Here is a 230,686-nt window from a genome sequence, read left to right on the forward strand (position 1 = left end):
ATCACCTCCTTTCTAAGGAAAATCGGAAACCTGCATATTCGTTGAAACGTTATTTAGTTTTGAGTGTTTTACACTCAATTTAATTTATTGGGCCTGTAGCTCAGCTGGTTAGAGCGCTGTGTTGATAACGCAGAGGTCACAGGTTCGAGTCCTGTCAGGCCCATAGTATCGAAAGATACTAAATTAGTTCTTTGAAAACTGAATCATATATATAAATTTTAAAAATTTCAATTTTATTGAATACAATATAAATTGAACCGAGTAAATCAATAGTTGATCATCGCAATGATGATTGACAGTGAATTACACCGCGTTATTTTTTGAGTTTTTTAATTAGTTCATCACAATATTTATATTGTGGTAATCGCAAGCGACCGTTAGGTCGCATACTCAAGCTTGAATCATCAACGAAAGTTGATCGGTTAAGTTATTAAGGGCGCATGGTGAATGCCTTGGCACTAGGAGCCGATGAAGGACGGTACTAACACCGATATGCTTCGGGGAGCTGTAAGTAAGCTTTGATCCGGAGATTTCCGAATGGGGGAACCCAACTTGTTATGCAAGTTATCACTAGTTGAATATATAGACTAGTTGAAGGTAGACGTTGTGAACTGAAACATCTCATTAGCAACAGGAGTAGAAAGAAATATCGATTCCGTCAGTAGCGGCGAGCGAACCCGGAAGAGCCCAAACCAAAGTGCTTGCACTTTGGGGTTGTAGGACTACCGTTGTGGAGTTACAAAATTGTATGTTAGTCGAAGTGGTTGGGAAACCACGCGAAACAAGGTGATAGCCCTGTAGACGAAAACGTACAATCTCCCGTGTAGGATCCTGAGTACGGCCGGACACGTGAAATCCGGTCGGAATCTGGGAGGACCATCTCCCAAGGCTAAATACTACCTAGTGACCGATAGTGAACCAGTACCGTGAGGGAAAGGTGAAAAGCACCCCGGAAGGGGAGTGAAAAAGTTCCTGAAACCATGTGCCTACAAGAAGTCAGAGCCCGTTAATGGGTGATGGCGTGCCTTTTGTAGAATGAACCGGCGAGTTATGATTACATGCAAGGTTAAGGTGGAAAGACCGGAGCCGTAGCGAAAGCGAGTCTGAAATGGGCGACATAGTATGTAGTTGTAAACCCGAAACCAGGTGACCTACCCATGTCCAGGGTGAAGGTGTGGTAAGACGCACTGGAGGCCCGAACCTGTGCATGTTGAAAAATGCTAGGATGAGGTGTGGGTAGAGGTGAAATTCCAATCGAACTTGGAGATAGCTGGTTCTCTCCGAAATAGCTTTAGGGCTAGCCTCGGAATGTAGCGTATTGGAGGTAGAGCACTGTTTTGGTGCGGGGCCCATCTCGGGTTACCAAATTAAGATAAACTCCGAATGCCAATTACGTATGTCCGGGAGTCAGACAGTGAGTGATAAGATCCATTGTCGAAAGGGGAACAGCCCAGATCGTCAGTTAAGGTCCCTAAGTGTGTGTTAAGTGGAAAAGGATGTGGAGTTGCATAGACAACTAGGATGTTGGCTCAGAAGCAGCCACCATTTAAAGAGTGCGTAATAGCTCACTAGTCGAGTGATTCTGCGCCGAAAATGTACCGGGGCTAAACACACCACCGAAACTACGGGTGCCACGTAAGTGGCGCGATAGGAGAGCGTTCTATGGGCAATGAAGTCAGACCGTGAGGACTGGTGGAGCGCATAGAAGTGAGAATGCCGGTATGAGTAGCGAAAGACAGGTGAGAATCCTGTCCACCGAATGACTAAGGTTTCCTGGGGAAGGCTCGTCCTCCCAGGGTTAGTCGGGACCTAAGGCGAGGCCGAAAGGCGTAGTCGATGGATAACTGGTTGAGATTCCAGTACCAGGTGAACATGTTTGAACGATGGAGGGACGCAGAAGGCTAATGGATCCCAGCGACTGGAAGTGCTGGGTTAAATCACAAGTTTTGGGAGTAGTTAAATGCTTATCCCTTTAAGAACAAGTGATGATGAGGATCGAAATAAAGTAGAGAAGTCCATGATGTCACGCTGCCGAGAAAAGCTTCTAGTTAGTGTTTACCTGCCCGTACCGCAAACCGACACAGGTAGTCGAGGAGAGAATCCTAAGGTGTGCGAGTGAACTCTCGTTAAGGAACTCGGCAAAATGACCCCGTAACTTCGGGAGAAGGGGTGCTCAGCGCAAGCTGAGCCGCAGTGAATAGGCCCAGGCGACTGTTTATCAAAAACACAGGTTTCTGCAAAATCGAAAGATGACGTATAGGGGCTGACGCCTGCCCGGTGCTGGAAGGTTAAAAGGAGTGCTTAGCTTCGGCGAAGGTGCGAATTGAAGCCCCAGTAAACGGCGGCCGTAACTATAACGGTCCTAAGGTAGCGAAATTCCTTGTCGGGTAAGTTCCGACCCGCACGAAAGGCGTAACGATCTGGGCACTGTCTCAACGAGAGACTCGGTGAAATTTAAATACCCGTGAAGATGCGGGTTACCCGCGACAGGACGGAAAGACCCCATGGAGCTTTACTGTAGCTTGATATTGAGTGCTTGTGCAGCTTGTACAGAATAGGTAGGAGCCGTAGAAATCGGAACGCTAGTTTCGATGGAGGCAATAGTGGGATACTACCCTCGTTGTATGATCACTCTAACTCACACCACTAATCGTGGTGGAAGACAGTGTCTGGCAGGCAGTTTGACTGGGGCGGTCGCCTCCTAAAAGGTAACGGAGGCGCTCAAAGGTTCGCTCAGAATGGTTGGAAATCATTCGTAGAGTGTAAAGGCATAAGCGAGCTTGACTGCGAGACTAACAGGTCGAGCAGGTACGAAAGTAGGACTTAGTGATCCGGTGGTTCCGCATGGAAGGGCCATCGCTCAACGGATAAAAGCTACCCTGGGGATAACAGGCTTATCTCCCCCAAGAGTCCACATCGACGGGGAGGTTTGGCACCTCGATGTCGGCTCATCGCATCCTGGGGCTGTAGTCGGTCCCAAGGGTTGGGCTGTTCGCCCATTAAAGCGGTACGCGAGCTGGGTTCAGAACGTCGTGAGACAGTTCGGTCCCTATCCGTCGCGGGCGTAGGAAATTTGAGAGGAGCTGCCCTTAGTACGAGAGGACCGGGGTGGACGTACCACTGGTGTATCAGTTGTTCCGCCAGGAGCATCGCTGAGTAGCTATGTACGGATGAGATAAACGCTGAAAGCATCTAAGTGTGAAACTCGCCTCGAGATGAGATTTCCCATTCGAAAGAAGTAAGACCCCTTATAGATGATGAGGTAGATAGGCTAGAAGTGGAAGTACCGTGAGGTATGGAGCGGACTAGTACTAATGGTTCGAGGACTTAACCAAGTTGAATACGACGTGGTGGTTCAAGGTGTATTGTTAAAATTTATAAATATATGATTCAGTTTTGAGGGAACTAACTCTCAACAATTTAATACGTGTCGTGACGATAGCACTGAGGTCACACCTGTTCCCATCCCGAACACAGAAGTTAAGCTCAGTCACGCCGAAAGTAGTTGGAGGATCGCCTCCTGCGAGGATAGGAAGTCGCGACGCATTATTCCGAATTAGCTCAGTTGGTAGAGCACACGACTGTTAATCGTGCTGTCGTCGGTTCGAGCCCGACATTCGGAGTTGTAATTCAGCTTTGCTGACGGACATGCCGACTTAGCTCAGTTGGTAGAGCGACGGTATCGTAAACCGTAGGTCGAGGGTTCGAATCCCCCAGTCGGCATAAATTCGAGACATTAGTTAACTAACTAATGTCTTTTTTTTATTGTTAAAAGATATCTTGTATTCATCCACGAACATGTTTTTAAGATTATTTTAATTTAAATTTCAGTAAAAGAGTATAATTGAAGTCAATATGATGGAGGTATATTTTTATGATTAAGAATTACGAACCAACAGCTTGTACGACGATTTTAATTGGTAAAGGGGCCAGTGCAGATGGCTCAACTATTATTGCTCGAACTGAAGATTCCCCGAATGGCGTGTTCAATGCTAAAAAGATGATTGTGGTCAATCCAAAGGATCAACCAAGACATTATCAAGCTAAGATATCAAAAGTAGAGATCGATTTACCTGATAATCCAATGCGGTACACAGCTACACCGGATGTGGATGAAAATCATGGTGTCTGGGGTGAAGCTGGAATAAATGCTGAAAATATTGCAATGTCAGCTACTGAAACAATTACGACAAATGCCCGTGTCTTGGGGGCTGATCCTCTTTTGGAGAACGGAATTGGTGAAGAGGATATGTTGACGTTAGTGCTGCCGTATATTCATTCTGCCCGCGATGGTGTTCAACGTTTAGGAGACTTACTGGAGCGATTTGGAACTTATGAAATGAACGGAATTGCTTTTTCTGATGTCAATGAAATATGGTTCTTGGAAACTGTCGGTGGACATCATTGGTTAGCCCAACGAGTTCCTGATAATATGTATGTAACAGTTCCAAATCAACGTGGAATTGAAGCATTTGATTTAGACGATACTGAAAATTTTATGGCGTCTGCAGATATGATTGGATTTATAAAAGAAAATAAACTTCAAATTGACGAAGAATTTAATTCTAGAATTATGTTTGGAACACATACTGAAATGGATCATGTGTATAATACGCCACGTGCTTGGTCTATTCAAAAAATGCTTACACCACAGGTGCAACATGAGCCTATGGATGATGATATTCCCTTTGCTCAAAAACCTGATCATAAAATAACTATTGAAGATGTTCATATGATAATGAGTAGTCATTATCAAGGAACAGAATATGATCCATATGGCCAATTAGGCGATGAAACAACACGAAATCTTTTCCGGCCAATTGGAATTAACCGAAATTGTGAGTTAAGTGTATTGCAACTGCGGCCAAATATGCCAGAAGATAAAATGGCTTTACAGTGGCTTGCTTATTCAAGCATGCCTTTTGCGACCTTGGTTCCTATCTATACACAAGTTCAAGATATTCCAGCATACTTCAGAGATACTACATTGCGTGTGACAAGTGAGTCTTATTATTGGGCTAATCGCTTGGTTGCAGCAATGGCTGATGCGAATTACAGTGAAATTATTCCATTCATTGAGCGTTATCAGTTAAATACTCTTGGGATGGCACGTCAACATGTTCACGTTGTGGATCGTGATCCACAAGCTGACTTAGAGTTGGCTAATCAAAAATTTGCGAATGAAATCAAAGAAGAGTTAGAAGCCTTAATGGATCAAGTTTTAATGGCCCGTTCAAATAATATGAAAAATGGTTATTCACGTTCAGATAATTAAAATGATTTTTATATAACTTTTATAGATATAAATAAAAATGATCTATTTTGAAATAAAATAAAATAAAATAAAAATAATCTAATACTAATAAGGTTATTGTATTCGCAATTAAGTAGTGATAATATGAAACTATTCAAGGAAGGTGGGAATTAATCATGCAACAAAATAAACTTGTTAAAATTAAAAATACCACCACCTCAACCACAATTTAAATGGTTGGGAGTTTTTGGATATCTGAAATTAGATAATTTAGAGCAACCCAATCAATGCCTTTAGCACTGATTGGGTTTTTTATATGGAAATGAGGAAGGTCAAATGGAAAAAGATAAAGGTGATTCAAACAAAATGGGCTTAAAAGGCTCATTAACATCTGGGCAAATGCAGATGATTGCTTTGGGTGGAACAATTGGAGTAGGATTGTTCATGGGTTCTGCCTCAACCATCGCCTGGACCGGACCATCTGTAGTATTAGCATATGCTGTGATGGGGTTTATTCTATATTTAGTTATGAGAGCATTGGGTGAGATGCTTTATATTAATCCTACTACTGGTTCCTTTGCGGATTATGCAACAAACTATATTCATCCGATAGCTGGTTGGATTACTTCTTGGAGTAATATATTTCAATATGTAGTGGTTGGTATTTCTGAAGTTATTGCTGTTGGAACTTATATTAATTATTGGTTTCCATCTGTTCCAGGTTGGACGTCTGGTTTGGTTGTTTTAATATTTTTAACGCTGGCTAATCTCGTTTCTGTTAAAGCATTTGGTCGGTTAGAATATTATTTTGCGATGATAAAAGTTGTTACGATTGTTTTAATGATTATTATGGGATTGTTGATGATTTTATTTGGATTTGGTAATCATGGTCAACCTATTGGATTTGGAAATTTGTGGCAACATGGTGGTTTCTTTACAGGCGGTTTGAATGGGTTTATGTTTTCACTAGCCATTATTGCGGGATCATATCAAGGGATTGAAGTTTTAGGAATTACAGCAGGTGAAGCCGAAGAACCTAAAACGGCTATCGCTAAAGCTATTCATTCTGTGGTTTACCGTATTTTGATTTTTTATGTAGGTGCCATCTTTGTGATCGTCACAATTTTTCCATGGAATCAACTTGGACAAATTGGTTCGCCTTTTGTAGAAACGTTTGCCAAGGTAGGAATTGCTGGGGCAGCTTCTATTATTAATTTTGTTGTTTTGACAGCTGCCATGTCAGGAGCAAATTCGGGTATCTATTCATCAAGCCGAATGCTTTTTAAATTAAGTAAAGATGGATTTGTTTCTAAGACAATTGCTAAATTATCGAAGCATCAAGTTCCATATGTTTCAATTATTTCAATTTCTTTTGGGATCTTAATTGGAATTATTATGAATGTTTTTTTACAAAATTTTAGTAATATGGGAACAAAGTTATTTGTGATTGTTTATAGTTCTTCTGTTTTGCCGGGAATGGTTCCGTGGTTTGTAATTGTGATTAGTGAATTGCGATTTAGGCATGCAAATCAGCATCAAATGATAGATCATCCATTAATGATGCCATGGTATCCATATTCTAATTACTTCACACTTATTGCATTAAGTATTATTTTAATTTTTATGGCTATTAACCCAGATACACGTTTGTCGATTATCGTTGGGGCAGGATATATTGTTGTCTTGGCTTTGTTTTATCTGGTTTGGCATAAAAAACACCCTGATTTTTATCAAGGGAAAAAATAAATAATAAAAAAGCTATTAAGGCCGTCTGAATGTTGATACATTTCGGTGCATTAATAGCTTTTTTTATTTGATTTAATCACGAGTTTGATCAATGGCCTGACGAATTTCTTTCAAAACAGCGGTTGTTTTATCACCCATTTGAACCCCGACGAGGGTGAATAGGGTATCAACGATTGTTAGTTGAGCGATCAACGATGACATTGATTCACTCCGAATATTAACTTCTTCAGCTGCGCTAGATAGTACTAAATCTGCATTTTTAGCTAATTCAGAATTTGGGAAAGCTGTAATAGCGATAATTTTTACTCCGTGAGCTTGTAAATGTTGCATGACAGACAAAGTATCATGATTACGACCAGAATGTGAAATCACCACTGCGACATCTTTGTTTGTCATCCGAACAGCCTCCATGACCTGGATATCGTAATCCGGATGCTGAAAACCGTCAATGGGGGTTCTTAAAAATTTATGGTAAGCATTGAAGGCAACTAATGAAGAACCACCTATCCCAAAGAAGCCAACTTTTCTTGCAGAAGAAATCCAACTAGCGGCCGTGGAGATATTATCTTCATTTAGAACCTCTAAGGTTGAACTAAGTGCATTTTGTGCTCCTGAAAATACTTTTTTAATAATATGATGGGTATCATCATCTTCGTTAATTTCACCAAAGAAAGTATTATCATTAGGCATTGAAATGGCTAAGCTCAATGAAAATTCACGGAAGGAATTGTAGCCAATACGTTTTACAAATCGTGAAATGGTCGCGGTCGAAAGAGAAGTTGCATTGGCCATTTCTTGAATTGTCATACTTTGTACTTGTTCTTCGTGCGTTAAGATAAAATCAGCAATTTTAGCATCCGAACCGTTTAATTGAGTTCTAAACGAACGAATTCTGGAAAATCCACTTTGTGCCATGATGTTTTTCCTCGATTCATAAGAATTATAGTATTTACCTTTTATTTTACACTATTTAGAGGCGAGAGTGAGAGTATAAAAGGAATATAAGCGTTTTGTAAATTTTTTACATATAAAACCCTTGCTTTAAGTAAAGATATTTCATATAATAGAGTCATAATAAAAGAAGAGGTAATTAATGATGAAATTAGGAATGATCGGTCTTGGTAAAATGGGTCTTGGTTTGTCAGAAAATGCAGTAGACAATGGTAATGAAATTGTCGCATTTGACTTAAACAAAGACTTTGTTAAAAAAGCAACTGACTACTCAGATAAGATCTCTAGTGCAGATTCAATCGAGGATATGTTGGCGCAATTGCCATCACCAAAGGTTGTATGGGTTATGGTTCCAGCCGGAGCACCAACTAACTCAACTATCGATGAATTAATTTCAAAGATGGATGCTGGAGATATCATCATTGATGGTGGAAACTCAAATTACAAGGATAACTTAGAACAAAATAAGCGTACAACAGCAGCAGGAATCAAGTTATTCGATGCTGGAACTTCAGGTGGAATGGACGGAGCCCGTAACGGTGGAAACTTCATGATCGGTGGAGATGACGCAGAAGCATGGAAGATTTTGGAACCATTGTTTGAAGGAATCGCACAAGAAGGCGGATACCTTTACACAGGACGTTTGGGATCAGGACATTACTTGAAGATGGTCCACAACGGAATTGAATATGGAATGATGCAAGCGATTGGAGAAGGATTCGAAATTTTGGAAGCTTCACCATTTGACTATGATTTGGAAAAGGTAGCACATTTGTGGAACCACGGATCAGTTGTTCGTTCATGGTTGATGGAATTGGCTGAAGAACAATTCAGCAAGGATCCTAAGTTGGATGACATTACAGGACGTGTGGTAGCAACTGGAGAAGGAAAGTGGACTGTTGAAGAAGCTTTGGATAACCAAGTACCAGCCCCAGTAATCGCAATTTCATTGATGATGCGTAACCGTTCATTACAAGCAGACACATTTACTGGAAAAGTAGTATCAGCTTTGCGTAATGGATTCGGTGGTCATGCCATGGAAAAGAAGAACTAATTTTTAAGATATAATTTGGGGAAATTATATTCTGTATTATAAAAATTAGCCTTCCACATAATGCTTTAAATTTTGGGAGTTAATGAAATACGTGTTATAAAACTCGTTCTTAGATGTCGTATATTAGTTGGATATTTATCTAACTTTTATACGACATTTTTGTTGTTTAAATTTTATTTGTTAATTTTATTAATTATAGAAGTATAATTAAAACTAATGTAAAAAACAGTGGATATGAACAAAGAATAATAAGTATTTGACAACAATAAGATAAACCATTAAAATATAAAGTTGTAGTCAGGTTACAATTATTCCGAATTAGCTCAGTTGGTAGAGCACACGACTGTTAATCGTGCTGTCGTCGGTTCGAGCCCGACATTCGGAGTTTAGAATGATTTTATAGAGGGAGGTTGGGATCTTTTTGTCCCGACCTCATTTTTATTTGAAAGGAAATTGGGAATGGTTAAGCAGGGTAAATTCGCACAAGTCAATCAAATGAAACAACAAAAAAATGTCGCCAGACGACAGTTGGATCATAATAGTAAAACTATTATGAATGATAAAATCGCTGACTTTTTAACAGTCCGATATCATTTGATGAATCAAAAACAACCAGTGTGGGTGATTCAAGAAACTATGCTGCGCTTTTTGAATATCCTAATTGACCAATTTGGAACACAAACAATATGGAATTTAGAGGATGGATTGGAACAAAGCTTTAAAACTATTGGTAATCAAGTTCCTTGGCAGTTTTATTATATTTTAAGTCTTCAAAAAACAAATTTTATGAAATTTTTAAAGCGTGAAGTTCCGGCTGTACCACTAAAAGATCGGCTTATTATGGTGAATGTAAGTTTGCAAACCTTTGATGAAATTGTTACTCAGCATTTAGCTTTGAACTGGTTTGCTGCACAATATCGAAACCAGCCTGAAAAATTGCAACAATTACAAGCCACTCAGATTAGTGATCTTCAAAAAAGTTTTTTAAATGAAGAAGGGGTTGCTTGGAAGTCTGTTGAGGTGTTATACTTAAATCAAGCTATTGCGAGTGACAAGAGTTCTTTAGATTCACAAACACGTAAATGGATTGCTGCTTTAAAACAAATTGAAATTAATTTATAAAATATCGTTGACACTTTGCAATATAGTTGTTATGATATATAAGTTGTTTCGGTTACTACAGTAAAACATCTATGCGGATGTGGCGGAACTGGCAGACGCGCAGGATTTAGGTTCCTGTGTCCTTGTGACGTGCAGGTTCGATTCCTGTCATCCGCATTTTATATCTATCAAGCCGACTTAGCTCAGTTGGCAGAGCGCTTCACTAGTAATGAAGAGGTCGCTGGTTCGATTCCAGTAGTCGGCATTGGCTTGATAAATATGATAGCCCACAATTATTTTGCACCTATAGCGCAATTGGATAGAGTGTCTGACTACGAATCAGAAGGTTGCAGGTTCGACTCCTGCTAGGTGCATTAATATCTTATTATAAAAGAGATTGGATTTCCAATCTCTTTTATTGTCGTTTTATCTTTTTTTAAGCTTTAAACGTTAGAGTAGGTTAAACTTTTTCAATATTTAGGGTTTTTAATAATTAAAATGTTTGTTTTTTAATTAATTTAAGTCTAAAAATGATAAAATTAAGCTAATTTAAATTAAAAATAAGGAATACGATATGTCTTCTAAGAATATGACGGATATTATTGAAGCGTATTTACTTCAATTGTTGCAAGTTCAATCGGTAATTGAAATTAGAAGAGCCGAATTGGCACAACGTTTTGAAGTGGTACCTTCACAGATTAACTATGTTTTACGAACTCGTTTTTCCACGCACCGCGGTTATTTAGTTGATTCAAAACGGGGTGGGAATGGTTATATTAAAATAACACGCATTGATGAAAACGATCGAGCGTATCAATTAGTGGCGGTTTTAAAGATGATACCATCCCAAATCACGGTACAAGCTAGTCAAGAATTATTACAAATTATTCAAGAGATGCAATTAATGTCCCAGTGTGAAGTTGAACTGATTTCAACATTATTCCGACCAGCAAGTCTGAATCGTGTTAGTGCAGAAGAAGGTGATCAACTGCGGGCGCATTTAATGCGAGAACTCATTGAACGGTTACGGTTTGAAATTATTCAGGAGGTTGAATAAACATGGCAGAAGATTACACACAAAGTGCACAAAATGTATTGAAGTTGGCGCAGGAACAAGCACGCTATTTTCGACACCAAGCGGTAGGCACTGAGCATTTATTATTAGCACTTGTCTTAGAATATGATGGTGTTGCCAGCAACGTTTTACGTTCATTTGATTTATCAATAGAATCTTTGCAAGAAACAGTTGAAGGGTTTATTGGTTATGGAAATGCAAAACGATCTGACTTAGCTTTTCGACCATATTCACCAAAAGCGGCTGAAATTTTAAACTTAGCAGCTCAAGAGGCTCAAAGACTTAATGCCAATCAAATTGGAACAGAACATATCTTGTTGGCCCTATTGGCTGATGAAAGTGTTTTGTCATCAAGAATCTTATTTGAGTTAGAAGTTAATCCAAATGATGTTCGCCGACAAGTGATTCAGATGTTGGGGATTGAAGAAAAGCCACAACGCGATCGACGCCGGAATAAAAATAATGAAGAACAAGGTGGAACTCCAACACTTGATGGGTTAGCACGTGATTTAACGGCACAAGCTAATGCAGGATCAATGGACCCTGTGATTGGTAGGACTGATGAAGTTAAAAGAGTGATCCAAATTTTGGCCCGCCGAACTAAAAATAATCCAGTTTTGATTGGTGAACCAGGTGTTGGTAAGACAGCAATTGCAGAAGGTTTGGCTCAAAAATTGGCCCAAGGTGATGTCCCAGCTGATTTACTTGGTAAGCGTCTGATGATGTTAGATATGGGTTCATTAGTAGCAGGAACAAAATTCCGTGGTGAATTTGAAGATCGTTTGAAAAAGATTATCGAAGAAATTCATCAAGATGGAAAAGTAATTCTGTTTATTGATGAATTACATACGTTAATTGGTGCTGGCGGTGCAGAGGGGGCAATTGATGCTTCTAATATTTTAAAGCCAGCTCTTGCACGTGGTGAACTGCAAACCATTGGGGCCACGACGTTAAATGAATATCAAAAGTATATTGAAACCGATGCCGCTTTGGAACGTCGTTTTGCACAAGTAATGGTCAATGAACCTAGTGAAGCTGATGCAGTGGAGATTTTACGTGGCCTAAAATCACGTTATGAAAGTCATCATCAGGTTGAGATTACAGATGATGCAATTAAAGCAGCAGTAAAGTTATCAAGTCGATACGTCCCAGATCGTTTCTTGCCAGATAAGGCAATTGATTTAATGGATGAAACGGCCGCAAAAGTACGAATTGATCAAATGGGGGTAAAAACTCCTTTGGTTAAGTTAGAAGCTAAGTTGCAAGCGTTACGTACTGAAAAAGATCAAGCTTTAGAAGAGCTTGATTTTGAATTAGCTGCCCAAATTCGTAAGAAAGAAATGACGCAAAAGAAACGACTTGATAACTATCGCCAAGAACAGGCTACGACGGGAAGTGATCGTTTAAAAGTTGAACCAGAGATGATTGCTGAAGTTTTGGCTGAGCAAACAGGAATTCCAGTTCAACAGATGACAAAGAGTGAACAACAAAGACTTTTGAATCTTGAAAAAGAATTGCATGAACGTGTGATTGGTCAAGATGAAGCTATTTCCGCTATCGCTCGTTCAATTCGACGTGCTCGTTCAGGTTTGAAAGATCCAAATCGTCCAATTGGAACGTTTATGTTTTTGGGACCAACAGGGGTTGGAAAAACTGAATTGGCAAAAGCATTGGCTGCAACAATGTTTGGCTCAGAAGATAATATGATTCGAGTTGATATGTCTGAATTTATGGAGTCATATTCAACAAGTCGTTTGATTGGATCAGCACCAGGATATGTGGGTTATGATGAAGGTGGACAGTTAACAGAAAAAGTTCGTCGAAATCCATATTCAGTTGTTTTATTAGATGAAGCGGAAAAAGCACATCCTGATATTTATAACTTAATGTTACAAGTCTTTGATGATGGTTATTTGACCGATTCAAAGGGACGTAAGGTTGATTTTAGAAATACAATCATTATTATGACTTCTAATTTGGGAGCGACACGACTCCGTGATGAAAAGTCGGTTGGATTTGGGGCTGATAATAGCTTTGGTAATTTTGAAAAGATGAACAACGTCATGCGGAAGACTTTAAAAGAGACCTTCCGCCCTGAGTTCATCAATCGAATTGATGAAGTGGTGGTCTTCCAATCTTTGGCTGAGTCAGAAGTTCAACAAATTGTTCGCTTGATGGCGGATCAAATGATTAAAAGAATTGCCAATCAAGGCTTCAAGGTTAAAATGACGCCCGCAGCAATTTCAGTTGTGGCTAAAGCTGGATTTGATCCAGAATATGGGGCACGACCAATTCGTCGGGCTTTGCAAAACTTAGTTGAAGATCGTTTGAGTGAAGAACTGTTAGCAGGAAAAATTACCGTCAATGATCAGGTAACTTTGGGTGCTAAGAAAGATGAAATTACCATCACTGTTAAACCGATGAAAAAAGAAATGGTTAAAAATTAATAAGATTAAGTTAAATTGCTATCTGGTTTATTGAATTGGATTTGGTATAAGGGTAACAGGTTGAAAAAAACAGTCAAAACTGTTATATTTAGATTAGTTTAACTGTGTATTTAAAAAGTTATTTAGGAAATATTGTCCCCAAATGGCTTTATAGCAAGGATAATAGCGCTTTTGATAAAATAAGCGTTATTATCTTTTTTGCGCTTAAAAATGGGTGAAATACACGATTTGTAACTAAACAGTAATATTTCATTTGGTGCACAGCAGACCAAAATTTAGAGTGAGGTGGAAAACTTGGCAGAACATCATTTAGTTAAGTATGGTAAGCACCGAGTACGTCGTTCGTACGCACGGATTAAAGAAGTCTTGGACTTGCCAAATTTGATTGCAATTCAAAAAGATTCCTATGACTGGTTTATGGATGAAGGATTGAGTGAGATATTTAACGATATTTTGCCAATTGAAGACTATCAAGGTAAGTTAACCCTTGAATTCGTTGACTACAGATTAAAGGATGAAAAATATAGTGTTGAAGAAGCTCGTATGCACGATGCTAATTATTCAGCACCCTTAGAAGTTACGCTTCGTTTAACAAATCATGAAACGGGAGAAATTCAAGAAGATGTTGTCTTCTTTGGTGATTTCCCAAAGATGACGCCAAGTGGAACCTTCATTATTAATGGAGCAGAGCGAGTAATCGTTTCACAACTTGTGCGTTCACCGGGTGTTTATTACAACGTTGAAAATGATAAAAACGGACGTCCTCGTTATGGAACTACTTATATTCCATCACGTGGTGCTTGGTTGGAATATGAAACCGATGCCAAGGGACTTAGCTATGTTCGAATTGACCGAACACGTAAGTTGCCAGTTACTGAATTAGTACGAGCATTGGGTTATGGATCAGACCATGAAGTTTTGCAAATCTTAGGAGATCAATATGATTCAATCAATTTGACTCTTGAAAAAGATGTGCACAAAGTTATGGAAGATTCACGAGTTGAAGAAGCTTTGAAGGACATCTTTGAAAAGTTGCGTCCAGGAGAGCCAACGACGGTTGATGCGTCACGAAATCTTTTGGTTGCTCGTTTCTTTGATCCAAAGCGTTATGATTTGGCTCCAGTTGGTCGTTATAAAATCAACAAAAAGTTGGCTATGGAGAACCGTTTGCTCGGTTTGACTTTGGCAGAAACTTTGGCAGATCCTGAAACTGGTGAAGTAATTGCGCCAAAGGGAACGGTTGTTGATAAGAAGGTCTTAGGACAATTGAAGCCTTATCTTCAAAATCCTGATTTCAAGACTACAACTTATACACCATCTGATGATGCTGTTGTAAACACACCAATGACTTTGCAAACAATTTTGGTAATGGATCCAAATGATCCTGAAAAGAACTTGCCAATTATTGGAAATGGTCAAATTGATCCAAAGGTTCGAACTATTCAACCAGCTGATATCATCGCTGGAATGAATTATTTCTTAAACCTTTCATATGGAATTGGAAACGTTGACGATATTGATCACTTGGGAAATCGTCGTATTCGTCGAGTTGGAGAATTGCTCCAAAACACTTTCCGAATCGGTTTGACCCGTATGGAACGTGTTGTTCGTGAACGAATGACTACTTTGGATCCTGAAACAGTGAAGCCACAACAATTGATTAATATTCGTCCAGTGGTTGCTTCAGTTAAGGAATTCTTCGGTTCATCACAACTTTCACAGTTCATGGACCAAACAAATCCTTTGGGTGAATTGACCAACAAGCGTCGTCTATCAGCCCTTGGACCTGGTGGTTTGACTCGTGATCGTGCTGGATATGAAGTTCGAGACGTGCATTATACGCACTATGGTCGAATGGATCCAATCGAAACGCCTGAAGGACCTAACATTGGGTTGATCAATTCTTTGGCAACCTATGGAAAAGTTAATAAATATGGATTTATTGAAACTCCATACCGTCGTGTTTCATGGTCTGATCACAAAGTTACAGACCGTATTGACTTCTTGACGGCCGATGAAGAAGATAATTTCACCGTAGCACAAGGAAACTCAGTTTTGAATGAAGATGGTTCATTCGCTACTGACACTGTTTTGGCTCGTCGTGGGGATGAAAACTTGGAAGTTTCAATTGACCAAGTCGATTACATGGACGTTTCACCTAAACAAATTGTAGCCGTAGCCACTGCTGCGATCCCATTCTTGGAAAACGATGACTCAAATCGTGCCTTGATGGGAGCCAACATGCAACGTCAAGCTGTGCCTTTGATCAAGCCCCATGCTCCATTAATTGGAACTGGAATTGAATATAAGGCCGCCCATGACGCGGGTGTTGCAATGATCGCAAGTAACGCCGGAACAGTTGAATATGTTGATGGTCGCGAAATTCGGATTCGTCGTGAAGATGGTTCACTAGATAACTATAAGTTGATGAAGTTCCGTCGTTCAAACGCCGGAAAGAATTATAACCAACGTCCAATCGTTAGTGTTGGAGATCATGTTGATGTTGATGAAGTTATTGCTGACGGTCCTTCAATGGAACAAGGTGAACTAGCTTTGGGACAAAATCCATTGATCGCCTTTATGACTTGGCAAGGATATAACTTTGAGGATGCCATCATTATTAACGAACGTTTGATTCGTGATGATGTCTATACTTCAATTCACATTGAGGAATATGAATCAGAGGCTCGTGATACAAAACTTGGCCCTGAAGAATTCACACGTGAAATTCCAAATACTGGTGAAGACCAATTGAAGAATTTGGATGAAGATGGAACTATCCGTATTGGAGCTGAAGTAGAAGATGGTGACATCTTGGTTGGAAAAGTTACACCAAAGGGTGTAACAGAACTTTCAGCTGAAGAACGTTTGTTGCATGCCATCTTCGGTGAGAAGGCTCGAGAAGTACGTGATACTTCATTGAAGGTTCCACACGGTGGGGGCGGAGTTGTTCAAGACGTCCGAGTCTTCACACGTGAAAACGGAGATGAATTGGCCCCTGGTGTTAACCGGATGGTTCGTGTTTATATCGCTCAACGTCGTAAGATTCAAGTTGGTGATAAGATGGCCGGTCGTCACGGAAACAAGGGAACAGTTTCAGTAATTGTTCCTTCAGAAGACATGCCATACATGCCAGATGGAACACCAATTGACATTATGTTGTCACCAATGGGTGTGCCTTCACGTATGAACATTGGACAAGTTTTGGAACTTCACTTAGGTATGGCTGCTCGTGAATTGGGTATCCATATTGCTTCACCTGTCTTTGACGGGGCGCGTGACTCAGATATTTGGGAAGCCGTAAAGGAAGCCGGATTACCAGCTGATGGAAAGTCAGTTTTGTATGATGGTCGTACTGGAGAAGCCTTTGATAAGCGTGTTTCTGTTGGAATCATGCATTATATGAAGTTAGCGCACATGTCAGAAGATAAGATCCACGCACGTTCAATCGGCCCTTACTCATTGGTTACACAACAACCTTTGGGTGGTAAGGCTCAATTTGGAGGACAGCGTTTCGGAGAAATGGAAGTTTGGGCCCTTGAAGCTTATGGGGCAGCACATACTTTGCAAGAAATTTTGACTTATAAGTCCGACGACGTTATTGGTCGTGTTAAGACTTATGAAGCTATTGTTAAGGGTGAACAAATTCCTAAGCCTGGAGTGCCAGAATCATTCCGTGTGTTGGTGAAAGAATTACAATCACTTGGTTTGGATATGAAGGTTCTTGATATAAATCATCAAGAAATCGAGTTGCGGGATATGGATGAGGATGACACAGTCGTCAACATTGAAGTTGCAACAGCACAAGCTCAACGTTTAGCAAAGGAATTTGCAGATGAGGGCGACAAAAAAGACGTCCCAGCAGCAGATTAATTTAATAAATAATGAGTTAAACCTCATATGAATATAAGGAATGATTGAAAGGGGTCAAAACATTGATTGATGTCAATAAATTTGAAAGCATGCAAATCGGTTTGGCAAGTCCAGATAAGATTCGTAGCTGGTCTTATGGTGAGGTAAAAAAGCCTGAGACGATCAATTATCGAACACTTAAGCCTGAAAAAGATGGGTTGTTTGATGAGAGAATTTTCGGACCAACTAAGGATTATGAATGTGCTTGTGGTAAATACAAGCGAATTCGTTATAAGGGAATTGTCTGTGATCGATGTGGTGTGGAAGTTACCTCATCAAAGGTTCGTCGCGAACGGATGGGTCACATTGAATTAGCCGCACCAGTTTCACATATCTGGTACTTCAAGGGTATTCCTTCACGTATGGGATTAGTTCTTGATATGTCACCCCGTCAATTGGAAGAAGTAATTTATTTTGCTTCTTACGTTGTAACAGATGGTGGAGATACACCATTAGTTGCTAAGCAATTGTTGTCAGAACGTGAATATCGTGACAATAAAGCTAGTTATGGAAACCGTTTCGAAGCCCAAATGGGAGCCGAAGCAATTCGTACATTGTTACAAAATGCTGATATGGAAGGCGAAGTTGAGCAGTTGAAGGCGGACTTGCGTGAAGCCACTGGTCAAAAGCGTATTCGTGCAGTTCGACGTTTGGATATCATTGAAGCCTTTGTAAAGTCAGGAAACAATCCTGATTGGATGGTTATGGATGTAATTCCAGTTATTCCACCTGATTTGCGTCCTATGGTTCAATTGGAAGGTGGCCGTTTTGCCACATCTGATTTGAATGATTTGTACCGACGGGTTATTAACCGAAATAATCGTTTGAAGCGTTTGTTAGAGTTGAACGCTCCTGGAATTATCGTACAAAACGAAAAGCGTATGTTACAAGAAGCGGTTGATGCCTTGATCGATAACGGTCGTCGTGGTCGTCCCGTAACTGGACCAGGAAATCGTCCATTAAAGTCTTTGTCACATATGCTTAAGGGTAAGCAAGGACGTTTCCGTCAAAACTTGTTGGGAAAGCGTGTTGATTATTCTGGACGTTCAGTTATCGACGTTGGGCCTTTCTTGAAGATGAACCAAATGGGATTGCCAGTTCAAATGGCAATGGAACTTTTCCGTCCATTCATCATGAAAGAATTAGTTTCACGTGAATTAGCTGGCAATATCCGAGCTGCTAAGCGTAAGATTGATCGCAAGGATGAAGACGTTATGGACGTTTTGGAGGACGTGATCAAAGAACATCCTGTTCTTTTGAACCGTGCCCCAACGTTGCACCGTTTGGGAATTCAAGCGTTCGAACCAGTTTTGGTTTCTGGTAAGGCAATGCGTTTGCATCCTTTGGTTACCGAAGCTTATAACGCCGATTTCGACGGGGACCAGATGGCCATTCACTTGCCATTGTCTGATGAAGCTCAAGCTGAAGCTCGTTTGTTGATGCTTGCTGCTGGCCACATCTTGGCACCTAAGGATGGAAAGCCAATCGTTGCCCCATCACAGGACATGGTTATCGGAAACTACTACTTAACGACTGAAGAAGCTGGTCGTGAGGGTGAAGGAATGATCTTTAGTGATCTTAACGAAGCCCAGACTGCTTTGCAAAACAAGTATGTTCACTTGCATACACGAGTGGGAGTTAAAACGTCTTCATTTGATGCTGCTAAGCCATTTACGGATGAACAACGTAGCAAGATTATGGTTACCACTGTTGGTAAGTTAATCTTTAATGATATCTTGCCAGTTGATTTTCCATATTTGAATGAACCGACTGAAGATAACTTGAAGAAAATTGATGATAAGTTCTTCTTGGAACCAGGACAAGATATTCATGAATATATGAATAATACTCCTATCTATGGTGCCTTTAAGAAGGGTTACTTGTCAGATATTATTGCGGAAGTTTACAAGATCTATAAGGTTACAGAAACTTCACTACTATTGGACCGAATGAAGGACTTAGGTTATGCTGAGTCAACTAAGTCTGGTTTGACAGTTGGGGTTGCCGACGTTACCGATTTGAAGGAAAAGCCTGAAATTATTGAAGCAGCCCATGCTAAGGTTGCAACAGTTTCAAAGCAATTCCGTCGTGGTTTGATCACCGATGATGAGCGTTATACGCGTGTTATTGATATTTGGAACAAGGCTAAAGATGATATCACTGAAAAGCTGATTGAACACTTCGAACCAGATAATAACATCTTTATGATGTCAGATTCTGGAGCTCGTGGTAACATTTCTAACTTTACTCAATTGGCTGGAATGCGTGGATTGATGGCTGCTCCTAATGGAAAAATCATGGAATTGCCAATCATTGCCAACTTCCGTGAAGGTCTATCCGTTTTGGAAATGTTCTTCTCAACCCACGGAGCTCGTAAGGGAATGACCGATACGGCTTTGAAGACGGCCGATTCTGGATATTTGACTCGTCGTTTGGTCGACGTGGCCCAAGACGTTATTATTCGTGAATTGGATTGTGATACTGATCGTGGACTTGACGTTTCAGCCATTATGAATGGAAATGAAACTATCGAACCATTGTATGATCGAGTACTTGGTCGTTATGCTCAAAAGACAGTTGTAAACCCTGAAACTGGGGATGTAATTGTTGCACATAACGGTTTGATCGATGAAAATATCGCCAAGGCAATTGATGCTGCAGGTGTTAAGACGGTTAATATTCGTTCAGCCTTTACTTGTAATACTGAACACGGTGTCTGTGTTCACTGTTATGGACGTAACATGGCTACTGGTGATGTGGTTGAAATTGGTGAAGCCGTTGGTACGGTTGCTGCCCAATCAATCGGAGAACCTGGTACTCAATTGACAATGCGTACTTTCCACACAGGTGGAGTTGCCGGTGATGATATCACTCAGGGACTTCCTCGTGTGCAAGAAATCTTTGAAGCTCGTAACCCTAAGGGACAAGCTCAAATTTCTGAAGTATCAGGAATTATCGAATCAATTGAAGAAAATCCAGCTGATCGGACTAAGGAAGTTACTATTAAGGGCGAGACTGATACTCGTACTTATACTCTTCCAATGTCTGCACGTATGAAGTTTGCTGAAGGTGATCACATTCACCGTGGAAACACAATTAGTGAAGGATCAGCTGATCCAAAGGAAATTATCAAAGTTCGTGATACGATGGCAACGGAAAACTATATTGTTGAACAAATTCAACAAGTTTACCGGATGCAGGGAGTTGAAATTGGTGATAAGCACATCGAAGTTATGGCACGTCAAATGTTGCGTAAGGTTCGTGTGATGGATCCAGGAGCAACTGAATTGTTGCCAGGAACTTTGCTTGATATCGCTCAATTCCGTGAGGCTAATGAGCCTGTTTTGAAGTCTGGTAAGTTACCAGCAACAGCTCGTCCAGTTTTGTTAGGAATTACGAAGGCCTCATTGGAGACCAATTCATTCCTTTCAGCGGCTTCCTTCCAAGAAACAACACGTGTCTTAACTGATGCTGCTATTCGTGGAAAGAATGATCCTTTGATCGGATTGAAAGAGAACGTTATTATTGGTAAGCTAATCCCAGCGGGAACTGGAATGCCAGAATATCGTTCAGTAAAACCAAAGCTTGATGCTGATCCAGTTGTTTCAACAACTGAAGAAGGGGCAAGTATTCCTTCAATTTCAGATATTGAAAATTCAATGAATTTGTAAGAATTAAATTTGGTTAATAAAAAAGCCGAGACATTTTGTCTCGGCTTTTTTTGTTTAAATAATTTTAATTCACATTGTATTTTTTTAGATATTTTTAAGTGCCTCAGTATAATTCGGTTCTTGTCCTTGATCATGTAAGATCTCTGAGTATTTAACCGTTCCATTGGGGTTAATAATCCAGACTGAACGTAAATCTAATTTTAATTCTGGAACATATAGCCCCATCGCGTCGCCAAAATGATGGGCAACATCAGATAGCATTTTCATATTTTCAACATTTTCGGCGGCACACCAATTTGACTGCTCTTCCACAGTATTAGTTGAAATAGTTACGAAGTTAACATTAGGATGTTGATCAACAGTTTCATTGAAATGCTTAGTTTGTAAGCTGCAGACGGAAGTATTGATATTAGGAACAACGCTAATTAATAAAGGTTTATCAATTAATAAATCTTGGGCTGAGATAGTTTGATTTTGGGCATCTACGACATTAAAAGTTGGAAGTTTCATACCCAGTTTAGGTTGATTGCCAGGGACTGTTACGGGTTCACTGTTAAAACTAAAAGTCATAAAATTTATCCTCCATTGATCCTGTGTTAAAAAGTAACGGAATGTATATGTCCATCATACGTTAAAATAATAGATTCAACAAATATCTAATGGGTTATAGTATAATCGATAAAAATATATTTTGATATAAATAAAATGTATTTTTGAACTTTTTAAAGATGAAATTGATTAATATTTAGGCATAATAAAGTAAAAATTAAAGTTGCTAAAGGTCTAATTAATGTCAAAAAATTATAATGGTACATATTATTAATTTAATAAAAAAGCGAAATAAAGAAAGAGGATTTCAAATGATAATTAAAAGTGGGATCGGTGCGAGTCAAGTCAATATGGACGCACTCTTAATTCGCGATATAGTTTTTATTGGTGAACAAGGAATTGATCCAGAGTTAGAACACGATCAAACTGACTATGAGCGAATTCATTATGTGGGTTATTTGGATCAACAGCCTGTCGTTACTGGTCGGGTTAATGCCACTGATCAAACTTGGCATTTGGAACGGGTTGCTACTTTAAAGGACTATCGAGGGCAAGGACTGGCTAAAAATTTATTAGAATTTATTCTTAAAGAAGCCATGAATCAAAAGATCAAACTGGTTGAATTAGATGCACAAATGCCTGCGAAACCATTTTATGTTAAATTAGGTTTTGAAGCATTTGGTGTGCCATTTTATGAAGCTGGATTAGAACATATCAAAATGCAAAAGAAATTAAAAATATCGTTATAAACGTTCAAGAACCAGGACAATTTTGTTCTGGTTTTTTAATATCTATTATTTTTAATATAAAAAAACACAATTGGTTGTAAAACCTATTAAGGCATGCTAAAATATCAAATGTAAGCGTTTACAATTAACAAAAAATAAACGTCTGCGGGTTGGTAGTGAAGTGGCGAGGAGACTACCAGTGCTAGGGATTTGGGCATTCCTAAAAATAAAAATATTTTTTTGAAAGGTCGATATTATCATGATGTCACTAACAAAGCACGAATTAGCAAAATATATGGATCACACTCTTTTGAAAGCTGACGCGACAAAAAAAGAGATCCAAGCCATTATTGATGAGGCAAAGGAGTACGATTTTGCCTCAATCTGCGTGAACCCATATTGGGTTGCCTACGGAGCAGAAAAATTGAAGGATACAACAGTTAACGTATGTACAGTAATTGGATTTCCTTTGGGAGCTAATACTACGGCCGTTAAGGTTGCCGAAACTATTGATGCCATTGAAAATGGTGCTACTGAAGTTGATATGGTGATCAATATTGGTGAACTTAAAGGCGGAAATGATGCCATGGTTACAGATGAAATTGCCCAATTGGCTAAGGCAGCTCATGATCGTGGTGCTATCTTAAAGGTTATCATCGAGACTGCTTTATTGACAGAAAAAGAGATTATTCGGGCATCCGAAGCAACTGTTAAAGGTGGAGCTGACTTTGTAAAGACTTCAACTGGCTTCTCAACAGCTGGTGCGAAATTAAAAGATGTTAAATTAATGCGTGAGACAGTGGGACCTAACTTTGGTGTGAAGGCTTCTGGTGGAATTCACTCGCGCCAGGAGGCGGATGACATGATCTTAGCTGGTGCTACGCGCTTAGGTGTTTCTGCATCAGTAGCTATTATGAATGATGAAATTTCAAAAAGTAACTATTAAAATTTAATTCGAAAATTGTGATGATAAGTTGCGATTATAAACGAAGGTAGTTATGCACCTGGATACTAATCGTGTCGAGGTGTTTTTTTGATCGTTATTTTAGAAATGGGGTAGAAACATGTATAAGCGTATCTTTGGAATTGTTTTAGATTCAATCGGAATTGGAAGTGCTGCTGATGCTCCTAAGTATGGAGATGATGGATCAGATACTTTGGGGCATATTGGTGAATATTTTAAAGGTGATTGGGCTTTACCCAACTTACAAAGAATTGGTTTGGGAAATATTAGAACCGAGAATCAGATTAAAGGGATTGAACCAATTGATTCCCCGATAGGATATTATGGAAAAATGACGGAAATGTCAGCCGGTAAGGATTCATTAGATGGTCATTGGGAAATGATGGGTCTTCCGATGATGTACGAATTAAGTACTTATCCAAATGGTTTCCCTAAGGATTTATTGGATAAAATTGGTGCGTTTGCTGGACGTAAAATTATTGCGAAAGGTCCGTATTCTGGAACTGAAGTTATCAAAGATTATGGGGAGGAAGCTGTAAAGGATGAGGCTTTGATTATTTATACTTCAGCAGACCCTGTGATGCAGATTGCTGCCCATGAAGATGTAATATCGGTGGAAGAACTTTATAAGATTTGTGAATACGCACGCTCATTGGTAAACAAAGCGCCAAATATTATTGGTCGAATTATTGCACGTCCGTTTATTGGACATAATGCTAATGACTTTAAGCGAACGTCCAATCGACATGATTTTGCATTGGCACCGACTGGGATGACCGATTTAGTGCGGCTCCAAGTTGCAGGACAAAAGGTAATTGGAATTGGGAAAATCAATGATATTTTCTCGGGTCAAGGAATTGATGAGGGATATCATAATGAGTCTAATCGTGATGGAATGGATCATGTGGATAAAGTTATTCAACAGGATTTCACAGGTTTCGCATTTACCAACTTAGTAGATTTTGATACTTTATATGGGCATCGTCGTGACCCTGAAGGTATGGGTAAAGAATTGATGCAGTTTGACCAACGTTTGGGACAAGTAATGTCAGCGCTGAAACCCGATGATCTTCTGTTAATTACTGCTGATCATGGAAATGATCCAGGTTTTAAAGGATCTGATCATACACGAGAACAAGTGCCAGTTTTGGCATATTCACCAAGTATGGAATCTCACGGATCATTAGGTGTCAGATCAACTTTTGCTGATTTTGGAGCAACTATTTTAGACAACTTCAAGCTTGATAATCAGGTAGGAACTAGCTTTTTAAATGAATTAAAATAAATTAAATTACGAATATAAGTTTAAGTTTATTTATTTTTGGGATTCAAAAAGCTTTATATAAACAGGTTGAGGTGATAGTGATGACAATGTTAGAAACTTTGATGAAAAAGCGAAATAATGAAGAATTAACATCAAATGAAATCGAGACAATGATTCAAGATTTTACAGCCGGTAAGATTCCAGACTATCAAATATCAGCCTTTCTTATGGCTACTTATTTTACGGGAATGACTATTCCAGAATTGACTAATTTAACGATGGCAATGATGCATTCAGGGGATGTTTTAGATTTGAGCACTATTGAAGGCATTAAAGTTGATAAGCATTCCACTGGAGGTGTGGGCGATAAGGTGAGTTTACCATTAGCACCGATGTTGGCTGCATTGGGAATTAAAGTTCCCATGATTTCTGGTCGTGGATTGGGTCATACTGGTGGGACTTTGGACAAGTTGGAAGCTATTCCTGGTTATCAGGTTGAAATTAGTGAAGATGAATTTAAAGCTCAAATTGATAAGGTAGGAACTGCAATTATTGGAGCAACGGGAAACATTGCACCAGCTGATAAGAAAATGTACGCCCTACGAGATGTGACCGCAACCGTTGACTCAATTCCTTTGATTGCTGCTTCAATTATGTCGAAGAAATTGGCTACCGGGAATAATGCTCTAGTTTTAGACGTTAAAACTGGATCTGGAGCATTTATGAAGGAACAGGATCAAGCAGAAGCTTTAGCCCAAATCATGGTTAAAATTGGCAAAGAAGCTGGAATGCAGATGCAAGCAGTGATTTCCGATATGAACCAACCTTTGGGGAATAAAATTGGTAATACTCTGGAAATTGAGGAAACTTTGGATACATTAAAAGGGCAAGGACCTAAGGATTTGTTGGAAGTGACCCTCACCTTAGCCGCACCCATGGTAGTAATGGCTCAAAAAGCGGATGATGAAGTAACGGCTCGTGAAATGTTGATGAGAACAATTGAAGATGGTTCAGCTCTAGTCAAGTTTGGTGAAATGATTACTGCGCAAGGTGGAGATAATCGAGTCCTAGGAAATTATAATTTGATGCCTCACGCTAAATTTGAAGTTGAATTGACTGCTCCAAGGACCGGATATCTTAGCCGTTTAGATGCTGATGCTGTTGGAATATCTTCGATGCGACTTGGCGGTGGCCGAACTAAAAAAGATGATGTTTTAGATTATGGGGTTGGCATTACACTTCATAAGAAATTGGGTGATGCAGTTACTGAGGGTGAAAGCTTGATGACCATTGCCACGGAAAAAGAAGATATAACTGAAATTATGGATTATTTAAAGGAACATCTGGTTGTAGGTGATGCAGTTAAGGTTCCGACGTTAATTCATAAAATTATTAAATAAAAAATAACTAAATTGATATCAAGTAAACCGAAAGTGAGAAACTAATTATGGCAACTCCACACAATGAAGCAAAGATGGGCGACTACGCCGAAACAGTCCTATTACCAGGTGACCCTTTACGGGCTAAGTATATTGCAGAAACTTTCTTAGATGACGTGGTACAGGTCAATGGAGTACGGGGAGCACTAGGCTTTACGGGTAAATATAAGGGTCACCGTATTTCAGTCCAAGGTTCTGGGATGGGAATTCCATCAATGTCAATTTATATCAATGAGTTGGTTAAAGAGTATGGTGTTAAAACTATCATGCGTGTTGGTTCTTTTGGCGGTATGGCTCCTGAATTAAATTTGGGTGATGTTGTTTTGGCCTCCGGTGGTTCAACTGATTCATCAGTAATTGCAAACACTTTTGGCCCAGGAATTTATTATTCAACGTTGCCGGATTTTGGATTACTAGGTACGGCTTACCATACCGCCAAAGATTTAGATATTCCAGTGACGGTTGGAAATATATTTGCAGCTGACCGTTTTTACAATGATGAAATTGATATGCAAAAGTTGACTGACTATGGAATCTTAGGGACAGAAATGGAAGTTGCGGGTTTATATCTATTGGGAGCCAAGCTAAATATTAAGACCTTAGATATTTTAACTTGTTCAGATCACGTTTTCCGCGGCGAAGCACTGTCATCGGAAGAACGACAAAATTCATTTGCTAATATGATGAAGGTGGCTTTGGAAACAGCCATTAAGAATGACGAAGCATAATTAAAATGTTGGAATACGTTATTTTGTTTAAACGGCTGGGTATCGATAAAATGCGGTACTTGGTCGTTTTTAATCAAAAAATCAATTTATGTAACTTAAAATAATTTGGGAATTGAACAAATTTAAGCATGGTATACTGAATTTAAGATGGCAATGTAGGGGAAATGCAATGACAGAAATGATGTTAAAGCTACCGGATGAAATTTATCAACAAATTAAGGCTGATGCAAAAAGTCAGCATTTGGCACCTGAAGATTATGTTGTAAATCTATTGAAAGAAACAATGGCCGCTAAATTTGAGGATACTTTTGAGGCCCGCCAGTTTCAAGCCAAACGGATACCTGGGCGCAAATTTAATCGAGAGCATGAGTTGGTTTTAGTTGATGGTATTAACTATCGTTATCGGTTGGCTGATGGAAATACAATTAATTCTACATCCGATTATATGGTAATCGGGGCTAAAGGGAATGTTTTAATAATTAAGCAAGTGGGAACTAGTCAAACTAGTTAGAATGGAGTCATTAATGCCTTTTGGAATTAAGATCGTACCGCAAAACAATGTAGGCTTACGAGAGAATTTAGGAAAATACAGCGTCACGGTTGATTCTGGGATTCAATTTTACGTACCGATTTTTCAAAAAATTCGGCGTGTTAGCATGGCAATGAGCCCTTTAAGATTGCCAAACTATTCTGTGATAACAAAAGATAATGCAGATGTTTCTGCCAGTGTTACCTTGAATTATCATGTGACTGATGCGGTTAAGTACATGTATGAGAATACAGATTCTGTAGAATCAATGGCTCAATTGGTTCGGGGACATCTGCGCGATATCATTGGAAGAATGGAATTGAATGAAGCATTGGGATCCACAGCGCTCATCAATCAAGAATTAAGTATTGCGATTGGTGACTTAACTAATACTTATGGCATTAATGTGGATCGAATTAATATTGATGAATTAACTCCATCACGAGCCATTCAAGAAGCGATGGATAAACAATTAACGGCTGATCGAGAACGGGTTGCTGCAATTGCTGCTGCCGAAGGGCAAGCTCGTTCGATTGATTTAACGACCAAGGCAAAAAATGATGCTTTGATGTCGACAGCTAAGGCAGAGGCTGACGCAACTAAAACACGGGCTGATGCTGAAAAATATAGAATTGATACTATTCAAGAAGCTTTGAAAAGCGCCGATCAAAAATATTTTCAAAATCAGTCCATTGAAGCTTTTAAGACTTTGGGCGAAAACCCTGCTAATACGGTAGTGGTTCCCAGTGATCAAGCTCACGAATATGGACAAATTCCGGTGATTGGAAAGTTGTTAAAAGATCAATTAAATTAGTAACTATAATAATTAAATCATTTAAAAATGACCGTTTTAAGGTGAAAGGAGCTTTATAATGAAAGCAATTCAGATTGAACAATTTGGTGATGTCGATGAAATGAAAATGCAAGATGTCGATATTCCTGTTCTGGGCAAGCAACAAATTTTAGTACAAAATAATGCAGTGGCAATTGATCCATATGATATTAAATACGTCATGGGAGAATATGGGCCTAATGATACTTGGCCAGTCATTCCTGGATCTAGTGTAGCGGGAACTGTGATGGAATTTGGTGCTGAGGTAACCGATTTTAACCTTGGGGATCGAGTAGTTGCAACTCGACATTTAAAAACTTATGCAGAAATGGTTCCAGTAGCACAATCAGCCTTAGCGAAAATACCTGATGAAATTTCAGATGAGATAGCCGTGGCGGCTGCTTTAGGGGCTGCAACAGGATATCAAATGATTATTGAAAAACTAGCGGTGCAAGCCGGTGAACGAGTTTTGATTCACGGTGGGGCAGGTCAAGTCGGTGCTATGGCGATTCAAGTAGCTTTACTACAAGGCGCACAAGTTGTTGCGACAGCTAGTCCTGATGATTTTGAGTTTGTGCGTAGTTTAGGGGTAGAGGAAGTTTTAGATTATCATAAACTGAGTTGGGAATCATTAGCACCGTTTGATGCCATCTTAGATCCCATTGGTGGTCAGATGACTGAAAAGTCCGTTAAAGTGTTAAAGATGCATGGACGTTTGAAAACTTTAGGTATGATCCCAGAAACATTACAAAGTGGAGCCGATGTTGAGTCCGTTTATGCAGATATTAAACGGCCTACGTTGGAACGAGTTTTAGCTTTATTGGCGAAGAAGCAGGTTGAAATTCGTTTGGGGGATGTTCTGCCCTTTACGGAAAAAAATATTAGGCAAGCTCACGTGGTCGGACGACAACATACTTTGCATGGAAAAACAGTTTTAAAGTTTACAGAGTAAATTAAGGTTGCTTAATTGTTGATTTTAATTTATATTGTATTAATCAGATTAATAAACTTAACCTAGTATAATCGTTGGAGAATGGCTAACGAGATCTACCTGCACCTAAGCTGCGGACTACTAGTTTTAAGGGATGAGTCCATTCAATTATGGGCTCATTTTTTTATTTTAAATTAAATCCGGATATTAACGCATATGAAATTAGAGGAGTTGGATTAATGAAGTTATTAGAAGAACGAATTAAGCAAGATGGTCGTGTCATTGGGACGGAAGTCCTCAAAGTAGATAATTTTTTGAACCATCAAGTTGATCCTGCCTTAATGGAAGCTATGGGACAAGAATTTGCTCGTTTATTTAAAGATGAAAAAATTGATCGCATTTTAACGGTTGAATCATCTGGGATTGCACCGGCAGTCTTTACCGCATTAGCCTTAAATGTTCCGATGGTTTTTGCTCGTAAGAAGCAGTCACTAACTTTAACGGATGATAATTATGTTGCTGATGTATATTCGTTTACGAAACAAGAAACTAATCATATTATCGTTGATAAGCGCTTTATTCAAGCGGGTGAACGGATTCTATTGATTGATGACTTTTTAGCAAATGGTCAGGCGGTCCAAGGAATGTTAGAAATTGCTAAGGCTGCCCAAGCCGAAGTAGTTGGGGCGGGAATTGTCATTGAAAAGACCTTCCAAAAAGGAAGAGCGCTCTTGAATGAGCAAGGGCTTAAAGTCGAGTCTCTTGCACGGATTCAAGCTTTTGAAGATGGTAAAGTTATCTTTGCTGAGGCATAGCTTAAATTAAAAACAATATACTAGATGATATAAAAAAACGACGTACTTGGAGCTTGTTTGTTAGCCGTAAAAGGGTCGTTTTTTATTTACTGTAAAGAGCGTATAATTTGACATACAGTTCGGATAGAAAAGGTGAAAAAATGCGAAAACAAGATGATTTTTATGCAGCAATTAATGGTACATGGGAAGAACAAGCTGAAATTCCAGCTGACAAGCCCCGAACAGGAGGGTTTAATGATCTTAGTGATGCAATTGAGGAGCTAATGTTAGCAACCTCTGATCAATGGCAAGCTGGTGAAAATTTACCAGATGATGTCGTTTTAAGAAATTTCATTAAATTACATCATTTAACTACTGATCAAGCTCGGCGTAATGAAGTGGGATTAGCTCCAGTTAAAGACATTCTTCAACAAATTTCGGCGCTGAATTCTTTTGATGAATATACCCAAAATATTGCACGTTTTGAAAAACTAGCTTGGCCAAATGCCATGCCATTTGGGATCGCACCTGATTTTAAAGATGCTCGGACCAATGTTTTATGGGCTGATGCACTGGGAACGATTTTACCTGACACAACTTATTATGAACCTGGGCATGAAAAAGGGGCGGAACTATTAGCTGCTTATCGTGAAACCACATTACCAATTTTAATGAAGTTTGGTTACACAGAAACCGAAGCCCAAACCTTATTGGATCAAAATATTGCTTTGGATGCTCGGATTGCCAAATATGTATTATCAAATGAAGAAAATGCTGAATATGCCAAGTTATATCATCCTTATCAATGGGATCAATTTAAGGCTTTGGTACCGAATTTGCCTTTAGCAGATTTTATGCAGGAAATGATTGGAAGCCAACCGGATCAGATTATTGTGCCAGAGGAACGTTTCTGGCAAAATGCTGATCAGTTCTATTCTGAAGAAGCTTGGCCATTATTGAAAGCACACTTATTGATTGATGCAATGCTGGACTATACTAGCGTCTTGACCGATGAAATGCGTATCATGGGTGGCGCCTATGGCCGTATTATTAGTGGGACACCTGAACCTAGTTCAACTAAAAAGGCAGCTTATTATTTGGCAGCAGGACCATACAGTCAAGCACTGGGATTATGGTATGCTCAAAATAAATTCTCGTCAGATGCTAAAAAAGACGTAGAATTGAAAGTTTCCACAATGATTGATGTATATAAGGAACGTTTGGAGAATAATAGTTGGTTAGCAGAACAGACGCGTCAAAAAGCCATCAAGAAGTTAGATACGATTGTGGCACATATTGGTTATCCAAATGAATTACCACAACGTTACTATGATAAGGTGATTGATGAAAACAAGAGTTTGTTTGATAATTTCCAAACTTTGAGTGAACAATCAATTCAATATGAATGGGCTAAATGGAATCAACCTGTCGACCGAACGGAATGGCATATGCCAGCCCATATGGTTAACGCTTATTATGATCCCCAACAAAATCAAATTGTCTTTCCAGCAGCTATTTTACAAGCGCCATTTTATGATCTAAAACAAAGTTCATCAGCCAATTATGGCGGAATTGGGGCAGTTATTGCCCATGAAATTTCGCATGCTTTTGACACTAATGGAGCGTCATTTGATGAAAATGGAAGTTTAAATAATTGGTGGTTGCCTGAAGATTATGCTGCCTTTGAAGAACGAACCCAAGCGGTAATTGATCAATTTGATGGTTTGGAATCATATGGGGTTAAAGTTAATGGTAAATTGACTGTTTCAGAAAATGTTGCTGACTTAGGTGGTTTATCTGCAGCATTAGCAGCTGCAAAACGAGATGCTGATTTTTCAGCTAAATCATTTTTCATAAATTGGGCTACTATTTGGCGGATGAAAGCACGTCCTGAATTTATGCAGATGATGGCTAGCGTCGATGTACACGGACCTGCCAAATTGCGGGTTAATGTACAAGTTGCTAATTTTGATGAGTTCTTTCAAACTTTCGATGTAGAGAAGGAAGATCAGATGTGGCGAGATCCAGCGCAACGAATTCAAATTTGGTAAAAATAAAAAGGCTAAGGCAATATGACCTTAGCTTTTTTTGTAGGGGTTAACCTCAAAGAAGGCCTACGATGGTCAATTAGGTTTGGGTAAAATATTTAAAAATTTGAACTAGATGTCCAAATTAATTTAAATATACGAATTTTATTTATCCACTTTATGAATTTTATTTCACAAAGTTTAAAAAATAACGAGTGGGTGAAAATGTTAATGAAAGCGCTATCAAATTAAAACGTTTCACAAATTCTACTTCTAATCCTTATTTAATCAGCACTTTGCGTTGATTATCATGCTGAATTGGTGTTGACAAAAAGATTATACTTGATATAATTAACATTGTTAATAAATACACAAATGAAAATAAATAAGCGAACATATATGGGAGAAGTTAACATGGCTGAAACAAAAGCACCGAAAAAAGCAAAAAAAGTCTTAACACCCGAAGAAAAAGCAGCGCGTATGGACGCCGCTGTTAAAATGACTGGGGAATTAGTTGAAAAGGCCCAGAAAGCTGCAGTAGAGTTTTCAACATATACGCAAGAACAAGTTGATAAAATTGTTGCTGCGATGGCCTTAGCTGGTTCAGAAAATTCATTGCTACTAGCTCACGAAGCTGTTGAAGAGACAGGCCGTGGAGTAGTGGAAGACAAGGATACTAAGAATCGCTTCGCCTCAGAGTCAGTTTATAATGCAATCAAGAATGACAAGACTGTTGGTGTCATCAATGAAGATCGTGTAACTGGTAAAGTTGAATTAGCTGCTCCACTTGGGGTTTTAGCTGGAATCGTTCCTACGACTAATCCAACTGCAACATCAATTTTCAAATCAATGTTGACAGCAAAGACTCGTAATACGATTGTTTTCGCTTTCCATCCACAAGCTCAAAAGTCTTCAGCACATGCAGCTAAAATCGTTTATGATGCTGCCGTTGCTGCTGGAGCGCCAGAAAACTTCATTCAATGGATTGAAAAGCCTTCACTTGAAGGAACTACTGCTTTGATTAAGAATCCAGGAATTGCCTCAATTTTGGCTACTGGTGGTCCTTCAATGGTTCACGCAGCCTTGACTTCAGGTAACCCATCAATGGGTGTTGGAGCCGGTAACGGAGCTGTTTATATTGATGCAACTGCTGATGTTAAGCGGGCTGTTGAAGACTTGTTGTTGTCAAAGCGTTTTGACAACGGAATGATCTGTGCTACTGAAAACTCAGTTGTTGTTGCTAAGGAAGTTTATCCTGCCTTCATGAAGCAAATGCAAGAGCAAGGTGCTTACTTGGTACCTGCTAAGGATCACGAAAAGCTAGCTGAAGGAGTCTTCGTCAAGAATGCTTCTGGTTACGGGGTTCAAGGTCCAGTTGCTGGAATGTCTGGTCAAAACATCGCTAAGCGCGCAGAGATCAAGGTTCCTGCTGACAAAGATGTTTTGATGTTTGAACTTGATAAGAAAAATATCGGTGAGGCCTTATCATCAGAAAAGCTTAGCCCATTATTGTCAGTTTACCAAGCTGGTTCACGTGAAGAAGGAATTGAAATTGTTCGCGCATTATTGAACTACCAAGGTGCTGGACATAACGCTGCTATCCAAATTGGGGCGCAAGATGACCCATTTGTAAAGCAGTATGCTGACGCTGTTGAAGCATCACGAATTTTGGTTAACCAACCAGATTCAATTGGTGGTGTTGGAGATATCTATACTGATGCTTTGCGTCCATCATTGACGCTTGGTACTGGATCATGGGGGAAGAATTCATTGTCACACAATCTTTCAACTTACGATTTGCTAAATATCAAGACGGTTGCCCGTCGTCGTAATCGTCCACAATGGGTTCGCTTGCCTAAGGATATTTACTACGAATCAAACTCAATTACTTACTTACAAGACTTAGAAAACGTTTCACGTGCCTTTATTGTTGCTGATCCTGGAATGGTTCAATTTGGCTTTGTAGATAAGATCTTAGACCAATTTAATTTAAGTGCTACACCAGTGAAGACGTCATTGTATGGAACAGTACGCCCTGACCCAACTATCAGCCAAGCCGTTGATATTGCTCGTCAAATGGCAGCCTTTAAGCCAGATACTGTGATTGCATTAGGTGGAGGATCAGCTTTGGATGCCGGTAAGATTGCTCGCTTCTTGTACGAGTATTCAGTTTCTCACCCAGGCATCTTGGAAGATGATCAAGCTTTGATGTCATTGTTTGGAAAGTTGCAACAAAAGTTTATGGATATCCGTAAGCGAATTGTTAAGTTTGAACAAGCTAGTTCAACCCAATTAGTTGCTATTCCAACAACATCAGGAACTGGATCAGAAGTGACACCATTCGCAGTCATTACGGATGATGAAACTCACGTTAAGTATCCTTTGGCTGACTATGAATTGACACCACAAGTTGCGATTGTTGATCCAGAATTTGTTATGACGGTGCCAAAGCGTACAGTTGCTTATTCAGGAATGGATGCATTGTCACACGCACTGGAATCATACGTTTCAGTAATGTCTTCAGAATTCACTCGCCCATGGGCTTTGCAAGCAATTAAGTTAGTCTTTGAAAACTTAGTTACATCATACAATTATGATCCAAGTCACCCAACACTTGAAGGGCGTGAAGCTCGTACTAAGATGCACTACGCCTCAACTTTGGCTGGTCAATCATTTGCGAATGCTTTCCTTGGAGTAAATCATTCACTTGCTCACAAGACTGGTGGAGAATTCGGTTTGCCACACGGATTGGCTATCACAATTGCAATGCCACATGTTATTAAGTTTAATGCGGTGACTGGTAACGTTAAGCGTACACCATTCCCACGTTATGAAACTTATACAGCCCAAAAGGACTATGCTGATATTGCTCGTTACCTTGGTTTGAAGGGACAAACTGATGCCGAATTGGTTGATGCTTTGTTAGCTGAAATCAAGAAATTGACTGATGCATTGGATATTGATGTTACTTTGTCAGGTAACGGAGTTTCTAAGAAAGACTTAGAAGGATCAGTTGATAAGTTAATGGATTTGGTTTACAACGACCAATGTACTCCAGGAAATCCTCGTCAACCACGTTTGGAAGAAATTCGTCAACTTTTGATGGATCAATTCTAATCAAATAAGAATCAAAAAATGCTAAAAAGCTCATATAAGGAACTGATTAAATAATCGCATTTTACCAATTTGGGTGAAGTTGAGATAAAACCTTGAGTTTTTGAACATATTAGAGAGAGGCTGGGGCTTTTGTTCCAGCCTCTTTTATCATAATAAAAGACTAAAATATGATGAAATATAGTGCTCATTATTAAATGTTAAAAGATGCTAAATTTAAGGTTGAAACGTTATGATTAAAATGATTAGGTCCTTTGTGAACCTAGATTATTGAAAATCAATACTGTCTCATATAATAATCCCCGTTTCGGTCTGAAATACGTTAAAATAAAAGAAAAAGGTTACGTTAGAATCAGGCTTAAACGAATTGATTGAAATGGGATAAAAGTTAAACGTTATTATCCGTAAATATAAAGTTAAAAATGATCTAAAATGCTTTATTAAATTTAAGCGACAGTATTTTAAAGTGAGAATGAGCGAGGGGAAACTGATGAAGAAGCGTATTGTAATTGTTGGAGCTGGTTATGCTGGAGTTATGACGGCTCGTAAATTAGCTAACCAATTTAATCAAAAATCAGAATATGAAATAGTTTTGATTGATGAGCATCCCTTTTTCACGTACCGTACGAGTTTACATGAAGTGGCGACTAAGCGGATTGAACCTAACGCCGTACAATTTGATTTACGACAGCTTTTTATGCATCAAAAAAACGTTAAGATTGTGACAGCACGGGTTGAAAATATTGATGCAAATCAACATATCATTCATACCTCGATAGGACAGGTGGATTATAATAAGTTGATTTGGGCTGGTGGTGTTGAGGCACGGTCTGATGTTCCTGGAGTGAATGAATATGGTTTTCCGTTTTGGAGCTTGGACCAAGCAACTTCTCTGCGAGTACATATAGAAGAAGTCATTCGGCAAGGCGCAATTGAATTAGATGAAGATATTCGACAGCAAAAATTACGGCTCGTTGTGGTTGGTGGCGGTTATCTGGGGGTTCAAATTCTTGGTGAACTACTGGATGAACGTAGAATTTTGGCTAAAGCGAACCAACTTCGTAATCGCGAAATTGAATTAACCTTAGTCGAATCTAAAGCCGAAATATTATCAGATTTAGATGATGCTCGGGTTAGTCATAAAGTTGAAAATTACTTAAGGCATCAAGGCGTCAAGGTTTACAAAAAGAAAGCTGTATCAGAAATTTTTGAAGATCATTTAGTATTGAATGACGGTGATAAGATTATGACTAATACCGTTATTTGGGCTGGTGGTACGCAGGGTCGAACGCAAATGACTGAATTGGATTTAAGTCAAGATGAAGAACGACATCTGCAAGTTACACCTGAAATGCGGATTCAGGATCAAGCTGATATTTATGCATTGGGTGACTCAGTGATTCAGCCTTTGCCAGCGCATTTAAAAGAACGGAAGGGTTCAGAAACCTTAATGCCTAAACGTGGTGAACATCGTTATTTCTGGCCTCAAAATGTGCATAATGCAGTCAATCAATCAGGTAAATTAGCCAATAATATTGCGGTTAAATTATTAAATCATGGAGATTTAAGTGCTTTTAAACCGAAAAGTCAACGGATTTTTATTTCTGTTGGATCACGGTATGGGGTCGCGATTTTTAAAAATCGTTTAGCGGTAACTGGATTTTGGGCACGTGAGTTTAAGCATTTAAGCAATTTACATTTTTTGGCCCAATTGGGATCAACTTATCAAATACATCAATACTTAAAGCGTGAAATTTTCTCAACGCCGCAACATATGATTTCTGGACAAGGAAATGTTTCCAATGTCGGAAATACCTTGTGGTCTTTGCCGTTACGTTTAGCGACGGGAATATTTTTGATTATTACTGGGGTTGCGATTGGAGGGGGAATTGGTTCTATCTTTGCGGGAGTAGGAATGGCCCTGTTCTTTGGATTTATGACCACAATTGCTGGCTTTATGACTTTTTTGTTGTCGCTTGTAATGCTGGGAACTTCTTTTTCAATTTCAGCGTTGCTACTCCCCTTTGTCGGAATTGCTTTGATGAATGGTGCCGGACGTTCATTTGGGGTTGACTACTGGTTAGTTCCATTTATTCAAAAGAATTTAGGAATATTTATTACTGGTGATAGTCAAGCTAGCTATAATGACTTGGAAGATGAAAAAAGATAAAATTAGTATTTATAATATAATTAAAAAGGGAGCTCGGATTTTTCCAGGCTCCCTTATGATATATTGCAAGAATCTTTAAATTAAAATTACTGCTTATTTATGTTATAGGTTGGGGTGTTGAGCAGCATAAAAAGCTAGGACAATTCCGTGAGCGACTGAAACGTTGAGTGAACGAACGCTTCCTGCTTGGGGAATATAGAGCATTGCATCAGAAGCTTTAATTAATTCATCAGCGAGGCCAATTTGTTCTTCACCAAAAATGAAGGCTGCCTTTTTAGCTAATTTGGTTTCAAAAAGGTTGGTTGGTTGGTAAGATTCAATGTTATCAATCGCGTAAATGGTATATCCTTCAGCATGTAGTTGATCAAAAATAACTTGATAATCGGTTACTCGATGATGTTCAATATGTTCGTAGTTATATGTTCCAACTGATCCACGACGATCCCATTTTTTTGAACCCTCTGGTCGATCGGGGAAAGATTGATTAACTGGATTAAGGAATATTAATTTGCGAGTCGCAAAAGCATTGCTATTACGTACGGCTGTAGCCTTGTTAAAATCATGCGTTAAATTTTGCATGATTGAAACGGCTTCATTACGTTTTTCATCCAAATCTGCTCGAATGGCTTCATCAGACATATTTTTATAATAATCAGTGACATTCCGATAATCATTGGAATGGTTTAAATCGATTTCAGACATAGTTAATTTTTACCTCGTTTAAATTAAATTCGAAGGCACTACCTTTTAAACTAGTGAAGATTGATTCATCAAAAATCAAATAAGCTAGAATAAACACAGTACGATACTCTTATTGTAACAAGAAGCTAATGATATTTGGTAGAATATCGTAGAGATTAAAATTAAAATTTTTAAGGATGTATGAATTATGATTGAGATTAAAAATTTAACATATACATATCCTAATCGCTCCGAACCGGCGTTAGAACAATTAAACTTTAACATTGAAAAGGGGGAATGGGTGGCAGTAATTGGTCATAATGGTTCTGGAAAGTCGACATTGGCCAAATTATTGACCGGTCTTTTGAATACACAATCTGGTCAGATTAAAGTTAATCAATTAGTAATTAATGAAGAAAATATTTATGAAATTAGAGATCTTGTTGGGATGGTTTTCCAAAATCCAGATAATCAATTTGTCGGTGCCACGGTTGAAGATGATGTCGCCTTTGGGTTGGAAAATAGACAAGTTAAACGCGAAGAGATGTATCAACGAGTTCAAAATGCATTAAAACGGGTTGGGATGCAAGATTTTGCTACAAGGGAACCGGCTCATTTATCTGGTGGGCAAAAGCAGCGGGTTGCTTTAGCGAGTGCTTTGGTAATTGAACCAAAAATTTTGATTTTAGATGAAGCTACCGCTATGTTAGATCCTAAAGGCCGCCGGGAAATGATTGAATTAGTACGTAATCTTAAGGCGGAACTAGGTGATGAATTGACAGTTATTTCAATTACACATGATATTGATGAAGCGGCGCACGCTGATAACGTGATTGTGATTAATGATGGAAAGTTAGTAGAGATGGGTCAACCAGATCAGGTTTTCAATAATGCTGAAAAACTAATTCAATTAGGATTAAATGTTCCATTTGCGGAACAACTCAAAGTTAAGCTGGCACAGCGTGGGATTAAAGTGCCGACAACTTATGAAACAATGGATGGGATGGTGGATTGGATATGGCAATCAATTTCCAAGAAGTAGGTTTTACCTACCAAGTTGAGTCACCTTTTGCTGTGCCAGGCGTACATGATGTTAACTTTACGATCCCAAAGCAGCAATTTACGGCTGTGATTGGGCATACTGGTTCGGGAAAATCGACAATGTTGCAATTGTTGGACGGATTGATTTTACCGCAGAGTGGTAAAATTGAAATCTTAGATCAAATGGTCACGCCAGAAACGAAATTAGCAGCTACGAATGAAATTCGCCGCCATGTGGGAATGGTTTTTCAGTTCCCTGAGGCACAATTATTTGAGGCGACCGTCTTAGAAGATGTGATGTTTGGCCCTAAAAATTTTGGTCATAGTTCTGAAGAAGCCAAAACTTTAGCATTAAAAGCATTACGTCTGGTTGGTATGCCTGAAAAATTTGATGATCAATCACCTTTTGATTTATCAGGTGGTCAGATGCGTCGGGTGGCTATTGCAGGAGTGCTAGCGTTAGAACCGGAAATTTTGGTTCTCGATGAACCAACAGCGGGTTTGGATCCACAAGGTCAACAAGAACTGATGGCGCTATTTGCACAATTGCAACACGAATATGGAATGACAATTATTTTGGTAACCCATCAAATGGAATTTGTAGCACAATATGCACAACATGTTTTAGTATTTGAACATGGAACAGTTATTAAAACGGGAACGCCTGAAGAAGTCTTTTCAAATCAGCAATGGTTACAAACAAAACAATTAGATGTTCCGATGGCTAAGGCTTTCGCAGATCGATTAGAGAACAAAGGTATTAAACTCGAACATGTGTTAAACCTTGACGCTCTAGCTGATCAATTGGCGCAAAAAATAAGGGAGGCCAACAAAAATGTTTAGTAAAATTTTGATTGGTCGTTATTTGCCGGGTGATTCAGTGATTCATCGTTTAAATGCACGAGTTAAGTTGGTTTTGAGTATTGCCTTTATTTTTATGATTTTCTTAGCAACTAATTGGCCAGGCTATCTTCTTGCGACGGCTATTACTTTATTAGTAGTGAGCTTAACTAAACTGGGCTTTGGTGTTTTCTTGCGGGGTGTGCGGCCTTTGATTTTTCTAATGCTGTTTACCACTGTTTTGCAAATTTTATTTGTGACAACTGGTCATGTTTTGTGGTCATGGGGTTGGTTGAAGATCACTAGCGATGGATTAGTTAACGGGGTAGCTATTTTTATCCGTTTTATGTTAATTATTATGTTTTCTACGGTCTTAACATTGACGACGACACCATTAGATATTGCAGATGCGCTTGAAACGTTATTGCGTCCCTTACAAAAAATCAAAGTTCCAGTCGCCGAGTTAGCTCTAATGGTTTCGATCGCATTGCGCTTTGTACCAACTCTATTGGATGAAGCAGAAATGATTATTAATGCTCAACGAGCGCGAGGTGTTTTGTTCAATGAGGGGAGTCTGGTGAAACGAGCGAAAGCTTTTATTCCAGTGTTGATCCCGTTGTTTATTAATGCAATTAAACGGGCTATTGAATTAGGGGATGCAATGGAGGTGCGCGGCTACCGAGTAGGGGTCGAACGTTCTAAATATCGGATGCAAAGTTGGCACAAAATTGATTCTTGGGCAGTAATAATTTTTATTGTTTTTGCGATCTTATTATTTGTTTTTTATCTAATTTTTTAAAATTTATCTGAAATGAAGGAGGGATATAAGATGCCAAGATATCGTGCTATTGTTGCCTATGATGGAACCGACTTTTCTGGTTGGCAAGTTCAACCAAGTAAACGAACGGTGCAAGGAGAATTAGAAAAAGCTGTGAATAGAATGGCTAAAAATCCGGAACAACCAATTCGAGTTCAGGGGTCTGGTCGAACGGATGCTGGGGTCCACGCTTTAGGTCAAGTAGCCCATTTTGATTTACCTTTTGATATTCCCGAAAGTGGGGTTCGTAAAGGACTTGCGACGATGCTACCCTTTGATATTGAAATAAAAAAAGTAGAGAAAGTTGATGCCGACTTTCATGCTCAATATAGTGCACATACCAAAACGTATCAGTATCGTTTATCAAATCGTGCTTTTCGGGACCCATTTAAACGCAATTATACTGGATATTGGCCGCGTCGGATTGATCCTAGTAAAATTGAAATGGCGATAAATGATTATTTAGGTGAACACGATTGGCAAAGTTTTGCGGCTTCTGGATTTCAGGCTAAAACCACAATCCGGACGGTCACGGCTGTTAAATTCATGAATGATGTTGAGCATGAGGAATTGATTTTTGAATTTACGGGAACCGGATTTTTGTATAATCAAATTCGAATTATGGTCGGCGTTTTATTAGAAATTGGTGGTGGGAGTCGCCCAGTTGATGATATCCCACGTCTATTAGCTCAAAAAGATCGACAACAAGCCCGATTAACAGCTCCAGCTAGTGGTTTGTATCTTAAATCAGTTGATTATTAAAACTAGAATGTGTTATAATATTTATGTCGAAAGACAAGGGCAAGTTTGCACTTCGAACCGTGTCAGGGTCGGAAGGCAGCAGCACTAAGGAGATCGTGGACTGTGCCTTATATATGAAATTTAACAAGAGGTTCGGAAATTTATGTTCCGAGCCTCTTTTTGTAAACATTTTTATAAAATAATTAGTTTTAAACTAGCAAAATTTTGGTAGAATAAAGGGTAAGATTATAAATTAAAAGGGGAGGGTCGCAAATGGCTTATCAAGCACTTTATCGGACCTGGCGTCCACAAAAATTTGCCGATATGGTTGGTCAAGAGGTGGTTACAAAGACCCTCCGGAATGCTTTAATAACTGAACAAATTTCGCATGCTTATCTATTTACTGGACCTCGAGGAACAGGAAAAACTTCTGCGGCCAAAATTTTTGCAAAAGCCGTTAATTGTTTACATCCAGTTGATGGTGAGGCTGATGGAACTTGTGAAATTTGCCAGGCAATTGATCAAGGAACATTAGGTGATATTATCGAATTAGATGCTGCATCTAATAATGGAGTGGATGAAATCCGAGAAATCCGAGAAGATGTTAATTATGCACCTACTTTGGCTAAATATAAGGTCTATATCATTGATGAGGTTCATATGTTGTCAACGGGGGCATTTAATGCTTTATTGAAAACTTTGGAAGAACCACCAGCAAATGTTATTTTTATTTTAGCCACTACGGAACCACAAAAAATTCCGGCAACGATTATTTCAAGAACACAACGATTTGATTTCAAAAGAATTGATGCCAATGCAGCCTATGAACGGATGGTATATATTCTAAATCAACGTGGTAATAACTATGATGATACAGCGGTTAAGGTCATAGCTAATGCCGCTGATGGTGGAATGCGTGATGCCTTGAGTATTCTGGACCAGGCCCTTTCTTTTGGGAATGGAAATGTAACACTGGACAACGCTCTCTTAGTGACTGGATCGGTAACACAAACTTTGTTGGGTGAATATGTCATGGCTTTGGTAGAACACGATTCTAAACGAGCTTTAGCTAAGTTAACAGAGGTGTTAACTGACGGTAAAGATGCTGGACGTTTTATTGAGGATCTAATCAGTTATGCCCGCGACTTATTGTTGAATACTGAGGCACCTGATTTAATTTCATTGGTACCTGATGATAATTTTAAACAATTGGCCCAAGAGCAAAAGGCTGATACTTGGTATCAAATGATTGATGTACTTAGTGAAACCCAACAACAACTACGATTTACTAATCGTCCTAGTATTTACTTGGAAGTATTAACCGTTAAATTGAGTCGTTTAAACCAGGCTGGAGTTGCTGAACCACAAGCAGTGGTAGCAGGAAATTCCGCCACAAATGTACACGCAAATACTGAAGCTACGCTGAAACCCTTAGATGATTCCAATGATGGTACTGTGATTGAGACCGATAACGTCGCACCTGTTGCTGAGCAGCCTATTAGAATTGCACATAAGGCAAGTACAGAGAAGAAGCATATTTTTGAAGTGCTAGATGCTGCCACACGTGGTGATTTGAATCGTTTACAAGCAGCTTGGGCAGATATTTTAGCTCAATTGAATGTTTCACAAAAAGCTATTCTTAGTACTGCTAAACCGGTGGCCGCTTCGTCAAACGGTGTACTTTTAGGTTTTGACTTTGAAATTTTCCGTGATAAAACCAAAAAAGATCAAGGGCTGGTTGATCTTTTGAATGAACAAATTAGAAAGTTAACTGAAAGTAAAGATGAGAGAAACTTGGTCTTAGTGACCAACGAAGAATGGCCAGATATACGAAATCAATGGATTCAACAACATCGCAAAAATAAACCAGCAACTGAAAGTGCAGCAGCACCGGAAGCTGAATTAGCGGCCACTGATATTCCAGAACAAAATGAGAGCACCCAAGATCAAACGATTGTGCAAGCCGCTAAAGATTTATTTGGGGATGAGTTAGTTGAAGTGAAAGCTGATTAATTCAGCTTACTTGGTAGAATGCAAGGGGGAGATTTGATGCAGTATCCAGAACCAATTGCAAAATTAATAGATAGTTATACGAAACTACCTGGAATAGGGATTAAAACAGCAACACGTTTAGCATTTTATACCATTGATATGCAAGAAGAAGATGTAACCCATTTTGCGCAATCATTAATTTCAGCTAAGCGTGATTTAAAGTTTTGTAGTATCTGTGGAAATCTAACAGAAGAAGATCCTTGCTCAATCTGTCAGGATGAAACTCGTGATCCTTCGGTTGTTTTAGTGGTTGAAGAAGTGAAAGATTTAATGGCATTGGAAAACACTAATGAATTCCGAGGACGATACCATGTTTTACATGGTGTTTTGTCACCACTAGCAGGAAAAGGTCCTGATGATATCAATATCGATACGTTGGTCCAACGTTTGCAGAAAAATGAAGAAATTCAAGAAGTTATTGTTGGAACAAATGCCAATGCTGAAGGTGAGGCGACAGCGATGTATTTGAGCCGTCTTTTGAAACCAGCGGGAATCAAAGTATCTCGACTAGCCACTGGCTTGGCGGTTGGTAGTGATATCGATTATGCGGATGAAATTACATTGATTAAGTCCGTTGAGGGAAGGACGCAGATGTGATGTTTGGATTAAAGAAGCTAAAATTAAAACCGGAAGTTTACGATGCAGAATTGTTGGATGCAATTGATGATGCAAAATATGATTATGAAAAAGCTAAGGCATCAGAAATAGCCCTATTTGAAAGCGAAATTGATCCACGTTGGATCAAAGCACAAACGGCTTTTGCTAAACAAAAATATTTCTTCTTGTTACGCGCGGCCCGCACTAGAAAGATGAAGGGCCAATGGCAACGTTCGATTATTCGTTCGGAGCAATTAGATTAAGGAGACAAATCCATGGTTGGAAAATTTATTAGTTTTGAAGGACCTGAAGGCGCAGGTAAAACCAGTGTCTTGAAAGTTTTGATACCTCGTTTACAAGCGCAATATGGCGCGCGGCTATTGGTAACGAGAGAGCCTGGCGGAACTGATAATCCAGTTGCTGAAGCTATTCGTGATTTGGTTTTAAGTCCAGACTATCCTGCAATGGATATTAGAACTGAGGCTTTATTATATGCAGCATCACGTCGGGAACATGTACAAAAAACGATTAAACCAGCTTTGGCAGCTAATAAAATTATTTTGTCGGATCGATTTGTCGATAGTTCAATTGCTTACCAAGGGGCGGGGCGTGGAATTGGATTTGAAGCTGTCCGTAAATTAAATGATTTTGTTTTAGAAGGGTTCTTACCAGATTGCACGATCTATTTTGATATCCGCCCGGAAGTAGGTTTGGCTCGTATTAAAGCTCATCGTCAAAACGAGATCAATCGATTAGACCTTGATCCGATTGAATTTCATCAGCGAGTGAGTGCTGGATATCATCAGTTAGCTGAACAAGACCCAAAAAGAATTATTATAATTGATGCCGAACAACCGATGGAACAAGTCATTGAAGATGCTTGGCAAGTCGTTAACCGTATTTTGAAAATGGAGGAATAAACCATGAAAATGATTATTGCTGTGATACAAGATAAAGATGCGAACAAATTAGGAACTGCGTTTATTAAAAATAATATTCGGGCAACGCGAACAGCTACCTCTGGTGGATTTTTGCGTTCAGGAAATACTACTTTTATGATTGGAATTGAGGATGAACGAGTTGATGACGTGCTTGAGGTGATTAAAACTAATGCGAAAGCTCGGAAACAATTTATGGCACCCTCAGCCAGCTTGGACTTATCATTTGAAGCCACTACGGCAATGCCAATGGAGGTTCAGGTTGGTGGAGCAACAGTATTCGTTCAAGATATTGAACAATTCCATCATTTTTAAAGATCGATTGGTCAAATTCGTTTGAAATTATGATTTAACCTTGTTTTTTATTCTTTTTAATAGAAAATGAGGTTAAAAAATTAATTTTTGATTTTAATAAGAAAAGTATAATAACACTCATCCTATCTTTTAAAGGTTTAATAAAATTAAGGAGTAAAGCATGGAAGCTCAAGAAATTGTGAAACGCGCTTATTTGCAACAGTCAGCGCTCGTGGAGCGGTTAAAGCTGGCAATTGAGAGTCATCAGTTGGCCCATGCTTTTTTATTTACTGGTCCAAAAGGTCAGGGACAGTTGGATGTGGCAACTTGGTTGGCTATGCGATTAATGTGTGAACATCCACAAGCCAACGGGGATACGGATTTAACATGTTCTCATTGTCAAAGAATTGCTAATCATGAACACCCTGATGTAATTGAAGTAAAACCAGAAGGGCGTTCAATTAAAATTGACCAAATTCGGTACCTTAAAGATGAATTCAATAAAACTGCTGTCGAAGGAAAACAGAAAATTTTTATTATTAGTGCAGCTGATACTATGACGGATAATGCAGCAAATGGTTTGTTGAAATTTATTGAGGAACCAGTGGGGCAACAAACGGCTATTCTAATGGTTGAAAATCGCCAACAAGTTTTACCAACGATTGTTTCACGAACCCAAGTTATTGATTTTCATGCAATTGAACCGGTAGCTTATCAAGAGGCTTTGATGCAACTAGGTTATCCCAAAGAGCAGCTTGAATTAGTAGCTGCTTTGACGAATAGTTTGGAAGTAGCTGGAGAATGGCTAGTTGATGATTGGTTTAAAAAAAGTTATCAGGTTGTGATAGATTTGGTTGAAAGTATTTTAAGGCTAGATCCAAAAGCTTTTAATCAAGTTCAAATTAATTTGATGCCTTTAGCCCAAGATAAGAGTAAACAATTAGTATTATTAAATTTGTTAGCGTCTGCATGGCGTGATTTGCTTCTGTTATTGGATGGAGCGATTAGTGAGCCACGGATGATTGAAGCTAAACAATGGCTCAGTTTGGCACAATCATTTGGAATTGATCCGATTTTAAAGGTACAAGAAATCGTTCTGGAAGCTCCTAAATGGTTAAAGAGTAACATTAGTTTTCAAACGGTGGTTGAGACAATGATTTTAAAAAGCCAGTTCGGATTAGCAGCTAATTAAAATGATTAGATAAAATACTTTGATCAGTTAATCTCAGTAGGAATGGAGTAGGGATGCAAGTACAAAAAAGTTTTAGTAAGCAAACAACCGGGACTTTATTTTTAGTGCCAACACCAATTGGTAATTTGGGTGATATGACTCAAAGATCAATTGAAACCTTGAAAGCAGTGGATTTAATTGCTGCAGAAGATACACGGCATACAGCACAACTGTTGAATCAATTTTCGATATCCACTAAACAGATTTCATTTCATGAACATAATAAAGAAACTCGGATTCCAGAATTAGTGGAACGCTTGTTAGAAGGTATAGATTTAGCACAAGTTTCAGATGCTGGAATGCCATCTATTTCTGATCCTGGGCATGAGTTGGTTCAGGCGGCTTTAGATGCTGATATTCCAGTGGTACCAATTCCAGGTGCTTCAGCAGGAATTACTGCATTGATTGCTTCCGGCTTAGCTCCACAGCCATTTTTGTTTTATGGCTTCTTGCAGCGAAAACCCAAAGACCAACAAGCAGAATTAACTCAATTAGCACAACATTCAGAAACAATGATTTTTTATGAGGCACCACATCGATTAGCCAAAACTTTAGCAAATATTAGCCAAGTTTTAGGCCCTAATCGACGAGTTGTCCTAGCGCGTGAGTTAACTAAACGGTATGAAGAATTTTTGCGAGGAACTGCAGATGAATTGCTGGTTTGGGCGCAAGAAAACCAAGTTCGAGGTGAATTTGTAATCGTAATCGAAGGTGGATCCGGAGTAACATTAATTGAAGAAGAGAATGATCCTTTAGCGGAATTATCAAACTTGGAAGCAGTTGAGGCTTTGGTAAAACAAGGTAAGAAAACAACGGCGGCGGTTAAAGAAATTGCCAAAAAACGTGAATTAGATCGACAAGCTCTATATTTGGCTTATCAAGAACAAAATGAGTGATAAGAAAAAACGAAATGCGAATTTACGAAACGAAACATGAAATTTTAGATTTTGAAGGTGATATGTCAGGAAAATTGATGTTACCAAATATTTTAAGTTTGGCGATTATGGGATCGACAAAACAATCTCTAGCATATGAAGTGGGACCGGATTACACACATGCCATGGGCTTAGGTTGGATTGTTTTGCAACATGAGATTACGATCATTCGCCGGCCAATGGTTGGTGAAACGGTAACGATACAAACGCATGGAAAAGAGTTTAATAAGTATTTTGCTAAACGAGACTACACATTTTTAGATGAAAATAATAATAAAATTATTCAAATCGATTCAATGTATGCCATGCTCGACATGAAAAAACGAAAAATGGCACAAATTCCGGATGCTGTGGTACAGGCTTATCAACCTGAATCTGTTAAGCGCGTGCCTCATCTAGCTAAACCACTTCAGTTTACAGATGATGAAGTCGCCGAAATTACTTGTAAGTATCATGTCCGTTTTTCAGACATTGATTCAAATCAACATGTGAACAATGCCAAGTATTTGGATTGGGCTCAAGATCCACTTGGTCGTGATTTTTTGCTAGCGTATGAACCACAATTAGTTAATATTAAATTTGAACATGAAGTTTTGTTGGGTGAAACAGTTGAAGCAAAAATTGTTCAAAATGGTGATGAAACAAAACATCAAATTTGGATGGGGTCTGAACTAGCTGCTGAAGTAGGGATCAAATGGACTACAAACTAAAGTAGTAGTATGATATAAACGATACGGAAGCGGATTCACAACGTTAGAAATTATGAATTTAATAAGGAGAACAGACATGAGTACTTTGGTATTAGGTGGAGCAGGATATATCGGATCACATATGGTTGATTCATTACGTGCCCAAAATAAAGCGGTGGTAGTTGTTGATAATTTGGCAACTGGGCACCGATTGGCTGTACCTGAAGATGTTCCTTTTTATCAGGTCGATATTCGAGATAAGGCTGCTTTGTCAGCCGTCTTTGATCAAGAAGAAATTGATCAAGTAGTACATTTTGCAGCTTCTTCAATTGTGCCAGAATCAATGACAGATCCATTGAAGTATTTTGATAATAATACAGCTGGAATGATTTCATTACTAGAAGTGATGTTGGAACATAATGTGAAGCAAATTGTCTTCTCATCAACGGCTGCTACATATGGCGACGCTAAAGAGAGCCCAATTAAAGAAACAACACCACAGTTACCAATCAATCCATATGGTTTGTCAAAGCTACAAATGGAACAAATAATGGGATGGGCTGATAAAGCACATGATTTGAAGTGGGTTGCTTTGCGTTACTTTAATGTGGCTGGTGCTAAGCCTGATGGTTCAATTGGTGAGGATCATCCTACAGAAACACATTTGGTGCCGATCATTTTACAAACAGCCTTAGGTGAGCGTGATGCCATCACGATGTTTGGGGATGACTACAATACACCTGATGGATTCAATGTTCGAGATTATGTACATGTTATGGATTTGGTTGATGCACACGTTTTGGCTCTTGATTACTTGGCCAAAGGTAATGCTTCAAATCAATTTAACTTAGGGACGGCCAATGGTTATTCTGTAAAGCAAATGGTTGAAGCAGCACGTGAAGCAACTGGTATGGAAATCCCGGCAAAAGTTGGGCCCCGCCGAGCTGGAGATCCTGACTCTTTGATCGCTGATTCAACGAAAGCTCGTAATGTTTTAGGCTGGAATCCGCAATATGAATCAGTTAAAGAAATTATTAAAACAGCTTGGACTTGGCATCAAACTCATCCAGAGGGATACCAAGATCGTTCTGAAAAATAAATTTAAGATAAAAAAGAGGTTAGTAATATTTAAGATGAACCTCAAAAACTATAAGTTAATATCTAGTTATTTTTTCTAGACGGTACGTTTTCGGTATTTTATCGAGGATGTACCGTCTAGTTTTATTTAGATGAAACTTGTAGTGATTTAATGGCATATTATTATATTTTTCACTTAATTTTTATTAAATATTGCACTCTGTTTTTTGATCGGTAACATGTGGTACTACTTGTGTTTTGTCGTTTGATATAATTCTGAAGTCACATAGATTTCTAAACCACAGGAGAAATATTAATGAAAAAGAATAATATTATATTACTCACAATTGCATCAATGACAATTGTTAGTTTAGCTACACCTATTACCTCAACAATGTTTTCAAATCCAACGACTGTATCCGCATCGCAAGGTGCTTCAGTTACTATGGATAAATATAAAGCGGGCCATTCTATTTTTGGTGATTTTAATGGTAACGTTAAAGATATTTATCTTGCTAAAAACGGTACAGTTATCAAATCAACTATTGCTACTATAAGAGATGACAATTCTTATAGTATTTCTGTTGATGCTAAGTTAGATAAAGACTTGGTTGAAAATGGTGGTAGTTATACTTTAGTAGCTTATGGACCTAATAATTCAGTTATTGCCCAAGGCGCCTTTAATAATGATGCGCCTTCTACAACGAGTGAAATTAAAAATGTTAATTATGACAAAAAATCTGGTTTATTAACGGGTAATGTTGATTCTGCGGTTAATAATATTAAAATTTCAGCAGATGGTTATTCATATAATGAAGAAGCAACCATTACTAATGGTACCTTTTCGATTAATGTCTCTGATGATTTTTATCACGATATGAAATTTGGTAATCATGTTGTATTGATTGAAGGATTGGATAGCTCTCTTAATACCATTGCTCAAACAACTTATAGTTTATAAAAAATTGAAGTTTATTTTAATTAATTGGTCGTAAAGTTTTCGGTATTCAACCGTGAATTTTTCGGCCAATTTTGTTTTTATTTGGTAAATTTATGCCGAATCGTCTCATGGAATGCCTGCATTTTTATTTTTTTTGAAACATAAAAAAGCCCTGTGAGTTAGATTGAATCCAACTTATAGGGCTTATTTCGTATAGGTTTTATTTTATACTATTTCAACGGAAGCATTTTTAATTTTCATAATATCGTGGCCGATCCAATTATAAGGACCGAGAATTGATTCAGCCCATTCAAAATCAGAATCAACAAAAATATCAGTTGGTAATTCCGTATCAGTCAATAAAAATTCATGTAAATTATTCATGGCGTCATTGCTGGTCTGAATCATTGTTGATTTAACTTGGTAATTGGCAGCTAGTTCATTTGGTAATTTTTCTAAATCTAATTTTGAAGTAGTTGGATCAGTTTGAATAGCAATTTTTAATTGAATCTCAACATTTTTACTTTGCGCTATTACGATTGGTCCAATTTTATCAATATGAGCTTGTTTAAAAACTAAAATTAAATTATTCATCAGAAACCTGACTTTCTAAGCACAATTAACGATAGTTATACGATTTATAAGTTATTCTTTTTATGGTAGATCATTTCCTGCTGCGAAATATATGTCATACCATTCTTGATTGGTAAGATGGACTTGATCAGCATCGGTCATTTCATTAATGCGGTTAATGTTCATTGAACCTAAAATTACTTGCATATTAGCGGGATGATAAGTGATCCAAGCAACTGCGACGGCGTTTTTACTGGTGTTATTTTTATCCGCGATTTCTTGTAACTTAGCATTGATTTCAGGGAACTTAGGATTATCGATAAATGGGCCTTCAAAGAAGCCATATTGGAATGGAGACCAAGCTTGAATGGTCATTTGATTTAAACGTGAATAGGCAAGGATTCCACCGTCATGATCGACAGAGCGTGGATCTTGCATATTGACATGCAATTCAGCATCAATCATACCAGTGTGCATAATTCCAAATTGAAGTTGGTTGGCAATTAGTTTTTGATTTAAAGCACTTTGTAGGAATTCAACTTGCCACGGATTCATATTTGAAACCCCAAAATGACGAACTTTACCAGCTTTTTCAAGCTGATCAAAAGCTTTGGCGATCTCAGCTGGGTCCTGTAAAGTGTCAGGTCGATGGAGCAAGAAAGAATCCAAGTAATCAGTGTGAAGACGTTGAAGTTCAATATCAACGGCCGCAATTAAATGTTTGGCGTCGAAATCATAACGAGGACCTTTCAGACCGTCACCGTTAATTTGGCCGTTTTCTAAAATAATTCCTCCTTTAGATTGGAGAAAATATTGATCACGATTTAAGGAACTGGCAGCTAGAGCATTACCTAGCACTGTTGAAGACTTTCCATCACCATAAATATCAGCAGTATCAAAAAAATCAATACCTTTCATAAAGGCTTTTTCAATAATTTCAGTAGCTTCAGGGACTGATTTTTGATCCATTCGCATGACACCTAGGGCAGTGTCAGAGACTTGAAGGTCGGTTGGACCGAGATTAATTTTACGCATAAATAAATCCTTTCTAATTATAACGGGTTAGAATTAATTAAATTTTAATTACCTCTATTATAACAGTAATTTTAATAATGGAAGCGATTGCAAATATTCTGTGTGCAGGATAAAAATAAAAGTTATAAACGTAAATAGGGGGTTCCTTATAAATCCTGTATAATGTGTCTTTGAACGTACAATGTTAATTTAAAGTTAGTTGAAAATAAAATATAAAGATACATGGAGGAATAATGCATGTTATTAATTGCATTATTGGCGGTTTTATTACCGTTAATTTTACTAGCAGGTTTGAACTTTCCAGCAGCCAAAGGAATGGCGATTAGTGCAGGGGTAGTTTTGGTCACCGCGGCTATTTTTTGGAAAATGTCGGGTTTGGTTTTGCTGGCGTCAATGTTGCCAGGACTACATAAAACTTTACCAATTTTATGGATTTTATTTGGGGCTCTTTTGATGTTAGAGGTATTAAAGAAAACTGGAGCCATTCAAAGAATTAATCAAGGATTTATGCAAGTTACAACTGACCGACGCGTGTTAACCATTTTAATTGTTTATTTATTTGGTGGTCTAATTGAGGGGGTATCAGGGTTTGGAACACCGGCGATGGTAACAGCCCCGTTGATGTTAGCTTTGGGATTTAATCCTTTAGCAGCGGTAACCTTAGCTTTGGTGGGAGATTCTACATCGGCATCGTTTGGAGCAGTTGGAACCCCCTTGACTGTGGGATTGAGTAATTTGCCAGGGGGTGCAAGTTACATTCAATTGATCGGGCAAATGATTACTCGAGTGGAGTTAACGGCAGGAACTTTTGTACCAACTTTAATCATTTGGATCTTGATCAAATTTTTTGGATCTAAAACAAATGAGACTGGCAAATTTAAGGAAATGTTGCCTTGGAGTTTGGCTTTGGGATTTAGTTATTCTTTGGTAGCCTTTATCACAGTACATTTGATTGGATATGAATTTGCTTCGATTGTGACACCGTTAGTAGTGTTAGGATTAACTTTATTATCAATTCGAATGCATTGGCTTTTGCCCGCATCGGTGTACAAAAATGCTTGGGGTACAAGCGTAGATTCAGTGCATAATAATGATAAATCAGCAAGTTCTATGCCGCTATGGTTGGCATGGTTACCATATTTATTAGTAGTGATCTTACTGTTAGTCACAAGAACGGTGGAACCGATTCGATATCTATTAGACCAATATTTAGACTTATCATGGGTTCAAATTTTAGGATTTAATGACATTAATTCAAGTTGGCAATTCTTATCATCACCAGGGACAATTTTAACGGTTGCAGCAGTGATTGGTCTGGCTTTTCAACAAAGAACTCTTAAGCCTTTAATTGGTAGTGCTAAAAGTGTTCTACAAGGTATGAAGTTGACAGGCTTTACGTTGGCGGTGACATTAATGATGGTCCAAATTTTCAGTAATTCTGGATTAAATCAAGGCGACTTAGCAAGTATGCCGACGTATATTGCCAATTCGATTGCTGAAATTTTGGCTCCAGTTTGGCCGTTTGTTGCTCCGTTATTGGGAGAATTAGGCTCATTTATTACTGGGAGTGCGACAGTCTCAACGTTGACTTTTGCACCCATTCAAGCAAACGTGGCTCAACAAGCAGGTTTAAATGGTCAGTTGATCATGGCATTACAAGTAATTGGTGCCGCAGCTGGTAATATGATTTGTGTGCATAATATTGTTGCTGCCAGTGCCGTTGTTGGCTTATCTGGAAAAGAAGGTCAAATTTTACGTAGAACGGCGATACCAGCTTTAGTTTATTGGTTGTTGTTGGGATTGACTGGCGCGATCTGGTTAATTTTTATTTAATTTAAATTAGATAAAATAAATTTAAAGGGGCTAGGATGCTTTGCGTCCTGGTCTCTTTTTAAAATCAACGATGATTCACCGTGATATAATTAAATTTGGAAAATAACGTAATAAAATGAACGACCATTGGCGATTTTGATCCAGTGATGACGTTGATATTTGTTATAAGATGGGAAATAAAAAATAGTAATAAACGGGGAGAAACCGATGATTTTTCATATCAATGCAACTTTGCCCGCTAAAAAATCAGGAATTGAGCATGCCGAATTAAAACGAATTCGTTTGTTTGAAAAAAACAAAATCAAACAAAAATTAGTGTTACGGGAATGGGACCCGAATTTACATGCACAAGCTAGGAAAGAACATTTAAGTGATGATCAATTATTAAATTTATTTGATTATTTTCAGGGAACATTGGTGGTTGATCCAAAACATATAACTTTGCATGATGTGGATTTTGGATTGCCGAATTTGAAATTTGCCCATGAAGAAAAAAAACATCGGTATTTAGTCTTTCATCAAGAACGTCTTTTAGCACGGGTAAATTATGATCAGACGGATAATGAACGCGTTAAATCGGTGGAATGGTTTGATGGGTGGAATAATTTATATCAAGTGAAACATTATGATGAGCGTGGTTTTGTTTCTTTAGTCCAGTGGTATACCCCTGATAATAAAATTCATCAAGAGGTTTGGTTGGATTTACAAGGGCGTCCGGTGCTAGAAAATAGTTATAAACATACCATGCAAAATGGGGATCGATTAGTAAAAACAGCTTGGTTGCTAAGGCATGCAGGTGAGATCCGTCAATTTGATACGCTGGATGAATTGATGACGCACTTTTTAAATTTAATCAATCGTGAATATTATCAAATTGCGCGACCCAATATTTTTATTTTAGATCGATCCCATTTAGGAGATGCTGGATTGTTGAAATTAGATTTGCCAGCTTATCGTGTGCTACACATGCATAATGCCCATACTAGTAACGCGCAAAAGCCGATGGAAGCTAGTTTAAATAACCACTATGAATATGCATTGTATAATTTATCAGCCTACGATGCCGTTGTTTCAGCAACACCACAACAGACCAATGATCTCATGGCTCGTTTTCAACCACAAAGTAATTTATTTACTATTCCAGTTGGAATTGTGGATCAGAATTTGTTAGATCAACCCAAGGTTCCGGTACAAGCCCGAACTTTTGGGAAAATGGTAGTTTTTGCACGGATTGCAAATGAAAAGCGATTAGATGATTTGGTAAGGGCTGTGTCCTTGGCGCATCAAAGTATACCGGAATTAACGTTAGATATTTATGGGTACGCTGACCCGACTGATAACTATGCTGCTCGGCGCGCAATTGAACAGATCATTACTTCTGATAAATTAGAGCGGGTGGTCACTTTCCACGGTTATACAGAAGAAATTGATCAAGTTGAAAATCATGCGATGTTGTATGGCTTAACTTCACGGATGGAAGGCTTCAACTTAGCACTGATGGAAGCAATTTCACATGGCTTGATTGGGATAACTTACGATGTTAATTATGGCCCTAATGAGATTATTCAAGATCAAGTGAATGGACGCATCGTAGAGTATGGTAACTATGAGGCTTTGGCCGAAGCTATCGTTAAAATACTTCAATCATCAGCATTAATAGAGAAATATTCAGTAGGAGCATATGCTTCTGCACAACGGTATTCGGAAAAAAATGTGATGCAAGCCTGGCAAAAATTATTTGATGCTGCTCAAGTACAGTGGGATCAAATGCAAAAGGTTAATAGATAAGGGGCTGCAACTAATGAATTATTTTATTAATGAAAATATTTTTGCCTTTAACTCGGGAACGGAGCATTCACAAGCACGACGGGTAAAGATGCTAAATCAAAAAGGTGTGAAAAGTAAGTTTGTTACGCGCCAGTATAATCGTTACTTAGATCGTGATCGCCATAATTTGGATTTAGATTTAAGTCAAATTATTAATATGTATGATTTTTTTCAAGGAACATTATTACGAAAACGGCAGCCTCAAAGTTTACGAACCTTACCCAGTTTGCCTATGAAAAGCTATCATGTAGAGAGCCCATCACCAAATTATTCCTTAGTAAAGAAAAGTGGTCGGCAAATAGCTAGGATTAATGTTTTACCAGCCACGGTAGGATTAGTCGGTGAAATTTTATATAATGATCGGGCAGATAATATTACATTACGGGAAAATTGGGATTGGCGAGGTTTTTGTTCATCGGTTGATCGATTTATGCCAAATGGACAATTAAGTAGTCGACAGTTTTTGAATTTGGATGGAGAACCGGTCTTAGAAGTTACATATATGTTGGTAGAAAATCAAGTTAAACTAACTTTATGGCATTTGATTAAATATCAGGGCCGTGATTATCGGTTCAAGACAGAAAATGAATTATTTGTTTTCTTCTTAAATGAATTAGGACGGTTAGATGCAACGGCTGACTTCATTTCAGAACGAAGATCAATGGATATTTCGGTAGCACAAACGATAACTGCTAATCATAAGATAGCCATTGTACATGAAATGCATACGCCAGATGTTAATCATCCATTACAAGGTGATTTATATCAAAGTCATCATTCATTGTTTGAGGTAGTAGGGCCACGGTTTGATTTGATTTTAACAGCTACTAAAGCACAAAAAGATGATTTAAAACGACGTTATCCTAAATTGAAGTTTGATGTCATTAATGACACGACCCTTTTTGAAGCGGACCTGGTATTAGACCAATCAAATTCTCGTATCAGTAATCATTTATTGTGGCTGGGTCGAATTAGTCCTGAAAAGAATCCTGCTGGTGCTTTAGAATTGTTGAAACAATTGAGAACACGAGTTCCGGATGCAACGCTGGAATTTATGGGTTATGCGCAAAATGCTGAATATTTAGAAAAATTCAAAAACCTAATTGTCCAACTGGGATTAGGGCAGGTTGTCTTTATTACGCCATATGGATCACAGGAGCAAGTTCGAGCGGCCTTGCAACGTGCTAGCTTATTAATTAGTACATCGTCAAGTGAGGGGCAAGGAATGCAACTGATCGAAGGGTTAGCTCATGGATTGCCATTAGTAGTGGTAGAAAATCATTACACGACCCAAGATGATACTATAATCACCGATGGAGAAAATGGATTGGTGATTGATTTGCATCAACCGCAGCGATGGTTGCCAGCCATCAGTCAAATTTTAGGGGATGAAGATACGTGGTCACGGATGCATCAACAGAGTTACCGAAAAGCTCACACTTTTACTGTGATGGCTAGTTATCAGAACTGGGAAATGATTCAAGCAAAATTACATTAGTAATAGAAAATAAAAAAGGCCTCGAGAATGATTAATTTAACTTTATCGTTAAGTTAGATCAATTTCTGAGACCTTTTTATATATTGAAGGTAGTGACCGGAATCGAACCGGCGATCACGGTTTTGCAGACCGATGCCTTACCGCTTGGCTACACTACCAAAATTACTAGCAACAATCTAACATTATACTTTAGATTTAAAATAAATTCAATATTTATGATAGTTAAGTGGTATGCTTTATAGCAGTGATATTTATGGCGAAAAAAGAAAATATAAAAACTTTGTCAAAAAGGGTTGCCAATATCGAAAATATCTTGTATACTTATTTTTGTTGTTGCGGTTGTAACAATTTAAAAAATGGACGTTTAGCTCAGCTGGGAGAGCACCTGCCTTACAAGCAGGGGGTCACAGGTTCGATCCCTGTAACGTCCATTGGTCGCATGGTCTAGTTGGCTAGGACGCCTGCCTGTCACGCAGGAGATCACGGGTTCGAACCCCGTTGTGACCGTTTTTAATGGCTCGGTAGCTCAGTTGGTAGAGCATACGATTGAAGCTCGTAGTGTCGGGGGTTCGATTCCCTCCCGCGCCATTTGGGATGTTAAGTTCCATTAAGAAATAAATAGGGATATAGTATAACGGTAGTACGACGGTCTCCAAAACCGCTGGTGTGGGTTCGATTCCCTCTATCCCTGCTTGATATAATGGCGGATGTGGTGAAGTGGTTAACACATCGGTTTGTGGTACCGACATGCGTGGGTTCGATTCCCATCATCCGCCCTCGAGATTTATTTCTCAGTATATATCTCGATTACGTTTTAACGTAGTCATTGCCGTTGTGGCGGAATAGGTAGACGCGCGGGACTCAAAATCCCGTTCTCGCAAGAGAGTGTGGGTTCGATTCCCACCGACGGCATAATTAATAAAAGCTGTATGTTCAAAGATGTTTAACATCTTAAGGCATGCGGCTTTTTTTATAAATTAAAATCTGGTTTTAATACAAAACAAAGTAAGATAGTGTTGTTTTTTTAGATGATTTTTAACGAACCAGAATGCGGAAAATTAACATATATTCATTGACGATTAGCTAAAAAAAGGGTAAGATAGTCGTTGGTATTGTTTACCATGCCACATTTGGGAATGTCCTGGTACGACTTTTTATTATTGGTAATGTTAAACAAACAGAATTATTGGAGGAAATTTCCATGCGCACAACTTATATGGCAAAGCCAGGTGAGATCGATCGTAAGTGGTATATCGTTGATGCTACTGACGTACCTTTGGGTCGTTTATCAACGGTCGTTGCATCAATCTTACGTGGTAAGAACAAGCCTACTTTCACACCACACATCGATACCGGAGATAACGTTATCGTTATCAACGCGTCAAAAATTGCTTTGACTGGTAAGAAAGCTACTGACAAGATTTACTATCACCACTCAAACCACCCTGGTGGATTGAAAGAACGTCAAGCTGGTGACTTACGTGAAAAGAACCCACAACACTTAATTGAACTTTCAGTTCAAGGAATGTTGCCAAAGGGAACTCTTGGTCACCAACAAGCTTTGAAGCTTCACGTCTTTGCTGATGCAAATCACAAGCACGAAGCACAAAAGCCTGAATTGTTGGATATCAACAGCTTAATCTAAACTAGCAGAGAGGAGAAATAAGTTATGTCTACTGTACAATATTACGGAACTGGTCGTCGTAAGAACTCTGTTGCCCGTGTACGTTTAGTACCTGGAACTGGAGCAATTACTATCAACGGTAAGTCAGCCGAAGAGTACATTCCTTTCGCTAATTTGCGTGAGGTTATGATCCAACCATTTAACACTACTGAAACTTTGGGAAACTATGATGTTTTGGTTAACGTTAACGGTGGTGGATTCTCAGGTCAATCAGGTGCCATTCGTCATGGTATCTCACGTGCATTGTTAGAAGTTGATCCCGAATTCCGTGGAGCATTGAAGGCAGCAGGATTGTTGACTCGTGACTCACGTATGAAGGAACGTAAGAAGCCAGGACTTAAGAAAGCCCGTAAAGCTTCACAATTCTCAAAGCGTTAATATTTATTATCGTTTTAGAATTATTAAAGCACTCACTTTGGTGGGTGCTTTTTTTGTTTAAAAAATTTAAAAATATAAGATAATGTGTAATATTAGGACGATAAAAGCTGAAAAGTTATACATAAAAGGACTATAATAACGTAGCAAATTAAAATCTCTATCGAAATTTTTTTTAAATTATTATTGATGTTAATAAAAAGAGGTAAAAATATGATTGATTTAAAGCAAGATGCGATTGAGATGTATCGCAAACATAATAAATATATGGTGGACGCTGATATTGAGCAATTGGGTTCCTTGCTAGATGATGATTTTCATTTAGTTCATATGACAGGAATGGTACAAAGTAAGCAAAAATGGCTAAGTGAAATTCAAAGTGGTCAAATGCATTATTATTCGTCAACGGAAGAACATGTGACGATAACTGAGCTAACCGCTAATCAAGCCATTTTAGTTGGTCAAAGCCAGGTTGATGCTAGTATCCATGGCTCACGTAATACGTGGCCATTGCAATTAATATTACATCTTAGTATGATTGACGGTCATTGGATGATCATGCATATCGATGCCAGTATGTACTAAGTAAGAAGACCAGTAATCGAAGTATAGCGATTATTGGCTTTTTTATTTTAATTAAAAAGCTTGCCTTGGAGTTACTCCAAGGTTGTATACTAAAATTATGTTAAAGATTTAAAGGTATAGTTACTATAAATTCAACATAAATTTATTAGGTTTATTGATATTTTAATACCACCATGATTACTTTTTGATGATATTTATATATTTTTTATTAATGTAATCACGTTGCAGACATCAAAATAACTAATTACAGATAAGAATAATAATCAATAAAGGTTAAATTTAGATTGATGGTGGCGTATGGTATGGGTAATATAATTTTAGGAGATTTTTGATAATGACAAACATATTAATTATTGGGGCTAGTGGTACGGTTGGTAGCACAACACGGCGTTATTTGTTAGACAATACTGACGATCAGTTGACCTTAATGGCTCGAAATACAAAGCGTTTAGGAAATTTGAATGTTGAGCGGGAGCGTGCGATTTCTGGCAGTGTAAATGATTTAGAAGCATTAAAGTCAGCATTAGAGGGACAGGATGTCGTTTTCGCTGCTTTAAGCGGTGATTTGAAAAGCATGGCCCAAGCATTAGTGGCTGCAATGGATAAAGCCGATGTGAAAAGACTATTGTTTATTACTTCTATGGGAATCTATAATGAAATTCCCGCATCAGTTGAACCTTCTGGTAATTTAGCGTCTAATCCAGTTCTACAAAATTATCGGAATGCTGCTGATGTAATTGAAGCATCTGACTTAAATTATACGATTATTCGTCCTGGTTGGTTTGATAATGGAAACGATACTGATTATCAATTAACACATAAGGGTGAACCCTTTGGTGGACATGATGTTTCGGTTATTAGTATTGCTGATCTAGTGCTGCAACTTGCACATGATCAAAACCTAGGTTTTCGTGATAGTTTAGGTATCAATAGAAAATAAGTAACTTAGATATAAGGATAATTTTTATATTAAATATCATTTTTAAATTACTTTTTAATTTAATTTTTTTGGTATAATTTGGATAAATGAAAAAATGCACATAAAATTTGAAAGGAATTGAACGTCGTATAATTTATTTGTTCGGTCGTTCTAGGTGTAATATTTATGAAAGCAGCAATTTTTGAAAAGGCGGGGTTAGTTACCGTTCAAGATATTGATAAGCCAACTATCCAAGCAAATGATGATGTCATCATTAGAGTCGTGCGTGCTTGTGTTTGTGGATCTGATCTATGGGCTTACGCAAATGGCGACAATAAACAAACTCATTCTGTTAATGATGGTCATGAGGCTATTGGGATCGTTGAAGAAGTTGGTTCAGCCATCACAACGGTACAACCGGGTGATTTTGTAATTGCACCATTCACACATGGTTGTGGTGAATGTGATGCTTGTCTTGCTGGTTTTGATGGAACTTGTGATCGTCATCAAGGTGCAACGAACTGGTCTAATGGTTTCCAATCAGAATACATTCGCTTCCAATATGCCAATTGGGCATTGATTAAGATTCCTGGACAACCATCAGATTATTCTGAAGGAATGATCAAATCACTAACTACCCTAGCTGATGTTATGCCAACTGGATACCATGCAGCGCGCTGTGCTGATGTCCAAAAAGGTGATAAAGTGGTGGTCATCGGTGATGGTGCAGTTGGTCAATGTGCAGTGATTGCCGCGAAAATGCGAGGGGCTTCACAAATTGTACTTATGAGTCGACATGAAGACCGTCAAAAGATGGCTTTACAATCAGGCGCAACTGCTGTTGTTGCTGAACGTGGAGCAGAAGGAATTGCTAAAGTACGTGAGATTCTTGGGGGCGGCGCTGACGCTGCGCTTGAATGTGTAGGAACTGAAGCTGCCATTGATCAAGCACTTGGTGTACTTCATAATGGTGGCCGAATTGGTTATGTTGGTGTTCCACACTACAATAACCATGCTTTAGGTTCAACTTTTGCTCAGAATATTTCAGTGGCTGGAGGTTCTGCCTCTGTGACAACTTATGATAAGCAATTATTGCTTAAAGCTGTTCTGGATGGAAATATTAATCCTGGTCGCGTCTTTACTGAAACATACCGTTTGGATGATATCAATCAAGCTTACCAAGACATGCAAAATCGTAAAACAATCAAATCAATGGTTTTTGTAGCTGATTAACTTTAGTGATTTTAAATTGATAAATCAAGCAAGGAGTAGTTTGTTTTGGAACTTTTGATTTCATCTTTTGTCATTATTGTAGCGGTCGCTTTGAGTAATATTGCTGCGCGTTATGTGCCTAAAATTTCTAGCACATATATTAATCTTGTTGTGGGAATTATTGTTGGGTTAATACCAATGACCAATCATTTAGTTTTAGCTTTTAATAACGATATTTTCATGATTTTTGTTTTAGCGCCGTTATTATTTTTAGAAGGTCAGGCGACGCCGTTATTAATTATTCGAAAAAAAGTTAAAAATATTGTGGGAACAGCTGTTATCTTGGCAGTGATTTCAGCAGCGATTGTGACGGTAGCAATTAATCAATGGTTTGGCTTACTAATTTCGATTGCATTGATTATTGTAGCCATTAGTACACCCACTGATGCCACTGCGTTTGATTCAGTAGTATCGGGTCGAAAAATTTCACAATCATTGCGAAAAACGTTGAAAATGGAGTCATTGTTTAACGATGCAACAGGTATTATTTTATTACAGGCGGCTATTTTGTGGTTGAGTACTGGTTATTTATCGTTTTGGACTAATATGCGTGAGTTTTTAATTGAGCTAGTTGGTGGTTTGATTATTGGTGCTGTCCTAGCAATTCTATTAATCACATTTCGCCAATATTTTCTTCGATCTACAAATAACGTAATTTCATCGCAAACGTTGATCTACATTTTGACACCATTTTGTATTTATTTTGTTGCTGAGGAGCTAGGTGTTTCAGGAATTATTGCGGTGGTAACCGCTGGATTAGTGCATAATAGTGAAGCAAATCGTAGTCGTTTTTCATCACCAAGGCAAATGCATCTTGGTATCCAGGTTAATAATTTTGCCGGTGAGGTTTTGAATAGCTTTGTTTTTGTTGTCCTGGGAATTAGTTTGGAAAGAATTTTCTTTAGTCATTATAGTGCAATGACTAATTCGTTGCAGTGGTTGGCAGTGGGGGTACTTGTTTATCTCCTCTTATTGTTATGTCGCTACGTTTATGCAAGATTCTTTGTGACCGATAAAAAGCGTCGTACGGCCATCCTATTTGCTTTGGGTGGCGTTCATGGCACGGTGACCCTAGCGATGACCTTTTCTATTGCTAATGAAATTTCATCAGCGAATTTTAATTTTATTTTGATTGTGGAAACGGTTGTGATTATCTTAAGTATGTTGGTGCCAACCATCGCATTTAAGCTGATTCTTCCCCGTGATCTGGAAGCAGAAAATAAACCAACTGAATTGCTACGATTAAGGCGTGAAATGGTTAAGGTGGGGATTGAAAGGGTAAAAGAAATGGAATTGAGCCCTGAAGTTCAAGCCAGTGTGATCTATGATCTGCGTGATCAAGTTCAGAAGAATACGATGAATTCTTTTTTCCAGCAGTGGAAATCCATGGGATCTAATAAAGATGTCTTGACTGGGTTGCAAAGCGTCGAGCAGCGGCGAGCTTTGATGCAGGTCTTTAATGTTGAACGTCAGTATTTGTATGATTTGGCTAAACAGCATTTAGTAAGTTCTGAATATGTTTATGAAATCTACAGTGAAATTTTATTGTCAGAATCATTAGTTTTAGATCCGCGTAATCAAATGATTTAAAATTAATCTGAATGATAGATAGCATTTACATTATTAAAGCACTCACTTTGGTGGGTGTTTTTTTAATAAATAAAAAATAAGGTGACACGTAATTTTTCATTAAAAATATCGAATGGTACTAAAAAAGGAGTCCAATTTAATGGACTCCTTTTTTGATGTTTTAATTTGTTAACATGGGTAAAATCCAATTCATCCAAGCCCAGCTAAATGGCATTGCTAATATCATGGACGGGATCATATCAGCAGTTGGAAAAATTTTAATCTTCGTTATTCTAAATCCAGTTGCCATCATCAGCGCTCCGCCAACTGCTTTGAAGTCAGCAATCATGGCGGGGTTGGTCAATGGGTATATCACCCCGGCTAGTAAAAATAGGATGTAAAGAATAATAAATTGCGGTACCACAATAAAGGATACAACGTAACCTAAGTTGGCGGCAAAAATAATAGCAGTGAAGAAATCTAAGATCGACTTTGAAATTAAAATCGTGGAATCACCAGTCATTCCATTAACTAATGATCCGTAAATTCCCGTTCCAGAAGCAGTGAATAGAACAATGACGGTGATTAAAGTTGACATGAATTCTTCTTCAGGCATTCCCGATTTAACAGGAGCAATTTTAGCAATTCCACGTTGCATCAACCCTGCACCACGATTAATCCAAACTCCGAAGTGAAGAACTAAACCAAGTGCGGTTCCAATAATGATAGCAAAAATAACGGCGGCCATGTTTTTGGCCGGAGCAATGGCTATAATTCCCATCACCATAGATGAAATTCCAAAAATCAAATTAATTTCTTCTTTAAATTTTTCTGAAAGTAGGTGACCAGCTAGTCCCCCAATTAAACCGCCAATAAAAATAGCAGCTCCATTTACAATAATTCCTGTTGGCATAAGACACCTCCTCAATATTTATATTCTAGAGGCTATAGAGATCACCAGCAATTCACAAACAATGGTATAATATTCCAAATGGGAATATATTAAGAGGAGCTTTTATGGATATTAAAAAATTAGAGATTTTTTTGAATCTCTCAAAAACAATGAATTATTCAGAAACGGCAGCACAACTTTTTACAACACAAGGGAATATTTCAAAGCAGATTATAACTTTGGAAAAGGAATTGGGAACTAGTTTAGTCGACCGAAGTCATCGACAAATTAAGTTAACTTCAGCTGGAAAAATTGTGACGCAAATGGCCCCTAAAATTGTATCTGAATTTCAAAATATGCAACAAAAAATTCAACAAAATAAACAATATGTAGACCAACTATTAAGAATCGTGACGGTTCCGTCTGTCGCAAATTATCGAGGATTGGAATTAATTATTAATTTTCATATGCAGTATCCGGAAATAAAGTTAGATTTAACCGAGGTTGAAGGAGATCACGTTTTAGATACCTTAAAAAATGGTGGGACTGGTGTTGTTTTTGCGCGCGACTTTGGAATTTTACAAAATCAATATGATAGTGTCATAACTGAGGAGGATTGCTTTGTCTGTTTATTACCCAAGGATCATCCTTTAGCACATCAAAAAACGGTTGCGTTAGCTGATTTATCACAAGAAAACTTTTTATTATTGGGTCGGGAGACCATGCTTTATGATCATGTAATTAATTTGACAAAAAAAGCAGGATTTGAACCACGAGTTAGTTACGACGGCCGACAACTTAAAATCATTTTGAATATGATTGAAAAAGGAATTGGTATCGCGATTGTTATGGATAAAAGTGTTGACCTACCTAGTGATGGGTCGATTATAAAACGCCCAATTGATCTCAGTGAAAATAGTCAAATGTTATTTATGCGAAATTATAATGTAAAGTATCCAAAAGCAGTTGAGCTTTTTTGGAATTTTTTACAAACCAACTAAGCAGAGATAATTAATCAAAAATGATGATAATACGGGGATAAAAAATGCAAATAAAAGATATTACGATAATTTTAAATGAATTATCTAATGAAGAAAATGCAGCAAAACAAAAAAGGTATTTACGCAATCAATTTGAATTTTTGGGTATTTCATCACCAAAACGAAAGCTTGCCTTGCGAGATTTATTAAAAGCGGAGAAAAAACTAAATATAGTTGATTGGACACTTCTCAAACAGCTTTGGGATCAACCTCAGCGCGAATATCAATATGTCGTAATTGATTATTTAACAGCTATGCAAAAATTAATTACATTTGATGATTTGATAAAAATCGAATATTTTCTTAGAACTAAGCAATGGTGGGATTCAATCGATGGATTTAATCGCATCATGAGTGATTTGGGATTATTAGATTCGCGGTTAAATCAGGTCATGTTACAGTGGTCTCAAGATAATGATTTTTGGATTAGACGGGTGGCCATTGATCACCAATTATTACGTAAAAATGAAACTAATGTTGAATTATTAGAGACTATTTTATTAAATAATTTGGGTAGTAGTGAGTTCTTTATTAATAAATCAATCGGTTGGGCGTTGAGAAATTATTCTAAAAGTAATCCTGACTGGGTTCGCCATTTCATAGAAAAATATCATGCAAAACTGGCACCACTAAGTATCAGAGAGGCTAGTAAATATCTTTAATAGATGAGTTGAGTTTTAAATGATTCAATATCATTTAACTTTAAAAATTAGCTGATAAAGTTAATTCCAAAAAATTAAAAAATATATTAAATAACTTGATTAAAATTAAGCTCCAATGATAAGATTATCATAATAATTCAAGTATTATAGGATACTACTAAAGTATCCAGTCAATAAGATTGAGAGAATATATTTTATGAAAGCAACTGTATTTATTAAACCTGGAAAAGTTGAAGTACAAAACTTAGACAAGCCGGTTATAGAAAAAGAAACTGATGCAATTATTCGTGTAGTTCGTGCGTGCGTGTGTGGATCTGATTTATGGTGGTATCGTGGGATTTCAGAACACGAATCAGGTTCAGCGGTTGGTCATGAAGCAATTGGAGTTGTTGAAACAGTTGGGTCAGCAGTTGATACAATTAAGCCAGGGGATTTTGTTGTAGTTCCGTTTACACATGGATGTGGGCACTGCGCAGCTTGTTTGGCTGGATTTGATGGTGATTGTTTGAATCGTGATAGCCACTCAGTTGGTTATCAAGCTGAATATTTACGTTATGATAATGCAAATTGGGGTCTGGTTAAGATTCCAGGACAACCTAGTGACTATTCTGAGGAAATGTTAAATTCATTGCTAACTTTATCTGATGTGATGGCAACTGGTTATCATGCGGCAGCAACGGCTGAGGTTAAGCCAGGTGATACCGTAGTAGTCATGGGTGATGGTGCGGTTGGTTTGTGTGGAGTTATCGCGGCTAAGTTACGTGGAGCAACACGAATTATTGCTATGAGCCGGCATGAAGATCGTCAAAAATTAGCTCTTGAATTTGGAGCGACTGATATCGTAGCTGAACGTGGTGATGAAGCAGTTGCTAAGGTGCTTGAATTAACTGATGGTGGAGTTGATGCAGTACTTGAATGCGTTGGAAATGAACAATCAGTGGAAACCGCCTTACAAGTTGGCCGCCCAGGAGCTATTGTCGGTCGTGTTGGAATTCCACAAAAGGCTGAAATGAATACAAATCGATTATTCAGACGTAATATTGGCCTCCGTGGTGGAATTGCCGCAGTTACAACATATGATAAAGCTACTTTGTTAGATGCTGTTTTGAATGGTGAAATTAATCCAGGTAAGGTATTTACGCAAAGCTTTGCCTTGGATGATATTCAAGCTGCCTACGCTGCAATGGATGAACGAAAAGCTATTAAATCATTGGTTGTCGTGGCTGATAAGTAAATTTTAAAAGGTCATTGTATTTATAAAGCAATGGCTTTTTTACTTGCTTTACAAATGTATAATATGAAAAAAGTTTTAATTGCCATCTAAAATTATATATATAAGAATTAAAATAGGTGTAAAATTAAATAGTATTCATATATAACAATTTAAATAATTAAGTATATTTTGGGGGCAAATATGTTTTATTTAATACTTATAATAGCGGGAATATTTTCGGGAATATTTGCATCAGTTGCCGGTATGGCATCGATAGTATCATATCCGGTATTAATGGCACTTGGATATTCACCAGTAATGGCGAATGTTTTGAGTACTGGATCGTTAGTTTTATCAGGATTAGGATCGGTGACTTCATCATATAACTTAATTAAAAAAAATATTAAAATTACTATTGGAATTGTTATATCAGCTTTATTGGGTGGCGCGTTGGGAAGTTATTTACTTATATCGTTACCTAAAGATAATTTTGAACATTTAGTACCATATTTTGTTTTATTATCAGCTATTTTATTGTTTTTTTCAGGTAGATTATCAAATATAACTAATAACATTAAAAAAATAAATGGGAAAAGATATCTAGTAATATTGATAGCTAGTCTATTAGTTGGTATTTATATCGGATATTTTGGATCAGGTGCAGGATTAATGCTTGTTTCAGTTTTATTGTTATTAATTCCAGCCAGTTTTGTCGAAATTAATGCGATTAAAAATTTTACAACAATGATGACTAATCTTTTATCTTTGATTATCTATCAAGCTAACGTTTCTGTTGAATGGAGTACGATAATAGTCATGGGAATTGGTATGTTTATTGGTGGATACGTTGGGCCTAAAATTATGTTGTATTTTCCAGATCGACTCTTAAAACTCTTTGTGGGGATTTGCGCAGTGTTACTAGCTATTTATTTATTCTTTAATAATTAAGATTAATTGATCAAGCTTTAAAAATATATGAAGGACATTATTTTATAAAAATGATGTCCTTTTTTAATTTCTTTTACTATATCGAAGTTGGTTGTTAGGAAATACCAATAAATGTACATATCTTACCTATAACTATGCGGTTCCTTACTGTTTAGGCCAATTGAATTGATTATTTTTAAAAGCTGCATAATAATAAAATTTGTAAGCGTTTACACGAAACAAAAATGTTTTTATTATTTTATAAATAAGCTAACTCTAAGGAGAAATGTTATGAATAATGGTAATCAAGTTAAATGGCCGGAACGGCTAGCTTATGCCATGTCAGATTTTGGCTGTAATACAATTTTTCAAATTGTAGGAACATATTTTATGGTGTTTAGTACCGATACAATGGGGATTAAAGCCTCAGTTGTTGCTGGACTGTTTGCGTTAACTGCAATTATTGATTCAATTGACGGTGTGGTTTGGGGCCAATTTATTGACCGGACACACACAAAATGGGGAAAGTCTCGTCCTTACTGGCTCTGGTTCTCAGTGCCATTTGCACTATTCTGTATTATGTCATTCTCAGCACCAAATTTGCCAATGACTTGGAAGATTGTTTGGATTTACGTTGCATATATTGGAGCGAAGGTTTTATATTCAGGAATTAATATTCCTGTCACTTCAATTTTGCCAGCCATGACTAGCAATCCACAAGAACGAGTAACCCTTTCAACGGTTCGTCAATTCTTTGGAAACTTGGGTGCAGCGGTTTTCCTACCATTAACTTTGCCAGCTGTTGCATTCTTCGCTGGAATTTTCGATAAGCAAAACTCAAATCCTTCAACCTCAGCAACTGGTTGGTTTATCTGGGCAGTGATTCTTGGAATCGTAACTATAATTTGCTTGATGACAGCTTTCAAGGGAACACGTGAACGTGTGGTAACTAAAGATTCAAATCGTTCAGTACCAATGCGTGAATCAATTAAAGCTTTAAAAGGAAATTATCCTTGGGCAATTATCATTTTCATCAATTTTGTGTATTGGGGAAGCTTTGCCATTCGTCAAAGCTCACTACCATATTACTTCAAATATGTTCTACATAATGAAGCATTGGGAAGTGCGGTACTAGCCGGAACGATCATCACTTTGATTTCGACAGCAATGGTACCATTCTTCTCAAAGCGCATTGGTAAGCGTAATACTATGTTTATCGGGATGGTAGGAACTGCCATTTCACAAGTGATATTACATTTTGCGGATCAAATGAATGGTAATGTTCCGATGATCTTGTTTGGAATGTTAGTTTACTACATCAGTTATGGATTAGTGGGAGCTTTAATTGCCGTAATGCTTTCTGACGCTGTTGATTTTGGAGAGTGGAAGAACGGAATTCGAGCAGAAGGATTCGTAACTTCATTTAGTTCATTTAGTGCCAAGCTAGGAATGGGATTAGGAAGTATGTTACTTTCAGCTGTTTTGGCTGGTGGTGGGTACGTTGCCGCAAATGCCGGATCATCTGCTGGGCAAACTGCATCAGCGCTTGATGCAATCCGGTTAGGATTTATCTGGATTCCATTGATTGGATATGTGGCTTCTGGTTTGGTCTTATTATTCAATAATGTGGATAAGCTAGAACCACAAATGGTTAGTGATTTGGAGAATAAGCATCAGCGTGAAGCTGCAGAATTATCATAAAAAATATAAAAGAGGGTATAAATTATGAAATTTTCAAATGGATATTGGTTAGGAAAAGATGAATACATTATTAATTCACCGATTGAAGCATTCGATACTTCGATTTTAACAGCGAAAGAAGCTGAAAAAAGCAGTGAAACTTTAATAGTAAATGCAAGTTACCAACGATTGGCCTCGCGGAGTGATATGTTGGATGTTGGTAATACTACCATGTCAGTATTCAGCCCTGCGCCTGATGTGATTGGGGTTGAGTTGAAGCATTTTGATCAAAACGATCATAATCCTTTATATGAATTAACGACCCAAAACGTAAATCCTGAAATCAATGTTGACGATCAAAAAGCTCATTATAAGAGTGGAGACTTGGAATTAACGGTTGATATGCATAATAAATTTAACCTTGATTTCAATTATAAAGATAAGCGTATTACAGGCTCGGAATTTAAGGCCCAAGGTTCTATTGATGATCTGTCAGGTCAACAACTAGGTCAAGTAATGCATCCTAATACTGTTGTTGGCGCACAGGCTATGGTAAGTGATCGTCAAGTTACTCGTGCTGACCACTATATGCGTGAGCAATTAAGCTTGCTACCTGGGACCAAGGTTTATGGTTTCGGTGAAACATTTGGCCCATTTGTTAAAAATGGTCAAACAATTGATATCATTAATCGTGATGGTGGAACTGGTTCAGACCAAAGTTATAAGGCAATTCCATTTTACATTGCAGCTAAAGCAGGAATTTCAAAGGATGCCAAAGGGACCTATTATGGAGTCTTTGTAAATGAAAGCCAACCTACTAGCTTTGAAGTAGCAACAGAAGTCGTTGATCGTGTTAGCTTCTCAACGCGAGGTGAGAACTTAGAATATTATGTAATCGCTGGAGAAACGCCTAAGGATGTTTTGGGTAAGTACAATAAGTTGACGGGTGGTTCTACTTTGCCACCAGAATGGACTTTTGGTTTGTGGCTTTCAACATCATTTACAACAGATTATTCCGAAGAAACGGTTATGAAGTTTATTGATGGAATGTTTGAACGTGATATTCCTTTGTCAGTTTTCCACTTTGATTGTTTCTGGATGAAAGGCTTTGAGTGGAGTAATTTTGAATGGGATAAAGAACAATTCCCAGATCCAGAAGGTTTGATCAAGCGATTGCATGATCGAGGTTTGAAAGTTTGTGTTTGGATTAATCCATATATCTCACAAAAGTCACGTTTATTCAAGATTGGTAAGGAAAAGGGTTACTTTATTAAGCGGACTGATGGTAACGTTTGGCAATGGGATTTGTGGCAACCCGGAAACGCCATTGTTGATTTCACTAATCCAGAAGCCGTACAATGGTATCAAGGATTATTGAAAAATCTACTAGATATGGGTGTGGACTGCTTTAAAACTGACTTTGGTGAGCGAATTCCAATGCATGATGCGGTTTATTATAATGGTAATAATCCAGAAGGTGAACATAACTATTACACACATCGTTACAATAAGGCCGTCTTTGAGCTTTTGAAGCAAGAGAAGGGTGATGATGAAGCTGTGGTCTTCGCCCGCTCAGCAACTGTCGGTGGACAACAATATCCGGTTCACTGGGGTGGAGATAACTTGAGCCAATTCCATTCAATGGCTGATACCTTGCGAGGTGGCTTAAGTTTGATGTCATCAGGATTTACTTTCTGGAGTCATGATATAGGCGGATTTGAAGAAAATGCTAGTGCCGCCATTTATAAGCGTTGGACTCAATTTGGATTACTATCAAGTCATTCTCGTTACCATGGTAATATTCAATATCGGGTGCCATGGCTCTTTGATGAAGAAGCAGTTGATGTTACACGTAACTTTGCGAAGCTAAAGCAAGATATGATGCCTTATATCTACAGTGAAGCTAAGGCATCAGTTGCTGCGGGAATTCCATTGATGCGACCAATGTATCTTGAATTCCCAGATGATGCCAATTGTGCTGATCTTGATCGCCAATATATGTTTGGTTCTGACCTTTTGGTGGCACCAGTGATGAGTGAAGATGGGGATGTTGATTACTATCTTCCAGCTGGACATTGGCAACATGTGATTGATGGTCGTGAGATTAAAATCGACACTCATGGACAATGGATGGCTGAAAATTATGATTATTTGAGCTTGCCAGTATGGAAAAAAATTGATTAAAAAGATGAAATCAGAGGATTAATTATGTCGGCCGAAAAGGGTGGTGAATATGAGGTAGTCGTTAATAATAACGATGTAGATGTGCGGATTTTTGTCTCACGTGAAGAACCAGGTTTTAAGCCACCTCATTGGCATCGGCATGTTGAAATTGTCTCAGTTTTATCTGGAACGGTAACTTTTAGTTATGAAGGACATGATGTTGTCTTACAACCAGGTGAGTTCATTGCGATCGGATCTGGGGTACTACATTCGTCGAGTCATGAAAAAAATTGTTCCATAGTGTTACAAATTCCAGTTTCTTATTTGGAAAAATACTGGGATAATCCTGAAAATATGTTATTTACTATTCATAAAAAGGACCGGTTTGATTCTGAGTATCAAGAAATTGTTGTAGCATTACAAGAGATGGCTCACGTTTATCAACACAAGATTAGTGGTTATCGGTTCAAGTTCAATGAATTGATGTTACATTGTCTGTATTTGATTTTTACTAAATATGGTCAGGATAGTGTGGTCGTTAACGTTGGGCAAAATAATCGTTTAAAAGAAGTTTTATCCGATATCAATGAACGTTATTCAATGGTACTTACCGTAAATAATCTCGCTCAGAAATTCAATTATAATCCTGACTATTTAAGTCGCTTTTTTAAACAAAAGACGGGGATTTCTTTGAATCGGTACATTTACTTAGTCCGTCTCTCACATGTCCACTTTGAGGTGGTTAATAGTGATAAACCGATTCATAATATTTTTTCAGACAATGGTGTCAAAAATATTCGCTTAGGTACTAAATTATTTGAACAGTATTATGGATCATTACCACGTGAGATTAGAAAACAACGGAAATAAAAGTTATCATATGTTAAACTATTGGACACCCCAGAGTTATTTTAACTTTTGGGGTGTTTTATATTAAGTTTAAAAATGTTAAATTAAAAGCATGAAAATTAGGTCAGATACATGTTGTAATTTGGAGAGACTAATCGGATTGTTAGGATATTAATAAAAGATTATTGACCTGATTAGGAGTAAAGAAAGAGATGAGGGAGTAGTAGGAAGATGCAAGATTTAACAAAGGGAAATCCGGTTAAATTAATCATGATGTTTACATTGCCAATTATCGTGGGATATTTATTTCAAAATTTATATAACATTATTGATACGTTAATTGTGGGGCAAACTTTAGGGGTTAAGGCTTTAGCTGCAGTTGGGTCAACAGGTTCAGTGATGTTTTTGGCACTAGGGTTTGTCGGTGGCGTGACCTCAGGAATGTCCATTATAACGGCGCAACGCTATGGTGCTCAAGATTGGGCAGGAGTGAGACGCTCATTTGGACAAAGTATTCTAGCCTCAGGAGTGATTACTGTTTTCTTAACGTTAATCGGGGTGGTAGGTCTCCGCGGTTTGCTGATTTTAATGCAGACACCGAATAATATTTTTGAAATGGCTTATGCCTTCATCGTAATTATCTGGGGTGGAGTTGTGACTCAAGTTGGGTATAACATTTTAGCTAATGAAATGCGAGCCGTCGGTAATTCGCGGGCTCCCCTTTATCATTTGATTTTAGGAATGATTATTAATATTTTATTGGAACTATTATTCATATTAGTCTTTCACTGGGGGACTGCAGGGGCAGCTTTGGCAACTGTAGTGGCTTATGCGATTTCAACGCTCACTAGTTGGTGGCATATTACCAAATTTATGCCAGTTTTGCATATAACAAAAGAAGATTTAAAGTGGGACTCTACCGAAATTAAAATTCATCTTGCAGCGGCATTGCCTATGGGGTTCCAACAATCTGTTATTGCAATTGGATCGATGACTTTACAAGCAGCAATCAACTCTTTGGGAACAGACTCTGTGGCCGGATATACGGCGGCTTCCAAGGTTGATCAAATTTTAGTCCTAGTCTTAATGTCATTTGGAGTTACAATGGCAACTTATGTGGCACAAAATTATGGAGCAGGAGAGTATCGCCGAATTTTGGTAGGAATGCGCCAAGCTTTGAAAATTAATATTGGCTTTGGAGTTTTACTAGGCATTTTTGAAATCCTTTTTGGTCGTTATTTAGTTAAATTGTTTTTGGAATCAAATAGCGGAGATGCTGTTGCTGTTCAGCATTTGGCTCAGACATTCTTTTGGGCTAACGGACCGTTTTATGCAATTTTGGGGGTTCTATTTATATTAAGATATGCCTTACAAGGATTGGGGAATACTAAAGCACCGACTATGGCTGGATTTGCGGAGATGATTTCTCGTTCCATTGGAGCTTTCGTATTTGTCATCTGGTTTGGATTCTTTGGCGCTAGTCTCTCTAATCCATTGGCATGGTTAGCATCAGTTTTGTGCCTATTACCAGCATGGAATAAGTATCGTCGAGAAATTATGGACAAATTAGAAAAAGATTAATTATAAAAACATCTAAGTGGATTTCCAAATAATTTTGGAGACCACTTTTTTTAAATTTTAAAAAGTTGGTTGCGAGAACCAACTAACTAGAGTAAGATAAATGTTGTAAATAAGTAAGCGTTTACATTTACTTTATTGTTAATTTTTATTTTTTGTTTTTAGGAGGCAAAATAGTCATGGCTAGTAAAAAACACATGTCAACTAGTTGGATTTATTTTTTCGGAGCCCTAGGTGGGTTATTGTTTGGATATGACACAGGGGTTATCTCTGGTGCCATGCTTTTTATTGGAAAAGAGCTCGGAATCCGAGCTGGTTCATTTGAAGATGGATTTATTACTGCTTCGGTCCTTTTGGGGGCGATCTTAGGAGCAGCCATCATTGGTCCAATGTCGGATAAGCTTGGACGAAAGAAATTACTTTTAACTTCTGCTATTATTTTCTTTGTTGGAGCGATGGGATCAGGAATTGGTCTCAATTATGCCATGTTAGTTACTTCTCGAGTCTTGTTGGGAGTGGCAGTTGGGGCGGCGTCAGCTTTGATTCCAACATATTTAGCTGAATTATCTCCTGCTGATAAGCGTGGAGGAATCGGGACTTTGTTCCAGTTAATGATCATGACTGGAATTTTCTTAGCTTATGTCTCGAATGAATGGCTTTCACCACACGGGCTATTCGGACTATCATCACATGTTGGTTGGCATTGGATGCTTGGGTTAGCAACTATTCCAGCTGCATTGTTATTCTTTGGTGGATTAACTTTGCCTGAATCACCACGATATTTAGTGAAGCAAGGAAAAGATCGAGAAGCCCAAAGCGTTTTGGAAACGTTTAATTCTAATCCAAAAGTGGTTCAAGAGGAGTTACATGATATTAAATTACAGGCTCAAATGCCCTCTGGTGGATATAAAGAATTATTTGGACCAATGGCCCGTCCAGTTTTGATTATGGCATTAGGACTTGCTATTTTCCAACAGGTTATGGGATGTAATACGGTTTTGTACTATGCACCAAAGATTTTCGTTTCAGCTGGATTCAGCGAACATTTCGCTCTCCAATCACATATTGTAATTGGAATATTTAATGTGATTGTGACGGCTATTGCGGTTAAGATTATGGATAAAATTGATCGTAAAAAAATGTTGACGTATGGTGCCTTAGGAATGGGAGCTTCACTATTAGTTATGTCAACTGCCATGCTAGTTTTGAAGGCCGGAGGAGGAAACTTCGGATCATGGATTTGTGTGATTGCTTTAACCTTGTACATTGCGTTCTTCTCTGCAACTTGGGGACCTGTTATGTGGGTAATGATTGGTGAAGCTTTCCCATTGAATATTCGTGGATTGGGTAACTCATTTGGGGCTGTTATTAATTGGACAGCAAACTTTGCTGTTTCACAATCATTCCCAATGCTATTAATTGCCTTTACCCCTGCCCATTCAGTTAACGCTGAGGGACAAGGAATTGCTAAGCTTTTCATTATTTATGGACTTCTATGTTTCGTAGCAATTTGGTTCATTAAAAAATATACCTTTGAAACTAGAAATCGTTCATTGGAATCAATCGAAGCAACTTTGCGGTCAAAAGCTCATGCTGATGGATATAGCGATGGAGCTGAAGTAAGATAATATTTAAATTAAATTTATAGAATCCATGGTAGTCGTAAAATTAGGCTTCATGGGTTCTTTTATATTGATCAGATTGGCTTAATAACTATTGTATAATCAGATTAATTTGAAAAATATAATAAAAAGATCGAAACAAAATGTCTCGATCTTTTTATTATATTTTTACTAATTTAAAAAGGCTTACTTATACTTCAAAAAAACTAGCTAATATAAAAATGAAATTTAAAAAAATAGGTGATTTGATAAATTTAATGGAAGGTTAATTTGAAATTATCAAAATTAAGTAACTTCCGAGTGACTAAAGCAACTCCGCCTAATAAGATTGCCTTATCAACGGTTTGATGGGCAAATAAAATTTTTGTGTCAGATGCAGGAACAATCGCTTGGTAGTATTTTTGTAATTGATCAAAGTACTCTGGACGCAGGGTAATGATTCGGGAATAAAGAAAAATCGCATCTGGGGCAGATTGTTGTGCCATGTTATAACAAATCATAGCTAAGGATTGAAGCCAATGCTTTAACATATCAGTGGCAATTGGATCTTTTTGATCCACCAGCGAACAAAATTCTTGGCGAGTGAGTTGTTGCGTTTTTAATTTAATAGCGGTGCGATGTAGGAGTGATTCTTCTGAAAATAAATCTTCTAAGTGTACAGGTTGTTCAGTGGGTCCGAAATCAGTTTTAAAAGTGATTGAACGACCGACTTCTCCAGCTTCACCTCGTTTACCAATAAAGAGTTGGCCATTTTGGATCATGCCTGAACCAATCCCGTCATGAATATTTAGGGTACTAAAATTTAACATATTGGGTTCAAGAAGATGGCCTTGAAAATCACGAGTGTAAATTGCAGCTAAGTTGGCTTCATTTTCTAGATAAACAGGAACTTGGAATTGATCTTCCAAGTTCTCAACCAAACTTAAGTTCAATAAGTCTTCATGATAAGGAACATAACGAATGGTGTTATTGAAGACAACTCCGTGGATGCCAATACCAATACCAATGAGACCATGATTAGTGCCTAAATCATCCAGACTTTTGATGAAATCGATAGCTAATTGTTGAATATTATCGATGGGAAGGTTACGAGTTTGAAATTCTCCATTTTGAAGCACTTCACCAGTAATCTTAGCCACTAAATAACGCAAGTGACCTCTACTAAGATCAAAAGTTACGATATATCCATAGTTGTGATTGAAGCGAATTAATTTGGGGCGGCGACCACCGGAGTTGGATGCAACTCCATCCCCCAGTTCTTCAATAAAATCTTCTTCTTCTAAATTACGATAAATTGATGAAATCGTTGATTTATGTAGATTAACTTTATCGGCAATTTCAACGCGTGATGTTTTCTCAGCATTAAAAAGAACTTGAAGCATTAGTTGACGGTTTGTCTCACGCATCGAATCTTGATCGATTTTAGAAACCATAAATATTAAAATCTCCTAGTATAGAAATTTGAGTTAATTAGGCATTTTATGTATAAGTGATATCGTAAAAAAACCTAATATATATCATATATGTTAAGTATATCTTTTTTCTGGAATTACGGAAAGTCTCAGATGAGATGGTTGCACCAATCGTTCTATCTATCATTGCGGTTGGTGTGATGACTATGTATCCATTGACAGATGCTAAAGTGAAAGAAATGAATGAAAAGTTAGCTGGGTAAAAATAAATCTAGTGAAAACGCTTGCATAATTATTAACAGGTGCTTATAATGGAAATTGTAAGTTAGTTGGGCGAAAAAACCAACCAAACAAAAATTATAAATTAAAGTATTTTGGAGGGTAAGATTTTGGCAGAATTATTTGATTTTCCTAAGGTAGAATTTATTGGTGGTAAGAAGGGCTTGGATTTTGAACAATCTAAGGGATATAACTTCTATAATGCAGATGAAGAATTCACTATTAATGGTGAAACTAAGGCTATGAAAGACTGGTTAAAGTTCTCAGTTGCTTATTGGCACACAATGGACCAACGATTGGTTGATCCATTTGGTGAAGGAACTGCAGTACGTCCTTGGGATGAAAATGGTCAAGATGACATGTCAGATATGGAACATGCCAAGTCAAAGGTTAAATATATGTTTGAGTTTATGGATAAGTTGGGGGTAGAATACTTCGCTTTCCATGACCGTGATTTAGCTCCTGAAGGAAAGACTTTAGCTGAAACTAATGCTAATTTGGACATTATCGTTGATATGATCGAAGCTGAGATGAAGCGGACTGGTAAAAAGTTGCTTTGGAATACTTCATCATTATTCACCAATAAGCGCTTCGTTTCTGGTGGAGCAACTGCACCTTTCGCTGATGTCTTTGCTTATGCTGGAGCACAAATCAAGCATTCACTTGAAATTGCTAAGCGTTTGAACTCTGAGTCATATGTCTTCTGGGGTGGTCGTGAAGGTTACGATTCACTTTTGAATACTGATACTAAGCGTGAGTTAGATCATATTGCTGACTTTTATAAGTTAGCAATTGATTACGCAAAAGAAATTGGCTACACTGGTCAATTCTTGTTGGAACCAAAGCCAAAAGAACCAACGACTCATCAGTATGATACTGATGTTCAAACAACAATTTCATTCCTATACACATATGGTCTTCAAGATAACTTTAAGTTGAACTTGGAAGGAAACCACGCATTCTTAGCTGGTCATACCTATGAACACGAAGCACGCTTTGCTCGAGAGGCTGGATTGCTAGGTTCACTAGATGCTAATATGGGTGATAAGCAAACTGGATGGGATATTGACGAATTCCCTAATGATATCTACGAAGCAACTTTGGTAATGTATGAGTTCATCAAGAATGGTGGCTTGCCAACTGGAGGATTAAACTTCGATGCTAAGGCTCGTCGTTCATCATTTACAATGGAAGATTTGTTCTACGGTCATATGGCAGGAATGGATGTATACGCTGCTGGATTCCGTGTTGCCTACAAGCTGGTTCAAGACAACTTCTTTGAAAATATTTTGAAGAATCGTTATGCATCATTTGATTCCGGAATTGGTGCTGACTTTGAAGCTGGTAAGGTAACCTTTGCTGATATGGAAAAGTATATTTTGAATAAGGAAGATAGTGAAATTCTCGATACTGTTAAGTCAGGTCGAATCGAAGCGATCAAGGCCTCATTAAATAATTACATTTATTCAGTATTAGGTGAAACATTTAAAAAGTAAGCTGGTTAAAATTTTAATAAATTAGTAAAGGGGACTGGACTATAAAATAGTCCGGCCCTTTTTAAATCAATTGACTTGAATTCAGACATATATTATAGGAGAAAAATAATGGAAGAATTAGTATTAGGTGTTGACCTGGGAACTTCAGCGGTTAAAGTTTCAGCGGTTAGTCGTAAAGGTAAAATTGTGGCGCAACGTTCATTTGATTATCCATTATCACAACCTAAACCAGGTTTTTCAGAACAGAATCCGGAAGATTGGGTAAATGGAACTACTGTTGCTATTGTGGAATTGATTTTAAAAGACGGAATTGATGTCGAAGCTATTAAAGGAATTTCATATTCAGGTCAAATGCATGGCTTAGTCTTACTAGATCAAAACAAACAAGTTTTACGTCCTGCTATTTTGTGGAATGACACTCGTACGAGTCAACAGACACAAGAAATTGCGGATAAAATGGGTGATGAGTTTATTAATATTACTCGAAATAAAGCTTTAGAGGGCTTTACTTTGCCAAAAATTTTGTGGGTTAAAGAAAACGAGCCAAATATTTTTGCAGCTGCTCAAACTTTTGTTACACCCAAAGACTATTTGCGTTACCGAATGACCGGCAAATTAGCAATGGAAATTTCTGATGCAGCTGGAACTGTGATGTTGGATGTCGCAAAAGGAGACTGGTCTACTGAAATTCAAGCTTCCTTTGATTTACCAGCATCATTCTTTCCACCAATTATTCAAGGTGTTGAATCAGCTGGATATATTTCAGAATCATATTCACTATTTTCAGGCCTCAATACTAATACTCAAGTTTTTGGTGGTGCAGCAGATAATGCAGCTGGAGCAATTGGATCAGCCATTTTAAAGCCAAATATGGTTTGGTCATCGATTGGAACCTCAGGTGTTGTATTGAAATATGAAGATAATGCTGAGGTAGATTACCATGGTAAAATTCATTTTTTCAATCATGCAATTCCCAATAAATATTATTCAATGGGTGTAACTTTAGCAGCGGGACATTCGTTGAACTGGTTTAAGAATCGTTTTGCTCCAGAAGAAGACTTCAATGATTTAGTTGCCAGTGCTAAAAAATCAACAGTTGGAGCGAATGGACTCCTTTTCACTCCATATATTGTGGGGGAAAGAACGCCTTATGCCGATGGTGATATTCGTGGATCATGGCTAGGAATTGATTCGATGCATCAACGTTATGATTTCGTTCGTTCAGTGTTAGAGGGGATTATCTTCTCATTCAAGGATATTTTCGAAATTTATGAAGCAGCTGGAACCCATTTTGATACGGTTATTGCCTCTGGTGGTGGTGCTAAATCTGCCCTATGGCTCCAAATTCAAGCTGATATTTTCAATAAGAAGGTGATTGTACTTGAAAATGAGCAAGGTCCAGGAATGGGAGCAGCTATTTTGGCTGCTGTTGGTCTTGGTTGGTTTGAAAGCGTTGAACAAGCAGCGGAACAATTTGCTAGCTTTGGTCAAGTCTATGAACCTAATGCAGAAAATGTAGCCAAATATGCGCAAATTTATCCAATTTATAAGCAGATCTATCAACAAACATCTGATATTAGCCATCAGTTATTAGCTTATCGTCGTGAAAATTAAAAATTTGTTTAAGTGATGATTTAACAGAATTTCAATTGAATCTTTCAAGGTATGGAACAGGATATGCTCCATACCTCTTTTTTGTCTAACTAAAAGTTTTAATTAAATGCCTGATGCTAGTTTGCATGATGGTTGTAGTGATTTAAATATTCAGGTAATAAAATTAATTGAACTTAATTGGCATATTCAAAAAAAAATTGGTTAAAATAACAGTTAAATAACGTTAATCCAATTAGCACAGTATGATTGGAGGAAATAAATTAGACGGTAGGCGTAGAAGATTTTGAACAAATTATTGGCGGTGTTTTACAACATCAACATATTTATCGGAGTAATCCAGATTTCGAAGATTGTCAACAGGTCTGTCGGGAAAAAATTTGGTCTTTACTACAAAGCCAACCTGACTTAAAGGCCCAACAAAATCCATATTTGTTTATGGTATTAATTAATTTAATGCGAGATTTTGGACGAAAACAGGCTCGGAATCAGGCATTGCAGACTCGAGTGCAGAATACTTTTCAACCTGAATTAGCTGATCGTGTTTCAGCTAAACAATTTGATTTTTCTTTAGACCTAATTAACTTCTTTCAAATTTTACCAACGACTGAACTTAAAGTTATTTTTAACGATATGGTTAAATTTCCTGAGGCGAAAATTAATGAACGTTGTCAGCGATTAGATTTACCAAGGACAACTTTTAAGCGTCGGCAAAGGCAATTGGGACAAATGTATTTAAGATGGCACCGGTAATAAATTCTTTAATCCGCCGAAGAATTTATAAATTCATGCTAAAATAGAAAATGAATGAAAAATGAATATCGGGTACAAGTTTAAATAAAGTCGATAACAATATAATATAATTAGAGGATTAAAAATGGCAAAAAAAGCAAATAAGGTAGAAGCAGAACGATTTTTAGCAATGCTTTTACAATACAGTCGAGATGGACACTTTAATCACATTATCTTCAGCGTGCGCTTAAATCGAAATCCAGCATATACGCGGCAAGTGATGAATGTTGAATTAAAGCGAATTTCAAAAAAATATGGGAATGATGAACGTGCCTATGTTTCAATGACCGCCGAAGATGGAAGTCAAATTTTGGCGTTGATCAATCGCCTGAAAGAAGAAATGTTTTCCGATAATGCTGAAAAAATTATTTGGGAAACTGATCTATTAGCTCGTCATTCACAAGAATTTGGGTATCACCAAATTCGCGAGCGCGATCAATACAATAATTTAGAATTTGAACTATTGCTGTAATTTGGAAGGAGTTTGGTATGTTGCAACATCAAAATAAAAGTTGGTGGCAACAAATGATCGAACATATCATTTCGGTGATTTTAATGGTGATCATGGTTCTCTGCGCAGCACTAGCTTTGACAATTTTAATTGTCTTGGTTGAAGAAATAGTTGTTTTTATTGAAAAAGGACGATTAATTAATACTTACACTAATGTTTATGGAAATGCTGTGGGTGTGATTGGTTGGCATTTTTTGATTATCTTTTTCATTGTGGCATACTGGTCATTATTGGACGTCTTTTATCCGCGTGTGCCTAAAGGTAAATATGATGTTAAGCAATATCTAGATCTGAATGAAGATTAGTAAAATCAAACGAATGTAAATTAATTAACCCTTAAAAAAGCATGATTAATCAAAATGTTTCAACGATTTGCTAAACTGGTAGGCTAGAAATGAAAATAAGATTAATTAAGATGATTTGAGCTTTAAAAATTTTAAATATAGGGACTAGGACAAAATTATGTCCTAGTCTTTTTTCAGCGATAAATAAATTATTTAAGAACTTAGCTTAATACTAGGATCAATGTTGTAAAACCTAATCTTCGATGGAGATTTGGTATAAAATTAGGTTTTATTTAATTTTTTGGTATAATATTAGTAATAAAAACAAATGGAAAGAGGAAAGGTAATGGCAAATGATTGGATTACAATTCACGGGGCGCGTACACATAATCTGAAAAATGTTGATGTGAAGATGCCTCGAGATAAGTTTGTGGTTGTAACTGGTTTATCCGGTTCAGGAAAAAGCTCGTTGGCTTTTGATACCTTGTATGCAGAAGGACAACGCCGTTACGTAGAAAGCTTATCTGCGTATGCTCGTCAATTTTTAGGGCAGTCTGATAAGCCAGATGTTGATTCCATTGATGGACTAAGTCCAGCTATTTCTATTGATCAAAAGACAACTTCTAAAAATCCGCGCTCAACAGTTGGTACGGTTACTGAAATTAATGATTATTATCGGCTTTTGTATGCACGAGTTGGAAAACCTGATCAACCAGCTGATGGAACAATTATTAAACCATCGATTGATCAAATGTTGAATTATTTAACAGAAAACTTACCTGAAGGTAGTAAGTTGCAAATCTTGTCACCGATTGTGCGGCATAAAAGAGGTTCACATGCTACTGCTTTTGAACGGATTAAAAAAGAAGGTTATATCCGTGTCATGGTGGATGGTGAACTTTATGATATTTCCGAAGATATAAAATTAGATAAAAATAAATACCATGATGTATCAATTGTGGTTGATCGAATTGTTTTACGTGACTCTTCGCGAACCCGCCTTTTTGAATCATTTGAAGCAGCAATGCACATGGCTGAAGGAGTAGTTTCAGTTGCTGTAGTTGATGGCTCAATACTACAATTTTCGGATCACTATACGGGGGCACTGAAGGACTTTGGAGTTGGAAAACTTTCGCCTGCTTTGTTTTCATTTAATGCTCCCATGGGAGCTTGTGAAGTTTGTGGAGGACTAGGGGTGAAGGTAGAAGTTGACCTTGAACTAGTAGTGCCCGATCAAACCCTGACCCTTGAAGAGGGAGCAATTGCGGCTTGGAATCCAATTTCATCTAAGTATTATCCAGAAATGTTGCGTCAATTTGCTGATCAATTTGATATCCCAATGAACATTGCCTTTCAAGATTTAACAGATGAACAAAAAAACTTTATTTTGTATGGAGCAGGAGAAAAGACTTTCCACTTCCACTATAAAAATGATTTTGGTGGTGTTCGTGATGTTGACTCTGAATTTGAAGGAGTTATTAATAATATCAATCGACGTTATCAAGAATCTAATTCTGATTTTACTCGAGAAGTGATGCGTGGCTATATGACTGCTTTGCCATGTAGTACTTGTCATGGTTATCGTTTAAATGCAGGTGCCCTATCTGTTAAAATTGGCGAAAAGCATATTGGACAAGTTTCAGCAATGCCAATTGAAGATGAACTGGCTTTCTTTGACAATCTTCAATTTAGCGAACAAGATGCAGAAATTGCTCGGCCAATTACCAAAGAAATTCGAGATCGTTTAAACTTTTTGAAAAATGTTGGTCTAGAATATCTCACGTTATCTCGTTCAGCTCGGACTCTTTCTGGAGGTGAAGCCCAACGAATTCGTTTGGCTACGCAAATTGGTTCTAATTTGTCAGGGGTCATGTATGTTTTGGATGAGCCTTCAATTGGTTTGCATCAACGCGATAATAATCGATTAATTGCCTCGCTACAAAAAATGCGAGATCTGGGAAATACTTTGATTGTGGTTGAACATGATGAAGATACCATGTTAGCCGCTGATTATTTAATTGATGTAGGACCAGGAGCTGGTGAACATGGTGGTGAAATCATGGCTTACGGAACACCTGAAGAGGTTCGAAATAATCCACGGTCGCTTACTGGTCAATATCTCCGAGGTGAGAAATTTATTCCAGTGCCTAAAAAGCGCCGTACTGGAAATGGTAATTTTTTGACGATTAAAGGCGCCAGTGAAAATAATTTAAAGAATGTTGATGTTGATATTCCGTTGGGTGAATTTGTTGTTGTGACCGGTGTATCTGGGTCAGGAAAATCATCATTAGTTAATTCAGTGATCAAAAAAGCTTTGAAGCGCGAAATTAATCGAAACACTGAAAAGCCTGGGGCATATAAAGAAATGACTGGTTGGGAGCAATTGGATAAAATTGTCGATATTGATCAAAGTCCAATTGGTCGGACTCCACGTTCTAACCCAGCTACTTATACAGGCGTCTTTGATGATATTCGTGATTTGTTCGCACAAACGAATGAAGCTAAAATGCGAGGTTACAAAAAAGGGCGCTTCTCATTCAATACTAAGGGAGGACGCTGTGAAGCTTGTAAAGGCGATGGCGTCTTGAAGATTGAGATGAACTTCTTGCCAGATGTCTATGTTAAATGTGAAGTGTGTGGTGGTACGCGTTTTAATTCTGAAACATTAGAAGTAACTTATCGTGGCCTAAATATCGCACAAGTATTAGACTTAACGGCAGAACAAGCCTTAGATTTCTTTAATGCCATTCCAAAAATTCGACGTAAACTTCAAACGATTGTGGATGTGGGCTTGGGCTACGTGCAATTAGGGCAAGCAGCTACGACCTTATCTGGTGGTGAAGCCCAACGAATGAAGTTGGCCTCAGAGTTACAACGCCGATCAACAGGTAAAACAATTTATATTTTGGATGAACCAACAACGGGACTACATGTAGATGATATTTCACGGTTACTTGAAGTTCTACAACGTTTAGTTGATAGTGGAAATACCGTCTTAGTGATTGAACATAATCTTGATGTCATTAAGACAGCTGATTGGGTGATCGATTTGGGTCCCGAAGGTGGTGAAGGTGGCGGTAAAATTTTGGTGGCAGGAACGCCAGAAAAAATTGCCCGAACTAAAAAATCATACACTGGAAATTATTTAGGCCCTTTGATGGAACGTGATATTGAACGAGAAAAAAAGCAAATTAAAGCTTAAAAATAAATCTAGATGAATTTTTTCATTATTTATAAAATGACGCTACTTGTAAAAAAACAGTTTATCAGTTACACTTATTTATAGTAAGTAATGGATTGCTAGGATCATTTTTGATCCCGTCCCTTTTACCGAGCACATTAAAAAGGAGATCATACCTATGACTGAAAGATTAGATTTAGCTTCAGCACGTCGAAAGATGAAGAGTCCTAACATTAAAACACGTAAACGTGCTTTAAAAGCTTTACATGATGCTCGCAAGCAAACCGTAAAGAAGTAGGATAAATCAACCTCAGCGTGAAAGATTAAAAGAACAAATTACACTTAATGTTTTTTACAAAATAAGAAGACCCTGCATGGAATTGATGAAATTAAACTAACGTTATGAGACGAAGAGTTGAGTTAAATCAGAAATGTAAGGGCCTTTTTATATATTTTTTAATAAATTATGATAGTTTCTATTATGAAAAATTATACTAATCTAATTGGTAACTAAGCCATAGACAAAGCGAAACAAATGGATTAGAATAGCAGTTTGTAGGAATAATAATAATAGGAGATAATTAGTATGTGGCGCTATTTGAAGCGGTTTTTAATTGGGAAGCCATTAAAAACGTTGGAAGAAGGATCACAACATTTAAGCAGAGGGAAAGCCTTAGCTTTATTGTCATCTGATGCCTTGTCATCAGTGGCATACGGAACAGAACAAATTACGACCGCTTTAATTGCGGCCGGTGCAATGGCGCTATGGCTTCAAATTCCGATTGCCATCTTGGTTTTGGTGTTATTAGGAGCGATTACTTTATCATATCAACAAATTATTCATGAGTATCCATCAGGTGGTGGCGCTTATTTGGTCACTTCTAGAAATTGGGGTCAAAAACCAGGCTTGGTGGCCGGAGGATCACTTTTAGTTGATTACATGTTAACGGTGGCGGTTTCTGTAACTGCTGGAACAGCGGCGATTACGTCAGCCATTCCATGGCTGGGACATTACTCAATCGCGATTGCCATTCTCTTGGTATTGTTATTGATGGCTGTAAACCTAAGAGGGGTTCGTGAGTCAGCTGGATTTTTGACTTTACCAGTTTATGCTTTCATCGTGATGATGGTGATCATGATTATTGTGGGATTGTACAATATTATGACTGGCCAGGTAGAATATCAAGCTCCAGCAGCGGTTGGAACTAGCTTTAGCGGACTGTCATTGGTCTTAATTTTACGTGCCTTCTCAAGTGGATCATCTTCATTAACAGGAGTTGAAGCCATTTCTAATGCAGTGCCAAACTTTAAGGAACCAAAAGCACATAATGCGGCATCAACGTTAGTGATTATGTCAATTATTTTGGCTTTCTTCTTTGGTGGTGTTACCTTTCTATCGTATTGGTATGGAATTAGGCCTGATTCTGATTTGACTGTTTTGGCTCAAATTGGGCAAAAAGTTTTCGGACACGGCGCCTTTTTCTATATTTTTCAAATTTCCACAGCTTTGATTTTGGCAGTTGCAGCTAATACTGGTTTTTCAGCATTTCCACAGTTGGCTTACAATTTGGCTAAAGATAAATTTATGCCCCATATTTATATGGATAAGGGCGATCGTTTGGGCTACTCGAATGGAATTGTGTCCCTCGCTTTGGGCTCAATTGTCTTGATCTTGATTTTCGGTGGATCAACGGAAGCTTTGATTCCGCTGTATGCGGTCGGGGTCTTTGTTCCCTTTACTTTGTCTCAGTCTGGAATGATTATTCATTGGTGGCGTGAACGTGATGGATTCTGGGTGGGTAAGGCAATTATTAACTTTATTGGGGCTGCGATTTCAGCTTCATTAGTAGTTATTCTATTTTCTTTGCATTTCTCAAACGTTTGGCCATATTTGATTATTATGCCGATCTTATTGTACATGTTTATGAGTATCCGAGGACATTATCGTAAAATTGGAAAACAATTACGTGTCTTGTCAAAGGAACCAATTAAGCGTCAACATTATGAGGGATCCGAAGTAGTGATTTTAGTTTCTAATCTCACACGAGTGACGGCTGAAGCAGTCGACTATGCTAAGTCGATTGGGGATAACGTGATGGCTTTGCATGTTTCATTTGATTCAAATCCAGAACGTGAATATCGTTTAGGGGTTGAATTCAAACGTGAATTCCCGGATGTACGTTATGTGGATGTGCATACTTCATATCGTTCAATTACGGTTCCGGCGTTAAGATTCGTGGATGAAATATCTAAAGGGGCTAAAGAACGAAATCGTTCTCTAACTGTTTTGATTCCACAGTTTATTCCGCATTCATCTTGGCAAAATGCTTTGCATAACCAAAATAGTTTACGGTTACGAACGGCATTGGCAAAGCGAGATGTTACCATTTCGACTTATTATTTCCATTTGTCAGAGTAAAAATCATTTATAATATTAGTCAATTTAGGAGCTCTTTTTCAAAGGGAAAACTTAAATTGGCTTTTTAATTTCTATTAATAAAGTTTAAGCTTATATTTATATCTTAATTATTTGGATCGGGTTAATGAAAATGATTGAAAATTGAAGAGTTCACTAAATTTGGTTTTTGCATTAAACTAGAGATAAGTAATTTAAAGTGAAAGGGGGTCGCTATGATGGTTAATCAAATTGATGAAATTAAAGCGCAAGTGATCGACTTGCGTGAACGAATTCATACTGGAGAATTATTTGATTCATTAGGACCAGTATCCGGTAAAATGCTTGATGATCTTGAATTTAATGTATCCACACCGGTGACTCAAATTTCTGGGAAAGATGAGTTGTTATTGTTGGCTCGAGTTGATCAATTTAATCAACATTTGGCTGAACAAACGGTCAACGAATTAACTGAAAATGATATCAAGGTTCTATTAGCTGGTTTAAAGCAAACAAATCCACAAATTAGAGATCAAGGTGTCTTTATGGCTTTGATGCAAGGGATTCAACAAGATGCTTTTAGCCTGGTACAAGAACAAATGATGGTGCGTGAATTACTAAAAGATGAAGTTTTATTTAGCCATATTAATGAACCTGAAAATGACGGTATTTTTCAACGATCTTTTGCGATTTTCCTACTGGCTTTGTTAATTTATTCAGGCCGACGGAAACATATTAAGTTAATGAATCATGATCAATGGAATGAGTTAATTGAAAAAATCGGAATCTATATTGTATTAGAGCGAGATACACGTGGGTATGTAGCTGATAAAGGTTGGGCCCATGCTTTTACTCATTTAGGGAATTTATTAGATGAGATTAATGTGAATGCTCAAGTTGATCGAGCAGACAAAATATTTTTGGAAACTTTATTAGTAGAACGAGTTAAACGAGTGAAAACCCCATTAGTGATGGGTGAAGTTGAGCGAATAGCCCGTTATATAGTTAATTTAGCTAAGATCAACGATTTATACTTACAATATATTTTACGACAGTTAAAGCAATGGCGTCCTGAATTGATGCGACAAATGCAAGCTGAAAATTATGACAGTTGGACGCAACATTATAATCAAACGCATTTATTGGCCGCTATTTTGTTACAAAAAGATTTACCGCCTTTGTTATATGAATATTTGGATGAAGGGCGTGCATTTTTGATTTAAAAAACTATTAAATTTGTTCAGACTAAGGTAAGATAAAAGGAAAAATAGGAGCATAAAAACCATGAGCGAAAAATTAAATGTGGCGATGTTATTTGGTGGTAATTCATCAGAACATGATGTTTCAAAACGTTCTGCACATAATATCTATGATGCAATGGATAAAGAAAAATATAATGTAACGATCTTTTTGATCTCAAAAGCTGGTTATGTTATGAACCCAGAAGTTTCATGGCGGGTGTTTGAGGGTGAAGATGAAGACCCAATTGTGGCTGAAGCTATGAAGGATTTAGATACGACAAGTCCATTGGCTCCAATTATTAATTTAGGTAAAGTTGATCAAATTGATCTTTTCTACCCAGTAGTTCATGGAAACTTAGGGGAAGATGGAACTTTGCAAGCCCTTTTCCGTTTGTTACAAAAGCCTTATATTGGGGCTGGAACAGCTGCCTCTGCGATGTCCTTTGATAAGGATTTGACGAAGCGAATCTTAGATCATGCTGGAGTTCGCAATACTAAGTATGTTTTGTTGACGGACTTAAATAGTCAAGAATATTCATATGAAAAATTGGTAGCGGAACTGGGAACGGATGTTTTATTCGTTAAGGCGGCTAAACAAGGGTCATCAGTTGGAATTGCACGGGTAACGAATGAGGCTGAATATCAACAAGGCCTAAAAGAAGCCTTCCAATATGACTATAAGGTTTTGGTGGAAGCTGGGTTAAAGCGTCCACGTGAAGTCTTTATCTCTGTTTTGGGAAATGAACATCCTCGTGTTTCAAAAATCGGAGGAATTGTTCTACCCGAAAATGACGAATGGTATGATTATAATAATAAATTCGTGGATGCTTCAGGGATGGTTTTTGAGTTACCAGCTGAGTTACCAGAAGCAACTGTCAAAGAAATTGAAACGATGGCCTTAAAAGCATACCGTGCATTGGGCTTGGTTGGATTGACGCGAATGGATTTCATGTTAGATGAAGATGGAACCCCATACTTGGGTGAACCAAATACCTTACCAGGCTTCACTAATATTTCACTTTACCCTCAAATGTGGCAAGTTTCAGGAATTAGCTATTCAGAATTAATTGACGAAATTATTAATTATGGTTTGGCTGAATTTAAACGAAATGCTGCTCTATCATATGATTTCGTTTCATTGGGTGAAGAACATGTTGGTGAGAAAAAATATAACGCCGATGTGAAAGAATAAAATATATAAAAATATTAAATTAAAAGAGACCGCGATAAAATTATCACGGCCTTTTTTGATATTAAAAATTACAATTAATACTCTATTAAAAAAATAAACCAATGTTTTTTAAATTAGATTTATTAGTTATATATATACATAGTTTAGGCGATATAATTTCTCTATATTAGGCTCTATCTTAAAAGTATGAAAACTCGTTAAATTTGACATCATAAAAAATAACGCTTACATTAAACCTATCTTAAAATATGATTGACAATTTGTGAAATTAGATAGACAATAAGACCAGCCAAAAGAGATAGGGCGCGAGTTAGGTATCATTCATAAGCTTTCAACTAATGGTTGAATGAAAACCTTTATGAATTATATTTAGCCAAGTTTTCAATAAAGACCGTAAAATGACCTAGGTTAGAATTACGGACAGGTTAGTTGCGAGACCGGTAGAACTCGCTCCTAGATCAAATGGTCAAACAATTTAATAGACGTACAGATATGCAAATATCTCAATAGTCGAAAAGGAGATTTGAAATGGTCGAAGCTAGTAAGAAGCATCACATGATTGAAGATGCTGGGGATGATTTGAGCTTAGAGGAAGTCAACGGTTCCGTTGAAGCCTCAATGTCTGGATCCTTTTGGCATAAGTTAGCTGCTTTCTCTGGACCTGGTGCACTGGTTGCAGTGGGCTATATGGATCCTGGAAACTGGGTAACCTCTGTAGGTGGTGGGGCGCAATATCACTACCTACTGTTATCAATTATTCTAATTTCGTCGCTAATTGCGATGCTATTGCAACATATGGCTGGAAAGCTAGGAATGGTTAAGCAGGAAGACTTAGCACAAGCCACACGAGCTCGAACTGGTAAAAAAACCGGAATCGCACTTTGGATTATGACAGAGTTGGCCTTAATGGCGACTGATATTGCTGAAGTTATTGGGGGAGCGATCGCCTTACACTTGTTGTTTGGTTGGTCAATGATTGCCTCAGTTTTGACAACTGCACTAGATGTATTCTTATTGCTATTATTAATGAAGTTCGGTTTCCGTAAAATCGAAGCAATTGTCATGACTTTGATTCTAACAATTTTAGCCATCTTTGCTTACCTTGTTATTTTGTCACAACCCGATATTGCGGCCATGTTTAAGGGTTACTTACCATCATTACAAACGATGAATAATTCGCATGCTATGGGTGGTGGTGAAACACGTTTGATGTTGAGCTTGGGAATTATTGGAGCAACAGTTATGCCCCATAATTTGTATCTTCATTCTTCAATTTCACAAACTCGTAAGATTGATCGAGAAAACAAGGGTGAATTAAAAGAAGCAGTACGCTTCATGACTTGGGATTCAAATATTCAATTGTCATTAGCCTTTGTAATTAATTCATTACTTTTGATTCTAGGGGCTGCACTTTTCTTTGGCCATGCTGATCAAGTTGGAACCTTTGGCGCTATGTATAACGCCTTACAAGATAATACGATTGCTGGGGCGGTTGCCTCACCAGTCTTGTCAACTTTGTTTGCCGTTGCTTTGTTAGCTTCAGGTCAAAATTCAACAATTACGGGAACTCTAACTGGAGAAGTTATCATGCAAGGATTCTTGCATTTGAAGGTTCCAATGTGGCTCCGACGTTTGGTAACGCGTGGATTGGCTTTGTTGCCAGTTATTATCTTCACACTTATGTATGGCGGAAATGAAGCTAAGCTAGATCAACTTCTGATTTATTCACAAGTATTCTTGTCGGTTGCATTACCATTTGCGATGGCACCGTTGATTTACTTTACTTCATCAAAGAAGATCATGGGTGAAGAGTTCGTTAATCCAAAGTGGATGATCATCTTAGCATGGTTAATATTCATTGTTTTGACAGGATTAAATATTCAACTTGTAATTGATATTTTTGGAAAAATCATTGCACTGTTTTAATTTCTAGAGAATGAGGAGAACTAATATGAGTGGATTAAATTTTGATGTTGAACCAAACCAATTTAAAACAATTTTAGTAGGTGTGGATGAGTCAGAACAAGGATATTTCGCCCTTATCAATGCGGTGCATCAAGCTCGCGAAGATGATTCAAAGTTAGTTATCGCAACAGTTCTAGAGATGGGAGACCTTTCAACTCTTGAAGCTATGTCATTATCATTAGTGAAAGAAAAACGTGACGAATATCAAGCCAATCTGGAACGTTACCGTGATTATGCCCATTCCAAAGGTGTTAAAGATGTTGAAGTGGTCTTTGAAGATGGAGCCAAAGCTGGTGATATTTTAGTCCATGAAATTGCGCCTAAGGTTCAGGCTGACTTAATTGTGGTGGGAGCTCATTCGCATGAAGGATTCTGGGACTCACTAGGATCGCAAGCAGCTTATGTCTCTAGGCATGCACGAGTTTCAACTTTGGTTGCACGTCAACTATATCGGCACTAAATCAGTTAAATAATTTATAAATTTCAAATGTAAAAAAGCCAGGATATTTGTCCTGGTTTTTTTGTTACATTCTTTTATTAATTAACTTGGTCTAGGCATGGTATAATTTGGGATATAAAGGAACAATTGAGGGAGGATTTGCAATGCATAAACCAGAATTAGTCGTTATAACTGGTGTTTCCGGAGCTGGTAAAACGGTCGCAATGCGGGCGTTTGAAGACTTAAATTATTTTACAACGGATAACCTCCCAGCTGAGATGTTGCCTAATTATTGGGCGCTCATGCAAAAACAAGATCCAACAGTGAATGCTGCAGTGGTTATTGATTTACGTTCAGAACAAATATTTGCTAATTTAAGTCAAATTGTTCAAAACATGTTGAATCAAAATCAGGATCAGGCATATCGATTGAAAATTTTATTTTTAGATGCCTCCGATGGAGAATTGGTTGCACGTTATAAAGAAACACGCCGTCACCATCCGCTGAGTGATGGGTCTGGGACTTTAGATGATATTAAAAAGGAACGGAATTTATTAGATGATATTAAAGGACTAGCAACCGAAGTTATAGATACGTCTAATTTTGGGCCACGTGAGTTACGCAAAACAATTTTACGTAACTACGGAGATCAAGTTGCTCATTCTAATTTATTTAAAGTTCAGGTAATGAGCTTTGGATTTAAGTATGGAGCTCCCTTAGATGCTGATTTGGTGATTGATGTTCGCTTCTTAGATAATCCCTATTACATTCCTAAATTACGAAATCAAACAGGAATTGATGATGAAGTTTATAAGTATGTTTGGAAATCAGATGGAGCTGATGAATTTTATCAAAAAGAATTAGGCGTCTTGGAATGGTCGTTACCACGTTATAAAGCTGAAGGACGTTCAATTTTAACGATTGCTTTTGGATGTACTGGGGGGCAACATCGATCAGTTGCTTTTGCACATCGAACTGCGAAAATGTTACAAGATGCAGGTTGGCCGGTTACTGAATACCATCGTGATATGCAGCGGCGGAAAGATAATGGCCAACAAGTATGAGTACAAAAATAGAGCAATCCATTGCTAATAATAATGGGAAAGTAGTAGTTATTGGTGGAGGAACCGGACAATCAGTTCTACTTAATGGTTTACGGGCTTATCCTCTAGATTTAACAGCGATTATTACGGTTGCTGATGACGGCGGTTCTTCAGGGACACTACGGGATTATTTAAGGATGGTACCACCTGGAGATATTCGTAATGTCATGGCAACTTTATCGAATGCTTCTAATGATTTTTTACATCTTTTTCAATATCGCTTTAAGAGTGACGCCGGATTTTTAGCTAATCACACCATTGGTAATCTTATGATTGCTGCCTTGGCCCAAGAAAACCAAGATATTAGCGCCGCGATCAAGATATTGTCTCAGATGATGGACGTGCAAGGACATGTTTATCCGGTTGTGAATGATCCATTGACCTTATGCGCTACATTTACCGATGGAACCACAATCAGTGGTGAAGCTGAGATTACACACGCTCATAAAAAAATTGAAAGAATTTGGGTTGAAGACGTTGATGGCTCAGAACCAAAATCAGAGCCAGAAGTCATCAATGCTATTTTGGGCGCAGATGTGATTGTTTTAGGACCAGGTTCTTTATATACTAGTATTTTACCGAATATTAGTATTCCAAATGTAGCCTCAGCTTTAAGAATTACTCCTGCTAGAATCATCTATATTTCTAATATTATGACTCAAAAAGGTGAAACTGATGATTTTTCAGATAGTGATCATTTACGTGTCTTAAATAAACATATTGGAGCTAATGTGATTGATACCGTAATTATGAATTCCGGATTAGTTCCTGAAGATTATATTGACTGGCAAAGATGGGACGAAATTTCGCATCAGGTAAAATCTGATCCTGAAGAAGTGCGTAAGCAAGGTGCAGTTCCAATTATGGGTAACTTGATTGAACTGCGTGATGAAGGGGTCTTTCATGACGCCCAAAAGATTGCTGAATTATTATATACAATCATCAAAGATCCGGGGACGGGAAAAGATTCCTTGTAATATGATAGATGTAGTGGTGATTTAAAAATAAATTAAAATTAGAACGGGGCTGCGACGAAATATGTTTCAGCCCGTTCCTTTTGTCAAAAAGAATGAAAGGGGGTAATTATGTCGTTTGCTAGTGATGTCAAAAAAGAGTTAACTATGTTAGAAATAACTAAGGCTCCAAATGCTAAGGCGGAGTTATCTGCTCTGTTGCGAATGAATGGAGCTTTGGGCTTGAACAATATGCAATGGACTTTAAATGTACAGACAGAGAATGCCGCCACGGCGCGTCGCATTTTAACCCTCTTGCAACAGTTTTATGATGTTGAATCTGAGATATCAGTTCGTCGACAAATGAAATTGAAAAAAAATAATGTTTATATTGTTCGTATTAATCAAGATGTGAGTGAGCTTTTAAATGATCTTCATATTTTTGAATCTGGTGAAATTACAGCCACGGTCTCAGAAGATTGGCTGGCTGATGAGGGAATGATTAGATCGTATTTACGTGGCGCATTTTTGGCTGCTGGATCAGTCAATAATCCAGAAACTTCACGCTATCACTTAGAAATATATTCTCTATATATTGAACAAGCTGAACAGTTGGCGCGCTTGATTGATAAATTTGGAATGAAACCAAAAGTTGTGGAACGTCGCTCAGGATACATTGTTTATTTAAAAGAATCTGAAAAAATTGTTGATCTTTTAAATTTAATGGGAGCTACGGTTGCTATGTTGAAATTTGAAGATATTAGAATTATGCGGGATATGCGAAATTCCGTGAATCGGTTAGTTAACGCTGAGAATGCTAATATCGACAAAACGGTCAGCGCTAGTCAAAAACAAGTTCAGGATATCGAGTTTTTAGATGAAGAAATTGGGTTAGATCGATTACCAATTAAATTAAGAGAAATTGCTGAAATTAGACTGGCACATCGCGATGATCCTTTATCAGAATTAGGACAGTATGTTCATTCTGGTCAAATTACCAAATCTGGGGTCAATCATCGTTTACGTAAAATTTCAGAACTTGCTGAAAGTTTCAGGAATGGTGGACAATTACCAAAAACGATTAAGTGATTGACCTCAAAACAAATAAAATATAAAATGAAACATACACATTCATAGGAGGTTTGTACTTAATGAATCCAATTCCATACGTCATTGAACAATCTGCACGTGGAGAGCGTTCATATGACATTTATTCACGTTTACTAATTGATCGTATTATTATGTTGACGGGTGAAATCAACTCAGCAATGGCTGCGACAATTAAAGCACAATTATTATTCTTAGATGCACAAGATCCTGATAAGGACATTTATATGTATATTGACTCACCAGGTGGTGAAGTGATCGCCGGTATGTCAATTTATGATACGATGAACTTTGTGCATGCTGATGTACAAACAATTGTTGTAGGTTTAGCTGCTTCAATGGCTTCTATCTTAGCTTCATCAGGAACAAAAGGGAAGCGCTTCATGCTACCTAATTCTGAATTCCTAATTCATCAACCAATGGGCGGAACGCAAGGACAAGAAACTGAAATGAAAATTGCTTATGAGCAAATTTTCAAGACACGAAAGCGTTTAGCACAAGTTTTGGCTGAAAACTCTGATCAACCTTTAGAGCGTGTTAATAAAGACATTGAACGAGATCACTGGCTTGATGCTGATGAATCTTTGGAATATGGCTTGATTGATAAAATTTTGAAAAACGTTAGCGATAAATAAAATCATTAAAAAGATCAGGGATTGAGGCGTTTTTGCTTTGACCCCTGATTTATTTAGGGCTTAAAGTAAAAGCTTGATATAATGGATATAATAATTGGTATTATGATTCATATTTTGAACACGACTTTTTAGTGAAAAAAACGAATTAATTGAGGTTATATTATGCAAGAATATATCGCAGTTTCAGAACCAAATGATGGGGGACATATTTTAATTGCCCCTGTTAAACAACCTGATCAACCGATTACGTGGGGACGATTGGCTATGTTATTGAAAGATGATGTAACTTATCAATTGTTATTTGATCAAAATCGAGCCTATTTTGAAAATTCAAATTTTAAAAATGTTTTAGTTGGTTTTCGAAAAGAAGCCGATGCTGCGGTTTTGCTAGAAATTTTAAATCAATTGAATTAAGGACGGTTATAATTATGGAAAAGTTTTGTCAAAGTTGTGCAATGCCATTAAATAAAAATATTTTAGGAACTGAAACGGATGGTTCACGTAGTCAAATATATTGTACTCAATGTTATTTAAATGGCCAATTTGTTCAACCGAGTCTAAATTATAACGATATGTTGGAAATTGGTTTGAGGGGAATAAATCAGGCACGTGGAAGCAAAATGGCGAAATGGTTAATGAAAAAATCTTATCCAATGTTGTTGAAGAACACGAAAAGGTTTAAAAATTAACATTATATTTAGTAAAGGAAGTTGATAATATGCAATTTTCAGTAATTCATCATATTGCTATTAACGCATCAGATTATGTAGAAACCAAGAAATTTTATGTTGATCAATTAGGCTTTGAAGTTATTCGTGAAACTCCGCGTCCAGCTAAAAATGATCTTAAACTTGATTTGCGTTTGGGTGATCAAGAATTAGAAATTTTTATTGCAGACCATTTTCCTAAGCGCCTTACCTATCCTGAAGCTTTGGGATTGCGGCATTTAGCTTTTAAAGTTGAAAATATGGACGAAGCTTTAGCTGAATTGAATGCTCAAGGAATTGAATTTGAGCCGGTACGGATGGATGAACTAACAAATAAAAAGATGACCTTCTTCTTTGATCCTGATGGGCTCCCTTTGGAACTTCATGAATAGAATCATTAAATCCGAAATTTAGTTCTTGAAATTGCCAATATGCTTGTTATATAATAGGGTGTATTATGATTGGGTATTAGCCAAGCGGTAAGGCACTAGTTTCTGGTACTAGCATGCGCTGGTTCGAATCCAGCATACCCAGTAGTTTAACTAAATTGATCAGCACATTGGTAAGCATTAGTTGTAATTTGATTTAAGTTAAATGATGATCGAAAAATTAAACGCCTTAAAGGCCTATACTCGCTTTAACTTTATTGTTGAAGCGGTTTTTTATATACTAAATAATAGTAAAGGAAAAATGATATGATATTTAGTTATTCATTTTTAAATTTTATTGCAAATGTATGTGTATTTTTGCCTTATTTTATAACTTTAATGGCTTATGCAAATAATCATAATCCTTTGTTGTTAGTTACCTTAGCTTTTATATATGCAACCAGATCAGTCAGTATTATGCTATTTAATATTTTTTCCAATAAATGGAATAACATCTTAATTAGCATTGCTGCTGGAATATTGGGAGCTTTGAGCATGGCGATGATTCCTTTGAATATCTATAGTAGCCTATTAGCGGGGATCTTGTTGGGTTACCATTCAGCGACTTTATGGCCGACTTTTTTTGCTGGTAAGGTTGATTTGGACTATACAAGTAAAATTAATCAGAAATACATCTGGTCAATATTTATGTTGTTAATAGTTATGTTAGTAGCAATATTATTAGCGCATCCATATTCTGAAAGTTATTATCAAATTAATTTTTTAGGTTATGGTATCCTATCAATGTTGTGTCTACCTTCGGCATATAAAATGACCAAAGATCTTGCAAAACAAGATGTACAAAAAATAAGTGATAACAATCCAATATTGTTTCTGGCCCTAGTGTTTATAATCTTTACCATTAGAGGAGTGCTTTTTTTACTTTCAAAAGGTTTGTCTAAGAATTATGGATTAGATCTATTAATTAGTATCATTTTAATTATATTAATCGTGTATGTTATATCAGTAAGTAAAAAATTCAGTCGGAACATTGTTTTTAATTTAACCATATTAAGAGGAATGTTGATGGTATACGTATTATTTTTTGCAACTTTTTATTCAATGAATTGGTTTGGGTCTAAAGCACCAATCATTATGTATATTCTGTACTTAATTGGTTTCGAATCGGGATCTATCGTAGTCAAAAAAGTTAATGTAAAACCTGATTTATTACTTTATTTCGGAGCTTTGATGATTAGCATTCCTAATCAATATAGTTATCTTTTGGGTATATTGTTATGGACGCTATATTTAGGATATTTAAACGTTTATTTGAATAAAAATCATGTGAAGGGTGAATTTTTTAATGGTGGTAGCGGAATTATTAGAAAATACCAAATTTCATCTTATGGAAGTCAAATAGGATATTCTATAATTTTTATAACATTGCTTTCATTTGCGATGTTAAAAATGATCGATCTGCATAATTTTTTTATATCAAATAATGACACAATAAAGTTTAATTTATATTTATTAAACCAAATAATAGTTTTGATTTATTTAGTAATCAAAGCAATGCTGGATATATTTAATAATGATAAAAAGGCATAGATTATTTCATACTTAAAAAAACGCGTTAACTTAAATGTTAAGGCGTTTTTTAAATCTTAGATATTTATAAAATTATTTTATGAATTGAAGGTAGGCGATTTTATCTAGGCGTTATTATCGCAGTCTTGATTATTTAAAACGTGTTCAGCGTGGCCCATTGTTGAATTGATAACATTTAGGATATGTAAATCATTTAATTTATAAATGTTTTCAACACCTTTTTTATCATAAGAAATAATTTTATATTCTTTTAAAATAGCTAATTGTTTAGATATCGCTGGCTGCGATACTTCGAGTTCATTGAAAAGATCAGTTACGGTCATATCTTTTTTTTCTAATAGTAATAAAATATTGAGTCTGGTTTCGCTACCTAATATTTTAAATATTTTGATAGCTTCTTCTAAAAGAGGTTTTTCTTTTTTCATATTAATTTCTCCATTGATAATCAGGAAGGTTCATTATATAATCTAATAGTTATATAACCAATTGGTTATAAAAGGAGATAACTATGTATTTTACATTAATGACTAGTTTATTTGTAGGGGCTAACTTAGATTTTTTCATATTATTAATACCGTTAATTAAGAGGCATGGTTTTAGAGATACCGTTATTGGATATATTGTTGGTGTTGCTGGTATGTATTTAATTAGCGCTACGATTGGACAAATGTTTCAAGCGATATTTCCTTCTTGGACAATTGGTATTTTAGGATTAATTCCGGTCTATTTTGGAATAAAGGGTGCTGAGGAAGAGAACCGAGATAATTATTTGAATTTGTCGATTTTGACAGTTGCTTTTCTCTACCTGACATCATGTAGTGCGGATAATATAGCTTTGTATGTACCAGTATTATCTATGTTGACTATTAATCAGTCTATTTTTTATGGATTTTATTTTATGTTATTGGCTTTCATAACTAGTATCTTAGCTTACTATACAGGTAATATCAAAATTGTAAAATGGGCATTTGATAAATTTGGAGATATGATCACTAGGCTCATTTATATTTTAATAGGTTTATTTATAGTATTGGAAAGTGGATTGCTAGAAAAAATATTTAACTTGTTATTTTAAATTGTAATTGAATCATATACGAAAAATAGTAGTACAATTAGAGGGTTATTCAGGCAGTTTATTGACTCTAACATAATGATAACATGACATTGGTATGTGTTTTTAGGGTAAAAATACAAAAGTAAAACGGATGTTTTTAAGAGCTGGCTGGTTCCATCACCGATTTAAATTAAGAAAGTAAGGGACATGTATATGAGATTGCTAAACTCTATTGTATTATCAGTCCTCATTGTTTATCTATGTAGAGTATATTCAGGACAAAGTGGAATGAATTTAATCGGTAATACTGTAGTGGCAATATTGGTAATACTATTTTTCCTTGGAATATATTACATGAATATAAGATTCAAAAAATAGCGAAGAGGTATATTTGATGAAAAACATTGTTAAAGAAGGAATCTTAAATTCTATTGAGTTAGCCATCTGGGGAACTTTAATCTTAAGATTGTTGAAATATTTCTTTCTAAAGAATGAAGATGGAAATTTTTTAATATTAGTGGTGGTTCCCATTGTATTGTTAACTATTATTATTCATGGAGCTAAATCAATATATTTTAAACATAAAAAATAATTTATGAATATACCTATAAAAACCTAATTCAGTCTGAGTTAAGCGCATACATTTCTAGATAATGTGATATAATTTGTTCGTATAAATAAATTAGGAGATAATTTATCCAGATGAATAAACAAAGACAAGATCCTGATATCAAAGCGCTTGCTCGAAAAGATGTTTTTAAAAAAGTTGCTGATGGAGATTGGTATCAATATGCTAAAGAACCAAAATTACAAAAAATTGTAAAAACCAGTGCTCAACGGATTCAAAAAATTAATCAACTCGCGATTGAAGATGATGAGCAGGCTATGCGAGAATTAAAACAATTGTTACCACATGCTGCCGCTGATGTTGATATATATTTTCCAATCACTTCAATTGAATATCCAAATAATCTAACAGTAGGTGCTCGGACTTTTATAAATGCAAATTTGCAAATTTTAAGTGCTGGGCAGGTTACAATTGGAAAAGATTGTTTTATTGGACCTAATTGCCAGCTTTATACACCTAATCACCATCCTTCAAATCCTGTTTTAAGAAGGGAAGGATGGCAATATGATTTACCAATTACGATTGGGGATGATTGTTGGTTTGGCGGATCAGTAATTGTTTTGCCAGGTGTGAAGATTGGGGATAATGTGGTTATAGGAGCAGGAAGTGTTGTGACTAAAGATATTCCTAGCAATACTATGGCTGCTGGTAATCCCGCACGGGTTATTAAACAAATGCCTGAAATTCATGAATAAGGGTTGAATCTTATATAAACCGTGTTAAACTGAACTAAGTGTTGTTCTCTTACAGCTTTTTTTGGGTATGTGATCTTGACAAAACGCAAAAAAACATGTAAATTAGAACAGTTGAAAAATAATCGATTATTAATTAATGCTGCCTCCTCAGTTTAGGCTTGGTAGCGTAAAAAAGGAGGATACAACTATGGCAGTTCCAACACATAAGACTTCAAAAGCTAAGAAGCGTTCACGTCGTGGAGGACGCGGTGGGATCCAAACCCCTGCAATCCACATGAACGAAAATGGTGTTTACGTACGTAACCACCACGTAGCCGCTGATGGTTCATACAATGGTAAGCAAGTTATCGAAGCTAAGTAAGCTTAGTCGATAATTTAAAATAAAACTTAGAAAGTCTGACGAATTTTTATTCGTTGGGCTTTTTTTGTTAAATAAAATTTCATACTGGAAAAAGCTGACACTGATAGTAAATTATATTAAAATATAGTTATAAAAAGATTATATTTTACGTATAAAAAGTTAAAAATAAAGGTTCAAAAACTTGCACTCTCGATGGTGGAGTGCTAAAATATTCATGTAAGGTTAAGGAAGGTCAAAGTTGAAGATGTAAATGGGACCTTTTAACTCGTTAGAATGATTTAATAAATAGGAGGATACAAAATATGGCAAATTATGATCCATTTAGTTTCTCGAATTTTGATGATATTTTTAATGCAATGAATGGAACCAGTGATTCAGCAGCAAGACAGCGTGCACAAATGCAACGAGCGCAGATGCAACAACGAGCTGCGCAAGAACAAGCTAGCCGTCAGCGACAAGCTGAAGTTGCAGACAGTCAAAAAAATGAAGGTTTACTCGAACAGTTTGGAATTAATATGACCGAAATGGCCCGGAAAGGTAAATTTGATCCGGTAATTGGACGTGATGATGAAATAAAACGAGTTGTCGAAATATTAAATCGAAGAACTAAGAATAATCCGGTTTTGATTGGAGAGGCTGGGGTCGGTAAGACGGCCGTTGTAGAAGGTTTAGCTCAAGCAATTGTTGATGGTCAGGTGCCAGTTAAGTTGCAAGGTAAAGAAGTGATTCGTCTGGATGTCGTCTCAATGGTTCAAGGAACTGGCGTTCGCGGGCAATTCGAAGAGCGGATGCAAAAGCTGATGGAAGAAGTCACTAAGCGCGAAGACGTAATTTTGTTTATTGATGAAATTCATGAAATTATGGGCGCTGGAGCTGCGGGCGAAGGTGGCATGGATGCTGGAAATATTTTGAAGCCAGCCCTTGCTCGTGGTGAGTTCCAACTTATTGGAGCAACAACTTTAAATGAATATCGCCAAATTGAGAAAGATGCAGCTATTGCTCGACGGTTCCAAACGGTTCAAGTTGATGAACCTAGTGCAGAAGAAGCGTTACAGATTTTGGAAGGAATTCGTGGACGTTACGAAGATTATCATAAAGTTAAGTACAGTGACGAAGCGCTTAAGGCGGCTGTTGAATTATCGAGTCGTTATATTCCAGAACGCTTCTTGCCTGATAAGGCAATTGATTTAATAGATGAAGCCGGCTCACGAAAGAATTTGGAAGTGAAAGTGGATGATCCCAAGAAGCTAGAGAATCAGATTAAGTATGCTGAGAATATGAAGCAGCAATCAATTGACGCTGAGGATTATGAGAAGGCTGGTTATTGGAAGTCGCAAGTTGAGCAATTGAATCGACAAAAGCAAGCAGCCAAAGATTCACAACCAATTGATGGTAAAACTCAAGTTATTGACGTAGAAGACATTCAAAAAATCGTGGAAGAAAAGACAAAAATTCCAGTTGGTGATTTGCAGAATGCGGAGCAAAAACAATTGCAAAATTTGGCTAATAATTTAGCAGATCATGTGATTGGACAAGAAGAGGCGACGACCAAAGTTGCTCGCGCTATTCGTCGAAATCGAGTTGGATTTAATAAGGCCAATCGACCAATTGGAAGTTTCTTATTTGTCGGTCCAACTGGGGTTGGTAAAACAGAAACAGCTAAGCAATTAGCAAAAGAATTATTTGGAACTACTGATAGTTTGATTCGATTTGATATGTCAGAATATATGGAAAAACATAGTGTTTCTAAGTTGATTGGAGCACCAGCCGGTTATATAGGTTATGATGAAGCAGGTCAATTAACTGAGGCAGTACGCCGTAATCCGTATTCATTGATTTTGCTGGATGAGGTGGAAAAAGCTCATCCGGATGTGATGAATATGTTCTTGCAAATTTTGGACGATGGTCGTTTGACTGATGCTCAAGGGCACACCGTTTCGTTTAAAGATACGATTATTATTATGACATCGAACGCTGGAACACAAAATCATTTGGATGATGATAAAAATGAAACCAAATTGATGGAACGTTTGGCTCCGTACTTTAAGCCAGAATTTTTGAATCGATTTGATGGGATTGTAGAATTTAATGCTTTAACAAAGCTTGATTTGATGAAGATTGTACAATTAATGTTAGGTGACATGAATAAGATGATTGAACCAACTGGATTGACGATCAAGGTCGATGATGATGTTAAAGCTAAGTTAGTTGATTTGGGCTTTGATCCAGCGATGGGTGCACGTCCATTACGACGAGTAATTCAAGAACAATTAGAGGATCAAATTGCTGACTTTTATCTTGATAATCCATCTGAACATGAATTGGAAGCAAAATTGGAAGATGATAAAATTGTAATTAAAGGTGTGTAAAAGATGTTAATGAGTCTGATTAAATGATAAAATTCAACCAATGCTGAATTTGAATTAATATTTTTACGTTTTGTTTTTTGAAGCATGCTAGTAATATGGATTAAGAAAAGATATTTAAATTTTCAGGAATTTTATTGATTGATATGAAAGGTGGAGATGTTATGGAGTTTATAGTTGAGCCAGATAGAATCATTCACCGGGATGCACAAAACGAAATTGATGCTGAATTAGTATATAGCACGATTGAAGATGGAAAAGTATGGTCAATTGATTCAACGAATGTGTCGCCGGAATTACGAGGGCAAGGAATTGCAGGGATGATGTTATCCCAAGTGGTACAAATGGCTAAACGAGAGCATAAATTAATTCGACCAGTTTGTTCATATGCAAAAAAGAAATTTTTTATGAACCCTGAATATCAAAAAATAGAATGGCATGATGGTATGCCATTTAGTTGAAATTTAAACACGAATTTTAAGCGTCCTTTTAGGAGGGCGCTTTATTACTTTAAAAGGGGGACTGATTTAGTAATTTAAATCTTAAAATGTGATTGGCAACGCATTATTTATTTGTAAATTAGGTATAATAGAAAACAGACAATTCATTTTAGGAGGCTTTAAGATGGGACGTAGCTTTGCGATCGTTAAAAAATATCAAAATGCTGATTTGAAACTACCACAAAGAAGTACAAAATATGCAGCAGGGTATGATTTTGAAGCAGCAGAAGAGTTTGTGGTACCTTCAATTTGGCGACATAATGTTTTAAAAGTGCTTTGGTCAATCTGGCGTCAAAATCGAGTTACAGATACAGAGTACCAACGAGCTCATCAGGATTTCAAACCTGTTTTAGTTCCAACAGGGATAAAGGTTTATCTAGAAGAAGATGAATATTTAATGGTGGCGAATCGATCGTCCAATCCATTAAAACGCGGTTTAATTCTACCGAATGGGGTGGGGATCATTGATGCTGACTATGTTGATAATCCAAGTAACGAAGGTGAGTTGTTTATTCAAATGACCAATTTTGGACTACGTGATCTCATAATTAAAAAAGGTGAACGGATTGGTCAAGGAATTTTCATGAAGTATTTGGTGACAGATCAAGATGATCAAGATAATAAAAAAGTACGTCAAAACGGATTTGGTTCAACGGGGGTATAAAATATGGCAAAAGTAAAGACCCATTTTGTTTGTTCTAACTGTGGTGATATTTCACAACGTTACTTGGGTCGTTGCAGTAACTGTGGTGCTTGGGGAACTTTAGTAGAAGAAGAAATTCCAAGCGATAAAGTTGATCGTAAAAATCGAGTTAACTTAGCTGGACAAGTGGCGAAAGTAGAACGATTAAATCAGGTTGAATTAGAAGAGGTTCCTCGCGTTAAAACTAAAATTGAAGAATTTAATCGAGTTTTAGGTGGAGGGGTTGTTCCCGGCTCGATGGTCTTAATTGGTGGTGACCCAGGAATCGGTAAATCAACGTTATTGTTGCAAGTTTCAGGCCAATTAGCTGGCGAAGGGGTTGTATTATACGTTTCTGGCGAAGAGAGTGCGGCTCAAATTAAGTTACGGGCGGAACGTTTGGGCGTAGAAGATGATCATAATTTTTTGATTTATCCAGAAACTGATATGACACATATTCGGAAGGCTATTGATGATTACGGACCTGAATATGTCATTATCGATTCTATTCAGACGATGCAACAACCAGATGTCAATTCGGCAGTTGGATCAGTTGCACAAATTCGTGAGACGACAGCTGAATTATTGCAGATCGCTAAAACCAATGGGATTACGATTTTCGTCGTTGGTCATGTTACCAAAGATGGTGCTATTGCTGGACCGAAAATATTAGAACACATGGTTGATACAGTGCTTTATTTTGAAGGTGACAATCAACGTAGCTATCGATTATTACGGGCTGTCAAAAATCGATTTGGTTCAACTAATGAACTCGGAGTTTTTGAAATGCAGCAGGAAGGCTTGACGGAGGTTTTGAACCCTTCTGAAATGTTTTTGGAAGAGCGGATGGAAGCTACCACTGGTTCAGCAGTAGTTGTGGCCTTAGAGGGTTCACGACCTATTTTGGTAGAAGTGCAGGCTTTAGTGACGCCAACTGTGTTTGGAAACGCTCAACGAACCAGTTCGGGAATTGATCGTAATCGGGTGTCACTGATTATGGCGGTATTGGAAAAAAGAACCAACATATTATTACAAAATCAGGATGCCTATGTTCGAGCTGCCGGTGGGGTTAAACTCAATGAACCTGCAGTTGATTTAGCTTTGGCAGTAGCAATTGCATCCAGTTATCGTGAGGCAGAGACTCGGCTAACTGACGCCTTTGTGGGCGAAATTGGTTTAACTGGTGAGATTAGGCGAGTACCACATATTGAAGAACGGATCACGGAAGCACAAAAATTAGGGTTTAAGCGGATTTTCATTCCGAAAAATAGTTTAAAGAAAATGCTGAAAATTGAAGGGATTAAAGTGATCACAGTTCAAACGCTCCGTGAGGCTTTAGATCTCGCGTTGAGTTAACGTTGATGTAAGAGAATAGGAGGGAGTTAGAATGCGCAAAAGAATTATTCAATTAGCGTATGTCTTAGGTGGTGGGGCTCTTGGAATAGCATACCTACCGGCCCTGTGGAATTTAATAGGTTATTCACATATTTTATGGATTAATAATCCGATTTTGGGATTTATCCTTGGTGCAATTATTTTTTATCTATTGAGTTTATTCACATGGTCGTTTTTTGATCGGTTATTGAAGAGGGTTGAACAAGCTCTGACTGAAGAGCCACCACTTAAGTTGTTGCTAGGTAGTTTGGGAACTATTGTTGGATTGGCTTTAGCTTTCTTAGCCACAGCTCCATTAAGAAATATTCCCAACTTCTTTATTAATACCGGAATACCTTTGTTAGCTATGATTGTTTTGGGGTATCTAGGCTATCGAATTGGTACTGGTCGTATGGATGAAGTTTATCGTTTCATGACAAGTTTGATGTCGCGGTTACGAATACGATCACCTCGTGGTGATTCAACAGAAACGACGGATGAGGAACCTTTGGATGAAGCTAATTTTCATCATTACAAGATTTTAGACACTAATATTTTAATTGATGGGCGAATTTTGGAACTTGTGAAGACTGGTTGGATTGAAGGAACTCTATTGGTTCCAAACTTTGTTTTATATGAATTACAGTATATTGCTGATTCAGGAGAGCCGTTGAAACGAGTGCGTGGACGTCGTGGATTAGATATTCTAAATGAATTACGCGAAAATCAAACTATTCCTCTTGAAATGTGGGATGGTGATTATGAAGATATTAAGGAAGTTGATGAAAAATTAATTCGGTTAGCCCAAGAATTAGACGGGGTTTTAGTTACTAATGATTTTAATTTAAATAAGGTGACTACTTTCCAAAATGTTGAAGTTTTGAACTTAAATGCCTTAGCTAGTGCATTACGAGCACAAGTAGCGGTAGGTGATCAATTACAAGTAGTTTTGGTTAAAAACGGTCGTGAACGTCAACAAGCAATTGGTTATTTGGATGATGGAACGATGGTGGTTGTTGAGGACGGAAAGAAGCATCTTCAACAACAAGTTAAAGTTGAAGTTACGTCAAGCTTACAGACAGATGCTGGTCGAATGATCTTTGGAGATTATTTAGCAACGGTATAACTTGAAAAGTAGGACTTAATAGCGTAAATTTAGTATTGTTTTGGGAATTATTGAATATAATAAATTAATAAAGAAGGTAGAATTAAATGACTGAAGTCACAGATAAAAAAGTTCGAGTACGTTATGCACCCTCACCAACTGGATATTTACACATTGGAAATACACGGACGGCCTTATTTAACTGGTTGTTTGCCCGACATTTTGGTGGTGAATTTATTGTTCGAATTGAAGATACTGACACATCAAGAAATATTGAGGATGGAGAAGAATCACAATTTGATAATTTGAACTGGTTAGGTCTTGATTGGGATGAATCACCTCGTAATCCTGGTAAATATGGACCTTACCGCCAATCAGAGCGTCTTGATATCTACAAGCGTTATATTCAAGAATTGTTAGATCGTGATCTGGCCTATTATTCATATAAGACTTCAGAAGAATTAGATGCTGAACGTGAAGCGCAAGTGGCTGCTAAGCAAGCACCTCATTATGTCTATGAGTATGAAGGTATGAGTGGTGAAGAAATTAAAGCGGCTCAAGAAGCAGCTCAAGCCAAAGGATTACCAGCGGTTGTACGTTTCCGTGTACCAAAAGATAAGCTTTATGCATGGCAAGACCTTGTTAAGGGCCATGTTGAAATTGGATCTGAACAAATTGGTGGTGATTGGGTTATTCAAAAGGCTGATGGAATGCCTACTTATAACTTTGCGGTTGTAGTAGATGACCATTTGATGGAAATATCACACGTTTTGCGTGGGGATGAGCACGTTTCAAATACGCCTAAGCAATTAATGATTTATGATGCCTTTGACTGGGAAGCACCTGTTTATGGACATATGACTTTGATCTTGAATGCTGAAACTGGTAAAAAATTATCAAAGCGTGATAACAATGTCATTGCGTTTATCTCACAATATCGTTCATTGGGGTACTTACCTGAAGCTATGTTAAACTTTATTTCATTGCTTGGGTGGTCACCAGTAGGCGAAAAAGAAATTTTCACCAAGAAACAATTAATTAAGATGTTTGATCCGGAGCGATTGTCAAAGTCACCTGCTAAATTTGATAACAAAAAGTTAGAATGGGTTAACAATCAATGGGTGAAGAAGATTGATGAAGGCGTATTATTTGATAAATTAATTACAGAATTAATTGATGCTAAATTAATCACACCTGATGAGTTAACTACGGAAAAGCTACAATGGGTTCGACGTGTTATGGCGCTTCATCAAGACGGTATTTCATATACTTCACAAATTGTTCCATTGGTTAAGCCGGTTTTCTTTGACTTAACGGCTAAAGATGATTTGGGTTCTGATTCAATGGACTGGATGGAAAAAGATTACGTTCCATCATTGTTGAAGCGATGGATTGAAATGTTAGAAGCAATGCCTGTCTTTGATGCTGGATCAATTGTCGCTTCAATCCGAAGCTTACAAAATGAAATGGATGTTAAGGGTCGTGATTTGTGGATGCCATTACGTATTTCAGCTTCACGGGTCAACGAAGGACCTAACTTAGGTGATGTAATGGAATTGTTAGGTCGCGAAGCTTCAATCAAAAATATTAAAGAATTCATTTAAAGATAAAATTAATTCCTGTTAGATCTCTTGTTTTTTAATAGGAACCTTGTATACTTTTAAATATAAACTTTGAACGGCCTAGTAAATTTTAAATCGGGTTTTAGAGAGCGGTGATTGGTGAGAAATCGCCCCGATTAATTTTGAATTTCAGCCGGGAGTTGATTAATTGATAAGATTAATCCGGTTCATTCTCGTTATTGAATGCCGTAAGTGTTAGGTTTTTGGCCTGACAAAACTTGGGTGGTACCACGTTAATTAGACGTCCCTTTGGCTTTTTAAGCCGAAGGGACTTTTTTATTTATTATGATTAATTTCAAAAAGAGGAGTGTGAGCATGAGTTTAATTCAAGATTTAGAAAAACTACGGCAACAAGCTTTACAAGATATTGATGAAAAAAGTAAAAATGCACAAGACTTACAAAATGCACGTGTTAATTGGTTAGGTAAGAAGGGTTCATTGACGAATATTTTGCGGGGGATGAAAGACTTAACACCTGAAGAACGCCCAACAGTGGGATCAATGGCTAATGAAATTCGTGATGCCATCACAGAAGCAATTGCAGAACGACAAGTTGAATTTGAAGCAGCTGCTTTGGAACGTCAATTACAAAAAGAAACATTGGATGTTACACTGCCTGGTCGTAAAGTTCAACAAGGACAGCCTCATGTGTTACAACAAATTATTGATGAACTAGAAGATCAATTTATGGGAATGGGTTATCAAGTCATTGCTGGTCCTGAAGTCGAGCAAGACAAATATAACTTTGAAATGATGAACTTACCAAAAGACCACCCAGCTCGTGATATGCAAGATACATTTTATATTACGTCTGATCTCTTGATGCGGACACAAACTTCACCAGTACAGGCCCGAACATTAGAGCAACACGATTTTACTAAGGGTCCATTAAAGATGATATCACCCGGGCGAGTTTACCGACGTGATACTGATGATGCAACACATTCACATCAATTCCATCAAGTTGAAGGTTTAGTGATTGATAAAAATATTACGATGGGAGACTTAAAGGGAACCCTTTTGGCAGTCGCTCATCAATTATTTGGTTCTGATCATGATATTCGTTTACGACCATCTTATTTCCCCTTCACAGAGCCTTCTGTTGAAGTTGACATATCTTGGGGACCAGTAACTGCTAAAACAAAGCCAGAAGATATTGAATGGATTGAAGTTTTGGGAGCTGGGATGGTTCATCCTAATGTTTTGGAAGCAGCGGGTGTCGATTCAAGTGTTTATGGGGGCTTTGCCTTTGGAATGGGTCCAGATCGATTTGCCATGCTAAAGTATGGGGTTGAAGATATTCGTAATTTCTACCTCAATGATATGCGCTTCTTAACGCAATTTGACCAGAAAGGATAATTAATATGAGAGTATCAACAAATTGGCTAAAAGATTATATGAAGATTGATTTACCAATCAATGAATTAGCCGAAAAAATTTCACGGACTTCTGTTGAGATTGAAGGACAATCCCAAATGCAAGGGAACATGAAAAAAGTCGTTATTGCAAAGGTTTTAACAGTTGAACCACATCCTGATTCAGATCATATGGTAATTACGCAAGTTGACGCCGGAGAAGAAGAACCAGTTCAAATTGTCACAGGGGCACCTAATATTGCAGAAGGACAAACTGTTATTTTAGCCAAGCATGGTTCAGTCATTGGAAATGGCGTTAAGATTAAAAAAGGAAAACTTCGTGGAGTTCGCTCAAATGGAATGCTTTGTGCTTTGCAAGAAGTTGGGCTTGATGATAAGTTAGCGCCTAAGGAGTTGGAAGCTGGAATTTGGGTCTTTAACGAAGATGATGTTAAAGATTTAAAGCCTGGTGATGATGCTTTTCATGCGCTTGGAATGGATGATGATATCTTAGAGACTGGGATCACACCTAATCGTGCAGATATGCTATCGATGAATGGAACGGCATTTGAAGTTGCTGCGATGTTAGGTGTACCTATGACGTTGCCAAAGTTTGAGTTACATGAAGCAACGCAAAAAACTAATGAGACTTTACAAGTTGAAGTGCCAAAGGAACTGGCAACTACTTACGGCGTTCGCGTTGTTAAGAATGTAGCAGTTAAGGATTCGCCTCTTTGGATGCAAAAGCGTCTTTGGAATATGGGAATTCGACCAATTAATAATATTGTAGATATTACTAATTATTTAATGTTAATGTATGGTCAACCCCTACATGCATTTGATTATGGTAAATTACCAAGTACTAATTTGAAAGTTCGGACAGCTCAAGCTGGTGAAAAATTAGTGACATTAGATGATGTTGAGCGAGAAACAAGTGCGGGCGATATCTTAATCACAGCTGATAATGAACCGTTAATGTTTGCTGGAGTGATGGGTGGAGCTTCAACCAGAGTTACTGATCAAACCCAAACTGTGGTCTTAGAAGCGGCTATTTTTGAACCAACATCCATTCGGCATACTGCACGTGATCAAAATCTTCATTCTGAAGCTTCACAACGCTTTGAACGAGGAGTTGATGAAAGTATGACGCTCGTAGCATTAGATCATGCAGCAGCCCTTATGGCTGAATTAGCAGGTGGTGATGTTTTGGCGGAACCGGTTATTGCTCAAAGTAAAACAATTAGTTTACCTGTTGTGTCAGTAACTTTGGAATACATTAGACATGTCTTAGGAATGGAAATTACGGTCACAGAGGTTGGGGATATATTTGATCGCTTGCAATTTGCTTATCAAGAAGATCAAGGCGAATTCAAGGTTGAAATTCCAACCCGCCGTTGGGATATTTCAATTTCAGCGGATCTAGTGGAAGAAGTAGCACGGATGTATGGTTATGATAATTTACCAACAACCTTACCAGTAGGGGAAATGACACCTGGTCAATTAACCCCAGCGCAGACTTTGATTAGAGCTAGTCGTCATACATTAGAGGGCTTGGGCCTAAATCAAGCTATGTCATATGTATTGACGACACCGAAAAAGGCAAAACATTTCCAATTAGAAGCTGGGATACCCGTACAATTAAATTATCCAATGTCACAAGATCGTCAACAAACACGTAGTTCATTGTTGACGGGGTTGCTAGATGATACAGCTTATAATATTGCTCATAATCAAAATGATGTGGCTTTGTATGAACAAGGACGTATTTTTATTGCTGATTCTGATCAAACTCAACAACCACGAGAAATTGAGCATTTAGCAGGAGTTATTTCAGGAAACTGGCACCAACGTTCTTGGGCTGATGCAGCAGAAGCAGTCGATTTTTATGCATTGAAAGGAATTGTTGAACGGTTATTAGAAAATTATAAATTTAAGCAAGAAATTAAATTTGTACCAACTGATCGACACGTCGAAATGCATCCTGGACGAACAGCAGATATTTTTGTTGGTGAAGTTTATGTGGGGATGGTTGGTCAAATCCATCCTTTGATTGCTAAAGAGTACAAAATAAATGAAACCTTTGGATTTGAATTGAATTTGGATACAATTATTGATTTGAAAAAGTTAAAGACTCAATATAACGAGGTTTCACGTTATCCTGAGATTTCAAGAGATATCGCTGTATTGGTTAATAAAGAATTAGATGCTGCTACTTTGCAAAAGACTATTGTACAAGCTAGTGGTCGCTATCTAGAAAAAGTTGAACTATTTGATGTTTATACCGGAATGAATGTTGGTAGCGATCAAAAATCATTGGCTTATACTTTAACTTTTGTTGATCGAGAAAATACGCTAACTGATGATGTCGTGACTGGAGCAGTAGAAGCAATTACTAATACGCTTGAAGAAACATATAATGCTGAAATTCGTTAATATTACTTCGTTTTTTTAAACAAATTAGGCGTTTTATGAATGAAATGGTAAAATAAATGGGATTGGGATAATTGTTTCCAATCCCATTTTTAGTACCTGTTTTTCAGGTTATTTAAAATAATATTAATTTGTATTAACGAGATAGATCCATTTAAGGAAAAACCGGAGTACTTAGCATAGCTTATAATTTTCGTTGATCGAATTTATATGAAATTATCACGAATGAACAGAAATGGTTTTTGATCATAGAAACTTCTGATTGAAACTATGGACTGAATTTATATAAAAGTAATAGGGGAATTTAATATGCCATTTGAACCGCGAAATTCGCGTTACGAAAAATCTAAAAAAGGATTTTTAAAACGTGATAAACCTAAAGATCAGCCCCAAGAGGCACCTGATGAAAAATCAACGTTACTAGACGATAATCAATTAGAATCCAAACGTTTGACACCTCAATTAAAGGAAGAAACATTGACTAAACCAAAGCCAAACGATCAGCCAAAACAAAACGACGCTAAACCAAGCCAAAACGTTCAGATTGAGAATAATTCAGCTAAAGAAGAGCTTCCTGCGAAACTGGAGGCATCCGTAGAAATAGATCATCTGACTAAAGATCAGCGTCTCACAGATGAAACTGTAGAATCACTATCTAGACGTTCACGTTTAAATTCAAATAAAGCTAAAAAACAGACGAAGAAGGTAGCGCCAAAAGTTGTCTCTGAGCGTCCGATTAAAACTAAGAAAGCTAAAGTGACTCGTGGTAAACAACAACGACGTCCTAAGGCTAAAAAGGTAAGTGGGAAACGTCGCGTAATGTGGATAATATTGGCCTTAATTATTGTAATTATTGGAGTGATAGGTTGGCGTGGAATTAGCGCTTATCAACAATCAAACAATTACAGTGCTATGCAACCCAAAAATAAAAAGAAACAAGAAATTTATATTCCGCAAGGATCCACAGTGCAACAAATTGGACAAATTTTGGTTAACAAACATTTAGTTCATTCGAATAAAGCTTTTTTGCATTATGTTAACACCCATGATGCTAACAATATGTTGGCGGGTTATTATCAATTGAGCCCCTCAATGCCGATGAATGTTTTAGTTAATCGGCTCTTAAAGGGTGGTTCAGATACGCCCATGAATCATGATATGGTTTTAACGATGACTGAAGGTGAGGGGATCGATAGCTTTGCAAAAAAAGTCGGTAGTTCTAAGAAATTTACGGAAAAGGATTTTTTAGATAAAGTTAATGATCAAACCTTCTTGGAGTCGCTAGCTAAAAAGTATCCTGAATTATTAACTTCAGCTATGTCGGCTAAAGACACTCGCTATCGTTTAGAAGGATATCTTTATCCAGCGACTTATGACTATACTCGGTATAAAACAGTAGAAGATCTCATTACTGCTATGGTGGATAAAACTGATACAGAAATGCGACCTTATTATAGTAAGATTAAGAAAAGTAATATGAACATGCAAGAACTTATGACCGTTGCTTCATTAGTTCAAGGCGAAGGCGTCGGCGATAAGGATATGCGAATTATTGCGGGGGTATTCTTGAATCGATTGGATATTGATATGCCCATTCAATCTGATGTCGCTGTTAAATATGCATTGAAAACTGATAGAGTTAATTTATCAATTGATGATACGATGGTAGATTCACCATATAACTTATATCGGAATCCTGGTTATGGACCAGGTCCAATGAATAATCCAAGTATTCAAGCGGTTAAAGCTGTTTTGAATCCCAAGGATCGTCAGAAAAAGTACTTGTACTTTGTGGCTAATTTGAAGACAGGAGCTATTACTTATACTAAGAACCAAGATGATCATGATGCGGCGGTAGCTAAGGTTGATGATGTTAATCAAGGGATGGAAAATAAGTAAAAGGACTAGACATGCACAAAAAAACGATTAATTTAAATCCGTTACAGTGGCGTGCCAACACTCAGGCCTTATGGCTCAGCTTTTTAGGACCGGTTATTTTTATAGCCGGTTATTTTGCGTTTCGAGGTGTTGCGCCATTTGGTGATAATACAATTTTGACGGTTGATTTGGGACAACAATATATTGATTTTATTGCGTATTTGAAAGATAGTTTGCTGCAGGATCCTAGTCGCTTATTATATAGTTTTAGTAAAGGCCTGGGTGGTAATTTCTATAGTGATGGAGCGTATTATCTGTTTAGTCCATTTAACTTACTATTGCTACCATTTTCTAAAACAGGGCTATCATTAGGAATTTTTTTAGTTACTATTCTGCGTTATGGCTTGGCAAGTTTAAGTATGGCTTGGGCTCTACGCTTGATGCGTTGGCAAAATGGTTTTGCGTTATCCGCTTTTGGCTCGATTTATGCTTTAAGTGGCTGGATGTTAGTGAATCAATTAAATGTAATTTGGATCGATGTTGTGATCTTGCTGCCATTGATTGTAGCTTTTCTAGAACGTTATTTAGCTGGATATAGCTATTGGCCTTATATATTGCTATTATCATTAGCTTTTATCTGTAATTATTACATGACCTATATGGCTGGACTATTTTTGATTTTCTATTTTTTATGGCGTCTAACTTGGGAACCATATTCATTTTATGAACGTTTAAAATTGGCAGGTAAATTTATATTTTCATCATTGATGGGGATTGGTTTGTCAACGTTTGTGTGGTTACCAACGGCAATGACTTTGCATAACTCGAAGGGGCAGCATTTTTGGGAAAATGTAAAAAATGTTTTTGATAATACCCCTGTCGATTTAATAACTAAATTTTTCCCAGGTGCGTTTAATTTTAAACAAATAGAAACAGGTTTACCGAATATTTTCGTAGGAAGTTTGATTCTTATTCTATGTTGGTATTTTTTCACGACCAAAAATGTTCGTTGGCCCACACGTATTATGGGGGTCGTTGTGACCGCGTTTTTCGTAGTGTCAATGTTATATCAACCCCTCAATGTTGTCTGGCATGGATTCTCATTTCCTGTGTGGTATCCGTATCGGTTTAGTTTTGTATTTATTTTTTGGTTAATTTGGTTATCAGCTAGTGTTTGGTCGCCAAAAATTGAGTTTAGTAAATTTCAGGTTATTAGTTTAGCTGGGTTAGCAATAGCAGCAATTGGTTGGATTATTTATCGAATTGATCAATATGAGTATTTAAATCTGTATCAGATTGGTTTAGGTGCTACTATATTTACTTTGATTTTAATCGGATTGACACAAATACATAAGCATCCCTGGTGGATAGCTGTGATCGGTTTGCTGGTTGGAATTGATATGATAATTAACTCTGTGTTAACCCTTAATCATCTCAGTTATTTATCAAATAGTGAATATCAAACGGTTGTTAAGACTATTCAAAAGAATATCGATACTTTACCTCATAAAAGCAATGATTTTTATCGTGTAACGAAAAATTTTCAGCGAACTAAGGATGATCCAATGCAATTTGGTTATGCCGGAGGAAGTGTTTTTACATCGATGTTAGAAAATCAGCAAAGTGATTTGATGGCAACTTTTGGACAACCAGAAGGAGATAATTATATTGCTTACGGAGGAGGAACTTTAATTAGTGATAGCTTGTTAGGAATGCGTTACCTGTTACGTTTAGATCAAACGACTAATAAACAAATTCCGTCAGCAATGTTTAATGATAATCGATATGATGCACAAGAAAATTATAAGATGATCAGCCAGCAACAAGGGATTCAGGTGACGAAAAATAAAAACGCCTTACCTTTGATCTTTGCCTCTGATCCAACAGTACTTAATTTTAAAACGCATAATGATGATCCGATCAAAAATCAAAGTGATCTTTGGCAATCATTACTAGGTAGTGAGGATAAAGCTTTTCAAAATATTAATTTTAGTGGCGCTCAGGCGGAAAATCTAATGACACCTGAAACCGTGACTGGTGCTTTTTTGTCAAAAAATAATCAAAAAAAGAATGCAAGTTTGACTTTGTATTATCAAAAACAAGCATCAGGACCGACTTATTTAACTCTAGGGACTGCTTTGAATTCTGACAATTTAGAGCTACAGGTTGATGGTCAAATAATTTATTCGATTCCAGCACATCGACATACGATGATTTATACATTACCGGATAATGGTCAAGTGGGAGATCAACATCAAATTAAATTAATTTTGAAGACGAATACAGTATGGTTACAGAATGTCTCGTTATATGCTATGCGGCAGGATATTTGGGACAAACAAGCTAAGCAATTGCAAAAACAAGGTATTAAATATCAGACGGTCAAATCCAATGATATTAAAGGAACCATCAATGTTCCTAAAGGAGAAAATGTTTTGATGTCGACCATTCCTTATTCTAAAAATTGGTCAGTATCGATTGATGGACGTGAGGTCAATACAGTTAAAGTTGCTGGTAATTTCTTGGGGGCGGTTGTATCATCAGGAGATCATAGAATTGAATATGAATATAAGGTGCCACTATTACATGAAGGCCTATTTATTTCCATTGGATTTATGATCTTTTTATTGGGGATGAGTTGGTCAGAAAGTTCTAAGCGTCGACATTCCTTACATGAATAATCTTTACAACTAATTAAGATCGTGGTATCTTGATTTTTAGTTTAGATGGTAAAAACCATTAATTAAAATTATATAAATTATTATAGGGGGCCAATTATGGCAGATGAAAAAACATACCCAATGACACTTGAGGGAAAGCAAAAATTAGAAGCGGAGTTAAATGAATTGATCACGGTGCGCCGTGGTGAAGTTACTGCCGCAATTCAAGAGGCGCGTTCCCATGGTGATCTATCTGAAAATTCAGAATATCAATCAGCTAAGGATGAACAAGCTTTCATGGAAGGCCAAATTAAGTCTTTGCAGAATATGTTAGATAATTCTGAAGTCATTGATTCGAGCTCCATTGCTGCCGATGAAGTTTCAGTTGGTAAAACGGTTACCTTTCAAGAAGATGGGGATGAACCAGAATCTTATACTATCGTAGGTTCAATTGAAGCTGATCCCGATGACGGTAAAATTTCTAATGAATCACCGATTGGAAAAGCCTTGATAGGACATAAGGTGGGCGACATGGTCAAAATTACTACTGAAAATGGTTTCTCGTTTGAAGTTAAAATTATTTCAGTAACCTTAGCATAAATAATACCGTTTAACGGGGTGATAAGTTTTTTGAAATGAGCATTGGCTGATTTTGAAAAACTTATTTTTTTCCAGGATATTCTTGAATAATGAAACGAGTATATTTTGTTAATTGTCTATGTAGAATGTGATAGAATAAAACTAACTAAATTATAAGAAATTAAGGTGTGATGAATGCAACAGCCAAGACGTAAAAAGAAAAATAGGCGGGCACCCAATTCATTAACTCGTATTCCCGTACGGTTAAATGTTTTGCTAGGAATTGTAATTTTGCTGTTGGTTTTACTAGGCTTGCAGTTGGCAAACTTGCAAATTCGTCGCCAAGCTAGTTTTAAAGAAGAAGTTAACTCAAGCGCTACCAATTTAGAAAAAGAGCGTGTACAGCGGGGTCGAATTTACGATGATACTGGAAAAGTAATCGTTGATAATAAGGGGACTCAAGCGATTACATATCGTAAGCCCAAAAGCACTAGTGAGGCAGAGATGTATCGAGTCGCTAATGAGACTGGTAAATATCTTAAGGTGGATACCGATCAATTGGCACCAACTAATTACGCAACTTATTATGTATTAGATAAAAAACGAGCTGAAAAAGTTGGCCGTTCAATTAAGAATTTAGCTACTTATGGAACTGATGAGTGGATGCGTCAAGTGACTAAATATGTCATGACGCATGAGGATGATTTTCCTATGACTGGTCAACAAAAGAATAATGCCATGTTGTATCAAAAGATGTCAGGAGCATATGCATTATCGACGGTTTATTTGAAGACCAACGATGTGACAGATAAAGAAATTGCTAATATTGGGGAACGTCAATCTAAAATGCCAGGGGTGAAGGTTGGAATTTTCTATACTCGTGAGTATCCGAATGGGGATGGAATGAGTTCAATTATTGGTTCTGTTTCAAATTCAAAGTCAGGATTACCTGAATCAGAAGTTAATACTTTGTTGACGCAAGGATATAGTCGTGATGACAGTGTAGGAACTTCATATCTTGAAAAATACTATGAATCGGCTTTGAGTGGGAGTAAGAAAATTATTTCTGTGGGAAGTAATAATTCAAAACAAACAGTAGTACAAAGTGGTCAAGCTGGATCAAATTTGAACTTAACAATTAATTCTAAGTTTCAAGAAGATTTGCAAAAAATTCTGGAAGAAAATATTCCAGGTGGTTTAACAGAAGGTGCTTATGCTGTAGCCATTAACCCTAAGACTGGTGGGTTGTATGGAATGGCTGGAGTACACCGTGATAATGAAACTGGGAAGTTAACATCAGATGCTTTGGGTAATATTAATCGAGCACAGGTTGTCGGATCGGTTGTTAAGCCAGCCATGATTACTACTAGTATGATGAATAATGTAATTAGTCCTCAAAATAATGCAGTTAATGATGTGCCAATTCAAATTGCGGGAACGGCGAAGAAGTCATCTTGGTTTAATCAAGATGGTAGTGTTCCATTAACAGCTGAAACAGCCCTACAAAATTCTTCAAATTCGTACGTGATGCAAATGATGCTAAAGATGGGTGGCTTAAATTACTATCCAAATATGACACTAGGTAATTTGGATCATGATGTATGGCAGAAGATGCGCAATGGGTTTGCTCGCTTTGGCTTGGGAGTTAAAACGGGAATTGATTTGCCTGGAGAAACAACGGGAATTAAAGGTGATACTGGTGCTGATCATAGCGGTAATGCTTTGGACGAGGCTTTTGGTCAATATGATACCTTTACTCCTATTCAATTAGCACAGTATGCTGCGACCATTGCAAATGGTGGCTATCGAGTACAGCCACATGTAGTTGGTTCGATTTCACAACGACAAAAAAATTCTTCGATTGATCAACTCCAGACTACGATTCCAACTAAGGTTTTGGGCACTGTAGGATGGACTTCTGCTGAACGTGAAGTGATTTGGAAGGGAATGAACTTAGTGGTAAATGGAACAGGTCCTTACGTGACTGGTTCAAATTTGAAGTCAATTAAGCCTGGTATTTATGCCAAAACTGGAACGGCTGAAACGTTTACCAAGGGTCAACAGACTTATAGTTCAACCGGAATTTCGTTTGTGCCAAACAGTGATGTAGCTATTGCAGTAGCTATTCCAGGAATTTCAAATCAAGCACAAGATGGAATTTCATCAGAGTTTACTAAGAAGATTTGGGAAGCTTATTGGAAAGATGTTGAAAATTCTGATAACAAGTAGATATTAAAAAATAAAAGTAAAATCCTTGATTTGTGTTATAACAAATTGAGGATTTTACTTTGTTACACAATAATTATTCAAGATAAAGTATGAGAGTGGATTATGATGATATCTAAAAAAATATTAAGGCAGCAAGCTCTGGAAAATTTAAAAAGGGTCACAACATCACAGAGGGTTGAACTGTTAACGCAGTTACCTAAAATGGTTACTCAACTAGTACAATGGAAAACGAGCCAAGTAGTGGCCGTTTCAATGGCGACTACATTTGAAATTCCGACTAGTTTGCTAATTCAGATTGCTTTTCAGCAACAAAAAACAGTTGTGGTACCTAAAGTTAAAACTAAAACTGTAATGGAATTTGTTGTAGTGACACCAGAGACTATTTATGAAAAAAGTACATTTGGAATTTTGGAACCAATTACTGGGCAAATAGTTCCGCCTAATATAATCGATTTATTCGTAGTTCCAGGTTTGTTTTTTAGTGCTGATGGTCATCGTATTGGATTTGGAGGAGGATACTATGATCGATATTTAAGACAAAGTAAGGGTTATCGAGTAGGAATGACGATAGCTAATAATTGGCAACCAATACCAACGTGGAATGTTGAAGAAATGGATCAGCCCATGGATAAAGTAATAAAACTAACGATCGAATAAGGACAAGATATGGTAAGATATTTCTGTATCATAACTGATATGGTGATTTCAAAAAATATTTAAAAAGTATGTAAAAAACGAGGTGTTAAATGGAACAACGACCAATGCAAACTTTTAAAGATGTGCTAAATTTACTAAAAGTTTATGATATTTATATTCACGTGGGTGAGCGTTTGTGGGATATAGAGTTAGCAGCTATTGAAGTTGATAATTTGGCTAAAGCAAGTTTAATTGATAACGATTTATATTTGCGAACTAAATTGGTATTAGAACGAGAACATCGCTTAGAATTAAAAAAATAAATTAAATCGCTTTCATTGACTTTTATAGGATTTGTTTTGTACAATATAAAAGGTTATTGAAAACGCATACATTGAAATCTTGCGGGGGAGTATTTTAAGATGCAAAAAGATAAATTAATTGGTGTTGATTTAGGTGGTACAACGATCAAGTTTGCGATTATGACTGCGGATGGTGAAATTCAGCAAAAATGGTCGATTCGTACCAACGTTTTAGATGATGGAGAACATATCGTACCTGATATTGTTGAATCAATTAATCATCATCTTGATCTATATGAATTACCAAAAGAACGTATTATTGGAATTGGAATGGGAACTCCAGGTACGGTTGATTATCAAAAGGGAACAGTCCGATCAGCTTATAATCTAAATTGGCAAGAGACGCCAGTTCAAGTTAAAGCTGAAATTGAACAAGGAACTGGCTTACCTTTGACAATTGATAATGATGCTAATGCAGCTGCTTTGGGAGAACAATGGCGTGGTGCCGGTGAAAATGCACAAGAAGTGGTCTTCATTACATTAGGAACTGGTGTTGGCGGTGGAATTATCAATGATGGTCACTTGATGCATGGAGCTTATGGAACAGCTGGTGAAGTAGGTCATATTGTTGTTAAACCTGATGGATACCTATGTACATGTGGAAACCATGGTTGTTTGGAACAATATGCTTCAGCAACGGGGGTTGTTCACCTTGCTCAAGACTTGGCAGAAGCATATGCTGGAAAATCAGAACTAAAAGCGATGATTGATGATGGAGCTGAGGTGACATCTAAAATTGTTTTTGATTTAGCTAAAAATGATGATTATTTGGCAAATGAGGTGGTTGATCAAGTTGCATTCTATCTTGGATATGCCTCAGCTAATTTGGCTAATACTTTAAATCCATCAGCTATCGTTATTGGTGGCGGAGTTTCAGCAGCTGGACCTTTCTTATTAGAACGGGTGAAAACTAACTTTATGAAATTTGCATTCCAACCAGTACGTGAAAATACTGACATTAAATTGGCAGTTTTAGGAAATGATGCTGGAGTTTATGGAGCTGGTTTGTTATCTAAACAAGCATAATCAAGCTGAAATAAATAAAGATTTACTCAACTTTTTTGGGGAAATCTTTTTTTGGTAATGTAGCGTTATACTTTTGTTATAAAAATGTAAATATTAAATTTCTTTTAAAATGGTAAAGAAAGCTAAAAGATGTTAAAATTTACTTAATGTAAGAATATGAAATTTTTAACAGTTGAATGAATCCCTATTTAAAGGGAATTAAACCAATAGCTAGATAATTAAAGCGTTTCTGTAATTGAAAATAAATGAGAATATGCGATAATATTTGTTATAGTTATCAATACTGTCAAAATTATTTTTTACATTAGTTGCTAACTGTCAGAATTTATTTACAAAACAATATTAGTAAGTAATCCTATAGTAATTAAGGATTACCTCAACAAATATACTCGAAGGGGTACAAAAATGTCGAATTTAGAAAATATAAAACTGTCAAATACTGGTAAAATGATCGTTGCTGCAGCAGCAGTAACGGCTGGGGCATTGGTACAAATTAATCAAAATGATCAAATGGTTAACGCTGATGATACGAAAGCAGCGGTTCAAAATCTTGGACAATCAACTAATACATATAAAATTCAATCAGGTGATACTTTAACTAAAATCGCTAAAGCTAATGATGTATCTTTAGATGATTTGGTAAAGTTTAATGGTATATCTGATAAGAATATGATTATTGTTGGTGAAACTCTACAATTATCAGCCAACAATACTGATGCTAAAACATCAGAAGCTAATACTACCAGTGATGCTTACACCGCTGTTGATGGGACTAAGATCACTGACTTACAATACAATGTCAATGCTGATTCTGATAATGATAACTTCATGACTGTTTCAGAATATAATGCATGGGTTAATGGTGGACGTCACGAAGCTGAAGCAGCTTCAGAAGCTACAACTGAAGATGCTGTATCATCAGAAGCTACAACTGACACAGCTGCAACAAGCGATGCTGATGCAGCTGTTGACGGAACTAAAGTTGCTGACTTACAATACAACGTCAATGCTGATTCTGATAACGATGGCTTCATGACTGTTTCAGAATATAACGCATGGGTTAATGGCGGACGTCACGAAGCTGAAGCAGCTTCAGAAGCTACAACTGAAGATGCTAAGTCAACAGAAACTACTGCATCATCAGAAGCTACAACTGACACAGCTGCAACAAGCGATGCCAATGCAGCTGTTGACGGAACTAAAGTTGCTGACTTACAATACAACGTCAATGCTGATTCTGATAACGATGGCTTCATGACTGTTTCAGAATATAACGCATGGGTTAATGGCGGACGTCACGAAGCTGAAGCAGCTTCAGAAGCTACAACTGACAATGCTAAGTCAACAGAGACAGCTGCATCATCAGCTACAGCTGACACAGCTGCAACAAGCGATGCTAACACAGCCGTTGATGGAACTAAAGTTGCTGATTTACAATATAATGCCAATGCTGATTCTGACAATGACGGCTTCATGAATGTCTCAGAATATAATGCATGGGTTAATGGTGGACGTCACGAAGCTGAAGCTGCACCTAAGGCTGCTACAACAACTGACAGTACTAAGTCAACAGAAGCTGCTGCTCCAGCAGCTACAGAGACTGCAACTACTAACAACAGCCAAAATCAAGGTTCTTGGTATGATGTAGCAATGTCATTGACAGGAATTCCTTATGTTTGGGGCGGACACACACCAGCAACTGGATTAGATTGTTCAGGATTTACTGCTTGGGTTTATAACCACTCAGGAATGACTTCTAACTTCCCAGCCTATACTGTGGCACAAGAAAGTGCAACAACTAGCATTTCTGTTTCTGCAGCTCAACCAGGAGACCTTTTGTTCTGGGGAACACCAGGAGCAACTTACCACGTAGGAATTTATCTTGGAAATAACCAATTTATTGCTGCACCACAACCAGGAGATGTTGTGCGTGTACAAACTCTTACAGCTTCATGGATGCCAAGCTTTGCTGGAACTTTACGTTAATATAAAATAAAAAAACTCGTGACTTTTTAATGGTCATGGGTTTTTATTTTAAGTAAAAATAGAGTAAGGAGAGTAAAATGCCATATAGAGATTCATATGTTGCGCAAATACGAAAATATATTGGTCATGATTTTAAATTGGTAATGCCAACAATTGATGTTGTTATTGAGAAGTCCGGCAAATTGATGTTAATTTATAATCGTGATTTTAATGGCTGGTCATTTCCTGGTGGTTATGTAGAACCTGAGATGTCCTGGGCTGAGAATGCCAGCCGTGAAGCTCAAGAAGAATCGGGGTTGATGGTTGATCCGGATGATCTTAAGCTGATTGGATCAGTTTCTGGTGAAAATTATCGAGCTAAATATGCAAATGGGGATGAAACTCAACTTTTTACTAACGTTTTTTTTACTTCCGTTGTACAGCATGAATTAATGGAGATCGATCAAACAGAAATTGATGCTAAAAAATGGATGACCCTTGCTGAAATTGAAGAAGTCAATTTAACATTTGCTGGCCAGGCTGTTTACGATGTTTACAAAAAGCACCTAGCGACAGGTCAAACACAGATAATTACCAAAAATGACTAGTTTAATTAGATTATGTTAACTTTTTTATGCTAAAATTAATAGTATAAATTTATCAGAAATCTAGAGGGAATTTTTTATGTGGTATACCATAATTGCAATTATCGTCATTTACTTAGTTTTGACTTTTGGGCTGCGTTACTGGACGGCCTTTTCTTTGAAGCGAAAAGCAACCGTATTGGAAAGTGAAGAATTTGAGCAACAAAGTCGAAATGGTCAAATCATTGATTTGAGAGATGCAGCTGACTTTAAAAGTAAGCATGTTTTGGGTGCACGAAATATTCCAATGCAATATTTGATGCAAAACACTTCAGCAATTCGTCGGGATAAGCCAGTGTATTTTGTTGATGCCGACAACCAAGCTGCTGGAAGAGTTGCAGGAAAGTTAAAAAAAGAAGGTTATACTGATATTGTGGTCCTTAAAGGGGGCATGTCAAAGTATACTGGTAAAACTAAATAAAAAAATGAGAGGCTAGGACAAATCTGTCCTGGCCTCTCTATGTGTATTAGGAATAATTGTTCTATCCCCTATTTATTAACGGGCAGTATGTGAATTTCCGGCCTTGCGAGCTCCGCGAATTTCAGTAGCTTCGAATTGAGCTTCTTCTTTTTCGATGGGTTCGATTGCAATTTTATGATAAACCTTAGCGACTCCGGCTAGACTGGCAATGGTTCCAACAACTCCTGTTAACATTCCTAAACCAAATTTTTTCATAATAAACACCTCATATTCTTTTAATACTTATATTTTATCACGAAACTACTTAAGATATGTCTAAAAGCTGTGAAAGGAAATAAAATGCAAAAAATAATTGTGATTGCTGGACCCACGGCAGTCGGAAAAACAGATTTATCACTTCAACTGGCTAAAAAATTTGATGGGGAGATTATTTCTGGTGATTCGATGCAAATTTATCGATACCTTGATATAGGGACGGCTAAGGCTACAAAAGCTGAACAGGATCAAGTCCCCCATCACTTGATTGATCTATTAGAACCAACTGAAAATTTTTCAGTGGCTCAGTTTGTAAGGAAGGCGCAAGAGAATATTCATGAAATAGCAAGCCGAGGTAAAATTCCTATTATTGTAGGTGGGACTGGTTTTTATCTCCAAGCATTATTAGGGGATCGTCCTTTGGCACCAGTCGATGATGTTCAAATCGAACCGGATTTTATTACAGCTTGGGAGCAACAAGTTTCAAAATTTGGTGAAAATCCATTACGTGAAGCTTTGGCCAAGGTTGATTTAGTGAGTGCAGAGCGTATTTTACCAGGTCAAATTCGGCGTATGATTCGAGCCTTAGCGATTAGTCAAACTAAGGGCCAACCATTTTCTAGCTTACAGCCGCAACCTAAAAGGCAATATGATGCTTATATCATTGGCTTAGATACTGATCGTCAAGTTTTGTATGATCGAATTAATCAGCGCGTTGATCACATGTTAACTTTAGGCTTAATGGATGAAGTTGCTATGGTTTCTGAATTACCAGATGCAGCGACGGCTAAAAAAGCAATTGGGTATAAGGAATTATTTCCTGTTTTGGATCAGTCTGAAACATTAGAACAAGGTGTGGCGGAGTTAAAACAAGCCTCAAGGCGTTATGCAAAAAGGCAATTAACGTGGTTTAGGAATCAATTTAATGATATTAATTGGTATGATTTGGTAAAAAATCCAGCCCAACTTGATGAAATTGAAACTGATATTCAGAATTTCATGGCATAAAAGCTAACATCAAATTCCTTAAATTTGACTAAAATGACTATAATATAGCTTATTGAAGGAGTAAAGGAGAATAAAAATGACACGAACACGGCAGTTAAGGCAAGATTTAGCAATTCTACCGATGGGGGTAGTTTCGCAATTAACTGGATTAAGTGCGCGACAAATCCGTTACTATGATCAGCAAAATTTAATTAATCCGGAGCGTGGATCTGGTAAACAACGTCGTTATTCGTTGAATCAGATTGAACGATTAATGGAAATTGCGGATTATTTAGATGCTGGTTATTCAATTGCTGATATTCACGCTGTTGATCAAAAGAAGCAAAAAAAAGCTGCTACTCTCGATCAAGATGCAGTTCGTCGGTCATTACAAGCCGAATTTATTCAAATTGGTCGTTTTGGAACAAGCCAAAGAAGGGATATATCATGACAAAACATAAGTATTCAAAGAATGAAATTAAAGAGATTATTGCAAAAGAAAATGTACAATTTTTGCGGCTTCAATTTACGGACGTTTTTGGAACCATTAAAAATGTCGAGGTACCAGTATCACAGGTGGATAAAGTACTGAATAATAAGATGATGTTTGATGGTTCATCTATTGATGGTTTTGTTCGAATTGAAGAGTCTGATATGTATTTGTATCCTGACCTAGATACCTTCATGATTTTTCCTTGGGCAACCGATGAAAACGGGGGTAAAGTTGCTCGTTTAATCGCAGATATTTATACAGTTGATCATCAACTTTTCGCGGGAGATCCACGTAGTAATTTGAAGCGTGTCTTGAAAGATATGCAAAAACGAGGATTTAAAGAATTCAATTTGGGTACTGAGCCAGAATTTTTCTTATTTAAAATGGATGAAAATGGTGAGCCAACCATGAAATTAAATGATCATGGGGGGTATTTTGATTTGGCTCCATTGGATTTGGGTGAAAATACTCGACGTGAGATTGTTTTGGAAATGGAAAAGATGGGCTTTGAAGTTGAAGCAGCGCATCATGAAGTCGCTCCTGGACAACATGAAGTTGACTTTAAATATTCAGATGCTTTAGATGCGGCTGACAACATTCAAACTTTTAAGATTATTGTTAAAACGATTGCACGTAAACATGGTTTATATGCAACTTTCTTGCCTAAACCGGTAACAGGCATTAACGGGAATGGAATGCATGTTAATATGTCGCTTTTCAATGAAAATGGTAACATTTTTTATAATGAAAGTGATGAATTACAATTATCAGAAGAAGCTTATCAATTCATGGGCGGAATTTTGGAACATGCAGCCTCATTTACGGCTATTACAAATCCAACAGTAAACTCATATAAGCGTTTGACACCTGGTTTTGAGGCTCCTGTTTATGTAGCTTGGTCGGCTTCTAATCGTTCGCCAATGGTTCGAATTCCAGCAGCGCGTGGAAATTCAACCCGTTTAGAGTTGCGTTCAGTTGATCCGACTGCCAATCCGTACACTGCGTTTGCAGCTATTTTAACTGCTGGTTTAGATGGACTTGATCGCGAATTAACACCAAATCATGCGGTGGATCAAAATATTTATCTAATGGATGAAAACGAGCGGAAAAGGGCAGGAATTACTAATTTGCCAGATACACTATTGGCAGCATTAGATCAATTCGAAGAAGACGAAACCATGGTAGATGCTTTGGGAAAAAATATGGCTAATACTTTTGTTGCTGCTAAACGAGTTGAATATGCTTCATATCGGCAACATGTGTCACAGTGGGAAATTGATACGTATATTCAACAATATTAATGTTAGATTAAATAAAAATTTATCAAAAGTATGATTTTAACGTGACTTTTCACGCTAGGCCTTGAAAGTCCAAATAACTTTCGGGCTTTTTTAATAGTTAAAGGCAATGGATTACTGGTTAATAGAATTTTTAAGAAAGATTATAGAGTGATAAATTGGCATATCAATTCTAAAGGAACAGTGTAAAATTAAGATTATAAATCGTTAATAAAATTTTCAGGAGGTTGGTTATGGAGCAGACACCATATTTGAAAACTGAGATACTCGATGAGCGTGCTCAGTTTTCAAACGCGTTAGAAGCAAAATTGCAATATATTAGTGATGTACAGCAGGCGATCAATGAAGATAATGATCGCAAACTGTTTCAACTATTAGATAGCAAGAAATATTCAACTATTATTAAAGAACAAATTGATGTCACTGATAATCAACGTGATTTTAGAATGATTGATGATTTGATGGAAGCATTATCACATCATTTATCGCAACGATTAATTCAATACTTATCAGAAAGATTCCCTTTTTTCTATTATGAAGAAGATACACGAGGAGTATATCAACTTTATTTTGGAAATTGGTGGGATCGTCGTCATTTTGGATTGTTAGATCCGATTACGGTGACTTTTATTTTTGATGAAGACGAGTACGAAATGTTACAAAAATCAGTTGAATTAGCAACTGAAGGGCGCCGTTATCATACTGATATTATTGAGAAAACAACTAAAGCAAACGAAAAATTACAAAAGATTGTAGATAAACAAGATGAACGCGACCAGGAACGTGATCAATTTCAAAAAGAATTGGAAAAGATCGGCGAAAAGCCTGGTATGTTTGAATCACAAGAGAATAAAGCGCGCCGTGAATTTTTAAAACAACGGTTGAGTGAAATTCGCAGTATGGATGAAAAAGCTTGGGAAGTTCCCAAATTAATTGCTGAGAACAATGATTTAATCCTAAATTATTCTAAAGAAGATACCATTTTGATTTATGAGCAACGGGCAATTAATGACCAATTTGGTAACTTTGAAAACTTTAAAGTCGCTGTTAAGGATCTCTATCGTGATTACGTAAAACAATTAGATGATCGACCATTATCAGCGAATGGAGGACGAATCCATGACTGATCATATTCAAGGACATTTAACAGCCTATACAGACTTACTTCAAAATGACGTTGAAAAAATTTCAAAACAATTAAAGGAAATTAATTTACTAAATACTGTGAATGATCCACATGCTATTCACAAAGGTTTGGCACAACTGGTCGGGTATCAATTAGATACTAATTGGGTTGTGGCACCACGTCAATATAAAACAACTGATTGGTATTTATTGGCTATGCATCGTTTCTTATCGTTAGCTGGAGCTACAGGATATGATCTTCTGACACCAGAGGATCGTGAAGAATTAGCAATGGTCTTTCAGCAACTTCAAGTGCCGGGAGTTTTTCAATTTGTAGAAAATCCAGGTCAAGCTGGTGGTGTCTACTTTATGGAGATGGGAACGAAACAAAAACTATTTTATTGGTCATTGGAACGTCAAGAGCTACTGTTCAATTCGCATGCATTGACAAGCTTGTTAGTTGATAATTATCTATCCAAAGATATTGCTGATAATATTATAATTATTGCTGATCTATTAAGAACTTTCGGCCATTATTTAGAGTCAACCTTTGGGTATCATGTCGATTATAATATTTTGGAAACAGCAGATGAGTATCTATATTCCATAACTCAAAATGGAATTTATGAAGGAATGTTGGATCGTTTGTTTGTACTTTCAGCAGAATCAAACTATTTCATGCAGGCTATCACGAATGGGGCAGCAATGATACTAGATCGAGATGTTGAAATGCGTATCTTTTATGATCAAAATCCAAAAGCTTTGGGAGACAAAGAATGGCATTTCCAAGTTTTGGATGGACAAGATAGTATCTCATGGTTAGATATTCTTCTAGATTACAACTTTATAGGTTCTTGGTATTTGAATGAACGGCATAATATTGAAATAGCCTCGAATCAAATTATTTTTGATGAAGGCACATTGACAGTAAAATCAGCAGTAGTTAGTGTTGAAATTTTACAACCACGGAGTGTTTAAGAATGGAATTAGATTTTGCGACATATTTACGCTTGGCGCGGGCCATGTTTTTGACAGTCCCTGATGAATGGGAACGGCCTTTAAAGCGAGATGATTTATTATTAAATGATTATCTTAATTTGATGCAAACACTAACCAGTTTGTCATCTCAAACAGAGGCGATTAATTTTAATTTAAAAGGGACAAAGATGATTATATCTGACCCAAGCAAAACTTTATTTGCACAAGGCCTTATCCAATTTCTATTGATCAGTTTAAAGCAACAATGGACCCATTTAATGGTATTAGAAGCTGAGGATTTAGAAAAATTAAGAAAATTCCCACAACGTAACTTAAACCATCAATATATGGGATTGATGACAATGTTACTTAATAGCTATCATCAAAAAAGGCAAAGTGATTTTGAGCATGCTTGGCATTCATATTTAAAACTAGGCTTGTTTGAATTAAACTTAGAACCAGTTGAATTAAATGAATTAGTTATGCAACAACTCAATCAGATTGACGAATAAATAAAAAAGAGGTTGGGATTAAATAATCCTAGCCTCTTTTTGTTTTAAATATATATTATTTTATTTGTTTAGTGTCAAATTTAGAACGTTTTTCTTTTGGTTGAAAAGCTTGTAAGAACACAGTACTAATAATTAAAATTGCTCCAATAAAGTCAATCCAACCAAAGTTAATATGGAAGAGGGTCACACTTAAAATGGTAGCAATTAGTGGTTCAACGGCTCCCAAGGTACTAGCAGTTGTTGGTGTAATAAGGGTCAAACTTTGTATGAAGATGAGATAAGCAAAGGCTGTTCCTAAAATAATTGAGAAAGCTAATAAACTAATTATTTTAGGTGTAAATTGAGGCACATTTTGCCAAACTGGATGTAGAAAATTAGAAAAGATTCCGGCAATTAACATGGCCCAACCAGAAATCGAAACAGCCCCAAAGTTATCAATTAACTCTTGTGGTAATAAAGTATAAAAGACGGTCGCAACAGCAGCAATCAAGCCCCAAAGAAGGGCAAGCTTTGACATAGCTAAATTCCCGATTTGACCGTGGGTAGCTAGTAAAAAGGTTCCAATTACGGCTAAGATAATTGAAATGACATCTTGTTGCCGAGGAAAACGGCGTTTCATTAATGCTAAGAAAATAACAATCATGATGGGGTTAGTGAACTGTAAGACGGTTGCCGTAGCAGCATTTCCAAAATGGATAGCCATAACATAAGCATACTGAATTGAAAACATACCCACAATTGAAAAAATTAATAACTGAATCAAACTACGGGGTGTTTTAAAAGGTGCTAAAATTTGCTTTGGTCTTCTTAAGCCAGCAAAAATAAGAATTAGGGCGCCTGCGGTTAATAATCTAAAAGTAGCAAACCATTGGGAATTAATCCCTAGTTCTAATAATACTTTGACAGCAATACTGTTTAAGCCCCAAAAGACAGGGCCGGCAATGGCAAAAATTAATCCTTTTGTTTGGTTCGACATAGTGCCTCCTAAAAAAATATGATGGTTTCATTGTAGCAGAAGTTTGAAGTTATGGTGTTTCTGCGTCAATTAATTTGTGCTATGATGGTTTTTAGTGGTTCGTAACCATCCCACGCATAAAAGCCTTACTTTGATTGTAAAGGATTTATAATAAAAAACTAGGAGTAATAAGATGAAGTTAAGAAATAAGTGGTCTGCTCGAGAAATAGCTTTGATGAGTATTGTGGCTGGACTGTATGTAGCGGTGACCTGGTTGGTAGCTCCTTTTGCTTATGGGCAAATTCAGTTACGTTTATCAGAGGGATTTAATCATTTGGCAATATTCAATAAACGCTATATTATTGCTGTTACCATTGGTGTCTTTATTGCTAATTTGACTTCACCATTAGGAATTGTGGATGTTATTTTTGGGACATTGGGAACCTTAGTGATGACCAGTTTATCATATTGGGCAACCAAAAAAGTTGACCAAATATGGATGAAGTTGACCATAAGTATTGTCATTGACACGATTATGATGTGGTCGGTTGCTGTAGAACAATATTGGATTTTTAAACTACCTTTTTGGTTAAGCTATGGTTGGTTAGCGGCAGGTGAGCTTTGCTCATTAGTTATTGGTGCTATCTTAATTTATTTTTTACAAAAAAGAATCGATTTGTCAATTTAGAAGTAGGTGAAACAGATGATTTCTCAAGATTATCAAAACCAAATTGTGTTTATTACTGGTGGCGCTTCTGGAATTGGGCTAGCTCAAGTACAAACCTATCTGGATTTAGGAGCACGCGTATGGGTGTTGGATCGACACTTAGTTCCCATTCAGCATGATAATTTAATTACATTCCAAGTTGATTTGGGGGATGTACGGGCGGTAACGGCTTGGCTGAAAGAAACCGATTTAAGTCAAATTGATATTTTTTTAAGTACAGCAGGGGTACTAGATGCTTTCACACCAGCATTAGATACTAATTATGAAGCGATTCAACAATTGATGGCAATTAATGTGAATGCAGCAGTGCAAATTACTCTACCGATTTTAGCCGGAATGGTTAAACGGCAGCGAGGTACTATTGTTTATATGACTTCAATTGCGGGTCAAGTGGCTGGTGGTGGTGGCGCAGCTTATACCATGTCCAAACATGCATTGGTTGGCTGGATGAAACAGTTGGCTTTGGATTATGCAGATAAAAACATTCATATTAATGGAATTGCTCCTGGGGCAGTGAATACGCCTATGAATGCGGCTGATTTCGCTGGTGATGGTGCCATGGCCAAAGAAGTTGCAGCTCAAACGCCGATACATCGATGGTCTCAGGCTCAGGAAGTCGCTGATTTAACACTCTATTTGACTAGCCCTGAAGCACGGTATGTTCAGGGACAAGTTTTTACGATTGATGGCGGATGGACGATTAAATAAAGTAAACCGGATAATCTTTGATTGGCAACGGCTGATTGAAGGTTATTTTTGATTATTACGTCTGATATTCAACTTATTTTGTTTACATAATGGTAGATGCAACTAGGAGAAGTTGGCTTTGTGTTGACTAATTACAATAGGCATGATTATTAAAAAATAAAAACGACTAACTATCATTACAGATAATTAGTCGTTAATATTGTTAATTCATTAAAATGTATTAAATTATGCCCCTGGAGGGAATTGAACCCCCATCCCAGGGTTAGAACTCCTTTGCACTATCCATTATGCTACAGGGGCAAAGAACTAACTACTCTATTTTACAAAGAATTTAGCAAAAATACAATATAATTATTTGACATTTTAAAAAATGGTCGTTATGATAATACAAATTAATCAAATACGAGGTATTCAGCCAATGCGCAACTAATCAGTAATTACAAATGAAGTTATTTTTCCTTAGGGGAATATTATCTTTTTTGAGACTGATTATGGAATGTGGCTGAAAGAAGCTTTTTCAGTGTTTTTTAAACCATCAGTCTCAGTTCTACTAAGATTGGTGGTTTTTTATATGATAAAAATAAATAAAATACAAAAATTAAATGAGCAAGGAATTCTGTTCAGGTCTGAAAAATTATTAGCTCAAATGGGTGATAAAATCGGTATTGTTGGGCCGAATGGGGCTGGTAAAAGTACTTTATTAAAAATGATTTTAGGAATTGATGAGGAATATAGTGGTCAAGTTAGTGTTCAAGGCTTAATTGGTTATGTGCCACAAATGATGACTGAATTAGACGATGAAAGTGGTGGTGAGGCTGTTTGGCGCCGAATTAGAGAAGCGCTGGTTCAACGCCCTGATATTTTGATTCTGGATGAGCCAACTGCTAATTTAGACGAAGCACATCAAAATAAATTAATACAACAATTACGACGTTTCCGTGGATTGCTCTTAGTTGTATCACATGATGCTTATTTTTTACAAGAAATAACCAATCAGATTTGGTCATTTGACCAACAGATGATCACTCCGTACCATTTGAATTATGTAGATTACCAAGTACAAAAAGAACAACAATTTAATCAGGCAACCCAGGATTATAATCGAGAAAGTCGTAAGAAGAAGAAACTATTATTTGAAGCCCAAAAACAAGTTCAAGCCGGTGATCGAGTTAAGCGAAATAATAATACTTTGAAGGGAGATACCGTTCAAGCACAATTAACGGGAAACGCTAAATATTTACGGCAAAAGGCGGGTCAATTAGGCCAAGGTGAGCGACCTAAAACGGCTAAAAAATTAAAATTAAATAATGCTTTGATAGCAAGGCCTACCCAAATTTTAGCACGGTTGACTGACACTGATGTTTTTGATCCCGCAGGACAAATTTTACTGGAAAGCATTTCATTAGTGATTAAGGGGACAGATAAAATTAATTTACAGGGTCCTAATGGATCAGGTAAAACCACGTTAATTCAATCGATTCTACGTGATGCTGGCCGTCATCAAAAAACTCAGGTGGGCTATTTCGATCAAAAGATTGATCAATTGGATCCACATAAAGATATTCTGTGGAATGTAATGAAGAATTCGGTTGAACCGGTTCAAGTTGCCCGTGATTTTTTAGGTGCATTTGGAATTCGTCGAGAAATGGTGGAGCGTGATGTTGCGACATTGAGTGGGGGAGAACGGGTCCGAGTTAGTTTGGTTGCTACTTTATTGACACAGGCTAATTTGTTAGTTTTAGATGAACCGACTAACTTCTTGGATTTGCCAGCTTTAGCAGCCTTGAAACAATTTTTATACGACTTTGATGGGGCGGTCTTACTAGTGTCTCATGATCAAAAATTTATGACAGATTTAGCTTGGCCAAGTTGGCAAATTGAAGGGCGTAAGTTAAATTTGATTGTAGAAAACATTTAGCATAGAATAGAATTACTAAAAACGATAGATGGGTGATAGTGATGAATAATTTAAGAACAGTACGCGAATTTTTTGATTTAAGTTTAAGCCAAGCAAGTACTGGCTTAAATTGGGATAAGGTAAAGTTAGAAGCCTTTGAATTAGCTGAAAAAATACCAAATGTTTTAGAGTGGCAACATTTAGCCGAATATTACGCTAATCTTTTTCACGTACCTGCAGTGGGTGATAATGTCGAACCAATTCATTTTCGTCTGAGCGTGGATTACTTAATGAATGTTGGAATTACTATGAATGATTTATTAGCATTTAAATGGTACTTTGAAAATACTCGACCTGAGTTAGGAACTTTCAATGTAGCCTTGTACCAGCCAAAAACGGCAAAAATGGAGCAAAAATTCACTAAGTTAAATGACATCTTGGAACAATTTGCAGGCTATTTATTGCTTAACTATGATGGGACAATGAATCAATTTATTAATGAACGAAATGACAACCAAATTTCTGATTGGCGTTTAATTCTTTATAAACGAGATGACTTGATTATTGATGTGACAGATCAATTAGTTTATTTTGATTATCTTGTTAATTATACGGTGATGTAATTGGTTTAAAGTGGGTTTATTTTAATGCTTAATTAAACTAATAATTACAAAAGGTTAGGACAAATGTCCTAGCCTTTTTATTATTATTTTTGGGAAAATGGTTAAATAGGTTTGGTCATTTAAATTTGAATGCGACTAAAAAATAAAATAAAGGTTAATTATAATTTGATATAAAGGGGACTCGCTTTTTCATTGCAAGACAGTTTTGAGCTTTTTTTGCTATAATAAGACAAAAGTTATTAATGAAAGGATACAAGGCGATGGAAGTCTTAGAGCGTGCGTATGCAAAACTAAATATTTGTTTGGATACGCCCTTTGTACATGCTGATGGCTTGCAAGAGTGGGACATGTTAATGGTTTCAATTGATTTAGCCGATACGGTAACAATTAAGACAACTGATTGTCATCATGATATTTTAGTTGAGTCAACATCGGGATTATTACCAGTAAATGAGAGAAATTTAGCATACCAAGCAGCTGAGTTAATGCAGAGCTTGGCAAATGTTGATGAAGGTGTGGAAATCCATATTCAGAAGCGGATCCCAATCGCAGCAGGATTAGGCGGCGGTTCTTCAGATGCTGCAGCAGTTATGCGGGCTTTAAATCGTTTGTGGAATTTAAATTTATCGGAAGCGGAATTAGCTAAGCTGGGCTTAAAAATTGACGCTGATGTGCCTTATTGTATTTATTCACGGCCTTCTCGAGTGACGGGACGGGGTGAAATTGTGGAGCCATTGAAAAAAAGAATGCCACCAATTTATTTTGTGATTGCTAAACCAGCAGTGAGTGTCTCAACGCCTAAATTATTAAGGACTGTAAAATATGATAAATTAGAGCATGGTGATATGCAGGAATTAATGAATGCAGTAGCTCAATCATCATACCCACAATTGGTGAAACGAATGTTTAATGTTTTAGAACCGGTCTCTGCACGACAGTTTCCAGAAATTATCCGAATCCGGGAGAAAATGCTCCAATTTGGTGCAGATGTGGCTCAAATGTCTGGAACGGGACCAACTGTTTTTGGAATGACTCAAAAAGCAAGTCGGGCGAAACACATTTATAATGGGCTAAAGGGATTTGTCGGTGAAACGTATATTACCGGTTTAGCAAAATAACGTAAAAACACGCTAAAAAAAGCGTGTTTTTTAGTATAGAAGGATTATAATAAATGTAATGGTATATACCACTGTGAAGAATGAAAGGGGTTTTCTATGAGTCAAGTCATAATTAATGCAAAAATTTATTCTGGAACGGGTGCTAATCCGATAGTTCCAAATGGTTTTATTCGCTTTGATGAAAAAATTAAGATGGTTGCTGCAATGAAACAATATCAAGCTGAGCCCGGTGATCAGGTGGTTGATGCCCAGGGAGCAGTAATAGTCCCCGGTTTTATTGATGTTCATACGCATGGAGCATATGGTTTTGATACGATGGATGGAGACGCCACAGAAATTGTCCAGATGGTGCGCGATGAAATTACTGAAGGAATTACTTCTGTCTTCCCAACGACAATGACGCAGAGTGTTGAAAATATTGATAATTCAATGCGAGCAATCAAAATTGCTGCGGAAGAAGAACCAGCTATTCAAGGGGTTCATCTTGAAGGACCTTTTGTTAATCCTCATTATAAAGGAGCCCAACCAGAACAATATATTATTGCACCTAGTGTCGAATTAGTTCAAAAATGGAATGAATTATCAGGAAATCGAGTGCGTTTAATTACTTATGCACCCGAGAAGGCCGATGATTTAACGGTCTTTGAAAATTATCTGCATACTAATAATATTATTGGTTCTGTTGGTCATTCTGATGCTACTCGTGAATTCTTACAAAATAATTCTAAAGTGAAGCATGTAACGCATCTTTATAATGCGCAACGACCACTTAAGCACCGTGATCCAGGTGTCACAGGTCATGCATTATTGGATGAAGATATGTATGCTGAAATGATTGTTGATGGTTTCCATATTGCTCCTGATATGGTTAACTTGGCTTTTAAATTGAAGGGGTCACATCGAATTGACTTAATTACCGATTCAATGCGAGCTAAAGGATTGCAAGAAGGTATATCTGAATTAGGTGGTCAAAAAGTCTGGGTCAAAGATGGGCAAGCTCGATTAGAAGACGGCACATTAGCAGGATCAGTGTTACAATTTAAACATGCCTTTTTGAATATGATTAAATTCACCGGTGCAACGGTTGAAGAAGCTGTACGAATGGCTTCTGTTAATCAAGCAACGGAGTTTGGATTGTTAGATCGAAAAGGAACATTAGAGGTCGGGAAGGACGCCGACTTCAATTTATTTGATGGCAAATTAACTCAATTAGAGACAACTTATAGTCTCGGCCGCAAATTTACACCACAGGATGCAGTCATTAAGAAATAGGGGATTTTAAATGACAGAACCAATTTATGTTCAAATTCATGATGAGATTAAAGAAGCAATCGATGCTGGTCGCTGGTCGGCTGGTGAACGGATTCCGTCTGAAAGAGAATTATCAATACAATTTAATGTATCGCGAATGACGCTACGTCAATCAATTATGTTATTAGTTGATGAAGGTTATTTGGAGCGACGGATTGGTTCGGGAACATTTGTGGCAACTAAGCGCGTACAAGAAAATCTTGATAGTGCTTCTTCATTTACAGAAATGATGGATGCTGCTGGTAAAAAAGCATCATCGCAAGTGATTAATTATAAAGTTGGGTTACCAACAGCCCTAGAAGCTGAAAAATTAGAAATAAGCACAGATACTAGTGTTATTAGAATGGAACGAGTTCGATATGGGGATGATGAGCCGATTGCGTTTGAAGTGGCCATTGTGCCACAAAAATTATTAGTTGGGATTGATGAAGATGAGATCACAAAATCTTTATATCAAGCTTTAATTAGTAATGGTCTAATTGTAAATAAGGCGAAAAGAATTTTAACGGCAGCGGCCGTAAATGAACGAGTGGCCCGGCTCTTGGCCATGAATAGCGGCGATCCTGTTTTAGTACTAACGCAGGTTACTACTGATGACCAAGGGTCACCATTTGAATTTGTACGAACACAATACGCGGGAAATCGCTATGAAATTCAGTTATAAACGATTATTTTTCTTTACTATGAATATTTAATTTGTTACACTTGATGAAGCGTTGAAAACTGCAGCGGATTATCCATAAGCTCGTCAACAATTTATCACCCTCGTTTCAAATTGATGGCGGGGCCTCACCAGTACCTGCGCTGCAGCAGTGAAAGTTAGGATAAATTGCACGAATATGAGGTAATTCTCTAGAATTCAACCAAATAAAAAATTCTGGAGGACATTAATATGTCACGTTATACTGGTCCTAAGTACCGTATCTCACGTCGTTTGGGTGTTTCTTTATCAGGAACTGGTAAAGAAATTGCTCGCCGTAACTATGCACCTGGAGACCACGGTCAAGGGCGTCGCTCAAAGCTTTCTGATTACGGAACACAATTGCGTGAAAAGCAAAAGGTTCGTTTCACTTATGGTTTGACAGAACGTCAATTCCACAACTTGTTCAACAAGGCTGGTCAAATCCGTAACGGAGTTCACGGAACTAACTTCTTGATCTTGTTGGAGACTCGTTTGGACAATATCGTTTACCGTATGGGCTTGGCAACTACACGTCAACAAGCACGTCAATTGGTTAACCACGGTCACATCTTAGTTGATGGAAAGCGTGTTGATATTCCTTCATACGAAGTTAAGGTTGGACAAGAAATCTCAATTCGCGAAAAGTCACAAAAGAATGTCTACATTTTGGCAGCGGTTGAATCACAATTCGGTCACCTACCATTCGTAGAATTCAATAAAGAAACTTTGAAGGGTTCTTTGACACGTTTGCCAGAACGTGAAGAACTTGATGGTGACTTTAACGAAGCTCTTATCGTTGAATACTACAACAAGTTGGGATAAAAATTTGGATTTCTTTTTAAAAGAAATTTTGATTTTAATTTAACATATTTGTTGATTCGGTATTTGATGGGTTTTGGTAGTTTGTCACTAGGTGAATTGCCGTAGAGTTTAATCAATATTGATATAAAGTTAAGGAGTTATTGGATAGATTTGTCCAATAACTCCTTTTTACATGCTATCTGAGTTGGAGCTTTTAGATCTAAATTGATAGAATGGTGAAAATAAATAGTCTGAATATAAAAAAGATGGATAAGGAGAGCTTAATGAAAAAAACAATTGTTGAGTTACCGGATGAATTTGTCCAGAAGCTTCAACTTGATAATGAACAATTAGTTGAGATGCAAATTATTGATGATCAAATTATTATTGATAAAAATATTGAAAATATTCGTCAAGATAATAAAGTTGCCTTTCGATGGGTTATGGCCACTGGGGTTATTAGTGCATTGATTGCTGTGATTAATTTTATTATGCAACAAACTACTACAGTTGGTATGACAGGTGCTAATTCATTGACTCAAATTACTATTTATTTAGGTGGTGGATTTGGGACGTTTAGTTTTCTTATTATGGCCATTAAAACGCGAAATCGAGAAGGCCATTTAATTCGTTGGTATAATATTTTAATGATTACTTTAGCGTATGGTATTATAGGGATCGTCGCCTTGGCTTTGGTAATGTGGGTTATTTCATCAGCCTTTGCGGGTGCACGGTTAGATATTTATACAATGAGTTTAATTATTGGTGCCCTAGTGGGAACTATGAATTATATCATGGTTATTACGGCACAAGGGTTACGTTTTCAGCAGGCTGTTTCAGTTTTGATTGCAACTTTATTTGGCGGAATTATTATGTCGATGGCGACCAATGGTTCTGTAGGATGGTGGCAATATAATTTCAGTTACTTAGGAACGAACAGGGTTGGAAATGGTTGGATCTTTAATTTTACTTTGATCTTCTCATCGTTAATTTTATTAACCATTGTTGATTATTTGTTTAGTTCATTGGGAGCAACCTTCCGCCAAAATCGGCGATTATTTATTCTGCGCTTGCTCTTTTCGATTACGGCGATTGCGGTAGGCTTAATCGGGGTTTTTCCGAATAATCCGGGATGGATGCATCACGTGCATGATGGAATTGCACAATGGTTAGTGATGATGGTTTTGGTTATGATTATTGCAATTCGTTGGTTAATTCCGAATCCAAGTTGGGAATTTTTGGTGATTTCGTATGTTATGGCGGGGGGATTAGCCATTTCAGATATTGTATTTAAAAAATCTGGTTATCTATCACTAACTGCTTTTGAAATGGTAGCGTTTGGTTTTGCATTTGCATGGTTAATTTTACTTTTGCAAAATTTGCGTAATTTGAGCTATGACGATAATCCCAAGTATGTTGTGAAATTAGAAATTGCTGATTTAAAATAAAAATATTAAGTTTATATATAAATAAAAAAGAGCTCTAAACGTTGTATGTTTAGAGTTCTTTTTTATTTAATATTAAATTTAACGAGCAATGATGAATAGGAAGATTAAGAAAACTACGCCTAAGCCATACATAATTGCTGGAACTTGCTTACCACGGTGAGTTGCCCACATTGTAATAGGGTAAAGAATAAATCCAAGGGCAATTCCATCAGCGATTGAATATGTCAGGGGCATTCCAATCACGATTAGGAATGCAGGTGCCGCAATTGCAAAATCATCCCAATTAACGTCTTTAAGATTCTTAGCCATTAAGACTCCAACAACCACCAAAGCGGCTGAAGTAACTTGAGGTGTTACCACTGCCAAAAGAGGAGAGAATAACAAAGCGACAAAGAAAAACAATCCAGTATAAACTGAAGTTAGACCAGAACGACCTCCAATAGCGATTCCGGCAGACGATTCAACGAAAGCTGAAGCTGGAGAAGTACCAGTAATCGCACCTAAAGTCATTCCTAAGGCGTCAGCACCTAAAGCTTTTCCGATCCGAGGCATCTTACCGTCTTTCATGAAGCCAGCTTGAGTTGCTAGACCGATCATTGTTCCTGCAGTATCAAAGAAAGTAACTAATAAGAATGTTAAGACTACGATTCCTAATTGAACAGTATTAATATCGCCTAAATGTTGAATTGATACACCAAGGGTTGGTGCTAATGATGGGGCAGGTGAGATTAAATGCGTTGGTAATTCAATTAATCCAAAGATCATTCCAACAATTGAAGTTAAAATCATTCCGATGAAAATTGCAGCTGAAACATTTTTAGCCATCAAAACGAAAGTTACGATAATTCCAAAAATTGCGAGTAAAGAAGTACCAGAAGTTAGATGACCTAGCGAAACCATGGTATCAGGATCAGCAACAATTAATCCAGCTTCATTCAAACCAATGAAAGCAATGAATAATCCAATTCCTGCCGCAATTGCGACTTTTAGATCTTGCGGGATTGAGTTGATGATTTTTTCTCGTACTTTAAAGAAAGTTAGTAGTAAGAAAATCAAGGCCGCTACTAAGACCCCAGCGAGGGCTGTTTCCCAAGGAATTCCCATCCCAACTACGACTGAGTATGAGAAGAAAGCATTAATTCCTAATTCAGGAGCAATCGCAATAGGGTAGTTAGCGAAAATGCCCATAAAGATAGTTGAAATTGCAGCAGTGATTCCTGTGGCAGTGAAGACAGCTCCTTTGTCCATTCCCGAAGCACTGAGTACTGTCGGATTAACAAACAAGATATATGCCATCGCCATAAATGTAGTTAGGCCGGCTATGAATTCGCGCCGATGAGTTGTTTTTAGTTCAGATAAGTGAAAATAACGCGCAATGAAGTTCATGAATGACTCTCCTAAAAATATAATAAATAAAATAAATAACAACAAAGATATATTATGCAGTTAATGTAAATAATAGTCAATAGCAAAATCCGAACTATTTGATTTTTATTTATAAAAAACAAGTCATTTTATTATTTATATTTAAAAATAAAGGAAAAAATTGCTGAAATTAGAAACATCTGCTATTATTAATCTGTAAAAGCCGAACAAAAACCGAAAATGCGACGTAGATGTATTTTCTTATTAATAGGAGGAAGCAAAGATGGCAGGAGTTGTGGTTGTTGGTGGTCAATGGGGTGATGAAGGAAAAGGTAAGATTACTAATTTTATCGCTCAAGAAGCTGATATGGTTGTTCGTTATCAAGGCGGGAATAATGCTGGACATACAATCTATGTTGATGGTCAAAAATTTGAATTATCTTCGATTCCATCAGGTATTTTTGACTCGAATAAATTAGCGGTGATTGCCAACGGATGCGTCGTGAATCCGAAAGCATTATTAGAAGAATTGACCCAGATTCAGAATCAAGGAGTTCAAACTAATAATTTACGTATTTCGGATCGAGCTCATGTTATTTTTCCTTACCACTTAGCTTTGGATAAACTGGCGGATCAAAAAAAAGGCGAAAAAAAGATTGGAACAACTGGCCGCGGAATTGGACCAGCATATATGGATAAAGCTGCTCGAATTGGAATTCGGATGATTGATCTATTAGATGAGGATGTTTTACGTGAACGTCTTCAAGCTGTCTTGACTGAAAAAAATGAAATTCTAGAAAAAATTTATCAACATGTTGGATTTGAGGTAGAAGAGTTAGTTCAAGAATTTTTGGATTATGGTGAAAAATTGCGTCCTTATATTACTGATACAGCTGGTTTGATAAATGATTATTTACAAGCCGGACGTCGGGTTTTGTTTGAAGGCGCTCAAGGGGCAATGCTTGATTTGGATCATGGGACTTATCCTTATGTTACTTCTTCTTCGCCAATTGGTGGTGGGGCTACGATTGGAGCAGGCGTTGGACCAACTCAGCTTAAAGCTGTTATAGGTGTGATGAAGGCCTATACTTCCCGCGTTGGGGATGGTCCGTTTCCAACTGAACTTTTTGATGAAACGGGAGACCAAATTCGCGAAGTAGCGCATGAATATGGGGTTGTCACGGGACGTCCACGACGCATTGGTTGGCTTGATACAGTAGTTATGCGACATGCGGCTCGGGTTGGTGGATTTACGAATCTAGCTTTGAATTCCCTTGATGTTTTATCAGGGCTCAAGGTCTTGAAATTGGCAGTGGCTTATGAAATTGATGGTGAACGAATTACGCACTATCCTGCATCATTTAAAGACTTAGAACGAGTGATACCGGTATATGAAGAGTTTCCTGGATGGGATGAAGATATTACTGGCATTAAGAATCGGAATGATCTTCCTCAAAATGCGCAACGTTACTTATCTCGAATTGAGGAATTAATTGGTACCCCTTTATATACGTTTGCTGTGGGTCCATCTAATGAACAAACAAATATTTTATTTGACTTATGGTCAGAGGCAGAGGGAAAAGCGTAATGGGTAAAATTGGAAGAACAATTGTAACAACGCAAGAAATTAAACGAATGGTTCAAAAGGTGGCGGACGAAATTAATCAAGCTTATGGGACCGAATATGACCAAGTACTCTTTGTAGGTGTGATGAAAGGCGCCTATTTGTGGATGGCAGATTTGCTGCGGGCCTTGAATGCCGATGTCCAAATGGATTATGTGCGGGTGGCTAGTTATGAGGACGATCATTCAACTGGTGAAGTCCAAATTATTCATGATCTAAAGACCAACGTCTTAGGCAAAAAAATCATTTTACTGGATGAAGTTATTGATAGTGGGCTCACACTTCAATATTTGCAAAATGTCTTTTTGCAACGTGGAGCAAGTGAAGTTACGCGGGCAATTGCCGTGGATAAGCGTCCCAAGGCAATTCAAGAGGCTGATCCGGTAGAGTTCGTGGGTACCGTGGCTCCTGATGAATTCTTGATTGGATATGGAATGGATTATAATAATCATTATCGAAATTTACCATATATTGCAGTTTTAGAGCTAACAACTCAGACGGTATAAAATATAATTAAGTGAATGCGTCAATTGGTTTAATTGAATAGATAAAAAAAGCGGCTAAGACTTTGTTTAAGCTGTTTTTATTTTGAATAATTTAAGTTGATAAACAATAAAAAAGAGACCATGTCTGGCCTCTTTTTTATTAATAACGATATTTTGTTTAATGTGATTGTTGGAGGAAAATTAATAGGACGGTTATTGCTTGTAAAATGGTGAAAAACGGCATACGATACTGCTGCTTTAAGTCTAAATTAATAAGGACGGTCCAAGTGAAAATCAAGATAACGATCGCTAGGAAGGTCCATACGTTCCATGATAAGGAAAGAATATTTAATAATAATATGGTTCCAAAGACCAGAGAGGTAATTCTTTTTTGCTGACCGTCGGGGATGAAGATGATACACATATAGAAGAGATAACACAAGAAGAGGGGGAAAAGACTAAACAAGAATGGTTTGGTTAAAAATGTATTTTGCTGGTAGAAAATAACTACTGGAAGAGATAGGGTAGATAGTCCAGAAAAAAGGATTAAGCCAAAAATATTTTGTAGATTAAGCCATTTGACATGAATTAAGACTAAAGCAATTGGCATTAATATTAATATAATGACTTGTTGGATAGTCATTTCACGGTATAAAAAGAATAATAAAATAAATGGGACAATTAAGAGTAAATAATTTAGAACACTTTTAAACTGACGATTAAAGGTAATGTAGATGGTTAAAGCTAAAAAAACAGAATAAGTCATTAAAAGGGGGTTGTTTTGCCATTGACCAGCAGTAAGTTGTTTAGAATAAATGAGGGGGTAGGTCCACCACATTAAAAGCTGGGCAATTGAACCGAGAGTAGGCATAATCCAGAATGTTTTGTAATTTATTCGTTGCTTTATTTTTTGAGCACGTGGTTGTTGAATGTTTTCTTGTTGGTAATCTGATGCAGGTGGCATAGCTTAATAATCCTTTTTAATAGTTTAATATAAGAAAATAGTAGGTATGAAAAATGATAATTAGTTTTTCATACTTCTTATTATAACGTTAATACATTTGGCTTGAAGTCATTTTTTCGTTAAATATGGGTTAACTTTAAAAAAAATCTTATAATCAATAAGGTTTATTTCGCAGATAATTAATTCAATGTTACAATTAAAAAATGTTTAAAACATTTAATGGACGCCATTTAGTACGAGAAGTACTGATAAATAAAGATTTAACAAATTTTATTGGGTCTGAGGATTGAGGATAAATTGATGAAATTAATTTGGAAGATATTTAATAAGTATCAAACGCAAATTTTATACTTATTTTTTGGTGTATTAACTACTATTATTAATATTTTGATATATGGGGGATTACATCTTATACATACTCCTTATCAAATTGCATACTGGACTGCTTGGTTTGTAACGGTTCTTTTTGCATATTTAACCAATCGACGTTGGGTTTTTAGTTCCCAAGCACATGGATTTAAACAACTTAGTGTTGAAGTGTTTAATTTTTATTTAGCCCGTTTTATAACTGGGATTTTAGGATCAGGAATTATGTTTATTGGTGTGAGCTGGTTACAACAAAATGATTTTGTTTGGAATATCATTCAAAATATTTTTGTAATTATTTCTAATTATATTTTAAGTAAGTGGTTTATCTTCAAGCATAAGGAGGAAATGGAATATGACGATTAAATTAATAGCAACTGATTTAGATGGTACTTTTTTAAGGAATGATCGGACTTTTGATGTGGCACGGTTCAACCGGCTCTTGGATCAAATGGAAGACCAAGATGTAAAAATGGTTGTAGCTACTGGAAATAAAGTTGAACAGACTTTGCATTACTTTAAAGAGACTCCAACGAATCGTTTAACTTACATTTCAAGTAATGGAGCAATGGTCTCAGATACCACAGGAATTTTGTATAAGCGACCAGTTTCTAAAGAACAAATTAAGAAAGTCTTGGACTGGAATACGCAGACGCGGGCTAAAATGGAAAATTTAATTGTTTTGTCTGGAATTAAAGCTGCTTATGTTTCTAATCATGCTACACCTGAGATGATTCAAGCAGTGGAACAATTCTATCCTAAGGTGATACAAGTTGAAAAATTTCTTGAAATCGAAGATGATATTTTAGTAATGGAACTTCTTTGGCCGGAAAATGCGGATATTAAATATTTTGTACAAGTGTTGCGTAAAAAGTTTGGTGAAGAACTTCATACCACTGGATCTGGGTTTGGTTCAGTTTCCATTTTAGCAGCTAACACCAATAAAGAAACGGGCCTAGAAGCATTGAGTCGAATTTGGGGGATTAAGCCAGAAGAGATGGTAGCGTTTGGAGATAATAGTAATGATCTTGAAATGCTACGTTATGTGGGCCATCCATTCGTGATGCCAAATGCTGCTGAATTTATGAAAGAGCGAATTTCACAGCAAGCTAAGGCAGATAATGAAAATGATGGGGTCTTAGAAACGATTGAAATGTTATTAGCTGATCAATCTCAAGACTAGGATGATAAGGAGATAATCAGGATGTTTTTTAATAAAAAATCACCGGTTGTATCAACGGAACTTGATTTAGAACGGATTCCAAAGCACGTCGCAATTATTATGGATGGAAATGGTCGTTGGGCAAAAGCTAAGGGCTTACCACGGGTAGCTGGACATCAACAAGGCATGGAAGTGGTTAAAAAAATTACAGTTGCTGCTAGCGATCTTGGAGTTAAAGTTTTAACTTTATACGCCTTTTCTACAGAAAATTGGAAGCGTCCTGCTAGTGAGGTTGGCTTTTTGATGAAATTGCCAACCCGTTTTTTTGATACTTTTGTCCCTGAATTGATACAAAACAATGTTAAAGTGCAAGTAATGGGATATATAGATCAATTACCCGCAGAAACACAAAAGGCAGTCCAACAGGCAATCGAACAAACTAAAAATAATACGGGAATGGTATTAAATTTTGCGTTGAACTATGGTGGCCGTGCTGAGATTATTACGGGAGTTCAGAATCTGGCTCGACAAGTTCAAGCTGGAACCCTGTCGCCAGAGCAAATTGATGAAAAACAAATTTCGAATGCTTTGATGACGGCTCCTTTATCCCCTTACCAAGATCCTGAGTTATTAATTCGTACAAGTGGTGAAAATAGAATTTCAAATTTCTTATTATGGCAATTAGCATATAGTGAAATGGTTTTTTTGGATCAACACTGGCCAGACTTAGACGCGGATGGTTTTAAGCAGGCAATTTTAATTTATCAAGGTCGCGATCGTCGTTTTGGTGGTATTAAAGAAGATAAAAAGTAGAAAAGGATAATAAAACATGAAAACTCGAGTTATTACTGCGGTAATTGCATTAATAGTTTTTATTCCAACGATTTTGTTGGGAGGAACACTTTTAGAATTAGTCGCAGCTGTATTAGCAGTGATCGCCATGAGCGAAGTTGTCTTAATGCGTAAAAAATTATTTGTTTCATTTGAAGCAATTGTTTCAATGATAGGGGTTTTCTTAATGACCCTACCATCTGGAATTTGGAAGCAATGGAATGCATGGCTACCAGTAGGATTACAATTTTCTTCATTATTATATATTTTCGTCTTATTAATGCTTTTCCATACCGTAGTAAGTCGAAATCATTTTAGCTTTGAAGACGCGGGAGTCTTTACCCTGGCAATGATGTACATTGGAATGGGCTTCCATTTCTTGGTACAAGCCCGAGAAGCTGGAATTAGTGTTATTTTCTTTGGAATGTTAATCGTGTGGATTACTGATTCAGGGGCCTATATGATTGGTCGGAAGATTGGAAAGACACCTTTAGCACCGCGCTTGAGTCCTAATAAAACTTGGGAAGGTTCAATTGGCGGAACTGTAGTAGCCGTAGTCTTTATGACTATCTATACTTACTTTTTCCCACAGGTTTATAGTTTGCCAGTTATGGTCTTGATTATTTTGGTCTTATCGATTGCAGGACAATTTGGTGATTTAATTGAATCAGGATTGAAACGTTACTACAAGGTGAAAGATTCAGGAAATATTTTGCCAGGACATGGTGGAATTTTGGATCGCTTTGATTCAATGATTATTGTTATGCCAATTCTATATCTCTTGGGTGGGATGTTATAATGGTTTAATGATAAAAGAGAGTGAGAAAGAACTCATTGAAGATTACTACATTTAATATATTTTTAGGATTACCTGCAAGGGTACAGAATAAAATGGGTTTAAATAAGGAATCTTTAGTTTTATCTCACCCTCTTTTTTATTTGGTTTAATTGATTTTATCCGTTAACTTAGCGGATTATGGTAAAATAAGGAACAATCTTATTATTTAAATTAGGAAGGTAATTATGAAACAATCTAAAGTGTTTATCCCAACTTTACGTCAGGCGCCTGCCGATGCTGAAGTAATTTCCCACCAAATGATGTTGCGGGCTGGATATATTCGTCCAGTCTCAGCCGGTGTGTATGCATACTTACCACTAGCCCAACGGGTGTTAAATAAAATTGAAACTATCGTTCGGGAAGAAATGGAACGCGTAGATGCTATTGAAATGTTGGCACCAACGTTGTTGCCTGCTGAACTATGGCAAGAGTCTGGTCGTTATGAAAGTTATGGACCAGATTTGTTTAAATTGCGAAATCGTCATGATCGTGACATGATCTTAGCGCCTACGCATGAAGAAGTTATGACTGAATTAATTCGTGATGATATTAAGTCATATAAGCGGTTGCCACTCACGATCTACCAAATTCAAAACAAATTACGTGATGAACGTCGTCCTCGTTCAGGACTATTAAGAGGTCGTGAATTCTTGATGAAGGATGCTTATTCATTCTCTGTTGATCAAGAAGGATTAGATGTAGCTTATAAAAATATGGAACAAGCTTATATTAAAATTTTTGATCGTGTGGGGTTGAAATACCGTGTCATCGTTGGGGATGCTGGAGCTATGGGTGGTTCTGATTCAAAGGAATTTTCTGCACCAGCCGCAGCCGGCGAAGATATCATTGCTTACTCTGAAGAATCTGATTACGCAGCTAATTTAGAAATGGCCAAGGATCTGTATACGCCTAATAAGTCGCATGCTGCTTTTGCTGAGTTAGAAAAGATTGCAACACCAGAGGTTAAGACAATTGAAGAACTAGCTAATTATCTTAAAAAGCAACCAGATCAATTGGTTAAAACACTTTTGATGATTGCTGATGAAAAGCCTTTGATGTTGTTAATTCGAGGTGACTATGAAGTCAATGAGGTTAAAGTTGCACATTTGACAGGAGCCGCTGAATTACGGATGGCAACTGAAGATGAAGCACAAACTTTGCTTGGCTCATCATTTGGTTCATTAGGTCCTGTTAATGTGGACCCTGAAATTAAAATTATTGCTGATGAATGGGTTCAAGATATGGTTAATGTTCCAGTTGGAGCTAATGAAGCAGGTTTCCATTACTTAAATGCTAATCTTGAACGTGATTTCCGCATTGATGAAGTTGCTGATATTCGAACTGCCATCGAGGGAAATCAGACAATCGACGGTAAAGGTAAATTGATCTTTACTAAGGGAATCGAAGTTGGACACATCTTTAAATTGGGAACACGTTATTCTAAGGCTTTAGGGGCCCAAGTTTTGGATAATAATGGACGTCAACAAGATGTTATTATGGGTAGTTATGGAATTGGTGTTTCACGTTTGTTAGCTGCAATTGTAGAGCAAAATGCTGATGATAAGGGACTAGTATGGCCTAAAGCGGTTGCGCCTTGGGATGTTCATTTGGTACCAATCAAATATACAGATGCTGAGCAAGGGGCTTTAACTGATCAAATTCAAACACAATTAGTTGAAGCTGGTTATGAGGTGCTGGTAGACGATCGTAATGAACGACCAGGCGTTAAGTTTGCTGATTCTGACTTAATTGGATTACCAGTTCGTATTACGATTGGTAAAAAGGCTAATGAAGGAATTGTGGAAGTCAAAGTTCGTACGGCAGACGAAGCAATTGAAGTTCGAGTTGATGAATTAGTTAATACATTGACAATTTTGCTCCAAACAACGGATGAAATTAGTGAATAGTTAAAATGTTAAAATTAAGAGGCGTTACTAGTGGATTTATTTTTCCGGTAGTATGCCTCTTTCATTAGATATAGAATAAATTAAGTTTCAATCTATATGATATAAATAGATTAATTATATTAATGCAAGTAAAAAGTAATTGGTTGGGAGATCTAAATGAAAAAAAGTGAAATTAAAATATTTATCTTAATCCACCTGATTGTTTTAGGATTTTATGTCATGGTTTATGCAATACCATCTCGTTTTGGATTTTTAATTTGGAATGTCTTTTTAGCGTTAGTTCCTTTGGATGTTGCGCTGATGCATAAAGCCCTACAAACTAAAAAACAATGGCCTCTGCGAATAATAGCTTTTATTGTTTGGCTGGCCTTTTTCCCAAATGCAATGTATTTGATGACTGATTTTAGTCATTTATCGGCTATTGGCACAGGATTAGCTAATCCTGCCCAATATTTAAATTATGGAGTCCTTTTCACCGGTGTTTTCATTGGAATGCTAATTGGATTATCCAGTTTAGAGATAATAGTTGAAACTTTACCATTTCAAAAGTGGTATTTTAAAGTTCCTTTTTATATGTTCATTGCGATTGTATCAAGTTCGGCAATTTATCTAGGTCGTTTTCAACGAGCTAATTCTTGGGATTTGGTAACAAATTTCAAGACATTGATTGACCAGGTTTCTTTTGTGATGAATCCTGATTTGTATTATTTTGTGATTGTATTTGGTTTAGTACAGTTATTTATTTTTAGTGTTTACCATTTAATTTGGGTAAGGCGTTAAGGATGGGGGAGAAGATGAGTTTATCAGCATCAGAACAATTTCAGGTTTTAGCGAAACAATTACAATTTGAAAAAATTCCTCAGGGATTTAAAAACGCTGAATTACAGAAATTAACGGTTCATGAAAATTCAAAAGTATGGCAGTTTAAATTGGATCTACCAGCATTACCAGCAGTTCAAGAAACGGCTGATTTTGTTCACCGATTAACGATGAGTTTTCAACATTTAGCTGAGCCTGATTTTAAATTTAATTTGAGTCAGCAACCAGATGTTTCAACTATTGCCCAATATTGGAATTGGGTGATGCAATTACATCAAAATGAAAGTGGAGCCTTTAATCCGGCGTTTAGTAATGTTGTACTAGAGGTAACTGAAAATCAGATTAATTTAAAATTCAATTCTAAGGCGTGGCTTCAATACGCAGAAAAAACTGGAATGACAATTGTTGCGGATACTTTTTATAAGTTAGGTCTAGCTGATCCTTTGCCTTTTAAATTACAAGTAGATGATCAATTAGTACAACGTTCATTGAACCAAAACCAACAACATAGAATGCAAGAACAAGCTGAGATAGCTAAAAAAACGCAAGCTAATTTGGAAGCTCAACATGCAGCAATGCTTCAGCATAAAAAAGAAAGTGAAAAAATTGAAGATCAACAAAAGTCACGAGTTCGATCTAAGGTTACAGATCGTTCGATTGGGAAAGGAATTCCTAATGGAGTTATTGTGACTAAAATGACCGATGTTCAAATGGAAGCTGATTTAGTGACCTTTGAAGGATATGTTTTTGATAGTGAAATTCGAGAATTACGGAATGGACGAAAATTAGCAATCTTGAAAATGTCAGATTACACTGATTCATTTATATTGAAGAAGTTTTTGAACCAAGAGGCTGAGGAACCATGGTTGAAGGATTTGAAAAATGGTGGCTGGTATCGAGTACGTGGAAATATTCGTGAAGATGCCTTTAGTCATGATTTAACTATGATGTTTCGAGATATTGAAGTAATACCAGGGAAAAAAGCTCGAAAAGACCCATACCAAGGGGATGAAAAGCGAGTTGATTTGCAGGTTCATTCACTTATGTCTACGATGGATGCTACTAATGGAATTGGTGATTATATTAAAACCGCTGCTGATTGGGGCATGAGATCCATAGCTGTTACTGATACAGCTGGTGCACAAGCTTTTCCAGAAGCGTCAAATACAGCTAAACAAATCAATAGTAAGTTAAATGATAAGGCAACTCAACAGTTTCTTGCTGAATCTGGAATTGACCCTAATGATCAAGATATAGTTAAAGATTTTTTAAAAACTCATACGAATGAATTATCCGAGTTTATAAAAACCAAGCAAGCTCATTTTAAAATGATTTATGGGGTTGAAGTTAATTTAGTTGAAGATAGTAGTGCTTTTGCACTAAATGAAGATACAACCAATTTAGATGATGCCATTTACGTGTCTTTTGACGTGGAAACGACAGGTCTTGCTCCTCGATATGATAAGGTTATTCAATTATCAGCAGTTAAAATGCAAAGGGGAAATGTAATTGCGGAATTTGATGAATATATCAATCCACATGAACCATTGAGCCCAATTATTATGGATATTACGCATATTACTGATCAAGATTTGAAAAATGCACGGGAAGAAAGTGAAGTTTTTGCTGAATTTAAAGCTTTCTGTGCAGATCATATTTTAGTTGGTCATAACGTTATCGATTTTGATGTACCGATGGTTAATACTACCTATGAACGATTAGGGATGGAGACCATTAGTAATGTAGTAGTTGATACCTTGCCATTAGCACGGTTTGTACATCCTGAAATGCGCCGCTTTACACTAAGCACTTTGGCTAAAAAACTAGGGGTGCCATTAGATCACGCCCATAACGCCATTTTTGATGCAACGGCAACTGGACAAGTAGCTCGGAAACTCTTGCAGGACATGGAAGAACAATATGGTGTCAAAAATGCGAAACAACTAAATGAATATGCCGGTAAAGCAGAATCTTGGCGTCATGAGCGTCCTAAGCGAGCAACTGTATTGGTTAAAAATCAAACCGGGGTTAAAAATTTATATAAGTTAATTTCAGAGGCCAATGTTAACTATCTCGAACGTGTTCCGCGAACACCACGATCTATATTAAATAAGTATCGTGATGGCCTTTTGATTGGGACAGGAGATGCCAGCGGAGAATTTTTTGAGGCCCTTGAGAGAAAAGGCGTTTTGGCAGCTAAAGAGATCGCTAAATATTATGATTATATTGAAATTCAACCTTTAAGTAATTACACCCAAGAATTAGCACGGGAAATGATTAAAGGAGAAGATCGATTGAAAGAAATCATTCAGGATGCTATTGATATTGGAAAACAATTGGATAAACCAGTTGTAGTTAGTGGAGATGCTCATTATTTGGATCCTGAAGATGCAATTTATCGTAAAATTTTGATTAATTCACAAGGTGGAGCGAATCCTTTGAACCGTTATCCTTTGCCCAAGGTACATTTTAAAACAACTCAAGAACTATTGGATGAGTTTGATTTTTTGGGTGAGGACTTGGCAAAACAAATAGTTGTGCATAATACTAATATCGTGGCTGATCAGATTGATGATGTGGAAGCCATTAAAACGGGAAATTATCCTCCAAATATGCCTAATGCGGAACAAGAGATTCGAGAAAAGACCTATCAGACAGCATATAGAATGTATGGTAAGCCATTACCGTTGCAAATAGAGGCACGAATTGAGCGAGAATTAGCTTCAATTATTGGAAACGGATTCTCAGTTATTTATTTGGTGGCTCAACGTCTGGTTGCAAAATCTAATAAAGATGGTTACTTAGTTGGTTCACGTGGATCTGTTGGGTCATCATTAGTTGCCTTGTTAGTTGGAATTACTGAAGTCAATGCACTAGCCCCTCATTATTATAGCCGTAAGGGTGACTATGTGGAGTTTGTCGATCCGCGTATCTATGGTTCAGGTTATTCAATTCCGATTAAAACATCACCCATAGATCAAAGCGATTTATTTGGGGATGGGCATAATATTCCATTTGAAACTTTTTTAGGTTTTAAGGGAAATAAGGTTCCTGATATTGATTTGAATTTTTCAGGTGATTATCAATCCTTTGCACATAATTATATGAAATCATTGTTTGGAGAAAATAATGTTTTTCGGGCGGGAACTATCGCCACTGTGGCTGATAAGACGGCTTTTGGTTATGTAAAAGCATATGAACGAGATCTAAATGAAAATGTTCGGAAGCAAAAGCAAAAGGATCTAGGGATTAGTAATTTAGATGATGTTCATCTCTCAGAAGAAGAAGTAATATCATTTAAAACAGCTGAGATTGAACGGCTATCTGCTGGTTCAACAGGAGTTAAGCGAACAACTGGTCAGCATCCGGCTGGAATTTTGATCGTTCCTGATGATATGGAAATTTATGATTTCACTCCAATACAATTCCCAGCGGATGATATCAAGGCTAAATGGAAGACAACTCATTTTGATTTTCATTCTATTCACGACAATATTTTGAAAATGGATATTTTGGGACATGATGATCCAACGATGATTCGTGCATTACAAGATATGTCAGGGATTGATCCAACAACTATTCCAATGAATGATGAAGGGGTCATGAGCCTTTTTAAATCGCCAGATGTTTTGGGTGTTAAGGCGGAAAATATTTTTTCAAAGACTGGAACATTAGGTGTACCAGAATTTGGGACAGCTTTTGTTAGAGGGATGTTACAAGAAACGAAACCGACTAGTTATGCTGACTTACTTCAAATTTCAGGACTATCTCACGGAACAGATGTGTGGCGAGGTAACGCAGATGAATTGATTGAAAATGGGTTAGCTGACATTTCTACCGTAATTGGAACACGAGACAAAATTATGACGGACTTAATCAATTGGGGAGTTAACCCTGAATCAGCCTTTCAAATTATGGAAAAAGTGCGTAAGGGAAAAGGTGTTTCTGAAGCCTATCAAGCCGAATTGCGTGATGCAGGAATACAAGAATGGTATATTGAATCTCTTCAAAAGATCCAATATATGTTCCCATTGGCTCACGCTGCTGCATATGTTTTGATGGCTTTGCGGATTGCTTACTTTAAAGTCTATTTTCCAACTTTGTATTATGCAGCGTACTTCTCGATTCGAGCTAGTAATTTTGATATTGTTACGATGTCTCGCGGATCGCAAGCACTCAAAGGGCGAATTATAGAGATTAACGGCCAAGGATTAGATGCATCAGCCAAAGATCGCGATCTTGTAACCGTATTGGAAGTTGCTAATGAGGCGACCGAGCGTGGAATTGATTTTGGAATGGTAGATCTATATAAATCAGATTCGGAACAATGGATTATTGATGGTAACGTTTTGTTAGCACCTTTCAATGCAGTTCCTAGTTTAGGTGATAACGTTGCAAAGAAAATTATTGCAGCTAGAGCGGAAGGCGAATTCTTATCTAAGGAAGATTTGGCTAAACGTGGAGGTGTTTCTCAAACGTTGATGCAATTTTTCGAAGATAATGGTGTTGTTGATGGAATGTCTGAAGAAAATCAGATGGCACTTTTTTAAAAATGATGTATAAAAAAAGGTGTAATGATTGGTTTAGTTAAATTTTATACTTATGTGAGAGGTTGGATGTTTTTATCCTAACCTCTTTTTTTTACGATGAACTTTCATTTTATTGAGATAAATGATTAATTCATAAAGGCTACTTTAGGCTTAAGATGGTTATTCTAAAATAATAAAATTAAAAGTTCTTTTTAAATAAGCTGCTTTTATAAAACTTAAATCTAGTATTATCAAGGGATAGAGATGTCGATAACAACGTTCGTCAAAAAAATATCAAATCAGTAGTTGACGAACAATCGGATCTAAGGTATATTAATTAAGTCAGATACGAACGGCAACTTCGGTTGTTGAAACGAATGACAAAATTAAATAAAATAAGTTGTTGACATTAAATCGGCTACTTGTTATACTAATTAAGTTGTCTCGTGATAGGCGATGAGTAGAACATTGAAAACTAAATAACGTTTCGATGAAACAAATGTGCAGGTGTGTCTCATATTTATAATATGGAAGATACAAACATTTGCGAAGTCAATTTCGCTAGTAAATTCGTTTAACAACTGTTAAACAACAACAAAAAAGATTGAGTTATACTCAAGCTTTTCAATTTTAAATTGAGAGTTTGATCCTGGCTCAGGATGAACGCTGGCGGCGTGCCTAATACATGCAAGTCGAACGCATTGTGGTTGAAATGATATGAAGAACTTGTTCAGATTTGATTTTCAACATTGCAATGAGTGGCGAACGGGTGAGTAACACGTGGGAAACCTACCTCTTAGCAGGGGATAACATTTGGAAACAAATGCTAATACCGTATAATAATTAAAACCGCATGGTTTTAGTTTAAAAGATGGTCTTGCTATCACTAAGAGATGGTCCCGCGGTGTATTAGTTAGTTGGTGAGGTAATGGCTCACCAAGACAATGATACATAGCCGAGTTGAGAGACTGACCGGCCACAATGGGACTGAGACACGGCCCATACTCCTACGGGAGGCAGCAGTAGGGAATCTTCCACAATGGACGAAAGTCTGATGGAGCAACGCCGCGTGTGTGATGAAGGGTTTCGGCTCGTAAAACACTGTTGTAAGAGAAGAATGACATTGAGAGTAACTGTTCAATGTGTGACGGTATCTTACCAGAAAGGAACGGCTAAATACGTGCCAGCAGCCGCGGTAATACGTATGTTCCAAGCGTTATCCGGATTTATTGGGCGTAAAGCGAGCGCAGACGGTTATTTAAGTCTGAAGTGAAAGCCCTCGGCTCAACCGAGGAATTGCTTTGGAAACTGGATAACTTGAGTGCAGTAGAGGAAAGTGGAACTCCATGTGTAGCGGTGAAATGCGTAGATATATGGAAGAACACCAGTGGCGAAGGCGGCTTTCTGGACTGTAACTGACGTTGAGGCTCGAAAGTGTGGGTAGCAAACAGGATTAGATACCCTGGTAGTCCACACTGTAAACGATGAGTGCTAGTTGTTCGAGGGTTTCCGCCCTTGAGTGACGAAGCTAACGCATTAAGCACTCCGCCTGGGGAGTACGACCGCAAGGTTGAAACTCAAAGGAATTGACGGGGACCCGCACAAGCGGTGGAGCATGTGGTTTAATTCGAAGCAACGCGAAGAACCTTACCAGGTCTTGACATCCTTTGACCACTCCAGAGATGGAGCTTTCCCTTCGGGGACAAAGTGACAGGTGGTGCATGGTTGTCGTCAGCTCGTGTCGTGAGATGTTGGGTTAAGTCCCGCAACGAGCGCAACCCTTATTGTTAGTTGCCAGCATTTAGTTGGGCACTCTAGCAAGACTGCCGGTGACAAACCGGAGGAAGGCGGGGATGACGTCAAATCATCATGCCCCTTATGACCTGGGCTACACACGTGCTACAATGGCAAGTACAACGAGTCGCCAACCCGCGAGGGTGCGCAAATCTCTTAAAGCTTGTCTCAGTTCGGACTGTAGGCTGCAACTCGCCTACACGAAGTCGGAATCGCTAGTAATCGCGGATCAGCACGCCGCGGTGAATACGTTCCCGGGTCTTGTACACACCGCCCGTCACACCATGAGAGTTTGTAACACCCAAAGTCGGTGAGGTAACCTTTTATTAGGAGCCAGCCGCCTAAGGTGGGACAGATGATTAGGGTGAAGTCGTAACAAGGTAGCCGTAGGAGAACCTGCGGCTGGATCACCTCCTTTCTAAGGAAAATCGGAAACCTGCATATTCGTTGAAACGTTATTTAGTTTTGAGTGTTCTACACTCAATTTAATTTTATTGGGGAATTAGCTCAGCTGGGAGAGCGCCTGCTTTGCAAGCAGGAGGTCAGCGGTTCGATCCCGCTATTCTCCATTAACACTTCGGTGTTAAATTAGTTCTTTGAAAACTGAATCATATATATAAATTTTAAAAATTTCAATTTTATTGAATACAATATAAATTGAACCGAGTAAATCAATAGTTGATCATCGCAATGATGATTGACAGTGAATTACACCGCGTTATTTTTTGAGTTTTTTAATTAGTTCATCACAATATTTATATTGTGGTAATCGCAAGCGACCGTTAGGTCGCATACTCAAGCTTGAATCATCAACGAAAGTTGATCGGTTAAGTTATTAAGGGCGCATGGTGAATGCCTTGGCACTAGGAGCCGATGAAGGACGGTACTAACACCGATATGCTTCGGGGAGCTGTAAGTAAGCTTTGATCCGGAGATTTCCGAATGGGGGAACCCAACTTGTTATGCAAGTTATCACTAGTTGAATATATAGACTAGTTGAAGGTAGACGTTGTGAACTGAAACATCTCATTAGCAACAGGAGTAGAAAGAAATATCGATTCCGTCAGTAGCGGCGAGCGAACCCGGAAGAGCCCAAACCAAAGTGCTTGCACTTTGGGGTTGTAGGACTACCGTTGTGGAGTTACAAAATTGTATGTTAGTCGAAGTGGTTGGGAAACCACGCGAAACAAGGTGATAGCCCTGTAGACGAAAACGTACAATCTCCCGTGTAGGATCCTGAGTACGGCCGGACACGTGAAATCCGGTCGGAATCTGGGAGGACCATCTCCCAAGGCTAAATACTACCTAGTGACCGATAGTGAACCAGTACCGTGAGGGAAAGGTGAAAAGCACCCCGGAAGGGGAGTGAAAAAGTTCCTGAAACCATGTGCCTACAAGAAGTCAGAGCCCGTTAATGGGTGATGGCGTGCCTTTTGTAGAATGAACCGGCGAGTTATGATTACATGCAAGGTTAAGGTGGAAAGACCGGAGCCGTAGCGAAAGCGAGTCTGAAATGGGCGACATAGTATGTAGTTGTAAACCCGAAACCAGGTGACCTACCCATGTCCAGGGTGAAGGTGTGGTAAGACGCACTGGAGGCCCGAACCTGTGCATGTTGAAAAATGCTAGGATGAGGTGTGGGTAGAGGTGAAATTCCAATCGAACTTGGAGATAGCTGGTTCTCTCCGAAATAGCTTTAGGGCTAGCCTCGGAATGTAGCGTATTGGAGGTAGAGCACTGTTTTGGTGCGGGGCCCATCTCGGGTTACCAAATTAAGATAAACTCCGAATGCCAATTACGTATGTCCGGGAGTCAGACAGTGAGTGATAAGATCCATTGTCGAAAGGGGAACAGCCCAGATCGTCAGTTAAGGTCCCTAAGTGTGTGTTAAGTGGAAAAGGATGTGGAGTTGCATAGACAACTAGGATGTTGGCTCAGAAGCAGCCACCATTTAAAGAGTGCGTAATAGCTCACTAGTCGAGTGATTCTGCGCCGAAAATGTACCGGGGCTAAACACACCACCGAAACTACGGGTGCCACGTAAGTGGCGCGATAGGAGAGCGTTCTATGGGCAATGAAGTCAGACCGTGAGGACTGGTGGAGCGCATAGAAGTGAGAATGCCGGTATGAGTAGCGAAAGACAGGTGAGAATCCTGTCCACCGAATGACTAAGGTTTCCTGGGGAAGGCTCGTCCTCCCAGGGTTAGTCGGGACCTAAGGCGAGGCCGAAAGGCGTAGTCGATGGATAACTGGTTGAGATTCCAGTACCAGGTGAACATGTTTGAACGATGGAGGGACGCAGAAGGCTAATGGATCCCAGCGACTGGAAGTGCTGGGTTAAATCACAAGTTTTGGGAGTAGTTAAATGCTTATCCCTTTAAGAACAAGTGATGATGAGGATCGAAATAAAGTAGAGAAGTCCATGATGTCACGCTGCCGAGAAAAGCTTCTAGTTAGTGTTTACCTGCCCGTACCGCAAACCGACACAGGTAGTCGAGGAGAGAATCCTAAGGTGTGCGAGTGAACTCTCGTTAAGGAACTCGGCAAAATGACCCCGTAACTTCGGGAGAAGGGGTGCTCAGCGCAAGCTGAGCCGCAGTGAATAGGCCCAGGCGACTGTTTATCAAAAACACAGGTTTCTGCAAAATCGAAAGATGACGTATAGGGGCTGACGCCTGCCCGGTGCTGGAAGGTTAAAAGGAGTGCTTAGCTTCGGCGAAGGTGCGAATTGAAGCCCCAGTAAACGGCGGCCGTAACTATAACGGTCCTAAGGTAGCGAAATTCCTTGTCGGGTAAGTTCCGACCCGCACGAAAGGCGTAACGATCTGGGCACTGTCTCAACGAGAGACTCGGTGAAATTTAAATACCCGTGAAGATGCGGGTTACCCGCGACAGGACGGAAAGACCCCATGGAGCTTTACTGTAGCTTGATATTGAGTGCTTGTGCAGCTTGTACAGAATAGGTAGGAGCCGTAGAAATCGGAACGCTAGTTTCGATGGAGGCAATAGTGGGATACTACCCTCGTTGTATGATCACTCTAACTCACACCACTAATCGTGGTGGAAGACAGTGTCTGGCAGGCAGTTTGACTGGGGCGGTCGCCTCCTAAAAGGTAACGGAGGCGCTCAAAGGTTCGCTCAGAATGGTTGGAAATCATTCGCAGAGTGTAAAGGCATAAGCGAGCTTGACTGCGAGACTAACAGGTCGAGCAGGTACGAAAGTAGGACTTAGTGATCCGGTGGTTCCGCATGGAAGGGCCATCGCTCAACGGATAAAAGCTACCCTGGGGATAACAGGCTTATCTCCCCCAAGAGTCCACATCGACGGGGAGGTTTGGCACCTCGATGTCGGCTCATCGCATCCTGGGGCTGTAGTCGGTCCCAAGGGTTGGGCTGTTCGCCCATTAAAGCGGTACGCGAGCTGGGTTCAGAACGTCGTGAGACAGTTCGGTCCCTATCCGTCGCGGGCGTAGGAAATTTGAGAGGAGCTGCCCTTAGTACGAGAGGACCGGGGTGGACGTACCACTGGTGTATCAGTTGTTCCGCCAGGAGCATCGCTGAGTAGCTATGTACGGATGAGATAAACGCTGAAAGCATCTAAGTGTGAAACTCGCCTCGAGATGAGATTTCCCATTCGAAAGAAGTAAGACCCCTTATAGATGATGAGGTAGATAGGCTAGAAGTGGAAGTACCGTGAGGTATGGAGCGGACTAGTACTAATGGTTCGAGGACTTAACCAAGTTGAATACGACGTGGTGGTTCAAGGTGTATTGTTAAAATTTATAAATATATATGATTCAGTTTTGAGGGAACTAACTCTCAACAATTTAATACGTGTCGTGACGATAGCACTGAGGTCACACCTGTTCCCATCCCGAACACAGAAGTTAAGCTCAGTCACGCCGAAAGTAGTTGGAGGATCGCCTCCTGCGAGGATAGGAAGTCGCGGTGCATATTTAAAGCTCATCATTTTGATGGGCTTTTTTGTTATGTTTTTTGAAAATCAGGTTTCTTTCTAGTATGGAATTTAAACAAATCAATCGATTAGATCAACTATATGGGTGTAAGCTTTTTTTAACGAAGAATGAATTACAAGATTTAAAAAAGACTGCTTTTTATCAAAGTCAAAATAGATTTATTGAAATTACAAAACCGATTAAATCAGATATATGTCAACGTTGCTTTAATAAGATTAAAATTAATTGGAAATACCCTAAAAATGGAATAAAATACTGTTGGTATTGTAAAGACATGGGGACTATCAGAAGTAATGATTATTTAGTGATAATAAAAGATCCTAAACAGTATTTAGACAATAGTAAAATAAATTGGAAAGGGCAGCTAACATTACAACAACAAAAAATAGCTAATGAGCAATTGATAGCATGGGAAAGGAAATTAAATCATTTAACATATGCGGTGACTGGATCTGGTAAAACTGAGATATTATATCCACTAATTAATCAAGTATTGTTAGAAAAAGGTCGTATTGCTTTAGTAGCACCACGTGTTGATGTAGTAATTGAATTATCTCAGCGTATAAAAAAATATTTTAATGGATCCATGACCGTATTACATGGAGAAGAACATGAAATTCAATACACACAATTGTTAATTTGCACCGTTCAACAATTGATGAAATTTCATCAGACTTTTGATTTAATTGTAGTTGATGAAGTAGATGCATTTCCTTTACGAAATAACAAAGCATTAGAAAAAGTAATTGAGGAAGCAAAACGACCTCAAGGGTTAAAATACTATCTTACCGCAACACCTTCAATTAATTTATTACGTAGAGTTAAACATACTAATTGGAAATTGTCATTTTTAGCTAATCGATTTCATGGTTATCCATTACCAATAATACAAATATATATTTCGCCAAAATGGAGAAAAAAATTACCCATTAAACTAGAAAAACAATTATCGAAATATCAAAAAAATAAACGCTGCTTTTTAATTTTTGTACCGCAAATAGAGGATTTAAATTTAGTGAAGGCGATGATGCCTAAATCACTGTCTGTTGCTACCGTATATTCCAAGCACCCAGAAAGATCCAATAATATTAAAAAACTAAGATCACGCGAAATTAATGGGTTAATAACTACTACAATCTTAGAACGAGGAGTTACTTTTTCAGCATTAGATGTTTATATTTTGGGTGGTGATGAAGTAGTTTTTACTTATGAGACTATTTTGCAAATAGCAGGTAGATGCGGGCGAGATGCTGAGTACCCTAATGGAAATGTGTGGATATTTACCGCTGATATTACTTTAAGAATGTTACGAGCTCAAAAAGAGATTCAGTGGTTAAACAGTTGGAGGGATCATCATAGTGAATTGTGAAATTTGCCAAAAACAAATTTTACGGACATGGAATGTTAAACAATTTATTTTTGGTAAAACAATTGAATTGTATGATATTTGTAATGGATGTCGTAAAAATTTTAATGAAATAGGAGCGATCTTTTGCCCAGGATGTGGTCGAAAGCAAATGAATTCAAAACTTTGCAGTGATTGTAATCTTTGGAAAATTAAAGGCTATCAAATAATAAATAACCGAGCCATATATTGCTATAATCAAATGATGAAGCAGTATTTTAGAGAATATAAATTTAGAGGCGGGTATCATTTGAAGTCTATTTTCATGGGTGAAATAGAGAAGATTACTGATAGTAGACGAACATTAATTGTAATTCCAATTGCAAATGATAAATTACAAAAAAGGGGATTTAATCAGAGTAGTGGACTGATAAGAGCGCAAACTAAATGGATTGACGGACTTAAGTGTCAGAAACATTTTAAAGCTACTCAATCTAAAAAAACGCGATATCAGCGAATTAACACTCAGCAATGGTTTGAACTAAATGTTGATCCAAATCAGATTGAAAATAAAAAAATTACATTAATCGATGATGTTTATACAACTGGAAGAACCCTTTATCATGCAGCTGATTGCTTGTATCAGGCTGGTGCCAAAAATGTGAATTCGATTACATTAATAAGATAAAAAAATGTGAACGTCTTTATTTATAATATAATATATGTTACAATGCTATTACAGGAAAGAAAGATAGCGGTTTCATCTAAGCCTGTGCGGATTTAATTGAAATTTATAAATCCAATTAAAAAGAATGGAGATTAACACTATGCTAGAATTTATTGTACGTGGTGAAAATATCGAAGTAACAGAGGCAATTAAGGCCTACGTCATTAAGCGTCTAACTCGTTTAGAGCGTTATCTTAATGATGACAATAAGTATGTAGCGCATGTCAATTTGCGCTCATACCAAGAACGGACTTTTAAAATTGAAGTAACCATTCAGTTGCCATATCTCCTTCTCCGAGCTGAAGACACCCAAGATGATTTGTATCAATCTATTGATTTTGTTTCAGATAAATTGGAACGACAAATCCGAAAATATAAGACTAAGGTAAATCGTAAGTCACGTGAAAAGGGTTATAAAGGTATTGATACCTTTATGAATGAATCATTGGATGAACCTCAATTAGAAGAGGAAGAAGATGCTCAATTTGAAATTGTTCGAACTAAGCATCTTTCATTAAAGCCAATGGATGTAGAAGAAGCTATTCTTCAAATGGATCTATTGGGTCATAACTTCTTCGTCTTCCAAGATGCAGAAAGTGATTTGCCAGCGGTAGTTTATAAGCGTAAAGATGGTAAGTATGCTTTGATTGATACCGATTTATAACATTAAATAATTGATTAATCAAAAAGATCAACTACGATGATAGTTGATCTTTTTTAGTATAATAATAATAAATTTAAGACTTTCAAAAGCTTTGTGAACAGGGGACTGTTATAATAAATAGTAAGAAAATGAGGTGAATCAGATGTATTTAGATAGAATTGAAAAGGTTCGTAAAAATTTAGCTGTTTTTAACGCTGATGGAATGTTGGTAGCAGATGGGGATAACCTAAAATATTTAACTGGATTTTTAGGTGGAACTGGGGATGGTCTACTATTGATTGGAACATCTGAGAAGAAGGCAGCACTGATTACAGATGCCCGTTATGAAGAAGAATTAAGGACTAGTTTACCTGAGGGAATTGATCTATTAATTACTCGTGATTATTATGGTGTTGCAATGCTTGCTGCTAAAAGATTTAAAATAAATAATTTAGGGTTTGAAGATACTTTGCCATTTAAAATATTTGATGTATTGGATGAAAATTTTGAAGGACAGGATGAAAATTCAGATATTGTTCCAATTCCAGAATTAGTAGAGTGGTTACGCCAAGTTAAGTCTGAAAACGAGTTAGATGCACTACGTCATTCGACTGAAGTGGCTGTCAAAGCATATGAAGAATTATTGACAAAGGTAGAGGTAGGGATGACAGAGCGGCAGGTTGCTAATCTGCTAGATTTTATTATTAAAGGTTTGGGTGCAACTAGTGCATCATTTGAAACAATTGTTGCATCTGGCTATCGTGGCGCATTACCTCATGGTGAGGCAACTGATAAAAAATTAGCTGAAGGTGAATTGGTCACGATTGACTTTGGTTATTTTGTGGACGGATATACGTCAGATATTACACGAACGTTTGCCTTAGGAGCGGTTGATGATGGAGTTAAAAAAGCTTATCAGGTAGTCCAACAAGCAAATCAAAAGGCCATTCAAAAGATTAAAGCAGGAGTATCAGCTGGTGATGTTGATCAAGCCGCACGAGAAGTGATTGATCAAGCCGAATATGGTAAATATTATACCCATGCAACCGGACATGGCGTCGGATTAGCCATTCATGAAGGTCCCGTAGTTTCAACACAAGCAGAAGAAAGACTTGAAGCTGGAATGTTATTGACGATTGAACCTGGTATTTATATTCCAGGAGCATTTGGAATTAGAATTGAAGATGATGTTATTGTGACTAAAAATGGGGTTGAAAACCTAACTAGTGAGTTAACGACTGATTTAATTAGCATTGATAGGTAAGCATGATGGAATATTTTATAGCCGATTTACATTTTTTTCATGAACAGTTATTACAAAGTGAACATTTTTCGCCCCGTCCATATGATGATTTGCAGGATGAGCATCAAGGCCTACAACAGGCTTGGAATGCTAGGGTGACAGAAAATGATACAGTTTATCATTTAGGCGATTTAGCTTTTTTAAATAAAATTAAACCAGCTAAAAAAGGTTATCAATCACTTTATGAATTATTATTAAGCCTCAATGGACAAATTGTATTGATTAAGGGAAACCATGATACTCGGGATTTATTTAAATTTTTACAAAATCAACATTCAACATTATCTGATGGTCGTCCTAAATTTAAATTTCATGATGTTGGAATGATTGTGAAAGCTAATCACCATCAATTCTTTTTGACACACTATCCTTTGATACTGGGGCCAACCGCCTCTAGTGTTAATTTACATGGTCATATTCATCATAGTCAGGTAGCAATTGCTGAAAATATTAATGTAGGAATTGATAGTTCCGATCTAGAATATTTAAATTCAGACGAGCGTCCTACTTGGGGAACACCATTGAATTTATCTGAAATTGAAATGATTTTAGAGAGGAAACGTCATCAATTATCAGAATAGCCGAAAGGAGGCCAATGAATTATGGAAAAAATAACAATTTTACACACTAATGATATTCATTCACATTTGGAGCGTTGGCCGCAGATTCGGCATTTCTTAAATACTTATCGAAAACAACTTTTACGTAATGGTGAAACTGTATTAACTTTTGATATTGGCGATGCAATGGATCGTAATCATGTTTTAACAGAAGCCAGTCATGGTCAAGCCAATGTTAATTTATTGAATGGGGTTCATTATGACGGTGTGACGATTGGTAATAATGAAGGCTTGGGTTTGAGTCATAATGATTTAAATCGACTTTATGAACATGCTAATTTTCCGATCTTACTGGCCAATTTATTAGATAAAAAAAGTGGGCAAATTCCAAAATGGGCGCATCCATATGAAATTATTACGACCGGTGAAGGAACACGGATCGGAGTAATTGGTATGACTGCCCCTTTCATATTAACTTATCCATTACTTGGCTGGAAGCCACTACCGGTTGATGAAACATTACAAATGATTTTAAAGGAATTAGTGGGACAAACTGATTTCAATATTTTGTTGTCGCATTTAGGACTACCGACTGATCGCCGATTAGCAGATAAATTTCCAGAGTTACAAATTATTTTAGGAGCGCATACCCACCATCATTTGCCAAAGGGTGAATGGCGAAATCAAACATTATTAGCAGCGGCGGGTCGGTATGGTGAACATGTTGGTCAGGTGCAACTTGAAATTGAAGATGGTCAATTTAAGCGAGCCCAAGCTTCAACTGTTGATGTGGATCAACTTCCGAAATTGACTAGTGATGCAGAAACGGTAGCTAGTTATCAGAACGAAGGAACTAAAATTCTGAAGAACCAATTGGTGGCAGACATTCCGCAAAATTTTTATCGAGGCATCGATGCTAAAAATCGGATAATTGATTTAGGATTAGAGGCATTGAAAGCTCGCACTGAGACGGACTTAGCAATGCTTTCAACAGGAATGTTTTTGGACGATTTGACTGAGGGCCCCGTCAGTATGTATGAATTGCACCATATGTTACCTCATGCAGTACATCCTATGCGCACCAAGTTAAAGGGACAAGATGTAATCAGGTTAATGAAAGAAGTCAAAAAGAACCGAAATTATCTTCTTGGTAGTCCGGTTTATGGGATGGGTTTCCGTGGTCGTAAATGGGGTGAAATAGTTTGGTCAGGCTTAGAATTGACGAATGATGGTAATGTTTTAGTGCAGGGTCAACCGATTAATTTGACGAAGGATTATTATATTGGTGGGTTAGATCATTATTTGTTTTTCCCATATTTTCCAACGTTAGAAATTGCGGGAAATAATGAATTGTCATATGACACCGTTTTACGTGAGGATTTTGCTACTTATTTAGCACAAAAATTCCCATCAAAAAAATAAAAATTGAAGGTATTTTGAAATGGATCGAGAACGAATGAAAGAGTTGGCGCAAGCCCAGAAGCTGGAACGAATTGCACAAACGCGATTGGAACACGGTGAATCAGTTGCTGACTTATTGATTAATGAACGGGCGTATAAATTAGTTGCTAACTATCGTGATGCATATCAAGATGATTTGATGGCTGAGCGGTTTAGTACTTTTTTGGAAAAATATGATTATTTAGTTGGTGATATAGCTGCTGATCAACTACGCATTCATGGCTTTTATAAAGATGGAAAACCTGGTGTTTCAAGAATGGACCAAATTAGTGCGTTACAGGATTATATTTATGAATTTATGAATTTTGGAGCTCCATATTTTGTTTTAGAAAATCTAGAACCACATATGGTGGAAGATGATGAGCCAGAAGTTTCTCGTCCTAGACGTCGCCGGAATCATCATAGTAATAAAAATAATGCTTATATTGACGAGAAGAAAAGTTCCGTTAAAAAGAATCCTGTGAAAAAAGCTACTCATCAATTGAATAATAAGGGCCCACGTCAAGTAACGACGAAAGGAAATAATCGAAAGCGCCGTTTTGAAATCCATGAACGAAGTACTGAGGGGGAATAAAGTATGGCATATAAAGGATATTTTATTGATTTAGATGGAACAATTTATCAAGGTAAAAAGAGCTTTCCTAGTGGAAAACGATTTATTGAACGTTTAAAAGCTGCTAATAAGCAATTTATGTTTGTGACCAATAATGCTACTAGAACACCAGAGCAGGTCCAAGCTACACTAGCAGATGGGCACGATATTCATGTAGATTTGGATCAAATTTACACTTCAGCTATGGCTACTGCTGATTATGTAGCACAATTACCAAATGTGCATCAAGTATTAGTGGTTGGTGAAAATGGTCTGCATCAAGCATTGGCATCAAAGGGATTGAAGATTGTTACTCAAGGTTTGGCAGATGCGGTGGTTGTGGGATTAAATCGTAACTTGAAATATGATGATTTAATGTACGCCACTTTGGCTATTCAACAAGGGGCAAAATTTATCGCCACAAACATTGATACTAATTTACCTAATGAAAAGGGGATGATTCCAGGTGCAGGATCAGTTGTGGCATCAGTGCAAACATCAACACAAGTGGATCCAATCGTGATTGGTAAACCTTATACTCCCATTATGGAAGGTGCTTTGGAGCGTGCAGGTTTGACTGTGAATGATGTGGTAATGGTTGGTGATAATTATAATACCGATATTAAAGCTGGAATTAATTTGAAGATGGACACGTTGTTAGTATATAGTGGAATTTCAACGAAAGAACAAATTACTGCAGCGCAAATTAAGCCAACTCATGAAGTTGATTCTTTGGATGATTGGTTTATTGAGTGAAACAGATTAATGGAGAATTTGATACAGAGGCTGGTACATATTTTTGTCTCAGCTTTTTTATTTGGATTAAAATGAACGACTGCTTAATATTAAATATTTCAAATTAGAAATTATCTTTACATTAATGTTATGGAATCCATCTGCAAAACATAAGATAATGAGTTTAACGATTGTAGGACTTTGAAGGAGATAGTGCGATGAAGCAGAAGTGGATATGGGGAAGTGTTGCCTTAGTAGGAATTGCCGCCCTGATCGGTGCATATTTAACACGTGATCAACAAAAAAGTATTAATATTAACGCGGTAGGTTCTACCGCCTTACAACCAATGGTGGAAGCAGCAGGTGAAGAATTTCAACGTAAAAATCCAGGTGTTTATATTAATGTCCAGGGTGGAGGATCAGGTACTGGTTTAGCCCAAATTCAATCTGGAGCGGTTGATTTAGGAAATGCAGATATGTTCGCTGAAGAAAAAAAAGGTATCAAAGCGGATAAATTAACTGATCATCAAGTGGCCGTGATTGGAATTGCGCCTATCTTGAATAAAGAAGCTAAAATCAAAAATTTAACTACACAACAAATGATTGATATATTCACTAAAAAAATTACCAATTGGAAAGAAATCGGTGGCGCTGATATGCCGATTATCTTAGTTAATCGAGTCAATGGATCAGGAACTCGGGTGACCTTTGAACGTTATGGACTAGATCAAACGCCTTCTGCAGAAGGACAAGAACAGGACTCATCAGGAACCGCACGCTCAATTGTTTCTTCAACGCCAGGGGCAATTTCATATGTAGCATTTTCGTATATTGATAAAAAACAAATTGATGTTCCCAAATTAAATGGCGTGACGCCTAATAGTACCAATGTAACGAATGGTAAATATCCGATTTGGTCATATGAACATATCTATACTAAGGGCGATATTAAGCCAGAAGTAAGTCAGTTTATTAAGTACTTAAAGTCAGAAAAAATTCAAAAAACATTGATACCAAAATTAGGTTATATATCAATTCATGATATGCAAGTTCAACGTGATGTCTCAGGTGTCGTAACATCTGTCAAGTAAAGAGGTATTAAAATGGATGAGATTAGAGAAGCACTAACAAAAACTAGTGCCGCTACTAAAAAAGATCGTTTTGGTCGAGCTATTTCAATGTCAGCATTAGCTTTGATTTTAATTGTGGTTATATCGATTTTTTGGTTTGTTGCTTCCAAAGGATTAGCAACATTCTTTACCAATCATGTCAATTTGGGTGACTTTTTAACTGGTTCAAAATGGGCGCCGGGGCAAGTTGATGCACAAGGTAAACCAATGGCTGGAGCCGCATCAATGATTGTTGGATCATTTTTGGTAACTTTGTTATCGGCAATTATTGCAACACCCTTTGCGATTGGAACAGCCGTCTTTATGACGGAAATATCGCCTAGAAAAGGTGCGAAAATTTTACAACCAGTTACGGAATTATTGGTTGGAATTCCATCAGTTGTTTACGGATTTATTGGGTTAACGATTGTAGTACCCACGATGCGCAGTTTATTTGGTGGTTCTGGGTTTGGAATTTTAGCTGGGGCGATAGTATTGTTTGTAATGATTTTACCAACAGTTACATCAATGACAGTGGATACTTTACGAGCCGTACCACGGCATTATCGTGAATCGGCTTTAGCTTTAGGAGCTACACGTTGGCAAATGATTTATAAAGTGATTTTACGTTCAGCAACCCCAGGAATTTTAACAGCCATCGTATTTGGAATGGCACGGGCATTTGGAGAGGCTTTGGCGGTACAAATGGTGGTCGGAAATGCGGCATTGATGCCACATAATTTAACTTCACCATCAGCTACATTAACTTCAGTTTTGACCCAAGGAATTGGAAATACTGTTATGGGATCACTTGAAAATAATGCCTTATGGTCATTAGCATTAATCTTATTGTTAATGTCACTTGTCTTTAATTTGGTCATCCGTGCAATTGGTAAGAAGGGAGCAATGTAGCTCATGAGCGCAAAAAAAAGTGATAAATTAGCAACCATTATTCTATATGGGATTGCTGGATTCGTAATTTTAATTTTGGCCGCATTATTGGGCTACATTTTGGTACAAGGAATTCCCCATTTATCATGGCATTTCCTAACGTCTCCGGCAGAATCATTTACTGCTGGGGGTGGAATTGGAATTCAACTCTTTAATTCCTTTTATTTATTAATTATTACAATGGTAATTTCATTCCCGATTGCTTTGGGGGCCGGAATTTATTTGAACGAATATGCTAATCGAAAATCTAAAACAGTTGAAGTGATTCGGACTATGATTGAAATCCTTTCTTCATTACCTTCTGTGGTAGTCGGGTTGTTTGGATTTTTACTGTTTGTGGTTCAATTTAAATTTGGATTTTCATTGCTATCTGGAGCGATTGCGTTGACATTCTTCAATTTGCCATTGTTGACCCGCTCTGTGGAAGAATCTTTACGGACAATTCCTGACTTGCAACGTGAAGCTGGGGCAGCACTTGGATTGTCACGTTGGGAGACGGTGGGCCACGTAATTTTGCCGGCAGCTTTACCTTCAATTGTAACCGGAATCGTATTGTCAGCAGGACGAGTTTTTGGAGAAGCAGCGGCGCTAATTTATACGGCAGGGCAATCAGCACCAGTCGTTAATTTCACTGATTGGAACCCATTTAATCCTACATCACCTTTGAATGTGATGCGTCCAGCGGAAACCTTAGCAGTGCATATTTGGAAAATTAATTCTGAAGGAATTATGCCTGATGCTACAGCTGTTTCAGCGGGAGCTTCAGCAGTCTTAATTATTGCAGTTTTGCTGTTTAATTTCACGGCACGTTCGTTAAGTAAGTTCTTATACCAACGCTTAACATCAAGTAAGTAGGGAGTTATTAGATGACAGACGTAAATAAATTAGTTTTTTCAGACGAAATGCCTGAGCATTATGTCGTTGATATTAATGATGAAAAACATGAAGTAGCCTTATCAGCACAGGATTTAGAAGTTTTTTATGGTGAAAAACAAGCCCTTCAAAAAACCAATCTTAAATTTGAACGTTATAAAATCACTTCATTAATTGGAGCTTCCGGTTCGGGTAAATCGACTTTTTTGAGGTCATTAAACCGAATGAATGATACGGTTGGAACGGTCAATGGTAAGATCATGTACCGTGGTTTGGATGTTAATTCATCTGACATTGATGTTTACGAAATGCGCAAACATATTGGGATGGTCTTCCAACGGCCCAATCCCTTTGCTAAGTCGATTCAAGAAAATATAACCTTTGCATTAAAGCAACATGGAATTAAAGATAAAGAAATTTTAAAAGAACGGGTGGAAACGAGTTTAAAACAAGCCGCTTTATGGGACGAAGTGAAAGATAATTTAAATAAATCAGCTTTGTCTCTATCAGGGGGGCAACAACAACGGTTAGTAATTGCACGAGCAATTGCCTTACATCCTGATATTTTACTTTTAGATGAACCGGCCTCGGCTTTAGATCCAATTTCATCTGCCAAAATTGAAAATACTTTGTTAGAGCTAAAAGAAAAATATACAATTATTATTGTGACACACAATATGCAACAAGCTGCTCGAGTGTCCGACTACACGGCCTTTTTCCATATGGGTGAGGTATTGGAATACGATTTAACGCGAAAAATATTTACGCGACCAAAGGTACAAAGAACGATTGATTATGTCAATGGAAACTTTGGATAAGGGTGATATCAATGAGTGAAAAATTATTAATTACAGAAAATGTCCGCCTTTATTATGGGGAAAAAGAAGCGTTACATGGGATTAATTTAGACTATGATCGTTATGGAATAACCGCCTTGATTGGTCCATCTGGGTCAGGAAAGTCAACTTATCTTCGGGCTTTGAATCGAATGCATGACTTAACTGATTACGTTACCGTAACGGGAACCTTTCTGTTAAATGGTGAAGATATCTATGCTCCAACGATGGACACGGTTGATTTACGCAAGCAGATCGGAATGGTCTTTCAACAACCGAATCCGTTTCCTTTTTCAATTTATGATAATGTTGCTTTTGGAATGCGTACTGCAGGAATTAAAGATAAAGCTCAACTTGATGAAAAGGTCGAAGAGTCTTTGCAAGCTGCAGCTATTTGGGATGAAGTTAAAGATGATTTACATAAATCAGCCCTTTCATTGTCTGGAGGACAACAACAACGAGTTTCCATTGCGCGAGCATTAGCCACCTCACCGGAAATTTTGCTATTGGATGAACCAACCTCAGCGCTTGACCCTGTGTCAGCTAACATGGTGGAAAATACTTTGATGCAATTACGAGATCAATATACAATGATTATTGTGACACATTCGATGTCGCAAGCTTCCCGCATTTCAGATCGGACTGCCTTTTTTAATCAAGGTAATTTGATTGAAGTGAATGATACTAAAAAAATGTTTCTTAATCCTGACCAAGAAATGACACAAGATTACATTTCGGGCCGTTTTGGATAATAAAAATTAAAGGAGAACCGCTATGCGTCGATTATTTGATGAAGAATTAGCAGATCTAGATACATCGTTTAAAGAAATGGGATTATTAGTTTCTGAGACGATTCAACGCTCTGTACAAGCCTTTTTGGACCATGACCGTGACAGCGCACAAGATATCATTGATAATGATAAAGCGATTAATCAACGTGAGATTGCTTTAGAAAAAAAGAGTTTTGAAATGATCGCTTTGTATCAACCAGTTACCACAGATTTACGTGAAATTGTGACTATTTTAAAAGCTGTTTCAGTAGTAGAGCGCATTGGTGACAATGCCCGAAATATTGCTTTATCAACCATTCACGTTAAGGGAAACCGGCGTGTGGCGAAAATTGAAAAGCAAATTGGTGAAACTGGGACTTTGGTTGCTAGGATGGTGGCCGATGTTTTAACTTATTACATTAGTGATGATGCCGCTGGTGCAACTTCAATGTCTGATGTGGCTATGGTAGTGGCAAATTCTACTAAAGCAATTCGCGATTTAGCGATTGAAGCTATGAAAGCCGATCCTGAAAATGTTGAAGCTGCCACCGATTATTTGGTAGTAGGAGGATATTTGAAGCGAACAGCAGACTATGTTACTGATATTGCTGAGTGGGTGATCTATAAGCGAACTGGTAAAATTGTAGAATTAAATCCAGGAACTTCAAGCTTTATCTAAACATCATAGAGTTAAATGCTTATTTTAGATATGTTGAATTAGTTTTAGATTATTAATCTGTAATAATAATGATCAAAGGGATGTTTAATAATTGAAATCCAGCTTTAAATTACGTTTGTGAAAGTATTACAAAAATTAATTTATAGGGAGGATAGGGATATTTTATCCAATTCCTCCTTTTTATTTTGGGAGAGCTTGAAATAGGGTAACGCGCCGTTTGTTAAAAATTTTGGTAGCATATTAAAGATAGTTAATTAATTTGATAAAAATATTAGGGGAAAAGTATGAATGATACATTAATTTTGCGAGGCTTACAGATCGTTTTGGTAATTGGAATTGCGATAATGCTGTTTGTCTACTACCGTCAGATCAAAAAAGCTGGGTTAAAGTTACGCCAGGGTGGAATAAAAGCTTTTATCATCGGGTTTATCACTGATTTTGGTGATACTATTGGAGTGGGAAGCTTTGCAACAACCACGGCGGCATTTAAGGTAACTAATTTTTTAGATGACGATCGGAAGTTACCAGGAACAATGAACGCCGTACATGCCGTACCAACGATGTTTGAGGCGCTATTTTTTCTCACAGCAGTTAAAATTGATTGGCCTACTTTTATAGTGATGACGGTAGCATCTGTTTTAGGAGCTGTCATTGGACCTCGGTTAACAGCTGGGTGGGATGCGCAAAAAATTCGCGGGGTGTTAGCATGGATGTTAGTTATTGCAGCCCTTGTGATGCTTTATAATATTTTCTTTTTACCAATTCCAGCGATGGGGAAAAACGCTTTAGTTGGTTGGCAATTATGGTTAGGGTTTGCTTTTAATTTTTTGCTGGGAATTTTAATGACGTTGGGCCTAGGAAATTACACGCCTGAATTAATTTTCTTTTCTTTGATGGGGATGAACCCTCTAGTGGCTTACCCCGTAATGATGATGAATTCAGCTGTTGTCATGACTACAGCTGCAACTGGATTTATTAAAACCAAGCGAATTCAATGGCGTGGTCTTGGCATGATTGTTTTGGGTGGAATTGCTGGTGTGGTTGTGGCAGCAACCTTAGTTAAAAATATTAATCTTTCAGTTTTGCGTTATGGAATCGTTATCCTTTCCTTATGGACAGCTTATAGTCTTTGGAAAGAATCACGGCAAGTATTATCAATGGAAAAATCGATTGAAAATAATTAAGGTAAAAATGGATGTAATTGAACCAACGGGTGGGAATAATTTTATTCCTGCCTTTTTGTTTTGATAATTTTTTTGATATAAAGTCTGAAAAACTTCATAAAACAATTGTTAAATATTAATATTATATAAAGGAATTTCAAGAATTAATAAAGCTCGAGGTCAAAAACAGTTTGTAGTGGCAAAACATGTTAAATTAAAATCAAGGAAAAGTAGAAAAAGGAGTTTGGACGTGGCGGGCACGTTTCAGTAAAGCAAGATGACCCAAGTAGGACACATTGTTATTGGTTTAATTGTGGTAATAGCGGCCATATATTTATTTATTTTTGTCACGCAACGTTTGACAACAAGACAAGTCGCTAAATTAATGATTAAGCTACAAACTTTAAAGGATATTCCAATGCAAGATCGACTGGTTAAAGGTCGTAAAATGAGTCTCATGGGACAAACTTTAGATGATTTTCAAGAAAACGAAGCTTTATATAACCGAATTGTGGCTACAGATTTTGATGATGTGAAGCAACAGGCTGATCAAGTGTTAGCATCAGCCCAGGGATTTAATATCTGGCAAACTAATCAAGACTTACGAAATTTGAAAAAGCGTGTTGATCAGGTTGCACGCGATATTGATACTGTTAATCAAGGCTTAACTGATTTGGAACAAATTGATGCAGAACACAAGCAAGCGGTTCAAGATTTAGAACTAAAATATAAAAATTTACGAAAAACTTTGTTGTCACAAAATTTTATTTTTGGGAATACATTAGATAAATTAGAAGATATTTTGGGCGAATTAGAAGATGAGTTTTCTGAATTTTCTAATCGTACGGAGAATGGAGATCATGTAGCCGCCTCAGAAATATATGAATCATTGGCTATGGAGACTAACCAATTAGAAGAACGGATGGATCAAATTCCGGGTTTGGTTAAAGATTTGAGTACCACAATTCCAGAACAACAAGAAGAGCTACAAGCGACTTTTGATCAAATGATGGAACAGGGATTTACATTCAAAGATAATTTCGTAGAGCAGGCACTTAAACAAATTGAAGAAGATCGCAAGAATACCTTAGAAGCATTAAAGAATTTGACACTTAAAAAGGTTCAAGAGCAGTTAACAACTTTACATCAAGAAATTAATCAAATTTATAAAACTTTTGAGAATGAATACCAGGCATCACAAACTGTACAAAAAAAGTTAGACGAATTACGAGAATATTTGGGACATCTGCAACAGCAAAACCAAAATTTGAACCAGTTAGTTGGACAATTAAATCAAAATTACATTTTCAACCATGATGAAGAAAATAGTATTCGTGATTTATCACGTCAGCTGTTACAAGTTGAAAAAGATTTAGATAGCATTCGACTAGGTATTAATAAGAAGGAAGTTGTATTTTCACAATTAACAGAAAAATTAATGGTAGATGAAAATCAATTGGATCAAGTTGAAGAACAACAAATTGGACTTTGGGATAGTTTAAAAGTTTTGCCTGAAATTGTTAAAACTGCTCAAAATAAAGTTGAATTATTTGTTGAATCTATGCGCAAGATTAAGCGACGTGTTGAGCGACAAGGATTACCTGGAGCACCCACGACTTATTTGAATTTCTTTGATCAAGTCTCGGAAATGTTGAATAAGTTACAACAACAAGTCAATGCTCCGCGGGTAAATGTTGATGACTTACAACGCCAAGTTAGTATTGTTGGCTCGGATCTAGATAATCTGCAGGTCGCTACTAATGAGCTACTCGCCAATGCCACATTAACTGGGATATTATTGCATAAGGCTAACCAATATCGGGAATATCCTGAAGTAGTTCAAGCTGTGCAAAATGCTCAGGTGGAATATAATCAGTTTTATAATTATGAAAAAGCCGTTGAGGTTTTGGGACAAGCGTTAGATCGAATTGAACCAGGAACGACCGAAATTTTAAGAGAACAAAACAACCAAAATCGGCTTATCTAAATTTATTAAAATTACTTGTAGCACTAGATTTAAGTATGTTAAAATTAGCATGAAAGCTAGGAACTGAGTAGAATTAATTTAGGACATGTTAGAGATATGGCGGTTGGTGCAAGCGATACCTAAAATTAATTTGAATTACATTCATGAATAATATAGTTTTCCGCTTCATCTAGCGATATCAAGATGCCAAGTGGTGATTGTTAGACAGTCACAATTTAGGTGGTACCGTGTATTAAGTTGCACCCTAATGACATTTTTGTTATTGGGGTGCTTTTTTATTGAAATAAATATTATTATTGGAGGATTTACAGATGGACGTTTTAAGTGAATTAAAGTGGCGTGGAGCCATTAATCAGGTTACTGATGCGGAAGGATTAAAAAATACGATCGAAAATGAAACTATCGGAGCTTATGTAGGAATTGATCCAACAGGAGATTCTATGCATATTGGACATTTAATCCCTTTTATGATTTTAAAGCGCCTACAATTAGCTGGTGTTAGGCCAGTGATCGTAATCGGGGGAGCAACCGGTTCAATTGGTGATCCTTCTGGTAAGAAGCAAGAACGCAAATTATTAGATCAAAGTGCAGTGGATCAAAACGTCCAAAAAATTACGGGGCAAATGGAGCGTTTATTTGGTAAAGATGGTTTTACAGTAACAAATAATAAAAATTGGTTGGGTGAAATGACTTTGTTGGACTTCTTGCGTGATTACGGAAAGTTATTTCCTATCAACGTAATGTTAGCCAAAGATGTTGTAGCATCAAGACTTGAAGCTGGAATTTCATTCACCGAATTTACCTACCAAATTCTACAATCAATTGATTTTCATCATCTTTGGAAAAATGAACATGTTCGGTTACAAATTGGAGGATCCGACCAATGGGGAAATATTACCGGTGGAATTGATCTAATTCATCGTCTGGAAGGTAATGATGCCCAAGCTTATGGATTGACAGTGCCATTGTTATTGAAGGCAGATGGAACAAAATTTGGTAAGACCGAAGGGGGAGCTATCTGGTTGGATCCAGTTAAGACTACTCCGTTTGAATTCTATCAATTCTGGCTTAATACAGCAGATAATGATGTAGAAAAAATGCTTAAGTACTTTACCTTCTTATCGGAAGAAACGATTGCAGAATTAATGGATGAAATGCAAAATGATGCTGCAAAACGTACAGCTCAAGTTCGGTTAGCGCAAGAAGTGACCTCATTTGTGCATGGGGAACAAGCTGTGAAAACGGCAGAATTGATGACCTCAATTTTGTTTGGGAATGGGGATGTAAGTCAACTTACAGTAGAAGAAGTAGCTACTCTAGCAGGAAATGTTCCAACATTTAAACAAGATGGAAATAAAATTGGGCTACTTGATCTAATCGTGGCAGCTGGACTAGAAACATCAAAGACTGCTGCCCGCCGCGCAGTTAAAGATGGGGCTATTCGCATTAACGGTGTTCAAATCAAAGATGATACAGCTGAAATTGATCCACAAAGCAAGTATGATGGACAATATATTATTGTTAAGCGTGGAAAGAAGAAGTGGGCAGTTGGAGTTTTAAACTAGTTTTTAATTTTGAACGTAAACTATTGCTTAAACTTGAAGTTATGTTTGCGGTATGCTAAAATCTACCAGTAGATAGGATATCTAAAGGAGGCGCAGCTAAATGTATAACGCATTATTGACGGCAATGATTGTTGTCGGAATTTTGATTATTATTGCTGTATTAATGCAGCCATCAAAGCAACAAGATGCTTTGTCGGCCTTATCAGGTGGTGGCGGAGATTTGTTTGCAACCCAAAAAGCACGAGGTTTTGAAGCTGTGATGCAACGTGCTACAACCGTATTAGGAGCTATTTGGTTCCTCTTGGGATTGGCTTTGGTATATCTTTCAGCACACTAACGAATAGCGCATTTCCCTCTCGTGATACGTTGCGAGAGGGTTTTATTTTAGAAACAGAGGAAAAAGATAAAAAATGGACGCACAACAATTACAAAAAAAATTATTTGGCTTTTTAAAAGCTAATAATACGCAAAGTTATTCCGCTCAAACTTTAACGGATGGCTTACGTTTAAATGACGTAAATGGATTTACACAGGTAGTTCAAGCCTTGGCTCAATTGGAACGTGATGGACAAATTGCCGAGATTGATGGGGCTTTCCAATATAATGCAAAGAGCCAAGGATACATAGGAACTTTCCGTTCTAATGCGAAAGGCTTTGGATTTGTGGCTGTAGATGGTCTAACGGAAGATGTTTTCGTGAATCCAGATAATACAGCTCAAGCTTTAAATTTGGATCAAGTTCGAGTGACTTTGTTAACGAAGGGGGATGCCGATGATGGTCGAGGCCCTGAAGGAATCGTAGAAGAAATCATTAGTCATGATTTGAATCAAGTGGTTGGTGAATTTAAATTGGGTTCTGATTACACTGGATATATTGGAACGATTAATATAACGGATAAGAAAAATGCAAATTATAATTTCTTAGTAAGTGAAGGTGGAGTGACCGCTAACGATGGTGAAGTTGTTGTGGCTCAAATCAAAGAATATCCTACACCAGCGATGCCTAAGCATATGAATGGAGTTATTTCAGAAACCATTGGATTCAAAGATGAACCAGGGGTTGATATCATGGCAATCGTGCATCAACATAAGGTTCCAGCTGTTTTTGATGAGGAAGTTTTGGCACAAGCAGAAGCTATTCCTGACCATGTTTTAGAATCTGAATGGGCAGGACGCGAAGATATTACTGATCAACCTTTGGTTACGATTGATTCAATTGAATCAAAGGACTTGGATGATGCGGTAGTTGTTTGGAAATTAGAAAATGGTAACTTTCATTTGGGAGTGCATATTGCTGATGTTTCTCATTATGTTCCTGAAGGTACACCTTTGGATGCCGAAGCCTATAATCGCGGAACTTCAGTTTATTTGACTGATCGCGTCATTCCTATGCTACCTCGTAATATTTCAAATGGAATTGCTTCATTAAATCCAGGGGTTGAACGTTTAGCAATGTCAGCTGAAATGGAATTTACGCCGCAGGGTAAGCTTGTTGATTATCGATTGCATCAGTCTGTGATGAAATCACACGCAAGAATGACTTATAAAGCGGTTAATGCAATTTTGGATGGGGATGAAGAAACTCGTGAGGAATATGCTGATTTGGTTCCAATGTTTGAAACCATGGAAGAGTTGCATAAAATTTTAGCTCAAAAGCGAATTGATCGTGGAGCAATTGAGTTTGACGCCCCAGAAGCCAAAATTATTGTTGATGCTGCTGGTAAGCCTACAGATATTCAAATTCGTGAACGAGGACTCTCAGAACGAATTATCGAATCATTTATGTTATCAGCTAATGAAACAGTTGCCATGCATTTTGATCAATTGAAGGTACCATTCTTATACCGAGTCCACACTACGCCTGATTTGGATAAAAGTGTTCGTTTCTTTGAATTTGTGAAAGCATTGGGTGGTAAAGTTAATGCCGATCCAAACAAAGTTAAGCCGATGGATTTCCAAAAAATTCATGATGAATTTATGGGGTTGCCATCTGAACAAATGGTTTCAACAATGATGCTTCGTTCAATGCAACGAGCAGCTTATACAAATGAATCTTTGGGACATTTTGGATTGGGGGCTGAGTATTATACTCACTTTACATCACCAATTCGTCGTTATCCAGATTTAACGGTTCATCGTTTGATCAAGTGGTATGAGAAGAATGGAACTGATGAAGCAGCACAAGCAAAATATCGCGATAAGTTAGCTGAAATTGGAAATGATACTTCAATGCGCGAGCGTCGTTCAATTGATACTGAACGTGATACTGATGCAATGAAAAAGACCGAATTTATGGAAGATAAGGTTGGCCAAGAATTTGATGCAGTTGTTAATGGTGTAATGAAGTTTGGAATGTTTGTCTCATTGGACAACACTGTTGAAGGCCTAATTCATACTTCTAATCTAACTGATGATTATTATATGTATGATGAGAGTCATTTGGCTTTAATTGGTCGCCGATTCCATCATATTTATCAAATTGGACAAGCAGTGAAGGTGAAATTAGTTCGTGTTAATAAGGAACAAAGTTCACTTGATTTTGTTCTGGTTGATCCCGATGCAGCACCAATTACTGATATCAAAGTAGCTGATGGACATCGAGGTGGTTATGGTGATAAGAACAATAAGAATCACCATGATAAGCCACGTAATGGTAAATATAATAGTGGAAATGCTAAGAAGAGCCAAGGTACTAATCAACGACATAATAACGGTCAAGCACTTGGGACACTTAACGACCGTCGTAAGCCTAATGATTCAAGAGATAATGCTAATCGGAAAGGCCGACACTAAAATCAGGGAGGTTAACCATGGCCAAATCTAAAAAAACAACACAACAGTATTTAGCGACCAATAATAAAGCACGCTATAATTATGCTATCGGTGCTACATATGATGCTGGGATGGCACTCACTGGAACTGAAATTAAATCTGTTCGTGCAGGTCAAATTACCATTGCTGATGGCTTTGTTCAAATTAGACATGGTGAGGCATGGTTGGATAATGTCAATATCGCACCTTATGCGCAAGGAAACCAATTTAATCATGAACCTTTGCGCCCACGGCGTTTATTATTGCACAAGCGTGAAATTCAACAACTAGAACGCTCTTCGTCTGAAGCAGGTGTCACAATTGTGCCACTCAAGGTTTATATTAATCACGGTTTTGCTAAAGTTTTAATTGGGGTTGGAACTGGTAAGCGGCGGTTTGATAAACGAGAAACTATTAAAAGGCGAGATCAAGATCGTGATCTACAACGTAAGTTTAAAGGTAGTGTTCGTTAATCAACTGAGTTTATTAACATTTGTTGAAATCTTATAAAAAAATATATTTAATTTATTTAAGAGCCTGGAGTAAAAATTGTCCTAGGTTCTTTTTTATTGTCAAAATAACTTAAATGTATCTTGTATAATTCGGTAATTAGAATTATATGTGAAAAAAACTTATTAATTTTAAAATCAAAAACAGGCTAAGCGCAACCTTTAATTTGATTTTATGAGAATATATGTTCTGTAAAACTAATTTAGTGCTTGTCAAAGATAAAACTAATTGCTAAAATGAGAACATTATTAAAAAAGGACATTTTAATAAGAATTAATAATAAAAAGGATGGGGTATGTATGGAAACTGAACAAAAGCAAGAAAAGAAATTTTTCGGACAACCAATTGGTTTGTCAACTCTGTTTATGACAGAAATGTGGGAACGTTTTTCTTATTATGGAATGCGAGCAATTTTACTTTACTACATGTGGCATTTAATTGCGGTTGGTGATTTAAATATTACTAAGGCCGTGGCTGCATCAGTGATGGCGATCTATGCCTCGATGGTTTACTTGACGGGTGCATTAGGTGGTTACTTAGCTGACCGAGTGATTGGTTCTAGGCGAGCCGTTTTCATTGGTGGAGTCTTTATCATGCTAGGGCACATTGTCTTATCGCTACCATTTGGATCTTCAGCTTTGTTCACTTCCATTGTCTTGATCATTATAGGAACAGGACTTTTGAAACCAAATATTTCGTCGATGGTTGGCTCACTGTATCGGCCAGAAGATCGACGTCGGGATGCCGGATTTTCAATTTTTGTTTTCGGAATTAACTTGGGTTCATTTATTGCACCTTTGTTGGTTGGTTGGACACAACAAAATGCTGGTTACCATCCAGCCTTTGGATTAGCAGCAATTGGGATGTTCCTTGGATTGGTTCAATACTACTTCGGTGGTAAAAAGAACTTACCAAAGGATGGGCTAAAACCTACTGATCCGTTGGAAGCTCATGAAGTTAAACCTTTAATTATTAAAACTGTTTCTGGAATCGTTGCTTTGGTAGTGGTTGTTGCTGTTATGATGATGATGGGTTGGAATAATATTACAGATTATATTAATTTACTAACTATCATTGCAGTTTTAGTTCCGATTTACTACTTTACTCAAATGTTGTCTTCTAAGAAGGTAACCAGAACAGAACGTTCACGAGTATTGGCATATATACCACTTTTCTTAGGAGCTGTATTATTCTGGGCGTTAGAAGAGCAGGGATCAGTCGTATTAGCAACCTTTGCGGAAACACGAACAATCCATTCATGGTTTCCAGCTGCTTGGTTCCAATCGTTGAATCCATTCTTTATTATGTTATATACGCCTTTCTTTGCTACAATGTGGACTCGTTGGCGTAAAAATGCGCCTTCGTCACCAATGAAATTTGCGGTTGGATTGATTTTTGCGGGAGCATCATTCTTACTTCTTGCAATCCCAGGAAGTCTATGGGGAACTGCTACTCGTGTATCACCATTATGGCTTTTGGGATCATGGGCGTTAATTATTTTTGGTGAAATGTTAATCTCACCGGTGGGTCTTTCGGTCACTACTAAATTAGCACCACGGGCCTTTAATTCACAAATGATGTCTCTTTGGTTCTTGGCTGCAGCAGCTGGATCAGCGTTGAACGCACAATTTGTTGGATTGTACACACCAAAGACAGAGGTTTCATACTTCCTTATTTTTGGAATCGTGGCTGTTGTGTTAGGAATTATTATGTTGTTTCTTGTAAAAATGGTTGTACGTTTGATGGATGGAGTAGATTAAAAATTAAACTAGTTAGGTAATAAAAATCCATGAATTTGGTTTTTATTACCCTTTTTATTTAAAGACGTTTAAAATTATCTTTAATAAGAGTATGAGTAGTTTGGATTAGAGCTTATTTACTGAAATGGAGGATTATAACAATGGATCGTTTTAAACTTGAAATTAAGTCAAATGCCGATTTATCGGCTTTGGAAATGATTAAAATCATGCAAGAACGTGTTGCAGTTTTTGTGGTGGAACAAGATTGTCCCTATCAAGAAATTGATGATAAGGATGAAGATGCATGGCATGTTATTTTAAAAGATCAAAAAAATGATCAAGTTGCGGCTTATGCTCGCGTGGTTAGACATGATGATGGAAAATCAATTAGCTTCGGACGCGTTTTAGTTGTTAAATCATATCGCCAACAACAATTGGGAAGGGCGATTGTTACAGCGGCAATAGACCACATTCATAAACAATTTCCAAAACGTACAGTTAAAATTGCTGCTCAAAATTATTTACGTAATTTTTATGCTTCTTTTGGCTTTAAAACGCAATCAGACGTATATCTAGAAGACGGAATTCCACATATAGACATGACTTTAGTTGAATAAGGTGGATTTAATTTTAGTTAAATTGAATGGGCTATCCAAAAAGCAATAATGTTTTATTTCAAGCAAGCAAATTATAAAATCATTATAAGTTCAGATTAGAAAATTAGTTCTATATATCTGAACTTTTTTTATATAACAATAATTATTACCAAAAATTGCAATAAGTTTGGAATAAATAAATATTTCTTTTTGAAAATAAAAGTTTTATAATTTGAAATATTGGTTAAATTAATTAGCGTTAGAGCGGTTAGATTGAATTTATTTACTTAATTCATACAAAAGATAAAAACGGAGTAGTTTTATGAAAAAAATATTAATGTGGGTCGGCTTGGTTCTAGTTTTTTTGTTGGTAGTTTTTGGGATTGTTTTCCGAAATGAGATAACAACAATAGCTACGACGAAAAAACTTAATGATAAACCTTTTTATGAAATGAATTATCGTGGAGATTATGCTTTAGATAAAATTTTGAAAAAAGGAGTTGATAATGATCAAGAATTGGCTGATTTTGCAACGAAACAATTATTGCATGGTATTCCGGTGAAAATAAAAGTTCCGAATTTAGGTTGTACAACCTTTAATGCGACTACTCCAAATGGGGATAAAACTTTTGCCCGTAATTTTGACTTAGATAACGCTCCAGTCATGGTTGTCCGGACTAAACCTAAAAATGATTATGAAAGTATTTCTGTAGTTGATCCTGGCTTGATCGGGATTAAAGCAGAGGGAATGAACAAACCAATGGGGCGTTTAATGACATTAGTTGCCCCTTATATTCCATTAGATGGAATGAATGAAAAAGGACTAAGTGTTGCAGTATTAAAATTGCAAGATGAAAATACGAATCAGAACACGGGTAAGCCAGGGATTAATACTACTGTTGCTATTCGTATGATTTTAGACAAGGCCAAAACGACAGATGAAGCTGTTAATTTGTTGAAAAAGTATGATATGCATAGTTCTTCAACTGCGACATATCATTTTCAAATTGCGGATAAACGAGGAAAAAGTGTTGTAGTTGAATATGTTAATAATCAAATGAAGGTCTTACCATCTGATAAGAACTATCAAGTTGCGACGAATTTTTATTTGAGTCCTGAAAAGTATGGTCAAGGAAAAGGTCAAGATCGTTATAAAATCGCGACGGAAAAGTTAGAAGATCAGAAAGGTATTTTGACACCAGAACAATCAATGGATCTTTTAAAGGCTACACATTTAGAGGATAAAGGTGATAATAGTAAAGCCATGGTCACACAATGGAGTGCCGTTTATCAACAAGATAAGCTACAACTAGATATTGCGACTGGACATAATTATAAGAAGGTATATCATTTTAATGTACATTGATAAATTATTTTATACTATGAATAGGGACTTTGATTTGATTATAGAGCCATTCAGTGCGATAATATTAGAGAAGAAGAATTTGAAAATAAAAAAATTATAATTTAATTTAATTAAAATGTAGCTTTTTGAATATGACGGTGTTATAATAATTACAGAGTTAAAAAGCAATTTTGTTTTATGTTTTACCGAATGTATGGCACATTGATTTTTGATTTATTATTATTTAAGTATGGCAAGTGCCAAGGAGGTTTCACACATGGAACAAGGAACAGTAAAATGGTTTAACGCAGACAAGGGATTTGGATTTATCGAACGCGAAAATGGTGGAGATGTATTCGTACATTTCTCAGCTATTCAAACTGACGGTTTCAAGTCATTAGACGAAGGACAAAAAGTTAACTTTGACGTTGAAGAAGGAGCTCGCGGATTGCAAGCTGTTAACGTTACTAAGGGTTAATTCTTTAGTGCTTAAATAAAAAAGCAGTGCATTTATGTACTGCTTTTTTTGTATGAATTTTTTGAATTTAGGGCTATTGATGTTCTTGCCCTAGGATGGTTTAAGGGGACGCCCTTCTTAGATGCAAATTGGAATTAATTTAGATCTATAATTTTATATTAGTTAAATATCAAGAATAACTAATTACCAATTTGTTCACATTCTATGATAAAATAAAGATGTTAAATTAATTATAAAATCATGAGGGAGTAACGGCAGACTTAAGTTTGCGGTCCCACCGTCAGCAAGAGCAGCTTGACTGCTCCGGTGGTCCTTAAATTGTGAGACTCGTGGTGACTTTCTAAATGTCACCATAGGTCTCTTTTTATTTAATGATTAAATGTAATTATCATATCTAGGAGGATTATTTATGCTTGAGGGAGATCAAAAACCTTTATATCAACGAACGGCCCAAGAAGTTGAAACAGCTTTAAAAGCTGATTCAGTCAATGGATTATCTGGTACGGATGCTAAACAGCGCTTAGCAGAAGTGGGACCGAATCAATTAAAAGCTACGAAAAAGACTACTTTGATGCAAAAATTCTTTAATCAATTTAAAGACTTTATGATTGTAGTTTTGTTGGTTGCCGCTTTAATTGCTGGTTTGACTGGTGAAGTGGCTGATGCGCTTATTATCTTAGCTGTTGTAATCTTGAATGCTATTTTTGGGGTCTATCAAGAAGCAAAAGCCGATGAAGCAATTGAAGCTTTGCAAAAGATGTCAGCGCCTAATGCCAATGTTCGTCGTGATGGGGTTATTATGACCTTGCCAGCTAGTGAATTGGTACCAGGTGATATTGTTGCGTTAGAAGCTGGAGATGTAATTCCTGCAGATATGCGCTTGTTGGAATCAGCATCATTAAAAATTGAAGAAGCTGCTTTGACGGGTGAATCGGTACCTGTTGAAAAGCAAACTGCCGCTTTAGCAGGTGAAGAGTTACCTCTTGGTGATCGGACTAACTTGGCCTTTATGAATTCGAATGTGACCTATGGTCGTGGTGTTGGAATTGTAACTGGGACAGGGATGTCAACTGAAGTTGGACATATCGCTGGAATGTTGGAATCAACTGAAACTACTAAAACACCGTTGCAAGTTAATTTATCAAAATTAGGTAAATCATTAACTTATTTAATTTTGATTATCGCGGTGATTGTATTTATTGTAGGAATGTTTAGAACTCCAGAAGTTGGAAGTGGGAACCGTGTTGTAGATATGTTGTTGACGGCTATTTCTTTAGCCGTTGCAGCAATTCCAGAAGGATTACCTGCGATCGTTACGATTACCCTTGCTTTGGGAACCAATCAATTAGCAAAAAAGCACGCTTTAATGCGAAAATTGCCAGCTGTTGAAACTTTGGGTTCGACTCAAATTATTGGATCAGACAAAACGGGAACCTTAACGCAAAATAAAATGACGGTTGAAAAATACTATGTTGACCAGAATTTAATTGATGCTAAGACGCCGGTTACAGGATCAGCTGAACAATTGGTTGATTTATTAGCTTTGAATAATGATACAAAAATTAATTCAGATGGTGATAAATTAGGTGATCCAACTGAAACGGCTTTGATTACTTTTAATGAAACTCAAAATCGTAATTTAGAACAATTATTTGCTGAAAATCCTCGAGTGTCAGAAATTCCGTTTGATTCAGAACGTAAATTGATGACCACGATTCATCCCCACGGTGATCAATTTATGATTACGGTTAAGGGAGCGCCCGATGAATTGTTACGTCGAACTACAAAACGCTTGGAGCAAAATCAAGCGGTAGAAATGCAACCAGCTGATAAAGATAATATTAGTGCAGTTAACGTTGCTATGGCACAGGATGCCTTACGTGTATTAGGCTTCGCTTATAAACTGGTTGATGAAATTCCAGAAAAATTGGAATCAGAATTGGTTGAAAATGATCTTATTTTTGTTGGATTAATTGGAATGATCGATCCTGAACGGCCTGAAGTGGCCGGTGCGGTTGCTGAAGCGAAAAAGGCGGGAATCAGAACTTTGATGATTACTGGTGATCATAAAATTACTGCCGAAGCTATCTCACGTCGTTTGGGGATCTTAAGTCCTGAGCAAGGTAGTGATGCAGTAATTACTGGTCCTGAATTAGATCAATTGGACGATGAAACATTTAAAGCTCAAGTTAGTCAATATAGTGTCTATGCTCGGGTTGCACCTGAACACAAGGTTCGGATTGTACAAGCTTGGCAATCACAAGGTCAAGTGGTAGCAATGACAGGGGATGGAGTCAATGATGCCCCTGCTTTGAAGACGGCTGATATTGGAATTGCTATGGGAATTACTGGAACGGAAGTTTCTAAAGGGGCCGCTGATATGGTCCTTGCGGATGATAACTTTGCCACAATTGTTAATGCTGTTGAGGAAGGGCGAAAAGTATTTTCAAATATTCAAAAATCAATTCAATACCTATTATCTGCCAATTTGGGTGAAGTTTTGACCCTCTTTGTGATGACGATCATGGGATGGAATATTTTGGCACCTGTGCATATTCTTTGGATTAATTTAGTGACTGATACCTTACCAGCAATTGCATTGGGAATGGAACCAGTCGAACCAGGAATTATGGAGCGTAAGCCTCGCGGTCGTAATAGTGACTTTTTGGCTGATGGATTAGGTAGCACTATTATTTATCAAGGATTGATCGAAGGATTGATTACTTTGGGTGTTTATTGGTATGCTATTAATTTCCCTGTTCATGCTAGTTCAGCAGCGGCGCATGCCGATGCTTTAACAATGGCTTTTGCTACCTTGGGATTGATTCAATTATTCCATGCGTTTAATACCAAATCAATTTATCAATCAATTTTCAAGGTGGGTATTTTCAAAAATAAGACCTTTAATTGGGCGATTTTGATTGCGGCCTTAGCTTTGGCAATTACTATTGTAATGCCAGGATTGAATGATATTTTCCATGTCACACATTTGGATTGGCATCAATGGTTGTTAGTGTTGGGTGCTTCGTTTGCGATTATTCCAGTTGTGGAAATTATTAAATTCGTGCAACGTCACACCATGCACAAGCAATAATAATGTATAATAGAGAAGCTGTATTATCATTTCGGCTTTGATTCATAGCTTGAATTACAGCGGTTGGTCCTTCTAGGATTGATCGCTGTATTCTTTTATTATTAATCAATAGTATGGATGATAAAAATAATTAAAGTATATCAACGAATGGGGAAATAAAATGGCTAAAAAAATGTTTGCAAATCCGCGTGACTACGCAATGAAGTTATCACAATTAGTACAAACAACTGAAGAAAGTGGTTCAAATGTTGCGGAATACTTCGAAAAAATCCGAACAGCTATTGATGAAGATAAAGTTGCAGAGATGCCCAAAGCAGAATTTGCTGAAATTTCAGTTGAATTTGATGACGTGGTAGAAGTGTACAAAAAAGCTGCCGATGATCTAGATCAAATGAAAGCACCAGTTCGTTTAATTGGTGTTCATGGAAGTTTAAAGAAGACCTTCCGAGATTACTATGATGCTACAGTGGCTATGGCTAATGCATTGGATGTCAATAAACAACAAGTTGACGTAACTGCCTTTGACCAATCCGAACAAGATCAAGATCAATTGATGGAAGAGTTCATGAAGCAAGTTCGCCGAGCCTTCCAAATGGTAATGTAAGTATGGAGAATGTATCAATTCCAGAATTAGATCTAATCGCCGGAATTGCGAATGAGCTAGAGCTACCTAAGACAAAAATTAAAGCAACATCAGACTTATTACAAGATGGTAATACTGTTCCTTTTATTGCTCGTTATCGAAAAGAAGCTACGGGTAATTTAGATGAAGTCCAAATTCGTGACATTCAAGCCAGTAGTAAGCGATTAGAAGATTTGCAAGCCCGAAAATTAACGGTACAAAAGGCATTGATAGACCAATCCGTATGGAATTCGGCGTTGGCGGAACGTTTAATTGCGGCTGATAGTCTTCAAAAAGTGGAAGACTTTTATCTACCTTATAAACAAAAACGGCGAACCAAGGCGACGATCGCCAAGGAAGCTGGTTTGATGCCATTAGCTCAAAAAATTCAAAGTTTTCCAACCGATGATTTAAATCAAATAGCCTTAGACTATGTTGACCCTGCGCAAGATTTACCGGATGTGAAGGCTGTCATGAATGGGGTCCATGAAATCTTTGCCGAAGTGATTGGGGAAAATGCGGGATTACGTGAATGGATTCGTAATTATACGCAACAAAATGGAACTGTTGATGCCAAAATTAAACGTGGAGCGCAAGAACAGGATCCTAAATCTATTTATGCTTTGTATTATGATTTTAGTCAAAAAATTAAGCAGATTCAAAATCATCAAATTTTGGCTGTGAATCGTGGTGAAAAAGCAGGCATATTATCAGTTGGGATAGAAGTGGATCAATTGGCAATTGAACGTTATTTAAAGTTTCGACTAGTTGGTAGCAAACAAGGCGCTGCAGCAGAAGTGTTAGTTAATGCCGCTAAGGATGCTTATAAACGCTTCATAGGACCAGCAATTGAACGTGAAATTCGTAAACAATTGACAGCCCAAGCCAGTGCGGATGCTATTAAAGTCTTTGGGAAAAATCTGTATCATTTGTTGATGGGCGCTCCCTTAAGGGGACAAGTTGTTTTAGGATTTGATCCTGGAATTCGGACTGGTTCTAAGTTAGCCGTTGTGGATGAAAATGGAAAGTTTTTAGAAAAAGCAGTTATTTATCCACATCGAGCTGCTAAATATGATCCTGCAGGAGCGAAAAAAATTATTATTAATTTGGTTCATAAATATCAAGTAACTTTGGTAGCGATTGGAAATGGAACGGCTTCTCGTGAGTCTCAGCAGTTTATTGCTGATTTGATTAAGTCAGACTTGCCAGATTTGAAGTATGTGGTAGTTAATGAGGCCGGCGCTTCAGTTTATTCAGCCTCTGATATTGCTCGGACGGAGTTTCCAGAACTACAAGTTGAGCAACGATCAGCAATTTCGATTGCACGCCGATTACAAGATCCTATGGCTGAGTTAATTAAGATCGATCCACAGGCGGTAGGTGTTGGACAATATCAACATGATTTACCAACTAAAGAACTATCTGAACAATTAGATCAAGTTTTGGAGACGGCGGTTAATCAAGTTGGTGTTAATTTGAACACGGCATCAGCACAATTATTATTGCATATCGCTGGTTTAACTAAGACGACAGCTCAAAATATTGTGGACTATCGTGATCATAATGGAGCGTTTAAGACGCGAAATGAATTAAAGAAAGTTGCAAAACTAGGTCCTAAAGCTTTCGAACAGGCGGCTGGATTTTTGAGAATTCCAAATGGAACGAATAGTTTGGATAATACTGAAATTCACCCAGAGTCATATAAAGTCGCAAAAGAACTTCTCAAACGTATTGATGCGACAGATGTAGAATCACGTCAGCAGCAATTACAAGCTTTGGCAACTGATGATGTTGCTAAAGAATTACAAATTGGATTGCCGACTTTATATGATATTATAGATGCCCTTAAACATCCGGGACGAGATCTAAGAGATCAAGCCATCAGCGCAGTTTTACGTTCAGATGTTTTGACTTTAAAAGATTTAAAACCGGGTATGGAACTACAAGGGACAGTGCGAAATGTGGTTGATTTTGGAGCATTCGTTGATATTGGAGTTCATGAAGATGGATTAGTTCATATTAACGAAATGGTCAAAAATAAAAACCAACACCATAAACTAAATCCACATGATCATGTTGCAGTTGGTGATATTATTACAGTTTGGGTTAAAGAAGTGGATTTGAAGCGTGAACGGATTGGATTAACGTTATTTTCTGAAAATATCAGTTAAAAATAACGCTTGAAACTGGAAGTTCAATTTGGTATGATAAGCTGTGTTAGTTACTAACACAGCTTATGCGGACGTGGCGGAATTGGCAGACGCGCAGGACTAAGGATCCTGTGATAGAAATATCGTGCGGGTTCGACCCCCGCCGCCCGCATCAAAGTAAATTAAAAACCCCGTTGAATCAGCGAAAACGTTGATATGACGGGGCTTTAATTTTGTTTTCTATATTTTTAAACTAGTTCAGTTTAGATTGGTTGTCTTGGCATAGTTTTATGACTTTTAAAATCAACTAAAAAGTATTGTTTTACTATATAATTATATAGAATAAAGGAGGGACGCTATGAATAAACGTAATTCAGATAACTGGTTCAGTAAAGTCTCTAATATTAGGCGTCTGAGCCAAGATATTCCAAGGTCAGATAAACTAACTGATGTAACAAATGAAACACATCAAGGCCAGGTTAACTTATCATTATCTGAGCTGAAAAAACATAGCCTACGCCTTTTGATTTTGTTAGGAGGAATTTGGTTTTTGTGGGGATTGATGATGTGGACGTTTTATTCATTTCAAAATACTACAAGTAATCGAGAATCGGTAAGTGGCTGGGTTGGGCTTGTCTTATGCAGTATCATTTCGTTTGTGGCTATTTATTATATTAATTTGAAGTTAATACAATATAAGACTATTATAATTGGTTCTCAACTTAAAATTATTTTTAATAATCAAAAAGTGATTGGACGCTTCTTCAAATTAGATTATGCGATTTTAGATAAAACAGGAACTTTAACTGAGCCTGCAGCACAAGTTAAAAATATTGTTGTTCCGAATTCGGTGGAACGTGCGAAAATTTTTTCGATTTTAGAATTATTAGAACAAGAGTCTAAACATCCTGTTGCACGTGGGATAATGATGTATTTAAATAATCAAATATTTGAGCGCAAAGTAGTTCAATTAAAGCAACGGCAAAAAGTTGATTCTGGAGTTTGGGGCCGCTTTGAGGATGCTGATTATGCATTGCTGAGTCGGGCCGGTGTCCGACAATTAGGAATCGAACCTAAAATAAAAGCTGATGGCATGATGATGTGTTATTTGATCGAAAATCAGAAAAAAGTTATAGCCTCAATTATTTTGCAAGATAAAGTTCGAAGTTCGGCTACGAGTTTGATTAAACAAATTAAAAACCAACGGATTGTTACAGTCATGGCGACTGGTGATAATGATAGTAATGCTAATCAAATTGGTCAATTATTGGGCATTGATGTGATTGCTGCTGATTTAACCAGTCAGTCTAAAGGGGAGTTAGTTAAAGCCTATCAGCAAAATGGACGGGTCCTTTTTGTTGGGGATGGTATGAATGACTATCAAGCTTTAAAAAATGCTGATTTTTCCATTGGAATTATGCATAATAAGTATTCATTGGGATTAATAACGGATGTCCAGATTCAAGCTGATCATTTAACTTTGGTTCAAACAAGTTTAAAATTATTACAACAAGCGATTATCAAAAAATGGTTAAGTATGACTTATTGGGGATTTTACTGGGTAACTATTGTATATTGCATTCAAGAATTAAATCTCAATAGTATGTATTTGATAAGTGTTTATATATTATTAGGATTAGTAGTAGCAATCTTGCAGATTCTTAATTTTAAAATTTGGAAAACTAATATATAGTGATTTTTAGAAATTTATTTGACAAAAATATAGAGGCCTGTTAATATTAAATATGTTGATTAATCAACTTATTCATTTGGAGAATTACCCAAGTCTGGCTGAAGGGAACGGTCTTGAAAACCGTCAGGTCGGGAAACCGGCGCGTGGGTTCGAATCCCACATTCTCCTTAATATTATCGCGGGATGGAGCAGTCTGGTAGCTCGTCGGGCCCATAACCCGAAGGTCGTAGGTTCAAATCCTACTCCCGCAATCATTTAAAACTAAGTTTCTTGTAAACTTGGTTTTTTTATTTATTTTTAAGAATATTATGATTTGGTAAGGTTTGTTGAAGCCGAGGTTTCGGTGCACTGACCTTTGCTATACTTTAGTTATCATTTATGAAATTTATGTTGGGAGTATTGCAGATGAATTTTAAATATTTGCGATATATAATTATCGCCATTATATTAGCACTATTAACTGGTATTGCCTCGCCAATTTTGATTAATAACGCACAAACTATGAACATCGATCCAAGCTATATTTATGGGACTGTCATGGGGGTGGGGATGCTCTTTTGGGTCCTTTTAGGAACTAGTATGGTTCGTTATATCCGCCAAGCTAATAAGAATATTGTTAATTCATGGCGTTGGGCGTTGGGCGCTTTAGTGAGCTTGGGTGTGTCGTGCTTAGTGGCGATGGCCATGTACAAAGGATCGGCGCAAACTTGGCTTGTTTTACCACTTGCTTTAGTGGGAGTATCACTTTTGCTAGGATCGTTGTTAATCTTTCAACCTATTAATTTGGATCAAGAAAATCAAAAAGATCAAAAAAATAATCACAAAATGAATCTAATGATGACCTTAGTGGCTACTATTGGATTTGCTTTGGGAACAATGACGTCAGGATTAATGGTCGGATTAATGATCTTGACAACGATTTTACTGATTGCTGATCCACAATGGCCAGTTATTTTGGTCCGCTATCAAAGACAACTATTACAAGATCGTTTACGCGAAAATGGTATTACAGTTAATGATTGGACTATCTTAAACCGGTTGCCAAAGATTAAAAGTATTTTATTAGAAAAGTCCGGCGTTTTAACAGAATCAGTCGCTATTGTTTATTCGGTTAAAAGTGTTGATGATCGTTATAGTGATAATGATGTGATTGGAATTGCAGCTGGCTTATTACAAAATTTTGCTAGTCCGTTATCAAGTGGTTTTGCACAATACACTGCTGGTAAAGGAATCGAAGCCAGTGAAGTTTCAGAACCAGAAAAAATTGCATTAATTGGAGTTTCTGGAGTGATTCATCAAGAACTTTTTGCGGTTATTTCAGCAAGAGAAGCCTTAAAAAACTATGCTGTGAGTCCAGAAGTCTTGGCAAATTATCAATCAATAGGTAATTCTGTTTCATATATTGTTGATGGGATTCAGGTTATCGGAATTATTAATTATGGTACACCATTAAAGCATTCATTATTAGAAATAGATCGGATGTTAGTTAAACGTGGAATTCGAACGCAAGTTATTTCTGCTGATGCATTAGGATCAGTGCATGGCTTAAAAGAATTATTCAAAAGTGCTAGTTATGTCAAAGCTGGTTTAAGCCCTAAAGATAAGCATGATATGCAAATTGCGGCTTTAAAAGATGAAAATTCAATGTTTATTACTAATCAACAAATTCCCAATGGGTTACCAAAAAGAATTTTGATGGAAGTTGGAGATAGTCTTCCAATTGCAGATGCGCAATTGAAAGACCTAGAGCAATTGGGACCACTTTTCCGTTCTACTGATCAATTGGATCATATTAATAAGAATCATTTACGTTGGATGAATATTATTATATTGGTCCTAATTTTAATAGGATTATTATTAGGATTAGCTTTAGGTAACTGGATTATTTTGGCACCACTAATTGCAGCTGTTATTCGCTTGGTGGCAATGTTTACTCTAATGTATCAAATGAGAAACTAATTTAAATAAGAAGATATAAAGTTGGTCTGATTAAAGATCAACTTTATTTTTTTATATCGTTTAATAATTATTACAATTCATTGACACACATTAATAAAACAGATAAAATTAAAAGGTGTTAAAAAGCGCAAATTTAATAATTTATAAATAAGTTGAAACCATTTAACTTACTAGACAGGAGTCAATGATGAACATCACTATGATCATCCTGACAGCGCTTGTCGCAATCGTAATTGGGTATGCTTTTGGACATGTTTTCACTCGAACTAAGATTGAAAACAGTTTGAAGCAAACCCGACAAACTGCAGAAGATATCACGAATCAAGCACAAGTTGAAGCAAAGGCCTTAAAACAAAGTGCCATTGTTGAAGCACGTGATGAAAGCCAACAATACCAAGCTAAAATCGAGGGAGAATTACAGGAACGACGTCAAGCCGTTTTGGCCCAAGAGGAACGTTTGGTAAGTCGTGAATCTGTCTTAGATCGGAAAGATGCTTCTCTTCAAAAAAGAGAAGAATCAATTTCTGAGAAAGAGAATAAACTTGATCAACAACGCCAAAGTGTGAAGGATAAGCAAAATTATGCGGAACAATTGGTGGAAGATCGTGAAGCAAAGCTAGTAGAAGTGGCCGAAATGGATCGCACGGATGCTAAAGGTTTGATTTTAACAGAAACAAAGGAAGCTTTGGTTTCTGAACGAGCTAAGTTGATTAAGGAAAGTGAACAGGAAGCCGTAATTGAAGCTGATAAAAAGGCTAAAAGTTTGGTTGTTCAAGCTATTCAACGTTCAGCAGCTGATATGGTTGCTGAATCAACAGTCTCAGTTGTTGCACTTCCAAATGATGATATGAAAGGTCGTATCATTGGACGAGAAGGCCGTAATATTAGAGCAATTGAAACCCTAACTGGAATTGATTTGATTATTGATGATACTCCAGAAGCGGTTGTGTTGAGTGGTTATGATCCTGTTCGTCGTGAAATTGCTAAGAGAGCTTTGGAAGCTTTGATTTCTGATGGTCGGATTCATCCGGCTCGGATTGAAGAGATGGTTGAAAAGGCTCGAAAAGAAATGGACGAACACATTCGGGAAGTTGGAGAACAAACGGTCTTTGACCTAGGTCTTCATAATATTCATCCTGATCTAATTAAAATAATTGGACGAATGAATTACCGAACAAGTTACGGACAAAATGTCTTAGTACATTCGATTGAAGTTGCAAAACTAACTGGCTTGTTGGCAGCTGAGTTAGGTGAAGATATTACGCTTGCTAAGCGCGCAGGATTATTACACGATATTGGTAAGGCGATTGATCATGAGGTGGATGGATCACACGTGGAGTTAGGGGTTGAATTAACAACTAAGTATCACGAACGTCCGACTGTTGTGAATGCAATTGCATCACATCATGGGGATGTTGAACCGGAGTCAATTATTGCAGTCTTAGTAGCTGCATCAGATTCGATTTCGGCGGCACGTCCAGGTGCTCGTTCCGAGTCATTAGAAAATTACGTTCAACGTTTGCAACAACTTGAAGGAATTGCAAATGGATTTAATGGGGTTCAAAAGACCTTTGCAATCCAAGCTGGACGTGAGATTCGAGTGATGGTGGAACCAGCAGCAATTTCAGACGTGGAAGCGACTGTCCTTGCGCGTGACATTAAGAACCAAATTGAGCATGATCTTGATTATCCGGGACACATTAAGGTTACGGTTATTCGAGAATCTCGTGCGATTGAATATGCCAAGTAAAAAAATGAGAGAGTGAGACAAACTCGTTCAATGTTTTGATTTAACGTTGTTTTCACTTTAGCCTTAAAAGGGTTGAAGTGAAAAGTTGAATAATTAACTTTGAACTTTGTCCACTCTCTTTTATTTATGATAAATATAGTATATAATCGTGCAACATATAAATGTTGATTGGATAAATTAACCATAGTAAAATCAATTTAAATTTTGTCGTAGAGATTAATAATAATTTTTATGGTAAAATCAATTTGTTATTAATTAAATACTTGATTGTGTATTAATTAGGTAAAGGAAGAGGTTGGACTGTGGATGATGATTTGAATAGCAAAAAGCAGAGTATTGGCGCCAAAATGAAAAACAAAAAAAGTTGGCTGATAGGTATTAGCATTGCATTAATAGTACTGATCGCAGGATCAGGAGCATTCTATTATTATAATCAGACCCAATCCAGCCAAGCTAGACAGTTCGCACGTGAATATACGAAAAATTTTGCGCAGAAAAAGTATAGCCAGTTATTGAAAAATACTGATAAAAATAGTTTGAAAGCATATGGTCTAACAGATAAAGATCCGTCAGCCAAAATAGAAAAAAGTTTTGATTATTTAGGTATTAAAAATATTAAAGTCAGTGATGTTAAGACAAATTATAAGGGTGGAAATCGTTTCCAAATGACTTATAATGTTGATTTGAAGACGCCAGCTGGAATGATTAAGAATCAGCGTTATGTTGTCAATTTTAAAATTAATAAAAAGCAAGCTACTGTGATTTATAATAGTAATTTGATTTTGCCAGGTTTGGCGAAAGATGATCATCTAAATATTGCCAAAGATGGTGGGCAACGTGGCCAAATTTTGGATCGAAATGGTAAAGTTTTGGCGGGTACTAAAATTACCAAAGAATTAAAAACTGTACCACAATACTTTTTGAATGAAGATGGTTCAATTAATCAAGATCAAGTTGACGAAGTTGCTAAGAAATACAATGCCACTTCAGATGAAATTACTAAAGGTATTAATGCTTATAGTAATCATCCAGATTGGGCCTATACAGTTAAAAGCCTTGGTGACGATGATTATCAAAAAGATGACGATGGTGATGGTGCATCAGTTCAATCAAGTTATGAACGAGAGTATCCTTTGGGCGCTGCAGCTAGTCTCTTGATTGGATACACAAGCACGGCTACGTCCGATGATGTTGCAAAGGATGCTACTTTAAGTGGCAATGATATTGTAGGACGTGCTGGTTTAGAAAAAGCTTATGACAAACAATTGCGCGGAAAAGAAACTATTAAATATCAAATTTTGAATCAAAAAGGTGAAGCAAAAAAGACTTTACTTTATCAAAAGTTTGAAAAAGGGCAAGATATTAAGTTAACAATTGATTCAGATGTTCAAAAGGCAACTTATGATGGATTTAATGATGTACCTGGTTCAGCAGTGATTCAGGCACCGAAAACTGGAGATTTACTAGCAGTTGTTTCAACTCCGTCATATGATCCAACAACTTTAACTTCTAATAATAATGCTGATTATCCATTTATGGCCCGTTTTGCCAAGGGTTACGCACCAGCATCAACCTTTAAACAGGTGTCGGCAGCCATTGGACTAAGCAAGGGAACTTTGAATCCTGATGAAGTTATTAAAATTGAGGGGACTAAGTGGACGCCATATAATGTTACCCGGGTGAATAGTGATACTGAGGTTAACTTGAAAACTGCTTTGCAACATTCTGATAATGTTTATTTTGCACAACAAATGTTGAAGGTTGGTCGAGATACATTCCAATCAGAATTGACGGACAAATTCACTTTTGGTCGAGATTATAAGTTACCAATTACGATGAAGGTAGCTTCCTTTAGTAATACTGGTAAGTTAGAAGATAATAAACAATTAGCCGATAGTGCTTATGGTCAGGCGCAAATGTCAGTTAATCCAATTGAGATGGTCACTATGTTTAATTTCTTAGATAATGATGGTAACATCGTAATGCCAAAATTAATTAAGGATGATAAAAAGCCGGTCGTAATTAAAGATGCAGCCAAATCTGATGATGTAAAAACAATTCTTGATGACGAAGTCGGAATTGTTTCTGATGAAGATGGTTATGCTCATAATCTTTATAATGAAGGGTATAATTTAGCTGCCAAAACTGGAACTGCAGAAACAGGTAATAATAACCAAAACGCATTAGTTTCAATTCACGACCTGCAAAATAATAAATTTACGGGAATATTTGTAGTTGAAAATTCAGTGGTAAATGGTGAAAATAAGAACCCACAAGCAGATGATGTTGCTAAGAATGCGGTAGATTATTTAGAAAATACCTTTGTTAATCAGTAATATTAAAACAACGCGGACAATTTAATTAGTTCGGGTTGTTTTTTTGTGTTTAAATCGGCTATAATGAAGTAGTACGGGGTCGTTCCGGAATCGACTGGTGCTGTTTGAGCTAATGCTGCGTTTAGGGGTTGTGGCCCTATAATCCACTCAGACGAATTAACTGCAAAAAATTCAAACAACTTGGCTTTCGCTGCTTAAAAACCAGTGAACCAAACTAACACGATTGGTGGCCATCCAGTTTAGTTAGTCATAATAATTATGGCCTGCGCATAACGCTCCCATCTGAAGCTGTTATGAAGAGGATAATCAGATTAGCCTAAAGGATCGCCGGGTTAATTGGCGTGCCAAGGGCGAATTTTAAATTAATTAACTATGAACGTAGATGTATTAGTATCAAGGTATTAGGACAGGGGTTCAACTCCCCTCGGCTCCATAATATAAAAAGGTAAACCTCATTGTATCAACATATTCGTTGGTGTGGTGGGGTTTGTTTTTGTTATTTATCCTAAATTAATCTAATATAGATAAGTTTATATTTTTAAAAGGTTCATTATAATAAGTATTAACAGGTTTATGGTCTTATCTCTAAATTTAATTTTTTGAAATGAGGATTTGAAATATGTCAGTTAAAATTGGTAGTGATGAGCATATAACAGGAATATTTAGATTGATTACAGAATTAGAACAGAATGAATTTAATTTTAATCAATTTAAAAATGAAATAAAAAAACAATATAATAATGATAATTATTGTTGTCTGATTTATGAATTTGAAAATAAGGTAGTAGGTATGATCAATCTTAGATTGGAATATCAATTACATCATGGAAATAAAATAGCAGAAATATTGGAATTTATCATATCAGATAAATATAGAAATATGGGATTTGGTACAGAGTTATTCAATGAAGCTTGTGAATATGCTCTAAATAACAATTGTGTTGAAATAGAAGTGGCTAGTAATGTAGTAAGAGTTAAAGCTCACCAATTTTATGAAAATAAGGGAATGAGTAGAACTCACTTTAGGTTTAATAAAAAAATATCTTTATAAAAGAATAAAAAACGTCCTATATTTTTAGGACGTTTTTTTTATTTAATTACTTATTCTTGAATTGCTTGATCGTAATTTTTAAATGTCATACTGAAAAATTATGTATTCCTTCTTTATTATTCAATGTAGTCTAAGAAGGTTAAACATCAGAAATTAAAACTGTCATTTTTTAAATATAGAAAAGGTCGATGATATTCTTTTAGTATAATTTGGATGACTTACTTTAATTTATAAAAATATCTTTGTTTGAGTATATAATTTTATAAGATATAGTTCAGTTTTATTAAAGATCATATGTTATATTTTATCTATTAATAAATACCTGTTTAATCAATTATCTACTATGGAATAATTAAAAAATACGACAGGAGCTGCATATATGGTGAATTTCGATGAATTGAAGCGAGTCAGACGCATTTTAACAATTGCTCGAACTGGGTTAGCTTATACAAAAGACACATTTGATCGGGAACGATTGCGTGAAATTGAGAAAATTTCTATCAGTCTTTTAGCACAAATAAGTCATTATACAATTGATGAAATTAAACAACAGATCATTCTAGAACCGGGATATATTACGCCAAAGATTGATGTGCGTGTCTTTATTCAAAACGATCAACAAAAAGTTTTATTAGTTCAAGACATCAAGACTAAGCAGTGGTCCTTGCCAGGAGGCTTTGCTGAGGTTGGTATGTCACCCATTGAAAATGCGCAACGTGAAGTACTAGAAGAAACGGGGGTTAATGCTGAAATTATTAATTTAAAAGGTGTTTTTGATACTGATCAGTCCAAATTAGGTAAACAATTGACACAATATTATAAATTAATTTTTGAAGGTAAAATTATTGATGAGGGGACTTTTAAATCTAATTATGAAACATCTGATGTTTGTTATTTTTCCTTGGATCAATTACCTGAATTGTCTCTACCAAGAACTACTGCAGAACAAATATTTAAAATTAGTGAAATGATTAAGAGAAATCGTGTTTATATTGAATAATTAAAATTTTATTATTTTAGGAAATAGCTGGATTAAAATAATTCTAAAAATAAATATAAAGTAAGAACTACGTTAATATGTCTTCTTTGAAATTATTTGGATGGAGAAAGATAAAATGGCAATGATTTATTTAAGAAAAGCCACTTTAGCTGATTTAGATCAAATTGATTATCTAATTAAAGATGCTAAAAAATTACTGGCTGCGGATGGAATCCCTCAATGGCAAGGGGATTATCCACAAAAAACGGATATATTGGCTGACTTAGAACAAGGAATGACCTATTTATTGATTGTTGACCAACAAATTTTGGGAACAGCCACGCTTATGACGATACCGGAACCTAATTATCAAAATATTTATCACGGTGGTTGGCGAACATCTGACCAACATTATGCTACAATTCATCGGATTGCTATTAAAAGTGACCAAACTGGACAACATCTAAGTGATTTCATATTTAGTAATTTACTTAGTGAGGCAATACAATTAGGATTTAAAGAAATTAGAATTGATACGCATCGTCAGAATTTAAGAATGCAACATGTTCTAGAAAAAATAGGTTTTGAATATAGAGGTATTGTATATATGGATTCGAATCCTGCGGATAGAAGAAATGCATATCAATTATTTTTAGATAAAAAAATTGATTATTTAAGTAAATAAATGGATATTAATATGTTATTATATTATTAATTAATCGACACCACCGGGTGTTTAGGGACTGAGTAAACTCATTAGGTCATAGAAGAGTTTACCGGCCCTTTTTTTGTAATTTTAAAGGAGGATGTAAATATGACGTGGGTATATTTAATTTTAGGCGGATTATTTGAAGTGGTATGGGCGACCACAATGAAATTAAGCCAAGGCTTTTCAAACTTGGGGTATAGTTTACTGACTATAATGGGGATGATTTTTAGTTTTGGTTTTCTAGCTCTTGCAGTGAAGCATCTTCCTCTCAGTATTGGATATCCTGTTTGGACTGGAATTGGGGCAGTTGGATCAATTTTGGTAGGATTATTTTTATTTAAAGATCAGATTAATCCGTTAACCTGGTTTTTTATCGCATTACTGATTATTGGAATAATTGGAATTAAAGTCACAAGTGGGCATTAATGTTTTTGGTTGTATTTGCAACTAAAATCAAGTAAAATTAAATTAAGCATGAGTAGGAGGTGGTTACATTTGGATCAAACATTTTTAAGACGGATTGGTACAATTGCTCGGGCGCTAGATTCAATCAGTAATATTGAATTTAAAGAAATTGACTTAGCCCGAGGACAATATCTATATTTGAGCCGAATTACGGAAAATCCTGGGATTACCCAGATGCAGTTGTCAGAATTGCTGTGTGTAGATAAAACAACCACTAATCGTGCAATTAATCGTTTAGTAGAACGAGAAATTATTGTGAAACAGACCGATCCAATCAATCGTAAAAACCAACGGCTTTATAGTTCAAAAAAAGGGCAGATATTGTATGAAACGTTGAGTCGTGAGAGCGATTATTCAACTCAAGTGGCCCTTCAAGGCTTAAAACCAGATGAGGTTGAGCAAATAAATGTTTTATTGGATAAAGTCACACAAAATGTGGTGCAGGATTGGAAAAGTGTAAAAAAAGGAAAAGTAAGATTGTATTGAGGGGGCTCAATGGAACGAAAAATTAAACCAGTTTATTTAACAGATGTTAAATCTTTACAACAGCTTAGTCGAGAAACATTTGCTGAAACGTTTGGCCCATATAATTCTGCTGAAGACATGGAACGTTATCTAGCGACGGCATATCAGTTAGATCAGTTGCGGTATGAAATTGAAGATGGACAAAGTCAGTTTTTCTTTATTTATTTAGATGAGCACTTAGCAGGCTATTTAAAATTGAATTTTGGCGATGCTCAGTCGGAGATTAGTGATGAAGATAGCATGGAAATTGAACGAATTTACGTAAAACAAAATTTTCATAAACTTGCTTTGGGTAAAAATTTAATGCAACATGCTTTGAATATTGCACGTCAAGCTGTTAAAAAATATGTATGGCTAGGAGTTTGGGAAAATAATCAACGAGCGTTAAAGTTTTATGAAGGACAAGGCTTTGTCCCGTTTAGTGAACATGTCTTTGATTTAGGTAGCAGTTCGCAACGCGATCTTCTACTAAAATATAATTTAAAGGGAGTTAAATAATATGCAACCATTAGTTATTGATAATGAATTTTTTGATATTTTCCCCGAGGCAAATATTTTTGCTTTAGTAGTAAAGGGAATCGACAATCACGCATCTGACGAACGTGAGGAACATAACCAACAATTATTAGATGAAGCGATGAAGATGTCAAAATCTTTTTTAACTGAAGAAGACTTTAAAGATAATCAAGTGATTCAAGAATGGCGACAAGCATTTACTAGCTTTAAAAAGAAGAAGGGGGCACGTTCGTCCATTGAAGCTTTATTAAAACGTGTAAATCAAGGGAAACAATTGACTCCAATTAATCCATTAGTTGATATTTATAATAGTGTTTCATTAGAATATGGGGTGCCATGTGGTGGCGAAGATTTGCACGCAGTTCAAGTTCCTATGCATCTTGGATTAGCTAAAGGTGGCGAAGATTTTATTCCTGTTGGAGCGGATGAATCAGAACCAGCGTTACCTGAAGAATTGATTTATTATGATTCTGAAGGAGCAATTTGTCGTTCGCTAAACTGGCGTGATGCACAACGGACCATGTTAACTGAAGATACTCAAGATGCTATTTTAATTATTGAAGGTATTACGGAGCAACAAAAAGAACGTGGAGCAAAAGCAATTCTAGAATTACAAAATCGAATTGAAAATGAATTAGGTGTTAAGGGTGAAACATTTACGATTACGGCTAATCAATAATGATTAACAAGATTTAAACTAAATGATGGAAAAGCCTTGCTAATAATAAATTCATCTTTTATAATGAGAGCAATTGAATAATACCGAATGTTTAGTATAATCGTTGGAGAATGGCCAACGAGTTCCTACCTGCACCGAAACGCAGACTACTAGATGAAGCTTTTTGGCGCGCCCATTCATTTTTGTTTGGGTGCGTTTTTGTATTCGCTTTTTAAGCTGTTAATTCATAATTTGGCATAACTTATGTTGTATTGAATTGATAGGAGTGTTTGCAATGGACGGCGATTTTACGAACATTCAAGCACTCATCAGAGGAGATTTAAAGAGATGGATCAGGTAAGTAAGCCGAATTTTTTACAATCAACTATTCTTGGGCTTCAGCATGTTTTAGCCATGTATGCTGGCGGTATTTTAGTCCCATTATTAATTGGGGCCGCGCTGCATTTTACCCCACAGCAGATGACCTATTTGATTTCAGTTGATATTTTTATGACAGGTATTGGAACGTTGTTACAACTTAAATCGACGCGCTTGACTGGAATTGCGATGCCTGTGGTTTTAGGGTCAGCCATTCAATCAGTTTCACCATTGATTAGCATTGGCGGTACTTTGGGGATTGGGGCCATGTATGGAGCAACTATTTCAGCGGGAATTTTCGTATTCTTAATTGCAGGATTATTTGCAAAATTAAGAGAATTTTTCCCACCTGTGGTCACGGGATCTTTAATTACGGTAATTGGTTTGTCATTGATTCCAGTGGCGGTTACTAAAATTGGTGGTGGTGATATTGCGGCGAAAAGTTTTGGAAACATGACTGATCTATCAATCGCTGCAGTCACAATTATTGTGACCATTATTCTAAATATCTTTACTCGTGGATTTTTGAAATCGATCGCGATCTTATTAGGAATTATCGGTGGAACGATTTATGCGGGATTAATTGGGCAAGTATCGATTCAAGCTGTATCCGATGCATCTTGGGTTCACTTACCCATGCCATTCTTTATGGGAGTTCCAACTTTTGATGCTTCAGCGATTATTACGATGATTATTATTGCATTAACATCAATGATTGAATCAACGGGGGTGTATTTTGCCATTGCTGACATTACGGGAACGAAGTTAACTGAAAAACGTATGGCACGTGGTTATCGGGCAGAAGGGTTAGCAGTTATTTTGTCAGGAATATTTAATACTTTTCCATATTCAACATTTTCGCAAAATGTTGGAGTTGTACGCCTTTCAGGAGTGCGTTCAAAAAAGCCAATTTATTCAGCCGCTGTTATTTTAATTATTATTGGAATGTTACCCAAATTTGGGGCACTAGCTACCATTATTCCAGATCCTGTTTTAGGCGGAGCGATGTTGATTCTCTTTGGAACTATTGGAGTGCAAGGAACAACGATCATGCGTGCAGTGGATTTCGGAATTGAGCGTAATTTGATGATTGCTGCTTTGTCTATTGCATCTGGGATTGGAATTTCTGCTTATCCACAATTGTTTCAACATATGCCTACAATGATTAATATTTTGATTCAAAATGCAGTTGTGGTGACAGCAATCTTAGCTGTCGGGTTGAATATTATTTTACCTGGACGAGAGAAAAAATTTTTAGAATAAAAGTAAGCAGATAGTTAATGTTATGGGATGCTTGTATACTTGATAAATGGGGTTTATTGAAACTTGCATCTGTTGAAACGTTCTGTTAGAATTTCATCTTAATATAGAGTATATAAATAAGAATGAACAAAGGGGGGATAAAAATGCGGATTGTACCGATTGAAGAAAAAGATTGGCCAGTATGGCAAACGATTTATGAAGAGGCATTCCCACTTTCAGAACGCATCGATTTTGATGAATTAGTGCAATTATCAAAAGATAATCCGAAGATTAATTTATCAAAATTAATGGAATTGGATCAAATAGTTGGCCTATTGTGCCACGTTGATTTACCTGATCAAAAAGGATTTATTCTATATTTTGCAACTCATGCAAAGCAAAGAGGAATGGGTCTTGGCAGTAAAGCATTGGTTGCGATGAAAGAATTATATCCAAATGGGTTTATTTTGGAGAGTGAACAGATAGGGACGCAGGCTGGTAATGAGGAACAACGTCAATCTCGTTTCAAATTCTATGATCGTAATGGGGTGAAAGCTTCTGATATGCTTTCTCATAATATGTCTGGCGATTTTCACTTGATGCGCTCAACTGAAACAATCACTAGTCAGGATTACTTGAAAGCAATTAATATGTTTGGGATTCCGGCTGAAATAAGCCAAATTTAGGAATACCGATAAAAGTTAGATTAAAGAATAATATTTAGTTTTGAAACATGTTGATAGAGAGGGCTGAAACTACTTTGTTTTAGACCTCTCTTTTTTTGTTATAGTTAAGGTGCTTATAAAGTTATTTAAAAATTAAATAATTTGAAAACTAAAATTAATATTGGTAAAGTTAGATAAAAAGGTTGATAATACTAATTTATTAAGTTAAATTTAAAAAGTTAAAATGAGACTAATCATAATAAATGTTCAGGTTGAATGTATTGTATAAAAATAAGATTTAAAAGTATCGTCGATAATAAGGGGAGTTAAATAGATGGAAGATATTAAAAGGTGGTGGTTAAATGACCGCACACAAATGTACTTAACGTTGATATTTATGATCGGAGTAATTTACCTATTTCGGTCATTCATGCCAACTATATTATTAATAATCATTTTTGCATCAATTGGAATTTCCGGAGGCCAATGGGTTAAAAAATGGACGAAATTACCTTATATTTTTGGAGTTACAATTTTTTATATTTTAATTCTGTTCGGGCTCTTTTTAATTATTTCGTTTGTGGCCCCAATGTTTTATAAAGAAGGTGTGAGTTTGGTTCAATCGATTATTCACGCTTATGAGCATTCACCTAAGATTGCAAATCAAATTAATGAGTATTTGGCTAAGACCAATTTAGATGACAAAATAACTAGTGGATTAACGTCGGTATTACACGTGAGTTTGCAAACTATACAAGGGCTTTGGAAAGGCATTACCGAGACTGTTTTGGCTGTCTTACTTAGTTTTGTTTATGCGGTAAGTTTAAATCCGCTCAAAAAATTTGGTCGTCGTTTCCAAACATCTGATTTTCCACGCTTTTTTACGAATATCTATGAATTAGCCAATAAATTTGTTTATATTTTGGGACAAATTATTAGGGTACAAATTGTGATTGATCTTTTTAATACTTCATTGTCAGTCATAGGGTTTATTGTTCTGGGGATGCCGTCTGCAATGGTCTTGGGAAGTATGGTTTTGGTCTTAGGCCTAATCCCAGTCGCAGGTGTTTTGATTTCCATGATTCCTTTGACGATTGTTGCCTTCTCTGCTGGTGGTTGGGTTTTAGCCAGTGAAATTTTAATCTTCATTTTAATCATTCACGCCTTTGAAGCTTATGTCTTACATCCAAAACTAATGGCAACACGTTCGGAACTGCCAGTCTTTGTAACCTTTATATCTTTGATTGTGATGGAACGAATTTTGGGACCTTGGGGATTGATTTTGGGGGTTCCTATTGTTGCGTTTTTCCTTGATGTAATCAAGGTACATGCTTTTTCTAAAAATGTCGGGGATAAAAACGTATAAATTAGTAGTTTTATTACTGGATTTATTGTACAATTGTCCGAATGAAAACGATTTCCGTTGGTGAAAGCAGGGGTAAAAATGTTAATTAAACAAATTTCTATTGAAAATAGTTCGGAATTAAAAGATATTCAAATTGAAGATAATTTGATCGTTGCTATAGATAAAAATATCACACCAAAAACTGGTGAGAAGGTGTTAGATGTAGCGGGTAAAGTTGCGATTCCACCATTTGTTGATCCTCATGTCCATCTTGATTCAACGCAAACAGCGGGCGATCCAGAGTGGAATGAAGAGGGAACTTTATTTGATGGTATTCGAATTTGGTCTGAACGAAAGAAAACTTTAAGTTATGAGGATGTTAGAGCGCGTGCTCTTAAAACACTAAGATTACAAGCTGCGCATGGTTTGCAATTTGTGCGTTCTCATGTTGATGTGACCGATCCAAATTTAACAGCTTTACGCGCTTTATTGGATGTGCGAGATGAAGTTAAACCATGGATGGAGTTACAATTAGTGGCTTTCCCTCAAGAAGGAATTTTATCATTTCCGCATGGAAAAGAGTTGATGGAAAAAGCAGCTCAAATGGGTGTGGATGCATTAGGTGCTATTCCACATTTTGAATTTAATCGAGAATATTCGGTTGAATCTATACGTTTTGTTTTTGAATTAGCGCAAAAATATAATTTGTTGATTGATGCACACACTGACGAAATTGATGATCCTGATTCTAAGAGTTTGGAAACAATGGCGACCTTAGCATTAGAAACGGGTTTGAAAGCTCGAGTAACTGCATCTCATACAACTGCGATGGGCTCTTATAATGACGCTTATATGTATAAATTGATGCGGTTGTTAAAAATGGCGGATTTGAATTTTGTTTCAAATCCCCTTATTAACATGTATCTGGGTGGTCGTTTTGACACTTATCCGAAACGACGTGGTTTAACACGTGTTAAGGAATTAGATAAGGAAAATATTAATGTAGCTTTCGGCGAGGATGATATTAAAGATCCGTGGTATCCAATGGGAAATGGTAATATGATGGATGTTTTGCATCTGGGACTCCATACTACTCAAATTATGGGTCATCAAGAAATTATGGATTCATATCGCTTTATTACTAAAAATGGGGCTAGAACGTTACAAGTGGAAGATCACTATGGTATTGAAGTAGGAAAACCTGCATCATTTTTGATTTTAAATGCTCCGAACTTTTATGAGGCTCTTAATCAACGAGCAGAAATTTTGTATTCAATTCATAATGGGGACATTTTAGTTCAGACAAAACCTGCCGAAATTGAACTTGATTTTTAATCTAGAATAAAAAAGCATGAAGAGATCGGGATAATTTTATCTCGATTTTTTTTAATATTGATATTCAATCAATTTATGTGTGAAATAATTTTAAATATTTTTAATACCATATTTAATAAAATAGGTTGATTAATTTAGTAATTAAATCAATTTTGATTAGTGAATTTTGGAAAAATCATTTAAATATGAAGAAACTCTTTCTTAAAACTAATGTGTTTATATAAAATACTTTGTTTTTAAAAACAAATCCGTTATATTAGTTTTATTAATTAAGTAACGGAGGATGTTTATTTGAAAATTTTAATAATTTCCAAAGAATTAGAGTTACTGGGACAAATTCAGACTTTGTTGAATAGAACATCGTGGAATTTAGAATTTATAAGTGATTTAACATTAGCAAAGACATTAATCCAACAAAATCCAAATCAATTTGCTTCAATTATGTTGGATGATACATTGATTCAATCTAAAAATGAGCTAGAACAATTCAAAAATAAGATGGACGTTCAAAGTTGTTTTATTCTATTCCATTCAGAAAAATTGAAGAAAGGGTGGGATGATTATGAAGCTATTCCAGCAGAACAGTCAATGGAAACAAATACAGCACAACAATTAATGGATAAGCTTGAATGTCTTCGATCAATCTTGCATAAAAACAAGTTAATTAAGGATGAGGAACAAGTAACTCCGATATTACATATAGATGAATTAACTCAAGAAGTAATAGTAAGTGGAGAAAAATTAGGCCATTTGACACCTAAGGAATTTGATTTGTTATTAATTTTGGTACAACATCCACGACAAGTTTTGACCCGAGAAAGACTTTTACAACATGTGTGGCATGAGGAAGTTTATGTTGATACTCGAACAGTGGATACACATATTAAAATGATTCGGAAAAAATTACCTGTTAATTTAATTAAAACGGTTTGGGGTCGAGGCTATAAGTTTGAAGAATAAAAATAGGTATGGCCCATAAAGTAAAAATATGGAAAATTGGTATATGAATTGGTATAATATATTTTGTACTTGAAAACGCTTAATCGTGATAAAATAGAGCTGTGAAGTAAATAAGTTAAAGGTGGATATTGAAATGGCGATTAATTTAACTAGTTTAGGAACAACTCCAAGTGGAGAAGAACTTCAACACGTGATAATTCAAAATAAAAATGGTCATAAATTAGGTCTAGTATCTTGGGGAGCATCATGGCAATCATTTAAGACAGCCGCCGGTCAAGATTTAGTTTTAGGCTTTCATGACGTCGACAGCTATTTAAATAATAATTATTATATTGGAAATGCTGTGGGACGTGTAGCGGGGCGTATTGATGGTGCTAATTTTGATTTAGAAGGTCATAATTATCAATTGGACCAAAACGAGGGGAATAATACTTTACATGGTGGGGAAAAAAGTTTTTCACACCGCAATTGGGAAATTAAAGAACTCGATGAAATTAATAATCGGGTAGTCTTTGGAACATCTTTGGATGAAAATGAGGATCATTTTCCAGGAACAATGCAAGTAACTGTTACTTATACGTTGAGCGATACTGATGAAGTGACACTTGAATTCAGTGCGTTATCAGATAAAACTACGTTATTTAATCCTACATCACATGTATACTTTAATATGGGTGGTTTGGAAACTGATGCCAATAAAATGCAATTACAAATCAAAGCAGATCGTTATATGGAATTACGCAAAACTGATAAAATCCCTACCGGTAAGTTGTTGCCAGTTGAAGGAACTGCATATGATTTCAATACAGTAACCACAATTGGTGAGGCAATTGCTGAGATCCCTTCTGATGATTTTGATAAGAAGTTTGATGATGTCTTTGCGTTGGATTCAAAATATCAACCAAATGTAGTGTTGTCGGATCCTGTTTCTAAGCGTGCAGTTGAAATGACGACTGATCGGAATGCTGTTGTTTTCTTTATTACTAATCCAGAAGTTGATAATTATTCTGATCAGGCTGCATTCCTAGCAGAACATCCTTATAACGGGGTGGCTTTGGAAGCGCAAACTTTGTCTGATTCAATTCATCATCCTGAATTTGGGGATATTGTTTTGCCAGCTAACCAGCAGAAAACCTACACTACAAAATATGCTTTTAAGAATCTATAATTTCACTACTAGTTTTAAGATGGGAGTAATACTAATATGACGACGTTGTCTTTCGATAAGAGTAAATTATCAACATTTGTTGATGAAGAAGAGTTAGCGATGATCCAACCAATGGTGACTGTAGCAGATGAAATGTTACGTCAAAGAACAGGGGCTGGAGCGGCTTATACCGATTGGATTAAGTTACCAACTGAATATGATAAAGAGGAGTTTGCACGGATTCAAAGTGCGGCTGAAAAAATCAAGAATAATTCAAAAGTTTTGGTAGTGATCGGAATTGGAGGATCTTATTTAGGTGCTCGGGCCGCTATTGATTTTTTAAATGAATATTTCAATTCATCATATGATGATAGTGAACGTGAATTCCCACAAATTATTTTTACTGGGAATAATATTTCAGGACAATACCTGAATTCAGTAATTAAATTAATTGGAGATCGTGATTTTTCAGTTAACATCATCTCTAAATCTGGTACTACAACTGAACCAGCTATTGCCTTCCGTGTTTTCAAACAAATGTTGGAAGATAAGTATGGTGTGAATGAAGCAAAGGAGCGTATCTTTGCCACAACTGATGCTAAGCGTGGTTCTTTGAAGACTTTGGCTGATGATCAAGGTTATGAAGAATTCGTTGTGCCAGATGGTGTAGGTGGTCGTTTCTCAGTTTTGACTGCAGTAGGACTTTTGCCAATTGCAGCTGCTGGTGGTGATATTGAACAATTGATGGCTGGGGCAGCCGCAGCGCAAAAAGATTATGCTGATGCTGATTTGCAAAAGAATGAGGCTTATCAATATGCTGCTTATCGTAATATTCTTTATCGTAAGGGCTATACAACTGAGTTACTAATTAATTACGAACCAACGCTAGTACAATTTAGTGAATGGTGGAAGCAACTACAGGGTGAATCAGAAGGTAAAGATGGAAAAGGAATTTTCCCAGCATCTGGTAACTTTTCAACTGACTTACATTCATTTGGCCAATATATACAAGAAGGTCGTCGAAACTTATTTGAGACACTTGTACGGGTTACTAACCCAACTTCAGATGTTGTGATTCCTGAAATGGAAGCCGATGATGGTTTGGAATACTTACAAGGTAAGACAATGAGCTATGTTAACCGAATGGCTTCAGATGGGACATTATTAGCTCACGTTGATGGTGGTGTACCTAACATGGTTGTTGAAATTGAACAACAAGATGCTTATCATTTGGGATACATGATTTACTTCTTTGAAATTGCAGTTGGAATTTCTGGATACTTGAATGGAGTTAATCCATTTAATCAACCAGGGGTAGAAGCTTATAAAAAGAATATGTTTGGTCTTTTGGGAAAGCCTGGTTACGAAGAATTGACTGCTGCCTTGCGTGAACGTCTATAAAGCATAAGAGGACTGGGAAAATTTTCCTTCTCCTCTTTTTAGTTAATATCAAAATATATTTAAGATTAATTAAGTTTAATCTAGTAAGATGATAAAAACAATATTACTCATTCGGATTAATTTGAAACGACAGGAGCGGATAATTGATTAAAACGAGCAACATAACAAACTGGCTTAGTCGGTTAATAAAAGGTATGATTTTAGCCCTTGGATTTATTTTACCAGGTGTATCTGGCGGAGTTTTAGCTGCCATCTTAGGAATATATGAACGTCTCTTGCAATTTATGGGGAATGTCAGACAACGGTTTAAATTGGATTTTTGGTATTTTGTTCCAGTTGGCTTAGGTGGCCTTTTGGGTATAGTTTTATTGAGTGCTCCACTAGAGTATTTATTAGAAAAACATCAGATTTTAGTACTCTGGGCATTTTCTGGTGCAATTATTGGAACTTTACCATCATTGTTTAAAACGGCAGGTGTACAAGGCCGTAAGACTAGTGACTGGATGGTCTTGATATTAACGACGGTGCTAGGGGGATGGTTTTTATATAATTTAAGTACAATTTTTGGTACTTTAAAACCTAATTTTGCTAGTTGGATTTTGGCAGGTGGATTAATTGCATTAGGAATTATTCTGCCAGGATTAAGCCCTTCAAATTTATTGCTTTATCTTGGATTATTTGAGCCTATGCTAAAAGGATTTAAGTCGGGTGACTTAAGTGTGTTAATTCCAATGATTATTGGTGCCGGAATTACTTTATTGGCTCTATCAAAAGTAATGTTGATTTTATTGAAAAAATTTTATGCAAAGGTTTATCATTTTATTTTGGGAATCGTGATTGCCTCAATTGGACTGATTTTGGTTCCGCCAGTAGCTAATTATGAAGGAATAAATATAGGTACGATGGTTTTTGCTTTAATTTTAATGCTAGCCGGAATGGCGTTGGGATGGTGGATGTCCCAACTAGAGAATAAGTATAAGTAATTTATAGTTATATTGAATAAAGCTGGTTTTTTGATAACTAATCTGTTAATATTTATAAGTATAAAAGTTAATTTTAGGAGATTTTAATCATGGCCATTGGAATGAATGATTTGAAGACGGGTTTGACAATTGAATACTCAAACTCAATTTGGCGGGTGTTGGAATTTCAACACGTTAAGCCTGGTAAAGGGGCAGCCTTTGTCCGTTCAAAGTTAAAGAATTTGCGTTCAGGATCAGTAAATGAAGTTACTTTCCGACCTGGAGATAAGTTTGAAATTGCTAATATCGAAACTTCACCAATGCAATATTCATATGCTGATGGTGACAATCGTGTATTCATGAATATGGATACATATGATCAAATCGCTATTCCGGTTGACCGTATTGAAAACGAGATGAAGTATCTATTAGAAGGAACTGACGTTAAGGTAACTTATTATGAAAGCGAATTATTGGGAATTGAAGTTCCTAAGACCGTTGAATTAACTGTTACAGAAACACAACCTGGAATTAAAGGTGCTACTGCCAATGGTGGTGGTAAGCCTGCTACAATGGAAACAGGCTTAGTAATTACAGTTCCTGATTTCATTAACGCTGGTGAAAAATTAATTGTTAATACAGATAATGGTGGATCATACTCTTCACGTGCATAATTTGTGAATGAATCCATTTCGAAGCGTCTACCAGACTAACTTGATTGGTGGGCGCTTCAATTGTCTAAATGAAATTTTACGTAATAAGGAGGACAATCAGATGGCAGCAGAAGAAACGATTTTATTAACACAAACCGAAAATGGTTCAACGCGGGTTAATATTCGGGTACTTGATATTATTGCCGGCTTGGCAACACGTGAAGTGGAAGGGGTTGCACGTTTACGTGGAACCTTTGGTGAACGTGCTAAAGAGGTCTTAGGTTATAAAGACCAACATGGAACGGGGATTAGCACTAACCAAGACGAAGAAGGCAACCTTCAAATTGAAGTTTATGTTGATTTAAACTATGGGGTCGCTATACCAAAGGTCGCTCATACAATTCAAACTCAAATTAAAACGCAAATGAATGCAATGCTCGGAATTGATGTTGAAACAATTGATGTTCACGTTGTTGGAGTTTTGTCCGAAAAACTTGAATCTGAAATTGATCCTAATAATCTTTTTGGAGATGATCAAAAGGAAGAGGACCATAAGTAATGGTGACACTAACACGACATGTAATTCGCCAAGTAACTTTGCAAACTTTGTTTGGCCTTTCAGCTAATTTAGACGCTCAACCAGAAGCAGTTATTATGCAAGCTTTAGCTGGTGATCCTGAATTAGAGAATGTGACGGAAGTTCCGGCAGAAGTCCTAGACTTAGTTCAAAAGGTTCAAGCTTATACTGATGACGCAGACTTAATGATTTCAAAATACTTGATTGAAGGTTGGACTTTGGATCGACTAAACTTGATTGATTTAGAAATTATGCGGATTGCTATTTATGAAGCTAACCAAGGTGATGTACCAACCAAAGTTGCAGTAAATGAGGCGCTTAATTTAGCAAAAGAATTTACTGATGATTCTTCAGCTAAATTCATTAATGGAATTTTATCAAAAGTATTGACATTTTAGATAAAATTACGTAGTATTAGGTAACGTTAGAAAACAAAGTAATGGCTACCCGCTATTCACCTAGAAGAATTTTGTTTCTTCGGGTCTATCGATTTCATTAATTATTGAATGAATAGCGGGTTGTCGTTGTATGCGACAATTCGCTTTTACTTTGTCTGGACAAAAATAGGAGGTAAGTACCATAGCAGCTAATGTACGCCAACCACAGCAGAAGAACGATTTGGTTAATGAAAATATCCGTGCGCATGAAGTCCGTTTGATCACCGATGATGGTGATAAAGGGGTTCTTCTAAAGGATGAGGCTCAAAAGATTGCTGACGAAGCTGAACTTGATTTAGTTTTGGTTCAAGCAAACGCAAAGCCTCCCGTTGCAAAAATCATGGATTATGGAAAATTCAAGTTCGAGAGCCAAAAGAAAGTTCGCGAACAACGAAAAAATCAAAAAACGGTCACTGTGAAGGAAATTCGTTTAAGTCCTACTATTGATTCTGGTGATTTTAATACCAAGAAAATAAATGCCAATAAATTCCTTAGTAAGGGAAATAAGATTAAGGTTTCCATTCGTTTCCGGGGTCGTGCAATTACCCACAAGGAAATTGGACGTGAAGTCATGAATCGATTTGCTGCTGAGTTAGAAGATACCGCTAAGGTTGAAGCTCGAGCAAAAATGGAGGGACGTAGCATGTTTATGGTGCTAGCCCCTAAGGACGCCAAGTAACCGCATATTATATTTGGAGGAGAAAACTCATGCCTAAGTTTAAGACACACCGCGCTTCTGCAAAGCGTTTTAAGAAGACTGCCAATGGTGGTTTGAAGTCAGCTAATGCCTACACGTCACACCGTTTCCATGGTAAGACTAAGAAGCAACGTCGCCAATTGCGTGGAACTTCAATGATGAATCACACTACGTTGAAGACATACCGTCACATGTTGAGCCGTATCTAATTTAATTAATTAGATCAGGTTTGTTAGATTTTTGTAAAGAATATTGGAGGATTAAACCATGCGAGTAAAAGGTGGAACAGTTACACGTGCGCGTCGTAAAAAGATGATCAAATTGGCCAAGGGTTACCGTGGTCAACGTCACATCAACTATAAGGTTGCTAAGCAACAAGTTTGGAAGGGTTGGGTTTATGCTTTCCGTGATCGTAAGACCACTAAGCGTAACTTCCGTAAGCTTTGGATTACACGTATCAACGCTGCTGCCCGGATGAATGGATTGTCATATTCACGTTTCATGAACGGTTTGAACTTGATGGGATCAAAGTTGAACCGTAAGATGTTAGCTGATTTGGCTATCACAGATGCAACTGCATTTTCAGCTTTGGCAGATGCAGCAAAGAAAGCTTTGACTGATAACAACCAAACTTTCCACGCTATCACACCTGCAACAACTGAAAAGGTTATTGAAATCCATACTGCCGAAGCAAAGCCTGCTAAGACAGCGGAATCAAAGCCATCTGAAAAGAATACTGTTGCTGAAATTAAAGCATATTTGGACGCCCAAGGGACTGAATACGCTTCTTCAGCAAAGAAGGCTGACTTGTTAGCTTTGGTATAAGTTTTAAAGGCATGAATTGAATTTTTTAAATTCTGCATAAAAATCAGCTGAGACATTTATGTCTTGGCTTTTTTTATAGCCAATTAAAAAAAATTATTAAGCCAAAGCTGGCAGTGATACAAGGAATGAGCGGAATTTTTTTGGATTTTAAAAATAATGATAGAAGGATGCCAAAAAAACAGCTCAATTGAATACATGCTAGCCATTGCTCAAAAGTTAGATATAAAAATTGAATAAAAAATATATCTATATCTCCATTTCCGATATATTTTTCGCAACGATTTAAATAAAGTAAACTAAAATAGATAGGCAGAGCAAGCAATAATTTATTCAAATCATAATTTAATCCATACATCCAAATAATTGGCATCCCAAACCAACTCGAAATAGCATAATATCTTATATCTTGGTAAGTAAATAAAATAAGCAAACAAAAAATAACTATTAACATAATAACCTCCATATATGTTCAGAAAGAATCGATAATTAAGGTAAACGTAACAAAAAGACACGCCCGGAAATGTTTACCATCAAAATCCCGTTATTATTGGTTTATTTTAGATAAAGTATTGCAAAAAAAAACGAGAGATGCTATTATATTCTTTGTGCTTGTAGTAAGTTGGTGTCCGCGTTAGTTCGCGCGACGTGCTGAACTAATTTTGCCGGTACCGAAAAAGTTTGGAATTTCGGATTTATTTATAAACGATACGCCCGGAATTGTGGACTAAAATAAAAAATATGGAAGGAGCCTCTTAGACATGCCTACAATTAATCAATTGGTTCGTAAGCCTCGTAAGTCAAAGAGCACGAAGTCAAAGTCACCAGCTTTGAACTTCGGTTATAACTCACAATCAAAGAAAACCATCCTTGCCCCAGCCCCACAAAAACGTGGTGTTGCAACTCGTGTTGGTACAATGACTCCTAAGAAGCCTAACTCAGCTTTGCGTAAGTACGCCCGTGTGCGTCTTTCAAACTTGATTGAAGTTACGGCATATATTCCTGGAATCGGTCACAACCTTCAAGAACACTCAGTTGTCTTGATCCGTGGTGGACGTGTAAAGGACTTGCCTGGAGTACGTTATCACATTATTCGTGGTGCTTTGGATACTGCCGGTGTTGATGGACGGATGCAATCACGTTCTAAGTACGGTGCAAAGCGCCCTAAGAAGAAGTAATTAAGGGAGGACATTAATTATGCCACGTAAGGCTTATACTAAGCAGGCAGAAGTTCTGCCTGATCCAATTTATAACTCAAAGCTTGTTTCACGTTTGATCAACCGTTTGATGCTTGATGGTAAACGTGGAACTGCTTCAACAATCTTATACGAAGCTTTTGATCGTATTAAGGAAACAACTGGTAATGAACCATTAGCAGTCTTTGAAGAAGCCATGAATAACATCATGCCTGTCTTGGAAGTCCGCGCACGTCGTGTTGGTGGATCAAATTACCAAGTTCCAGTTGAAGTTCGCCCAGAACGTCGTGTTACGTTAGGACTTCGTTGGTTGGTTTCATACGCACGTTTGCGTGGGGAACACACAATGGACGAACGTTTAGCTAAAGAAATTATGGATGCTGCTAACAATTCTGGTGCATCTGTTAAAAAGCGCGAAGATACACACAAGATGGCAGAAGCCAACCGTGCCTTTGCACACTATCGTTGGTAAGATTTGCGATAGTTTAAATCGAATTGCTAGACTAATACTTCGTTTTTAAAGTGTTAGTCTGGCTTTTTTTGATAAAAATTGGTAAGTCTATAATTAGATATTTAATTATAGATTTTAATAACAAAAACTTGCTTGTTGCTTAAACATAAATTGTTGCTTTAATTAAGGGTAATCAGCCGGGAAGGGTGGTTACTTTTAAGATTTTGCGGTATAATTCATGGTAAGCAGCTAACATGCTGAATTAAATAACAGGAGATTTTTCACAATGGCTAACACGCGTGAATACCCATTAAGCCGGACCCGTAATATCGGGATCATGGCCCACATTGACGCCGGTAAGACAACAACTACTGAGCGTATTTTGTACTATACAGGAAAGATCCACAAGATTGGTGAAACTCATGATGGAGCTTCACAAATGGACTTTATGGATCAAGAAAAAGAACGTGGAATCACGATTCAATCAGCTGCTACAACAGCTGTTTGGCATGGTTTCCATGATCAATTCAAAACAGAACCATACCGTGTCAACATCATTGACACACCAGGACACGTGGACTTCACTATCGAAGTTGAACGTTCATTGCGTGTGCTTGATGGAGCCGTAGCCGTATTGGATGGGGCTGCTGGAGTTGAACCACAAACTGAAACGGTTTGGCGTCAAGCTGAAACTTATCAAGTACCTCGTATTGTTTTCGTTAACAAGATGGATAAGTTGGGGGCTGATTTCCAAATGTCAGTTGACTCAATCAAGTCTCGTTTGGGAGCAAATGCTAAAGCTATTCAATGGCCTATTGGAACTGAAGATGACTTCGCTGGGATCATTGACTTGATCACAATGGAAGCTTTGTTCCCAGTTGATGATTTGGGTGAAAAGTGGGAACCACGTGAAATTCCTGCTGATTACAAAGAATTAGCTGAAGAAAAGTATAATGAATTGGTTGAAGCTATTGCTGATGTCGATGATGTTATCATGGATAAGTACTTGAATGGTGAAACTATTGCTCAAGACGAATTGAAGGCAGCTATCCGTCGTGCAGTCTTGGCTTTGGAATTCTACCCAGTACTTGCTGGATCAGCTTATAAAGACAAGGGTGTTCAAATGGTTTTGGACGCGGTTGTTGATTACTTGCCATCACCTTTGGATGTTAAGCCATATATTGCTACAGATCCAGATACTGATGAAGAAATTGACTTGATCGCTAACGATGAAGACCCATTCGCAGCCTTGGCCTTTAAGGTTATGACTGACCCATATGTTGGACGTTTGACTTTCGTTCGTGTTTATACCGGAACTTTGGAATCAGGTTCATATGTACAAAACACTTCAAAGGGAAAGCGTGAACGTGTTGGACGTTTGCTTCAAATGCACGCCACTGACCGGACTGAAATTGAAGAAGTCTTCTCAGGTGATATCGCGGCTGCTATTGGTTTGAAGGATACGACAACTGGAGATTCATTGACAGCTATGGATCGTCCTTTGATTTTGGAATCAATGGAATTCCCTGATCCTGTTATCCAATTGGCTATCGAGCCTAAGACTAAGGCTGACCAAACTAAGATGGGTGAAGCCCTTCAAAAGTTGGCGGAAGAAGATCCTTCATTCCGTGCCGAAACTAACCCTGAAACTGGAGATACTTTGATCTCTGGTATGGGTGAATTGCACTTGGACATCATCGTTGATCGTATGCGTCGTGAATTTAACGTTGATGCAACTGTTGGTGCACCTCAAGTTGCTTATCGTGAAGCCTTTACTAAAACCGTTGAAGCGCGTGGATACTTCAAGCGTCAATCTGGTGGTAAGGGACAATATGGAGATGTTTGGATCGAATTTAGCCCTAACGAAGAGGGAGCTGGATTTGAATTCGAAGATGCCATTGTTGGAGGAGTTGTTCCACGTGAATATATTCCTTCAGTTGAAGCTGGATTGCGTGATTCATTGAATAATGGACCACTTGCCGGATTCCCATTGGTTGACTTGAAGGCCAAGTTGTATGATGGATCATATCACGATGTCGACTCATCTGAAGCTGCCTTTAAGGTTGCCGCTTCATTAGCATTGCGTGAAGCAGCTAAGACCGCTGGAGCCGTTATCTTGGAACCAATCATGAAGGTCGATATTGTTGTACCTGAAGATAATCTTGGTGACGTTATGGGACATATCTCAGCACGTCGTGGAATGATCGAAGGACAAGAACAACGTGGAAATTCATTGATGGTTCACGGTAAGGTTCCGTTGTCAGAAATGTTTGGATATGCAACAACTTTGCGTTCATCAACACAAGGTCGTGGTACATTCCAAATGGTCTTTGATCACTATGAAGCTGTACCTAAGAGTGTTCAAGAAGATATCGTTAAGAAGTATGGTCGTGGAAGTGTTGAAGATTAATCTGATTTCAGGTTATTATTTTTAAAGCTATGATTAATGATAAAAAAGGCTGGGATATTATGTCCTGGTCTTTTTTTATTTCTTTTATTAAAAAATGATTTAAATCATAATAAGCATTAGCTAATGCTATTAAAAAACAGCATAGATATAATGTTGGTCAAATTAAGCGTATATTTGAAGATGTTGTATGATTAAAATGATGGAAATATGTAAAAATAGATGTTTTAAATTGGGAATAACATAACTAGTTTTTAAAGCAATATAGTATAATTTAAGCTAGGATTTGAAAGGTGGACAGCTAAGTGGCACAACCAATTATTGAATTTAAAAATGTTTTAAAACAATATGATGATAAAGTTATTTTAAATGGCGTTAATTTAGAAATTGAAACAGGCAAATTTTATACGTTATTGGGACCATCAGGTTCTGGTAAGACAACTATTTTACGTTTGATTTCGGGCTTTTTAGAAGCAACGAGTGGCGATATTTTATTTGATGGGCAACTAATTAATGATGTTCCAGCAGAAAAACGGCCGGTTAATACGGTATTTCAAAATTATGCGTTATTTCCAAACATGAATGTCTTTGAAAATGTTGCTTTCGGCATGAGAATAAAAGGTTTGCCCGATAATACGATCAAAGAAAAAGTGGCCGAAATGTTGGATTTAGTGAAATTATCGGGATATCAAGATCGTGAAATTAATGAGCTGTCAGGTGGTCAACAGCAACGAGTCGCAATCGCACGGGCGTTAGCAAATGAGCCTAAAGTTCTTTTATTAGATGAGCCACTTTCAGCACTGGATTATAAATTGCGAAAAGAGATGCAATATGAATTACGTGATATTCAACAAAGGTTGGGGATTACATTTATTTTTGTAACACATGATCAAGAAGAAGCTTTGGCAATGTCAGATTGGATTTTTGTTATCAATGATGGTGATATAGTTCAAAATGGTGATCCAGTTGATATTTATGACGAACCCATTAATCATTTCGTTGCTGATTTTATCGGCGAAGCAAATATTATTCCAGGTGTAATGGTTGCTGATAATTTAGTTCACTTTAATGGGCAAAATTTTGAAAATGTTGATGGAGGAATGCGCTTAAATGAATCGGTTGAGGTGGTAATCCGGCCTGAAGATGTTGATATTGTCACAGAAGAAGTTGGTAAAGTTATTGTTACCATTGATGCAACTTCATTTCGGGGCGATTATTTTGAAATTACGGCTTATGACGATGACCATCATGAATGGCAGATCCAATCTACCAATGGGGTTCCTATTGGTAAACGAGTGGGCTTGACCTTCGAACCAAAAGATATTCATATTATGCGTCTTAACGAAACCGAAGAGGACTTTGATGCTCGTTTGGAGGCTTATGATGAAGAGTAATCGTCAAACGATTAGCTTTATGCTGCCTTACATTTTATGGGTTGGTTTATTTGTTTTACTACCATTAGCTTTGATGGTTACCCAATCAGTTCAAAATATACATCATCAATGGACTTGGGAAAATTATACTAATTTTTTTAGTTCAGGAACCTATCTCAAAATGACTTTTAATTCTATTTTTTACGCGTTATTAGTAACAGTGCTTACGCTTTTAATTAGTTATCCTATGGCGTATATATTAAGCCGGATCAAGCACAGTCAATTTTGGTTATTATTGGTGATCTTACCAACTTGGGTTAATTTATTGTTGAAAGCTTACGCATTTATCGGTTTATTAGCACGTGAGGGAACAGTTAATCAATTTTTGGGATTTATGGGAATTGCTCCGCAGCAATTACTTTTTACGGATGCTAGTTTTATTTTAGTAGCGACATATATTGAAATCCCCTTTATGATTTTACCGATTTATAATAGCTTGGTTGAAATTAATCCAAGTTTAACGAATGCTGCACATGATCTAGGTGCAACTGCCTGGCAAACATTAAAAAAGGTTATTTTTCCTTTAACTTTGAATGGGGTTAAAACCGGTATACAAGCGGTCTTTATTCCAACGTTATCACTATTTATGCTAACTCGATTGATCGGCGGTAATCGTGTTATTACCCTTGGAACGGCGATTGAGGAACACTTTATGGTGACACAAAATTGGGGAATGGGATCGACGATTGGAATTGTTTTGGTCTTAGCGATGGCATTAACAATGTATCTTACTCGCGAACGCACAAAGAAACGGGGGCGTCGATAATGAAAAAAATAAAAATTGGTCGAATCTATTTAATTTTAGTTTTCATTTTAATGTATGCCCCTATTTTATACTTGATTGTTTTTGCCTTTAATCAAGGAGACCAGATGTCACGATTCACTGGTTTTTCCTTGCGGCATTTCCAAGATATGTTCGCAGATCATCATTTGGTCAGCATTTTAATTAATACTTTTATTTTGGCTTTTTTATCATCAATTTTAGCAACATTAATTGGGACCTTTGGTGCTTTGGGGATTTATCAAATTAGAAAACCAAGTCTTAAAAATTTAGTTTTGTCTCTCAATAATATTTTAATGGTGTCCCCAGATGTTATTATTGGAGCATCCTTCTTGATTTTATTTACTTTGGGTGGAATTACTTTAGGCTTCGGATCTGTTTTATTGGCTCATATTGCATTTTCGATTCCGATTGTTGTTTTATTAGTATTACCAAAACTAAACGAAATGGATACTGCTTTAATTCGAGCTGCCCAAGATTTGGGAGCGAACTCATATCAAGTTTTAAGTCGTGTCGTTTTACCATATAGTTGGCCAGGAATTATTGCTGGTTTCTTTATGGCAATCACTTATTCATTAGATGATTTTGCGGTTACCTTCTTTGTAACCGGAAATGGATTTTCGACTTTATCAGTAGAAATTTATGCCCGAGCACGTCATGGGATTGATCTGTCAATTAATGCCTTATCAGCGGTGATGTTTTTGTTTTCATTAGTATTAGTAGTGATTTATTATTTCATCACAAATCCCAAAAAGCATAAGGGCGGATTAAAAATCCGTCGTCGTTCAACAATTAAGCAGCACGGGGGAATCCAATGAAAAAATTAATTACATTCACCCTGGTAATTTTAGGTGCAGTAGGTGTGTTGTTTTTGGTGAATTATGGATGGCAAGTTTCCGATCAAAGGGAACAGTCAGTAAATGCTAATAAAAAACAACAAGTACTGACTATTTTTAATTGGGGAGATTATATTGATCCAGTATTGATTAAAAAATTTGAAAAAGAAACAGGATATAAAATTGATTATGAAACATTTGACTCAAATGAAGCCATGTTTACTAAAATCAAGCAAGGTGGTACTCATTATGATTTAGCCATTCCATCAGATTATATGATTCAAAAGATGAAGGCTGCTAATTTATTAGAACCGTTGGATCATCAAAAATTAACGGGCTTAAATAATTATAATTCAGCACTAATGAATCAGGAATTTGATCCTCATAATAAGTATTCATTACCGTATTTTTGGGGAACCTTAGGTGTCGTTTATAATGATAAGTATGTTGATCCAATGGAAATCCAGAATTGGGATGATTTGTGGAACGATAAGTGGAAAAATTCAATTATGCTATATGATTCAGCACGTGATGTAATGGCAGTTGGTTTAGCATCTAATAACAATGATATTAATACTAAGGATAATGGTGAATTAATGGCTGCTAAGGGCCGTTTAGATGCTTTGATGCCAAATGTTAAAGCTATTGTTGGTGATGAAATTAAGATGTATATGGTTCAAGATGAAGCAAAAATTGCTTTAGACTTTTCAGGAGATGCCCAGCAAATGATGTCTGAAAATTATCATTTACATTATTTGATTCCAAATGGTCGAGGAAATGTATGGTTTGATAACATGGTGATCCCAAAAACCGTTCAAAATAAGGAGGGGGCTTATGCTTTTATGAACTTTATGTCGGAGCCAGAAAATGCAGCTAAAAATGCTGAATATAATGGCTATGCTACACCTAATGCTAAGGCTAAGAAATTATTGCCAGCTAAGATTAGAGATAACGAGGCATTTTATCCGACTTCAAAAACGTTAAAGCAGTTAACGACATATCGAGATTTAGGTCTCGACTGGACTGAAAAATATAATGACTTATTTCTCGAATTTAAAATGAGTACAAATCGTTAAAACCAATCAAAGGCGGCTGATGAAATGAAAAAAAAAAAATAATTTTTGGTCTTGAAATGATATTTTTAATATTATTTATAGTAGCTGTTATTTTGGGGATCATAGCTGGCAAATAATATTTAGGTAGCTTTAAGATTATTTGCATATGATAAATTAAATAATATTTGGAGAGTGAAAATGAAAAAGTCAAATAAAATGACGACGATTTTAGGAATTGTGATTGTAATTTTGTTGGCTTTGCTGATCATGGCGGGGTTAATGGTAGGTAATAAGCAAAAAAACACTGATCAAACGAAACAAGAAAGTTCAGTTGAAACTACTAAACGGCCTAGTGAAAGTAAGGCTAAATTAAACAAAGAGGTTTTGCCACAATTAACTACGACGGTATCAGACAATGAATCATTAGTGGCTTTACATACAACACAAGGTGATATTAAGATTAAATTATTCAATAAGTATGCACCATTAGCAGTTGAAAATTTTTTAACTCATGCGCAAGAAAATTATTATAATAATACGACTTTTCATCGTGTGATTAAAGATTTTATGATTCAAGGTGGTGATCCTAAATCAGCTGAGGACGCTAAGGCTGCTGATTTAGGTCGTGGTGGTAAATCGATTTGGGCGGAAGGTGCTCATAAGGATAGTAAGATTGATTCTGGTAATGGATTCAAAAACGAAATTACAAATAATTTGTATAATATTCGAGGGTCATTGGCAATGGCTAATGCCGGAGCTGATACCAATGGATCACAATTTTTTATCAATCAAGGAAATAAAGATGTGACCAAGCAAATAAGTGCAAAAAAATATCCTGATAAAATTATTAAAGCTTATCAAAATGGTGGAAATCCTAGTTTAGATGGGAATTACACTGTTTTTGGACAAGTTGTTGAAGGCTTAGACGTCGTCGATAAAATTGCCTCATCAGCTGTTAAGACAGATGATAATGGAGAAAATTCTAAGCCCGAAAATCCGGTTAAAATTGAATCGATTGAAGTGCTTCAAACAGCTACGAAATAGTAAATTTAAAGTATAGATGCTGTAACATAAAAAAGATCGGGGAATAAGTCCTCGATCTTTTTTTGTTACAAAATTTATCAGTAATTAACCTTGAACAATCATAACATCAGTCTTAGCATTTTGAACAACGAATGATGCAACGGATCCAACAATTAGACGCTCAATTTTGCTTAAACCAGACTTTCCAATAATAGTCAGATCATTATTATGATCGGCAGGGAATTCTGTAGCAATTACCTTTTTAGGTGAACCAAATCGCATATGCAATGACACATCGAGGTCAGGGAATTTTTCGATAATTAAGTTCTGATAAGCTTCAAGTTTGTCTTGTGAATCTTGAACCAAGTGGTAAACAACATCACCAGTTACAGACATCCCAGCGACTCCAGACAATGAGTTGGTATCAATTACGTATAACAAATCAAGGTGAGCGTGGTCTCGATTTGCTACAGCCGCAGCCTTTAACGCTACAGAATTGGAAATATCTGAGCCATCCAATGGGGCCAAAATTTTGTCATAAGTTCCATTTTTCATAATATACATCCCTCTCTAATTCATATCATATTTATATTATACCCTAAATTATCTGATATGTAAGGGTTTACAGTTATAAAAAGTTGAACCTATTCAGTAGGAAGGTGTTAAACTAAGTGAGGCAATTATTCATTCGTTTTGAAAAAATTAAAAGGAAGTAAAACATATGGAAGAGAATACACAATTATCACCACGAAGGGTTAATTTAATCTTGGTCGCATTAGGTATGTTTACCTTTATGTCCACTTTGGATGCATCAATTGTTAATATTGCATTGCCCGTGATGGCAAATGATTTATCTATCCCGATGAATCAGGCTACTTGGTCGGTTTCAATATATTTAATTACCATATCAGGACTTTTAACCTTGTTTGGTAATTTAGGGGATCAACTTGGTAAAATTCGCGTCTTTAAGTGGGGGACTTATATTTTTACATTAGGTTCGCTCTTAGCGGGAATTAATTTAGGATTAGGCTTTTTGTTATTGGCCCGAGTGGTTCAAGCAGTGGGAGCTTCTATGACAATGAGCAACTCTTTTGGGATCTCAACATCGGTCGCACCAGCTAACATGCGGGCACGAGCGATGGCAACCATTGCTATGTTTGTATCATTAGGATCAATCGCAGGACCAGCTGTGGGAGGCTTGATTTTATCAATTTTGAAGTGGCCTTTTATTTTTTGGATTAATGTACCATTAGGTTTAATCACAATTGTTTTAGGTGAATTTATTTTTCCAAAAACTAATCGGACCAAAGAGCCTTTAACGATTGATTGGATTGGGACAATTATTTTTTTCATGATGATCGCAATTTTCTTTGGTGGAATTAATGTGGCACAAGAGCAAGGATTCACAGCAATATTACCGATTGTTAGTTATATTTTGAGTATAATTTTGTTGATTTCATTTATTAAATGGGAACAACGAACTTCAAAACCATTAATTGATCTATCAATTTTTAAAGAAAAAATGTTTACTCTGTCAGTCATTACATCGTTTTTGGTCTTTGCTTCAGGTTTCTTTATTAATGTACTTTTGCCCTTTTACTTGGAAAACTTGCGGCAAATTAAGCCAGGCGTAGCAGGAATGTATATGATGTCATATCCTTTAGCTATGCTAATTGGGACACCCATTGCAGGGGTGATTGCCGATCGATTTGATCGTGAATATGTTACATTCTTTGCTTTAACGGGGATTACCTTAGGGATGTCAGGTTGGTTGTTTATGACTGATCAAAGCCCACTTTATTTTGTGGCGATGTTAAGTGCTTGGACTGGATTCTCAACATCCTTCTTTAATTCTCCTAATAACGCAATTACGATGTCAAATGCACCTAAATCACAATTAGGAGTTGCGGGAGCCATTAATGCTTTGGCTCGTAATGTGGGAATGATTTCTGGAACCACAATTGTAACAACAACACTTTACATCTCAATGTCTAAGCAAATGGGACATCAAGTCACCACGTATCCAGTGGGCCATCCGACAGTCTTCGTGAATGGATTACATTTCGCGATGTTCTTTGGAATGTTTTTAGTATTAATTGCTTGGTCTTTGACAGGTTACCGTTTGATTTTAAGATTGCACAATAAGAATTAGTTTGCTATAATATATTTTATGCGATGAGTCGAGAAAGATTATTACGATAATCTTTTACAGACGGCCAACGTTAACACCCGAATGGTGGTTGGTGCAAGGGAAGTTGTGGAACTAAACTTGCTGCACAGACTACAACTTAGCAATAAGTTGGTGTACGTCGACAGTTAGGTAAAACTAACTCCTGAGTTGATGCAGGTCTTACATCAACAACGCCAAACATGAAACCCCGTAACTTCGAGTTGCGGGGTTTTTGTTAGGCTTTTTTATTATGATATATTATAAAATAGCATAGGAATAATGGCATAGGACTATTCTTTTGGTATAATGAAAGACAATAAGGAAGAAAAAGAGGATTTATGCATGGGACTAAAGCGTTTTTCATTTTTACAGCGAGTGATAATTAATATGATTATTCTGTTAGCTTTAGCAGGATTATTTCAGCAAGGCCTCTATGTACAAAGCTTGTGGAGTGCTTTCATGGCTGCCGTAATTTTGGGTGTTTTAAATGTCTTTGTGCGTCCAGTCTTGCAAATTTTAAGTTTACCATTGACCTTTTTTACGTTTGGTTTATTTTCATTCGTGGTTAATGCGTTTGTTTTATGGATGACTAGTTGGTTTGTCGGACCTGGTTTTCAATTTACTAGTTTTGGATGGACCTTCTTTATTTCTTTGATTATGTCGCTAGTTAATGCGATTTTATCAGATTTTTTTAGTCGCTAAAATTAGGAGCTATTATGGCAAAAACAATTCAAGTGAAAGATCTATTAGCAAATACCCGTTTAGAGGTTGTGCAAGGTGAAGAGTGGTTGAATCGTAAAATTGTAACCGCCGATATTTCACGACCTGGTCTGGAGATGACAGGCTATTTTGATTATTATGCACCAGAGCGTGTACAGTTGATGGGGATTACGGAAACCTCATTTGCTGAACGAATGAATCATGATGAATTATTAATGATTGCGCGTAAAATGATGGGCGAAAAAACTCCAGTATTTGTGATTTCAACAGGTCGCAAATTACCAGCTGAGTTCTTAAAAGCTGCCAATGAATCTGAAATTCCGGTCT

The 230,686-nt window shown here is 37.0% G+C and carries 194 protein-coding genes, 20 tRNA genes, 6 rRNA genes, 2 other RNA genes, 1 pseudogene, 2 riboswitches and 1 other annotated feature (2 of these 226 cut by a window edge); of the genes and pseudogenes, 207 read left to right on the forward strand and 16 right to left on the reverse strand.

What is annotated here, in order from left to right:
* From WKK_RS04165 to WKK_RS04200, 8 genes are all read left to right on the forward strand, one after another.
* Positions 1 to 12, forward strand: a 16S ribosomal RNA gene (locus tag WKK_RS04165) (it extends 1,569 nt beyond the left edge of the window).
* 77 nt (positions 13 to 89) lie between these two features.
* Positions 90 to 163, forward strand: a tRNA-Ile gene (locus WKK_RS04170).
* Positions 164 to 420: 257 nt separating this feature from the next.
* Positions 421 to 3,335, forward strand: a 23S ribosomal RNA gene (locus tag WKK_RS04175).
* A 93-nt stretch (positions 3,336 to 3,428) separates the two neighbouring features.
* Positions 3,429 to 3,545: ribosomal RNA gene (rrf, locus tag WKK_RS04180) — 5S ribosomal RNA — on the forward strand.
* Together the 16S, 23S and 5S rRNA genes with 3 tRNA genes alongside form the textbook arrangement of a ribosomal RNA operon.
* A gap of 5 nt (positions 3,546 to 3,550) precedes the next feature.
* Positions 3,551 to 3,623, forward strand: a tRNA-Asn gene (locus tag WKK_RS04185).
* Positions 3,624 to 3,650: 27 nt separating this feature from the next.
* Positions 3,651 to 3,723: transfer RNA gene (locus WKK_RS04190), tRNA-Thr, on the forward strand.
* Between the two features lie 151 nt (positions 3,724 to 3,874).
* The gene (locus WKK_RS04195) at positions 3,875 to 5,275 is read left to right on the forward strand and encodes a C69 family dipeptidase (RefSeq protein ID WP_013989568.1); all 1,401 of its coding nucleotides are present in this window, start codon (positions 3,875 to 3,877) and stop codon (positions 5,273 to 5,275) included.
* Between the two features lie 315 nt (positions 5,276 to 5,590).
* Entirely contained in the window at positions 5,591 to 7,000 is a 1,410-nt protein-coding gene (locus WKK_RS04200) for an amino acid permease (RefSeq protein WP_013989569.1), read from the forward strand.
* A gap of 72 nt (positions 7,001 to 7,072) precedes the next feature.
* On the opposite strand, the gene WKK_RS04205 is transcribed toward WKK_RS04200, so the two are convergent.
* Entirely contained in the window at positions 7,073 to 7,915 is an 843-nt protein-coding gene (locus WKK_RS04205; RefSeq protein ID WP_006844865.1) for a MurR/RpiR family transcriptional regulator, read from the reverse strand.
* Positions 7,916 to 8,096: 181 nt separating this feature from the next.
* Between WKK_RS04205 and gnd the strand changes: the two genes are divergently transcribed.
* From gnd to rpoC, 10 genes are all read left to right on the forward strand, one after another.
* Positions 8,097 to 9,005 carry a phosphogluconate dehydrogenase (NAD(+)-dependent, decarboxylating) gene (gene gnd, locus WKK_RS04210; RefSeq protein WP_006844866.1) on the forward strand — a complete coding sequence of 303 codons (909 nt, stop codon included), beginning with the start codon at positions 8,097 to 8,099 and terminating at the stop codon, positions 9,003 to 9,005.
* 312 nt (positions 9,006 to 9,317) lie between these two features.
* Positions 9,318 to 9,390 (forward strand) — tRNA-Asn (locus tag WKK_RS04215).
* Positions 9,391 to 9,500: 110 nt separating this feature from the next.
* Positions 9,501 to 10,127, forward strand: coding sequence for a hypothetical protein (locus WKK_RS04220; RefSeq protein ID WP_242821435.1), 627 nt, complete (start codon positions 9,501 to 9,503; stop codon positions 10,125 to 10,127).
* A gap of 73 nt (positions 10,128 to 10,200) precedes the next feature.
* Positions 10,201 to 10,283 (forward strand) — tRNA-Leu (locus tag WKK_RS04225).
* Positions 10,284 to 10,298: 15 nt separating this feature from the next.
* Positions 10,299 to 10,371, forward strand: a tRNA-Thr gene (locus tag WKK_RS04230).
* 35 nt (positions 10,372 to 10,406) lie between these two features.
* A tRNA-Arg gene (locus WKK_RS04235) sits at positions 10,407 to 10,480 on the forward strand.
* 200 nt (positions 10,481 to 10,680) lie between these two features.
* The gene (locus WKK_RS04240) at positions 10,681 to 11,163 is read left to right on the forward strand and encodes a CtsR family transcriptional regulator (RefSeq protein WP_013989572.1); all 483 of its coding nucleotides are present in this window, start codon (positions 10,681 to 10,683) and stop codon (positions 11,161 to 11,163) included.
* Positions 11,164 to 11,165: 2 nt separating this feature from the next.
* Positions 11,166 to 13,628: an ATP-dependent Clp protease ATP-binding subunit gene (locus WKK_RS04245; protein WP_013989573.1), complete on the forward strand. Its 2,463-nt coding sequence runs from the start codon at positions 11,166 to 11,168 to the stop codon at positions 13,626 to 13,628.
* Between the two features lie 285 nt (positions 13,629 to 13,913).
* Positions 13,914 to 17,501: a DNA-directed RNA polymerase subunit beta gene (rpoB, locus tag WKK_RS04250; RefSeq protein WP_173677182.1), complete on the forward strand. Its 3,588-nt coding sequence runs from the start codon at positions 13,914 to 13,916 to the stop codon at positions 17,499 to 17,501.
* A gap of 62 nt (positions 17,502 to 17,563) precedes the next feature.
* Positions 17,564 to 21,211, forward strand: a complete 3,648-nt coding sequence (rpoC, locus tag WKK_RS04255) for a DNA-directed RNA polymerase subunit beta' (RefSeq protein ID WP_006844871.1) — start codon at positions 17,564 to 17,566, stop codon at positions 21,209 to 21,211.
* 84 nt (positions 21,212 to 21,295) lie between these two features.
* Here rpoC and WKK_RS04260 read toward each other — a convergent pair whose 3' ends face one another.
* Positions 21,296 to 21,781: a thiol peroxidase gene (locus WKK_RS04260; RefSeq protein WP_013989574.1), complete on the reverse strand. Its 486-nt coding sequence runs from the start codon at positions 21,779 to 21,781 to the stop codon at positions 21,296 to 21,298.
* Positions 21,782 to 22,071: 290 nt separating this feature from the next.
* Here WKK_RS04260 and WKK_RS04265 point away from each other — a divergent pair, with 290 nt between their 5' ends.
* From WKK_RS04265 to WKK_RS04320, 12 genes are all read left to right on the forward strand, one after another.
* Positions 22,072 to 22,509 carry a GNAT family N-acetyltransferase gene (locus tag WKK_RS04265; protein ID WP_013989575.1) on the forward strand — a complete coding sequence of 146 codons (438 nt, stop codon included), beginning with the start codon at positions 22,072 to 22,074 and terminating at the stop codon, positions 22,507 to 22,509.
* A gap of 241 nt (positions 22,510 to 22,750) precedes the next feature.
* On the forward strand, positions 22,751 to 23,434 hold the full coding sequence (gene deoC, locus WKK_RS04270; protein WP_173677183.1) for a deoxyribose-phosphate aldolase: 684 nt from the start codon (positions 22,751 to 22,753) through the stop codon (positions 23,432 to 23,434).
* A 118-nt stretch (positions 23,435 to 23,552) separates the two neighbouring features.
* Entirely contained in the window at positions 23,553 to 24,737 is a 1,185-nt protein-coding gene (locus tag WKK_RS04275) for a phosphopentomutase (protein ID WP_013989577.1), read from the forward strand.
* A gap of 80 nt (positions 24,738 to 24,817) precedes the next feature.
* Complete coding sequence (locus WKK_RS04280) at positions 24,818 to 26,116, forward strand: pyrimidine-nucleoside phosphorylase (RefSeq protein ID WP_041942389.1); 1,299 nt, start codon at positions 24,818 to 24,820, stop codon at positions 26,114 to 26,116.
* 47 nt (positions 26,117 to 26,163) lie between these two features.
* Entirely contained in the window at positions 26,164 to 26,883 is a 720-nt protein-coding gene (deoD, locus tag WKK_RS04285) for a purine-nucleoside phosphorylase (RefSeq protein ID WP_013989579.1), read from the forward strand.
* Positions 26,884 to 27,052: 169 nt separating this feature from the next.
* Complete coding sequence (locus tag WKK_RS04290) at positions 27,053 to 27,394, forward strand: hypothetical protein (protein WP_013989580.1); 342 nt, start codon at positions 27,053 to 27,055, stop codon at positions 27,392 to 27,394.
* Positions 27,395 to 27,407: 13 nt separating this feature from the next.
* The gene (locus tag WKK_RS04295; RefSeq protein WP_006844879.1) at positions 27,408 to 28,226 is read left to right on the forward strand and encodes an SPFH domain-containing protein; all 819 of its coding nucleotides are present in this window, start codon (positions 27,408 to 27,410) and stop codon (positions 28,224 to 28,226) included.
* 58 nt (positions 28,227 to 28,284) lie between these two features.
* The gene (locus WKK_RS04300) at positions 28,285 to 29,196 is read left to right on the forward strand and encodes a quinone oxidoreductase family protein (RefSeq protein WP_013989581.1); all 912 of its coding nucleotides are present in this window, start codon (positions 28,285 to 28,287) and stop codon (positions 29,194 to 29,196) included.
* 43 nt (positions 29,197 to 29,239) lie between these two features.
* Positions 29,240 to 29,336: riboswitch (purine riboswitch) on the forward strand.
* 78 nt (positions 29,337 to 29,414) lie between these two features.
* Positions 29,415 to 29,990: a xanthine phosphoribosyltransferase gene (locus tag WKK_RS04305; RefSeq protein ID WP_013989582.1), complete on the forward strand. Its 576-nt coding sequence runs from the start codon at positions 29,415 to 29,417 to the stop codon at positions 29,988 to 29,990.
* A gap of 140 nt (positions 29,991 to 30,130) precedes the next feature.
* Positions 30,131 to 32,020, forward strand: coding sequence for a M13-type metalloendopeptidase (locus WKK_RS04310; RefSeq protein ID WP_006844882.1), 1,890 nt, complete (start codon positions 30,131 to 30,133; stop codon positions 32,018 to 32,020).
* A 390-nt stretch (positions 32,021 to 32,410) separates the two neighbouring features.
* On the forward strand, positions 32,411 to 35,113 hold the full coding sequence (gene adhE, locus WKK_RS04315; protein ID WP_006844884.1) for a bifunctional acetaldehyde-CoA/alcohol dehydrogenase: 2,703 nt from the start codon (positions 32,411 to 32,413) through the stop codon (positions 35,111 to 35,113).
* 487 nt (positions 35,114 to 35,600) lie between these two features.
* A complete protein-coding gene (locus WKK_RS04320) occupies positions 35,601 to 37,280 on the forward strand; it encodes an FAD-dependent oxidoreductase (protein ID WP_013989583.1) in 1,680 nt (559 codons plus the stop codon).
* Positions 37,281 to 37,382: 102 nt separating this feature from the next.
* Here WKK_RS04320 and WKK_RS04325 read toward each other — a convergent pair whose 3' ends face one another.
* A complete protein-coding gene (locus WKK_RS04325) occupies positions 37,383 to 37,982 on the reverse strand; it encodes a TrmH family RNA methyltransferase (protein WP_006844887.1) in 600 nt (199 codons plus the stop codon).
* A 187-nt stretch (positions 37,983 to 38,169) separates the two neighbouring features.
* On the opposite strand from WKK_RS04325, the gene WKK_RS04330 reads away from it, so the two are divergent.
* From WKK_RS04330 to WKK_RS04395, 15 genes are all read left to right on the forward strand, one after another.
* Positions 38,170 to 39,003: an energy-coupling factor ABC transporter ATP-binding protein gene (locus WKK_RS04330; RefSeq protein ID WP_013989584.1), complete on the forward strand. Its 834-nt coding sequence runs from the start codon at positions 38,170 to 38,172 to the stop codon at positions 39,001 to 39,003.
* Positions 38,979 to 39,845 carry an energy-coupling factor transporter ATPase gene (locus WKK_RS04335; RefSeq protein WP_006844889.1) on the forward strand — a complete coding sequence of 289 codons (867 nt, stop codon included), beginning with the start codon at positions 38,979 to 38,981 and terminating at the stop codon, positions 39,843 to 39,845. Before WKK_RS04330 ends, WKK_RS04335 begins: the two co-directional genes overlap by 25 nt.
* Complete coding sequence (locus WKK_RS04340; RefSeq protein ID WP_013989585.1) at positions 39,838 to 40,641, forward strand: energy-coupling factor transporter transmembrane component T family protein; 804 nt, start codon at positions 39,838 to 39,840, stop codon at positions 40,639 to 40,641. The genes WKK_RS04335 and WKK_RS04340 overlap by 8 nt, the downstream gene beginning before the upstream one ends.
* Before the next feature lie 30 nt (positions 40,642 to 40,671).
* On the forward strand, positions 40,672 to 41,421 hold the full coding sequence (truA, locus tag WKK_RS04345; protein ID WP_006844891.1) for a tRNA pseudouridine(38-40) synthase TruA: 750 nt from the start codon (positions 40,672 to 40,674) through the stop codon (positions 41,419 to 41,421).
* Positions 41,422 to 41,452: 31 nt separating this feature from the next.
* An RNA gene (gene ffs / locus WKK_RS07095) (signal recognition particle sRNA small type) lies at positions 41,453 to 41,538 on the forward strand.
* 135 nt (positions 41,539 to 41,673) lie between these two features.
* Positions 41,674 to 43,413, forward strand: a complete 1,740-nt coding sequence (gene dnaX, locus WKK_RS04350; RefSeq protein ID WP_013989586.1) for a DNA polymerase III subunit gamma/tau — start codon at positions 41,674 to 41,676, stop codon at positions 43,411 to 43,413.
* 36 nt (positions 43,414 to 43,449) lie between these two features.
* The gene (gene recR / locus WKK_RS04355; protein WP_006844893.1) at positions 43,450 to 44,049 is read left to right on the forward strand and encodes a recombination mediator RecR; all 600 of its coding nucleotides are present in this window, start codon (positions 43,450 to 43,452) and stop codon (positions 44,047 to 44,049) included.
* A complete protein-coding gene (locus tag WKK_RS04360; protein WP_006844894.1) occupies positions 44,049 to 44,312 on the forward strand; it encodes a YaaL family protein in 264 nt (87 codons plus the stop codon). Before recR ends, WKK_RS04360 begins: the two co-directional genes overlap by 1 nt.
* A gap of 12 nt (positions 44,313 to 44,324) precedes the next feature.
* The gene (tmk, locus tag WKK_RS04365) at positions 44,325 to 44,969 is read left to right on the forward strand and encodes a dTMP kinase (protein WP_013989587.1); all 645 of its coding nucleotides are present in this window, start codon (positions 44,325 to 44,327) and stop codon (positions 44,967 to 44,969) included.
* 3 nt (positions 44,970 to 44,972) lie between these two features.
* Complete coding sequence (locus WKK_RS04370) at positions 44,973 to 45,302, forward strand: cyclic-di-AMP receptor (protein ID WP_006844896.1); 330 nt, start codon at positions 44,973 to 44,975, stop codon at positions 45,300 to 45,302.
* Positions 45,303 to 45,462: 160 nt separating this feature from the next.
* Positions 45,463 to 46,473, forward strand: a complete 1,011-nt coding sequence (holB, locus tag WKK_RS04375) for a DNA polymerase III subunit delta' (RefSeq protein ID WP_013989588.1) — start codon at positions 45,463 to 45,465, stop codon at positions 46,471 to 46,473.
* A gap of 53 nt (positions 46,474 to 46,526) precedes the next feature.
* Positions 46,527 to 47,408, forward strand: a complete 882-nt coding sequence (gene rsmI / locus WKK_RS04380; RefSeq protein ID WP_013989589.1) for a 16S rRNA (cytidine(1402)-2'-O)-methyltransferase — start codon at positions 46,527 to 46,529, stop codon at positions 47,406 to 47,408.
* 14 nt (positions 47,409 to 47,422) lie between these two features.
* Complete coding sequence (locus WKK_RS04385) at positions 47,423 to 48,157, forward strand: acyl-[acyl-carrier-protein] thioesterase (protein WP_013989590.1); 735 nt, start codon at positions 47,423 to 47,425, stop codon at positions 48,155 to 48,157.
* A 76-nt stretch (positions 48,158 to 48,233) separates the two neighbouring features.
* Positions 48,234 to 49,235, forward strand: coding sequence for a UDP-glucose 4-epimerase GalE (galE, locus tag WKK_RS04390; RefSeq protein ID WP_013989591.1), 1,002 nt, complete (start codon positions 48,234 to 48,236; stop codon positions 49,233 to 49,235).
* A gap of 294 nt (positions 49,236 to 49,529) precedes the next feature.
* Complete coding sequence (locus tag WKK_RS04395) at positions 49,530 to 50,174, forward strand: hypothetical protein (protein WP_013989592.1); 645 nt, start codon at positions 49,530 to 49,532, stop codon at positions 50,172 to 50,174.
* 204 nt (positions 50,175 to 50,378) lie between these two features.
* Here the strand turns inward: WKK_RS04395 and WKK_RS04400 are convergent, their stop codons facing one another.
* Together WKK_RS04400 and WKK_RS04405 are read right to left on the reverse strand one after the other, a co-directional pair.
* Positions 50,379 to 50,747, reverse strand: coding sequence for a hypothetical protein (locus tag WKK_RS04400; RefSeq protein ID WP_006844902.1), 369 nt, complete (start codon positions 50,745 to 50,747; stop codon positions 50,379 to 50,381).
* A 60-nt stretch (positions 50,748 to 50,807) separates the two neighbouring features.
* Positions 50,808 to 51,761, reverse strand: a complete 954-nt coding sequence (locus tag WKK_RS04405; RefSeq protein ID WP_013989593.1) for an aldo/keto reductase — start codon at positions 51,759 to 51,761, stop codon at positions 50,808 to 50,810.
* Between the two features lie 237 nt (positions 51,762 to 51,998).
* Between WKK_RS04405 and WKK_RS04410 the strand changes: the two genes are divergently transcribed.
* From WKK_RS04410 to WKK_RS04420, 3 genes are all read left to right on the forward strand, one after another.
* Complete coding sequence (locus WKK_RS04410) at positions 51,999 to 53,594, forward strand: L-lactate permease (RefSeq protein ID WP_013989594.1); 1,596 nt, start codon at positions 51,999 to 52,001, stop codon at positions 53,592 to 53,594.
* Between the two features lie 207 nt (positions 53,595 to 53,801).
* Positions 53,802 to 55,382 carry an accessory Sec system glycosyltransferase Asp1 gene (asp1, locus tag WKK_RS04415; RefSeq protein WP_013989595.1) on the forward strand — a complete coding sequence of 527 codons (1,581 nt, stop codon included), beginning with the start codon at positions 53,802 to 53,804 and terminating at the stop codon, positions 55,380 to 55,382.
* 13 nt (positions 55,383 to 55,395) lie between these two features.
* The gene (locus tag WKK_RS04420; protein WP_013989596.1) at positions 55,396 to 56,919 is read left to right on the forward strand and encodes a glycosyltransferase; all 1,524 of its coding nucleotides are present in this window, start codon (positions 55,396 to 55,398) and stop codon (positions 56,917 to 56,919) included.
* A gap of 87 nt (positions 56,920 to 57,006) precedes the next feature.
* Here WKK_RS04420 and WKK_RS04425 read toward each other — a convergent pair.
* Positions 57,007 to 57,077: transfer RNA gene (locus WKK_RS04425), tRNA-Cys, on the reverse strand.
* Positions 57,078 to 57,277: 200 nt separating this feature from the next.
* Between WKK_RS04425 and WKK_RS04430 the strand changes: the two genes are divergently transcribed.
* The 12 genes from WKK_RS04430 to WKK_RS04485 all read left to right on the forward strand — a co-directional run bounded on the left by WKK_RS04430 (position 57,278) and on the right by WKK_RS04485 (position 63,344).
* Positions 57,278 to 57,350 (forward strand) — tRNA-Val (locus tag WKK_RS04430).
* Between the two features lie 2 nt (positions 57,351 to 57,352).
* Positions 57,353 to 57,426, forward strand: a tRNA-Asp gene (locus WKK_RS04435).
* Positions 57,427 to 57,434: 8 nt separating this feature from the next.
* A tRNA-Phe gene (locus tag WKK_RS04440) sits at positions 57,435 to 57,507 on the forward strand.
* Between the two features lie 32 nt (positions 57,508 to 57,539).
* Positions 57,540 to 57,610, forward strand: a tRNA-Trp gene (locus tag WKK_RS04445).
* Positions 57,611 to 57,622: 12 nt separating this feature from the next.
* Positions 57,623 to 57,695: transfer RNA gene (locus tag WKK_RS04450), tRNA-His, on the forward strand.
* Between the two features lie 52 nt (positions 57,696 to 57,747).
* Positions 57,748 to 57,831, forward strand: a tRNA-Leu gene (locus WKK_RS04455).
* 289 nt (positions 57,832 to 58,120) lie between these two features.
* Complete coding sequence (gene rplM / locus WKK_RS04460) at positions 58,121 to 58,564, forward strand: 50S ribosomal protein L13 (RefSeq protein WP_013989597.1); 444 nt, start codon at positions 58,121 to 58,123, stop codon at positions 58,562 to 58,564.
* A gap of 24 nt (positions 58,565 to 58,588) precedes the next feature.
* Positions 58,589 to 58,981 (forward strand): 30S ribosomal protein S9, encoded by a 393-nt coding sequence (gene rpsI / locus WKK_RS04465; RefSeq protein WP_006844908.1) that lies wholly within the window; start codon positions 58,589 to 58,591, stop codon positions 58,979 to 58,981.
* A 210-nt stretch (positions 58,982 to 59,191) separates the two neighbouring features.
* Complete coding sequence (locus WKK_RS04470) at positions 59,192 to 59,563, forward strand: nuclear transport factor 2 family protein (RefSeq protein WP_013989598.1); 372 nt, start codon at positions 59,192 to 59,194, stop codon at positions 59,561 to 59,563.
* A 334-nt stretch (positions 59,564 to 59,897) separates the two neighbouring features.
* Positions 59,898 to 60,503: an NAD(P)H-binding protein gene (locus WKK_RS04475; protein WP_013989599.1), complete on the forward strand. Its 606-nt coding sequence runs from the start codon at positions 59,898 to 59,900 to the stop codon at positions 60,501 to 60,503.
* A gap of 165 nt (positions 60,504 to 60,668) precedes the next feature.
* A complete protein-coding gene (locus tag WKK_RS04480) occupies positions 60,669 to 61,715 on the forward strand; it encodes a zinc-binding dehydrogenase (RefSeq protein WP_013989600.1) in 1,047 nt (348 codons plus the stop codon).
* Between the two features lie 45 nt (positions 61,716 to 61,760).
* The gene (locus WKK_RS04485) at positions 61,761 to 63,344 is read left to right on the forward strand and encodes a cation:proton antiporter (protein WP_013989601.1); all 1,584 of its coding nucleotides are present in this window, start codon (positions 61,761 to 61,763) and stop codon (positions 63,342 to 63,344) included.
* Positions 63,345 to 63,504: 160 nt separating this feature from the next.
* Here the strand turns inward: WKK_RS04485 and WKK_RS04490 are convergent, their stop codons facing one another.
* Complete coding sequence (locus WKK_RS04490; RefSeq protein WP_013989602.1) at positions 63,505 to 64,236, reverse strand: DUF554 domain-containing protein; 732 nt, start codon at positions 64,234 to 64,236, stop codon at positions 63,505 to 63,507.
* A gap of 104 nt (positions 64,237 to 64,340) precedes the next feature.
* Here WKK_RS04490 and WKK_RS04495 point away from each other — a divergent pair, with 104 nt between their 5' ends.
* From WKK_RS04495 to WKK_RS04535, 9 genes are all read left to right on the forward strand, one after another.
* Positions 64,341 to 65,216: a LysR family transcriptional regulator gene (locus WKK_RS04495; RefSeq protein ID WP_013989603.1), complete on the forward strand. Its 876-nt coding sequence runs from the start codon at positions 64,341 to 64,343 to the stop codon at positions 65,214 to 65,216.
* A 44-nt stretch (positions 65,217 to 65,260) separates the two neighbouring features.
* Positions 65,261 to 65,917, forward strand: coding sequence for a DNA alkylation repair protein (locus WKK_RS04500; RefSeq protein ID WP_013989604.1), 657 nt, complete (start codon positions 65,261 to 65,263; stop codon positions 65,915 to 65,917).
* A 196-nt stretch (positions 65,918 to 66,113) separates the two neighbouring features.
* Entirely contained in the window at positions 66,114 to 67,151 is a 1,038-nt protein-coding gene (locus tag WKK_RS04505) for a zinc-dependent alcohol dehydrogenase family protein (RefSeq protein WP_013989605.1), read from the forward strand.
* 180 nt (positions 67,152 to 67,331) lie between these two features.
* Positions 67,332 to 68,078, forward strand: a complete 747-nt coding sequence (locus WKK_RS04510) for a sulfite exporter TauE/SafE family protein (protein WP_013989606.1) — start codon at positions 67,332 to 67,334, stop codon at positions 68,076 to 68,078.
* 270 nt (positions 68,079 to 68,348) lie between these two features.
* Entirely contained in the window at positions 68,349 to 69,758 is a 1,410-nt protein-coding gene (locus tag WKK_RS04515; protein WP_013989607.1) for a glycoside-pentoside-hexuronide (GPH):cation symporter, read from the forward strand.
* A 24-nt stretch (positions 69,759 to 69,782) separates the two neighbouring features.
* On the forward strand, positions 69,783 to 71,921 hold the full coding sequence (yicI, locus tag WKK_RS04520; protein ID WP_013989608.1) for an alpha-xylosidase: 2,139 nt from the start codon (positions 69,783 to 69,785) through the stop codon (positions 71,919 to 71,921).
* A gap of 24 nt (positions 71,922 to 71,945) precedes the next feature.
* Positions 71,946 to 72,770 carry an AraC family transcriptional regulator gene (locus WKK_RS04525; protein WP_013989609.1) on the forward strand — a complete coding sequence of 275 codons (825 nt, stop codon included), beginning with the start codon at positions 71,946 to 71,948 and terminating at the stop codon, positions 72,768 to 72,770.
* Between the two features lie 210 nt (positions 72,771 to 72,980).
* Complete coding sequence (locus WKK_RS04530) at positions 72,981 to 74,330, forward strand: MATE family efflux transporter (RefSeq protein ID WP_013989610.1); 1,350 nt, start codon at positions 72,981 to 72,983, stop codon at positions 74,328 to 74,330.
* A gap of 176 nt (positions 74,331 to 74,506) precedes the next feature.
* On the forward strand, positions 74,507 to 75,955 hold the full coding sequence (locus tag WKK_RS04535; RefSeq protein WP_006844932.1) for a sugar porter family MFS transporter: 1,449 nt from the start codon (positions 74,507 to 74,509) through the stop codon (positions 75,953 to 75,955).
* 248 nt (positions 75,956 to 76,203) lie between these two features.
* Here the strand turns inward: WKK_RS04535 and WKK_RS04540 are convergent, their stop codons facing one another.
* Positions 76,204 to 77,382: an ROK family protein gene (locus tag WKK_RS04540; protein WP_006844934.1), complete on the reverse strand. Its 1,179-nt coding sequence runs from the start codon at positions 77,380 to 77,382 to the stop codon at positions 76,204 to 76,206.
* Between the two features lie 368 nt (positions 77,383 to 77,750).
* Here WKK_RS04540 and xylA point away from each other — a divergent pair, with 368 nt between their 5' ends.
* From xylA to WKK_RS04640, 21 genes are all read left to right on the forward strand, one after another.
* On the forward strand, positions 77,751 to 79,136 hold the full coding sequence (xylA, locus tag WKK_RS04545; RefSeq protein ID WP_006844935.1) for a xylose isomerase: 1,386 nt from the start codon (positions 77,751 to 77,753) through the stop codon (positions 79,134 to 79,136).
* Between the two features lie 108 nt (positions 79,137 to 79,244).
* Positions 79,245 to 80,750, forward strand: a complete 1,506-nt coding sequence (gene xylB / locus WKK_RS04550; RefSeq protein WP_013989612.1) for a xylulokinase — start codon at positions 79,245 to 79,247, stop codon at positions 80,748 to 80,750.
* A 435-nt stretch (positions 80,751 to 81,185) separates the two neighbouring features.
* Positions 81,186 to 81,500: a hypothetical protein gene (locus tag WKK_RS04555; protein ID WP_013989613.1), complete on the forward strand. Its 315-nt coding sequence runs from the start codon at positions 81,186 to 81,188 to the stop codon at positions 81,498 to 81,500.
* 124 nt (positions 81,501 to 81,624) lie between these two features.
* Complete coding sequence (locus WKK_RS04560; RefSeq protein WP_006844938.1) at positions 81,625 to 82,011, forward strand: hypothetical protein; 387 nt, start codon at positions 81,625 to 81,627, stop codon at positions 82,009 to 82,011.
* 17 nt (positions 82,012 to 82,028) lie between these two features.
* Positions 82,029 to 82,355 carry a hypothetical protein gene (locus WKK_RS04565; RefSeq protein ID WP_006844939.1) on the forward strand — a complete coding sequence of 109 codons (327 nt, stop codon included), beginning with the start codon at positions 82,029 to 82,031 and terminating at the stop codon, positions 82,353 to 82,355.
* 325 nt (positions 82,356 to 82,680) lie between these two features.
* Positions 82,681 to 85,536, forward strand: a complete 2,856-nt coding sequence (gene uvrA / locus WKK_RS04570; protein ID WP_013989614.1) for an excinuclease ABC subunit UvrA — start codon at positions 82,681 to 82,683, stop codon at positions 85,534 to 85,536.
* 157 nt (positions 85,537 to 85,693) lie between these two features.
* Positions 85,694 to 85,813, forward strand: a complete 120-nt coding sequence (locus WKK_RS07150) for a putative metal homeostasis protein (protein WP_006844941.1) — start codon at positions 85,694 to 85,696, stop codon at positions 85,811 to 85,813.
* Between the two features lie 288 nt (positions 85,814 to 86,101).
* Positions 86,102 to 87,934 (forward strand): APC family permease, encoded by a 1,833-nt coding sequence (locus WKK_RS04575; protein ID WP_006844942.1) that lies wholly within the window; start codon positions 86,102 to 86,104, stop codon positions 87,932 to 87,934.
* Between the two features lie 212 nt (positions 87,935 to 88,146).
* Positions 88,147 to 89,133 carry a DUF2785 domain-containing protein gene (locus WKK_RS04580; protein WP_049776230.1) on the forward strand — a complete coding sequence of 329 codons (987 nt, stop codon included), beginning with the start codon at positions 88,147 to 88,149 and terminating at the stop codon, positions 89,131 to 89,133.
* A 61-nt stretch (positions 89,134 to 89,194) separates the two neighbouring features.
* Positions 89,195 to 90,343 (forward strand): D-alanine--D-alanine ligase family protein, encoded by a 1,149-nt coding sequence (locus tag WKK_RS04585; RefSeq protein ID WP_013989616.1) that lies wholly within the window; start codon positions 89,195 to 89,197, stop codon positions 90,341 to 90,343.
* 528 nt (positions 90,344 to 90,871) lie between these two features.
* On the forward strand, positions 90,872 to 92,269 hold the full coding sequence (locus WKK_RS04590; protein WP_013989617.1) for an Nramp family divalent metal transporter: 1,398 nt from the start codon (positions 90,872 to 90,874) through the stop codon (positions 92,267 to 92,269).
* Between the two features lie 25 nt (positions 92,270 to 92,294).
* A complete protein-coding gene (locus WKK_RS04595; RefSeq protein ID WP_006844946.1) occupies positions 92,295 to 92,768 on the forward strand; it encodes a universal stress protein in 474 nt (157 codons plus the stop codon).
* A gap of 143 nt (positions 92,769 to 92,911) precedes the next feature.
* Positions 92,912 to 93,811: an RNase adapter RapZ gene (gene rapZ, locus WKK_RS04600; protein ID WP_006844947.1), complete on the forward strand. Its 900-nt coding sequence runs from the start codon at positions 92,912 to 92,914 to the stop codon at positions 93,809 to 93,811.
* Complete coding sequence (locus WKK_RS04605; RefSeq protein ID WP_013989618.1) at positions 93,808 to 94,827, forward strand: gluconeogenesis factor YvcK family protein; 1,020 nt, start codon at positions 93,808 to 93,810, stop codon at positions 94,825 to 94,827. Before rapZ ends, WKK_RS04605 begins: the two co-directional genes overlap by 4 nt.
* 108 nt (positions 94,828 to 94,935) lie before the next feature.
* Entirely contained in the window at positions 94,936 to 95,892 is a 957-nt protein-coding gene (whiA, locus tag WKK_RS04610) for a DNA-binding protein WhiA (protein WP_006844949.1), read from the forward strand.
* A gap of 62 nt (positions 95,893 to 95,954) precedes the next feature.
* On the forward strand, positions 95,955 to 96,545 hold the full coding sequence (locus WKK_RS04615) for an ATP-dependent Clp protease proteolytic subunit (protein ID WP_006844950.1): 591 nt from the start codon (positions 95,955 to 95,957) through the stop codon (positions 96,543 to 96,545).
* 162 nt (positions 96,546 to 96,707) lie between these two features.
* Positions 96,708 to 96,959, forward strand: coding sequence for a hypothetical protein (locus WKK_RS04620; RefSeq protein WP_006844951.1), 252 nt, complete (start codon positions 96,708 to 96,710; stop codon positions 96,957 to 96,959).
* A 14-nt stretch (positions 96,960 to 96,973) separates the two neighbouring features.
* A complete protein-coding gene (locus WKK_RS04625; protein WP_006844953.1) occupies positions 96,974 to 97,234 on the forward strand; it encodes a zinc ribbon domain-containing protein in 261 nt (86 codons plus the stop codon).
* Positions 97,235 to 97,263: 29 nt separating this feature from the next.
* A complete protein-coding gene (gloA2, locus tag WKK_RS04630) occupies positions 97,264 to 97,644 on the forward strand; it encodes an SMU1112c/YaeR family gloxylase I-like metalloprotein (protein WP_013989619.1) in 381 nt (126 codons plus the stop codon).
* A 70-nt stretch (positions 97,645 to 97,714) separates the two neighbouring features.
* Positions 97,715 to 97,786 (forward strand) — tRNA-Gln (locus WKK_RS04635).
* A gap of 233 nt (positions 97,787 to 98,019) precedes the next feature.
* Entirely contained in the window at positions 98,020 to 99,231 is a 1,212-nt protein-coding gene (locus WKK_RS04640) for a hypothetical protein (RefSeq protein ID WP_158306224.1), read from the forward strand.
* Positions 99,232 to 99,335: 104 nt separating this feature from the next.
* On the opposite strand, the gene WKK_RS04645 is transcribed toward WKK_RS04640, so the two are convergent.
* Positions 99,336 to 99,656 carry an ArsR/SmtB family transcription factor gene (locus WKK_RS04645; RefSeq protein ID WP_006844957.1) on the reverse strand — a complete coding sequence of 107 codons (321 nt, stop codon included), beginning with the start codon at positions 99,654 to 99,656 and terminating at the stop codon, positions 99,336 to 99,338.
* A gap of 83 nt (positions 99,657 to 99,739) precedes the next feature.
* On the opposite strand from WKK_RS04645, the gene WKK_RS04650 reads away from it, so the two are divergent.
* The 22 genes from WKK_RS04650 (at position 99,740) to WKK_RS04755 (ending at position 125,803) form a co-directional block, all read left to right on the forward strand.
* Positions 99,740 to 100,306 (forward strand): cadmium resistance transporter, encoded by a 567-nt coding sequence (locus WKK_RS04650; RefSeq protein WP_013989622.1) that lies wholly within the window; start codon positions 99,740 to 99,742, stop codon positions 100,304 to 100,306.
* 373 nt (positions 100,307 to 100,679) lie between these two features.
* The gene (locus WKK_RS04655; RefSeq protein WP_013989623.1) at positions 100,680 to 100,877 is read left to right on the forward strand and encodes a hypothetical protein; all 198 of its coding nucleotides are present in this window, start codon (positions 100,680 to 100,682) and stop codon (positions 100,875 to 100,877) included.
* Between the two features lie 110 nt (positions 100,878 to 100,987).
* Complete coding sequence (locus WKK_RS04660; protein WP_013989624.1) at positions 100,988 to 101,608, forward strand: sugar O-acetyltransferase; 621 nt, start codon at positions 100,988 to 100,990, stop codon at positions 101,606 to 101,608.
* Between the two features lie 187 nt (positions 101,609 to 101,795).
* Positions 101,796 to 101,969: a 50S ribosomal protein L32 gene (gene rpmF, locus WKK_RS04665; protein ID WP_006844961.1), complete on the forward strand. Its 174-nt coding sequence runs from the start codon at positions 101,796 to 101,798 to the stop codon at positions 101,967 to 101,969.
* 302 nt (positions 101,970 to 102,271) lie between these two features.
* Positions 102,272 to 104,338 carry an ATP-dependent Clp protease ATP-binding subunit gene (locus tag WKK_RS04670; RefSeq protein WP_006844962.1) on the forward strand — a complete coding sequence of 689 codons (2,067 nt, stop codon included), beginning with the start codon at positions 102,272 to 102,274 and terminating at the stop codon, positions 104,336 to 104,338.
* Positions 104,339 to 104,499: 161 nt separating this feature from the next.
* A complete protein-coding gene (locus WKK_RS04675) occupies positions 104,500 to 104,796 on the forward strand; it encodes a GNAT family N-acetyltransferase (protein WP_006844963.1) in 297 nt (98 codons plus the stop codon).
* A 163-nt stretch (positions 104,797 to 104,959) separates the two neighbouring features.
* Positions 104,960 to 105,499 carry a dCTP deaminase/dUTPase family protein gene (locus WKK_RS04680; protein WP_006844964.1) on the forward strand — a complete coding sequence of 180 codons (540 nt, stop codon included), beginning with the start codon at positions 104,960 to 104,962 and terminating at the stop codon, positions 105,497 to 105,499.
* 3 nt (positions 105,500 to 105,502) lie between these two features.
* The gene (gene radA, locus WKK_RS04685) at positions 105,503 to 106,873 is read left to right on the forward strand and encodes a DNA repair protein RadA (RefSeq protein ID WP_006844965.1); all 1,371 of its coding nucleotides are present in this window, start codon (positions 105,503 to 105,505) and stop codon (positions 106,871 to 106,873) included.
* A 31-nt stretch (positions 106,874 to 106,904) separates the two neighbouring features.
* Positions 106,905 to 108,017 (forward strand): PIN/TRAM domain-containing protein, encoded by a 1,113-nt coding sequence (locus tag WKK_RS04690; RefSeq protein ID WP_006844966.1) that lies wholly within the window; start codon positions 106,905 to 106,907, stop codon positions 108,015 to 108,017.
* Between the two features lie 86 nt (positions 108,018 to 108,103).
* Positions 108,104 to 109,600: a glutamate--tRNA ligase gene (gltX, locus tag WKK_RS04695; RefSeq protein ID WP_006844967.1), complete on the forward strand. Its 1,497-nt coding sequence runs from the start codon at positions 108,104 to 108,106 to the stop codon at positions 109,598 to 109,600.
* A gap of 60 nt (positions 109,601 to 109,660) precedes the next feature.
* Positions 109,661 to 109,870 (forward strand) — a binding site (T-box leader).
* A gap of 63 nt (positions 109,871 to 109,933) precedes the next feature.
* Positions 109,934 to 110,977, forward strand: coding sequence for a phenylalanine--tRNA ligase subunit alpha (gene pheS / locus WKK_RS04700; RefSeq protein WP_013989625.1), 1,044 nt, complete (start codon positions 109,934 to 109,936; stop codon positions 110,975 to 110,977).
* A gap of 5 nt (positions 110,978 to 110,982) precedes the next feature.
* Entirely contained in the window at positions 110,983 to 113,406 is a 2,424-nt protein-coding gene (gene pheT, locus WKK_RS04705; protein WP_013989626.1) for a phenylalanine--tRNA ligase subunit beta, read from the forward strand.
* 306 nt (positions 113,407 to 113,712) lie between these two features.
* Complete coding sequence (gene mltG, locus WKK_RS04710) at positions 113,713 to 115,302, forward strand: endolytic transglycosylase MltG (protein WP_013989627.1); 1,590 nt, start codon at positions 113,713 to 113,715, stop codon at positions 115,300 to 115,302.
* Between the two features lie 11 nt (positions 115,303 to 115,313).
* Positions 115,314 to 117,962: a YfhO family protein gene (locus tag WKK_RS04715; RefSeq protein WP_013989628.1), complete on the forward strand. Its 2,649-nt coding sequence runs from the start codon at positions 115,314 to 115,316 to the stop codon at positions 117,960 to 117,962.
* A gap of 96 nt (positions 117,963 to 118,058) precedes the next feature.
* Positions 118,059 to 118,541, forward strand: a complete 483-nt coding sequence (greA, locus tag WKK_RS04720) for a transcription elongation factor GreA (protein WP_006844972.1) — start codon at positions 118,059 to 118,061, stop codon at positions 118,539 to 118,541.
* 174 nt (positions 118,542 to 118,715) lie between these two features.
* Entirely contained in the window at positions 118,716 to 120,749 is a 2,034-nt protein-coding gene (locus WKK_RS04725; protein WP_013989629.1) for a penicillin-binding transpeptidase domain-containing protein, read from the forward strand.
* A 102-nt stretch (positions 120,750 to 120,851) separates the two neighbouring features.
* Positions 120,852 to 121,406 carry a 5-formyltetrahydrofolate cyclo-ligase gene (locus WKK_RS04730; protein ID WP_013989630.1) on the forward strand — a complete coding sequence of 185 codons (555 nt, stop codon included), beginning with the start codon at positions 120,852 to 120,854 and terminating at the stop codon, positions 121,404 to 121,406.
* 89 nt (positions 121,407 to 121,495) lie between these two features.
* Positions 121,496 to 121,708 carry a YqgQ family protein gene (locus tag WKK_RS04735; protein ID WP_006844975.1) on the forward strand — a complete coding sequence of 71 codons (213 nt, stop codon included), beginning with the start codon at positions 121,496 to 121,498 and terminating at the stop codon, positions 121,706 to 121,708.
* A gap of 99 nt (positions 121,709 to 121,807) precedes the next feature.
* A complete protein-coding gene (locus WKK_RS04740; RefSeq protein WP_006844976.1) occupies positions 121,808 to 122,773 on the forward strand; it encodes an ROK family glucokinase in 966 nt (321 codons plus the stop codon).
* 405 nt (positions 122,774 to 123,178) lie between these two features.
* On the forward strand, positions 123,179 to 124,759 hold the full coding sequence (locus tag WKK_RS04745) for a C40 family peptidase (RefSeq protein WP_013989631.1): 1,581 nt from the start codon (positions 123,179 to 123,181) through the stop codon (positions 124,757 to 124,759).
* A 77-nt stretch (positions 124,760 to 124,836) separates the two neighbouring features.
* Entirely contained in the window at positions 124,837 to 125,346 is a 510-nt protein-coding gene (locus tag WKK_RS04750; RefSeq protein ID WP_013989632.1) for an NUDIX domain-containing protein, read from the forward strand.
* A gap of 76 nt (positions 125,347 to 125,422) precedes the next feature.
* On the forward strand, positions 125,423 to 125,803 hold the full coding sequence (locus WKK_RS04755; RefSeq protein WP_013989633.1) for a rhodanese-like domain-containing protein: 381 nt from the start codon (positions 125,423 to 125,425) through the stop codon (positions 125,801 to 125,803).
* Between the two features lie 75 nt (positions 125,804 to 125,878).
* Here WKK_RS04755 and WKK_RS04760 read toward each other — a convergent pair whose 3' ends face one another.
* Positions 125,879 to 126,058 (reverse strand): DUF3042 family protein, encoded by a 180-nt coding sequence (locus WKK_RS04760; protein WP_006844980.1) that lies wholly within the window; start codon positions 126,056 to 126,058, stop codon positions 125,879 to 125,881.
* 84 nt (positions 126,059 to 126,142) lie between these two features.
* Between WKK_RS04760 and miaA the strand changes: the two genes are divergently transcribed.
* The 6 genes from miaA to WKK_RS04790 all read left to right on the forward strand — a co-directional run bounded on the left by miaA (position 126,143) and on the right by WKK_RS04790 (position 131,451).
* Positions 126,143 to 127,066: a tRNA (adenosine(37)-N6)-dimethylallyltransferase MiaA gene (miaA, locus tag WKK_RS04765; RefSeq protein ID WP_013989634.1), complete on the forward strand. Its 924-nt coding sequence runs from the start codon at positions 126,143 to 126,145 to the stop codon at positions 127,064 to 127,066.
* A 76-nt stretch (positions 127,067 to 127,142) separates the two neighbouring features.
* Positions 127,143 to 127,496 carry a MerR family transcriptional regulator gene (locus tag WKK_RS04770; RefSeq protein WP_013989635.1) on the forward strand — a complete coding sequence of 118 codons (354 nt, stop codon included), beginning with the start codon at positions 127,143 to 127,145 and terminating at the stop codon, positions 127,494 to 127,496.
* Positions 127,493 to 128,839, forward strand: a complete 1,347-nt coding sequence (gene glnA, locus WKK_RS04775) for a type I glutamate--ammonia ligase (protein ID WP_013989636.1) — start codon at positions 127,493 to 127,495, stop codon at positions 128,837 to 128,839. The genes WKK_RS04770 and glnA overlap by 4 nt, the downstream gene beginning before the upstream one ends.
* 230 nt (positions 128,840 to 129,069) lie before the next feature.
* Positions 129,070 to 129,963, forward strand: a complete 894-nt coding sequence (locus WKK_RS04780) for a hypothetical protein (RefSeq protein ID WP_013989637.1) — start codon at positions 129,070 to 129,072, stop codon at positions 129,961 to 129,963.
* The gene (locus WKK_RS04785) at positions 129,956 to 130,939 is read left to right on the forward strand and encodes a hypothetical protein (protein WP_013989638.1); all 984 of its coding nucleotides are present in this window, start codon (positions 129,956 to 129,958) and stop codon (positions 130,937 to 130,939) included. Before WKK_RS04780 ends, WKK_RS04785 begins: the two co-directional genes overlap by 8 nt.
* A gap of 2 nt (positions 130,940 to 130,941) precedes the next feature.
* The gene (locus tag WKK_RS04790; protein WP_013989639.1) at positions 130,942 to 131,451 is read left to right on the forward strand and encodes a hypothetical protein; all 510 of its coding nucleotides are present in this window, start codon (positions 130,942 to 130,944) and stop codon (positions 131,449 to 131,451) included.
* Between the two features lie 55 nt (positions 131,452 to 131,506).
* On the opposite strand, the gene WKK_RS04795 is transcribed toward WKK_RS04790, so the two are convergent.
* Positions 131,507 to 132,427, reverse strand: coding sequence for a DMT family transporter (locus tag WKK_RS04795; RefSeq protein ID WP_006844987.1), 921 nt, complete (start codon positions 132,425 to 132,427; stop codon positions 131,507 to 131,509).
* Positions 132,428 to 132,599: 172 nt separating this feature from the next.
* On the opposite strand from WKK_RS04795, the gene WKK_RS04800 reads away from it, so the two are divergent.
* Together WKK_RS04800 and WKK_RS04805 are read left to right on the forward strand one after the other, a co-directional pair.
* Positions 132,600 to 133,094 carry a QueT transporter family protein gene (locus WKK_RS04800; protein WP_006844988.1) on the forward strand — a complete coding sequence of 165 codons (495 nt, stop codon included), beginning with the start codon at positions 132,600 to 132,602 and terminating at the stop codon, positions 133,092 to 133,094.
* A gap of 15 nt (positions 133,095 to 133,109) precedes the next feature.
* Complete coding sequence (locus WKK_RS04805) at positions 133,110 to 133,841, forward strand: 3-oxoacyl-ACP reductase (protein WP_006844989.1); 732 nt, start codon at positions 133,110 to 133,112, stop codon at positions 133,839 to 133,841.
* 228 nt (positions 133,842 to 134,069) lie between these two features.
* On the opposite strand, the gene WKK_RS04810 is transcribed toward WKK_RS04805, so the two are convergent.
* Positions 134,070 to 134,141, reverse strand: a tRNA-Arg gene (locus WKK_RS04810).
* A 271-nt stretch (positions 134,142 to 134,412) separates the two neighbouring features.
* On the opposite strand from WKK_RS04810, the gene WKK_RS04815 reads away from it, so the two are divergent.
* The 7 genes from WKK_RS04815 to WKK_RS04845 all read left to right on the forward strand — a co-directional run bounded on the left by WKK_RS04815 (position 134,413) and on the right by WKK_RS04845 (position 141,721).
* On the forward strand, positions 134,413 to 135,759 hold the full coding sequence (locus WKK_RS04815) for an ATP-binding cassette domain-containing protein (RefSeq protein ID WP_013989640.1): 1,347 nt from the start codon (positions 134,413 to 134,415) through the stop codon (positions 135,757 to 135,759).
* Between the two features lie 41 nt (positions 135,760 to 135,800).
* Positions 135,801 to 136,361, forward strand: a complete 561-nt coding sequence (locus WKK_RS04820) for a hypothetical protein (RefSeq protein ID WP_013989641.1) — start codon at positions 135,801 to 135,803, stop codon at positions 136,359 to 136,361.
* A 260-nt stretch (positions 136,362 to 136,621) separates the two neighbouring features.
* Positions 136,622 to 137,479, forward strand: coding sequence for a 4-(cytidine 5'-diphospho)-2-C-methyl-D-erythritol kinase (ispE, locus tag WKK_RS04825; protein WP_013989642.1), 858 nt, complete (start codon positions 136,622 to 136,624; stop codon positions 137,477 to 137,479).
* A 96-nt stretch (positions 137,480 to 137,575) separates the two neighbouring features.
* Positions 137,576 to 138,751 carry an N-acetylglucosamine-6-phosphate deacetylase gene (nagA, locus tag WKK_RS04830; RefSeq protein WP_013989643.1) on the forward strand — a complete coding sequence of 392 codons (1,176 nt, stop codon included), beginning with the start codon at positions 137,576 to 137,578 and terminating at the stop codon, positions 138,749 to 138,751.
* Between the two features lie 10 nt (positions 138,752 to 138,761).
* On the forward strand, positions 138,762 to 139,454 hold the full coding sequence (locus tag WKK_RS04835; RefSeq protein WP_006844994.1) for a GntR family transcriptional regulator: 693 nt from the start codon (positions 138,762 to 138,764) through the stop codon (positions 139,452 to 139,454).
* A gap of 228 nt (positions 139,455 to 139,682) precedes the next feature.
* Positions 139,683 to 140,294, forward strand: coding sequence for a 30S ribosomal protein S4 (rpsD, locus tag WKK_RS04840; RefSeq protein ID WP_006844995.1), 612 nt, complete (start codon positions 139,683 to 139,685; stop codon positions 140,292 to 140,294).
* A gap of 263 nt (positions 140,295 to 140,557) precedes the next feature.
* Positions 140,558 to 141,721, forward strand: coding sequence for a DUF998 domain-containing protein (locus WKK_RS04845; protein ID WP_013989644.1), 1,164 nt, complete (start codon positions 140,558 to 140,560; stop codon positions 141,719 to 141,721).
* 78 nt (positions 141,722 to 141,799) lie between these two features.
* Here WKK_RS04845 and WKK_RS04850 read toward each other — a convergent pair whose 3' ends face one another.
* A complete protein-coding gene (locus tag WKK_RS04850; RefSeq protein WP_013989645.1) occupies positions 141,800 to 143,107 on the reverse strand; it encodes an NCS2 family permease in 1,308 nt (435 codons plus the stop codon).
* 262 nt (positions 143,108 to 143,369) lie between these two features.
* On the opposite strand from WKK_RS04850, the gene WKK_RS04855 reads away from it, so the two are divergent.
* Both WKK_RS04855 and hpt read left to right on the forward strand, forming a co-directional pair.
* The gene (locus WKK_RS04855; RefSeq protein WP_013989646.1) at positions 143,370 to 144,674 is read left to right on the forward strand and encodes an adenylosuccinate synthase; all 1,305 of its coding nucleotides are present in this window, start codon (positions 143,370 to 143,372) and stop codon (positions 144,672 to 144,674) included.
* Positions 144,674 to 145,216 (forward strand): hypoxanthine phosphoribosyltransferase, encoded by a 543-nt coding sequence (gene hpt, locus WKK_RS04860; protein WP_006844999.1) that lies wholly within the window; start codon positions 144,674 to 144,676, stop codon positions 145,214 to 145,216. The genes WKK_RS04855 and hpt overlap by 1 nt, the downstream gene beginning before the upstream one ends.
* 157 nt (positions 145,217 to 145,373) lie before the next feature.
* Here the strand turns inward: hpt and WKK_RS04865 are convergent, their stop codons facing one another.
* Complete coding sequence (locus WKK_RS04865) at positions 145,374 to 146,159, reverse strand: hypothetical protein (RefSeq protein ID WP_006845000.1); 786 nt, start codon at positions 146,157 to 146,159, stop codon at positions 145,374 to 145,376.
* A 300-nt stretch (positions 146,160 to 146,459) separates the two neighbouring features.
* Here WKK_RS04865 and WKK_RS04870 point away from each other — a divergent pair, with 300 nt between their 5' ends.
* The 67 genes and pseudogenes from WKK_RS04870 to rplT form a co-directional block, all read left to right on the forward strand.
* The gene (locus WKK_RS04870; RefSeq protein WP_006845001.1) at positions 146,460 to 146,891 is read left to right on the forward strand and encodes a GtrA family protein; all 432 of its coding nucleotides are present in this window, start codon (positions 146,460 to 146,462) and stop codon (positions 146,889 to 146,891) included.
* Positions 146,881 to 147,708, forward strand: coding sequence for a Cof-type HAD-IIB family hydrolase (locus WKK_RS04875; protein ID WP_006845002.1), 828 nt, complete (start codon positions 146,881 to 146,883; stop codon positions 147,706 to 147,708). The genes WKK_RS04870 and WKK_RS04875 overlap by 11 nt, the downstream gene beginning before the upstream one ends.
* Positions 147,709 to 147,723: 15 nt before the next feature.
* A complete protein-coding gene (locus WKK_RS04880) occupies positions 147,724 to 148,500 on the forward strand; it encodes an isoprenyl transferase (protein ID WP_193387215.1) in 777 nt (258 codons plus the stop codon).
* A 16-nt stretch (positions 148,501 to 148,516) separates the two neighbouring features.
* Positions 148,517 to 149,317, forward strand: coding sequence for a phosphatidate cytidylyltransferase (locus WKK_RS04885; RefSeq protein WP_013989648.1), 801 nt, complete (start codon positions 148,517 to 148,519; stop codon positions 149,315 to 149,317).
* 224 nt (positions 149,318 to 149,541) lie between these two features.
* The gene (locus WKK_RS04890) at positions 149,542 to 151,263 is read left to right on the forward strand and encodes a proline--tRNA ligase (protein WP_013989649.1); all 1,722 of its coding nucleotides are present in this window, start codon (positions 149,542 to 149,544) and stop codon (positions 151,261 to 151,263) included.
* Positions 151,264 to 151,419: 156 nt separating this feature from the next.
* Positions 151,420 to 152,043 (forward strand): DUF1361 domain-containing protein, encoded by a 624-nt coding sequence (locus WKK_RS04895; protein ID WP_013989650.1) that lies wholly within the window; start codon positions 151,420 to 151,422, stop codon positions 152,041 to 152,043.
* A 14-nt stretch (positions 152,044 to 152,057) separates the two neighbouring features.
* Entirely contained in the window at positions 152,058 to 156,632 is a 4,575-nt protein-coding gene (locus WKK_RS04900) for a PolC-type DNA polymerase III (protein WP_013989651.1), read from the forward strand.
* Positions 156,633 to 157,242: 610 nt separating this feature from the next.
* Positions 157,243 to 158,823, forward strand: a 16S ribosomal RNA gene (locus WKK_RS04905).
* Positions 158,824 to 158,901: 78 nt separating this feature from the next.
* Positions 158,902 to 158,974, forward strand: a tRNA-Ala gene (locus WKK_RS04910).
* 256 nt (positions 158,975 to 159,230) lie between these two features.
* Positions 159,231 to 162,145, forward strand: a 23S ribosomal RNA gene (locus WKK_RS04915).
* Positions 162,146 to 162,240: 95 nt separating this feature from the next.
* Positions 162,241 to 162,357 (forward strand): 5S ribosomal RNA (gene rrf, locus WKK_RS04920).
* Positions 162,358 to 162,425: 68 nt separating this feature from the next.
* Positions 162,426 to 163,751, forward strand: a complete 1,326-nt coding sequence (locus WKK_RS04925) for an ATP-dependent helicase ComFA (protein WP_013989652.1) — start codon at positions 162,426 to 162,428, stop codon at positions 163,749 to 163,751.
* Positions 163,741 to 164,415 (forward strand): ComF family protein, encoded by a 675-nt coding sequence (locus tag WKK_RS04930; protein WP_013989653.1) that lies wholly within the window; start codon positions 163,741 to 163,743, stop codon positions 164,413 to 164,415. Before WKK_RS04925 ends, WKK_RS04930 begins: the two co-directional genes overlap by 11 nt.
* 139 nt (positions 164,416 to 164,554) lie before the next feature.
* The gene (gene hpf / locus WKK_RS04935; RefSeq protein WP_006845010.1) at positions 164,555 to 165,118 is read left to right on the forward strand and encodes a ribosome hibernation-promoting factor, HPF/YfiA family; all 564 of its coding nucleotides are present in this window, start codon (positions 164,555 to 164,557) and stop codon (positions 165,116 to 165,118) included.
* A 142-nt stretch (positions 165,119 to 165,260) separates the two neighbouring features.
* The gene (locus WKK_RS04940) at positions 165,261 to 166,361 is read left to right on the forward strand and encodes a M24 family metallopeptidase (protein WP_013989654.1); all 1,101 of its coding nucleotides are present in this window, start codon (positions 165,261 to 165,263) and stop codon (positions 166,359 to 166,361) included.
* A 5-nt stretch (positions 166,362 to 166,366) separates the two neighbouring features.
* Positions 166,367 to 166,981 carry a metallophosphoesterase gene (locus WKK_RS04945; RefSeq protein ID WP_013989655.1) on the forward strand — a complete coding sequence of 205 codons (615 nt, stop codon included), beginning with the start codon at positions 166,367 to 166,369 and terminating at the stop codon, positions 166,979 to 166,981.
* Between the two features lie 21 nt (positions 166,982 to 167,002).
* Positions 167,003 to 168,382 (forward strand): bifunctional metallophosphatase/5'-nucleotidase, encoded by a 1,380-nt coding sequence (locus tag WKK_RS04950; protein WP_013989656.1) that lies wholly within the window; start codon positions 167,003 to 167,005, stop codon positions 168,380 to 168,382.
* 19 nt (positions 168,383 to 168,401) lie between these two features.
* Positions 168,402 to 168,995 (forward strand): YutD family protein, encoded by a 594-nt coding sequence (locus WKK_RS04955; protein WP_013989657.1) that lies wholly within the window; start codon positions 168,402 to 168,404, stop codon positions 168,993 to 168,995.
* Positions 168,996 to 168,998: 3 nt separating this feature from the next.
* Entirely contained in the window at positions 168,999 to 169,769 is a 771-nt protein-coding gene (locus WKK_RS04960) for a TIGR01457 family HAD-type hydrolase (protein ID WP_006845015.1), read from the forward strand.
* 197 nt (positions 169,770 to 169,966) lie between these two features.
* On the forward strand, positions 169,967 to 170,839 hold the full coding sequence (locus WKK_RS04965; RefSeq protein ID WP_013989658.1) for a phosphate ABC transporter substrate-binding protein: 873 nt from the start codon (positions 169,967 to 169,969) through the stop codon (positions 170,837 to 170,839).
* A 12-nt stretch (positions 170,840 to 170,851) separates the two neighbouring features.
* Positions 170,852 to 171,769 (forward strand): phosphate ABC transporter permease subunit PstC, encoded by a 918-nt coding sequence (gene pstC, locus WKK_RS04970; RefSeq protein ID WP_013989659.1) that lies wholly within the window; start codon positions 170,852 to 170,854, stop codon positions 171,767 to 171,769.
* Positions 171,770 to 171,772: 3 nt separating this feature from the next.
* Positions 171,773 to 172,663 (forward strand): phosphate ABC transporter permease PstA, encoded by an 891-nt coding sequence (gene pstA, locus WKK_RS04975; protein ID WP_006845018.1) that lies wholly within the window; start codon positions 171,773 to 171,775, stop codon positions 172,661 to 172,663.
* Between the two features lie 47 nt (positions 172,664 to 172,710).
* Entirely contained in the window at positions 172,711 to 173,499 is a 789-nt protein-coding gene (pstB, locus tag WKK_RS04980; protein WP_423219059.1) for a phosphate ABC transporter ATP-binding protein PstB, read from the forward strand.
* A gap of 11 nt (positions 173,500 to 173,510) precedes the next feature.
* Positions 173,511 to 174,269 carry a phosphate ABC transporter ATP-binding protein PstB gene (gene pstB, locus WKK_RS04985; RefSeq protein WP_006845020.1) on the forward strand — a complete coding sequence of 253 codons (759 nt, stop codon included), beginning with the start codon at positions 173,511 to 173,513 and terminating at the stop codon, positions 174,267 to 174,269.
* Between the two features lie 22 nt (positions 174,270 to 174,291).
* Positions 174,292 to 174,966, forward strand: coding sequence for a phosphate signaling complex protein PhoU (gene phoU / locus WKK_RS04990; protein WP_013989661.1), 675 nt, complete (start codon positions 174,292 to 174,294; stop codon positions 174,964 to 174,966).
* Positions 174,967 to 175,250: 284 nt separating this feature from the next.
* Complete coding sequence (locus tag WKK_RS04995; protein ID WP_013989662.1) at positions 175,251 to 176,150, forward strand: sulfite exporter TauE/SafE family protein; 900 nt, start codon at positions 175,251 to 175,253, stop codon at positions 176,148 to 176,150.
* 256 nt (positions 176,151 to 176,406) lie between these two features.
* On the forward strand, positions 176,407 to 178,116 hold the full coding sequence (locus WKK_RS05000) for a septation ring formation regulator EzrA (RefSeq protein ID WP_013989663.1): 1,710 nt from the start codon (positions 176,407 to 176,409) through the stop codon (positions 178,114 to 178,116).
* Between the two features lie 311 nt (positions 178,117 to 178,427).
* On the forward strand, positions 178,428 to 179,681 hold the full coding sequence (gene tyrS, locus WKK_RS05005; protein WP_013989664.1) for a tyrosine--tRNA ligase: 1,254 nt from the start codon (positions 178,428 to 178,430) through the stop codon (positions 179,679 to 179,681).
* A gap of 100 nt (positions 179,682 to 179,781) precedes the next feature.
* Positions 179,782 to 180,018 carry a preprotein translocase subunit SecG gene (gene secG / locus WKK_RS05010; protein WP_006845025.1) on the forward strand — a complete coding sequence of 79 codons (237 nt, stop codon included), beginning with the start codon at positions 179,782 to 179,784 and terminating at the stop codon, positions 180,016 to 180,018.
* A gap of 73 nt (positions 180,019 to 180,091) precedes the next feature.
* Positions 180,092 to 182,473 (forward strand): ribonuclease R, encoded by a 2,382-nt coding sequence (rnr, locus tag WKK_RS05015; protein WP_013989665.1) that lies wholly within the window; start codon positions 180,092 to 180,094, stop codon positions 182,471 to 182,473.
* A 17-nt stretch (positions 182,474 to 182,490) separates the two neighbouring features.
* On the forward strand, positions 182,491 to 182,964 hold the full coding sequence (gene smpB / locus WKK_RS05020; RefSeq protein ID WP_013989666.1) for an SsrA-binding protein SmpB: 474 nt from the start codon (positions 182,491 to 182,493) through the stop codon (positions 182,962 to 182,964).
* A 336-nt stretch (positions 182,965 to 183,300) separates the two neighbouring features.
* Positions 183,301 to 184,761: a peptide MFS transporter gene (locus tag WKK_RS05025; protein ID WP_013989667.1), complete on the forward strand. Its 1,461-nt coding sequence runs from the start codon at positions 183,301 to 183,303 to the stop codon at positions 184,759 to 184,761.
* 140 nt (positions 184,762 to 184,901) lie between these two features.
* The gene (locus WKK_RS05030) at positions 184,902 to 185,357 is read left to right on the forward strand and encodes a GNAT family N-acetyltransferase (protein WP_006845029.1); all 456 of its coding nucleotides are present in this window, start codon (positions 184,902 to 184,904) and stop codon (positions 185,355 to 185,357) included.
* A gap of 301 nt (positions 185,358 to 185,658) precedes the next feature.
* A complete protein-coding gene (locus WKK_RS05035; protein ID WP_013989668.1) occupies positions 185,659 to 186,702 on the forward strand; it encodes a linear amide C-N hydrolase in 1,044 nt (347 codons plus the stop codon).
* Positions 186,703 to 186,958: 256 nt separating this feature from the next.
* Positions 186,959 to 187,159: a cold-shock protein gene (locus WKK_RS05040; RefSeq protein WP_006845031.1), complete on the forward strand. Its 201-nt coding sequence runs from the start codon at positions 186,959 to 186,961 to the stop codon at positions 187,157 to 187,159.
* A gap of 409 nt (positions 187,160 to 187,568) precedes the next feature.
* A complete protein-coding gene (locus WKK_RS05045) occupies positions 187,569 to 190,253 on the forward strand; it encodes a cation-translocating P-type ATPase (protein WP_013989670.1) in 2,685 nt (894 codons plus the stop codon).
* 160 nt (positions 190,254 to 190,413) lie between these two features.
* On the forward strand, positions 190,414 to 190,857 hold the full coding sequence (locus WKK_RS05050; protein WP_013989671.1) for a hypothetical protein: 444 nt from the start codon (positions 190,414 to 190,416) through the stop codon (positions 190,855 to 190,857).
* Between the two features lie 2 nt (positions 190,858 to 190,859).
* On the forward strand, positions 190,860 to 193,046 hold the full coding sequence (locus WKK_RS05055; RefSeq protein WP_006845034.1) for a Tex family protein: 2,187 nt from the start codon (positions 190,860 to 190,862) through the stop codon (positions 193,044 to 193,046).
* A gap of 67 nt (positions 193,047 to 193,113) precedes the next feature.
* A tRNA-Leu gene (locus WKK_RS05060) sits at positions 193,114 to 193,197 on the forward strand.
* A gap of 186 nt (positions 193,198 to 193,383) precedes the next feature.
* Positions 193,384 to 194,718: an HAD-IC family P-type ATPase gene (locus WKK_RS05065; protein WP_013989672.1), complete on the forward strand. Its 1,335-nt coding sequence runs from the start codon at positions 193,384 to 193,386 to the stop codon at positions 194,716 to 194,718.
* Positions 194,719 to 194,796: 78 nt separating this feature from the next.
* Positions 194,797 to 194,886 (forward strand) — tRNA-Ser (locus WKK_RS05070).
* 9 nt (positions 194,887 to 194,895) lie between these two features.
* Positions 194,896 to 194,969, forward strand: a tRNA-Met gene (locus WKK_RS05075).
* A gap of 154 nt (positions 194,970 to 195,123) precedes the next feature.
* On the forward strand, positions 195,124 to 196,677 hold the full coding sequence (locus WKK_RS05080; protein WP_013989673.1) for an HAD family hydrolase: 1,554 nt from the start codon (positions 195,124 to 195,126) through the stop codon (positions 196,675 to 196,677).
* Between the two features lie 187 nt (positions 196,678 to 196,864).
* Positions 196,865 to 198,427, forward strand: a complete 1,563-nt coding sequence (gene rny / locus WKK_RS05085; RefSeq protein ID WP_006845037.1) for a ribonuclease Y — start codon at positions 196,865 to 196,867, stop codon at positions 198,425 to 198,427.
* 347 nt (positions 198,428 to 198,774) lie between these two features.
* Positions 198,775 to 200,763, forward strand: a complete 1,989-nt coding sequence (locus WKK_RS05090; protein WP_242821436.1) for a penicillin-binding transpeptidase domain-containing protein — start codon at positions 198,775 to 198,777, stop codon at positions 200,761 to 200,763.
* A gap of 75 nt (positions 200,764 to 200,838) precedes the next feature.
* Positions 200,839 to 201,199: a transfer-messenger RNA gene (gene ssrA / locus WKK_RS07100) on the forward strand.
* Between the two features lie 183 nt (positions 201,200 to 201,382).
* On the forward strand, positions 201,383 to 201,814 hold the full coding sequence (locus WKK_RS05095; RefSeq protein WP_006845039.1) for a GNAT family N-acetyltransferase: 432 nt from the start codon (positions 201,383 to 201,385) through the stop codon (positions 201,812 to 201,814).
* 379 nt (positions 201,815 to 202,193) lie between these two features.
* Positions 202,194 to 202,814 (forward strand): NUDIX hydrolase N-terminal domain-containing protein, encoded by a 621-nt coding sequence (locus WKK_RS05100; protein WP_006845040.1) that lies wholly within the window; start codon positions 202,194 to 202,196, stop codon positions 202,812 to 202,814.
* Between the two features lie 115 nt (positions 202,815 to 202,929).
* Entirely contained in the window at positions 202,930 to 203,478 is a 549-nt protein-coding gene (locus WKK_RS05105) for a GNAT family N-acetyltransferase (protein WP_006845041.1), read from the forward strand.
* A gap of 129 nt (positions 203,479 to 203,607) precedes the next feature.
* Complete coding sequence (locus WKK_RS05110; protein WP_006845042.1) at positions 203,608 to 203,928, forward strand: DMT family transporter; 321 nt, start codon at positions 203,608 to 203,610, stop codon at positions 203,926 to 203,928.
* Between the two features lie 48 nt (positions 203,929 to 203,976).
* Positions 203,977 to 204,453 carry a MarR family winged helix-turn-helix transcriptional regulator gene (locus tag WKK_RS05115; RefSeq protein ID WP_173677185.1) on the forward strand — a complete coding sequence of 159 codons (477 nt, stop codon included), beginning with the start codon at positions 203,977 to 203,979 and terminating at the stop codon, positions 204,451 to 204,453.
* Positions 204,454 to 204,462: 9 nt separating this feature from the next.
* Entirely contained in the window at positions 204,463 to 204,990 is a 528-nt protein-coding gene (locus tag WKK_RS05120) for a GNAT family N-acetyltransferase (RefSeq protein WP_013989675.1), read from the forward strand.
* Position 204,991: 1 nt separating this feature from the next.
* On the forward strand, positions 204,992 to 205,687 hold the full coding sequence (locus WKK_RS05125) for a B3/B4 domain-containing protein (protein WP_006845045.1): 696 nt from the start codon (positions 204,992 to 204,994) through the stop codon (positions 205,685 to 205,687).
* A gap of 72 nt (positions 205,688 to 205,759) precedes the next feature.
* A riboswitch (purine riboswitch) is annotated at positions 205,760 to 205,856 on the forward strand.
* Between the two features lie 158 nt (positions 205,857 to 206,014).
* Complete coding sequence (locus WKK_RS05130; RefSeq protein ID WP_006845046.1) at positions 206,015 to 207,307, forward strand: nucleobase:cation symporter-2 family protein; 1,293 nt, start codon at positions 206,015 to 206,017, stop codon at positions 207,305 to 207,307.
* Between the two features lie 143 nt (positions 207,308 to 207,450).
* Positions 207,451 to 207,972 carry a GNAT family N-acetyltransferase gene (locus tag WKK_RS05135; RefSeq protein WP_013989676.1) on the forward strand — a complete coding sequence of 174 codons (522 nt, stop codon included), beginning with the start codon at positions 207,451 to 207,453 and terminating at the stop codon, positions 207,970 to 207,972.
* Positions 207,973 to 208,285: 313 nt separating this feature from the next.
* The gene (locus tag WKK_RS05140; protein WP_013989677.1) at positions 208,286 to 209,317 is read left to right on the forward strand and encodes an AI-2E family transporter; all 1,032 of its coding nucleotides are present in this window, start codon (positions 208,286 to 208,288) and stop codon (positions 209,315 to 209,317) included.
* Between the two features lie 78 nt (positions 209,318 to 209,395).
* Positions 209,396 to 210,631 carry a cytosine deaminase gene (codA, locus tag WKK_RS05145; RefSeq protein WP_013989678.1) on the forward strand — a complete coding sequence of 412 codons (1,236 nt, stop codon included), beginning with the start codon at positions 209,396 to 209,398 and terminating at the stop codon, positions 210,629 to 210,631.
* A gap of 291 nt (positions 210,632 to 210,922) precedes the next feature.
* Positions 210,923 to 211,591: a response regulator transcription factor gene (locus tag WKK_RS05150; RefSeq protein WP_013989679.1), complete on the forward strand. Its 669-nt coding sequence runs from the start codon at positions 210,923 to 210,925 to the stop codon at positions 211,589 to 211,591.
* A 133-nt stretch (positions 211,592 to 211,724) separates the two neighbouring features.
* Complete coding sequence (locus WKK_RS05155) at positions 211,725 to 212,759, forward strand: aldose epimerase family protein (RefSeq protein WP_013989680.1); 1,035 nt, start codon at positions 211,725 to 211,727, stop codon at positions 212,757 to 212,759.
* A 36-nt stretch (positions 212,760 to 212,795) separates the two neighbouring features.
* A complete protein-coding gene (locus tag WKK_RS05160; protein WP_013989681.1) occupies positions 212,796 to 214,139 on the forward strand; it encodes a glucose-6-phosphate isomerase in 1,344 nt (447 codons plus the stop codon).
* 146 nt (positions 214,140 to 214,285) lie between these two features.
* Positions 214,286 to 215,122, forward strand: coding sequence for a DUF368 domain-containing protein (locus WKK_RS05165; RefSeq protein ID WP_038240989.1), 837 nt, complete (start codon positions 214,286 to 214,288; stop codon positions 215,120 to 215,122).
* An 89-nt stretch (positions 215,123 to 215,211) separates the two neighbouring features.
* Positions 215,212 to 215,775 carry an elongation factor P gene (gene efp / locus WKK_RS05170; protein WP_006845054.1) on the forward strand — a complete coding sequence of 188 codons (564 nt, stop codon included), beginning with the start codon at positions 215,212 to 215,214 and terminating at the stop codon, positions 215,773 to 215,775.
* A gap of 100 nt (positions 215,776 to 215,875) precedes the next feature.
* On the forward strand, positions 215,876 to 216,313 hold the full coding sequence (locus tag WKK_RS05175) for an Asp23/Gls24 family envelope stress response protein (RefSeq protein ID WP_013989683.1): 438 nt from the start codon (positions 215,876 to 215,878) through the stop codon (positions 216,311 to 216,313).
* Complete coding sequence (nusB, locus tag WKK_RS05180) at positions 216,313 to 216,729, forward strand: transcription antitermination factor NusB (protein WP_006845056.1); 417 nt, start codon at positions 216,313 to 216,315, stop codon at positions 216,727 to 216,729. The genes WKK_RS05175 and nusB overlap by 1 nt, the downstream gene beginning before the upstream one ends.
* Before the next feature lie 220 nt (positions 216,730 to 216,949).
* The gene (gene infC / locus WKK_RS05185) at positions 216,950 to 217,447 is read left to right on the forward strand and encodes a translation initiation factor IF-3 (RefSeq protein WP_013989684.1); all 498 of its coding nucleotides are present in this window, start codon (positions 216,950 to 216,952) and stop codon (positions 217,445 to 217,447) included.
* Positions 217,448 to 217,476: 29 nt separating this feature from the next.
* Positions 217,477 to 217,674 (forward strand): 50S ribosomal protein L35, encoded by a 198-nt coding sequence (gene rpmI, locus WKK_RS05190; protein WP_006845058.1) that lies wholly within the window; start codon positions 217,477 to 217,479, stop codon positions 217,672 to 217,674.
* Between the two features lie 58 nt (positions 217,675 to 217,732).
* Positions 217,733 to 218,143, forward strand: a pseudogene (gene rplT / locus WKK_RS07265) (50S ribosomal protein L20); the annotation flags it as partial.
* Positions 218,144 to 218,363: 220 nt separating this feature from the next.
* Here the strand turns inward: rplT and WKK_RS05200 are convergent.
* Entirely contained in the window at positions 218,364 to 218,741 is a 378-nt protein-coding gene (locus tag WKK_RS05200) for a prepilin peptidase (RefSeq protein ID WP_013989685.1), read from the reverse strand.
* A gap of 307 nt (positions 218,742 to 219,048) precedes the next feature.
* On the opposite strand from WKK_RS05200, the gene rpsL reads away from it, so the two are divergent.
* The 8 genes from rpsL (at position 219,049) to WKK_RS05240 (ending at position 227,490) form a co-directional block, all read left to right on the forward strand.
* Complete coding sequence (gene rpsL, locus WKK_RS05205) at positions 219,049 to 219,465, forward strand: 30S ribosomal protein S12 (protein ID WP_006845060.1); 417 nt, start codon at positions 219,049 to 219,051, stop codon at positions 219,463 to 219,465.
* A gap of 19 nt (positions 219,466 to 219,484) precedes the next feature.
* Complete coding sequence (gene rpsG, locus WKK_RS05210; RefSeq protein WP_006845061.1) at positions 219,485 to 219,955, forward strand: 30S ribosomal protein S7; 471 nt, start codon at positions 219,485 to 219,487, stop codon at positions 219,953 to 219,955.
* 265 nt (positions 219,956 to 220,220) lie between these two features.
* Entirely contained in the window at positions 220,221 to 222,344 is a 2,124-nt protein-coding gene (gene fusA / locus WKK_RS05215) for an elongation factor G (RefSeq protein ID WP_006845062.1), read from the forward strand.
* Between the two features lie 302 nt (positions 222,345 to 222,646).
* Positions 222,647 to 223,735, forward strand: coding sequence for an ABC transporter ATP-binding protein (locus WKK_RS05220; RefSeq protein ID WP_013989686.1), 1,089 nt, complete (start codon positions 222,647 to 222,649; stop codon positions 223,733 to 223,735).
* The gene (locus WKK_RS05225) at positions 223,725 to 224,540 is read left to right on the forward strand and encodes an ABC transporter permease (protein ID WP_006845064.1); all 816 of its coding nucleotides are present in this window, start codon (positions 223,725 to 223,727) and stop codon (positions 224,538 to 224,540) included. The genes WKK_RS05220 and WKK_RS05225 overlap by 11 nt, the downstream gene beginning before the upstream one ends.
* On the forward strand, positions 224,540 to 225,373 hold the full coding sequence (locus tag WKK_RS05230) for an ABC transporter permease (RefSeq protein WP_006845065.1): 834 nt from the start codon (positions 224,540 to 224,542) through the stop codon (positions 225,371 to 225,373). Before WKK_RS05225 ends, WKK_RS05230 begins: the two co-directional genes overlap by 1 nt.
* Positions 225,370 to 226,467 (forward strand): ABC transporter substrate-binding protein, encoded by a 1,098-nt coding sequence (locus tag WKK_RS05235; RefSeq protein WP_013989687.1) that lies wholly within the window; start codon positions 225,370 to 225,372, stop codon positions 226,465 to 226,467. Before WKK_RS05230 ends, WKK_RS05235 begins: the two co-directional genes overlap by 4 nt.
* A 177-nt stretch (positions 226,468 to 226,644) precedes the next feature.
* Positions 226,645 to 227,490, forward strand: coding sequence for a peptidylprolyl isomerase (locus WKK_RS05240; RefSeq protein WP_013989688.1), 846 nt, complete (start codon positions 226,645 to 226,647; stop codon positions 227,488 to 227,490).
* Positions 227,491 to 227,574: 84 nt separating this feature from the next.
* Here WKK_RS05240 and WKK_RS05245 read toward each other — a convergent pair whose 3' ends face one another.
* The gene (locus WKK_RS05245) at positions 227,575 to 228,024 is read right to left on the reverse strand and encodes a universal stress protein (RefSeq protein ID WP_006845068.1); all 450 of its coding nucleotides are present in this window, start codon (positions 228,022 to 228,024) and stop codon (positions 227,575 to 227,577) included.
* A gap of 166 nt (positions 228,025 to 228,190) precedes the next feature.
* Here WKK_RS05245 and WKK_RS05250 point away from each other — a divergent pair, with 166 nt between their 5' ends.
* The 3 genes from WKK_RS05250 to hprK form a co-directional block, all read left to right on the forward strand.
* Entirely contained in the window at positions 228,191 to 229,621 is a 1,431-nt protein-coding gene (locus WKK_RS05250) for an MFS transporter (RefSeq protein WP_013989689.1), read from the forward strand.
* Positions 229,622 to 229,981: 360 nt separating this feature from the next.
* A complete protein-coding gene (locus WKK_RS05255; protein WP_013989690.1) occupies positions 229,982 to 230,341 on the forward strand; it encodes a phage holin family protein in 360 nt (119 codons plus the stop codon).
* A gap of 14 nt (positions 230,342 to 230,355) precedes the next feature.
* On the forward strand, positions 230,356 to 230,686 hold the 5' end (the start) of the coding sequence (hprK, locus tag WKK_RS05260) for an HPr(Ser) kinase/phosphatase (protein WP_006845071.1). The gene runs 602 nt beyond the window's last position; the window shows 331 of its 933 coding nt (coding positions 1-331); it begins with the start codon at positions 230,356 to 230,358; the stop codon falls past the right edge of the window.

The sequence above is a fragment of the Weissella koreensis KACC 15510 genome, assembly GCF_000219805.1.
Lineage (GTDB): Bacteria > Bacillota > Bacilli > Lactobacillales > Lactobacillaceae > Weissella > Weissella koreensis.

What these genes read in the sequence shown, in the direction of transcription:
- WKK_RS04495 (WP_013989603.1), top strand. Translation starts at nt 64,341, where the DNA reads ATGGATATTAAAAAATTAGAGATTTTTTTGAATCTCTCAAAAACAATG.
- rnr (WP_013989665.1), top strand. Translation starts at nt 180,092, where the DNA reads ATGGACGCACAACAATTACAAAAAAAATTATTTGGCTTTTTAAAAGCT.
- WKK_RS04410 (WP_013989594.1), top strand. Translation starts at nt 51,999, where the DNA reads ATGTTATTAATTGCATTATTGGCGGTTTTATTACCGTTAATTTTACTA.
- rpmF (WP_006844961.1), top strand. Translation starts at nt 101,796, where the DNA reads ATGGCAGTTCCAACACATAAGACTTCAAAAGCTAAGAAGCGTTCACGT.
- WKK_RS04300 (WP_013989581.1), top strand. Translation starts at nt 28,285, where the DNA reads ATGAAAGCAATTCAGATTGAACAATTTGGTGATGTCGATGAAATGAAA.
- smpB (WP_013989666.1), top strand. Translation starts at nt 182,491, where the DNA reads ATGGCCAAATCTAAAAAAACAACACAACAGTATTTAGCGACCAATAAT.
- pstC (WP_013989659.1), top strand. Translation starts at nt 170,852, where the DNA reads ATGGATGAGATTAGAGAAGCACTAACAAAAACTAGTGCCGCTACTAAA.
- WKK_RS04500 (WP_013989604.1), top strand. Translation starts at nt 65,261, where the DNA reads ATGCAAATAAAAGATATTACGATAATTTTAAATGAATTATCTAATGAA.
- dnaX (WP_013989586.1), top strand. Translation starts at nt 41,674, where the DNA reads ATGGCTTATCAAGCACTTTATCGGACCTGGCGTCCACAAAAATTTGCC.
- WKK_RS04360 (WP_006844894.1), top strand. Translation starts at nt 44,049, where the DNA reads ATGTTTGGATTAAAGAAGCTAAAATTAAAACCGGAAGTTTACGATGCA.
- WKK_RS04245 (WP_013989573.1), top strand. Translation starts at nt 11,166, where the DNA reads ATGGCAGAAGATTACACACAAAGTGCACAAAATGTATTGAAGTTGGCG.
- rny (WP_006845037.1), top strand. Translation starts at nt 196,865, where the DNA reads ATGAACATCACTATGATCATCCTGACAGCGCTTGTCGCAATCGTAATT.
- WKK_RS04750 (WP_013989632.1), top strand. Translation starts at nt 124,837, where the DNA reads ATGCCATATAGAGATTCATATGTTGCGCAAATACGAAAATATATTGGT.
- WKK_RS04515 (WP_013989607.1), top strand. Translation starts at nt 68,349, where the DNA reads ATGAATAATGGTAATCAAGTTAAATGGCCGGAACGGCTAGCTTATGCC.
- WKK_RS04925 (WP_013989652.1), top strand. Translation starts at nt 162,426, where the DNA reads ATGGAATTTAAACAAATCAATCGATTAGATCAACTATATGGGTGTAAG.
- WKK_RS04835 (WP_006844994.1), top strand. Translation starts at nt 138,762, where the DNA reads ATGACAGAACCAATTTATGTTCAAATTCATGATGAGATTAAAGAAGCA.
- WKK_RS04330 (WP_013989584.1), top strand. Translation starts at nt 38,170, where the DNA reads ATGATTGAGATTAAAAATTTAACATATACATATCCTAATCGCTCCGAA.
- WKK_RS05240 (WP_013989688.1), top strand. Translation starts at nt 226,645, where the DNA reads ATGAAAAAGTCAAATAAAATGACGACGATTTTAGGAATTGTGATTGTA.
- WKK_RS05245 (WP_006845068.1), bottom strand. Translation starts at nt 228,024, where the DNA reads ATGAAAAATGGAACTTATGACAAAATTTTGGCCCCATTGGATGGCTCA.
- WKK_RS04320 (WP_013989583.1), top strand. Translation starts at nt 35,601, where the DNA reads ATGAAGAAGCGTATTGTAATTGTTGGAGCTGGTTATGCTGGAGTTATG.
- WKK_RS04505 (WP_013989605.1), top strand. Translation starts at nt 66,114, where the DNA reads ATGAAAGCAACTGTATTTATTAAACCTGGAAAAGTTGAAGTACAAAAC.
- WKK_RS05235 (WP_013989687.1), top strand. Translation starts at nt 225,370, where the DNA reads ATGAAAAAATTAATTACATTCACCCTGGTAATTTTAGGTGCAGTAGGT.
- WKK_RS04850 (WP_013989645.1), bottom strand. Translation starts at nt 143,107, where the DNA reads ATGAACTTCATTGCGCGTTATTTTCACTTATCTGAACTAAAAACAACT.
- WKK_RS05225 (WP_006845064.1), top strand. Translation starts at nt 223,725, where the DNA reads ATGAAGAGTAATCGTCAAACGATTAGCTTTATGCTGCCTTACATTTTA.
- gnd (WP_006844866.1), top strand. Translation starts at nt 8,097, where the DNA reads ATGAAATTAGGAATGATCGGTCTTGGTAAAATGGGTCTTGGTTTGTCA.
- whiA (WP_006844949.1), top strand. Translation starts at nt 94,936, where the DNA reads ATGTCGTTTGCTAGTGATGTCAAAAAAGAGTTAACTATGTTAGAAATA.
- WKK_RS04200 (WP_013989569.1), top strand. Translation starts at nt 5,591, where the DNA reads ATGGAAAAAGATAAAGGTGATTCAAACAAAATGGGCTTAAAAGGCTCA.
- holB (WP_013989588.1), top strand. Translation starts at nt 45,463, where the DNA reads ATGGAAGCTCAAGAAATTGTGAAACGCGCTTATTTGCAACAGTCAGCG.
- WKK_RS04400 (WP_006844902.1), bottom strand. Translation starts at nt 50,747, where the DNA reads ATGAATAATTTAATTTTAGTTTTTAAACAAGCTCATATTGATAAAATT.
- WKK_RS04290 (WP_013989580.1), top strand. Translation starts at nt 27,053, where the DNA reads ATGACAGAAATGATGTTAAAGCTACCGGATGAAATTTATCAACAAATT.
- WKK_RS04725 (WP_013989629.1), top strand. Translation starts at nt 118,716, where the DNA reads ATGCAACAGCCAAGACGTAAAAAGAAAAATAGGCGGGCACCCAATTCA.
- WKK_RS04575 (WP_006844942.1), top strand. Translation starts at nt 86,102, where the DNA reads ATGTGGCGCTATTTGAAGCGGTTTTTAATTGGGAAGCCATTAAAAACG.
- WKK_RS05000 (WP_013989663.1), top strand. Translation starts at nt 176,407, where the DNA reads ATGACCCAAGTAGGACACATTGTTATTGGTTTAATTGTGGTAATAGCG.
- rpsG (WP_006845061.1), top strand. Translation starts at nt 219,485, where the DNA reads ATGCCACGTAAGGCTTATACTAAGCAGGCAGAAGTTCTGCCTGATCCA.
- WKK_RS07150 (WP_006844941.1), top strand. Translation starts at nt 85,694, where the DNA reads ATGACTGAAAGATTAGATTTAGCTTCAGCACGTCGAAAGATGAAGAGT.
- WKK_RS04275 (WP_013989577.1), top strand. Translation starts at nt 23,553, where the DNA reads ATGTATAAGCGTATCTTTGGAATTGTTTTAGATTCAATCGGAATTGGA.
- WKK_RS04325 (WP_006844887.1), bottom strand. Translation starts at nt 37,982, where the DNA reads ATGTCTGAAATCGATTTAAACCATTCCAATGATTATCGGAATGTCACT.
- glnA (WP_013989636.1), top strand. Translation starts at nt 127,493, where the DNA reads ATGACAAAACATAAGTATTCAAAGAATGAAATTAAAGAGATTATTGCA.
- WKK_RS05045 (WP_013989670.1), top strand. Translation starts at nt 187,569, where the DNA reads ATGCTTGAGGGAGATCAAAAACCTTTATATCAACGAACGGCCCAAGAA.
- rsmI (WP_013989589.1), top strand. Translation starts at nt 46,527, where the DNA reads ATGCAAGTACAAAAAAGTTTTAGTAAGCAAACAACCGGGACTTTATTT.
- ispE (WP_013989642.1), top strand. Translation starts at nt 136,622, where the DNA reads ATGGAAGTCTTAGAGCGTGCGTATGCAAAACTAAATATTTGTTTGGAT.
- WKK_RS04650 (WP_013989622.1), top strand. Translation starts at nt 99,740, where the DNA reads ATGTATTTTACATTAATGACTAGTTTATTTGTAGGGGCTAACTTAGAT.
- WKK_RS04955 (WP_013989657.1), top strand. Translation starts at nt 168,402, where the DNA reads ATGGATCGAGAACGAATGAAAGAGTTGGCGCAAGCCCAGAAGCTGGAA.
- asp1 (WP_013989595.1), top strand. Translation starts at nt 53,802, where the DNA reads ATGATTTTTCATATCAATGCAACTTTGCCCGCTAAAAAATCAGGAATT.
- fusA (WP_006845062.1), top strand. Translation starts at nt 220,221, where the DNA reads ATGGCTAACACGCGTGAATACCCATTAAGCCGGACCCGTAATATCGGG.
- WKK_RS05055 (WP_006845034.1), top strand. Translation starts at nt 190,860, where the DNA reads ATGGAGAATGTATCAATTCCAGAATTAGATCTAATCGCCGGAATTGCG.
- WKK_RS04730 (WP_013989630.1), top strand. Translation starts at nt 120,852, where the DNA reads ATGATGATATCTAAAAAAATATTAAGGCAGCAAGCTCTGGAAAATTTA.
- WKK_RS05160 (WP_013989681.1), top strand. Translation starts at nt 212,796, where the DNA reads ATGACGACGTTGTCTTTCGATAAGAGTAAATTATCAACATTTGTTGAT.
- adhE (WP_006844884.1), top strand. Translation starts at nt 32,411, where the DNA reads ATGGCTGAAACAAAAGCACCGAAAAAAGCAAAAAAAGTCTTAACACCC.
- WKK_RS05155 (WP_013989680.1), top strand. Translation starts at nt 211,725, where the DNA reads ATGGCGATTAATTTAACTAGTTTAGGAACAACTCCAAGTGGAGAAGAA.
- WKK_RS04470 (WP_013989598.1), top strand. Translation starts at nt 59,192, where the DNA reads ATGATTGATTTAAAGCAAGATGCGATTGAGATGTATCGCAAACATAAT.
- WKK_RS04585 (WP_013989616.1), top strand. Translation starts at nt 89,195, where the DNA reads ATGAGCGAAAAATTAAATGTGGCGATGTTATTTGGTGGTAATTCATCA.
- efp (WP_006845054.1), top strand. Translation starts at nt 215,212, where the DNA reads ATGGCCATTGGAATGAATGATTTGAAGACGGGTTTGACAATTGAATAC.
- rpsL (WP_006845060.1), top strand. Translation starts at nt 219,049, where the DNA reads ATGCCTACAATTAATCAATTGGTTCGTAAGCCTCGTAAGTCAAAGAGC.
- WKK_RS04305 (WP_013989582.1), top strand. Translation starts at nt 29,415, where the DNA reads ATGAAGTTATTAGAAGAACGAATTAAGCAAGATGGTCGTGTCATTGGG.
- WKK_RS05025 (WP_013989667.1), top strand. Translation starts at nt 183,301, where the DNA reads ATGGAAACTGAACAAAAGCAAGAAAAGAAATTTTTCGGACAACCAATT.
- WKK_RS04655 (WP_013989623.1), top strand. Translation starts at nt 100,680, where the DNA reads ATGAAAAACATTGTTAAAGAAGGAATCTTAAATTCTATTGAGTTAGCC.
- WKK_RS05080 (WP_013989673.1), top strand. Translation starts at nt 195,124, where the DNA reads ATGAATTTTAAATATTTGCGATATATAATTATCGCCATTATATTAGCA.
- WKK_RS04735 (WP_006844975.1), top strand. Translation starts at nt 121,496, where the DNA reads ATGGAACAACGACCAATGCAAACTTTTAAAGATGTGCTAAATTTACTA.
- WKK_RS05115 (WP_173677185.1), top strand. Translation starts at nt 203,977, where the DNA reads ATGAGTAGGAGGTGGTTACATTTGGATCAAACATTTTTAAGACGGATT.
- WKK_RS04895 (WP_013989650.1), top strand. Translation starts at nt 151,420, where the DNA reads ATGAAAAAAAGTGAAATTAAAATATTTATCTTAATCCACCTGATTGTT.
- radA (WP_006844965.1), top strand. Translation starts at nt 105,503, where the DNA reads ATGGCAAAAGTAAAGACCCATTTTGTTTGTTCTAACTGTGGTGATATT.
- WKK_RS04715 (WP_013989628.1), top strand. Translation starts at nt 115,314, where the DNA reads ATGCACAAAAAAACGATTAATTTAAATCCGTTACAGTGGCGTGCCAAC.
- WKK_RS04540 (WP_006844934.1), bottom strand. Translation starts at nt 77,382, where the DNA reads ATGGTTTCTAAAATCGATCAAGATTCGATGCGTGAGACAAACCGTCAA.
- WKK_RS04340 (WP_013989585.1), top strand. Translation starts at nt 39,838, where the DNA reads ATGTTTAGTAAAATTTTGATTGGTCGTTATTTGCCGGGTGATTCAGTG.
- WKK_RS04260 (WP_013989574.1), bottom strand. Translation starts at nt 21,781, where the DNA reads ATGACTTTTAGTTTTAACAGTGAACCCGTAACAGTCCCTGGCAATCAA.
- WKK_RS04420 (WP_013989596.1), top strand. Translation starts at nt 55,396, where the DNA reads ATGAATTATTTTATTAATGAAAATATTTTTGCCTTTAACTCGGGAACG.
- rpmI (WP_006845058.1), top strand. Translation starts at nt 217,477, where the DNA reads ATGCCTAAGTTTAAGACACACCGCGCTTCTGCAAAGCGTTTTAAGAAG.
- pheT (WP_013989626.1), top strand. Translation starts at nt 110,983, where the DNA reads ATGAGAGTATCAACAAATTGGCTAAAAGATTATATGAAGATTGATTTA.
- WKK_RS05065 (WP_013989672.1), top strand. Translation starts at nt 193,384, where the DNA reads ATGAATAAACGTAATTCAGATAACTGGTTCAGTAAAGTCTCTAATATT.
- rapZ (WP_006844947.1), top strand. Translation starts at nt 92,912, where the DNA reads ATGCATAAACCAGAATTAGTCGTTATAACTGGTGTTTCCGGAGCTGGT.
- WKK_RS04580 (WP_049776230.1), top strand. Translation starts at nt 88,147, where the DNA reads ATGATGGTTAATCAAATTGATGAAATTAAAGCGCAAGTGATCGACTTG.
- gltX (WP_006844967.1), top strand. Translation starts at nt 108,104, where the DNA reads ATGACTGAAGTCACAGATAAAAAAGTTCGAGTACGTTATGCACCCTCA.
- codA (WP_013989678.1), top strand. Translation starts at nt 209,396, where the DNA reads ATGTTAATTAAACAAATTTCTATTGAAAATAGTTCGGAATTAAAAGAT.
- WKK_RS04745 (WP_013989631.1), top strand. Translation starts at nt 123,179, where the DNA reads ATGTCGAATTTAGAAAATATAAAACTGTCAAATACTGGTAAAATGATC.
- WKK_RS04220 (WP_242821435.1), top strand. Translation starts at nt 9,501, where the DNA reads ATGAAACAACAAAAAAATGTCGCCAGACGACAGTTGGATCATAATAGT.
- WKK_RS05090 (WP_242821436.1), top strand. Translation starts at nt 198,775, where the DNA reads ATGAAAAACAAAAAAAGTTGGCTGATAGGTATTAGCATTGCATTAATA.
- WKK_RS04405 (WP_013989593.1), bottom strand. Translation starts at nt 51,761, where the DNA reads ATGCGTAAAATTAATCTCGGTCCAACCGACCTTCAAGTCTCTGACACT.
- WKK_RS04795 (WP_006844987.1), bottom strand. Translation starts at nt 132,427, where the DNA reads ATGTCGAACCAAACAAAAGGATTAATTTTTGCCATTGCCGGCCCTGTC.
- truA (WP_006844891.1), top strand. Translation starts at nt 40,672, where the DNA reads ATGCCAAGATATCGTGCTATTGTTGCCTATGATGGAACCGACTTTTCT.
- WKK_RS05230 (WP_006845065.1), top strand. Translation starts at nt 224,540, where the DNA reads ATGAAAAAAATAAAAATTGGTCGAATCTATTTAATTTTAGTTTTCATT.
- WKK_RS04480 (WP_013989600.1), top strand. Translation starts at nt 60,669, where the DNA reads ATGAAAGCAGCAATTTTTGAAAAGGCGGGGTTAGTTACCGTTCAAGAT.
- miaA (WP_013989634.1), top strand. Translation starts at nt 126,143, where the DNA reads ATGCAAAAAATAATTGTGATTGCTGGACCCACGGCAGTCGGAAAAACA.
- greA (WP_006844972.1), top strand. Translation starts at nt 118,059, where the DNA reads ATGGCAGATGAAAAAACATACCCAATGACACTTGAGGGAAAGCAAAAA.
- WKK_RS05250 (WP_013989689.1), top strand. Translation starts at nt 228,191, where the DNA reads ATGGAAGAGAATACACAATTATCACCACGAAGGGTTAATTTAATCTTG.
- WKK_RS04590 (WP_013989617.1), top strand. Translation starts at nt 90,872, where the DNA reads ATGGTCGAAGCTAGTAAGAAGCATCACATGATTGAAGATGCTGGGGAT.
- WKK_RS04660 (WP_013989624.1), top strand. Translation starts at nt 100,988, where the DNA reads ATGAATAAACAAAGACAAGATCCTGATATCAAAGCGCTTGCTCGAAAA.
- WKK_RS04690 (WP_006844966.1), top strand. Translation starts at nt 106,905, where the DNA reads ATGCGCAAAAGAATTATTCAATTAGCGTATGTCTTAGGTGGTGGGGCT.
- WKK_RS04820 (WP_013989641.1), top strand. Translation starts at nt 135,801, where the DNA reads ATGAATAATTTAAGAACAGTACGCGAATTTTTTGATTTAAGTTTAAGC.
- WKK_RS05035 (WP_013989668.1), top strand. Translation starts at nt 185,659, where the DNA reads ATGAAAAAAATATTAATGTGGGTCGGCTTGGTTCTAGTTTTTTTGTTG.
- WKK_RS05140 (WP_013989677.1), top strand. Translation starts at nt 208,286, where the DNA reads ATGGAAGATATTAAAAGGTGGTGGTTAAATGACCGCACACAAATGTAC.
- WKK_RS04640 (WP_158306224.1), top strand. Translation starts at nt 98,020, where the DNA reads ATGGCTTATGCAAATAATCATAATCCTTTGTTGTTAGTTACCTTAGCT.
- WKK_RS04995 (WP_013989662.1), top strand. Translation starts at nt 175,251, where the DNA reads ATGAATGATACATTAATTTTGCGAGGCTTACAGATCGTTTTGGTAATT.
- nusB (WP_006845056.1), top strand. Translation starts at nt 216,313, where the DNA reads ATGGTGACACTAACACGACATGTAATTCGCCAAGTAACTTTGCAAACT.
- WKK_RS04370 (WP_006844896.1), top strand. Translation starts at nt 44,973, where the DNA reads ATGAAAATGATTATTGCTGTGATACAAGATAAAGATGCGAACAAATTA.
- WKK_RS04965 (WP_013989658.1), top strand. Translation starts at nt 169,967, where the DNA reads ATGAAGCAGAAGTGGATATGGGGAAGTGTTGCCTTAGTAGGAATTGCC.
- WKK_RS04625 (WP_006844953.1), top strand. Translation starts at nt 96,974, where the DNA reads ATGGAAAAGTTTTGTCAAAGTTGTGCAATGCCATTAAATAAAAATATT.
- galE (WP_013989591.1), top strand. Translation starts at nt 48,234, where the DNA reads ATGAGTACTTTGGTATTAGGTGGAGCAGGATATATCGGATCACATATG.
- WKK_RS04385 (WP_013989590.1), top strand. Translation starts at nt 47,423, where the DNA reads ATGCGAATTTACGAAACGAAACATGAAATTTTAGATTTTGAAGGTGAT.
- WKK_RS04900 (WP_013989651.1), top strand. Translation starts at nt 152,058, where the DNA reads ATGAGTTTATCAGCATCAGAACAATTTCAGGTTTTAGCGAAACAATTA.
- uvrA (WP_013989614.1), top strand. Translation starts at nt 82,681, where the DNA reads ATGGCAAATGATTGGATTACAATTCACGGGGCGCGTACACATAATCTG.
- WKK_RS04205 (WP_006844865.1), bottom strand. Translation starts at nt 7,915, where the DNA reads ATGGCACAAAGTGGATTTTCCAGAATTCGTTCGTTTAGAACTCAATTA.
- WKK_RS04805 (WP_006844989.1), top strand. Translation starts at nt 133,110, where the DNA reads ATGATTTCTCAAGATTATCAAAACCAAATTGTGTTTATTACTGGTGGC.
- WKK_RS05125 (WP_006845045.1), top strand. Translation starts at nt 204,992, where the DNA reads ATGCAACCATTAGTTATTGATAATGAATTTTTTGATATTTTCCCCGAG.
- WKK_RS05100 (WP_006845040.1), top strand. Translation starts at nt 202,194, where the DNA reads ATGGTGAATTTCGATGAATTGAAGCGAGTCAGACGCATTTTAACAATT.
- WKK_RS04875 (WP_006845002.1), top strand. Translation starts at nt 146,881, where the DNA reads ATGACGATTAAATTAATAGCAACTGATTTAGATGGTACTTTTTTAAGG.
- WKK_RS04855 (WP_013989646.1), top strand. Translation starts at nt 143,370, where the DNA reads ATGGCAGGAGTTGTGGTTGTTGGTGGTCAATGGGGTGATGAAGGAAAA.
- WKK_RS04885 (WP_013989648.1), top strand. Translation starts at nt 148,517, where the DNA reads ATGAAAACTCGAGTTATTACTGCGGTAATTGCATTAATAGTTTTTATT.
- hpt (WP_006844999.1), top strand. Translation starts at nt 144,674, where the DNA reads ATGGGTAAAATTGGAAGAACAATTGTAACAACGCAAGAAATTAAACGA.
- WKK_RS05135 (WP_013989676.1), top strand. Translation starts at nt 207,451, where the DNA reads ATGCGGATTGTACCGATTGAAGAAAAAGATTGGCCAGTATGGCAAACG.
- WKK_RS04555 (WP_013989613.1), top strand. Translation starts at nt 81,186, where the DNA reads ATGGTATTAATTAATTTAATGCGAGATTTTGGACGAAAACAGGCTCGG.
- deoC (WP_173677183.1), top strand. Translation starts at nt 22,751, where the DNA reads ATGTCACTAACAAAGCACGAATTAGCAAAATATATGGATCACACTCTT.
- rplM (WP_013989597.1), top strand. Translation starts at nt 58,121, where the DNA reads ATGCGCACAACTTATATGGCAAAGCCAGGTGAGATCGATCGTAAGTGG.
- WKK_RS04615 (WP_006844950.1), top strand. Translation starts at nt 95,955, where the DNA reads ATGAATCCAATTCCATACGTCATTGAACAATCTGCACGTGGAGAGCGT.
- WKK_RS05255 (WP_013989690.1), top strand. Translation starts at nt 229,982, where the DNA reads ATGGGACTAAAGCGTTTTTCATTTTTACAGCGAGTGATAATTAATATG.
- WKK_RS05030 (WP_006845029.1), top strand. Translation starts at nt 184,902, where the DNA reads ATGGATCGTTTTAAACTTGAAATTAAGTCAAATGCCGATTTATCGGCT.
- WKK_RS05105 (WP_006845041.1), top strand. Translation starts at nt 202,930, where the DNA reads ATGGCAATGATTTATTTAAGAAAAGCCACTTTAGCTGATTTAGATCAA.
- WKK_RS04335 (WP_006844889.1), top strand. Translation starts at nt 38,979, where the DNA reads ATGGCAATCAATTTCCAAGAAGTAGGTTTTACCTACCAAGTTGAGTCA.
- hpf (WP_006845010.1), top strand. Translation starts at nt 164,555, where the DNA reads ATGCTAGAATTTATTGTACGTGGTGAAAATATCGAAGTAACAGAGGCA.
- WKK_RS05040 (WP_006845031.1), top strand. Translation starts at nt 186,959, where the DNA reads ATGGAACAAGGAACAGTAAAATGGTTTAACGCAGACAAGGGATTTGGA.
- WKK_RS04295 (WP_006844879.1), top strand. Translation starts at nt 27,408, where the DNA reads ATGCCTTTTGGAATTAAGATCGTACCGCAAAACAATGTAGGCTTACGA.
- WKK_RS04945 (WP_013989655.1), top strand. Translation starts at nt 166,367, where the DNA reads ATGGAATATTTTATAGCCGATTTACATTTTTTTCATGAACAGTTATTA.
- WKK_RS04240 (WP_013989572.1), top strand. Translation starts at nt 10,681, where the DNA reads ATGTCTTCTAAGAATATGACGGATATTATTGAAGCGTATTTACTTCAA.
- WKK_RS04960 (WP_006845015.1), top strand. Translation starts at nt 168,999, where the DNA reads ATGGCATATAAAGGATATTTTATTGATTTAGATGGAACAATTTATCAA.
- WKK_RS04510 (WP_013989606.1), top strand. Translation starts at nt 67,332, where the DNA reads ATGTTTTATTTAATACTTATAATAGCGGGAATATTTTCGGGAATATTT.
- WKK_RS04195 (WP_013989568.1), top strand. Translation starts at nt 3,875, where the DNA reads ATGATTAAGAATTACGAACCAACAGCTTGTACGACGATTTTAATTGGT.
- rpsI (WP_006844908.1), top strand. Translation starts at nt 58,589, where the DNA reads ATGTCTACTGTACAATATTACGGAACTGGTCGTCGTAAGAACTCTGTT.
- WKK_RS04680 (WP_006844964.1), top strand. Translation starts at nt 104,960, where the DNA reads ATGGGACGTAGCTTTGCGATCGTTAAAAAATATCAAAATGCTGATTTG.
- deoD (WP_013989579.1), top strand. Translation starts at nt 26,164, where the DNA reads ATGGCAACTCCACACAATGAAGCAAAGATGGGCGACTACGCCGAAACA.
- WKK_RS04870 (WP_006845001.1), top strand. Translation starts at nt 146,460, where the DNA reads ATGAAATTAATTTGGAAGATATTTAATAAGTATCAAACGCAAATTTTA.
- WKK_RS04940 (WP_013989654.1), top strand. Translation starts at nt 165,261, where the DNA reads ATGTATTTAGATAGAATTGAAAAGGTTCGTAAAAATTTAGCTGTTTTT.
- pstB (WP_006845020.1), top strand. Translation starts at nt 173,511, where the DNA reads ATGAGTGAAAAATTATTAATTACAGAAAATGTCCGCCTTTATTATGGG.
- WKK_RS04950 (WP_013989656.1), top strand. Translation starts at nt 167,003, where the DNA reads ATGGAAAAAATAACAATTTTACACACTAATGATATTCATTCACATTTG.
- pstA (WP_006845018.1), top strand. Translation starts at nt 171,773, where the DNA reads ATGAGCGCAAAAAAAAGTGATAAATTAGCAACCATTATTCTATATGGG.
- WKK_RS05110 (WP_006845042.1), top strand. Translation starts at nt 203,608, where the DNA reads ATGACGTGGGTATATTTAATTTTAGGCGGATTATTTGAAGTGGTATGG.
- WKK_RS04280 (WP_041942389.1), top strand. Translation starts at nt 24,818, where the DNA reads ATGACAATGTTAGAAACTTTGATGAAAAAGCGAAATAATGAAGAATTA.
- phoU (WP_013989661.1), top strand. Translation starts at nt 174,292, where the DNA reads ATGCGTCGATTATTTGATGAAGAATTAGCAGATCTAGATACATCGTTT.
- WKK_RS04790 (WP_013989639.1), top strand. Translation starts at nt 130,942, where the DNA reads ATGGAATTAGATTTTGCGACATATTTACGCTTGGCGCGGGCCATGTTT.
- WKK_RS05120 (WP_013989675.1), top strand. Translation starts at nt 204,463, where the DNA reads ATGGAACGAAAAATTAAACCAGTTTATTTAACAGATGTTAAATCTTTA.
- WKK_RS05095 (WP_006845039.1), top strand. Translation starts at nt 201,383, where the DNA reads ATGTCAGTTAAAATTGGTAGTGATGAGCATATAACAGGAATATTTAGA.
- WKK_RS04845 (WP_013989644.1), top strand. Translation starts at nt 140,558, where the DNA reads ATGAAAAAAACAATTGTTGAGTTACCGGATGAATTTGTCCAGAAGCTT.
- WKK_RS04620 (WP_006844951.1), top strand. Translation starts at nt 96,708, where the DNA reads ATGCAAGAATATATCGCAGTTTCAGAACCAAATGATGGGGGACATATT.
- pheS (WP_013989625.1), top strand. Translation starts at nt 109,934, where the DNA reads ATGAGTTTAATTCAAGATTTAGAAAAACTACGGCAACAAGCTTTACAA.
- nagA (WP_013989643.1), top strand. Translation starts at nt 137,576, where the DNA reads ATGAGTCAAGTCATAATTAATGCAAAAATTTATTCTGGAACGGGTGCT.
- WKK_RS04530 (WP_013989610.1), top strand. Translation starts at nt 72,981, where the DNA reads ATGCAAGATTTAACAAAGGGAAATCCGGTTAAATTAATCATGATGTTT.
- WKK_RS04475 (WP_013989599.1), top strand. Translation starts at nt 59,898, where the DNA reads ATGACAAACATATTAATTATTGGGGCTAGTGGTACGGTTGGTAGCACA.
- tmk (WP_013989587.1), top strand. Translation starts at nt 44,325, where the DNA reads ATGGTTGGAAAATTTATTAGTTTTGAAGGACCTGAAGGCGCAGGTAAA.
- WKK_RS05130 (WP_006845046.1), top strand. Translation starts at nt 206,015, where the DNA reads ATGGATCAGGTAAGTAAGCCGAATTTTTTACAATCAACTATTCTTGGG.
- secG (WP_006845025.1), top strand. Translation starts at nt 179,782, where the DNA reads ATGTATAACGCATTATTGACGGCAATGATTGTTGTCGGAATTTTGATT.
- WKK_RS04815 (WP_013989640.1), top strand. Translation starts at nt 134,413, where the DNA reads ATGATAAAAATAAATAAAATACAAAAATTAAATGAGCAAGGAATTCTG.
- WKK_RS04890 (WP_013989649.1), top strand. Translation starts at nt 149,542, where the DNA reads ATGAAACAATCTAAAGTGTTTATCCCAACTTTACGTCAGGCGCCTGCC.
- WKK_RS04780 (WP_013989637.1), top strand. Translation starts at nt 129,070, where the DNA reads ATGGAGCAGACACCATATTTGAAAACTGAGATACTCGATGAGCGTGCT.
- WKK_RS04770 (WP_013989635.1), top strand. Translation starts at nt 127,143, where the DNA reads ATGACACGAACACGGCAGTTAAGGCAAGATTTAGCAATTCTACCGATG.
- WKK_RS04490 (WP_013989602.1), bottom strand. Translation starts at nt 64,236, where the DNA reads ATGCCAACAGGAATTATTGTAAATGGAGCTGCTATTTTTATTGGCGGT.
- recR (WP_006844893.1), top strand. Translation starts at nt 43,450, where the DNA reads ATGCAGTATCCAGAACCAATTGCAAAATTAATAGATAGTTATACGAAA.
- WKK_RS04760 (WP_006844980.1), bottom strand. Translation starts at nt 126,058, where the DNA reads ATGAAAAAATTTGGTTTAGGAATGTTAACAGGAGTTGTTGGAACCATT.
- WKK_RS04800 (WP_006844988.1), top strand. Translation starts at nt 132,600, where the DNA reads ATGAAGTTAAGAAATAAGTGGTCTGCTCGAGAAATAGCTTTGATGAGT.
- WKK_RS04755 (WP_013989633.1), top strand. Translation starts at nt 125,423, where the DNA reads ATGTGGTATACCATAATTGCAATTATCGTCATTTACTTAGTTTTGACT.
- WKK_RS04605 (WP_013989618.1), top strand. Translation starts at nt 93,808, where the DNA reads ATGAGTACAAAAATAGAGCAATCCATTGCTAATAATAATGGGAAAGTA.
- WKK_RS04645 (WP_006844957.1), bottom strand. Translation starts at nt 99,656, where the DNA reads ATGAAAAAAGAAAAACCTCTTTTAGAAGAAGCTATCAAAATATTTAAA.
- WKK_RS04535 (WP_006844932.1), top strand. Translation starts at nt 74,507, where the DNA reads ATGGCTAGTAAAAAACACATGTCAACTAGTTGGATTTATTTTTTCGGA.
- WKK_RS05175 (WP_013989683.1), top strand. Translation starts at nt 215,876, where the DNA reads ATGGCAGCAGAAGAAACGATTTTATTAACACAAACCGAAAATGGTTCA.
- xylB (WP_013989612.1), top strand. Translation starts at nt 79,245, where the DNA reads ATGGAAGAATTAGTATTAGGTGTTGACCTGGGAACTTCAGCGGTTAAA.
- WKK_RS04395 (WP_013989592.1), top strand. Translation starts at nt 49,530, where the DNA reads ATGAAAAAGAATAATATTATATTACTCACAATTGCATCAATGACAATT.
- WKK_RS04560 (WP_006844938.1), top strand. Translation starts at nt 81,625, where the DNA reads ATGGCAAAAAAAGCAAATAAGGTAGAAGCAGAACGATTTTTAGCAATG.
- WKK_RS04865 (WP_006845000.1), bottom strand. Translation starts at nt 146,159, where the DNA reads ATGCCACCTGCATCAGATTACCAACAAGAAAACATTCAACAACCACGT.
- WKK_RS04565 (WP_006844939.1), top strand. Translation starts at nt 82,029, where the DNA reads ATGTTGCAACATCAAAATAAAAGTTGGTGGCAACAAATGATCGAACAT.
- WKK_RS04595 (WP_006844946.1), top strand. Translation starts at nt 92,295, where the DNA reads ATGAGTGGATTAAATTTTGATGTTGAACCAAACCAATTTAAAACAATT.
- WKK_RS04525 (WP_013989609.1), top strand. Translation starts at nt 71,946, where the DNA reads ATGTCGGCCGAAAAGGGTGGTGAATATGAGGTAGTCGTTAATAATAAC.
- WKK_RS04675 (WP_006844963.1), top strand. Translation starts at nt 104,500, where the DNA reads ATGGAGTTTATAGTTGAGCCAGATAGAATCATTCACCGGGATGCACAA.
- WKK_RS05050 (WP_013989671.1), top strand. Translation starts at nt 190,414, where the DNA reads ATGGCTAAAAAAATGTTTGCAAATCCGCGTGACTACGCAATGAAGTTA.
- mltG (WP_013989627.1), top strand. Translation starts at nt 113,713, where the DNA reads ATGCCATTTGAACCGCGAAATTCGCGTTACGAAAAATCTAAAAAAGGA.
- tyrS (WP_013989664.1), top strand. Translation starts at nt 178,428, where the DNA reads ATGGACGTTTTAAGTGAATTAAAGTGGCGTGGAGCCATTAATCAGGTT.
- WKK_RS04670 (WP_006844962.1), top strand. Translation starts at nt 102,272, where the DNA reads ATGGCAAATTATGATCCATTTAGTTTCTCGAATTTTGATGATATTTTT.
- yicI (WP_013989608.1), top strand. Translation starts at nt 69,783, where the DNA reads ATGAAATTTTCAAATGGATATTGGTTAGGAAAAGATGAATACATTATT.
- pstB (WP_423219059.1), top strand. Translation starts at nt 172,711, where the DNA reads ATGCCTGAGCATTATGTCGTTGATATTAATGATGAAAAACATGAAGTA.
- WKK_RS04785 (WP_013989638.1), top strand. Translation starts at nt 129,956, where the DNA reads ATGACTGATCATATTCAAGGACATTTAACAGCCTATACAGACTTACTT.
- gloA2 (WP_013989619.1), top strand. Translation starts at nt 97,264, where the DNA reads ATGCAATTTTCAGTAATTCATCATATTGCTATTAACGCATCAGATTAT.
- rpsD (WP_006844995.1), top strand. Translation starts at nt 139,683, where the DNA reads ATGTCACGTTATACTGGTCCTAAGTACCGTATCTCACGTCGTTTGGGT.
- WKK_RS04265 (WP_013989575.1), top strand. Translation starts at nt 22,072, where the DNA reads ATGATAATTAAAAGTGGGATCGGTGCGAGTCAAGTCAATATGGACGCA.
- WKK_RS04740 (WP_006844976.1), top strand. Translation starts at nt 121,808, where the DNA reads ATGCAAAAAGATAAATTAATTGGTGTTGATTTAGGTGGTACAACGATC.
- WKK_RS04310 (WP_006844882.1), top strand. Translation starts at nt 30,131, where the DNA reads ATGCGAAAACAAGATGATTTTTATGCAGCAATTAATGGTACATGGGAA.
- WKK_RS05200 (WP_013989685.1), bottom strand. Translation starts at nt 218,741, where the DNA reads ATGTTAATAGTTATTTTTTGTTTGCTTATTTTATTTACTTACCAAGAT.